The sequence below is a fragment of the Actinacidiphila oryziradicis genome (assembly GCF_005047355.1).
Lineage (GTDB): Bacteria > Actinomycetota > Actinomycetes > Streptomycetales > Streptomycetaceae > Actinacidiphila > Actinacidiphila oryziradicis.
In genome coordinates this window covers 1-225,549 of sequence record NZ_SUMC01000009.1, presented here as the reverse complement: position 1 = coordinate 225,549, position 225,549 = coordinate 1, and the positions used below count along the sequence as shown (strand labels likewise).

222 protein-coding genes, 7 tRNA genes and 9 pseudogenes (2 of these 238 cut by a window edge) are annotated in these 225,549 nt (G+C 69.3%); 92 read left to right on the top strand and 146 right to left on the bottom strand.

Translation table 11 applies throughout. The features are described 5' to 3' along the window. A protein-coding gene (locus FCI23_RS63710) for an aldehyde dehydrogenase family protein (protein ID WP_136723722.1) crosses the window boundary here: on the top strand, window positions 1–94 show its end. It extends 443 nt beyond the left edge of the window; 94 of the gene's 537 nt are visible here — the last part of the coding sequence; its start codon lies off the left edge, out of view; the stop codon is at window positions 92–94. Continuing rightward, window positions 1–387, top strand: a pseudogene (locus FCI23_RS13345) (ATP-binding protein) (its annotated part extends 6 nt beyond the left edge of the window); the annotation flags it as partial. The gene FCI23_RS63710 and the pseudogene FCI23_RS13345, both read left to right, overlap by 100 nt. Before the next feature lie 146 nt (window positions 388–533). Here the strand turns inward: FCI23_RS13345 and FCI23_RS13340 are convergent. Beyond that, window positions 534–1,217 carry a TetR/AcrR family transcriptional regulator gene (locus FCI23_RS13340; RefSeq protein WP_136723720.1) on the bottom strand — a complete coding sequence of 228 codons (684 nt, stop codon included), beginning with the start codon at window positions 1,215–1,217 and terminating at the stop codon, window positions 534–536. 103 nt (window positions 1,218–1,320) lie between these two features. On the opposite strand from FCI23_RS13340, the gene FCI23_RS13335 reads away from it, so the two are divergent. The 7 genes from FCI23_RS13335 to FCI23_RS59495 all read left to right on the top strand — a co-directional run bounded on the left by FCI23_RS13335 (window position 1,321) and on the right by FCI23_RS59495 (window position 9,929). After that, on the top strand, window positions 1,321–2,907 hold the full coding sequence (locus FCI23_RS13335; RefSeq protein ID WP_136723719.1) for an acyl-CoA mutase large subunit family protein: 1,587 nt from the start codon (window positions 1,321–1,323) through the stop codon (window positions 2,905–2,907). Window positions 2,908–2,944: 37 nt separating this feature from the next. Next, on the top strand, window positions 2,945–4,549 hold the full coding sequence (locus FCI23_RS13330) for an acyl-CoA carboxylase subunit beta (protein WP_136723718.1): 1,605 nt from the start codon (window positions 2,945–2,947) through the stop codon (window positions 4,547–4,549). Between the two features lie 273 nt (window positions 4,550–4,822). Continuing rightward, window positions 4,823–4,897: transfer RNA gene (locus FCI23_RS13325), tRNA-Asp, on the top strand. Window positions 4,898–4,901: 4 nt separating this feature from the next. Then, a tRNA-Phe gene (locus tag FCI23_RS13320) sits at window positions 4,902–4,975 on the top strand. 249 nt (window positions 4,976–5,224) lie between these two features. Further along, window positions 5,225–9,229 (top strand): ATP-dependent RNA helicase HrpA, encoded by a 4,005-nt coding sequence (gene hrpA / locus FCI23_RS13315; RefSeq protein ID WP_136723717.1) that lies wholly within the window; start codon window positions 5,225–5,227, stop codon window positions 9,227–9,229. A gap of 105 nt (window positions 9,230–9,334) precedes the next feature. Further along, window positions 9,335–9,409, top strand: a tRNA-Asp gene (locus tag FCI23_RS13310). Between the two features lie 328 nt (window positions 9,410–9,737). Then, complete coding sequence (locus FCI23_RS59495; protein ID WP_322973828.1) at window positions 9,738–9,929, top strand: DUF6274 family protein; 192 nt, start codon at window positions 9,738–9,740, stop codon at window positions 9,927–9,929. A gap of 383 nt (window positions 9,930–10,312) precedes the next feature. On the opposite strand, the gene bldC is transcribed toward FCI23_RS59495, so the two are convergent. Both bldC and FCI23_RS13295 read right to left on the bottom strand, forming a co-directional pair. Beyond that, window positions 10,313–10,519, bottom strand: coding sequence for a developmental transcriptional regulator BldC (bldC, locus tag FCI23_RS13300; protein ID WP_027749187.1), 207 nt, complete (start codon window positions 10,517–10,519; stop codon window positions 10,313–10,315). A gap of 451 nt (window positions 10,520–10,970) precedes the next feature. Then, window positions 10,971–11,819 (bottom strand): hypothetical protein, encoded by an 849-nt coding sequence (locus FCI23_RS13295; RefSeq protein WP_136723716.1) that lies wholly within the window; start codon window positions 11,817–11,819, stop codon window positions 10,971–10,973. Window positions 11,820–11,998: 179 nt separating this feature from the next. Here FCI23_RS13295 and FCI23_RS13290 point away from each other — a divergent pair, with 179 nt between their 5' ends. Beyond that, window positions 11,999–13,144: a Leu/Phe/Val dehydrogenase gene (locus tag FCI23_RS13290; RefSeq protein ID WP_136723715.1), complete on the top strand. Its 1,146-nt coding sequence runs from the start codon at window positions 11,999–12,001 to the stop codon at window positions 13,142–13,144. Window positions 13,145–13,454: 310 nt separating this feature from the next. Continuing rightward, window positions 13,455–13,715, top strand: coding sequence for a DUF3073 domain-containing protein (locus FCI23_RS13285; RefSeq protein WP_136723714.1), 261 nt, complete (start codon window positions 13,455–13,457; stop codon window positions 13,713–13,715). A gap of 60 nt (window positions 13,716–13,775) precedes the next feature. Here FCI23_RS13285 and purM read toward each other — a convergent pair whose 3' ends face one another. From purM to purS, 8 genes are all read right to left on the bottom strand, one after another. Further along, on the bottom strand, window positions 13,776–14,843 hold the full coding sequence (gene purM, locus FCI23_RS13280) for a phosphoribosylformylglycinamidine cyclo-ligase (RefSeq protein WP_136723713.1): 1,068 nt from the start codon (window positions 14,841–14,843) through the stop codon (window positions 13,776–13,778). A gap of 27 nt (window positions 14,844–14,870) precedes the next feature. Continuing rightward, a complete protein-coding gene (gene purF, locus FCI23_RS13275; RefSeq protein WP_136723712.1) occupies window positions 14,871–16,388 on the bottom strand; it encodes an amidophosphoribosyltransferase in 1,518 nt (505 codons plus the stop codon). Window positions 16,389–18,006: 1,618 nt separating this feature from the next. Then, entirely contained in the window at window positions 18,007–18,777 is a 771-nt protein-coding gene (locus FCI23_RS59490) for a helix-turn-helix transcriptional regulator (RefSeq protein WP_136723711.1), read from the bottom strand. A gap of 75 nt (window positions 18,778–18,852) precedes the next feature. Continuing rightward, the gene (locus FCI23_RS13265; RefSeq protein WP_136723710.1) at window positions 18,853–19,656 is read right to left on the bottom strand and encodes a sterol carrier family protein; all 804 of its coding nucleotides are present in this window, start codon (window positions 19,654–19,656) and stop codon (window positions 18,853–18,855) included. Window positions 19,657–19,937: 281 nt separating this feature from the next. Further along, window positions 19,938–20,150 (bottom strand): DUF4177 domain-containing protein, encoded by a 213-nt coding sequence (locus FCI23_RS13260; RefSeq protein ID WP_136723709.1) that lies wholly within the window; start codon window positions 20,148–20,150, stop codon window positions 19,938–19,940. A 157-nt stretch (window positions 20,151–20,307) separates the two neighbouring features. Continuing rightward, window positions 20,308–22,557, bottom strand: coding sequence for a phosphoribosylformylglycinamidine synthase subunit PurL (purL, locus tag FCI23_RS13255; RefSeq protein WP_136723708.1), 2,250 nt, complete (start codon window positions 22,555–22,557; stop codon window positions 20,308–20,310). A 32-nt stretch (window positions 22,558–22,589) separates the two neighbouring features. Further along, on the bottom strand, window positions 22,590–23,270 hold the full coding sequence (purQ, locus tag FCI23_RS13250; protein ID WP_136723707.1) for a phosphoribosylformylglycinamidine synthase subunit PurQ: 681 nt from the start codon (window positions 23,268–23,270) through the stop codon (window positions 22,590–22,592). Continuing rightward, on the bottom strand, window positions 23,267–23,518 hold the full coding sequence (gene purS / locus FCI23_RS13245; RefSeq protein WP_136723706.1) for a phosphoribosylformylglycinamidine synthase subunit PurS: 252 nt from the start codon (window positions 23,516–23,518) through the stop codon (window positions 23,267–23,269). Before purS ends, purQ begins: the two co-directional genes overlap by 4 nt. Window positions 23,519–23,777: 259 nt before the next feature. On the opposite strand from purS, the gene FCI23_RS13240 reads away from it, so the two are divergent. From FCI23_RS13240 to FCI23_RS13225, 4 genes are all read left to right on the top strand, one after another. Continuing rightward, window positions 23,778–24,107: a histone-like nucleoid-structuring protein Lsr2 gene (locus FCI23_RS13240; protein ID WP_136723705.1), complete on the top strand. Its 330-nt coding sequence runs from the start codon at window positions 23,778–23,780 to the stop codon at window positions 24,105–24,107. 86 nt (window positions 24,108–24,193) lie between these two features. After that, window positions 24,194–24,265, top strand: a tRNA-Gly gene (locus tag FCI23_RS13235). A gap of 47 nt (window positions 24,266–24,312) precedes the next feature. After that, a tRNA-Gly gene (locus tag FCI23_RS13230) sits at window positions 24,313–24,385 on the top strand. Between the two features lie 101 nt (window positions 24,386–24,486). Then, a tRNA-Gly gene (locus FCI23_RS13225) sits at window positions 24,487–24,559 on the top strand. 48 nt (window positions 24,560–24,607) lie between these two features. On the opposite strand, the gene FCI23_RS13220 is transcribed toward FCI23_RS13225, so the two are convergent. The 4 genes from FCI23_RS13220 to purD form a co-directional block, all read right to left on the bottom strand. Beyond that, entirely contained in the window at window positions 24,608–25,507 is a 900-nt protein-coding gene (locus FCI23_RS13220) for a phosphoribosylaminoimidazolesuccinocarboxamide synthase (protein WP_136723704.1), read from the bottom strand. Window positions 25,508–25,786: 279 nt separating this feature from the next. Beyond that, on the bottom strand, window positions 25,787–27,289 hold the full coding sequence (locus FCI23_RS13215) for a N,N-dimethylformamidase beta subunit family domain-containing protein (protein ID WP_136723703.1): 1,503 nt from the start codon (window positions 27,287–27,289) through the stop codon (window positions 25,787–25,789). 165 nt (window positions 27,290–27,454) lie between these two features. Continuing rightward, window positions 27,455–29,356 (bottom strand): hypothetical protein, encoded by a 1,902-nt coding sequence (locus tag FCI23_RS58230; RefSeq protein WP_211265309.1) that lies wholly within the window; start codon window positions 29,354–29,356, stop codon window positions 27,455–27,457. A gap of 200 nt (window positions 29,357–29,556) precedes the next feature. Next, window positions 29,557–30,834, bottom strand: coding sequence for a phosphoribosylamine--glycine ligase (purD, locus tag FCI23_RS13205; RefSeq protein ID WP_136723702.1), 1,278 nt, complete (start codon window positions 30,832–30,834; stop codon window positions 29,557–29,559). Between the two features lie 263 nt (window positions 30,835–31,097). Between purD and FCI23_RS13200 the strand changes: the two genes are divergently transcribed. Then, a complete protein-coding gene (locus FCI23_RS13200) occupies window positions 31,098–31,787 on the top strand; it encodes an SLATT domain-containing protein (protein WP_246143685.1) in 690 nt (229 codons plus the stop codon). A gap of 70 nt (window positions 31,788–31,857) precedes the next feature. Here the strand turns inward: FCI23_RS13200 and FCI23_RS13195 are convergent, their stop codons facing one another. The 8 genes from FCI23_RS13195 to FCI23_RS13165 form a co-directional block, all read right to left on the bottom strand. Continuing rightward, window positions 31,858–32,508, bottom strand: coding sequence for a hypothetical protein (locus FCI23_RS13195; protein WP_136723700.1), 651 nt, complete (start codon window positions 32,506–32,508; stop codon window positions 31,858–31,860). 90 nt (window positions 32,509–32,598) lie between these two features. Continuing rightward, on the bottom strand, window positions 32,599–33,306 hold the full coding sequence (locus FCI23_RS13190) for a GntR family transcriptional regulator (protein WP_136723699.1): 708 nt from the start codon (window positions 33,304–33,306) through the stop codon (window positions 32,599–32,601). Window positions 33,307–33,390: 84 nt separating this feature from the next. Beyond that, a complete protein-coding gene (locus FCI23_RS13185) occupies window positions 33,391–34,752 on the bottom strand; it encodes an aspartate aminotransferase family protein (RefSeq protein ID WP_136723698.1) in 1,362 nt (453 codons plus the stop codon). A gap of 73 nt (window positions 34,753–34,825) precedes the next feature. Beyond that, window positions 34,826–35,041: an N-6 DNA methylase gene (locus FCI23_RS62345; RefSeq protein ID WP_265737742.1), complete on the bottom strand. Its 216-nt coding sequence runs from the start codon at window positions 35,039–35,041 to the stop codon at window positions 34,826–34,828. A 22-nt stretch (window positions 35,042–35,063) separates the two neighbouring features. After that, window positions 35,064–35,888 (bottom strand): class I SAM-dependent DNA methyltransferase, encoded by an 825-nt coding sequence (locus tag FCI23_RS13180; RefSeq protein WP_265737741.1) that lies wholly within the window; start codon window positions 35,886–35,888, stop codon window positions 35,064–35,066. 95 nt (window positions 35,889–35,983) lie between these two features. Beyond that, complete coding sequence (locus FCI23_RS13175) at window positions 35,984–36,712, bottom strand: RloB family protein (protein ID WP_136723697.1); 729 nt, start codon at window positions 36,710–36,712, stop codon at window positions 35,984–35,986. Continuing rightward, a complete protein-coding gene (locus FCI23_RS13170; protein WP_136723696.1) occupies window positions 36,712–37,977 on the bottom strand; it encodes an AAA family ATPase in 1,266 nt (421 codons plus the stop codon). The genes FCI23_RS13175 and FCI23_RS13170 overlap by 1 nt, the downstream gene beginning before the upstream one ends. Before the next feature lie 103 nt (window positions 37,978–38,080). Continuing rightward, window positions 38,081–39,364 carry an adenylosuccinate synthase gene (locus tag FCI23_RS13165; RefSeq protein ID WP_136723695.1) on the bottom strand — a complete coding sequence of 428 codons (1,284 nt, stop codon included), beginning with the start codon at window positions 39,362–39,364 and terminating at the stop codon, window positions 38,081–38,083. Between the two features lie 137 nt (window positions 39,365–39,501). Between FCI23_RS13165 and FCI23_RS13160 the strand changes: the two genes are divergently transcribed. Next, window positions 39,502–40,380, top strand: coding sequence for a diacylglycerol kinase family protein (locus FCI23_RS13160; RefSeq protein ID WP_211265308.1), 879 nt, complete (start codon window positions 39,502–39,504; stop codon window positions 40,378–40,380). A 231-nt stretch (window positions 40,381–40,611) separates the two neighbouring features. On the opposite strand, the gene FCI23_RS13155 is transcribed toward FCI23_RS13160, so the two are convergent. From FCI23_RS13155 to FCI23_RS13105, 11 genes and pseudogenes are all read right to left on the bottom strand, one after another. Continuing rightward, entirely contained in the window at window positions 40,612–41,814 is a 1,203-nt protein-coding gene (locus FCI23_RS13155) for a cytochrome P450 (protein ID WP_136723694.1), read from the bottom strand. A 348-nt stretch (window positions 41,815–42,162) separates the two neighbouring features. Then, window positions 42,163–42,473: pseudogene (locus tag FCI23_RS13150) on the bottom strand (LuxR C-terminal-related transcriptional regulator); the annotation flags it as partial. A 17-nt stretch (window positions 42,474–42,490) separates the two neighbouring features. After that, entirely contained in the window at window positions 42,491–43,459 is a 969-nt protein-coding gene (locus FCI23_RS13145) for an alpha/beta hydrolase family protein (RefSeq protein WP_136723693.1), read from the bottom strand. Between the two features lie 354 nt (window positions 43,460–43,813). Next, entirely contained in the window at window positions 43,814–44,227 is a 414-nt protein-coding gene (locus FCI23_RS13140; RefSeq protein WP_136723692.1) for a DUF3151 domain-containing protein, read from the bottom strand. 108 nt (window positions 44,228–44,335) lie between these two features. Further along, entirely contained in the window at window positions 44,336–45,358 is a 1,023-nt protein-coding gene (gene fbaA / locus FCI23_RS13135; protein ID WP_136723691.1) for a class II fructose-bisphosphate aldolase, read from the bottom strand. A gap of 142 nt (window positions 45,359–45,500) precedes the next feature. Continuing rightward, on the bottom strand, window positions 45,501–46,058 hold the full coding sequence (gene pyrE / locus FCI23_RS13130; RefSeq protein ID WP_136723690.1) for an orotate phosphoribosyltransferase: 558 nt from the start codon (window positions 46,056–46,058) through the stop codon (window positions 45,501–45,503). Between the two features lie 17 nt (window positions 46,059–46,075). After that, window positions 46,076–46,903 (bottom strand): aldose epimerase family protein, encoded by an 828-nt coding sequence (locus FCI23_RS13125; RefSeq protein WP_136723689.1) that lies wholly within the window; start codon window positions 46,901–46,903, stop codon window positions 46,076–46,078. Window positions 46,904–46,925: 22 nt separating this feature from the next. Next, the gene (locus FCI23_RS13120) at window positions 46,926–47,792 is read right to left on the bottom strand and encodes an SRPBCC domain-containing protein (protein ID WP_136723688.1); all 867 of its coding nucleotides are present in this window, start codon (window positions 47,790–47,792) and stop codon (window positions 46,926–46,928) included. Window positions 47,793–47,889: 97 nt separating this feature from the next. Next, a complete protein-coding gene (locus tag FCI23_RS13115) occupies window positions 47,890–49,464 on the bottom strand; it encodes a polyamine aminopropyltransferase (protein ID WP_136723687.1) in 1,575 nt (524 codons plus the stop codon). A gap of 70 nt (window positions 49,465–49,534) precedes the next feature. After that, window positions 49,535–50,056 (bottom strand): DUF2617 family protein, encoded by a 522-nt coding sequence (locus tag FCI23_RS13110; RefSeq protein ID WP_136723686.1) that lies wholly within the window; start codon window positions 50,054–50,056, stop codon window positions 49,535–49,537. A 309-nt stretch (window positions 50,057–50,365) separates the two neighbouring features. Then, window positions 50,366–50,665, bottom strand: a complete 300-nt coding sequence (locus FCI23_RS13105; RefSeq protein WP_136723685.1) for a hypothetical protein — start codon at window positions 50,663–50,665, stop codon at window positions 50,366–50,368. A 126-nt stretch (window positions 50,666–50,791) separates the two neighbouring features. On the opposite strand from FCI23_RS13105, the gene FCI23_RS63705 reads away from it, so the two are divergent. Then, entirely contained in the window at window positions 50,792–51,316 is a 525-nt protein-coding gene (locus FCI23_RS63705; protein WP_136723684.1) for a glycosyl hydrolase family 28-related protein, read from the top strand. Between the two features lie 13 nt (window positions 51,317–51,329). Here FCI23_RS63705 and FCI23_RS63700 read toward each other — a convergent pair whose 3' ends face one another. After that, window positions 51,330–51,536, bottom strand: a complete 207-nt coding sequence (locus FCI23_RS63700) for a hypothetical protein (protein ID WP_136723683.1) — start codon at window positions 51,534–51,536, stop codon at window positions 51,330–51,332. A 34-nt stretch (window positions 51,537–51,570) separates the two neighbouring features. On the opposite strand from FCI23_RS63700, the gene FCI23_RS63695 reads away from it, so the two are divergent. Both FCI23_RS63695 and FCI23_RS13085 read left to right on the top strand, forming a co-directional pair. Further along, entirely contained in the window at window positions 51,571–51,801 is a 231-nt protein-coding gene (locus FCI23_RS63695) for a hypothetical protein (protein ID WP_456318830.1), read from the top strand. Between the two features lie 20 nt (window positions 51,802–51,821). Further along, complete coding sequence (locus FCI23_RS13085; protein ID WP_136723681.1) at window positions 51,822–52,985, top strand: pyridoxal phosphate-dependent aminotransferase; 1,164 nt, start codon at window positions 51,822–51,824, stop codon at window positions 52,983–52,985. Window positions 52,986–53,195: 210 nt separating this feature from the next. Here the strand turns inward: FCI23_RS13085 and FCI23_RS13080 are convergent, their stop codons facing one another. Then, window positions 53,196–53,732 (bottom strand): YbjN domain-containing protein, encoded by a 537-nt coding sequence (locus FCI23_RS13080; protein ID WP_136723680.1) that lies wholly within the window; start codon window positions 53,730–53,732, stop codon window positions 53,196–53,198. 77 nt (window positions 53,733–53,809) lie between these two features. Continuing rightward, window positions 53,810–56,464: an ATP-dependent Clp protease ATP-binding subunit gene (locus FCI23_RS64605; protein ID WP_136723679.1), complete on the bottom strand. Its 2,655-nt coding sequence runs from the start codon at window positions 56,462–56,464 to the stop codon at window positions 53,810–53,812. A 183-nt stretch (window positions 56,465–56,647) separates the two neighbouring features. On the opposite strand from FCI23_RS64605, the gene FCI23_RS13070 reads away from it, so the two are divergent. The 5 genes from FCI23_RS13070 (at window position 56,648) to FCI23_RS59480 (ending at window position 58,930) form a co-directional block, all read left to right on the top strand. Next, window positions 56,648–56,839, top strand: coding sequence for a hypothetical protein (locus FCI23_RS13070; protein WP_136723678.1), 192 nt, complete (start codon window positions 56,648–56,650; stop codon window positions 56,837–56,839). A 121-nt stretch (window positions 56,840–56,960) separates the two neighbouring features. Further along, a complete protein-coding gene (locus FCI23_RS56360) occupies window positions 56,961–57,098 on the top strand; it encodes a hypothetical protein (protein WP_169316787.1) in 138 nt (45 codons plus the stop codon). Window positions 57,099–57,144: 46 nt separating this feature from the next. Further along, window positions 57,145–57,561 carry a pyridoxamine 5'-phosphate oxidase family protein gene (locus FCI23_RS13065; protein ID WP_136723677.1) on the top strand — a complete coding sequence of 139 codons (417 nt, stop codon included), beginning with the start codon at window positions 57,145–57,147 and terminating at the stop codon, window positions 57,559–57,561. A 358-nt stretch (window positions 57,562–57,919) separates the two neighbouring features. Further along, on the top strand, window positions 57,920–58,135 hold the full coding sequence (locus tag FCI23_RS13060; RefSeq protein WP_169316786.1) for a hypothetical protein: 216 nt from the start codon (window positions 57,920–57,922) through the stop codon (window positions 58,133–58,135). Between the two features lie 63 nt (window positions 58,136–58,198). Continuing rightward, window positions 58,199–58,930, top strand: coding sequence for a DUF2637 domain-containing protein (locus tag FCI23_RS59480; RefSeq protein WP_246143677.1), 732 nt, complete (start codon window positions 58,199–58,201; stop codon window positions 58,928–58,930). 85 nt (window positions 58,931–59,015) lie between these two features. On the opposite strand, the gene FCI23_RS13050 is transcribed toward FCI23_RS59480, so the two are convergent. After that, window positions 59,016–59,213 carry a DUF397 domain-containing protein gene (locus FCI23_RS13050; RefSeq protein WP_322973827.1) on the bottom strand — a complete coding sequence of 66 codons (198 nt, stop codon included), beginning with the start codon at window positions 59,211–59,213 and terminating at the stop codon, window positions 59,016–59,018. Between the two features lie 9 nt (window positions 59,214–59,222). Beyond that, window positions 59,223–59,492: a Scr1 family TA system antitoxin-like transcriptional regulator gene (locus FCI23_RS13045; protein WP_246143676.1), complete on the bottom strand. Its 270-nt coding sequence runs from the start codon at window positions 59,490–59,492 to the stop codon at window positions 59,223–59,225. A gap of 23 nt (window positions 59,493–59,515) precedes the next feature. On the opposite strand from FCI23_RS13045, the gene FCI23_RS13040 reads away from it, so the two are divergent. Next, window positions 59,516–59,854, top strand: a complete 339-nt coding sequence (locus tag FCI23_RS13040; protein ID WP_136723675.1) for an ATP-binding protein — start codon at window positions 59,516–59,518, stop codon at window positions 59,852–59,854. A 35-nt stretch (window positions 59,855–59,889) separates the two neighbouring features. Here FCI23_RS13040 and FCI23_RS13035 read toward each other — a convergent pair whose 3' ends face one another. From FCI23_RS13035 to dnaK, 5 genes are all read right to left on the bottom strand, one after another. Next, complete coding sequence (locus tag FCI23_RS13035; protein ID WP_136723674.1) at window positions 59,890–60,531, bottom strand: Uma2 family endonuclease; 642 nt, start codon at window positions 60,529–60,531, stop codon at window positions 59,890–59,892. Between the two features lie 481 nt (window positions 60,532–61,012). Continuing rightward, window positions 61,013–61,468, bottom strand: a complete 456-nt coding sequence (locus FCI23_RS13030) for a heat shock protein transcriptional repressor HspR (RefSeq protein WP_136723673.1) — start codon at window positions 61,466–61,468, stop codon at window positions 61,013–61,015. A 1-nt stretch (window position 61,469) separates the two neighbouring features. Then, on the bottom strand, window positions 61,470–62,651 hold the full coding sequence (gene dnaJ / locus FCI23_RS13025) for a molecular chaperone DnaJ (protein WP_136723672.1): 1,182 nt from the start codon (window positions 62,649–62,651) through the stop codon (window positions 61,470–61,472). 48 nt (window positions 62,652–62,699) lie between these two features. Then, window positions 62,700–63,347 carry a nucleotide exchange factor GrpE gene (gene grpE, locus FCI23_RS13020; RefSeq protein ID WP_136723671.1) on the bottom strand — a complete coding sequence of 216 codons (648 nt, stop codon included), beginning with the start codon at window positions 63,345–63,347 and terminating at the stop codon, window positions 62,700–62,702. Further along, entirely contained in the window at window positions 63,344–65,194 is a 1,851-nt protein-coding gene (gene dnaK, locus FCI23_RS13015; RefSeq protein WP_136723670.1) for a molecular chaperone DnaK, read from the bottom strand. Before dnaK ends, grpE begins: the two co-directional genes overlap by 4 nt. A gap of 497 nt (window positions 65,195–65,691) precedes the next feature. Here dnaK and FCI23_RS13010 point away from each other — a divergent pair, with 497 nt between their 5' ends. After that, window positions 65,692–67,941: a (Fe-S)-binding protein gene (locus FCI23_RS13010; RefSeq protein ID WP_136723669.1), complete on the top strand. Its 2,250-nt coding sequence runs from the start codon at window positions 65,692–65,694 to the stop codon at window positions 67,939–67,941. Window positions 67,942–68,002: 61 nt separating this feature from the next. On the opposite strand, the gene FCI23_RS13005 is transcribed toward FCI23_RS13010, so the two are convergent. Beyond that, window positions 68,003–68,749, bottom strand: coding sequence for a DsbA family protein (locus tag FCI23_RS13005; RefSeq protein ID WP_136723668.1), 747 nt, complete (start codon window positions 68,747–68,749; stop codon window positions 68,003–68,005). 165 nt (window positions 68,750–68,914) lie between these two features. On the opposite strand from FCI23_RS13005, the gene FCI23_RS13000 reads away from it, so the two are divergent. Further along, a complete protein-coding gene (locus tag FCI23_RS13000; protein WP_169316785.1) occupies window positions 68,915–69,856 on the top strand; it encodes a Yip1 family protein in 942 nt (313 codons plus the stop codon). Between the two features lie 150 nt (window positions 69,857–70,006). Here the strand turns inward: FCI23_RS13000 and FCI23_RS12995 are convergent, their stop codons facing one another. After that, window positions 70,007–70,486 (bottom strand): phosphoribosyltransferase, encoded by a 480-nt coding sequence (locus FCI23_RS12995; protein WP_136723666.1) that lies wholly within the window; start codon window positions 70,484–70,486, stop codon window positions 70,007–70,009. A 1-nt stretch (window position 70,487) separates the two neighbouring features. After that, a complete protein-coding gene (gene dcd / locus FCI23_RS12990) occupies window positions 70,488–71,063 on the bottom strand; it encodes a dCTP deaminase (protein ID WP_136723665.1) in 576 nt (191 codons plus the stop codon). A 478-nt stretch (window positions 71,064–71,541) separates the two neighbouring features. On the opposite strand from dcd, the gene FCI23_RS12985 reads away from it, so the two are divergent. After that, a tRNA-Gly gene (locus FCI23_RS12985) sits at window positions 71,542–71,615 on the top strand. A gap of 295 nt (window positions 71,616–71,910) precedes the next feature. On the opposite strand, the pseudogene FCI23_RS59475 reads toward FCI23_RS12985, so the two are convergent. The 5 genes and pseudogenes from FCI23_RS59475 to FCI23_RS12960 form a co-directional block, all read right to left on the bottom strand. After that, window positions 71,911–72,211 (bottom strand): annotated as a pseudogene (locus FCI23_RS59475) (tyrosine-type recombinase/integrase); the annotation flags it as partial. A gap of 23 nt (window positions 72,212–72,234) precedes the next feature. Continuing rightward, on the bottom strand, window positions 72,235–73,440 hold the full coding sequence (locus FCI23_RS12975) for a vWA domain-containing protein (RefSeq protein ID WP_136723748.1): 1,206 nt from the start codon (window positions 73,438–73,440) through the stop codon (window positions 72,235–72,237). A gap of 131 nt (window positions 73,441–73,571) precedes the next feature. Next, window positions 73,572–74,879, bottom strand: a complete 1,308-nt coding sequence (locus FCI23_RS12970; protein ID WP_136723664.1) for an AAA family ATPase — start codon at window positions 74,877–74,879, stop codon at window positions 73,572–73,574. A 139-nt stretch (window positions 74,880–75,018) separates the two neighbouring features. After that, window positions 75,019–76,533, bottom strand: coding sequence for a hypothetical protein (locus FCI23_RS12965; RefSeq protein ID WP_136723663.1), 1,515 nt, complete (start codon window positions 76,531–76,533; stop codon window positions 75,019–75,021). An 89-nt stretch (window positions 76,534–76,622) separates the two neighbouring features. Continuing rightward, window positions 76,623–77,054: a hypothetical protein gene (locus FCI23_RS12960; RefSeq protein WP_136723662.1), complete on the bottom strand. Its 432-nt coding sequence runs from the start codon at window positions 77,052–77,054 to the stop codon at window positions 76,623–76,625. A gap of 224 nt (window positions 77,055–77,278) precedes the next feature. Between FCI23_RS12960 and FCI23_RS56355 the strand changes: the two genes are divergently transcribed. From FCI23_RS56355 to FCI23_RS58220, 3 genes are read left to right on the top strand one after another with little or no spacing between them, the layout of a single operon-like run. Further along, entirely contained in the window at window positions 77,279–77,599 is a 321-nt protein-coding gene (locus FCI23_RS56355) for a hypothetical protein (protein ID WP_169316784.1), read from the top strand. Further along, entirely contained in the window at window positions 77,599–78,069 is a 471-nt protein-coding gene (locus tag FCI23_RS58225) for a nucleotidyl transferase AbiEii/AbiGii toxin family protein (RefSeq protein ID WP_211265307.1), read from the top strand. The genes FCI23_RS56355 and FCI23_RS58225 overlap by 1 nt, the downstream gene beginning before the upstream one ends. Further along, entirely contained in the window at window positions 78,069–78,413 is a 345-nt protein-coding gene (locus FCI23_RS58220) for a hypothetical protein (protein ID WP_211265306.1), read from the top strand. The genes FCI23_RS58225 and FCI23_RS58220 overlap by 1 nt, the downstream gene beginning before the upstream one ends. Before the next feature lie 544 nt (window positions 78,414–78,957). Here FCI23_RS58220 and FCI23_RS56345 read toward each other — a convergent pair. The 3 genes from FCI23_RS56345 to FCI23_RS12945 all read right to left on the bottom strand — a co-directional run bounded on the left by FCI23_RS56345 (window position 78,958) and on the right by FCI23_RS12945 (window position 80,236). Further along, window positions 78,958–79,122: a hypothetical protein gene (locus FCI23_RS56345; RefSeq protein ID WP_169316772.1), complete on the bottom strand. Its 165-nt coding sequence runs from the start codon at window positions 79,120–79,122 to the stop codon at window positions 78,958–78,960. Window positions 79,123–79,183: 61 nt separating this feature from the next. Next, on the bottom strand, window positions 79,184–79,942 hold the full coding sequence (locus FCI23_RS12950; protein WP_136723661.1) for a hypothetical protein: 759 nt from the start codon (window positions 79,940–79,942) through the stop codon (window positions 79,184–79,186). Window positions 79,943–79,957: 15 nt separating this feature from the next. Next, a complete protein-coding gene (locus FCI23_RS12945) occupies window positions 79,958–80,236 on the bottom strand; it encodes a hypothetical protein (protein ID WP_136723660.1) in 279 nt (92 codons plus the stop codon). A 145-nt stretch (window positions 80,237–80,381) separates the two neighbouring features. On the opposite strand from FCI23_RS12945, the gene FCI23_RS12940 reads away from it, so the two are divergent. The 3 genes from FCI23_RS12940 to FCI23_RS63680 are packed head-to-tail and all read left to right on the top strand — an operon-like array spanning window position 80,382 to window position 81,880. Further along, window positions 80,382–80,609, top strand: coding sequence for a hypothetical protein (locus FCI23_RS12940; RefSeq protein ID WP_136723659.1), 228 nt, complete (start codon window positions 80,382–80,384; stop codon window positions 80,607–80,609). A 60-nt stretch (window positions 80,610–80,669) separates the two neighbouring features. After that, window positions 80,670–81,368 carry an SMI1/KNR4 family protein gene (locus tag FCI23_RS12935; protein WP_136723658.1) on the top strand — a complete coding sequence of 233 codons (699 nt, stop codon included), beginning with the start codon at window positions 80,670–80,672 and terminating at the stop codon, window positions 81,366–81,368. A gap of 59 nt (window positions 81,369–81,427) precedes the next feature. Continuing rightward, window positions 81,428–81,880: a hypothetical protein gene (locus FCI23_RS63680; protein ID WP_136723657.1), complete on the top strand. Its 453-nt coding sequence runs from the start codon at window positions 81,428–81,430 to the stop codon at window positions 81,878–81,880. A 39-nt stretch (window positions 81,881–81,919) separates the two neighbouring features. On the opposite strand, the gene FCI23_RS12925 is transcribed toward FCI23_RS63680, so the two are convergent. The 5 genes from FCI23_RS12925 to FCI23_RS12905 form a co-directional block, all read right to left on the bottom strand. Further along, window positions 81,920–82,603 carry a hypothetical protein gene (locus tag FCI23_RS12925; RefSeq protein WP_246143674.1) on the bottom strand — a complete coding sequence of 228 codons (684 nt, stop codon included), beginning with the start codon at window positions 82,601–82,603 and terminating at the stop codon, window positions 81,920–81,922. A gap of 568 nt (window positions 82,604–83,171) precedes the next feature. Continuing rightward, window positions 83,172–83,564, bottom strand: a complete 393-nt coding sequence (locus FCI23_RS56340; RefSeq protein ID WP_169316783.1) for a hypothetical protein — start codon at window positions 83,562–83,564, stop codon at window positions 83,172–83,174. Between the two features lie 263 nt (window positions 83,565–83,827). After that, on the bottom strand, window positions 83,828–84,685 hold the full coding sequence (locus tag FCI23_RS12915) for an NmrA family NAD(P)-binding protein (protein ID WP_136723656.1): 858 nt from the start codon (window positions 84,683–84,685) through the stop codon (window positions 83,828–83,830). A gap of 117 nt (window positions 84,686–84,802) precedes the next feature. After that, a complete protein-coding gene (locus tag FCI23_RS12910) occupies window positions 84,803–85,060 on the bottom strand; it encodes a hypothetical protein (RefSeq protein WP_136723655.1) in 258 nt (85 codons plus the stop codon). Between the two features lie 538 nt (window positions 85,061–85,598). Then, complete coding sequence (locus FCI23_RS12905) at window positions 85,599–86,042, bottom strand: MarR family winged helix-turn-helix transcriptional regulator (RefSeq protein ID WP_136723654.1); 444 nt, start codon at window positions 86,040–86,042, stop codon at window positions 85,599–85,601. 313 nt (window positions 86,043–86,355) lie between these two features. On the opposite strand from FCI23_RS12905, the gene FCI23_RS12900 reads away from it, so the two are divergent. From FCI23_RS12900 to FCI23_RS12880, 4 genes are all read left to right on the top strand, one after another. Next, window positions 86,356–86,673, top strand: coding sequence for a Rossmann-fold NAD(P)-binding domain-containing protein (locus FCI23_RS12900; RefSeq protein ID WP_211265304.1), 318 nt, complete (start codon window positions 86,356–86,358; stop codon window positions 86,671–86,673). Beyond that, window positions 86,670–87,320: a hemerythrin domain-containing protein gene (locus FCI23_RS12895; RefSeq protein WP_211265303.1), complete on the top strand. Its 651-nt coding sequence runs from the start codon at window positions 86,670–86,672 to the stop codon at window positions 87,318–87,320. The genes FCI23_RS12900 and FCI23_RS12895 overlap by 4 nt, the downstream gene beginning before the upstream one ends. A 143-nt stretch (window positions 87,321–87,463) precedes the next feature. Then, window positions 87,464–88,747 carry a nucleotide disphospho-sugar-binding domain-containing protein gene (locus tag FCI23_RS12890; protein ID WP_136723653.1) on the top strand — a complete coding sequence of 428 codons (1,284 nt, stop codon included), beginning with the start codon at window positions 87,464–87,466 and terminating at the stop codon, window positions 88,745–88,747. 193 nt (window positions 88,748–88,940) lie between these two features. Further along, window positions 88,941–89,153: a hypothetical protein gene (locus FCI23_RS12880; protein ID WP_136723651.1), complete on the top strand. Its 213-nt coding sequence runs from the start codon at window positions 88,941–88,943 to the stop codon at window positions 89,151–89,153. Between the two features lie 291 nt (window positions 89,154–89,444). On the opposite strand, the gene FCI23_RS12875 is transcribed toward FCI23_RS12880, so the two are convergent. Next, entirely contained in the window at window positions 89,445–90,383 is a 939-nt protein-coding gene (locus FCI23_RS12875) for a quinone oxidoreductase family protein (RefSeq protein WP_136723650.1), read from the bottom strand. A 69-nt stretch (window positions 90,384–90,452) separates the two neighbouring features. Between FCI23_RS12875 and FCI23_RS12870 the strand changes: the two genes are divergently transcribed. After that, entirely contained in the window at window positions 90,453–91,109 is a 657-nt protein-coding gene (locus FCI23_RS12870; RefSeq protein ID WP_136723649.1) for a helix-turn-helix domain-containing protein, read from the top strand. On the opposite strand, the pseudogene FCI23_RS12865 reads toward FCI23_RS12870, so the two are convergent. Next, window positions 91,102–91,257, bottom strand: a pseudogene (locus tag FCI23_RS12865) (transposase); the annotation flags it as partial. The gene FCI23_RS12870 and the pseudogene FCI23_RS12865 overlap by 8 nt on opposite strands. Here FCI23_RS12865 and FCI23_RS12860 point away from each other — a divergent pair. The 3 genes from FCI23_RS12860 to FCI23_RS12850 all read left to right on the top strand — a co-directional run bounded on the left by FCI23_RS12860 (window position 91,257) and on the right by FCI23_RS12850 (window position 92,831). Then, window positions 91,257–91,532: a hypothetical protein gene (locus FCI23_RS12860; protein ID WP_136723648.1), complete on the top strand. Its 276-nt coding sequence runs from the start codon at window positions 91,257–91,259 to the stop codon at window positions 91,530–91,532. The pseudogene FCI23_RS12865 and the gene FCI23_RS12860 overlap by 1 nt on opposite strands. A gap of 171 nt (window positions 91,533–91,703) precedes the next feature. Then, entirely contained in the window at window positions 91,704–91,850 is a 147-nt protein-coding gene (locus FCI23_RS56335) for a hypothetical protein (RefSeq protein ID WP_169316782.1), read from the top strand. Between the two features lie 225 nt (window positions 91,851–92,075). Beyond that, a complete protein-coding gene (locus tag FCI23_RS12850) occupies window positions 92,076–92,831 on the top strand; it encodes a transposase family protein (protein WP_136723647.1) in 756 nt (251 codons plus the stop codon). Window positions 92,832–92,995: 164 nt separating this feature from the next. On the opposite strand, the gene FCI23_RS12845 is transcribed toward FCI23_RS12850, so the two are convergent. The 4 genes from FCI23_RS12845 to FCI23_RS63675 all read right to left on the bottom strand — a co-directional run bounded on the left by FCI23_RS12845 (window position 92,996) and on the right by FCI23_RS63675 (window position 96,370). Beyond that, complete coding sequence (locus tag FCI23_RS12845; RefSeq protein ID WP_136723646.1) at window positions 92,996–93,628, bottom strand: NAD(P)-dependent oxidoreductase; 633 nt, start codon at window positions 93,626–93,628, stop codon at window positions 92,996–92,998. A gap of 208 nt (window positions 93,629–93,836) precedes the next feature. Continuing rightward, window positions 93,837–94,280: a MarR family winged helix-turn-helix transcriptional regulator gene (locus FCI23_RS12840; RefSeq protein WP_136723645.1), complete on the bottom strand. Its 444-nt coding sequence runs from the start codon at window positions 94,278–94,280 to the stop codon at window positions 93,837–93,839. Window positions 94,281–94,800: 520 nt separating this feature from the next. Further along, window positions 94,801–95,364, bottom strand: coding sequence for a type IV toxin-antitoxin system AbiEi family antitoxin domain-containing protein (locus FCI23_RS12830; RefSeq protein WP_211265302.1), 564 nt, complete (start codon window positions 95,362–95,364; stop codon window positions 94,801–94,803). 859 nt (window positions 95,365–96,223) lie between these two features. Continuing rightward, window positions 96,224–96,370 carry a hypothetical protein gene (locus FCI23_RS63675; protein WP_211265301.1) on the bottom strand — a complete coding sequence of 49 codons (147 nt, stop codon included), beginning with the start codon at window positions 96,368–96,370 and terminating at the stop codon, window positions 96,224–96,226. 168 nt (window positions 96,371–96,538) lie between these two features. Between FCI23_RS63675 and FCI23_RS12820 the strand changes: the two genes are divergently transcribed. Beyond that, entirely contained in the window at window positions 96,539–98,071 is a 1,533-nt protein-coding gene (locus FCI23_RS12820) for a hypothetical protein (protein WP_136723643.1), read from the top strand. A 515-nt stretch (window positions 98,072–98,586) separates the two neighbouring features. On the opposite strand, the gene FCI23_RS12815 is transcribed toward FCI23_RS12820, so the two are convergent. Beyond that, on the bottom strand, window positions 98,587–98,931 hold the full coding sequence (locus FCI23_RS12815; protein WP_136723642.1) for a hypothetical protein: 345 nt from the start codon (window positions 98,929–98,931) through the stop codon (window positions 98,587–98,589). Between the two features lie 55 nt (window positions 98,932–98,986). On the opposite strand from FCI23_RS12815, the gene FCI23_RS12810 reads away from it, so the two are divergent. After that, window positions 98,987–99,364: a hypothetical protein gene (locus tag FCI23_RS12810; RefSeq protein ID WP_136723641.1), complete on the top strand. Its 378-nt coding sequence runs from the start codon at window positions 98,987–98,989 to the stop codon at window positions 99,362–99,364. Here the strand turns inward: FCI23_RS12810 and FCI23_RS12805 are convergent. Together FCI23_RS12805 and FCI23_RS12800 are read right to left on the bottom strand one after the other, a co-directional pair. Continuing rightward, window positions 99,283–100,869, bottom strand: a complete 1,587-nt coding sequence (locus tag FCI23_RS12805; RefSeq protein ID WP_136723640.1) for a multicopper oxidase family protein — start codon at window positions 100,867–100,869, stop codon at window positions 99,283–99,285. The genes FCI23_RS12810 and FCI23_RS12805 overlap by 82 nt on opposite strands. Continuing rightward, window positions 100,866–101,309: a hypothetical protein gene (locus tag FCI23_RS12800; RefSeq protein WP_169316781.1), complete on the bottom strand. Its 444-nt coding sequence runs from the start codon at window positions 101,307–101,309 to the stop codon at window positions 100,866–100,868. The genes FCI23_RS12805 and FCI23_RS12800 overlap by 4 nt, the downstream gene beginning before the upstream one ends. A 75-nt stretch (window positions 101,310–101,384) precedes the next feature. Here FCI23_RS12800 and FCI23_RS12795 point away from each other — a divergent pair, with 75 nt between their 5' ends. Further along, a complete protein-coding gene (locus FCI23_RS12795) occupies window positions 101,385–101,840 on the top strand; it encodes a MarR family winged helix-turn-helix transcriptional regulator (RefSeq protein ID WP_211265300.1) in 456 nt (151 codons plus the stop codon). Between the two features lie 23 nt (window positions 101,841–101,863). Here FCI23_RS12795 and FCI23_RS12790 read toward each other — a convergent pair whose 3' ends face one another. Together FCI23_RS12790 and FCI23_RS12785 are read right to left on the bottom strand one after the other, a co-directional pair. Next, window positions 101,864–102,580 carry a response regulator gene (locus FCI23_RS12790; protein WP_136723638.1) on the bottom strand — a complete coding sequence of 239 codons (717 nt, stop codon included), beginning with the start codon at window positions 102,578–102,580 and terminating at the stop codon, window positions 101,864–101,866. 21 nt (window positions 102,581–102,601) lie between these two features. Continuing rightward, window positions 102,602–103,402 (bottom strand): sensor histidine kinase, encoded by an 801-nt coding sequence (locus FCI23_RS12785; RefSeq protein WP_169316780.1) that lies wholly within the window; start codon window positions 103,400–103,402, stop codon window positions 102,602–102,604. A gap of 561 nt (window positions 103,403–103,963) precedes the next feature. Here FCI23_RS12785 and FCI23_RS12780 point away from each other — a divergent pair. Both FCI23_RS12780 and FCI23_RS63670 read left to right on the top strand, forming a co-directional pair. Continuing rightward, the gene (locus FCI23_RS12780; RefSeq protein WP_136723636.1) at window positions 103,964–104,167 is read left to right on the top strand and encodes a hypothetical protein; all 204 of its coding nucleotides are present in this window, start codon (window positions 103,964–103,966) and stop codon (window positions 104,165–104,167) included. Between the two features lie 16 nt (window positions 104,168–104,183). Beyond that, a complete protein-coding gene (locus tag FCI23_RS63670) occupies window positions 104,184–104,378 on the top strand; it encodes a helix-turn-helix transcriptional regulator (RefSeq protein ID WP_136723635.1) in 195 nt (64 codons plus the stop codon). A 692-nt stretch (window positions 104,379–105,070) separates the two neighbouring features. Here the strand turns inward: FCI23_RS63670 and FCI23_RS12770 are convergent. From FCI23_RS12770 to FCI23_RS12705, 14 genes are all read right to left on the bottom strand, one after another. Continuing rightward, window positions 105,071–106,435: a UDP-glucose dehydrogenase family protein gene (locus FCI23_RS12770; RefSeq protein WP_211265299.1), complete on the bottom strand. Its 1,365-nt coding sequence runs from the start codon at window positions 106,433–106,435 to the stop codon at window positions 105,071–105,073. 34 nt (window positions 106,436–106,469) lie between these two features. Then, the gene (locus FCI23_RS12765) at window positions 106,470–106,994 is read right to left on the bottom strand and encodes an anthrone oxygenase family protein (protein ID WP_136723634.1); all 525 of its coding nucleotides are present in this window, start codon (window positions 106,992–106,994) and stop codon (window positions 106,470–106,472) included. 12 nt (window positions 106,995–107,006) lie between these two features. Continuing rightward, a complete protein-coding gene (locus tag FCI23_RS12760; protein WP_136723742.1) occupies window positions 107,007–108,110 on the bottom strand; it encodes a Glu/Leu/Phe/Val family dehydrogenase in 1,104 nt (367 codons plus the stop codon). A gap of 41 nt (window positions 108,111–108,151) precedes the next feature. Next, complete coding sequence (locus FCI23_RS12755) at window positions 108,152–109,420, bottom strand: beta-ketoacyl synthase N-terminal-like domain-containing protein (protein WP_136723633.1); 1,269 nt, start codon at window positions 109,418–109,420, stop codon at window positions 108,152–108,154. Beyond that, window positions 109,420–110,679: a beta-ketoacyl-[acyl-carrier-protein] synthase family protein gene (locus FCI23_RS12750; protein WP_136723632.1), complete on the bottom strand. Its 1,260-nt coding sequence runs from the start codon at window positions 110,677–110,679 to the stop codon at window positions 109,420–109,422. Before FCI23_RS12750 ends, FCI23_RS12755 begins: the two co-directional genes overlap by 1 nt. A 19-nt stretch (window positions 110,680–110,698) precedes the next feature. Beyond that, the gene (locus FCI23_RS12745) at window positions 110,699–111,568 is read right to left on the bottom strand and encodes a cupin domain-containing protein (RefSeq protein WP_136723631.1); all 870 of its coding nucleotides are present in this window, start codon (window positions 111,566–111,568) and stop codon (window positions 110,699–110,701) included. 8 nt (window positions 111,569–111,576) lie between these two features. Continuing rightward, entirely contained in the window at window positions 111,577–111,831 is a 255-nt protein-coding gene (locus FCI23_RS12740) for a phosphopantetheine-binding protein (protein WP_136723630.1), read from the bottom strand. Window positions 111,832–111,867: 36 nt separating this feature from the next. Beyond that, the gene (locus tag FCI23_RS12735; protein WP_136723629.1) at window positions 111,868–113,514 is read right to left on the bottom strand and encodes an NAD(P)/FAD-dependent oxidoreductase; all 1,647 of its coding nucleotides are present in this window, start codon (window positions 113,512–113,514) and stop codon (window positions 111,868–111,870) included. Window positions 113,515–113,603: 89 nt separating this feature from the next. Next, entirely contained in the window at window positions 113,604–114,113 is a 510-nt protein-coding gene (locus FCI23_RS12730) for a hypothetical protein (protein WP_136723628.1), read from the bottom strand. Beyond that, the gene (locus FCI23_RS12725; RefSeq protein WP_136723627.1) at window positions 114,110–115,477 is read right to left on the bottom strand and encodes an acetyl-CoA carboxylase biotin carboxylase subunit; all 1,368 of its coding nucleotides are present in this window, start codon (window positions 115,475–115,477) and stop codon (window positions 114,110–114,112) included. The genes FCI23_RS12730 and FCI23_RS12725 overlap by 4 nt, the downstream gene beginning before the upstream one ends. 18 nt (window positions 115,478–115,495) lie before the next feature. Further along, window positions 115,496–116,011, bottom strand: a complete 516-nt coding sequence (gene accB, locus FCI23_RS12720; RefSeq protein ID WP_136723626.1) for an acetyl-CoA carboxylase biotin carboxyl carrier protein — start codon at window positions 116,009–116,011, stop codon at window positions 115,496–115,498. Continuing rightward, a complete protein-coding gene (locus tag FCI23_RS12715) occupies window positions 116,004–117,707 on the bottom strand; it encodes an acetyl-CoA carboxylase carboxyltransferase subunit alpha (RefSeq protein WP_136723625.1) in 1,704 nt (567 codons plus the stop codon). Before FCI23_RS12715 ends, accB begins: the two co-directional genes overlap by 8 nt. Then, the gene (locus FCI23_RS12710; RefSeq protein ID WP_136723624.1) at window positions 117,704–118,045 is read right to left on the bottom strand and encodes a TcmI family type II polyketide cyclase; all 342 of its coding nucleotides are present in this window, start codon (window positions 118,043–118,045) and stop codon (window positions 117,704–117,706) included. The genes FCI23_RS12715 and FCI23_RS12710 overlap by 4 nt, the downstream gene beginning before the upstream one ends. Window positions 118,046–118,187: 142 nt before the next feature. Next, window positions 118,188–119,378: a glycosyltransferase gene (locus FCI23_RS12705; protein ID WP_169316778.1), complete on the bottom strand. Its 1,191-nt coding sequence runs from the start codon at window positions 119,376–119,378 to the stop codon at window positions 118,188–118,190. A gap of 180 nt (window positions 119,379–119,558) precedes the next feature. Here FCI23_RS12705 and FCI23_RS12700 point away from each other — a divergent pair, with 180 nt between their 5' ends. Then, window positions 119,559–120,059 carry a flavin reductase family protein gene (locus tag FCI23_RS12700; RefSeq protein WP_136723622.1) on the top strand — a complete coding sequence of 167 codons (501 nt, stop codon included), beginning with the start codon at window positions 119,559–119,561 and terminating at the stop codon, window positions 120,057–120,059. Window positions 120,060–120,117: 58 nt separating this feature from the next. On the opposite strand, the gene FCI23_RS12695 is transcribed toward FCI23_RS12700, so the two are convergent. The 11 genes from FCI23_RS12695 to FCI23_RS12645 are packed head-to-tail and all read right to left on the bottom strand — an operon-like array spanning window position 120,118 to window position 130,800. After that, window positions 120,118–121,521 carry a cation:proton antiporter domain-containing protein gene (locus tag FCI23_RS12695; RefSeq protein ID WP_246143672.1) on the bottom strand — a complete coding sequence of 468 codons (1,404 nt, stop codon included), beginning with the start codon at window positions 121,519–121,521 and terminating at the stop codon, window positions 120,118–120,120. Further along, window positions 121,514–122,788 (bottom strand): FAD-dependent oxidoreductase, encoded by a 1,275-nt coding sequence (locus tag FCI23_RS12690; protein WP_136723621.1) that lies wholly within the window; start codon window positions 122,786–122,788, stop codon window positions 121,514–121,516. Before FCI23_RS12690 ends, FCI23_RS12695 begins: the two co-directional genes overlap by 8 nt. A gap of 2 nt (window positions 122,789–122,790) precedes the next feature. Continuing rightward, window positions 122,791–124,023: an MFS transporter gene (locus FCI23_RS12685; RefSeq protein WP_169316777.1), complete on the bottom strand. Its 1,233-nt coding sequence runs from the start codon at window positions 124,021–124,023 to the stop codon at window positions 122,791–122,793. 5 nt (window positions 124,024–124,028) lie between these two features. Continuing rightward, complete coding sequence (locus FCI23_RS12680; RefSeq protein ID WP_136723619.1) at window positions 124,029–125,036, bottom strand: NAD-dependent epimerase/dehydratase family protein; 1,008 nt, start codon at window positions 125,034–125,036, stop codon at window positions 124,029–124,031. Further along, complete coding sequence (locus tag FCI23_RS12675) at window positions 125,033–125,350, bottom strand: antibiotic biosynthesis monooxygenase family protein (RefSeq protein ID WP_136723618.1); 318 nt, start codon at window positions 125,348–125,350, stop codon at window positions 125,033–125,035. The genes FCI23_RS12680 and FCI23_RS12675 overlap by 4 nt, the downstream gene beginning before the upstream one ends. Next, complete coding sequence (locus tag FCI23_RS12670; protein ID WP_136723617.1) at window positions 125,347–125,664, bottom strand: antibiotic biosynthesis monooxygenase family protein; 318 nt, start codon at window positions 125,662–125,664, stop codon at window positions 125,347–125,349. The genes FCI23_RS12675 and FCI23_RS12670 overlap by 4 nt, the downstream gene beginning before the upstream one ends. Beyond that, complete coding sequence (locus FCI23_RS12665; RefSeq protein ID WP_136723616.1) at window positions 125,664–126,401, bottom strand: SDR family NAD(P)-dependent oxidoreductase; 738 nt, start codon at window positions 126,399–126,401, stop codon at window positions 125,664–125,666. The genes FCI23_RS12670 and FCI23_RS12665 overlap by 1 nt, the downstream gene beginning before the upstream one ends. A 36-nt stretch (window positions 126,402–126,437) precedes the next feature. Next, window positions 126,438–127,370: an amidohydrolase family protein gene (locus FCI23_RS12660; RefSeq protein WP_136723615.1), complete on the bottom strand. Its 933-nt coding sequence runs from the start codon at window positions 127,368–127,370 to the stop codon at window positions 126,438–126,440. A gap of 6 nt (window positions 127,371–127,376) precedes the next feature. Continuing rightward, window positions 127,377–128,132 carry an SDR family oxidoreductase gene (locus tag FCI23_RS12655; RefSeq protein ID WP_136723614.1) on the bottom strand — a complete coding sequence of 252 codons (756 nt, stop codon included), beginning with the start codon at window positions 128,130–128,132 and terminating at the stop codon, window positions 127,377–127,379. Then, window positions 128,129–129,901, bottom strand: coding sequence for a SchA/CurD-like domain-containing protein (locus tag FCI23_RS58205; protein ID WP_211265298.1), 1,773 nt, complete (start codon window positions 129,899–129,901; stop codon window positions 128,129–128,131). Before FCI23_RS58205 ends, FCI23_RS12655 begins: the two co-directional genes overlap by 4 nt. Then, the gene (locus tag FCI23_RS12645) at window positions 129,898–130,800 is read right to left on the bottom strand and encodes an ACP S-malonyltransferase (RefSeq protein ID WP_169316776.1); all 903 of its coding nucleotides are present in this window, start codon (window positions 130,798–130,800) and stop codon (window positions 129,898–129,900) included. Before FCI23_RS12645 ends, FCI23_RS58205 begins: the two co-directional genes overlap by 4 nt. A gap of 265 nt (window positions 130,801–131,065) precedes the next feature. Here FCI23_RS12645 and FCI23_RS12640 point away from each other — a divergent pair, with 265 nt between their 5' ends. From FCI23_RS12640 to FCI23_RS12630, 3 genes are all read left to right on the top strand, one after another. Then, complete coding sequence (locus FCI23_RS12640; RefSeq protein ID WP_211265297.1) at window positions 131,066–133,144, top strand: MMPL family transporter; 2,079 nt, start codon at window positions 131,066–131,068, stop codon at window positions 133,142–133,144. A 130-nt stretch (window positions 133,145–133,274) separates the two neighbouring features. Beyond that, on the top strand, window positions 133,275–134,567 hold the full coding sequence (locus tag FCI23_RS12635) for a sensor histidine kinase (RefSeq protein WP_136723739.1): 1,293 nt from the start codon (window positions 133,275–133,277) through the stop codon (window positions 134,565–134,567). Then, window positions 134,564–135,253: a response regulator gene (locus FCI23_RS12630; RefSeq protein ID WP_136723612.1), complete on the top strand. Its 690-nt coding sequence runs from the start codon at window positions 134,564–134,566 to the stop codon at window positions 135,251–135,253. The genes FCI23_RS12635 and FCI23_RS12630 overlap by 4 nt, the downstream gene beginning before the upstream one ends. Window positions 135,254–135,274: 21 nt before the next feature. On the opposite strand, the gene FCI23_RS12625 is transcribed toward FCI23_RS12630, so the two are convergent. Continuing rightward, window positions 135,275–135,901: a hypothetical protein gene (locus FCI23_RS12625; protein ID WP_136723611.1), complete on the bottom strand. Its 627-nt coding sequence runs from the start codon at window positions 135,899–135,901 to the stop codon at window positions 135,275–135,277. Between the two features lie 353 nt (window positions 135,902–136,254). Between FCI23_RS12625 and FCI23_RS12620 the strand changes: the two genes are divergently transcribed. After that, the gene (locus FCI23_RS12620) at window positions 136,255–137,229 is read left to right on the top strand and encodes a TolB-like translocation protein (RefSeq protein WP_136723610.1); all 975 of its coding nucleotides are present in this window, start codon (window positions 136,255–136,257) and stop codon (window positions 137,227–137,229) included. On the opposite strand, the gene FCI23_RS12615 is transcribed toward FCI23_RS12620, so the two are convergent. Beyond that, entirely contained in the window at window positions 137,217–137,756 is a 540-nt protein-coding gene (locus tag FCI23_RS12615) for a hypothetical protein (RefSeq protein ID WP_246143671.1), read from the bottom strand. The genes FCI23_RS12620 and FCI23_RS12615 overlap by 13 nt on opposite strands. Before the next feature lie 654 nt (window positions 137,757–138,410). Here FCI23_RS12615 and FCI23_RS12610 point away from each other — a divergent pair. From FCI23_RS12610 to FCI23_RS12595, 4 genes are all read left to right on the top strand, one after another. Then, on the top strand, window positions 138,411–139,139 hold the full coding sequence (locus FCI23_RS12610; protein WP_136723738.1) for a response regulator transcription factor: 729 nt from the start codon (window positions 138,411–138,413) through the stop codon (window positions 139,137–139,139). Then, a complete protein-coding gene (locus FCI23_RS12605) occupies window positions 139,126–141,285 on the top strand; it encodes a sensor histidine kinase (RefSeq protein ID WP_136723608.1) in 2,160 nt (719 codons plus the stop codon). Before FCI23_RS12610 ends, FCI23_RS12605 begins: the two co-directional genes overlap by 14 nt. A gap of 123 nt (window positions 141,286–141,408) precedes the next feature. Next, the gene (locus FCI23_RS12600) at window positions 141,409–141,825 is read left to right on the top strand and encodes a hypothetical protein (RefSeq protein WP_136723607.1); all 417 of its coding nucleotides are present in this window, start codon (window positions 141,409–141,411) and stop codon (window positions 141,823–141,825) included. A gap of 132 nt (window positions 141,826–141,957) precedes the next feature. Beyond that, window positions 141,958–142,575, top strand: coding sequence for a class F sortase (locus tag FCI23_RS12595; RefSeq protein WP_246143684.1), 618 nt, complete (start codon window positions 141,958–141,960; stop codon window positions 142,573–142,575). Between the two features lie 411 nt (window positions 142,576–142,986). On the opposite strand, the pseudogene FCI23_RS12590 reads toward FCI23_RS12595, so the two are convergent. The 4 genes and pseudogenes from FCI23_RS12590 to FCI23_RS12580 form a co-directional block, all read right to left on the bottom strand. Continuing rightward, window positions 142,987–143,085: pseudogene (locus tag FCI23_RS12590) on the bottom strand (SHOCT domain-containing protein); the annotation flags it as partial. A gap of 762 nt (window positions 143,086–143,847) precedes the next feature. Next, complete coding sequence (locus FCI23_RS62340; protein WP_265737740.1) at window positions 143,848–143,970, bottom strand: hypothetical protein; 123 nt, start codon at window positions 143,968–143,970, stop codon at window positions 143,848–143,850. 228 nt (window positions 143,971–144,198) lie between these two features. After that, complete coding sequence (locus FCI23_RS12585) at window positions 144,199–145,296, bottom strand: YncE family protein (RefSeq protein WP_136723604.1); 1,098 nt, start codon at window positions 145,294–145,296, stop codon at window positions 144,199–144,201. A gap of 292 nt (window positions 145,297–145,588) precedes the next feature. Next, window positions 145,589–146,458, bottom strand: coding sequence for a UbiA family prenyltransferase (locus FCI23_RS12580; RefSeq protein WP_136723603.1), 870 nt, complete (start codon window positions 146,456–146,458; stop codon window positions 145,589–145,591). A gap of 141 nt (window positions 146,459–146,599) precedes the next feature. Between FCI23_RS12580 and FCI23_RS12575 the strand changes: the two genes are divergently transcribed. The 8 genes from FCI23_RS12575 to FCI23_RS12540 all read left to right on the top strand — a co-directional run bounded on the left by FCI23_RS12575 (window position 146,600) and on the right by FCI23_RS12540 (window position 152,750). After that, a complete protein-coding gene (locus FCI23_RS12575; RefSeq protein ID WP_136723602.1) occupies window positions 146,600–147,658 on the top strand; it encodes a type III polyketide synthase in 1,059 nt (352 codons plus the stop codon). Window positions 147,659–147,702: 44 nt separating this feature from the next. Beyond that, the gene (locus FCI23_RS12570) at window positions 147,703–148,236 is read left to right on the top strand and encodes an isoprenylcysteine carboxyl methyltransferase family protein (protein ID WP_136723601.1); all 534 of its coding nucleotides are present in this window, start codon (window positions 147,703–147,705) and stop codon (window positions 148,234–148,236) included. Continuing rightward, the gene (locus FCI23_RS12565) at window positions 148,233–149,246 is read left to right on the top strand and encodes an NAD(P)/FAD-dependent oxidoreductase (protein WP_136723600.1); all 1,014 of its coding nucleotides are present in this window, start codon (window positions 148,233–148,235) and stop codon (window positions 149,244–149,246) included. The genes FCI23_RS12570 and FCI23_RS12565 overlap by 4 nt, the downstream gene beginning before the upstream one ends. Window positions 149,247–149,626: 380 nt before the next feature. Continuing rightward, window positions 149,627–150,052, top strand: coding sequence for an STAS domain-containing protein (locus tag FCI23_RS12560; protein ID WP_136723599.1), 426 nt, complete (start codon window positions 149,627–149,629; stop codon window positions 150,050–150,052). A gap of 44 nt (window positions 150,053–150,096) precedes the next feature. After that, on the top strand, window positions 150,097–150,720 hold the full coding sequence (locus FCI23_RS12555) for a GNAT family N-acetyltransferase (RefSeq protein ID WP_246143670.1): 624 nt from the start codon (window positions 150,097–150,099) through the stop codon (window positions 150,718–150,720). A gap of 51 nt (window positions 150,721–150,771) precedes the next feature. Further along, entirely contained in the window at window positions 150,772–151,503 is a 732-nt protein-coding gene (locus FCI23_RS12550) for an ANTAR domain-containing protein (RefSeq protein ID WP_246143669.1), read from the top strand. 54 nt (window positions 151,504–151,557) lie between these two features. Next, on the top strand, window positions 151,558–152,274 hold the full coding sequence (locus FCI23_RS12545) for a GAF and ANTAR domain-containing protein (protein ID WP_136723598.1): 717 nt from the start codon (window positions 151,558–151,560) through the stop codon (window positions 152,272–152,274). Window positions 152,275–152,369: 95 nt separating this feature from the next. Beyond that, a complete protein-coding gene (locus FCI23_RS12540) occupies window positions 152,370–152,750 on the top strand; it encodes a hypothetical protein (protein ID WP_136723597.1) in 381 nt (126 codons plus the stop codon). Window positions 152,751–152,967: 217 nt separating this feature from the next. Here the strand turns inward: FCI23_RS12540 and FCI23_RS12535 are convergent, their stop codons facing one another. Both FCI23_RS12535 and FCI23_RS12530 read right to left on the bottom strand, forming a co-directional pair. Further along, window positions 152,968–154,563: a phospholipase D family protein gene (locus FCI23_RS12535; protein WP_136723596.1), complete on the bottom strand. Its 1,596-nt coding sequence runs from the start codon at window positions 154,561–154,563 to the stop codon at window positions 152,968–152,970. 344 nt (window positions 154,564–154,907) lie between these two features. Then, window positions 154,908–155,678, bottom strand: coding sequence for a DUF5707 domain-containing protein (locus FCI23_RS12530; RefSeq protein WP_136723595.1), 771 nt, complete (start codon window positions 155,676–155,678; stop codon window positions 154,908–154,910). 313 nt (window positions 155,679–155,991) lie between these two features. Here FCI23_RS12530 and FCI23_RS12525 point away from each other — a divergent pair, with 313 nt between their 5' ends. Further along, a complete protein-coding gene (locus FCI23_RS12525) occupies window positions 155,992–156,135 on the top strand; it encodes a hypothetical protein (RefSeq protein WP_169316771.1) in 144 nt (47 codons plus the stop codon). Between the two features lie 55 nt (window positions 156,136–156,190). Here FCI23_RS12525 and mgtA read toward each other — a convergent pair whose 3' ends face one another. Next, on the bottom strand, window positions 156,191–158,908 hold the full coding sequence (gene mgtA, locus FCI23_RS12520) for a magnesium-translocating P-type ATPase (RefSeq protein ID WP_246143668.1): 2,718 nt from the start codon (window positions 158,906–158,908) through the stop codon (window positions 156,191–156,193). Beyond that, the gene (locus FCI23_RS12515) at window positions 158,892–159,284 is read right to left on the bottom strand and encodes an ArsR/SmtB family transcription factor (protein WP_136723593.1); all 393 of its coding nucleotides are present in this window, start codon (window positions 159,282–159,284) and stop codon (window positions 158,892–158,894) included. Before FCI23_RS12515 ends, mgtA begins: the two co-directional genes overlap by 17 nt. Window positions 159,285–159,446: 162 nt before the next feature. Here FCI23_RS12515 and FCI23_RS12510 point away from each other — a divergent pair, with 162 nt between their 5' ends. Further along, on the top strand, window positions 159,447–160,100 hold the full coding sequence (locus FCI23_RS12510; protein WP_136723592.1) for a hypothetical protein: 654 nt from the start codon (window positions 159,447–159,449) through the stop codon (window positions 160,098–160,100). A 33-nt stretch (window positions 160,101–160,133) separates the two neighbouring features. On the opposite strand, the gene FCI23_RS12505 is transcribed toward FCI23_RS12510, so the two are convergent. After that, window positions 160,134–160,541, bottom strand: coding sequence for a Sec-independent protein translocase subunit TatB (locus tag FCI23_RS12505; RefSeq protein WP_136723591.1), 408 nt, complete (start codon window positions 160,539–160,541; stop codon window positions 160,134–160,136). Window positions 160,542–160,687: 146 nt separating this feature from the next. Between FCI23_RS12505 and tatA the strand changes: the two genes are divergently transcribed. The 4 genes from tatA to FCI23_RS12485 all read left to right on the top strand — a co-directional run bounded on the left by tatA (window position 160,688) and on the right by FCI23_RS12485 (window position 164,844). Continuing rightward, entirely contained in the window at window positions 160,688–160,978 is a 291-nt protein-coding gene (tatA, locus tag FCI23_RS12500) for a Sec-independent protein translocase subunit TatA (protein ID WP_136723590.1), read from the top strand. 209 nt (window positions 160,979–161,187) lie between these two features. Continuing rightward, window positions 161,188–162,138 carry an undecaprenyl-diphosphate phosphatase gene (locus FCI23_RS12495; RefSeq protein ID WP_246143666.1) on the top strand — a complete coding sequence of 317 codons (951 nt, stop codon included), beginning with the start codon at window positions 161,188–161,190 and terminating at the stop codon, window positions 162,136–162,138. Window positions 162,139–162,455: 317 nt separating this feature from the next. Next, on the top strand, window positions 162,456–164,171 hold the full coding sequence (locus tag FCI23_RS12490; protein ID WP_211265296.1) for an LCP family protein: 1,716 nt from the start codon (window positions 162,456–162,458) through the stop codon (window positions 164,169–164,171). A 97-nt stretch (window positions 164,172–164,268) separates the two neighbouring features. Next, complete coding sequence (locus FCI23_RS12485; protein ID WP_136723589.1) at window positions 164,269–164,844, top strand: TerD family protein; 576 nt, start codon at window positions 164,269–164,271, stop codon at window positions 164,842–164,844. Window positions 164,845–165,082: 238 nt separating this feature from the next. On the opposite strand, the gene FCI23_RS12480 is transcribed toward FCI23_RS12485, so the two are convergent. Further along, on the bottom strand, window positions 165,083–165,694 hold the full coding sequence (locus FCI23_RS12480; RefSeq protein ID WP_136723588.1) for a transglycosylase SLT domain-containing protein: 612 nt from the start codon (window positions 165,692–165,694) through the stop codon (window positions 165,083–165,085). 279 nt (window positions 165,695–165,973) lie between these two features. Here FCI23_RS12480 and FCI23_RS12475 point away from each other — a divergent pair, with 279 nt between their 5' ends. After that, the gene (locus tag FCI23_RS12475; protein ID WP_136723587.1) at window positions 165,974–166,864 is read left to right on the top strand and encodes a class I SAM-dependent methyltransferase; all 891 of its coding nucleotides are present in this window, start codon (window positions 165,974–165,976) and stop codon (window positions 166,862–166,864) included. A gap of 106 nt (window positions 166,865–166,970) precedes the next feature. On the opposite strand, the gene FCI23_RS12470 is transcribed toward FCI23_RS12475, so the two are convergent. The 3 genes from FCI23_RS12470 to FCI23_RS12460 all read right to left on the bottom strand — a co-directional run bounded on the left by FCI23_RS12470 (window position 166,971) and on the right by FCI23_RS12460 (window position 169,147). Next, window positions 166,971–167,501 (bottom strand): GNAT family N-acetyltransferase, encoded by a 531-nt coding sequence (locus FCI23_RS12470; protein WP_136723586.1) that lies wholly within the window; start codon window positions 167,499–167,501, stop codon window positions 166,971–166,973. Window positions 167,502–167,699: 198 nt separating this feature from the next. Beyond that, window positions 167,700–168,566 (bottom strand): HpcH/HpaI aldolase/citrate lyase family protein, encoded by an 867-nt coding sequence (locus FCI23_RS12465; RefSeq protein WP_136723585.1) that lies wholly within the window; start codon window positions 168,564–168,566, stop codon window positions 167,700–167,702. Then, on the bottom strand, window positions 168,563–169,147 hold the full coding sequence (locus FCI23_RS12460) for a MaoC family dehydratase (RefSeq protein ID WP_136723584.1): 585 nt from the start codon (window positions 169,145–169,147) through the stop codon (window positions 168,563–168,565). Before FCI23_RS12460 ends, FCI23_RS12465 begins: the two co-directional genes overlap by 4 nt. A 119-nt stretch (window positions 169,148–169,266) precedes the next feature. On the opposite strand from FCI23_RS12460, the gene FCI23_RS12455 reads away from it, so the two are divergent. The 3 genes from FCI23_RS12455 (at window position 169,267) to FCI23_RS12445 (ending at window position 172,404) form a co-directional block, all read left to right on the top strand. Continuing rightward, window positions 169,267–170,466, top strand: a complete 1,200-nt coding sequence (locus FCI23_RS12455) for a CaiB/BaiF CoA transferase family protein (RefSeq protein ID WP_136723583.1) — start codon at window positions 169,267–169,269, stop codon at window positions 170,464–170,466. 34 nt (window positions 170,467–170,500) lie between these two features. Next, window positions 170,501–171,655, top strand: a complete 1,155-nt coding sequence (locus FCI23_RS12450; protein ID WP_136723582.1) for an acyl-CoA dehydrogenase family protein — start codon at window positions 170,501–170,503, stop codon at window positions 171,653–171,655. A gap of 65 nt (window positions 171,656–171,720) precedes the next feature. Next, window positions 171,721–172,404 (top strand): GntR family transcriptional regulator, encoded by a 684-nt coding sequence (locus FCI23_RS12445; protein WP_211265295.1) that lies wholly within the window; start codon window positions 171,721–171,723, stop codon window positions 172,402–172,404. Window positions 172,405–172,659: 255 nt separating this feature from the next. On the opposite strand, the gene FCI23_RS12440 is transcribed toward FCI23_RS12445, so the two are convergent. Then, window positions 172,660–174,054 carry an FAD-dependent oxidoreductase gene (locus FCI23_RS12440; RefSeq protein ID WP_136723581.1) on the bottom strand — a complete coding sequence of 465 codons (1,395 nt, stop codon included), beginning with the start codon at window positions 174,052–174,054 and terminating at the stop codon, window positions 172,660–172,662. A 279-nt stretch (window positions 174,055–174,333) separates the two neighbouring features. Between FCI23_RS12440 and FCI23_RS12435 the strand changes: the two are divergent. Both FCI23_RS12435 and FCI23_RS63665 read left to right on the top strand, forming a co-directional pair. Continuing rightward, window positions 174,334–174,447: pseudogene (locus tag FCI23_RS12435) on the top strand (LLM class flavin-dependent oxidoreductase); the annotation flags it as partial. A gap of 70 nt (window positions 174,448–174,517) precedes the next feature. Further along, a pseudogene (locus FCI23_RS63665) lies at window positions 174,518–174,819 on the top strand (hypothetical protein); the annotation flags it as partial. Here FCI23_RS63665 and FCI23_RS12430 read toward each other — a convergent pair. Next, window positions 174,747–175,436 carry an endonuclease V gene (locus tag FCI23_RS12430; protein ID WP_136723580.1) on the bottom strand — a complete coding sequence of 230 codons (690 nt, stop codon included), beginning with the start codon at window positions 175,434–175,436 and terminating at the stop codon, window positions 174,747–174,749. The pseudogene FCI23_RS63665 and the gene FCI23_RS12430 sit on opposite strands and share 73 nt — an antisense overlap. 103 nt (window positions 175,437–175,539) lie before the next feature. Between FCI23_RS12430 and FCI23_RS12425 the strand changes: the two are divergent. Then, a pseudogene (locus FCI23_RS12425) lies at window positions 175,540–175,968 on the top strand (PhzF family phenazine biosynthesis isomerase); the annotation flags it as partial. 320 nt (window positions 175,969–176,288) lie between these two features. On the opposite strand, the gene FCI23_RS12415 reads toward FCI23_RS12425, so the two are convergent. The 5 genes from FCI23_RS12415 to FCI23_RS59465 are packed head-to-tail and all read right to left on the bottom strand — an operon-like array spanning window position 176,289 to window position 180,534. Beyond that, entirely contained in the window at window positions 176,289–177,596 is a 1,308-nt protein-coding gene (locus FCI23_RS12415; protein WP_136723578.1) for a YrhB domain-containing protein, read from the bottom strand. A 4-nt stretch (window positions 177,597–177,600) separates the two neighbouring features. Continuing rightward, a complete protein-coding gene (locus FCI23_RS12410) occupies window positions 177,601–177,897 on the bottom strand; it encodes a YrhB domain-containing protein (RefSeq protein WP_136723577.1) in 297 nt (98 codons plus the stop codon). A gap of 33 nt (window positions 177,898–177,930) precedes the next feature. Next, window positions 177,931–179,688, bottom strand: a complete 1,758-nt coding sequence (locus tag FCI23_RS12405) for a putative T7SS-secreted protein (RefSeq protein WP_136723576.1) — start codon at window positions 179,686–179,688, stop codon at window positions 177,931–177,933. 1 nt (window position 179,689) lies between these two features. After that, window positions 179,690–180,298 (bottom strand): hypothetical protein, encoded by a 609-nt coding sequence (locus tag FCI23_RS12400; RefSeq protein WP_136723575.1) that lies wholly within the window; start codon window positions 180,296–180,298, stop codon window positions 179,690–179,692. Beyond that, on the bottom strand, window positions 180,295–180,534 hold the full coding sequence (locus FCI23_RS59465; RefSeq protein WP_246143665.1) for a hypothetical protein: 240 nt from the start codon (window positions 180,532–180,534) through the stop codon (window positions 180,295–180,297). The genes FCI23_RS12400 and FCI23_RS59465 overlap by 4 nt, the downstream gene beginning before the upstream one ends. 544 nt (window positions 180,535–181,078) lie before the next feature. Between FCI23_RS59465 and FCI23_RS12390 the strand changes: the two genes are divergently transcribed. Further along, window positions 181,079–181,810, top strand: coding sequence for a DUF7873 family protein (locus tag FCI23_RS12390; protein ID WP_136723573.1), 732 nt, complete (start codon window positions 181,079–181,081; stop codon window positions 181,808–181,810). 533 nt (window positions 181,811–182,343) lie between these two features. Here FCI23_RS12390 and FCI23_RS12385 read toward each other — a convergent pair. Next, on the bottom strand, window positions 182,344–182,934 hold the full coding sequence (locus FCI23_RS12385; RefSeq protein WP_136723572.1) for a hypothetical protein: 591 nt from the start codon (window positions 182,932–182,934) through the stop codon (window positions 182,344–182,346). A 264-nt stretch (window positions 182,935–183,198) separates the two neighbouring features. Between FCI23_RS12385 and FCI23_RS12380 the strand changes: the two genes are divergently transcribed. The 6 genes from FCI23_RS12380 (at window position 183,199) to FCI23_RS12355 (ending at window position 189,908) form a co-directional block, all read left to right on the top strand. After that, the gene (locus tag FCI23_RS12380; RefSeq protein WP_136723571.1) at window positions 183,199–184,467 is read left to right on the top strand and encodes an efflux RND transporter periplasmic adaptor subunit; all 1,269 of its coding nucleotides are present in this window, start codon (window positions 183,199–183,201) and stop codon (window positions 184,465–184,467) included. Then, the gene (locus FCI23_RS12375; RefSeq protein ID WP_246143664.1) at window positions 184,464–185,435 is read left to right on the top strand and encodes an ABC transporter ATP-binding protein; all 972 of its coding nucleotides are present in this window, start codon (window positions 184,464–184,466) and stop codon (window positions 185,433–185,435) included. Before FCI23_RS12380 ends, FCI23_RS12375 begins: the two co-directional genes overlap by 4 nt. Further along, a complete protein-coding gene (locus FCI23_RS12370; protein ID WP_136723570.1) occupies window positions 185,432–186,640 on the top strand; it encodes an ABC transporter permease in 1,209 nt (402 codons plus the stop codon). Before FCI23_RS12375 ends, FCI23_RS12370 begins: the two co-directional genes overlap by 4 nt. Before the next feature lie 126 nt (window positions 186,641–186,766). Beyond that, a complete protein-coding gene (locus FCI23_RS12365) occupies window positions 186,767–187,555 on the top strand; it encodes a DUF5666 domain-containing protein (protein WP_136723569.1) in 789 nt (262 codons plus the stop codon). 68 nt (window positions 187,556–187,623) lie between these two features. After that, window positions 187,624–188,358: a response regulator transcription factor gene (locus tag FCI23_RS12360; RefSeq protein ID WP_211265310.1), complete on the top strand. Its 735-nt coding sequence runs from the start codon at window positions 187,624–187,626 to the stop codon at window positions 188,356–188,358. Window positions 188,359–188,363: 5 nt separating this feature from the next. After that, entirely contained in the window at window positions 188,364–189,908 is a 1,545-nt protein-coding gene (locus FCI23_RS12355; RefSeq protein WP_136723567.1) for a sensor histidine kinase, read from the top strand. Between the two features lie 273 nt (window positions 189,909–190,181). Here FCI23_RS12355 and FCI23_RS12350 read toward each other — a convergent pair whose 3' ends face one another. Beyond that, on the bottom strand, window positions 190,182–190,475 hold the full coding sequence (locus FCI23_RS12350) for a hypothetical protein (RefSeq protein ID WP_136723566.1): 294 nt from the start codon (window positions 190,473–190,475) through the stop codon (window positions 190,182–190,184). Between the two features lie 390 nt (window positions 190,476–190,865). On the opposite strand from FCI23_RS12350, the gene FCI23_RS12345 reads away from it, so the two are divergent. Beyond that, a complete protein-coding gene (locus FCI23_RS12345; protein ID WP_136723565.1) occupies window positions 190,866–192,263 on the top strand; it encodes a S53 family peptidase in 1,398 nt (465 codons plus the stop codon). 109 nt (window positions 192,264–192,372) lie between these two features. Here FCI23_RS12345 and FCI23_RS12340 read toward each other — a convergent pair whose 3' ends face one another. From FCI23_RS12340 to FCI23_RS12325, 4 genes are all read right to left on the bottom strand, one after another. Next, window positions 192,373–193,119 carry an oxygenase MpaB family protein gene (locus FCI23_RS12340; protein ID WP_136723564.1) on the bottom strand — a complete coding sequence of 249 codons (747 nt, stop codon included), beginning with the start codon at window positions 193,117–193,119 and terminating at the stop codon, window positions 192,373–192,375. Continuing rightward, window positions 193,116–194,363, bottom strand: coding sequence for an MAB_1171c family putative transporter (locus FCI23_RS12335; RefSeq protein ID WP_136723563.1), 1,248 nt, complete (start codon window positions 194,361–194,363; stop codon window positions 193,116–193,118). The genes FCI23_RS12340 and FCI23_RS12335 overlap by 4 nt, the downstream gene beginning before the upstream one ends. After that, window positions 194,356–194,823, bottom strand: coding sequence for a hypothetical protein (locus FCI23_RS12330; RefSeq protein WP_136723562.1), 468 nt, complete (start codon window positions 194,821–194,823; stop codon window positions 194,356–194,358). Before FCI23_RS12330 ends, FCI23_RS12335 begins: the two co-directional genes overlap by 8 nt. Window positions 194,824–194,915: 92 nt before the next feature. Further along, on the bottom strand, window positions 194,916–195,380 hold the full coding sequence (locus FCI23_RS12325) for a helix-turn-helix domain-containing protein (RefSeq protein ID WP_169316775.1): 465 nt from the start codon (window positions 195,378–195,380) through the stop codon (window positions 194,916–194,918). A 700-nt stretch (window positions 195,381–196,080) separates the two neighbouring features. Between FCI23_RS12325 and FCI23_RS12320 the strand changes: the two genes are divergently transcribed. Next, on the top strand, window positions 196,081–197,010 hold the full coding sequence (locus tag FCI23_RS12320; protein ID WP_211265294.1) for an oxygenase MpaB family protein: 930 nt from the start codon (window positions 196,081–196,083) through the stop codon (window positions 197,008–197,010). Between the two features lie 342 nt (window positions 197,011–197,352). Here the strand turns inward: FCI23_RS12320 and FCI23_RS12315 are convergent, their stop codons facing one another. The 13 genes from FCI23_RS12315 to FCI23_RS12255 form a co-directional block, all read right to left on the bottom strand. After that, window positions 197,353–198,612, bottom strand: a complete 1,260-nt coding sequence (locus FCI23_RS12315) for a polysaccharide deacetylase family protein (RefSeq protein ID WP_169316774.1) — start codon at window positions 198,610–198,612, stop codon at window positions 197,353–197,355. A 378-nt stretch (window positions 198,613–198,990) separates the two neighbouring features. Further along, window positions 198,991–199,773, bottom strand: a complete 783-nt coding sequence (nagB, locus tag FCI23_RS12310; RefSeq protein WP_136723559.1) for a glucosamine-6-phosphate deaminase — start codon at window positions 199,771–199,773, stop codon at window positions 198,991–198,993. Between the two features lie 106 nt (window positions 199,774–199,879). Beyond that, window positions 199,880–200,680 (bottom strand): endo alpha-1,4 polygalactosaminidase, encoded by an 801-nt coding sequence (locus tag FCI23_RS12305; RefSeq protein WP_136723558.1) that lies wholly within the window; start codon window positions 200,678–200,680, stop codon window positions 199,880–199,882. 124 nt (window positions 200,681–200,804) lie between these two features. Continuing rightward, window positions 200,805–201,701: an NAD-dependent epimerase/dehydratase family protein gene (locus FCI23_RS12300; protein ID WP_136723557.1), complete on the bottom strand. Its 897-nt coding sequence runs from the start codon at window positions 201,699–201,701 to the stop codon at window positions 200,805–200,807. Then, complete coding sequence (locus tag FCI23_RS12295; protein ID WP_136723556.1) at window positions 201,701–202,414, bottom strand: nucleotidyltransferase family protein; 714 nt, start codon at window positions 202,412–202,414, stop codon at window positions 201,701–201,703. Before FCI23_RS12295 ends, FCI23_RS12300 begins: the two co-directional genes overlap by 1 nt. 62 nt (window positions 202,415–202,476) lie before the next feature. Further along, entirely contained in the window at window positions 202,477–203,484 is a 1,008-nt protein-coding gene (locus FCI23_RS12290; RefSeq protein WP_211265293.1) for an SDR family NAD(P)-dependent oxidoreductase, read from the bottom strand. Between the two features lie 71 nt (window positions 203,485–203,555). Continuing rightward, window positions 203,556–204,977, bottom strand: coding sequence for a hypothetical protein (locus FCI23_RS12285; RefSeq protein WP_246143663.1), 1,422 nt, complete (start codon window positions 204,975–204,977; stop codon window positions 203,556–203,558). Next, window positions 204,974–206,569: a GT4 family glycosyltransferase PelF gene (gene pelF / locus FCI23_RS12280; protein ID WP_136723555.1), complete on the bottom strand. Its 1,596-nt coding sequence runs from the start codon at window positions 206,567–206,569 to the stop codon at window positions 204,974–204,976. Before pelF ends, FCI23_RS12285 begins: the two co-directional genes overlap by 4 nt. A 67-nt stretch (window positions 206,570–206,636) precedes the next feature. Next, window positions 206,637–208,811 (bottom strand): hypothetical protein, encoded by a 2,175-nt coding sequence (locus FCI23_RS12275; protein WP_136723554.1) that lies wholly within the window; start codon window positions 208,809–208,811, stop codon window positions 206,637–206,639. Between the two features lie 619 nt (window positions 208,812–209,430). Beyond that, on the bottom strand, window positions 209,431–210,570 hold the full coding sequence (locus FCI23_RS12270) for a metallophosphoesterase (protein ID WP_246143683.1): 1,140 nt from the start codon (window positions 210,568–210,570) through the stop codon (window positions 209,431–209,433). Window positions 210,571–210,889: 319 nt separating this feature from the next. Further along, on the bottom strand, window positions 210,890–211,375 hold the full coding sequence (locus tag FCI23_RS12265; RefSeq protein ID WP_136723552.1) for a hypothetical protein: 486 nt from the start codon (window positions 211,373–211,375) through the stop codon (window positions 210,890–210,892). A 15-nt stretch (window positions 211,376–211,390) separates the two neighbouring features. Next, the gene (locus tag FCI23_RS12260) at window positions 211,391–212,659 is read right to left on the bottom strand and encodes an RNA polymerase sigma factor (RefSeq protein ID WP_136723551.1); all 1,269 of its coding nucleotides are present in this window, start codon (window positions 212,657–212,659) and stop codon (window positions 211,391–211,393) included. Between the two features lie 49 nt (window positions 212,660–212,708). After that, on the bottom strand, window positions 212,709–213,053 hold the full coding sequence (locus FCI23_RS12255; protein WP_136723550.1) for a YciI family protein: 345 nt from the start codon (window positions 213,051–213,053) through the stop codon (window positions 212,709–212,711). A gap of 133 nt (window positions 213,054–213,186) precedes the next feature. On the opposite strand from FCI23_RS12255, the gene FCI23_RS12250 reads away from it, so the two are divergent. Further along, window positions 213,187–213,564: a hypothetical protein gene (locus tag FCI23_RS12250; RefSeq protein WP_136723549.1), complete on the top strand. Its 378-nt coding sequence runs from the start codon at window positions 213,187–213,189 to the stop codon at window positions 213,562–213,564. A gap of 7 nt (window positions 213,565–213,571) precedes the next feature. Here FCI23_RS12250 and paaK read toward each other — a convergent pair whose 3' ends face one another. Continuing rightward, entirely contained in the window at window positions 213,572–214,918 is a 1,347-nt protein-coding gene (gene paaK, locus FCI23_RS12245) for a phenylacetate--CoA ligase PaaK (RefSeq protein ID WP_136723548.1), read from the bottom strand. Between the two features lie 236 nt (window positions 214,919–215,154). On the opposite strand from paaK, the gene FCI23_RS12240 reads away from it, so the two are divergent. Further along, entirely contained in the window at window positions 215,155–215,634 is a 480-nt protein-coding gene (locus FCI23_RS12240; protein WP_136723547.1) for a hypothetical protein, read from the top strand. A 343-nt stretch (window positions 215,635–215,977) separates the two neighbouring features. Here the strand turns inward: FCI23_RS12240 and FCI23_RS12235 are convergent, their stop codons facing one another. Together FCI23_RS12235 and FCI23_RS12230 are read right to left on the bottom strand one after the other, a co-directional pair. Next, window positions 215,978–216,283 (bottom strand): ArsR/SmtB family transcription factor, encoded by a 306-nt coding sequence (locus FCI23_RS12235; protein ID WP_136723546.1) that lies wholly within the window; start codon window positions 216,281–216,283, stop codon window positions 215,978–215,980. A gap of 102 nt (window positions 216,284–216,385) precedes the next feature. Continuing rightward, window positions 216,386–216,688, bottom strand: a complete 303-nt coding sequence (locus FCI23_RS12230) for a hypothetical protein (RefSeq protein WP_136723545.1) — start codon at window positions 216,686–216,688, stop codon at window positions 216,386–216,388. Window positions 216,689–216,996: 308 nt separating this feature from the next. Between FCI23_RS12230 and FCI23_RS12225 the strand changes: the two genes are divergently transcribed. Beyond that, window positions 216,997–217,134 (top strand): hypothetical protein, encoded by a 138-nt coding sequence (locus FCI23_RS12225; protein ID WP_211265292.1) that lies wholly within the window; start codon window positions 216,997–216,999, stop codon window positions 217,132–217,134. 171 nt (window positions 217,135–217,305) lie between these two features. Here the strand turns inward: FCI23_RS12225 and FCI23_RS63660 are convergent. Beyond that, window positions 217,306–217,407: pseudogene (locus FCI23_RS63660) on the bottom strand (transcriptional regulator); the annotation flags it as partial. Between the two features lie 80 nt (window positions 217,408–217,487). On the opposite strand from FCI23_RS63660, the gene FCI23_RS12215 reads away from it, so the two are divergent. Continuing rightward, complete coding sequence (locus FCI23_RS12215; RefSeq protein WP_136723544.1) at window positions 217,488–217,670, top strand: hypothetical protein; 183 nt, start codon at window positions 217,488–217,490, stop codon at window positions 217,668–217,670. Window positions 217,671–217,736: 66 nt separating this feature from the next. On the opposite strand, the gene FCI23_RS12210 is transcribed toward FCI23_RS12215, so the two are convergent. Then, a complete protein-coding gene (locus FCI23_RS12210; protein WP_136723543.1) occupies window positions 217,737–219,554 on the bottom strand; it encodes an APC family permease in 1,818 nt (605 codons plus the stop codon). A 715-nt stretch (window positions 219,555–220,269) separates the two neighbouring features. Between FCI23_RS12210 and FCI23_RS12205 the strand changes: the two genes are divergently transcribed. Further along, the gene (locus tag FCI23_RS12205) at window positions 220,270–220,842 is read left to right on the top strand and encodes a hypothetical protein (RefSeq protein ID WP_322973821.1); all 573 of its coding nucleotides are present in this window, start codon (window positions 220,270–220,272) and stop codon (window positions 220,840–220,842) included. 34 nt (window positions 220,843–220,876) lie between these two features. Here the strand turns inward: FCI23_RS12205 and FCI23_RS12200 are convergent, their stop codons facing one another. From FCI23_RS12200 to FCI23_RS12185, 4 genes are all read right to left on the bottom strand, one after another. Next, complete coding sequence (locus tag FCI23_RS12200; RefSeq protein WP_136723542.1) at window positions 220,877–221,560, bottom strand: response regulator; 684 nt, start codon at window positions 221,558–221,560, stop codon at window positions 220,877–220,879. Then, window positions 221,557–224,079, bottom strand: coding sequence for a sensor histidine kinase (locus tag FCI23_RS12195; protein ID WP_246143681.1), 2,523 nt, complete (start codon window positions 224,077–224,079; stop codon window positions 221,557–221,559). The genes FCI23_RS12200 and FCI23_RS12195 overlap by 4 nt, the downstream gene beginning before the upstream one ends. A gap of 183 nt (window positions 224,080–224,262) precedes the next feature. Next, window positions 224,263–224,892 carry a potassium-transporting ATPase subunit KdpC gene (kdpC, locus tag FCI23_RS12190; RefSeq protein ID WP_136723541.1) on the bottom strand — a complete coding sequence of 210 codons (630 nt, stop codon included), beginning with the start codon at window positions 224,890–224,892 and terminating at the stop codon, window positions 224,263–224,265. A gap of 21 nt (window positions 224,893–224,913) precedes the next feature. Next, a partial coding sequence (locus FCI23_RS12185) for an HAD-IC family P-type ATPase (RefSeq protein WP_136723540.1) occupies window positions 224,914–225,549 on the bottom strand: 636 nt, incomplete at its 5' end.

The window sequence follows — 225,549 nt, the reverse complement described above, 5'->3', positions numbered from 1 at the left end:
GACCAGGTGGCGACCTGGGACCTGCCCGCTGACCCCGCGATCGTCGCCCACTCCCGCAAGCTGGCCGCGGACCAGCTGTCGGCGTGGGGGATGAAGGGGGCGACGTTCGTCACCGAGCTGGTGGTCAGCGAACTGGTCACCAACGCGATCAGGCATGCCGCCGGCCCCATCCGGCTACGGCTGATCCGCGACGGCTCCCTCGTGTGCGAGGTGTCCGACGGCAGCAGCGCCGCCCCCCATCCGCACCGCGCCCGTGTCATGGACGAGGGCGGCCGTGGCCTGCTGCTGGTCGCCCAGCTCACGGAGCGCTGGGGCAGCCGCCAGACCCCGACCGGCAAGACCATCTGGGCCGAACAAGCCCTCGCGCCGGACTCTCCCATCCCGTAGCCGGAGGTTCGGCCAAGGGTGCGGGGCGAACGCGACCGGCTCCGGCTGCCCCGCGCAGCCCACCGGCGCCTGGGCGCGCACACGATCAGCCCACCCACCGACAGTGGCCACCGGCCACACGCGGGCAGCGGACGGTGATCGGCCCTTCACTCGGGCGTGCCCTCGATGAGACGTCGTAGCGAGGGGAGCAACGCGTCAATGTGCCGGTCGGTGGTGAACGCGACGACCGTGGTGCCGCCGTCGCCACTGCCGCCGTGAGAACCGGGGGCGGGAAAGAGCGCGATGACCTCGCGCATGGCTTCGTCCACCTCCCCGACGGGGTCGGGGCTCTCCCCCCGGAGCCATCGCCGCAGCACATGGTTGTGAGCCGCTACCACCGCTGCGGCCATGAGCTCGGCTTTGAGCGAAGCCGACTCCGTCGAGTCGCCCATCCAGTCGGAGATGAACTCCCGGAACAGCCGCTGGTAGCGGGCCACACTGGCGATCTCGCGGTCACGGAGGGCGGCCACCTTGCTGGTGAGCGCGTACCGCCGGCGCGCGAGCTCGCCCTCGTCCAGATAGTGGAGCAGCACCAGGCGCACCGCGTCGGAGACCGCGACCAGCGCGGTGCTGGTGCTCGACGTCGCCAGCCGGTCCCTGATCAGCTCCAGCAGCCGGTCGTGGTCGGGGAAGATGACGTCTTCCTTGCTGCGGTAGTGACGGAAGAACGTCGTACGCCCCAGCCCGGCCCGCTCGGCGATGTCATCGACGGTGGTCTGCTCGTATCCGCGCTCGTCGAACAGGGCGAACGCCGCCTCCGCGAGTCGCTCCCGTGCGCCTGGCTTGCTCATGACCGCTCATCCTTGCCCGTCTGCGCGCTCCGATGCCACTTGCCACCCACAATGGTACTAAGTACCGTCGAGGTGATATCGAGTTCCACGGAGGCGATTCTGAATGGATTCCGCTGCGCGCACCGAGTCCGGCCTGCCGCTCCGGGCGGTCTACGACGCCTCCGCGACGGAGGGCTTCGACACAGCCGCCAAGCTGGGTGATCCGGGCCGGTTCCCCTACACCCGCGGTGTGTACCCGTCGATGTACACGGGGCGGCCGTGGACCATGCGGCAGTACGCCGGCTTCGGCACCGCGAAGGAGTCCAACGAGCGCTATCACGAGCTGGTCAACGCCGGCACGGGCGGTCTGAGCGTGGCGTTCGACCTGCCGACGCAGATGGGCTACGACTCCGACGAGGCGATCGCCCAGGGCGAGGTGGGCAAGGTCGGCGTCGCGATCGACACGATCGACGACATGCGGACGCTGTTCCGGGGCCTGCCGCTGGACAAGGTCTCCACATCGATGACGATCAACGCCCCCGCGTCGACGCTGCTGCTGATGTACCAGCTGGTCGCGGCCGAGCAGGGGGTCGCGGGCGACCGGCTGACCGGCACGATCCAGAACGACGTACTCAAGGAGTACATCGCCCGGGGTACGTACATCTACCCGCCGAAGCAGTCGTTGCGGCTGACCAGCGACATCTTCGCGTACTGCCACCAGGAGATCCCGCGCTGGAACACGATCTCCATCTCGGGCTACCACATGGCCGAGGCAGGGGCCACGCCCACGCAGGAGATCGCGTTCACGATCGCCAACGCCAAGGAGTATGTGCGCGCCGCGATCGGCGCGGGCCTGGACGTCGACGACTTCGCACCCCGTCTGTCGTTCTTCTTCGTCGCCCGGACCACGCTGCTGGAGGAGGTCGCGAAGTTCCGCGCGGCCCGCCGGATCTGGTCCCGGATCATGCGCGAGGAGTTCAACGCCAAGAATCCCAAGTCGCAGATGCTGCGCTTCCACACCCAGACCGCCGGGGTGCAGCTGACCGCGCAGCAGCCCGAGGTCAACCTCGTACGGGTGGCCCTGCAGGGCCTGGGCGCGGTCCTCGGCGGAACGCAGTCCCTGCACACCAATTCCTACGACGAGGCCATCGCCCTGCCCACCCAGAAGGCGGCGCGGCTGGCGCTGCGCACCCAGCAGGTCATCGCCTACGAGAGCGACGTGACCAAGATCGTCGACCCGTTCGCGGGGTCCTACGCGGTGGAGTCGATGACCGACGATCTCGAAGCCGCGGCGCTGGAGCTGATCCAGGCCGTCGAGGACCGCGGAGGCGCCGTATCGGCGATCGAGCAGGGCTTCCAGAAGTCGGAGATCGAGGGCGCCGCGTACCGGTTCGCGCTGGAGATCGAGGACCGGGAGCGGACCGTGGTCGGGGTCAACAAGTTCGTCCTCGACGAGGAAGAGCCCTACGAGCCGTTGCGGGTCGACCCCCGGATCGAGACCGAGCAGTGCGAACGCCTCGCGGAGCTGCGCAAGGAACGCGACAACGACGCCGTCGAGCGGGCCCTCGACGCCCTGCGCACCGCCGCCCGGGGGACGGGCAATGTCCTGTTCCCGATGCGCGAGGCCCTCAGCCTGCACGCGACCGGCGGCGAGGTATCCCACGCCCTGCGCGATGTGTGGGGCGGGTACGTCCCGCACGACACGTTCTGACACCGACCGGTCCCCTCGACAACCCACGGAGTGAACGATGAGCGCCGAACACGCCCAGGTGAGTGACGCGGGCCTGCACACCACCGCCGGGAAGATCGCGGACCTGCGCCGCAGGATCGACTCGGCGGTGCACGCCGGTTCCTCCGGCGCGGTGGAGAAGCAGCACGCCAAGGGCAAGATGACCGCACGGGAGCGGATCGAACTGCTGCTGGACGAGGATTCCTTCGTGGAGTTCGACCAGTTCGCCCGGCACCGGTCCACCAACTTCGGCCTGGAGAAGAACCGCCCCTACGGCGACGGTGTGGTGACCGGGTACGGCACCGTGGACGACCGTCAGGTCGCCGTCTTCTCCCAGGACTTCACCGTTTTCGGCGGCGCGCTCGGCGAGGTCTACGGCCAGAAGATCATCAAGGTGATGGACTTCGCGCTGAAGACCGGCTGCCCGGTCATCGGCATCAACGACTCCGGCGGCGCCCGGATCCAGGAGGGCGTCAGCGCACTCGGCCTGTACGGCGAGATCTTCCGCCGCAACACCCACGCCTCCGGTGTGATCCCGCAGATCAGCCTGATCATGGGCCCCTGTGCGGGCGGCGCCGTGTACTCCCCCGCGATCACCGACTTCGTGGTGATGGTCGACCAGACCTCGCACATGTTCATCACCGGCCCGGAAGTGATCAGGACCGTCACCGGCGAGGAAGTCGGCATGGAGGAGCTGGGCGGTGCCCGCGCGCACAACAGCACATCCGGCAACGCCCACCACATGGCGGGGGACGAGAAGGACGCCATCGAGTACGTCAAGGCGCTCCTGTCCTACCTGCCCTCCAACAATCTGGAGGAGCCCCCGGCCTACCCGGAGGAGGCCGACCTCGCGGTCAGCGCCGAGGACGAGGAGCTGGACACCATCGTCCCGGACTCCGCCAACCAGCCGTACGAGATGCACCGGGTGATCGCACACCTGCTGGACGATGCCGAGTTCCTGGAGACCCAGGCGCTGTTCGCGCCCAACATCATCACCGGCTTCGGCCGCATCGAGGGCCGCCCGGTCGGCATCGTCGCCAACCAGCCGATGCAGTTCGCCGGCTGCCTCGACATCGACGCGAGCGAGAAGGCCGCGCGCTTCGTCCGCACCTGCGACGCCTTCAACGTCCCCGTGATCACGCTGGTGGACGTCCCCGGCTTCCTGCCCGGCGTCGGCCAGGAACACGAGGGCATCATCCGGCGCGGCGCCAAACTGATCTTCGCGTACGCCGAGGCCACCGTCCCGCTGATCACGGTCATCACCCGCAAGGCCTTCGGCGGCGCCTACGACGTCATGGGCTCCAAGCACCTGGGTGCCGACCTCAACCTGGCCTGGCCCACCGCCCAGATCGCCGTCATGGGCGCCCAGGGCGCGGTCAACATCCTGCACCGCCGCGTCCTGGCGGAGGCCAAGGACACGGAGGAGGAAGCCGCTCTGCGGCAGGAGCTGATCGCCGACTACGAGAATGCCCTGCTCAACCCGTACGAGGCCGCCGAGCGCGGCTACGTGGACGCGGTGATCACGCCCTCCGGGACCCGTGCACACCTGGTCAAGGCACTGCGGACGCTGCGCAACAAGCGTGAGGCGCTGCCGCCCAAGAAGCACGGCAACATCCCGCTCTAGACCCCGCGCCCCAGCCCGAGCCCCCCGTGAAAGGCCTGACCAGGGGGCTACCGGGCCGCAGGTCACACGTTCAGGGGGAGGCCCGAGGTCTGATACGCTGATCCAGCGGCAACGGGCTACCAAAGCGTGTCCAACCGGTCACCGGGAATCACCAGACCGGCGAGGACGGGGAGGCAGTCCGACCGTCGCAAGGAGTGTCGGCTCACGACGGGAATACCGTTGGGAGCATGCCACAAGTGTGTGCGAGACTAGTTTTCGCGCACCGCACAGCAAGGTCCTGTGGAGCAGCTTGGAGTGCTCGCCACCCTGTCAAGGTGGAGGCCGCGGGTTCAAATCCCGTCAGGACCGCTGCGGCTGGGTAGCTCAGTTGGTACGAGCGACCGCCTGAAAAGCGGTAGGTCGCCGGTTCGACCCCGGCCCCAGCCACCGCACGACGAAGACCCCGCTTCCGGCGGGGTCTTCGTCGTATCAAGAGATGTCACGGCGTGAGCCTTTCCAGCAGCACCAGCGCCTCCGTGAGCTTGTGCCGCTCCTGCTCGCTGTACTGCGCCTGTCGGATCGGCCTGTACAAGATGTCGGGCCGCGGCCCAAGGGCCCGGTCCCGCCCGGGCCGGCGCCGGGCGGGACAAAAACGGTTCGCCGCATGCGCTCAGCAGATGCGATCCTTGACCGCGTATGTCTACGCACCCGGCACCCAACGCCTCCGCCACAGCCCCCGCCACCTCAGCCACAGCCGCCACCCCAGCCCCCGCCACCTTCGCCGACCTCGGCCCAAGGCTCGCGGAGCTGACGCTGCGCGATGCCCAGCGCCTGGGCCGACGGCTCGAGGGGGTGCGCCGTATCCGCAAGCCGGAGGCACGTACGGCGGTGCTGGCGGAGGTAGGTGCGGAGATCGCCAAGGCCGAGGCCAGGGTGGCAAAGCGACGGGCGGCCATACCGGCGATCAGTTACCCGGAACAGCTGCCGGTCAGCCAGAAGAAGGACGACATCCTGGCGGCGATCCGCGACCACCAGGTGGTGATCGTCGCGGGCGAGACGGGCTCGGGCAAGACGACCCAGATCCCGAAGATCTGCCTGGAGCTCGGCCGTGGCGTCAAGGGCTTGATCGGCCACACCCAGCCCCGCCGGATCGCGGCCCGCACGGTCGCCGAGCGGGTGGCCGAAGAGCTGCGCACCCCGCTCGGCGAAGCAGTCGGCTGGAAGGTCCGCTTCACGGACCAGGTGGGCGACAGCACCCTGGTGAAGGTGATGACGGACGGCATCATGCTGGCCGAGATCCAGACCGACCGCGAGCTGCGCGCATACGACACGATCATCATCGACGAGGCTCATGAGCGCAGCCTCAACATCGACTTCATCCTCGGCTACCTAGCCCAGCTGCTCCCCCGCCGCCCCGACCTCAAGCTCATCATCACCTCGGCGACGATCGACCCGGAGCGCTTCTCCCGCCACTTCGGCGACGCCCCGATCGTGGAGGTCTCGGGCCGCACATACCCCGTAGAGGTCCGCTACCGTCCGCTCCTGTCCGAGGACGCCGAGGAGGACGAAGGGGACCGCGACCAGATCACCGCGATCTGCGACGCCGTCGACGAGCTGCAGCGCGAAGGACAGGGCGACATCCTGGTCTTCCTCTCCGGCGAGCGGGAGATCCGCGACACGGCCGACGCGCTCAACAAGAAGAACCTGCGCTTCACCGAGGTGCTCCCGCTCTACGCCCGGCTCTCCTCCGCCGAGCAGCACCGGGTGTTCCAGCAGCACACCGGCCGTCGGATCGTACTGGCCACGAATGTCGCCGAGACCTCGCTCACCGTCCCCGGCATCCGTTACGTGATCGATCCGGGCACCGCCCGTATCTCCCGCTACAGCCACCGCACCAAGGTGCAGCGCCTGCCGATCGAGCCGGTCAGCCAGGCCAGCGCCAACCAGCGCAAGGGCCGTTGCGGCCGGACCAGCGACGGCATCTGCGTCCGGCTGTACTCCGAGGAGGACTTCCTCTCCCGCCCGGAGTTCACGGACCCGGAGATCCTCCGTACGAACCTGGCCTCCGTCATCCTCCAGATGACCGCCGCCGGCCTCGGCGACATCGCGCGCTTCCCCTTCCTGGAGCCGCCGGACGTCCGCCACATCAAGGACGGCGTCCAGCTGCTCGAAGAGCTCGGCGCTCTCGACCCGACGCAGAAGGACCCCCAGAAGCGGCTCACCGGCATCGGCCGCAAGCTCTCCCAGCTCCCCGTGGACCCCCGGCTGGCCCGGATGGTCCTGGAGGCCGAGCGCAATGGCTGCGTACGCGAGGTGATGGTGATCGCGGCTGCGCTCTCCATCCAGGACCCGCGTGAGCGGCCGTCGGAGAAGCAGCAGGCGGCCGATGAGAAGCACCGCCGGTTCGCGGATGTGACGTCGGACTTCCTGGCGCTGCTCAACCTCTGGAACTACATCCGGGAGCAGCAGCAGACGCTGTCCTCCTCCGCGTTCCGCCGGATGTGCCGCACCGAGTTCCTCAATTACCTCCGTATCCGTGAGTGGCAGGACATTTTCAGCCAACTGCGTGCGGTCACGAAGACGATGGGCATCCAGATCGCCGAGGGCGGCCAGGCAGAGGACGCCGCCAACCCGCAGCACATCCACACCTCCCTTCTCGCGGGGCTGCTGTCGCACATCGGGCTGAAAGATGCCGAGAAGAACAACGAGTATCTGGGTGCCCGCAGCGCCAAGTTCGCGGTCTTCCCCGGCAGTTCGCTCTTCAAGAAGCCGCCGCGCTGGATCATGTCCGCCGAGCTGGTGGAGACCTCCCGGCTCTGGGCGCGGGTCAACGCGAAAATCGAGCCGGAGTGGGTCGAGCCGCTCGCCCAGCATCTCGTCAAGCGCACCTACAGCGAGCCGCACTGGGAGAAGGACCAGGCCGCGGTGATGGCGTACGAGAAGGTCACGCTCTACGGCGTCCCGATCGTCGCCCAGCGGAAGGTGAACTACGGGCGAATCGAGCCGGAGACGAGCCGCGAGCTTTTCATCCGCAATGCGTTGGTGGAGGGCGACTGGCGTACCCACCATCAGTTCTTCCACGACAACCGCAAGCTGCTCGCGGAGGTCGAGGACCTGGAGCACCGGGCCCGCCGCCGGGACATCCTCGTCGACGACGAGACTCTGTTCGATTTCTACGACGCCCACCTCCCCGAGGACATCGTGTCCGGGGCGCACTTCGACTCCTGGTGGAAGCACAAGCGCCACGAGGAACCCGAGCTGCTCAGCTTCGAGCACTCCATGCTCATCAACGAGAACGCGGAAGCCGTCACCAAGGACGACTACCCGGACTCCTGGCGGCAGGGAAAGCTCAAGTTCCGGGTGACCTACCAGTTCGAGCCGGGCGCGGACGCGGACGGCGTGACCGTCCACATCCCGCTCCAGGTGCTCAACCAGGTCACGGCGGACGGATTCGACTGGCAGATCCCGGGCCTGCGCGAAGAGGTCGTCACCGAGCTGATCCGCTCCCTGCCCAAGCCGATCCGCCGGCATTACGTCCCGGCGCCGAACTACGCGAAGGCGTTCCTGGACCGGGTGGTCCCCGTCCAGGACCCGCTGCCGGACACGCTCGCGCACGAGCTGCAGCGCATGGTCGGTGTGCCGGTGACGGCGGACGACTTCGACCTGTCCAGGGTCCCCGGCCATCTGAGGATCACCTTCCGGGTCACGGACGAGCGCAAGCGCAAGCTCGCCGAGGACAAGGACCTCGACGCGCTGAAGCTGAGGCTCAGGCCGAAGACCCGGGAGGCGATCTCCAAGGCCGCCGACTCGATCGGCATCGAGCAGCGCACCGGCCTCACCTCCTGGGCCGTCGGGGCCCTCCCGCGCACCTTCGAGACCCGGCGCGGCGGCCAGCCGGTCAAGGCGTACCCGGCGCTGGTCGACGAGGGCGCGAGTGTGGCCGTACGCCTCTTCGACACGGAGGCCGAGCAGACGGACGCGATGTGGGCCGGCACGCGCCGGCTGATCCTGCTGAACGTCCCCACGAACCCCGCGAAGTTCGCCAACAGCCAGCTGTCGAACCAGGCGAAGCTCGCCCTCTCGCGCAGCCCGCACGGCTCCGTACCGGCCCTCTTCGACGACTGTGTCACCGCCGCCACAGACAAGCTCATCGCCGACCACGGCGGCCCGGTCTGGGACGAGGAATCCTTCGGCAAGCTGTACGACAAGGTCCGCGCCGACCTCGTCGACACGACGATGCGCACCATCGGCCAGGTCCAGCAGGTGCTGGCCGCCTGGCAGGCCTGTGAGCGCCGTCTGAAGGCCACTACGAGCCTCGTGCTGGTCGCAAACCTCGGGGACGTCAAGGAGCAGCTGGCGGCCCTCGTACACCCCGGTTTCGTCACCGCGGTGGGCCTGCGCCGGCTGCCGGACCTGCTGCGCTACCTGGTCGCCGTCGACCGGCGGCTGCAGCAGATGCCGACGGGCGCCCAACGGGACACCACCCGCATGGAGAAGGTCCGCGAGATCCAGTCCGAATACGCCGAGCTACTCGCCGCCCAGCCGGCCGGCCGTCCGGTCCCGGCCCCGGTGCTGGAGATCCGCTGGATGATCGAGGAGCTACGGGTCAGCTACTTCGCGCACGCGCTGGGCACGGCCCGCCCGGTCTCGGACAAGCGCATCTTCAAGGCGCTGGACGAGGCCTGGGACGGCCGCCGCTGACCCGCCGCCCCCCGGCGCGGGACCGCCGAGAAGCGGTTCGACCGCACGCCCTGACCTGCTGTACAGTCTTCCTCGCAGCGCAGGAAAGTTTGGCGCGGCGAATCTGGTCCTGTGGAGCAGCTTGGAGTGCTCGCCACCCTGTCAAGGTGGAGGCCGCGGGTTCAAATCCCGTCAGGACCGCAGTCTCGGTACGGCCCGCATCCCGAACCAGGGAGCGGGCCGCACCTGCGTCGGCACCCCACGAACCCGGAGGCAGCGCCCGCGGCGAAGCCGCAAAAAAGACGCAGCAAATCCCGTCAGGACCGCAGTCTCGGTACGGCCCGCACCCCGAACCAGGGAGCGGGCCGCACCTGCGTCGGCACCCCACCAACCCGGAGGCAGCGCCCGCGGCGAAGCCGCAAGAGAAACACCGTAAATCCCGTCAGGGCCCCACCGCGCCAAGCGTGTTGGAGCCGTTGAAGCCCGGATCCCCCTGGATCCGGGCTTCTTCGCGTGGTACGCCTGGCACATGACGATGACGTCAGGGGGTAGGCCTGAAAGGCGAGCACTGCTGCGCGCGCATCTGGCGGCTTCGGCTGGCCGGGGGCGCCATCTGACCCGGCACTGTCCGGTCTGCCATCGGCTGTTGCGGTTGGCCCTGGAGTCACCGGAAGGTCCATTACCGCACGGGCGCAAGCAGGGACAAGAGGGTGATGTGTGACGGGTGTCACTCGAACAGTTCCTACCGAAGGGGAACTTGAGGGCCACTGTGCACACGTCAATTTAATATGTGAAATTGCACTGTCCACCGGAGTGCGACCGGTCGAACACACCGCCACCCGCAGGGCCCCCGCGAGGCCCCGGCAAGGCCGCCGCCGGCCCCACGCCGGGCCGCCGGAGATCGGCCACCAGCCGACCACGGAGCAACCACAGTTCGGCCCCGGAGTGGCCGAAGACACAAAAAAATCGCACCGGAGCCGGCGGACTCCGGTGCGATCAACGCATCCGTTGGGCACTCTGATGGGGGCCAGAGAGCCCGGTGGAGTGGGCGGCCTACGGAGTGGGGGCTCCGTGTGACACCCGGGTAGAGCGGGTTAGTGCTGGTCAGACCTCGCTGCGCTGCTGCGGAATGCCCGCCAGTAGTGCGCGGACCTCCGCTTCGCGGTAGCGGCGGTGTCCGCCAAGCGTGCGGATGGACGTGAGCTTGCCAGCCTTGGCCCAGCGCGTGACCGTCTTCGGGTCCACCCGGAACATGGTGGCGACCTCAGCGGGGGTCAGCAGCGGCTCGGCATCAGGGGTGCGAGCGGTCATGAGCGGCCTCCTCGAGAGAACCGAACCAACGCGGTTCTTTCCTCTAAATTCTGCACCTTGACCCGCGTTGCCCGAAATGGTGGACGCGGGCCGAGTCGGTAATAGGACGAACGGCTTGTCCTCGGCACTACAACTACACCATCCGTCCAGCCGTGTCGGCCAAACCGATGGATTTGCCCTCGCAGGTGTTCAAGCTCGGCGGAAGCCGATGGACCATGCCATAACGGACAGTCACTCCAAGGTAACGATCAGTCACAGTGAACCCACGAGCCCCAGCCATACCCCAACGTGGGCAAGCTCATCCAATCCACCCAAAGCTGGGTGCAAGGTGGACGGAAGGGACCCTTCGGACCCATTGTCCCAATTTTGCACGAGAGGTGGGTATCCCGGCAAGAGCCCCAAACGTGCTCTTCGTCACCCTAAGGCCAAAGGTACGCTCTCTGAGACCGTCTCAACTCGCATACTGCAGCTCCCGGATGCTTCGCCAACGCTCGGCGAGGCGTTCGTACGCCTCCCCGGCCCGGGTGCTGTCCCCCTCGCGCAGCGCCGCCAGCCCCTCCGCGGTGTCGGCCGCCGAGTGGTCCTCCGCAAGGCCGTTCTCGGGGATGATGTGCACCAGCCCTCCGTAGTCCAGTTCGACCATAGAACGCGGGTGGAACTCCTCCAGCCAACGCCCCACCTCGACCAGACCCTCCACCAGCGGCCCCTCGTCCAGCGACTCCTTCAGCACCCGCAGCGCCCGCGCCGTGCGCCGCCGGGCCTGCACCATCGGGGTGCGGTAGCGCAGCACCGGCTGCTTGGACTCGCCTCCCCCGGAAGGCTCGTAGGTCCGCTCGGCGTCGTCGAAGAGCACAAACCACCGGACCGGAACATGCCACGTCGCCGAACGGATCCAGGGCCGCGCGTCCGGGTTCTCCGCCCGCCACTCCTCGTATTCCGTGGTCGCCGCGCTCCGGATCCAGGCGGGCAGCACCGCGTCCAGCACCGGCTCGGGCAGCAGCTCCTCCAGCGCCTCCAGCGCCTGCCAGCCGCGCAGCCGGGTGCGCCAGGGGCAGACATGGGTCACGCCGTCCACCACAGCCACGAAGGCGTCCCCGCTCTCCCGCACCGGCACAGGGACCGGAGGGACGGCCGTCAGGCCCGCCAGGGACTGCCGTAGCTCGTCCTGAGCGGTCCGCCCGGGGCCCGCGGCGGCATAGCGGTACCAGTGGGTGCGTTCGGGCTCCGGGAAGGCCGCCAGCGGCTCGTACACCCTCAGGTACGCCGCATACGGGACCAGCAGCACCGATGACAAGCCCACGCCCACTCCCTCAGTCCCCGCGACAGGTCCCGCACTCGAATCGTCCCACGCCCCATTCCACCCGCGAAGGTGATCCAACCCACTCCTCCCACCGAGGCCGCCCCCGGGCAATACCCTGAGGCCAACAGGCCCTCCACACCCGTAGGGAGGGCGCCCACAGGACATCGGGAGTCACCACCGTGACCGACGTACGTCAGACAGACGGCATCGTCTCCAAGCGCTCGCTTCTGGATCAGATCTGGCGACCGGAGCAGGGAGGCCATGAGCAGGTCATTCTCTGCCAGGACCGCGACAGCGGCCTCAAGGCCGTCATCGCGCTCCACTCCACCGCCCTGGGCCCCGCCCTGGGCGGCACCCGCTTCCACGCCTACGCGACCGATGACGAGGCCGTCGAGGACGCCCTCAACCTCGCCCGTGGCATGACGTACAAGAACGCCCTCGCCGGACTCGACCACGGCGGCGGCAAAGCGGTCATCATCGGCGACCCGACTCCCAAGTCCGAAGGCGGCGACAAGACCGAGGCGCTGCTGCTCGCCTACGGCCGCGCCGTCGCCTCTCTCGGCGGCCGCTACGTCACAGCCTGTGATGTCGGCACCTATGTCGCCGACATGGACGTCGTCTCCCGTACCAACCAATGGACCACCGGCCGCTCGCCCGACAACGGCGGCGCCGGCGACTCCTCCGTGCTCACCGCCTGGGGCGTCTTCCAGGGCATGCGCGCCGCCGCCCAGGTGCGCTGGGGCGAGCCCACGCTGCGCGGCCGCCGGGTCGGCATCGCGGGCGTCGGCAAGGTCGGCCACCACCTCGTCGAACACCTGCTGGAGGACGGCGCGACCGTTGTCGTCACCGATGTCCGGGCCGAGGCCGTCGCCCGAGTCCGGGCCAGGCACCCCGAGGTCACCGCCGTACCCGACTCCGCTGTGCTGATCCGGACACCACTGGACGTCTACGCCCCCTGTGCCCTCGGCGGCGCCCTCAGCGACGCCACGGTGCCGGTGCTCACCGCCTCCGTCGTCTGCGGCGCCGCGAACAACCAGCTCGCCCACCCCAGCGTCGAGAAGGACCTCGCCGACCGGGGGATCCTCTACGCGCCGGACTACGTCGTCAACGCCGGCGGCGTGATCCAGGTCGCGGACGAACTGCAGGGTTTCGATTTTGACCGAGCCAAGGCCAAGGCCACCAAGATTTATGACACAACCTTGGCCATTTTTGATCGCGCCGCCGCCGACGGCGTCCCCCCGGCCGCAGCCGCCGACCGCCTCGCTGAGCAGCGCGTTGCCGACCGCACCCCCGCCGCCCGCTGGCTCCGCCCCACCGGGGACTGAGCCCGCCCCCTGGCGCCTGCCCGGCAGGAAGGGTGCCCGGACGGCCGGGAAAGCTCCAAAAGGTGACTGTTACCACGCCCCTGGAACGAGCTCGGGCCGGAAGAAGGTAAAATCGCCGGTGACCAGGCAGAAAGAGGCCCCAAAGGGCATTTGCTTCGACGCGCGTCGTGCGGGCGACGTACCGTGCGGCGTCGGAAGCAGGTACCGTTGAAGGCCTACGGACCGGGCTCTCCCCCGAGAGGCCGTTCCCTATCGTGAACGCGTGTCAAGACTCGGGGCCGTCGAGCCCCGCCGTTAAGGGGGTCGAGCCATGGGGCGCGGCCGGGCCAAGGCCAAGCAGACAAAGGTCGCCCGCCAGCTGAAGTACAACAGCGGCGGAACGGATTTGTCGCGTCTGGCCAACGAGCTGGGCGCATCGTCGACACAGCCGGTGAACGTTAATCCGGAGCCTGTGGAGGACGACGATGAGCAAGACGACGACCCGTACGCACAGTACGCGGCGCTGTACAACGACGATGAGGACGAGGAGGACGATGAGTCCGAATCGTCTTCCCAGCGACGTCGCGCTTGACCTTGCAGCATCCTCACTGACCCGGTCCGGAGATCCACCCGGACCGGGTTTCGTGCTGCCCTAGCTCGCGTAGTCACCGGTCAGCTCGACAGCCTCGGCGCGGTCACCGCGCTCCAGGATCTCGCCGGCCACCCAGGCACCCAGGCCACGGTCGGCGAGGACGGACAGAGCCACGTCGACGGACTCCTGCGGCACCACGGCGATCATGCCGACTCCCATGTTCAGGGTCTTCTCCAGCTCCAGCCGCTCGACGGAACCGAGCTCGCCGACGGTGTGGAAGACCGGCGCCGGCTGCCAGCTGGAGCGGTCGACGGTGGCGTGCAGATGGTCGGGGACGACACGGGCGAGGTTGTTGGCAAGGCCGCCGCCGGTGATGTGCGAGAAGCCGTGCACCTCGGTCGTACGGGTCAGGGCGAGGCAGTCCAGGGAGTAGATCCTGGTGGGCTCCAGCAGCTCCTCCCCCAGCGTGCGGCCGAACTCCGGGACCGCGCGGTCCAGGGACCACCCGGCGCGCTCGAAGAAGACATGCCGGACGAGCGAGTACCCGTTGGAGTGAAGTCCGGAGGCGGCGAGCGCGATCACCGCGTCACCCTTACGGATACGATCCGCGCCGAGCAGCTGATCGGCCTCGACCACCCCCGTACCGGCACCGGCGACATCGAACTCATCGGCACCGAGCAGACCCGGATGCTCGGCGGTCTCGCCGCCGACCAGCGCACAGCCCGCCAGCACACACCCCTCGGCGATGCCCTTGACGATCGCGGCGACCCGCTCGGGGAAGACCTTGCCAACGCAGATGTAGTCGGTCATGAACAGCGGCTCGGCGCCACAGACGACAAGATCATCAACGACCATGCCGACCAGGTCGTGGCCGATGGTGTCGTACACGCCCATCTTCCGGGCAATGTCGACCTTCGTACCGACGCCGTCCGTCGCGGAGGCGAGCAGCGGCCGCTCGTAGCGCTTCAGGGCGGAGGCGTCGAAGAGCCCGGCGAAGCCACCGAGGCCGCCGACCACCTCAGGGCGGGTGGCCTTGCGCACCCATTCCTTCATCAGCTCGACGGCGCGGTCACCGGCCTCGATGTCGACGCCGACGTCGGCGTAGCTGGCCCCGGTGTTTTCAGACATGGCTGTGCGTGGTCCCTAAGGTCGTCGTTACGGACGCCGGAGTGCGTCCGCGGCGTCGTGGCCGCCTGCGAGCTCGGTTTCGAGCAGCTGCTTGCCGAGCAGCTCGGGATCGGGCAGCTCCATCGGGTACTCGCCGTCGAAGCAGGCGCGGCAGAGATCCGGCTTGGCGATCGTGGTCGCCTCGACCATCGCGTCGAGCGAGATGTACGCCAGCGAATCCGCACCCAGCGACTTGCCGATCTCGTCGACCGTCATGCCGTTGGCGATCAGCTCCGCACGGGTCGCGAAATCTATCCCGAAGAAGCACGGCCACTTCACCGGCGGGGAACTGATCCGGATGTGCACCTCGGCGGCACCCGCCTCGCGGAGCATCCGGACCAGCGCGCGCTGGGTGTTGCCGCGGACGATCGAGTCGTCCACGACCACCAGGCGCTTACCCCGGATGACTTCCTTGAGCGGGTTCAGCTTGAGCCGGATGCCGAGCTGGCGGATGGTCTGCGACGGCTGGATGAAGGTCCGGCCGACGTAGGAGTTCTTGACCAGGCCGGACCCATAAGGAATGCCACTGGCCTCCGCATATCCGACAGCCGCCGGGGTGCCGGACTCCGGAGTCGGTATCACCAGGTCCGCGTCGACCGGCGCTTCCTTGGCGAGCCGGCGGCCCATCTCGACCCGGGAGAGATACACATTGCGGCCCGCGATGTCAGTGTCGGGGCGGGCCAGATAGACGTACTCGAAGACACAGCCCTTGGGCGTGGCCTCGGCGAATCGGGAGGTGCGCAGGCCCTTCTCGTCGATGGCGACCAGCTCGCCGGGCTCGATCTCCCGGACGAAGGACGCGCCGACGATATCGAGAGCAGCGCTCTCGGACGCCACCACCCAGCCGCGCTCCAGACGGCCCAGGACCAGCGGGCGGATGCCCTGCGTGTCGCGGGCGGCGTAAAGGGTGTGCTCGTCCATGAAGACGAGGCTGAAGGCGCCCTTGACCTTGGGCAGTATCCGAGTGGCGGCCTGCTCCACGGAGAGCGGCCTGCCGTCCTCGTCGACCTGCCCGGCGAGCAGCGCCGTCACCAGGTCGGTGTCATTGGTCGCGGCCACCTTGGTCGCCCGGCCGTTGCCCTGCGGGAGGGCGGCGACGAGCTCGGCGAGCTCGGCGGTGTTGACCAGGTTCCCGTTGTGACCGAGAGCGATGGAGCCGTTGGCGGTGGCGCGGAAGGTGGGCTGGGCGTTCTCCCACACCGAGGCGCCGGTGGTCGAGTAGCGGGCATGGCCCACCGCGATATGGCCCTGGAGCGAGCCGAGCGAGGTCTCGTCGAAGACCTGGGAGACCAGTCCCATGTCCTTGAAGACGAGGATCTGGGAGCCGTTGCTCACTGCGATGCCCGCGGACTCCTGTCCGCGGTGCTGCAGGGCGTACAGCCCGAAGTAGGTGAGCTTGGAGACCTCTTCGCCGGGGGCCCAGACACCGAAGACGCCACAAGCGTCCTGGGGGCCCTTCTCACCGGGGAGCAGGTCGTGGTTGAGTCGTCCGTCACCACGTGGCACATCACCGAGTCTAGGGCAGGTTCCGGCCACGTCCGAACGAGTGCCCCCGGCGGCAGAAACTTCTTCCTGCCGACCTCCCATCGCTTCGCGGGCATCGGACGGCTGCGCCGAACTCCGTCCGGCGGCCCTGGCCACGGCGGCCCGGGAAGGCTCCTGCCCAGGTGGGGCCGCCTGCGGTCGGCCACGGATCACAGGCCGCCGACCTGCGCCGGGCGGACCGGCAGCCGCGGTCGCGGTGACCCGAATCACCTCGCCGGGCCGGGCACGAACGGTGACCGGGATCACCCCGTGCCGGGTTCCCCTGCGCGGGGTGCTCGGACTTGGGCCAGGCTGACCCGCCCGCCTGGCTGACCCGCCCGCCTGGCTGACCCGCCCGCCTGGCTGACCCGCCCGCCTGGCTGGGGTGGCCGCAGGGCGGCGGCGTCCGAGGCGAGGCACGCCGACGGTGCCGATTTGTCCTCAAGCGCCGGACGGGCTGGGTGGTCGTGCGTGCCGCCACGCGATGTGGTGGTGGGGGTCGGGGCCGCTGTGGGGTGATCTCCTCGGGGGCTCGCGCGTGCGGGTCCACAGCCCGCTTGCCCGGGGTGCACGCGCTCGTCCCCTGCGGGGACACCCCGGCGCGTCCCCGACCGGCCGGACGGGCGCGTGACGGCCGCTTGTGGCGGAGACCGTAAAACCAAAGGCACCGCGCGCCGGGCAACCCCCCGGGGTGACCGCGGCCCACAACCCACCGTGAGGCGCTGTGACGGCCGGAGGGGGCGGTGCAGGGGTGTCCCCCGCAGACTGTGTCGCGGTATGCCGGTGGCGATGGCGCATGGTGCAGGGGGTGCTGGCGACACTGTCGTGGGGGCACCTCCTGGGGGCACCTCCCGGCCGAAGGCTGGGGGAGCGAGTCACCCCGGACGCGCCACCGACCCCACCGACAACACAGCGTGCCCCGCACACGGCGCAGGGCACCAAAACCCAGCCCGTCCGGCGTTTGTGGGGGCACCTCCTGGGGGCACCTCCCGGCCGAAGGCTGGGGGAGAGAGTCACCCCAGAGGCGACACCGACCCCACCGACAACACAGCGCGCCCCGCACACGGCGCAGGGCACCAAAACCCAGCCCGTCCGGCATTTGTGGGGGCACCTCCTGGGGGCACCTCCCGGCCGAAGGCTGGGGGAGGTCGCTGGGGGAGGCTCGGCAACCCCGGCACCGGGCAGCGCGACACAGCCGGGACCGGCGGTGCGGGCCACCAGAACCCGGCTGCGCCGACTTGCCGGGCACTCCGCCCCGACGGACGGAGTCCGGCGCAGCCGTCCGAAGCCCGCGAAGCGGCGCGAGGGCGGCAAACAAGAGGTGCGCCCGTCCGGCGATTGTGGGGGCACCTCCCAGCGTTAGCTGGGGGAGGATCGGCAACCCCGGCAAAGGGTACGGACCCGCGCCGGAGGCGCCCGGCGCAGGGATCTTCCACCTTTGGGCCATGTACACGGCAGCCCCGGGAGGCGCACTCTCTGTGAACGGGGGCACAAGGGGGGGAGTGCCCGAGGGGGGCATCAGCCACCGGTGAGCGGGGCGCCGGTGGCTTGTCCCCGTTCCGCCGCAACGTTCCACCGCAACGTTCCACCGCAACCCGCTCTAACCCGCAGCCCGCCAACGCGCGGCAAGCTCGACACGGTTGCGGGTGCCGGCCTTGGCCTGGACGGCGGTGATGTGTTTCTTCACCGTGTTGACGCCCACGTACAGACGCTTGGCGATCTCCGCGTTGGTCAGACCGCGCACCACGAGCCGGGCCACCCGCAGCTCGGCGGGGGTCAGGGACTCCTTCCACGGATGCTCGTCGGCCGCCTCCCAGCTGTCGATGACGCCGGTGAGCGCGCCCGTCAGCATCGTGGCGATCGCGAGGTCCCGGGGGCCGAATGTCCCCGCCTCCCGGGCGAGCAGCCCGACGCCGCCGGTGCGATAGCAGCCGAGGAGCGGGATCACGACCTTGTCGTAGAGCCGGTTGCGGAAAAGGAACCGCTCCATATAGCGCTCGTGTTCGGGCCTGAAGTGCGGCACCAGCGCGCCGAGCATCACCGGCCCGGGCTCGCCCGACGCAGTCGCGGGCGCAAGGGTGGCGAACGGATCGATGCGGTGGAACTCCTCGACGTAGGGGCCTTCGAGCGCCGCGATGTGCTCGCTGAGCAGCGGCGTCGCGTCCTGGAAAACCCCGGGCAGGTCACGCCCCACAAAGAAGGTCGTGTGGCGGTAGCCGAGGTGGGTGGCCAGCCCGTCCAGCAGTCGCTCCCGGAAGTCCGTCAGCGACCTGGAGCCGATGCCACCGGCGACGACGCGGAGCACTCGCTCGATGTCCGCGTAAGGGAGCAGGAACGGGAGTTGCGGTGGGAGAAGTAAAGGGGCGGCCATGAGCACCTCTTGCGCGTATGTCCGTCGTGGTGGTCGACGCCACCCCGCAATGGCGTTGACCCCAGGGTACGTAAATCAGCCTAGTACCGGCAGATAGGCGGCCAGGTCCGCCCGATCACCGCTCGCGGTGACAACCGCGGCATCCAGGGCCGCCTGCCAGCTCGTACGGCCGGTGGCGAGCCGGATCCACGTCACGGGGTCCGTCTCGACGACATTGGGCGGGGTGCCACGCGTGTGGCGCGGGCCGGGCACGCACTGCACCGCTGCGTACGGGGGGATGCGGACCTCGACCGAATTGCCGGGGGCGCGGGCCGCGAGCGCGTCGGCCAGCAGGCGGGTGACGGCGGCGAGCGCCTGGCGGTCCAGGGGGATCTCGGTGCCGGTGGCACGGGCGAGGTCATCTGTGTGAACGACGAGCTCCACCAGCCGCGTTACCAGAAAGTCCGTCGACCGCATCGCCCCGAGTGTGACGCGGACGTTCCGCCCCGGCTCGACGGCCCGGTCCATCACATGCGCCAACTGCTCGGCGGCCTCCGCGATACGGGCTGCTGCCCTCTCCGTCGCGACCGCGGCCTCGCGCGTGTCGGCGTCGAGCAGATCGGCGATGGCGGCCGTGGACCGCGCCCAGGTCGGGAGGTCGAGGTCCGCCTTCGCGGCCGCCTCGGCCGCGATCACCTGGGGCACGGCCTCGATCTGCCGGGCGATGTGCACCAGCAGGTGGTGCACATCCCAGTTCGGCAGCCCCGACGGTGCCGCGAGCTGAGCCGCGCTCAGTACCCGTGCGGCGTCGAGCACATGCCCGATCTGCGCGGTGAGCGCGGCCCGCGTCCGGTCGGGATCATAATTACGGGCGCGGGCTCGTCGGCTGGCTGGCGGCATAGCGCCGATATTAGAGGCCGCGCGAATAGGTGGGGCGGGTTAAGGAGCGGGTCGAGGGCCGAGTCTGGCAAGGCGGAGGTGGGGGCACCTCCTCGGGCCACCTCCCGGCCGAAGGCTGGGGGAGGTAGCTGGGGGTGGGGGCACCTCCCGGCCGAAGGCTGGGGGCGAGGCGACGCGGAGCGTCGTCGACCGACACCGACGACAACACTTCCAGGCGAGAGCCATCGGCCCGCGCCGCCGCCCCACCTATTCGCGCGGCCTCTTAAGCGCTGCGCCAAGCGTTAGGCCTGGTACGGGCGCTCGAAGGTGAGCAGCAGGCCCTCGACCGCACCCGGACCGATCCGGCCCTTCACGTCGGCAGCCGTGATCGACTTCAGGGCCCAGCCGTCCTCGGCGTGCTTGTTGAGCGTCTTCTCCAGCTTGTCGCTGTCCAGCGCATCGCCGATCAGCGACTCACGGAACGTGGCGACCTTGTACTCGTAAACCTGGGGCATCGGTGCGTACTCCTCTTTCCTACGGGTTGAGTTCGGGCCCAGCGTGTCAGACGAGCCCAGGTTTCCGCGGGTAGGCATGAGTTTTCGGGCCTGCCCGGATGATCCGGGCAGGCCCGTGCTTGGGTGGTCGCCCCGCGCCTCACCCCCGCACCCGCCGTCAGGCAAGCAACGCCGGGATAGTCGCCTCGTAGGCCGAGCGCAGCTCAGCGAGCGGAAGAGTGAACTGTCCCTGCACCTCGATCGCGTCACCGTCGACCACACCGATACGCGCCGCAGGCAGCCCTCGCGCCCCGCACATGTCGTTGAAGCGGAGCTCCTCGCTGCGCGGCACCGCCACAACGGCCCGTCCGGCCGACTCGGAGAAGAGGAACACGAACGGATCCAGCTCATCCGGCACGACGAGCCTCGCGCCGAACCCGCCCCGGAGGCACGACTCGGCCACGGCCTGTACCAACCCGCCGTCCGACAGGTCGTGCGCGGCATCGATCATGCCGTCCCGGGAGGCGGAGACGAGGATCTCGGCGAGCAGCTTCTCCCGTCCCAGATCCACAGCCGGCGGCAGACCGCCGAGGTGGCCGTGGGCGACCTGGGACCAGGCGGAGCCGCCGAGCTCCTCCTTGGTGTCGCCCAGCAGATAGAGCAGCTGCCCCTCCTCCGCGAAGGCGATCGGCGTACGACGCGTGACGTCATCGATGACGCCCAGCACGGCGACCACCGGCGTGGGGTGAATGGCGGTGTCACCGGTCTGGTTGTAGAGCGAGACATTGCCACCGGTCACCGGGGTGCCGAGCTCGAGGCAGCCGTCGGCGAGAGCACGGCACGCCTCGGCGAACTGCCACATGACATCCGGGTCCTCGGGGGACCCGAAGTTGAGGCAGTCGGAGACCGCCAGCGGCGTGGCACCGGAAGCGGCGACATTGCGGTAGGCCTCGGCCAGCGCCAGCTGCGCCCCGGTGTAAGGGTCGAGCTTGGCGTACCGGCCGTTGCCGTCCGTGGCGACGGCGACGCCCAGATTGGTCGACTCGTCGATGCGGATCATCCCGGAGTCCTCGGGCTGGGCCAGCACCGTGTTGCCCTGCACGAAGCGGTCGTACTGATCGGTGACCCAGGCCTTGGACGCCTGGTTCGGGGAGGAGATGAGCGCCAGCGCAGCAGCGCGCAGCTCATCGCCCCCGGCCGGGCGCGGCAGCGCGTTCGCGTCGTCGGCCTGGAGGGCGTCCTGCCAGTCGGGGCGGGCGTAGGGGCGCTCGTAGACCGGGCCCTCGTGGGCGACGGTGCGCGGCGGTACGTCGACGATCTGCTCGCCGTGCCAGAAGATCTCCAGCCGGTCGCCGTCCGTCACCTCACCGATGACGGTGGCGATGACGTCCCACTTCTCGCAGATCTCCAGGAAACGCTCGACCTTCCCGGGCTCGACGATGGCGCACATGCGCTCCTGCGACTCGCTCATGAGGATCTCTTCGGGCGAGAGCGTGGCGTCGCGCAGCGGCACGGTGTCGAGCTCGACCCGCATTCCGCCGGAGCCCGCCGAGGCCAGCTCGCTGGTGGCGCAGGACAGGCCCGCGCCTCCGAGGTCCTGGATGCCGTCGACCAGGTCCTCGCGGAAGATCTCCAGGGTGCACTCGATGAGCAGCTTCTCCTGGAAGGGGTCGCCGACCTGGACGGCGGGGCGCTTGGTCGGCTTCGAATCGTCGAAGGTCTCGGAGGCCAGGACCGATACGCCGCCGATGCCGTCGCCACCCGTACGGGCGCCGTACAGGATCACCTTGTTGCCGGCGCCGGAGGCCTTGGCGAGGTGGATGTCCTCGTGCTTCATCACGCCGATGCACAGGGCGTTGACCAGCGGATTGCCCTGGTAACAAGCATCGAAGACGACCTCGCCGCCGATGTTGGGCAGGCCCAGGCAGTTCCCGTAGCCACCGACACCCGCGACGACGCCGGGCAGCACACGCTTCGTGTCCGGATGATCCGCCGCACCGAAGCGCAGCGGGTCCATGACGGCGACGGGGCGGGCGCCCATGGCCAGGATGTCGCGGACGATGCCGCCGACGCCGGTGGCAGCGCCCTGGTAGGGCTCGACATATGAGGGGTGGTTGTGCGACTCGATCTTGAACGTGACCGCATATCCCTGACCGACATCGACAACGCCGGCGTTCTCACCAATGCCGACGAGCAGGGCGTCGGTCTGGGGAGCCTTCTCGCCGAACTGGCGCAGGTGCACCTTGCTCGACTTGTACGAACAATGCTCGGACCACATGACGGAGTACATGGCGAGCTCGGCGCCGGTCGGCCGGCGGTCGAGGATCTCGCGGATGCGGTCGTACTCGTCCTGCTTCAGGCCGAGCTCGGCCCAGGGCTGGGGGGTGTCAGAGGTCTGCTCGGCGTGCTTGACGGTGTCCAGAGTCATACTGCGTCCTTTGGTGCCCTCGCTGCGCTCGGTCACGTGTTCACCAGGCGCTTCAGGATCGAGGTGAAGAATCCGAGGCCGTCGGTCTGGCCTGTGCCGATCAGCGGCTCGACCGCGTGCTCGGGGTGCGGCATGAGGCCGACCACATTGCCCGCCGCATTGGTGATGCCGGCGATGTCGCGGAGTGAGCCGTTCGGGTTGACGTCGACGTAACGGAACACGACGCGTCCCTCGGCCTCCAGCTCATCCAGCGTGTGCTCATCGGCGGTGTACCGGCCGTCGATGTTCTTCAGCGGGATGGAGATCTCCTGGGCGGCGGTGTAATCGGCGGTCCACGCTGTGTTCGCGTTCTCAACCCGCAGTTTCTGCTCACGGCAGATGAAGTGAAGGTGGTTGTTACGGAGCATCGCGCCGGGGAGGAGGTGCGACTCGGTCAGCACCTGGAAGCCGTTGCAGATTCCGAGGACCGGAAGGCCGTCCTTGGCGCCCGCGATGATCGACTCCATGACGGGCGAGAAGCGGGAAATCGCGCCCGACCGGAGATAGTCGCCATAACTGAATCCGCCGGGCAGGACCACCGCGTCGACCTGCTGGAGATCCTTGTCCCGGTGCCACAGCGGCACCGGCTCGGCGCCGGCGATACGGACCGCGCGCTGGGTATCGCGGTCGTCGAGGGTGCCGGGAAAGGTGACGACGCCCACACGTGCGGTCACTGCTTCTCCTCCACCTTCACGGCGAAGTCCTCGATGACGGTGTTGGCCAGGAAGGTCTGGGCCAACTCGCGGATACGGGCGAGAGCGGCGTCGTCGACCGGCCCCTCGACCTCGAGTTCAAAGCGCTTGCCCTGGCGGACGTCGGCGATTCCGTCGAAGCCCAGGCGCGGCAGCGCGCGCTGCACCGCCTGGCCCTGGGGGTCGAGGATCTCCGGCTTGAGCATGACGTCGACTACGACGCGTGCCACGGTCACTCCCGGTGGTGTGGTGCGACTGTTTCCCTACTGGGGACGACCCCCAGACCCCCATGTCCCATCACACTACCCTGTAGAAAAATCTACGCGAGTAGATATCTTCCAGGAATGCACTCGGACACGCTGAGAAAATTTCACGCGGCTGCCAGGCGTATTACGTTGTCAAGTAGAAATGGAAAAGCATTGACCCGGACCCTTCGGATTCGATACAACAACGCACGTCAGCCCGTCCCCCTCGAAAGGACCGATATCCATGGCACAGCGCGTAGTAGTCACCCTCTCCGACGACCTCGACGGCGGCGCAGCGGAGGAGACGATCGCGTTCGGCCTCGACGGGAAGTCCTACGAGATCGACCTCTCCTCGGCCAACGCCGACAAGCTGCGCGACGCCCTGTCGCCCTACCTGGAGGCCGGCCGCCGGCGCAGCCGCTCGGGCAAGGCGTACAAGCGGACCTCGCTCACCTCCGACCCGGCGACGGTACGGGCCTGGGCGCGGTCGAACGGCTTCGACGTGCCGCCGCGCGGCCGCATCCCGAAGAAGGTCTACGAGGCCCACACGGAGGCGCAACTCGGCTCCCGCTGACCGATTGGACAGACACCCCCGCTGATCCGCTAGAGTTTGGAGCACGCCGAGGACAGGGCCTAAAAATCCAGGTCAGCGGTAGTCACGCGGGTGTAGCTCAGTAGTAGAGCGCCCCCCTTCCAGGGGGGAGGCGCAGTGTGCGATCCCTGTCACCCGCTCTGACTGTTCGACTGGTCCAAAGGATCAGGTAGAGTGGTCGCGCAGTGCGGACGTGGCTCAGTTGGTAGAGCATCACCTTGCCAAGGTGAGGGTCGCGAGTTCGAATCTCGTCGTCCGCTCTTGATCAAAGGCCCCGATTGGATCTCCGGTCGGGGCCTTTGGCATTTTTCATTTTGGAGCACCCCCAGGAGTCGGTTAGAGTAGCTGTCGCACAGGACATGCGGACGTGGCTCAGTTGGTAGAGCATCACCTTGCCAAGGTGAGGGTCGCGAGTTCGAATCTCGTCGTCCGCTCTGCGACATGAAGGCCCCCGCCGGTTAACCGGCGGGGGCCTTCCGCAATCACCAGGCGCTACCGGTGAGGCGCTCATACGCCTCGATGTACTTGGCGCGGGTCGCCTCGACAACATGCTGCGGGAGCGGCGGCGGGGGCTGCTCCGAGGCCCGGTCCCAGCCGGACTCTGGGGAGGTGAGCCAGTCCCGGACGAACTGCTTGTCGTACGAGGGCTGCGGACGCCCAGGCTCCCACTGCTCGACGGGCCAGAAGCGTGACGAATCGGGGGTGAGCACCTCGTCGCCGATAACCAGGTGCCCCTGGTCGTCATGACCGAACTCGAATTTCGTATCGGCGAGGATGATCCCGCGGTCACGGGCGATGTCGCGGGCCCGGCCATAGACGGCAAGGCTCGTCTGGCGCAGCCGGGCTGCGGTGTCGGGACCGACCTGGCGGGCTACTTCCTCGTAGGTGACGTTCTCGTCGTGCTCGCCGACCTCCGCCTTCGTGGCCGGGGTGAAGATCGGCGCGGGCAGCTCGGAACCGTCGACGAGACCCTCCGGGAGAGTGACTCCGCAGACGGTGCGGCCCTCCCGGTACTCGACGAGACCGGAGCCGGCGAGGTAGCCGCGGGCGACGGCCTCGACGGGGATCATGTCGAGACGCCGGCAGACAGTGGTGCGCCCCTCCCAGTCGGCGGGGGCGCCCTCGGGGACGTCGGTGGAGATGACATGGTGCGGGACCAGATCGGCGATCCGGTCGAACCACCACAGCGAGAGCGCGGTGAGGATCCGGCCCTTGTCGGGGATCCCGGTTGGCAGTACCCAGTCGAAGGCGGACATGCGGTCGCTGGCGACCATGACCAGCTCTCCGGCCTCGTTCTGGTACAGGTCGCGCACCTTACCGGTGTGCAAATGGACCAGTCCGGGCACCTCGGCGGGCTCGGGCTTGTCGACGAATCCGGACATGGGTCCTCCCCGGTCGGCGGTTCAGCTCCCAATTCTCCCCCGCCTCTCCCTCGCCGGGACGGCCGGGGCGGCACGGGGTGCCTCCGGCATCCGGTCCCGCCCCCCTCTGCCGGGGGTACCGAGCCTCCCCCAGCTACCTCCCCCAGCCTTCGGCCGGGAGGTGCCCCCACAAACGCCGGACGGCGTTTGTCCGGCGTTTGACCGGCATCGCAGGTTTACCGGCTCGGCAACCCCGGCGCCGGGCACGGACCCGCGCCGGAGGCGCCCGGCGCCGCCAGGCTAAACGTGCTTGCAGATACGGTCCAGCAGATTCGCCGTAGCCCGCTGGATGCGGGGATCCACATGACCCGGCCGGTCCAGTGCCGGCGACCACGCGAAGGTGCCGGCCGCGAAGACATGGGCGCCACTGGGTGCGCGATAGAGCGAGGTCTCCTGGTGGCGGGGCCGGCCGCAGGCATCCTCGTACGGGGAGTGGGCGAGGAGGATGCGCTCGGCGTATTCCGGAAGGGGAACGCGCGGGAAGTAGTGGTCGGCCTCGCCGGCGACCAGGCCGGGGATTTCGTCGCCCTCCCCCGCACCGGTGGCCTCCCAGAGCCAGTGGTCCGCGTTGCGGACAACAAGCGGGGCAGGCTCGGGCACCCGGCCTGCGTACTGGATGCCGAGAAGTTGCTGCTCGGGCTCGCCGAGATCCCGCCACAGGGCCGTCCGGCCCCTCGCGTCGCGGCGCCCCTTGCGGCAGGTGAGAAGGCGGTCCGGCTCGCCGGCCGGGGACGCCTCCAGCTCGACCTGCCAGTAGACAGAGTTCGCGGAGAGGAAGACCAGCGAGGTGCCATGGTCGCGGGCGGCCTCGACCGCACGGCGCATCGGGACCGACCAGTACTCGTCGTGGCCGGGGAAGACCAGGCCCTTGTAGCTGGCGGGGTCGACGCGGCCGGCGTGCAGGTCGCGGGCGTCGGCGTAGGCGAGGTCGTAGCCGTAGCGCTCGGCCCAGCGGATGAAGTCGTAGGCGTGGCCTACATGGATGGGGAGGCCGGCGCCGGCGTAGGGGCGGTCGAAGGAGACGGTGATGGCGGCGTCGCTCTCGCCGAGCAGCTGCCCCTTCTCGTCCCAGGCGTGGTAAAGGCTGGCGCCGGTGCGCCCGTCCTCGGGATAGAGGTTGTACGCCTGCCAGGTGATGTCCGGCAGGAGGAGAAGCAGGTCCGCGGGGCGGTGGTCGCGCACGGTGAAGGGGACGTGGCTGCGGTAGCCGTCGCCGGTGGTGAGGACGGCGACATACGCACCGGGTTTCCAGTGCGCGGGGACCTGGAGCCGCCAGGACTGCCACCAGTGGTGGCAGGAGATGGTGCGGCCGGCGGCGAGCGGGGCGGGTTGGACGATGCCGGAGAGCCGGGGGCTGATCGTCATCTGGGCGGCGCCGTCACCGCCGTAGTGGCCGATGCGGTAGAGGTCTATGGCGTACTGCTGAGGCGGGTCCACGGTGACGCGGAAGTCGATCGCCTCGCCGGGGGCGACCGCGCCGGCCGACGGGAAGCCCTTGATCTGGCGGCGTACGTCGTCCGAGGAGCGCGGCCCCGGCAGACGGGGGTGCACCGGGTGACCGCCGGGGCCCACGTCGTCGCCGCGGCTCGCGGCAAGGTCCACGTACCACGGGACGACATGGCCGGTGTCGTCCAGATACTGCTCCTCGCCGCGCAGCCATGGCACCGGGCCCTGGCCGAAGGGGTCGGTCACTCCGTGCGCCAGCGAGCCCGACTGCCACCGGCGAATCTGCTCCGTCCCCACGTATGTCCCCTCCTCACTGTTTCCCCCGCGGTGGCGTCATGTCTACCAAACCAGTCCATCACATAACGCACCACCGTGATTACTTTTTGTGGTGAATAATCGGAACTTATTTGTGCCAAGTGCGACACATCCGGTCAGTAGGCCATCGCCGCTCCCGGGTCGGCGTCACACCAGGCGTACGGGCTTCTCCAGCCGTACACCGACCGCGGTCAGCCAGGAGCGCAGCGGCGCCGCGTCCCCGTTCTCCACCAGTCGCAGCACCGGCCAGGCCAGGTCGGCCCTCCGGGCCCCGTTCACCAGCAGCGCCGGCCCGTCCAGCCAGTCCAGGCCGGGGGCGGCGCCCGCGCTGTCCACCGCCGCGCAGCACACCATCGCGGTCACATGGTCGGTGAGCAGCTCCCGTCCGGTACGTGGCGGCAGCAACTCGTACACCGGCGCCTGCCCCGGGCCGCCGCCCCCGGCCGGCAGTGTCCGCGCCCGCGCCGCACCCGCCGCCGCCTCGCGGGCGACCTGCCCGGTGATCCGCGCCGCCAGCTCCTCGCCGCCGCCCGCCACCAGCCGCTCCAGCACCCGCGCCAGCGTGGCCCTGCCGGGCTCGTCCGGTATTCCGGTGAACGGCCGCGGCGGTAGGGCCGCGCGCACCGCGTGGCCGCCCATCAGCAGGCCGCCGGGCGCCCGGCTGTCGCTCCCGACGGCCGGGGCGCCGCCGGGGTCGGAGGCCGGGGCGGCGACCGGCGGTTCCCCGGCTGCCGGGCCCGTCGGGGACGGCCGCGCCGCCGGGCCGTCGGTGGTAACGGGTATGCGCCCCGACGCCGGGGCGGCGGCGGGGCGCACCCGGCTGTCGGAGATTTCGTCGAGGACACCGATGAGGCGGGCGGCATCGCTGCGCCAGATGCGGTCCACGACCTCCTCGGGGTAGGTGTCCCAGCCCACCGGCGACCAGTCGCTGCCGGGGTGTTCCGGGCCGCCGTGGAAGAGCTTGGCCGCGAGCAGGGACGCCGCCTCGTCGATGGTGCCGGGCTCCTCCAGCAGGTCGCAGGCAGGGCGCTCGCCGAGGCGGGACTCAAAGCCCTCGGCAAGCCGGTCCCGGCGGGACAGCTCGGTGAGGGCGGCCACGACGCCGGCGTCGAGCCGGGACGGCCAGCGGCCCATCCGCCATGCCGGGAGGGCGACGCGGGTCAGCAGCCGGTCCCAGCCCGCGTAGGCGAGGCCCACCTGCTCCTGGGCGACGATCCGCAGGCCGTAGTCGACGGCCTGCGCCCGCTCGGACGCCGACGCCGCCACGGCCCGCTCCATCTCGGCGGCCTGCGCCTGACAGCCGCGCAGCAGCAGCCGGGCGATCCACCCGAGGAAGGCGTACGCGGGGCGGGCGAGCCCGCTGCCCGTGCTGCCGCTGCCGCGCCGGGCCGCGATGCCGGCGGCGGCGTCCAGGCCTCGTACGAAGCGCCGGGCGGCGGCGATCTCCGGGTCGGCCGACGGGCCGGTGCCCGCCACGACGGGCGCCAGCAGCGCCCGCAGCTCAGCGACCCGCATCCACCACATGAACGGCGAGCCGATCACCAGCACGGGCGGGAGCGGCGGCCGCCGGGCGCCACGGCGTGCCTCCCGCGCACTGGTACCCGCCGCGTGGCGGAGCCGGGCGCGCACGCCGCCCGCGATGCCGCCGGGGACCGGGCGGCGGTCCTCCAGCCAGCTGTCGCAGTCCGGGGTCAGTTCTATCGCCGAGGGCGGCGGCACCTGGAGGCGTACGGCCAGATCCCGCACCAGGCGATACAGGTCGGGCGCGGCGGATTCGGCCACCGGGACCGTCGGGCTGACCGCTGGGCGGCCCCGTACGATCACCGCGGCGATACCGCCCGCCAGCAGCAGCACCACCATGGCTCCGGCGACCACGGACCAGCGGACCGTGTGGGACGTCGAGCCGCTTATCCGGCCCGTGGCGCCACCCACCAGCAGCACCACGGCCACCGCCGCGGGCAGCAGCGCCACCGCGAGCGCGGCGCTGCGGATACGCAGCACCGACAGCGCGCGGGAGCGCGCGAATCCCTCACCTGCTTCTCCGGCCATCGGGCGGCTCACCCCCTAGCTGACGCGACTGCATGCCCCCACTGTCGCACCGCCCGCTGACACCGCAATGTCCATACGGCCAGTTGCCGCAGTGCGCTTTCCGGGCACCCTAGTTGGGCTCCGGGGCTGCGTCAGCAAGATGGGGAAGCCGTCACCCCATGGAGTGGCTTTGGCCTAGGAGTGCGCTCCCAGGACCTGCCCTAGGCCTTGCCCTCTGCGGCCTCCGCCGCGATATCGCCGCGGTAGTGCGAGCCGTCGAGGGTGATCCGGCCGACGGCTCGGTACGCGCGCTCCCGGGCCTTGGCCAGGTCGGACCCCGTCGCGGTGACGGACAGCACCCGGCCGCCCGCGCTAACGACGCGGTCCTCGGCGGCGGCGCTGTCGGACCGGCGTTCCAGCTTCGTACCGGCGTGCAGGACGTAGGCGTGCTCGTCCTTCTCGGCGACATCCGCCAGGCCGGTGATCAGGTCGCCGGTACGGGGGGTGCCGGGATAGTTGTGCGACGCGATGACGACCGTCACCGCCGCACCCTCGCTCCAGTGCAGCGGCGGAAAGGCGGCCAGCTGTCCGGTCGCCGCCGCGCGCAGCAGACCGGCGAGCGGGTTCTTGAGGCGGGCGAGTACGACCTGCGTCTCCGGGTCGCCGAAGCGCGCGTTGAACTCGATCACCCGAATGCCGCGCGAGGTGATCGCCAGCCCGGCGTACAGCAGGCCGGAGAAGGGCGTGCCGCGGCGGCGCAGCTCGTCCACGGTCGGCTGGAGGACGGTGCGCTCGACCTCGTCGACCAGCTTGGGGTCCGCCCACGGCAGCGGCGAGTACGCGCCCATGCCGCCGGTGTTCGGACCCTGGTCGCCGTCGAGCGCCCGCTTGAAGTCCTGGGCGGGCTGGAGCGGAATGACGGTTTCCCCGTCGGTGACGGCGAAGAGGGACACCTCGGGGCCGTCCAGGTACTCCTCGATGACGGTGCGCTCGCAGGACAGCGCGTGCGCCCGCGCCGTGGCCAGGTCGTCCGTGACCACCACGCCCTTGCCCGCGGCGAGTCCGTCGTCCTTGACGACGTAGGGCGCCCCGAACGCGTCCAGCGCCTTGTCGACCTCATCCGGCGTCGTACAGACGTATGAGCGCCCCGTGGGCACCCCCGCGGCCGCCATGACCTCCTTAGCGAACGCTTTCGACCCCTCCAGCGCCGCCGCCTCCCGCGACGGCCCGAAGCAGTCGATGCCCCGGGCACGCACCGCGTCCGCGACCCCCGCCACCAGCGGTGCCTCGGGACCGACGATCACGAACTCGGCGCCCAGCGACGCCGCCAGATCGGCCACCGCCGGGCCGTCGAGGGCATCCACGGCATGCAGCTCCGCCACCTCGGCGATTCCGGCGTTGCCCGGCGCGCAATGCAGCGACGTCACCTCGGAGTCGAGGGACAGGGAGCGGCACAGGGCGTGTTCGCGGGCGCCGCCGCCAATGACAAGGACCTTCACAGGGTCCAGGGTAATGGCCGCCCGGCCGTGCGCCTCCCTTCGGCCGGGCGCAGGGGCATGCGCCGATCCCGGTGGGCGGCCGGGGCCGCGTCACTCGTTCGGGTGGGGGTAGTCCTGGGGAGGCACCTGATCATGGGCCTCGTACGAGCGCAATTCTCGGGATGTGGTCGCCGCGATCAGCCGTTCGGCGGTAAGAAGAGGGCTCGGTCGGCACCATATGTGCCGGGATGCGCGAGGGAGGGCCCCGGGTGAGCCAGCCGGACATGGAGGAGCCGCACAGGCGGGCCCTGCACAGGCAGCAGGATCTGCGCGGGCTGCCGTTCCCGCTGGGGGACTGGACGGAGCCCGCGGAGCGGCTGGAGGAGCTCTACCGGTGGGCGGAGGAGAGCGCACTGGGCACCGTCGAGTGGTACCTGGCTTCCCGGGTGTGGAAACGGCGCGGGGCGCGGGCACTGCGGATGGGGGCGGCGCTGTTCGCGACCGCGGGCGCTGCGCTGGTGCTGGTCGACTTCAAGTGGGCGTACGCGGCGCTTCTGCTGGCGGCGGTGTGCGTGGGGCTGGACCGTTGTTTCGGGCTGACGTCGGGGTGGATGCGGGACGTGGCGGCCGCGCAGGCGGTGCAGCGGCGGCTGGAGGCGCTGCGGTTCGACTGGTCGTCGGAGAGCGTACGGGAGGTGCTCGGCCCGGCCGAGGGCACGGCCGCGGAGGCCTCCGAGCGGTGCCTGACGGTACTGCGCCGGTTCTCCGAGGACATCTCGGAGCTGGTGCGTACGGAGACCGCGGACTGGATGGTGGACTTCCGCGCGGGCAGCGGGCCATTGCGTACGCAGTCGGTGGTGCCGTGGCCGTCGCCGCGTCCGGACGGCGGCACCGTGAGCCGCTTCCCGCTGGGCCAGGCGGGCCGCCCGAACATGCCCCGGCAGCGGCCCCCGGAGGGGCCGCGTGCCAGTTAGGGCCTGTCCGGCCCTGGCCCTGTCCGGGCGATCTCCGCGGCGTCGCGTGCCCTGGCACCAGCGGTCGCGGCTAGCTGAACACGATCATCGACCCCTGGCCCAGCGACCGGGTCGCCGCCGCGTGCAGTCCCAGCCATACGTGCCGTTCCCGGGCGAAGGGGCTCTGGTCGTGGAGCGGGCCGGCCGCCCGTTCCTCCAGCTCCGTGGGGCCGGCCGGGGGCTCGGGTGTGGCCGGCGGGTTGGCCGGGTCGATGCCGATCGCCGGGGCTACGAAGTCCAGTTCCCGCAGCAGCCCGTGGGAGGAGCCAAGGGGGCCGCCGCCTTCGAGGAGTTCATCGTTGGCCACGGGGTGCGGGAAGTCGAGCGGGACGTACGCGCCCGCGTGGTCGTAGTGCCAGACGAGGTGCGACTGCCGGGCCGTCGTCTCGAACATCTCCAGCAACTGCTCGTAGTCCCCGCCGAGTTCGTCGACCGGGCCCACCTCGAGTCCCCGAAGGCGGAGCAGATACGCCCGCCGCAGGAAGTGCAGCGCGTCGTAGTCGAATCCGGCCACCGGCGCGACGTCGCCGGACAGGCCCGGCATGTAGCCGTAAACGGGTACTGACGGCAGTCCGGCCGTGCTCAATGCCTTGTCGTAGCGGGCGATTTCCTCGGCAAAGGGGTTTTCCGGGCTGTGGCAGAGCACGTCCACGAGAGGGACCAGCCACAAGTCGCAGGCCACAAGCGCTCCAAGTCCTATTAAGGCAGTGGTCGGGACAGCGTAGTCGCCACGTCGCTCCGCGTCATGGGTCCGCGTTATCGGGCGTCCGCGTCAGGACTCCGGTCCGGGCCGTGCGCCCGCGAGCTTGTCCATCAGAGCCAGGTAGTGGTCGTTGTACGCGTACACGATGCGTTGCGCGGCGGCCGTGTCGCCGTCGGCCACCGCATCGACCAGCGAGAGGTGCTCCGCCCAGCACAGGCCGGCGAGGCATGGCTGCGCACGCAGTAAGGGCACGGCGTACACCCATGTCTGGACTCGTATACGGTCCAGGAACTCACATATGTGCGGGTTTCCGCCGAGCGCGGCGATCTCCCGCCAGAAGCGCAGGTCGTAGCCGATGAGTATGTGCAGCTCACCGCTGAGCGCGGCGCGGGCCGCGGCTTCCGCCCTGCGCCGCACGGATGCGATGGCGGCGGCTGGTATCTCCCCCATGCTGCCGGCGTCCGTCATCCGGCCGAAGGCGCCCTCTAAGACGAGGGTGCGGGCGTCCACCATCTCGCGGAAGTCCTTGTGGCTGAAGCGGCGCACCTGGAAGCCACGGTGGTGCTCTATGTCGAGCAGGCCCTGTGCCGCCAGGTCGACGAGGGCTTCCCGGACGGGTGTGGCGGACACGCCGTACAGCTCGGCGATCTCCTTGACCGTGAAGTGCCGGCCGGCCTGGAGGCGGCCGGTGAGCACTTCGTCGCGCAGCGCGTCGGCTATCTGCTGGCGCAGGCTGTTGCGTGTCACGGACCCGCCTGCCGCTGGGCTCCCCGGCATGGCTTCTCCTCGTCGACTCGCTTGGCTTCGCCAACCATATGCGAGTCGGTCCCCGCATCGGGGGCGCGGGGACCGGGACGGGCCTCAGCCCACTGTGTGCGCGTCCGCGACCGACAGCGCTTCGTCGAGCGCCGCCAGGCCTTCCTTGACCTCGGCCTCGGAGACGGTGCAGGGCGGCACCACATGCGTACGGTTCATGTTGACGAAGGGCCACAGGCCCTCGGCCTTGCAGGCGGCGGCGAACTCCGCCATGGGCGTGTTGGCGGCGCCGGCGGCGTTGTAGGGCACGAGTGGTTCGCGGGTGGCCTTGTCCTTGACGAGGTCCAGGGCCCAGAAGACTCCGAGGCCCCGGACCTCGCCGACGCATTTGTGCCGCTCCGCGATCTCGCGGAGCGCGGGGCCGATGACGGTGTCGCCGATCGTGGCGGCGTTCTCCACGATGCCCTCCTCCCGCATCGCGTTGATCGTCGCGACGGCGGAGGCGCAGGCCAGCGGGTGGCCGGAGTAGGTCAGGCCGCCCGGGTAGGGGCGGGTGGCGAAGGTCTCGGCGATCGCCGGGGAGATCGCCACGCCGCCGAGCGGGACGTACCCGGAGTTGACGCCCTTGGCGAAGGTCAGGAGGTCCGGGATGACCTCCCAGTGGTCGGCGGCGAACCACTTGCCCGTACGGCCGAAACCGGCCATGACCTCGTCCAGGATGAAGACGATCCCGTGGCGGTCGCAGATCTCGCGGACACCCGCCAGATAGCCGGCCGGCGGGATCAGAATGCCGGCGGTGCCGGGGATCGTCTCCAGGATGATGGCAGCGATCGACTGCGGGCCCTCGAAGGCGATGAGCTGCTCCAGATGCGCGAGGGCACGCTCGGCCTCCTGCTCCTCGGTCTCCGCGTGGAAGGCGGAGCGGTAGAGGTAGGGGCCCCAGAAGTGCACGACACCGGCGGAGGCGGTGTCGGAGGGCCAGCGGCGCGGGTCGCCGGTGAGGTTGATCGCGGCGGCGGTGGCGCCGTGGTAGGAGCGGTAGGCGCTGAGCACCTTGTGGCGGCCGGTGTGCAGCCGCGCCATGCGGACCGCGTTCTCGACCGCTTCGGCACCACCGTTGGTGAAGAAGATCTTGTCGAGGTCGCCGGGGGTGGCCCGGGCGACGAGCCGGGCCGCCTCGGACCGTACGTCGATGGCGAAGCCGGGAGCGAAGGTGCAGAGCTTGCCGGCCTGCTCCTGGATCGCGGCGACGACCTTGGGGTGCTGGTGGCCGATGTTGGTGTTGACCAACTGGGAGGAGAAGTCGAGATAGCGCTTGCCGTCGTAGTCCCAGAAGTACGAGCCCTCGGCACCGGCGACGGCCAGCGGGTCGATGACCGCCTGCGCGGACCAGGAGTGGAAGACGTGGGCGCGGTCGGCGGCCTTGACCGCGGCACCGGTCTCGGGGACTGCGTAGGGAGGCGTCATGACTCCCAGGCTAAGGAAGCACAGGTGGCGGAGACCCCGACACCTTGTATGGCGCTCGCCACTTACGCCGACACTATGTCGGTGTCAGCAGCACATCACCCATCCAGACCCGCCGCCCGCCGCGCCCACCGACCATGTAGAGCATGTGCTGGAGGAACATCAGGTCAGCCTTGCCGCGCTCGGACGTCTCGCCATAGGGCATGCGGTCTTCGAGCAGAGCGACCTCGTCCGCCGTGTAGTCCATGGAGAAGGGCGGATTGCTCAGGACAATGTCGTACGACTTGTCCAGATGCTGCGGAGTGGTGAGGGTGTCACCGGTCTTGAGGCTGAAGTCCTTGGCGCCGTGGCATGTTCATGGTGGCCATGACCCATGAACCGCTGTTGGCGTCCTGGCCGGCGAGGGCGAGGTTGCTGGAATCGCCGCCGTGCTCCTCGACGTACTCCTTGGCGTGGATGAGCATGCCACCGGAGCCAACGCAGGGGTCGTAGATGTGCTGCCCGGCCTTGGGCTCGGCCAGTTCGACCATCATCCGGACGACGGAACGCGGTGTGTAGAACTCACCGCCCTTGGTGCCCGCCGAGTCGGCGAAGTCCTTGAGCAGGTATTCGTAGGCGGCGCCGATGACGTCGGGGAACTCGAAGTCCTCGCCGCGCAGTCGCAGGCTTCCGAAGTGCCCGATGAGGGCCGCGAGCCGCTTGTCGGCGAGGTCGGCGGCGGCGCTGCCGCTGCCGCCGCCTCCGCCGATGCGGTTGAAGTTGACGTGGCCGAAGAGTCCGCGGAGCCGTTCGTTGCCCTTCTGGCCCTCAAGCTTGGTGAGGGCGGGCTGCAGATACCGGTCGGCCACATTGGCGACGGCCCCGGCCAGATGTGCCCAACGGGCTTCCTCGGGGACGTACATGACGCTGCGGATGGTGTAGTTCTTCGGCTCTTCGGCCTCTTCCGCGATCTCCTCAGGGGCCAGCCCGTCCCGGGTCGCATCCGCGATGATCGCTTCCCGCGCGGCTTCGAACTCGTCGTTGACCCGCTTGAGGAAGAGCAGGATCAGAATGAAGTCGCGGCCGTCCATGGTGCCGCGCAGAATGTCGGCCGCCGCGAAGAGGTGGCGCTCCAACTGGGCGAGCGTGAGCTTGGCCACGTACGGCTCCCTGAGTCCCTGAGTCCTTGCGTTTGTCCGGTCCGGAGTGATCCGGCACTTCCGGCGTGTGCGCCACCTGGACGCGCCTGTGCAGCCTAGTAGCCGCTGAGGAGCAGGCCGTCCTCCACGAAACGCCACACGTCGGTGTACGGGTCCCATGTGGTGGGATCTGGCTCGTCGTGCCCGTTATTGATCTTCTGGGCGTATTTCTTGGCGGTGCTGTACCGGTCGCGGCGCAGAATCTGATCCGGCTTTATGTGCTTCGACTGCTGCTCGGAGACCGCTCTCACGTTCTTCCCATACGTCTGTGCAAAGCCGGGCTGCTGGTGCAGCCGGCTGTTGGCGCTGCCGCAGACGCCCCCGAAGGTGCTGGTGTAGTTCTGGTAGTGCAGTAACCGCCACAGCTCGAAGCAGGGGTGGGAGTAGGCGATCTTCACGTCGGCCTGCTCGGCCAGCTTCCTCGCCTCGGGGATCCCCTGGTGGTCGTCACGGTCAAAGAGGACCCAGACCTGGGGCCAGTTCCAGTCCTCCGCCTCCAGCCCGGCGTCCCGCGCTTCGCGCTCGACCCTGCGTAGGACGGAAATCGCTTCCTTGACCATGGGAAGGGGCTTGCGGTACTTCCCGGTCGCGGTCGCGTTCTCGAAGTGGCGTTCGACTCTCTGGTCAGGGCGGATGAGATCCCCCTCGCGCAGGATGATGTCGATGTATTCGGGCTCGGTGACCTCGCCCTCGGTGAAGATGTAGACATCCCGCGGCCGGTTCTCACGGCCCCTCTTCGTGCTCTTGCGCCGGGCAGCGCTGTCCCTCCCCTTGGGCTTGGCCATCAGACTTCTTCCGTCTCCATCTCCGCGCTGGTGTCCGTCTGCAGCAGCCGCCGCCCGATCTGTCCCTCCGAGATCTTGGGAACCCCGCCAAACGAACCGGCCAGGTAGGAGGTCATCAGGTCCTCTTCCTCCGTCGGCTCCCAGTCGGAGACCGGAAACAGCTCCGTGGCACCCCGCTCGTCCTTCTCGGTGAGCCACAGCTGCCCCGGCTCCAGCAGCCGCCCGCCGCCGGGGATCCGCAGCAGAGACGGGTCATGGGCGGTGAAGACCAACTGTGCCCCCTTGGTGTTCACCCACGGCGCCTGGAAGAGCCGTACGGCCTCGGCTGCGAAGCGGGAGTGGAGGCTGGCGTCCAGCTCATCAATGAGCAGCACCGCGCCCGTATCGAGGGCAAGCAGCAGCGGGCCGATCAGCGCGAACCAAGAACGGGTACCGAAGGACTCCACCTCCCAGTCCAGCGGTACAGCTTCGGCACCGCCACCGGAGTGCCGCAGCCGCACCACGGACCGGCCGTCCGGGTCGCGCTCCACCTCGGCCCCGGAGATTCCGAGGTCGGCGACGCGCAGCAGTTCCTCCACCCGGCGTCGTGACTCCTCGCTCTCCAGCAGGCGCTGCGCCGTGTACGCCTCGCGCTGCGGGCGTTCGGTCTCGGGGGTGACGTCCCAGAGGTTCTGCTTGAACCAGTCGTAGACGGGGGTGAGCTGCGGGTGCCCGTCGTTGGCGGCACGGGTCAGCAGCAGCGAGTTGTGGCGGGTGGTGCGGGCCAGCCTGGCCCGGTCCTGTACGCGGTCGCCGGGGAAGTCGAAGACCTTCTCCCGTGAGGCGTCGCGGTCGAACCAGACCTGCCGTCGCCCCTTGGGGTAGGCGAAGAGCCATTCCGACTCCACGCGACGATCGCCCAGCTCGAATCCGTATGTCCAGCGGATTCCGTCCTCACGGACGAAATCCACCTCGTAGAAGGTGCCTTCTGCGGCCGCCTTGGGATCGAGCGCGAACTCGTCACGCGGGATGCCCTCGTGCGAGGTCCACGCCGAGTAGGAGCTGAGAACCGCCTTCCGCATGTGCTTCAAGGCCGTGATGATGTTGGACTTACCGGAGGCGTTCGCCCCGAAGATCCCCAGCACGGGATAGACGGGGAGCTGCTTGCCGTCGGAGAGCGGCAGCTGACGGGCGGCGGGGCTGTCGCCCTCGTCGGGCACGACGAACGACAGTTCCTGCTCTTCGCGCAGGGACCGTACGTTGGCCACCCGGAATCTCAGCAGCATTCGGTCTCCTTCATGGCGCACAGCGTAGCCACCGCTGCCATGTTGCCCGCCTGCTCCGGTGCCGTGGCCGGCGGGCACAGCGCCCGCCGACCACGGCACAAGGTCACAGGAAGGAGTTGATTTCGATGGTCTCCGTGCGGCCTGGGCCGACACCGATCGCGGAGATGGGGGCGCCGGACATCTCCTCCAGCGCCTTCACATACGCCTGGGCGTTCTTGGGGAGGTCGGCGAAGGTCTTCGCCCTGGTGATGTCCTCGCTCCAGCCCGGGAGTGTCTCGTAGACCGGCTTGGCGTGGTGGAAGTCGGTCTGGCTGTACGGCAGGTCCTCGACCCGCTCACCGTCGATCTCGTACGCGACACAGACGGGGATCTGCTCCCAGCCGGTGAGGACGTCGAGCTTGGTGAGGAAGAAGTCGGTGAGACCATTGACCCGCGTCGCGTAGCGGGCGATCACCGCGTCGAACCAGCCGCAGCGGCGGTCACGGCCGGTGGTGACACCCCGCTCGCCGCCGATGCGGCGCAGGGCGTCGCCGTCCGCGTCGAAGAGCTCGGTCGGGAACGGGCCGGCGCCGACGCGGGTGGTGTAGGCCTTGAGGATGCCGATCACCCGGTTGATCTTCGTCGGGCCGATGCCGGAGCCGGTGCAGGCACCGCCGGCGGTCGGGTTGGACGAGGTGACGAAGGGATATGTGCCGTGGTCGACGTCGAGCAGGGTGCCCTGGCCGCCCTCCAGGAGGACGACCTTGTCCTGCTCCAGTGCCTGGTTGAGGACGAGGGTGGTGTCGGCGACGAAGTGCCTGATCTGCTCCGCGTAGCCGAGGTACTCCTCGACGACCTGGTCGGTCTGGATCGCTCGCCGGTTGAAGAGTTTGACCAAGATCTGGTTCTTCTCCTGCAGCGCAGCCTCTACCTTCTGGCGGAGGATGGACTCGTCGAAGAGGTCCTGGACCCGGATACCCACCCGGTTGATCTTGTCGGCGTAGGCGGGGCCGATACCGCGCCCCGTGGTGCCGATCTTGCGCTTTCCGAGGAAGCGTTCCGTCACCTTGTCGATGGTCTGGTGATACGGGGTGATCAGGTGGGCGTTACCACTGATCAGGAGCTTTGACGTGTCGACGCCGCGCTCGTTCAGCCCGCTCAGCTCGGAGAGCAGGACCGCCGGGTCGACGACGACACCGTTTCCGATGACCGGAGTACATCCCGGTGAGAGGATTCCGGAAGGGAGGAGATGCAGTGCGTACTTCTGGTCGCCGACGACCACCGTATGGCCGGCGTTGTTGCCACCCTGGTAGCGCACCACGTAGTCCACTGATCCACCGAGCAGGTCGGTGGCCTTTCCCTTGCCTTCGTCACCCCACTGAGCACCGAGCAGCACAAGTGCGGGCACAGGCGTACACCCCTTCCGGGCGGGGCATGTCCAACGTGCAGAGAGCCGTCGAACCGTGCCCCGGAATAGACGAAGCCCCTGACGCAAGGCAGCGTAAGGGGCTCTTGCACCGAGATTTTACCTGAGGAAGGACCAAGGTGTCGGCTCAGCGACCGGCCGGACATCCGCTGCTCGTCATTATCGACCCCACCGCGCGCGTGGTCGACGGCGAATCTGTTCGGATTGCGAAAGATGTCCTGTGCGCGGGCTCCTACTCCGTAAAGATCGCGCTTCCGGAAACAGCGGAAGAGGCGGACCGGGCAGTGGCCCACCGAGGGCGGCGGCGCATCGTCGTCATCGGCGACGACGGCGCGCTACTACGGGCGCTGCGGGCGCTCCACCACGAACGGGCGCTCGGCGAGGCGCCGGTCGGGCTGGTGCCCATCGGCCCCCGGTCCGTGGTGTCCCTGGCGCGGTCACTGGGCGTGCCGGCGGAGGCGGTCCCGGCCGCCCGGGCAGTGCTGGACGGCGCCGAACGCGCGCTGGACCTGCTGATCGACGACAGCGGCGGCATCGTGATCGGCGCCCTGCGGATCCCCAGCCGCAGCGCCGGACCGGGTGCCGCCGTCGCCGACGACGCCGATGACGACGACGGACAGCACTGGTGGACACCGGTGGAGCGCACGGCGCGGTCGCTGGTACGGACCCTCACCGCGCCGATCCCGGCACTGCCCAGACTGCCCGGCAGAGAAGGGCACCCGGTGCGGCAACGACTCCGGGTGGAGGCCGACGGGATACTGCTGACGGACCTGGATCACGCCGTCCACGAGGTGTCGGTGCGGACCGGCCTCGACGGCCTGGCGGAGGTGATCGTGCGCCGGCCGGACGACGAGGGCCCGATGTGTGTGCGGGCCCGGTCCGTCACCGTCTCGGGCCGCGACTTCCGCTACCGCGCGGACGCGGCCATCTCCGGGCCGGTCCGCACCCGTACCTGGACGGTGCGGCCGGCGGCCTGGCGGCTTACGGTGCCGCGTTAGGCCCGTCGGGCCGCCGGCCGATCTGCCTCCCCCAGCTACCGCTGGGAGGTGCCCCCAGGCGCGGCGTGGCCGTGGAGGAAGGAGCGGGGTCCGGTGCCGGGAGGTGCCCCCAGGAGGTGCCCCCGCTGCCAGGGCACGCGACGCCGCGGCCACCCCGCGCCGGGGGCACCACCGCGGCCGGGCTTGCCGGATTGCGCCGCCGGGATGTCGGCTAGGGAATGTCCCCCCGGGTCAGACTGCGACCCGCAGCTCCCTGAGCCCGCGGATGACGTACCCCGGGTTCCATTCCGGCTCGGCCTCAAGCCGGAGCCCCGGAGCCCGGCGCAGCAGCGTGCCGAAGGATGCTGCCAGCTCCAGCCGGGCAAGCGGTGCGCCCAGGCAGTAGTGGATGCCGGCGCCGAAGGTGATGTGGGGGTTGTCGGCCCGGGAGAGGTCGAGCCGGTCGGGGTCGGGGAATCGCGCGGGGTCGCGGTTGGCGGAACCGTAGAGGAGGGCCACCTCGCTTCCCCGGGGGATGAGGGTGCCGCCGACCTCGATGTCGTCCAGCACCCAGCGCTCGAACATCTGCAGGGGGGTGTCGAACCGCATGAGCTCCTCTACTGCGGTGGACAGCAAAACGTCGGGCGCGTCGCGCAAGGCTGCGAGTTGCCCGGGATGGCGGAAGAGACTCCACCAGCCGTTGCCGGTGGTGTTGACGGTCGCCTCGTGGCCGGCGTTGAGCAGCAGCACACAGCTGGAGATCATCTCCTGCTCGCTGAGCCGGTCGCCCTCCTCGTAGGCCGCGATCAGAGCGCTGATCAGGTCCTCGCCGGGGCTCTGGCGGCGCTCGGCGATCAGCGTCCGCAGGTACGCCGAAAAGTCCAGGCTCGCCCGGACGGCCCGCCGCGCCGTTTCCTCGGTCGGATTCAGCTCAAACATCCCCACGATGTCGGCCGACCACGGCCTCAGCAGAGACCGGTCCCCGGCCGGAATGCCCAGCATCTCGGCGATCACCGCCACCGGCAGCGGCTCCGCGACCTTGGCGATCAGATCACCACCGCCGTCCGCGAGCAGGTCCCCGACCAGCTCTCCGGCCAGCCGCTGGACGGTCGGCTTCAGCCGCTCGACCGTGCGGGAGGTGAAGGCCTTCGACACCAGCCGGCGGATCCGGGTGTGGTCCGGCGCCTCCAGGTCGAGCAGTCCGTGCCCATTGAGGACGTGAAAGGGGTCGTGCTCCGGTGGCGGGGCCGTCCGGCCGAATTCCTCGTGTGTGAAGCGGTGCAGGTAGGTGCGTCCCAGGCGGCGGTCCCGCAACAGCGCGTTGACGTCCTGGTAGTGCGGGATCAGCCATTGCCCGCTTGGCTCGTACCAGTGTGCCCGGCCTCCCGCGCGCAGCTCCGCATACGCCGGATAGGGGTCGGCGACGAAGGCCGGGGACCAGGGGTCGAATTCCATGGGCGAACGGTACGGCACTCGTCCAAGGCACTCGCCAAGCGGGTCTACGCGCGGAGCTTCCGGACCCTCCGGGCCAATACACCTGACCCTACCCGCCGGGCCTGACAAGCCGGGCTTCCTAGGGCCTGTCCGGCCGATCTCCGTTGGAGAAGGAGCGGGGTCTGGCGCCTGTGATCGCAAGGCGGAGGAGGGAGGCGACGCGATGGGGGTCCCCCCTGCTCGAGCGGAGCCGAGAGCTTGGTGGGGGCACCTCCCGGACGGAGTCTGGGGGAGAGTCGTCGACTGACGACAACGCCGCGAGCGCTGGTGCCAGGGCACGCGACGCCGCGGAGATCGGCCGGACAGGCCCTAGGCGAAAACGGCCGCCTGGGTGCGGCCACGGAGGCCCAGCTTCACCAGCACCCGGCTCACATGCGTCTTCACGGTCGACTCGGCGACGCTGAGATGCGCCGCGATCTCAGCGTTCGGCAGGCCCTGGGCGACCAGCACAAGCACCTCCGTATCACGCTGGGTGAGTTCGCCGACCCGCTCCTGGGACGGCGACCGTGGAGCGCCGAGCCGCGAGAACTCGGCGATGAGCCGCTTGGTGACGGTCGGCACGAGAAGTACCTCCCGTCCGCCACGATCCGTAAGGCGTCGGCGAGCTGGCGGGCCGGCGCTACCAGGGCGCTGCTACTTACCAGGCCAGCTGGGCGATCTCCTCCGCTACGACGGCTGCGGCCTCCGCCGACGGGTCGATCAGCGGGAAGTGGCCCGTGGCCTCCAGCAGCGTCAGCTGGACCTCCTCCCCCGCCAGGGCCGACGCGGCGGCGAATGCCTCCGCGACCTGCGGCGGAACGTCATTGTCGGTGGTGCCCTGCACGATGGTCACAGCGATACCGGTCGGCAGGAGCATTGCCGGGTCGGCATGGCTCTGCCGTGTCTCGGCGTGCTCCGGCCCGCCGAGGAATTCGACAACAGCGCCGGAGCACACCCGCAGCCGGATCGCGGACCCGAAGTCCGCGATCGGTGCGAGTGCGACGACGCCGCGCAAGGGGGGAGGCGATGCGCTGTGCCAGCGCGAATCCGGCGGCAGTACATGACGGGCGGCGGCCCACAGGGCCAGCTGGCCTCCGGCCGAGTGGCCGGCGAGCACGAGCCGCCGCGGGTCGACGGCCTGCTCGCCGAGCGCCGCCACCGCCAGGGCGGGCGCCGCGTCGACCGCGGCGGCGGCATCGTCGAGTGTCTCCGGCCAGCGCCCGGCCCCCGGCCCGGCTGCGGACTCAGGCACAGGCGCGGACGCGGACGCGGGCGCGGGTACGGACGCCGCGCCCCGGCGGTATTCGACCGAGGCTATGGCCAAGCCGTGGCCCGCGAGGTATGCGGCGAGCGGGGAGAGGTGCCGCCGGTCGTAAGGCTCGCGCCAGGCGCCGCCGTGGAAGAGGACGACAAGCGGCGCGGGCCGCCCCGGCCGGGCGCCGCGCGGGCGGTAGAAGTCGATCACCTGGTCCGGGTGTTGGCCGTACGCGGCGGTGGCCTCCGGGGCGACAGGCGGATGGGCGAACGCCGACGCCTTCTCGGCCGCCGTGCGGGAGGCCGCGCCTGCCGCGTCACGGGCGGCGCGGGGCAGGTGGACGGCTTCGGAGCCGGGCGTGGGGTCGGGCATGCGTTACCGGGGTCCTTCCAGGAGCCGGCCGAGCTCGCGCGCAGCCCGTTCGGGGGTGAGAGAGACCGGCGAATGAGGGGTGGGAGAAGGCGGGGGCACCTCCCGGCACAAGGCGGGGGAGAAGCCAGCCTCGTTTTTGGCCGGGAGGCGACGACAAGGCAGCCAGGCGAGCCCGCAGACGGAGTCGGCCGATGTCACAGCTCGGCACGCGACGTCACCCCCCATTCGCCGGTCTCTCCAAGCCGAAGCGGAGGATCTCCGGCGGCCGGGGCCGGCTCCTTGCCTGCGGGTTGCCCGGGGTCGCCGGGCCCTCGGACAGATGATCTCCGCAGGACCCGGCAACGGCAAGAGCCGTCAGCCCAGGATGTCCGCCGCCGTCGGCGAGGAGTCGCGCAGGAAGGCGGCGCAGCGCTCGTACTCCTCCTGCTCGCCGATCGCCTGCGCGGCCCGCGCGAGGGCGTGCAGGGCACGCAGGAAGCCGCGATTGGGCTCGTGTTCGAACGGCACCGGCCCATGGCCCTTCCAGCCGTTGCGACGCAGGGCGTCGAGGCCGCGGTGGTAGCCGGTGCGGGCGTACGCGTACGACTCGATGACCCGGCCGCCGTCGAAGGCGTCGTCGGCGAGCTGCGCCCACGCCAGGGAAGAGGTGGGGTACTCCGCGGCGACCTCGGCCGGAGCGGCGCCGGAGGCGAGCAGCTCACGCGGCTCGGGGTCGTCGGGCAGGTGGGTCGGGGGCGGGCCCCCGAAAAGATTCTGATGAGTGGACATGGGTTCCAGTATGACGAGAGCCCGGCACCTCGTGGGGAGATGCCGGGCCCGTATCACTACGGCTGCTGCGGCTGCTATGCCGCCGCCCCCGCCGATTCGCGCGGCGGCTTACTTCAGCCTGGTGCCCGTGGAGCGCAGGTTCTCGCATGCCTGGGTCACGCGGACAGCCATACCGGCCTCGGCGAGCTTGCCCCAGGTGCGCGGGTCGTAGGTCTTCTTGGAGCCGACCTCGCCGTCGACCTTCAGGACACCGTCGTAGTTGCGGAACATGTGGTCCACGATCGGGCGGGTGAAGGCGTACTGGGTGTCGGTGTCCAGGTTCATCTTCACGACGCCGTTCTCCAGCGCCGTGGCGATCTCCTGCTCGCTGGAGCCGGAGCCGCCGTGGAAGACGAAGTAGAACGGGTCCTTCTTGCCGAACTTCGCGCCGACGCCGTCCTGGAGCTCACGCAGCAGCTCCGGGCGGAGCACCACATTGCCCGGCTTGTACACGCCGTGGACATTGCCGAAGGAGGCGGCCAGCAGGTAGCGGCCCTTCTCGCCCAGGCCGAGCGCCTCGGCGGTCTTCACCGCGTCCGCGACCGTGGTGTAGAGGTTGTCATTGATCTCGTGGGAGACGCCGTCCTCCTCGCCGCCGGTGGGAGTGATCTCCACCTCAAGGATGATCTTCGCCTTGGCCGCCTCGGCGAGGAGCTCCTTCGCGATCTCCAGGTTGTCGTCGAGGGTCTCGGCGGAGCCGTCCCACATGTGCGACTGGAAGAGCGGGTTGAGGCCCTTGGCGACCCGCTCCTGCGAGATCGCGAGCAGCGGACGTACATAGCCGTCCAGCTTGTCCTTCGGGCAGTGGTCGGTGTGCAGCGCGACGGTCACCGGGTACTTCTCGGCGACGATGTGCGCGAACTCGGCCAGCGCGACCGCGCCGGTGACCATGTCCTTGTTGTACTGGCCGCCCAGGAACTCCGCGCCACCCGTGGAGATCTGGATGATGCCGTCGCTCTCCGCTTCCGAAAAGCCGCGCAGCGCCGCGTGCAGGGTCTGGGTCGAGGTGACATTGATGGCCGGGTAGGCGAACTTGCCTGCTTTCGCCCGGTCGAGCATCTCGTTGTAGACCTCGGGGGTTGCGATGGGCATGTGTCCGCTCCTCGTGATGTGCGGGTTGTCTAGGACTGTCTACGTCTGCGGTGACCCTGACCTGGGGGCGACGTACTCGCCGCCCCCATCCTCCCAGATGGGCGGTTTCACGTGAAACAGCCCGGTCGGCCAGGTCGCCCCGTCAGCCCAGGTCCAGATCGTCCAGGCCGTACGCCTGGTAGTACGGCAGTCCTGCCGCCTCGATCACCGGCGCGGCCCCGCGCTCCACGATCACCGCCACACCGACCACCTCGGCCCCGGCCTCCCGCAGCGCCTCCACCGCGGTCAGCGGCGAGCCACCGGTGGTCGAGGTGTCATCGACCGCGAGCACCCGGCGGCCCTTGACGTCCGGGCCCTCGATACGGCGCTGCATGCCGTGCGCCTTCTGGGCCTTGCGTACGAAAAACGCGTCGAGCTTCCTGCCGCGCGCGGCGGCCGCGTGCAGCATCGCCGTGGCGACCGGGTCGGCGCCCGCCGTCAGACCGCCGACCGCGTCGTACTCGACGCCTTCGGTCGCGTCCAGCATCACCAGGCCGACCAGCGGCGCGGCCTCGCCGTCCAGGGTGATCCGGCGGAGGTCGATGTAGTAGTCGGATTCCAGGCCGGAGGAGAGGGTCACCTTGCCGTGCACCACGGCCTTGGTCCTGATGTGCTGAAGCAGGGCATCGCGGGCGTCACGGTCACGGGCGGCGTCAGTCATGGCTACGAGGTTAGAGGTTATCGGAGCTGTTCCCACGCCCAGGTCGTGGTGATCTCCAGCGGGTCGATCGGCGTGACCAGGCGCGGGTGAGTGTTGAGGCCGTTCGGCGGCCCCGACTGCGGCTCCACGCACACGGCTTCGGACTGCTCGTCGTAGACCACGACCCACTCCGCCGGGCTGGTGACCCGGACCTTCAGCTCCCCCGGCCAGGTCAGGGTGGCATCCACGCCGTCCGGCATACCGAAGCAGTCGTCCCAGGGGCCGGACTGCGGGTCGAGGCGGCGACCGGTGGGGAGGTGGTTCTCACCGCGCTCCTCCTGCCAGGCGGGAGTGAATTCGAGTTGTACGTCCTGGCCGCCGCTGCCGAGGTTGCGGCGGAACCACGGATGCCAGCCGGCCTGCGCCGGGAAGGAGTCGGCGGTCGTCTCCACGGCCATGGTGAGCGTGAGATGTTCGGGGGCCAGCTCGAACAGCTGGGTCACCCGGCCCGGATACGGCCACGGGTCGGTGAGGTCGTAGTAGAAGCTGGCTGTCGTCTCCGTCGCGCCCGGAGCCTGCCGCCACGCGGCGTGGCGGCCCGTTCCGTGGATCGCGTGCGGGCCCGCGTCCTGCGGCATCTGGTGGACCACCCCGCCGTTGCGGAAGCGGCCGTTCTCGGTGCGGCCGCACCACGGCACCATCGGGAACGCCCCGAAGTTGTCCCCCTGCCGCAGGATTTCGGCGCCGTCGACAACCAGCGACCCGATCCGGCAGCCCTTGTCCGGCCGGATCGTCACTTCCGCGTTCCCGGCGCACAGCCGGATCCGGGCGTCATTCGCTTGCGTCTGCTGCTCGTGCGTGGCCACGGCACAGACATTACGGGACCGGCTACCGCCTGCGCCGCAACAGCCGCCCCACCACTACCGCTGAAGCGATCAGCGCGGCGGCGGCCGGCGCGGCCCAGCGCAGCGCCTCGCTCCGCGCCGTCGTGTCCGGCGGCGGCACAGGCGCGTACCGCCCGCGTGGCGGCGCGTGGTCGACCTCCTCGGCGCTGCGGCCGATCATCGTCCGGCGGGCGTGGGCCGCCTCGGCCGGGGGCGCCTCGCCCTCGTCCTCACCCGGCTCCAGAACGTCGAGCTCGTCCAGTTCGGCCGCGCTCTCGGGCACGGTCACGCCTTCGGGGAGTTCGGTGACGTCTTCCGGGATCTCCGGGTCTGCTGCGTCTACTGGGTCTGCTGCGTCTACTGCGTCTACTGCGTCTTCCGGGTCTTCCGGGTCTTCCGGGTCTTCCAGCGGCCGGGGTGCCTCGTGCTCAGGTTCCTCCTCCTCGGCCAGGGCCGTGACAAAGCGGTCCAGCAGACGGTGCGCCGCCGCCGTGGCCGTTTCGTCGGCGAACTCGGCCAGCCGGCCGCCGGCCTGCAGGGTGCCGCTGAACGCCAGCAATGTGCCGCCCTCGGCCGGCTCCGCGGCGATGTCGAGGCTGAGCTTCACCGTGCCGCTGCCGCGGGCCTCCACGCCCTCAGCCTCGACCACGAAGCGCTTGTCGCCGCGCGGACTGATGCGGAGCGTTCCGCGGTACGTGATCGTCGAGCCGCCGATACGGACGCGGAGCCGGCCGCCGATTTCCTCCGGCGGCGCGTCCGCCGGGGCTGGCTGTTGCTGCAGACCCGGCACGCTACGGGCGACCCGTGCCGGGTCGGCAAGGGCCCGCCGGATGCTTGCGGCGGGAACCGGAACGAACGCCTCATGCTCCATGGCCTCCGAGCCTAGCGAGCCCGCGGCGCTCGGTCAGCCGTTTCCGCCGCGCGCCGGGCGCGGGGCGCGGGGCGCGGGGCGCCCACCGGACCGGCGCTCACCCCGCACCGGATACCCGCGGCCGCATCAGCGTGGAGGGCGGCAGCCCGCCGAGGCGCGAGGTGGCGGCCGTGCGCGCGGCGGAGCGCAGCAGGGCGGGGGTGAGGGAGCGCAGGGGCGGCGCGTCGGCAGCGAGGCGGGGTACGGACGGGGTACGGGCGGCGAGGAGGAACCCCCAGTCGGTGGCGCGGGGGGCGCCGCGCCCTTCGCGCGGCCCGCCGATCCAGTAGGGCGCGGTGTGGAAGCCGACACCGCGCAGGGTCGCGTCGACCGTCCAGTAGCCGCGCGGCGAGACGCTGGGGGACCCGGCGTGCACCACCAGGCGCCCGCCTGCGGCGAGTGCGCGCCCGGCGAGGCCGTAGAACTCCTCGGAGTAGAACTTGGCGCTGCGCGAGATCCCGGGATCGGGGAGGTCGGCGAAGATGACGTCGTAATGGTCGTACCGGGGCAACGTCCGCACCCAGTCGAAGGGGTCGCTCACCACGACACGGACGCGCGGGTCGCGCAGAGCGCGGTGATTCAGGGCGGCCAGGCCCGGGTCGCTGCGGCCCAGCCGGACGAGGGCGGCGTCGGGGTCGACGATGGTGACCGACCGGACGTCGGCATACCGGAGCACTTCCCGGGCGGCGAGCCCGTCGCCGCCGCCGAGGACGAGGACACGGCTGCGGGGGCCGGCCATGGCGGGGTGCACCAGGCCCTCGTCGTAACGGAATCCGTCGAGGCCGCCGGCGCGCAGCCGCCCGTCGAGGTAGAGCCGCAGCGACGGCCACGCCCCGCCGGTGAGGACGATTTCCTGTACGGCGGAATGCCTGGCGACCCGTACGTCCCCGCCGTAGATCGCCTGCTGGACGGCCCGTTCGAAAGGCGCGGCGCCCACCGCGGCCCCGGCGAGCACCGCCAGCACCACAGCGTTCGCCACGAGCAGCCAGGACCGCGCCCGCAGGGTGAGGTCGCCGCGGAAGAGCCAGAGCACCAGCGCCCCGCCGCCCGCGACATTGACCGCGCCGGTGAAGAGCGCGCCGCTCAGCTGGCCGAGTGACGGCAGCAGGAGAAAGGGGAAGGCGAGGCCGCCGACGAGCGCGCCGACATAGTCGGCGGCGAAGAGGTCGGCGACGGCCCCGCCCGCGTCCTGGCGCCGGATCCGCTGAATGAGCGTCATGAGCAGCGGAACCTCGGCGCCGATGAGGACACCGATGGCGAAGGCGCAGGCGGCCATCGCCGGGCGGGACTGCCCCAGCCATGCGAAGCTCGCGTAGAGCGCCATCACCGACAGCCCGCCGACCAGCGCGAGCGCCGCCTCGACCGCCACGAAGCCGGCCACGGCGGCACACCGCAGCCGCTTGGCCAGCAGCGAGCCGACGCCCATGGCGAAGACCATCACGGACAGCACGACAGAGGCCTGGGTGACGGAGTCGCCGACGAGGTACGAGGCGAGGGCGACCAGCTCGAGTTCGTAGACCAGTCCGCAGGCGGCACAGATGAAGACCGCGGCGAGGACCAGAATCCGGGCCGGTCCTGCCGCCACCGGGAGCCGTAGCGGGGTGGGCGCGCGGAGGGGCGACTGGTCGATCATGTATGAACGCTATGTCAGTTTTATGCCTCCAAACGTCACGCGCGGGGGTGCAATTGCGGCACTTGACGGCTCACTCCAGCATGCTGAGCCGCGACCGGGTCGCCACAAGTCGCCCCTCCTGCGGATACGCGTGCCATGTGCGCCAGTGCACCCCGCCCTCCATGTTTTGGACGAGCATGGCCGTGAAAGCGTGCGGATGGCCGGGGAACGTACCGGCCAACCCGTTCGGGTGGTCGGCGACCAGCGCGAGCAGCTCCTGGGCCCGGCCCGCGAAGGAGCCGCGGGAGAGCGTCTCGACTCGGGCGGCGAATTCGTAGTCCCACTCCCCGATCCGTTTGGCCACCCCGAGGGGCAGCGGAGCACTGCTACTGGGCAGGCACGCCACGGTCTCGGAGCACCGGCCGTGCGGCGCGTCGAGAATGACCTGATGGGAGGCGCCGAGCAGTCGCATCTGGACCTGGACGCGGGAGCGCCGCGAGCCGCCGAGCTCAAGGTCGAGCACGGCGAGCGCCGGCAGTGGTTCCAGTCCCAGGCACCAGGCGAGATCTCCGGCGCGGGTGTCGGTGTAGGTGGTCGAAAGGGATTTGAGCATGGGTCGGCTCCGCAAGCACGCAGTGGATGATGGGCCGACCCGCACCGCGAAGGGGGAACGTCTGTCGGCTCGTGCCCACGTGGGGTCCGTAGGGGTCCGTTAAGTACGGAATCATGAAAAGAGGTTCGCCCTCAGCCTTTTTACCCATCTGCGCCCGCTTTACATCCCCACGAGCGCGTAACGGTTCATGTGTTCACCACAATGCGCCCGGCGGGCGGACGGCCCGTCGGGCGCATATGCAGTGCGGCATGCACCGGACGCATTTCCCCTGGTCAGGATGTGAAATGGCAACTGCCGACGGCGTCGGCCTCAGTTGCCCCCGCCACAGCCCCCGCCACCGCCACCGCACGAGCTGCCGCCGCCGCAGGAGGAGTGCCCGCCACCGCCGCAGGAGTGGTGGCCACCCCCGTGGCCACCCCCGTGGCCGCCACCGCTGTCCCCGCCGCCGGCCCACCAACTGGCGCCGCTGTCACTGCCGGTGGAGCTGTTGCTGCCCCGGTAGGGGCGCTTCGTCCGCTTGCGGCGCTGGGTCTCGGTGGTGCCGAGCCGTGATGCCGCGTAAATCCCCCAGACGATCAAGACCACAACAATTATGAGGAAGACGATCATTCTTCCCACCCCGCTTTCTGTTCCGTGCGACGGTGATGCCCTCACCCGCCCTGGGCGAAAGCAGAGTTGAGGAAGTCCAGAGGTTCGGCGCCGCCGACCGGTCGCAGAGGTCCCAGGGGGGCAACCATGAACGACTCACGACGCTCCGTACTCAGATCCGCGGTGGGCATCGGCGGGCTCGCCATAGGCGCCGCCATCGCCTCCACCACCGAGGCCACCGCCGCGACGGGCGCGACCGGCTGGCTCAACGTCCTGGACTACGGCGCCAAGGGGGACGACTCCGCCGACGACCAGCCCGCGATCCAGGCCGCCATCGACGCCGCCGGCCAGGGCTCGACGGTCTACTTCCCGCCCGGCAAGTACCGGATCGCCCACGTCCTGTCCAGCGCCGTTGGCACCAACCGGGACCTGCAGTTCTGGAGCCGCGGCAAGAACCAGCGCTGCGCGCCACCGACGCCACCGAGTCCGGCACCGGCGACGGCTCCGACTTCGCTCTCGTACGCTACGACGACAGCGGCGCCGCCATCGACACCCCGATCGCCGTCCGCCGGACCAACGGCAGGATCACCCTGGGCCAGTTCGGCGGCACGGCCACCAACGTCCTGGTCAACGCCAACGCCAACCCCGGCCTCACCCTCGTCCAGGCCCTAGCCGCGGGCCAGGGCTACGCGATCACCGGCGCCGACACCTCCTCCCGCGCCTTCCAGGCCTCGGTCACCGGCGACTCGGCCAACCGCCTGGCCATCGACATCAACGGCACCCAGAGCTTCGGCCCCGGCGGCTCCGGCGCCCGCGACACCTCCTGGGGGCGGCTGGGCGCCGGGCAGATCGGCAGCGCCGACTCCGACCTCGTCGCGGGCCTCGCGGGCAAGGGCCTGAAGGTGAAGGAGGGCAGCAACGCCAAGATGGGCACCCTCACCCTCAACGGCGCCACCGCCGTGACCGTGACCACCACCACCACCGCCGCCACCACCGCCACCACCGCCAGCCGGATCTTCCTCACCGTCCAGGCGCCCGGCGGCACGCCGTCGGGTGTCGCCTACGTTGCCGGCCGGACCGCGGGCACATCGTTTACGGTCAAGGGAGCGGCGGGCGACACCTCCACAGTGGCGTGGCTCATCGTCGAACCCGCTTAGGCACGAGGGCAGGAGCCGTCATGGGAGCAAGGCCGCCGTTGAACCGCAGTCTCGCCGAATTCGGGACCACGATCTTCGCGGAGATGTCCGCCCTGGCCCTGAAGACCGGGTCCATCAACCTCGGCCAGGGCTTCCCCGACACCGACGGCCCCGCCGATATCGCCGAGGCGGCCGTCCGCGCCATCCGCGAGGGGAAGGGCAACCAGTACCCGCCCGGCCCCGGCGTCCCGGAGCTCCGGACGGCCGTCGCGGAACACCAGCAGCGCTTCTACGGCCTCCCCTACGACCCCGACACCGAGGTCCTGGTCACCGCCGGAGCCACCGAGGCGATCGCGGCAGCGATGCTCGCCCTGCTGGAGCCGGGCGACGAGGTGATCGCCTTCGAGCCCTTCTACGACTCCTACGCCGCCTGCATCGCCATGGCCGGCGCCATCCGCGTGCCACTCACCCTGCGCGCCCCCTCCTTCCGCCCCGATCTGGACGCCCTGCGCGCGGCGGTCACCCCCCGCACCCGGCTCCTCCTGCTGAACTCACCCCACAACCCCACCGGCATGGTCCTGACCCGCGACGAACTGGCCGCCATCGCCGAACTCGCCGTCGAGCGCGATCTGCTGGTCGTCACCGACGAGGTCTACGAACACCTCGTCTACGACGACGCCGAGCACATCCCCCTCGTCTCCTTCCCCGGCATGCGCGACCGCACCGTCTCCATCTCCTCAGCCGGAAAGACCTTCTCCTTCACCGGCTGGAAGGTTGGCTGGGTAACCGCCTCGGCTCCCCTCGTCGCCGCCGTCCGCACCGCCAAGCAGTTCCTGACCTACGTCAGCTCCGGCCCCTTCCAGTACGCCATGGCAGAAGCCCTGCGCCTCCCGGACAGCTACTACACGGGCCTCCGCGACAACCTTCGGCGCAAGCGGGATATCCTCTCCGCCGGCCTCACCGAAGCAGGCTTCGAACTCTTCCGGCCTGCGGGTACTTACTTCATCACTACCGACATCACGCCCTTCGGTGAGAAGGACGGCCTGGCGTTCTGCCGGACGCTCCCCGAACGCTGCGGCGTCGTCGCCATCCCTAACGCCGTCTTCTACGACGACCCCGACGCCGGCCGCAGCCAGGTCCGCTTCGCCTTCTGCAAGCAGGACAAAGTCCTCCAGGAGGCCGCAGCGCGCCTCCAGCGATGGTGAATCTCGCATTCCGCCAGGCCCGCGGAGGTCCTGACGGACGCCGTCAGGAGACTGAAGGCGCTGCGCACGGCCCCGTAGCAGGGCGGCGCCAAAAGCGCGGGCCCGGCCGACCGGGACGGCCGCTGCGGCGGCGTCTCGCTGACCGGGCCCCATCCGGAGCATCCGTGGGTCTACGGACCGGGAGTCTACGGACCGGGGGTGGGAGGGGTTCTACTCCTCGCCGTCCTCGCCGTCCTCCGGGTTGGCGTCGACTTCCTTCTCCAGGCCGAGCGTCTCCGTCACCCACTTGTCGAACTCGATCGACGCGCGCACCCAGCTGACCGTGCTCGACACGAAGTGCTCAAGGCCGACCCCGAGGCCGACCAGCATCTGCGCCTCGCCGACCAGCCGGACCGAACCGTCGTCATGGGTGTGGGTGTAGACCTTCGGCCACAGGGTGCGGCGGTTCCAGTCGTCGATCGCCTCGTGCAGCTGAGGCTTGTCATCGATCGTGTACGGCCGGTCGTAGAAGGTGCGGACCGCGAAGATCTGCTGGTCCTCGTCACCCCGGAACATGAAGTAAGTGCGGAACTCCTCCCACGGCGCCGCGAGGTCGCCCTCGTCGTCGACGACGTACTTGAGCTCCATCTGTTCGAGCAACTGCTTGACCAGGTCCTGGTCAGGAATGACCACACCGGCGGGCTCGCCGGTGGGCTCGGGTTCTGGCTGGCCCCCGAAATTCGGAATCGAGGACGGGTCGATGCTCACCGTGGGGTTCCCTTCGTACGTTTACGCCATCCTCCCCCATCCCGGGCGGGGTGTCGCAACCCCGCCCGGGGCACAGGTCACTCGGATGCTGCGGGGCCTATGATCAGCCCGTCGCCGAACCGGTCCACGCGGACCGTGTCGCCGTCCCGGACCTCACCGGAGAGGATCTCCTTGGCGAGCCGGTCGCCGATCGCCGTCTGTACCAGACGGCGCAGCGGCCGGGCGCCGTACGCCGGATCATTGCCCTCGTCGGCGAGCCAGTCCAAGGCCCCGTCCGTGACATCGAGGGTAATCCGCCGGTCACGCAACCGGGCGGCGAGCCGGTCGGTCTGCAGCCGGGCGATGCTGCGCAGCTCGTCCTTGCGCAGGGCGTCGAAGACGACGATGTCGTCCAGCCGGTTGAGGAACTCCGGCTTGAAGGCCTGCCGGACCGCCTCCAGGACGTTCTCCTTCTTGACCTCATCGCTGAGCAGCGGGTCGACCAGATACTGGCTGCCGAGGTTGGAGGTGAGGACGAGGATGGTGTTGCGGAAGTCCACGGTCCGGCCCTGACCGTCCGTGAGCCGCCCGTCGTCGAGGACCTGCAGCAGTACGTCGAAGACCTCGGGGTGGGCCTTCTCGACCTCGTCGAGCAGCACCACGCTGTACGGGCGCCGGCGCACCGCCTCGGTGAGCTGGCCGCCCTCCTCGTAGCCGACATAGCCGGGCGGGGCACCGACCAGGCGGGCGACGGAGTGCTTCTCGCCGTACTCGCTCATGTCGATGCGGATCATCGCCCGCTCGTCGTCGAAGAGGAAGTCGGCGAGCGCCTTGGCCAGCTCCGTCTTGCCGACGCCGGTCGGTCCGAGGAAGAGGAACGAGCCCGTGGGGCGGTCCGGGTCCGCGATCCCGGACCGGGACCTGCGCACCGCGTCCGACACGGACCGCACCGCCTGGCCCTGGCCGATCAGCCGCTTGCCCAGCTCCTCCTCCATCCGGAGCAGCTTCTGGGTCTCGCCCTGGAGCAGCCGCCCGGCCGGGATGCCGGTCCAGGCCGCGACGACATCCGCGATGTCGTCCGGGCCGACCTCCTCGCCGACCATGCCCTCCAGCTCCTGCTGCGCCGCCAGGGCCTCGACCAGCTCCTTCTCGGCGGCCGGGACCAGCTCGGTGCGGATCTTGCCGGGGGTCACCCAGTCGCCGGTCTCCGGGGCCTTGAGCTCGGCGAGCTCACGCTCGGTCTCCAGCTCGTCCAGCCGCTTCTTCAGCTCGCCGACCCGGGTGTGCAGCGCCTTCTCCTTCGCCCAGCGGGCGGAGAGGCCGCGCAGGGCCTCCTCCTTCTCGGCGCGGTCCTTGCGGAGCCGCTCCAGGCGCTCGCGGGCGTCGTCGGAGAGGGCCTCCTCCGGGTCGCGCTTCTTCTTGAGGAAGCCGCGCTCGCTCTCACTGGCCTCGGTGGCCAGCAGCGACTCCTCCTCCATACGCAGCCGGTCGACGGCGCGCTGGAGTTCGTCGATCTCGACCGGTGAGGAGTCGATCTCCATCTGGAGCCGCGAGGCCGCCTCGTCGACCAGGTCGATCGCCTTGTCGGGCAGGAAGCGGGAGGTGATGTAACGGTCGGACAGCTGGGCGGCCGCCACCAGTGCCGAGTCCGCGATCTGCACCTTGTGGTGCGCCTCGTACCGCCCCTTCAGGCCGCGCAGGATGGCCACCGTGTCCTCGACGGTCGGCTCGGCGACCAGCACCTGCTGGAAGCGGCGCTCCAGGGCGGCGTCCTTCTCGATCCGCTCGCGGTATTCATCGAGCGTCGTCGCGCCCACCATGCGCAGCTCGCCGCGCGCCAGCATCGGCTTGAGCATGTTCCCGGCGTCCATGGCGGAATCGCCGCCGGCGCCGGCCCCGACCACCGTGTGCAGCTCGTCGATAAAGGTGATCACCCGGCCGTCGCTGTCCTTGATCTCGGCCAGCACCGCCTTCAGCCGTTCCTCGAACTCGCCCCGGTACTTCGCGCCCGCCACCATCGCGCCCAGGTCGAGGGAGACCAGGCGCTTATTGCGCAGGCTCTCCGGGACGTCGCCCTTCACGATGCGCTGGGCGAGGCCTTCCACGACCGCCGTCTTGCCGACACCCGGCTCGCCGATCAGCACCGGGTTGTTCTTCGTACGCCGGGACAGCACCTGGATGACGCGGCGGATCTCATTGTCCCGGCCGATCACCGGGTCGAGCTTGCCCTCGCGGGCCGCCGCCGTGAAATCGGTGCCGTACTTCTCCAGCGCCTTGTACGTGCCCTCCGGGTCCGGAGTCGTCACGCGCCGCCCTCCCCGGATCTTCTCGAATGCGTCCTGCAACTTCTTGTCAGTGGCACCGTACTGCGCCAGCAGATCTCCCGCCGGACCGCCCTTGGCAGTAATGGCGATCAGTAGGTGCTCGGTCGACACATATGCGTCGCCCAGCTCCTTGGCCCGCTGCGACGCCTCCGCCAGGACCGCCAGCAGATCCCGGTTCACCTGTGGCGGCGCCACTGTCGAGCCCTGGACGCTGGGCTGCGCCGCCAGGAGCTTCTCCGCCGCGGCCCGCACCACTGCCGGATCGGCGCCGGCCGCGGCCAGCAGATCCAGGACGTTGTCGTTCTCTTCGCTGCCCAACAGCGCGAGCAGCAGATGCGCGGGGGTCAGATCCGGGTGTCCCGCCGCCACCGCACTCGCGTTGGCGGCGTTCAATGCTTCCCGGCTCTTGTTGGTCAGCTCGGCGTCCACGTCCGCAGGTCCTCCTCCTTGATCGGCCAGCACAAACCTGCCGTTTCCAACATGAGGCAAGTTGAGTCTATTCCACTCAAGGCCGGATGACCAGGCGTCAGGCTTCCGCGCATGGCTTCCGCGAACCCCTTTGCAAGATTTTTACGGCTCCGCCAAGATCCCTGTTCAGGGAGGGTCATTGTCATGCTCAAAAACATAACCACCGCCTTAGCGGTGGCCGCCGTCAACGCGCTCGCTCTCCCCGCCACCGCCACCACCGCGCACGCGGCGACCGGATGCGGCACCGGCGTCCGGACGGCGAAGTTCTACGCCAACAACACCCTCAAGGGCGACCCCAAGAAAACCGCCTGCGACACACTCATCAACGAGAACTAGGGCACCGGCGACCCCTTCACCTTTAGAGGCCCAGGGCGGCCTCCGCGTCGACTTCGCCGCGTGGAAGGGCAGCCAACGTGGCGTTCACGTATCCGCCCATCACCGACGCCGCCACCGATCGGTGACGGACGTCAACTACGGGGACACCGCCGTCGCCCCTGGAAAGAGCAAGTACTACATGCTCTCCGCAGTCGACGCGGCCGGCAACGAGTCCGAACTCGTGGGCTGGATCACCAGGGGCACCCGGCCTGCCCAGTAGGCCCGGCAACTTCCGGGGCCATGTCCAGGCGGGCTACGGTTGGCGCATGGCGATCAACCCCCGCGATCCCGGCCCCGCCTACCTGGCCTTCTGGCGCACGTACCACCTGTGCACTCTCACCACCCACCGGCCCGACGGTTCCCCGCACGTCGTACCGGTGGGTGTGACCTACGACCCGGACGCCGGGCTCGCCCGCATCATCACCAACAAGGGCAGCCGCAAGGTCGCCCACATCCTCGCCGCCGGGCCGGAAGGGGCACAGGTCGCCGTCTGCCAGGTCGACGGCGGCTACTGGGCCACGCTCGAGGGCACCGCCACCGTCAGCGCGGACCCGGCCGCCGTCGCCGATGCCGTACGCCGCTACGCGGAGCGCTACGGCCGCACGCCCGGCCCCAACCCCGACCGGGTCGTCATCGAGATCGCCCTCACCCGGGCGATGGGCCGGGCGCCGGAACTCCCGTAGCCCCGCAGGCCCGTCGTCGAGGCCTGCCGTTGCCACGACCGCCGCCGCCCCGAACGGTGTCCTCGCCCTGAGCCACCGCGAGGGCGCCCAGCGGTCTGCGGTGTCTGCTCTTGCGTCTCCCCCGTCATGCATCCAGGGTGCGACAGGGGTCTGACAATTAGATTACCGACAGGTAGATGGCGAGATGGGACGGATAACGCTCTCGTGCGGGCGGAAATAGTGTCCCGTGTTGACACCGGACATCTGATTATCCGCGGGAAGGACACTCGAATGCCGCACAACTGGTAAAAGGCGGCCTCGTTAATCGAGGGTGATGATGACCTCACCGAAACTTCGCCCGTCGTGGACATACACACCGTTGGGCCGCCGCCGTCCCGCCCTGGAGCAGTGGATTTTCGTCCCCTCCGACAGTGGTACCGATCCCACGAAGGGCGCCTACCTGCAGCGCGGCAGCGAGCGGGTCCTGCTCGCGCACTGCTCTCGCCTCGTGGCCGACTTCTTTCAGACGATCCGGCAGATCGAGGACGAATTCACCCGGCGCTCCGACTGCGACAGGACACCGGATTGCGCATGATCGCCGTCGTAAGAACCCAAGCGTCCGGTCCAGCCGTCAACATTCTCCCCAGGGGCACGCGGCGTGCATGACAGCCAGCAATTCTTCTATCCCCACGCGGCGCCCAGCGAATTCACCACGAATCCGCAGGCATTCGCCTACCTGCCGAGCGACGTGTACATCGAGCAGGTGCCACCCGGCTGGAACACGCAGATCCCGGACGATGTGGACACCCTCCCCGACTGGCAGGTCGCAGCCGGCCTCATTCCCTCCCCCCGGATTCCGGATGACCCCGGAACGCACTCCGGCGACGATCCGTGCCCACCCGTTTCAGGCCGGCCGGTCCGCCCGCGGCGCCGCAAAGTGCGTTTGAAGAACCCCCCGTGGGCGCAACTCATCAGCCCACTGTTCGGGGCGGTGACCGCCCTGACCGTCCTCGCAGTGAGTGTGCTGGGCTGGATGTTCACCTTCGATCCACTACAGGATCTGGCGGCCACCCGCCTGCCGCACGTTTTCGCCGCACTCTGGCCCTTGATGGTCTACGGGCCCTGGCTCGTGGCCAGCCTGTCGATTCTGCGGGGCGCTCGTGAGCGGCGTGGCGCGGCACATTCCTGGGCCGTGGTTGTTGCCTTCTCCTGCATTGCCGTAGCCCTGTCCGTCGTCCACGCGACCCCGGCCGTGACCGCTTTGATCATCGCCGGATTGCCCCAGCTCACGGCGGTCGTCTCGTTCCACCAACTCGTCAGGCAGTTCAGCACCACCCAACGAGCCCGCCACGCCGCCGCGACCTCGTCCCCGCCCAGCAAGGTCCGCTGATCCCGACGAGCAGACCGGCAGAGGGACGCCATCAGGACCAGGTCCCGAACCCTGGCCTGATGGGGCCCTGCGGCGGGCACCGGCCTCACAGGTGGTCGAACTCCCCGGCCCGGATGCCCTTGACGAACGCGCCCCACTTGGCGGGGGTGGTGACAGCGACTACGTCGGGGGCATCGCTTTCCCGGATGTGTATGAGCCCGTCGGGACCGGTGGCGATCTCTATACAGTCGCCGTTGCCGCCTCCACTGAACGAGGACTTCCGCCACACGAGCTGGGACATCATCTCTTCCTCCTACAGGCTGTACATGACGTGCTGGATGAGACTCAACGAGTCGCGGGAGTCGTGGGACTCCGGTGTGGCTTCCGGATCGACGGGAGCGAGCGCCAGTTCGGCCAGCCGTTCAAACATCTTCGCGTACTCATCAATGTGTACGCCATCCCGCAAGAACACCGAGTTCAGAGGGTGTTCGAGGTTCACCGTGTCCAGCTCGGGCATGCCGCCGCCGAAGATGCCGAAGGAGCGGCTGAAGGCGGAGTAGGCGCCCGCCTCGAACGGGAACACTTGGACGGTGACGTTGGGGAGCCGTGCCGCCTCGCCCCGAACTCACCGACACCGCCGTGCTGCTGACGTCCGAGGCGGTCACCAACGCCGTCAACGCCTGCCGGGGCAGCGACTGCGCCATCCCGCTCACCGTCTTCGGCGAGTACAGCGAGCAGCCGCAGACCTGCGGCACCCTCCGCGTCCTCGTACACAACGAGGCCCCTGGCGCACCCGCCGCGCGGACCAGCGCCTACGACGAGGAAACCGGCCGGGGCCTGGCGCTCATGGCCGGGTTCGCAACCGACTGGGGTGTCTGCCACCACGGGCCCGGACCGGGCAAAGCCATCTGGTTCGAGCTCGCCGCCACGCCCGGCAGCGGCTGACCGGAATCAGGTGGCCCCATTGCCGGGCCCCTGCTTCAGCCCCGAGGCGGGCCAGTGACGGCTTTGGTGATCGCGAAGCCCTTGGCGGGGCCTTCGGGGATCTGGACCTCGGTGCCGTACGGGGTGCGGGATTCGGCGGCGTAGATCTCCTCATCCGGGGAGGGGGAGCTCAGGATGGTGACAGTGCCGTGATTGTCGTAGTCGTCGATGAGGACGTAGACGGGGATGCCCGCGCCGGCGTAGGCACGACGCTTGCGGACGCGGTCGCGCTGCTCGTTCTCGTGCCCGGGGGAAACGACCTCGACGATGAGTTTGACACCAGAAGCGGCAACGCCCAAGCCGTCGTCGGTAGCGATTTCCGTCAGATCCTCGGGCGCGACGAACAGGTCAGGAATCCACGACTTCAGTTCGCGGATAACGTTGACGTCCTGGTGGGCGGCGTATTCTCCGCTGCTCTCCAGATACTTCTCCAGCGTCCGGCGCAGACGGTTGACGATCTGGCCGTGCTCCAAGCGTCCGGTAGGCGACACCTCGATGAACCCCTCGACAATCTCGGCATGGAAACCCTCGGGGAGTTCCAGGGTTTTCCACGCCTGCCAGAGGGCCTCGTCTAGCTCGGTTGGGGGCATGGCCTCGGGCACCTCCGTCGTCGGGGCCTCGTGGGCGAGAGCGGTCATGGCGCAGCACCTCCTCCTCAAGTGTGGGCGTACGTGCCCTTACGGCACAAGCGACACGGTCACGCTACGCAGCCAAATGTGCGATGAGCTGCGCAGAAGCGCCCTCACAACCCGAAAAGGTGAAGCAGGAAGGTTTCCGCGCCCAGGCGCGCGCCACGACGCACGCCCACGCGCCCTGACATTTGTCATCGGAACTCATGACAGCCCGCACCAACCGGCCCGCCGGAACCGGGACAGCCTGGAGCCATGGACAGAAGCGGTGGCGGGGCCGAGAGCGTGATTGGCGTCAATGGCCTGCGGCGCGAGTACGCCGGGGGTTCGAGGCGGTGCGGGGGGGTGGGATGTGCCCCGTACCGGGAACGGGGGAAGGTGCGGCCCCGAGTGGGGGGTGATGTACGGCGGCGCGCATGGCCCGCGAGCGGGGGTGGCTATGACGTCGCCCAGGCCGGGCTGCGATCGGCTGGGCCGGTCGGGCTGACGGCTACTCGGGGCGCTTGGGGCGCCAGACCACCAGGGCGCTGGCCTGCTGTGCGTCCTGGTAGGGGACGAGGTCACGGCGGTAGGAGGCGTGGACGGCGGCCTCGCGCTGCTGCATCGCGATGGCGGCGCCGTCGACGGCGGCCGCGAGCTCGGCGACACGGGCCTGGAGAGCCGCGACCTGGTTTTCCAGCTCGATGATGCGCTTGATACCGGCGAGGTTGATGCCCTCGTCCTGGGAGAGCCGCTGGACTGCGCGGAGCAGCTCGATGTCACGGGCGGAGTAGCGACGGCCACGGCCGGGGGTGCGATCGGGGGAGACAAGGCCGAGGCGGTCGTACTGACGGAGGGTCTGCGGGTGGAGCCCGGAGAGCTGGGCCGCTACCGAGATGACATAGACCGGGGATTCCTCGGTCAGTTCATAGGGGTTGCGACCCCGTCCGCCGCGCAATCCGTCCATGTCATGCTCCCTTCGCGGCCTTGAAGAGCTCAGCACGCGGATCGAAGTCTGCCGTGGCTTCGCGGTAGGCCTCAAGGGCATCCAGCGCCTTGCCTTCGATATTGGCCGGAACCGCGACCTCTATGGTGACGAGGAGATCGCCCCGGCTGCCGTCCTTACGGACGGCGCCCTTGCCGCGGGCACGCAGGGTGCGCCCGTTGGGGGTGCCGGGGGGCAGTTTGAGGGTGACCGGGGGGCCGCCGAGGGTGGGGACCTTGATGTCGCCGCCGAGGGCCGCCTCCGGATAGGAGACGGGAACGCTGACAGTGAGGTTGTCGCCCTTGCGGCCGAAGACCGGGTGGGCGTCGACATGGACGACGACGTACAGATCGCCATTCGGACCGCCGCGCTCACCGGGGGCGCCCTTGCCGCGCAACCGGATCCGCTGGCTGTCGGTGACACCGGCGGGGATACGGACCTGCATGGTGCGGGAGGAACGGGCCCGGCCGCTGCCCTTGCAGATGTCGCAAGGGTCCTGGGCGATGAGGCCGCGGCCCTTGCAGTCGACGCAGGGGTCGGTGAGCGAGAAGCCACCGCCGCCGCCGCGCGAGACCTGGCCGGTGCCGACGCAGGTGGGGCAGACGCGAGGGGTGCCGTTCTTGTCACCGGTGCCGGAGCAGGCCTTGCAGGGGGCCTGGCTGGACATCCGCAGGGGCACGGTGGCGCCGTCGACGGCTTCGGTGAAGCTGAGCGTCACCTCCGACTCGATGTCCTGGCCGCGGCGCGGCTGGACACGGGTGCCGGCGCCGCCGCCACGGTTGAAGAGGCCGCCGAAGACATCCCCGAGGCCGCCGCCGAAGCCGCCGCCTCCACCGGGCTGGGTGCCGCCGAAGAGGTCGCCGAAGTCGAAGCCGCCAGGGCCGCCGGGGCCCCCAGGGCCGCCCGGGCCCCTGAAGCCGCCGTTGCCGAAGAGGGCGCGGCCCTCGTCGTACTCCTTGCGGCGCTTGGCGTCGGAGAGGACGTCATTCGCCTCGGAGATCTCCTTGAAGCGCTCCTCGGCCTTGGCGTCACCCTTGTTGGCGTCCGGGTGGAACTCGCGGGCGAGCTTCCGGTACGCCTTCTTGATCTCCGCCTCGGTCGCGTCCTTCGGGACGCCGAGGGTTTTGTAGAGGTCCTTCTCCAACAAGTCCCTGCTCAGGCTCATCCCCGACGTCCCTCCTTCCTCTGTCGTGCGTTGTTCACTGCTGCTGTGTCAGCCCTGTTCCGCTGGGCCACCGTTCTCCTCGTCGGACCCGTCCTTACCCGTCGCGCCCGGCTGGGGCTCGGCGACCGCGACCCTCGCGGGGCGGATCGTACGCTCACCGATGCGGTACCCCGGCTGAAGGATCTGCACGCACGTGGTTTGAGTGACATCCGGCGAGTAACTGTGCATCAGAGCCTCGTGCACCAGCGGGTCGAAGGGCTCGCCCTCCTTGCCGAACTGCTGGAGGCCCAGCTTGGCGACGGAATTCTCCAGCGACTCGCCGACCGACTTGAAACCGCCGATCAGCTCGTTGTGGTCGCGGGCCCGGCCGATGTCGTCAAGCACCGGAAGGAGCTCGGTGAGCAGATTGGCGATCGCGATCTCGCGGACCGCGATACGGTCCCGCTCCACCCGGCGCCGGTAGTTCTGGTACTCCGCCTGGAGCCGCTGGAGGTCTGCGGTGCGCTCGTTGAGCGCGCTGCGGACCTGGTCCAGCTGCGCCTGGAGGGCAGTGATGGCGTTCGCGTCCCCGGCCGGGGCCGCCGGGCCCGCCTGATCGGCGGACCCGGCGCCCTGCGCCGCGTCGTTCTGAGAAGATTCCGCGGCTTCGGAAGGGACGTCAGGCTCTGGTTCAAAGCCCGGGGTCTCCTCCGTCACGCGGCACCATCCTTCTTGTCCTCGTCGACGATCTCGGCGTCCACAACGTCGTCATCGGCGGCGGCGTGCGCACCCTCGGGACCCGCGCCGGGCGGGGTGGCGCCACCCTCGGCCTGAGCGTTGGCGTAGAGCGCCTGGCCCAGCTTCTGGCTGGTGGCCGCGACCTTCTCGGTGGCCTCGCGGATCGCGGCGACATCCTCGCCCTTGAGCTTCTCCTTGAGGTCCGCGATGGTGACCTCGACCTCGGCCTTGACGTCGCCCGGGACCTTGTCCTCGTTGTCGGCGATGAACTTCTCGGTCTGGTAGACGAGCTGCTCCGCCTGGTTGCGGGTCTCGGCGGCCTCGCGGCGCTTGTGGTCCTCGTCCGCGTACTGCTCGGCCTCGCGCATCATGCGGTCGATGTCGTCCTTCGGCAGCGCGGAGCCGCCGGTGACGGTCATCCGCTGCTCCTTGCCGGTGCCGAGGTCCTTGGCACCGACGTGCATGATGCCGTTCGCGTCGATGTCGAAGGTGACCTCGATCTGCGGGACGCCACGCGGGGCCGGCGGCAGGCCGGTCAGCTCGAACATGCCGAGCTTCTTGTTGTACGCCGCGATCTCGCGCTCGCCCTGGTAGACCTGGATCTGCACGGACGGCTGGTTGTCCTCGGCCGTGGTGAAGATCTCCGAGCGCTTGGTCGGGATCGTGGTATTGCGCTCGATGAGCTTCGTCATGATGCCGCCCTTGGTCTCGATACCCAGGGACAGCGGGGTGACGTCGAGCAGCAGTACGTCCTTGACCTCGCCCTTCAGGACACCGGCCTGCAGCGCGGCGCCGATGGCGACGACCTCGTCCGGGTTCACGCCCTTGTTGGCGTCACGGCCGCCGGTGAGCTGCTTGACCAGCTCGGCGACGGCGGGCATCCGGGTCGAGCCGCCGACCAGGACCACGTGGTCGATCTCGGACAGCGCGATGCCGGCGTCCTTGATGACGTTGTTGAACGGGTTCTTGCAGCGCTCCAGCAGATCCGCGGTGAGCTGCTGGAACTGGGCCCGGGTGAGCTTCTCGTCCAGGTGCAGCGGGCCTTCGGCCGATGCCGTGATGTACGGCAGGTTGATCGAGGTCTCGGTGGACGAGGACAGCTCGATCTTCGCCTTCTCGGCGGCCTCACGGAGGCGCTGAAGCGCCATCTTGTCCTTGGAGAGGTCGACGCCGTGGCCGGCGTGGAACTGCTTCACGAGGTAGTCGACGACGCGCTGGTCCCAGTCGTCACCACCGAGGTGGTTGTCACCATTGGTGGCCTTCACCTCGACAACGCCGTCACCGATCTCGAGCAGCGACACGTCGAAGGTGCCACCACCGAGGTCGAAGACCAGGATCGTCTGGTCGTCCTTGTCCAGGCCGTACGCGAGCGCCGCGGCGGTCGGCTCATTGACGATACGCAGCACATTGAGGCCCGCGATCTCACCGGCCTCCTTGGTGGCCTGCCGCTCCGAGTCGTTGAAGTACGCCGGGACGGTGATGACCGCGTCCTGGACCTTCTCGCCCAGGTACGCCTCGGCGTCACGCTTCAGCTTCTGCAGGATGAAGGCGCTCATCTGCTGCGGGTTGAAGTCCTTGCCGTCAACGTTGATCTTCCAGTCGGTGCCCATGTGGCGCTTGACCGACCGGACGGTCCTGTCGACGTTGGTAACTGCCTGGCGCTTCGCGACCTCGCCTACCAGCACCTCGCCGTTCTTTGCGAAGGCGACGACGGACGGCGTGGTCCTGGCGCCCTCTGCGTTGGTGATGACGGTGGGCTCGCCGCCTTCTAGAACGCTGACGACGGAGTTAGTCGTGCCCAGGTCGATGCCGACCGCACGTGCCATGGTGGAGTCCTCCAACTGCCTACTTGAGTGGAACTGACTCAAGAGTGCACGATGGCGCTGCCGCTGTCAAAGGACCTGAGTGACGCAGGCTCAACTCTTCGCCCTCAGCTCGCGCATACGGTGCGTTTCCGCAGGTTGGCGCCCCGCGCCGGGGTAGCGGTTCCTCCCCCAGCTACCGCTGGGGGCGCAACCGTCGCACCGGCAGAGGAGGCGCGGAACCGGCACACCAACAGCCGGACACCCCGCCGCGCCGGTCCGGCCGGACAAACCCAGCCCGTCCGGCGTTTGAGGACAAAGCGGCAACCACGGCAGACTGGACGGAACCAGCAAGGCCCGCGCCGGGCCACCCGGCACCGCACCGCACCGGCCAGCCCGGCGAGGGCGACGCAGATCACCGGCAGGGCGGCTTCATGCACCCGGGGATCCCGGGTAATCTCAGGAAGAACACATAAGTTACTGCTTAGTAAGAACCGCTCGCAGGTCCGAGGAGCCCCAAAATGCAACTCGCCGCGATCATCGTGTCGCTGGTCCTCACCGCGGTGGGCGTTGCGCTCATCAGCCGCGCCGTCGTGCAGATCTACCAGTTCGTAAGGCTGGGTGCACCCACCCCGGAGGGGACCCGTACCGGGAATCCGGTGCAGCGCACCAAGACGCTCGCGAAAGAGTTCGTCGGCCACACCAGGATGAACCAGTGGGGCATCATCGGCGTGGCGCACTGGTTCGTGGCCGTCGGCTTCCTGACCCTCGGGCTGACGATCATCACGGCGTACGGCCAGCTGTTCAAGGCCGACTGGACGCTGCCGGTGCTGGGCGACTGGCTGCCGTACGAGCTCTACACCGAGTTCATCGCGCTGGCGACGACCATCGGCATCCTCGTACTGATCGCGATCCGGCTGATGAACCTGCCCTCCCGCGCGGGCCGCAAATCGCGGTTCGCGGGGTCGACGGCTTGGCAGGCGTACTTCGTCGAGTACGTGATCCTGGTGATCGGCGCCGCCATCCTCACCCTGCGGGGGCTGGAGGGCGCGCTGCACGGTGTGCACCACTACGATGCCGCGTACTTCGCCTCGTACCCGTTGGTGGCGGCGTTCAACGGCCTGAGCACCGGGACGCTGCAGAACCTGGTCTACCTCACCGCGATGATCAAGCTCGGGGTGACGATGACCTGGGCAATCACGGTCGGCGTCAACATCGACATGAGCATCGCCTGGCACCGCTTCCTGGCCTTCCCCAACATCTGGTTCAAGCGCGAGGAGAGCGGCGCGACCGCGCTCGGCGCGCTGCAGCCGATGACCAGCGGCGGGGTGCCGATCGACTTCGAGGATCCCGGCGAGGACGACCAGTTCGGCGTCTCGCAGATCGAACACTTCTCGTGGAAGGGCATCCTCGACTTCTCCACCTGCACCGAGTGCGGGCGCTGCCAGTCGCAGTGCCCGGCCTGGAACACCGGCAAGCCGCTCTCACCCAAGCTGCTGATCATGTCGCTGCGCGACCACGCGCACGCCAAGGCGCCGTATCTGCTGGCGGGCGGCGGCAAGGACGCCGAGGGCGAGGAGAAGGCCACAGCGGAGCAGCTCGCCGGAGTGCCCGCCGCGGCGCTCGCGGAGGCCGAGCGCCCGCTCATCGGCACTCTGGAGGAGAACGGGATCATCGACCCGGATGTCCTGTGGTCCTGCACCACATGTGGCGCCTGCGTCGAGCAGTGCCCGGTGGACATCGAGCACATCGACCACATCGTCGACATGCGCCGCTATCAGGTGATGATCGAGTCGTCGTTCCCGAGTGAGGCGGGCACGATGCTCAAGAACCTGGAGAAGAAGGGCAACCCCTGGGGCCTGCCCAAGAAGCAGCGCCTGGCGTGGGTCAAAGAGGTCGACTTCGAGGTCCCGATCGTCGGCGAGGACATCGAGGACCTCACCGAGGTCGAGTACCTCTACTGGGTCGGCTGCGCCGGCTCCCTGGAGGACCGCGCCAAGAAGACCACGAAGGCGTTCGCCGAGCTGCTGCACATCGCGGGCGTGAAGTTCGCGATCATGGGTGGCGAGGAGAACTGCACCGGTGACTCCGCCCGCCGCCTGGGCAACGAATTCCTCTTCCAGCAGCTGGGGCAGGAAAACGTCGCCATGCTGAATATGGCGTTCGGCGAGGATGACGAGGACGCGAGCACCAAGCTCCCGAAGTCCGAGAAGAAGATCGTCGCGACCTGCCCGCACTGCTTCAACACCATCGCGAACGAGTACCCGCAGCTGGGCGGCCAGTACGAAGTCATCCACCACACTCAGCTGCTCCAGAGCCTGGTCGACGATGGCAAGCTCGTCCCGATCACACCGGTCGAGGGTCTGATCACGTACCACGACCCCTGCTACCTGGGCCGCCACAACAAGATCTACACACCGCCCCGCGAGATCATCGCCAAGGTGCCGGGGCTGCGCAACGAGGAGATGCACCGCCACAAGGAGCGCGGCTTCTGCTGCGGCGCGGGCGGCGCGCGTATGTGGATGGAGGAGCGGATCGGCAAGCGCATCAACAATGAGCGCGTGGACGAGGCGCTGTCGCTCAACCCGGACATCGTCTCCACCGCCTGCCCGTTCTGCCTGGTGATGCTCTCGGACTCCGTCAACGGCAGGAAGAACGAGGGCAAGGCCAAGGAGAGCCTCAAGGTCGTCGACGTATCACAGCTGCTCCTGGAGTCGGTCAAGACCGCCTCCGTGCCGGATCCGGACCCGGAGCCCGCGGCGGCTCAGTAGCTCGGCAACAAACGGGTACGGCCTACGCGAAGGCGTAGGCCGTACCCGTTTGTTGCGGCCGTCAGCCGATGCCCTTCGCCTTGAGCAGCGCCGCGAACGTCGTCGACTCGAACAGCTTCTGCAAGTCGGCCGATTCCAGCAGCTTGCCGTTGATCTTCACGGTCGGTGTGCCCGACGCCCCGCTCGTCACGAACGCCTGCTCCGACTTCGTCACGAAGTCCCCGTACTTCTGGGTTTTCACCGCCGTGTCGAAGGCGGTACCGCGCAGCCCGCCGACCGTGCCGGCCAGCTTCAGCAGGGAGGCGTCGTTGAAGCCGTCGACCGTTTCCTCGGGCTGGTTCTCGTAGAGCACCGCGTGGTACGAGGGGAACTTGCCCTGCTCCAGGGCCGCGCGCAGTGCGTTGGCGGCCTTCTTCGAGCCGTTGCCGTGCAGATTCTGGTCGAGGAAGGAGGCGAGCGTGTACTGGATCTTGATCTTGCCGGCCTTGGCTAGCGTCGCGAGCTGTCCGGCCGCCGCCGCCTCGAAGCGCTTGCAGATGGGGCAGCGCGGGTCCTCATAAACGTGGATCACGTTCTTCACGGCCGGGTCACCCACCGTAATCGTCGTGCCGTCCGCCTCCAGACGCGCCGGCAGGGCGGCCAGCACCGCGGGATCCACCGCCGTGGCCGAAGCGGCGGACGAGGACGGCGACGCCGAGGCAGCGGAATTGGAGGACGTGGTCAACGCCCCGCACGCCGTCACGGAGAGCGTGAGCAACGTGGCGGTCGCAGCGACTGCCACAGCGCGGCCAGCAGTTCGTACAGGCATGAACCGGGTCCCTTCGGGTTGCTTGTCCAGGGAACGTTAGGGGCTCACCGTGAGAGCCGCCGCGCACCGGTCTGTGCCGTTCGAAAAAACTCTCGCGCCTCGTACGCCCCCCGCGCCACTCCAGCGGTCTGTTTTACGCCAACGCCGCCGGCGTGTCACAGCGGCGTGTCACAGCTTGGCAGCAATGGCCCCCTCCTCAGGAGGTCCATGACACGGCGCTCGGCAGGAACGGGTACGTTCGAGGACGTGGCAGGATTCAGGAACGGACGCGGACAGAACCGGGGCGCGGGTCCGCAGCAGCAATCGCAGTACCCACCGCAGCAGCCCCCGCACTACGGATACGGCCCCGCCGCCGACGGTGAGCCCGAGTACTTCGGCGCGCCCGACCCGGGGCCCGGAGCCGCCCCTTCGTACGACGACAGGCCGGGAAGCACCCGCTCCTTCGCCGTCAACGAGGCCCAGGGCCCGTACGCGCAAGGCTCCGGCAATGCCCCCGGCTCCTGGAACGGTGACGAGGACCACATCGCCACCTACCGCGCCGGCCAGGCCACCGCCCCGCCGTCCGGACCCAGGCTGCACTGGCAGGACCTGCTGCGCGGCATAGCCCTGCGCCCCGCCGCCACCTTCTGGCAGATGCGCGACTACCAGGTGTGGGCCCCGGCTCTGACCGTCACCTTCCTCTACGGGCTGCTCGCCGTCTTCGGCTTCGACACAGCCCGTGCGGATGTCCTCAACGCGACCCTGTCCAACAGCGTCCCCTGGGTCATCAGCACCGCCATCGCCGTCATCATCAGCGGCCTGATGCTCGGCGCCGTCACCAACGCGCTCGCCCGCCAGCTCGGCGGCGACGGCGCCTGGGCGCCCACCATCAGCCTCGCGATGCTGATCACCTCGCTCACCGACGCCCCCCGGCTGGTCTTCGCCATCTTCCTCGGCGGCGGCAACAGCTTCGTCCAGGTCCTCGGCTGGATCACCTGGATCGCCTGCGCCGGGCTCCTCACCTCCATGGTGAGCAAGTCCCACGACCTGCCCTGGCCGAAGGCGCTCGGCGCCGCGTCGATCCAGCTGATCGCGCTGCTGGTGCTGTTCAAGCTGCCGGTGATCTGAGCCCCTGGCGGGGTGACAGCTGCCCACCACCGCCATCTGGCGCCGCACCATGCCGCTCATGCCGCTTCCTCCGCATCAGCCATCTGTGACGGGTGATACGGAGCCGGAAGGCCTGCCGATCAGCCGCGGCAGTGAACAACACGTTTCCCGCTAGACGCCCTTGCGCACCGGCGGCAGCACGGACCACGGGAAGTTGATCCAGTCGTCCGTGCGCTTCCACACGTACTCGCACTTCAGCAGCGACTGGGTCTTCTCGTAGACGACCGCGCTGCGCACCTCCGCCACATGCCCGAGGCAGAAGTCGTGCACCAGCTTCAGCGTCTTCCCGGTATCGGCGACATCGTCGGCGATGAGCACCTTCTTCTCGGAGAAGTCGACGGCATTCGGCACCGGCGCGAGCATCACCGGCATCGGCAGGGTCGTCCCTACCCCCGTGTAGAACTCGACATTTACCAAGTGGATGTTTTTGCAGTCCAACGCGTACGCCAGCCCGCCCGCCACGAACACCCCGCCGCGCGCGATCGACAGCACGATGTCCGGCTCGAAGCCGTCGTCCACGATCGCCTGCGCCAGCTCACGGACCGCGACGCCGAACCCTTCGTACGTCAGGTTCTCCCGCTGATCCGCCATCTCAGACCTTTGTCCGGTGGAAGTTCAGATACGAACGCGAAGCCGTCGGCCCGCGCTGCCCCTGGTACCGCGACCCGTGCTTGCCCGACCCGTACGGGAACTCGGCCGCCGACGTCAGCCGGAACAGACACAGCTGCCCGATCTTCATCCCCGGCCACAGCTTGATCGGCAGGGTCGCCACATTCGACAGCTCCAGCGTCACATGCCCCGAGAACCCGGGATCGATGAACCCCGCCGTCGAGTGCGTCAGCAGCCCCAGCCGCCCCAGGCTCGACTTCCCCTCCAGCCGCGACGCGATGTCGTCCGGCAGCGAGATGACCTCGTACGTCGACGCGAGCACAAACTCGCCGGGGTGCAGGACGAACGCGTCATCCCCCTCGGGCTCCACCAGCCGCGTCAGATCCGGCTGCTCCACCGCCGGGTCGATATGCGGATACCGGTGGTTCTCGAACACCCGGAAAAACCGGTCCAGCCGGACGTCAATACTCGACGGCTGCACCATCGACGCCTCGAACGGGTCCACCCGCACCCGTCCACTGTCGATCTCGGCCCGAATGTCCTTGTCTGAGAGAAGCACGGAACGAAGGTTACGCGGACACGCGATCCCGGCCCAATCGGGCCAGGACCACGCCCCCCGCTCCTGCCTGTCCTACTACTTGTACGCCTCCCGCCCGTCCACGGGCACCGCACTCCGCAACCGCGCGCAGCGCGGGCAACGGATCAGCCGTCCCGGCCCCAGCCGGTCGGCCCCGAGATTCTGCATCGGGAACGTAGTGGTGCTGAATACATGCCCTTCGGCACAACGAACGACGGTGCGCTCCATCGCTCTCCTTCTCCCCTGTACGTCAACGACGAATGCCACATTAGGGGATGAACTACCCCGCCCCACACGCGGCACTCCGCCAACACCCGCACCAGAGAACGCCCCCCACCGTACGCCCGCCCACCCCCTCCCCGCACCCGCTTCCAACAGCAACAGAGCCCCGGGACGCATGCGCCCGGGGCCGGCCATGAGGTACAGTAAGCGGCGATGAGACGCCTTGAGGGGCGTCCTCGCGGATGTAGTTTAATGGTAGAACATGAGCTTCCCAAGCTCAGAGCGCGGGTTCGATTCCCGTCATCCGCTCCACGACAAAGGCCCAGGCCAGCGACCTGGGGCCTGCTGGTTGTCTAGACCAATTGAAGAACCCGCACCACTTCCGCACCACATCTGGCGGTCAATTGGCTCACTCGCTCACCATGAGAGACCCATCTGATGATGGTCGAAGGAAATCCGCGACGTAGAGCGCCTTCGACGAAGGAACGCCGGCTGAGAGCTGGCCTGTCTCGACAACGCGCATTGCCCTCACCGTAGTCCGCCTGCGCGATCGTCGCCCCGTTGAGTACGGGACTTGGGGGCATTCTGCCTGCGCAGAGTGTCGTGCTTCGGCCGACCGGTCGGCGCGCACGCGGGCGTCGAGCCCGGCCGCGACCTTCTTCTGCCGTTCCAGCGTGGAGTGCTGATAGATCAGCGCGGCTTTCCCCGAGGACTGGCCGGCGCGGACTATCGCGTCCTTCAGGGTGCAGCCCGGCTGGGTGACCAAGGTATTGCCGGTGTGGCGCAGATCGGAGAAACGGAAATGGTCGGGCAGTCCGGCTGCTGTGCGCGCCTTCCGCCATTCACGTCCGAACGTCGAGCGTCGGAAAGGCGCTCCGCGCTCCGCCCACGAACAGCAGCCCGGGTGGCGACACCGCGCCGCCGCGCCTTCTCAGCTGATGGTGACGACACGCGCCCAGGGCGGCGGGGTGTCCGGGACGTAGTCGGGGTTCTCTTCTTCCGCAACGCGGACGGGACGGGGGAAGAGACCGACAACGGTGCGGCAGGGCGGCTGCGCGGCGGGCCACGGCGTCTGACCGTCCGTCAGGACGACGATCACGTCCGGGCGGGGCCGGGAGCGAAGCGCCCGGGCGAAACCGGAGCGCAGATCTGTTCCCCCGCCGCCGACCAGTTCGATGTTCTCGGCGCGGCAGAGCGGGACTGCGCCCCCGGCCGCCGCGTCGCAGGAGATCACCGAGACCAGGTCACGCCGCCCGCCCACCGCCCGCGAGATCGCCACCACCTCCAGCAGCGCGCTGCCCAGCTCGGCGTCGCTCACCGACCCGGAGGTGTCGATCACGACGCAGACCCGGGGCGGCGTATGGCGCAGGCTCGGCAGCAGCACTCCGGGGACACTGGCCGAGCGCCGGGACGGACGCCGGTAGCTATGGTCCTCGCCCACCCCCGGCGCACTCGCCGCGGAGCGGATCGCCGCCCCCAGCAACCGCCGCCACGGCTGCGGTGGATGGAACGCCTCGTCGGCCCACCGGCGCCATCCCTCCGGAGCGTCGCCCGGCCGGCCCCTGATCCCCTCGGCGACCCGGAAGCGGACCGCGTCCCGCTGCTGCTTGCTCAGCCCGCGTGCCCCGTCAGGACCCAGCTCCCACGGTCGACCCTGCCCGTCGGCACCACTGCCGCAGTCCAGCCAGGCCAAGTCCCCAGTGAGCCCTGACATCGACGCCGTCCGCAGGTACTCCTCCATCAGCAGCCCGCCGGGCAGCCGCAGCAGAGATGGCAGCACCGCCCCGGCAGGCAGGGGAAGACCGTCACCGTAGATGTCGTCGTTGATCTCGAAGTCGGCGGCGATGTTCCGCCGCAACCGCGCGCCGGGCCCGTACTCCTCGTGCTCCCGCGCATACCGCTCGCCCCGCCCGTGGTGGTCCCGGAGCAGATGGGAGACCTCGTGCACCCAGACGCCCGCCAGTTCCTCCACCGGGGTGCGCGCCACGAAACCGGGGGAGACATAGCAGCGCCAGTGCGCGTCCACCGCCATCGTCGGCACCGACCGGTCCTCCACCACGTGCAGCGCGAACAGTGCGCTTGCCAGGTAGGGACGGACCTTCACCGCGTGCAGCCGAGCGGCCAGCAGTTTCTCCATGTCCAGCGGTAGTCCAGGCGGGCCGTACGGCGTGCCGGAGCCGGCCGGTGGCGTCGGCACGGTGGCCCGCACCGGGCGCGGCGGCGCGGGCCGGGCCATCGGGCGCGGCAGCGGGTGCTTCGCGCCCCCCGTCATCGGCGTACTCCCGTCGCACGCCCGGCGTCGGCCGCCGCTGCGACCCGCCCCACCGACCGGTCCGCCCGTCGGGCGAGACCGATCACCCCGACCAGCCGCTCCACCGCCGCCGGCACCTCCCAGTCGTCGCGCCGCAGCGAGGCCAGCGCCGTCGCGGGGGCGACCAGCAGGTCCGGGGCGCCGGTCTCCAGCGCCCGGACCAGCACCGCCCAGCCCGCCTCCCACCGCGCCCGCTCGGGCCGCGCCCCGACGGCGGCCACCACCGCCTCCAGCGCAGCCTGACGCAGATCGCCCCGCACCGGCAGCTCGGCGGAGGCCGGATCGGCGAGCAGCGACTCCGGGTCCGGCAGGTCCATCCGGTCCAAATGGGCGAGGAGTTCGAGCCCCGGCCCGTCCCCCACCGTGCCCCGCACCAGCAGTGCCAGCACCTCCCGGGAGACGGAGGCCGCCGTGCCGAAGGCCAGCAGGGCCAACGCAGCCTCCCAGCTCCGGGGCGAGGGCCAGGCAGCGCCGCGCCGCGTCTCCGTGCTCGGCAGCCGGTGGATCAGCGTCGGCCGGGCTTCCAGGAATCCGCAGACCGCGCGCCGGGCGAAAGCCACCGCCTCCGGCAACCGCTCCGGAACCAGCCGGGGCACCTCCGCCCGAGGCCAGACCCCGCCCAGCCCGCGCACCACCACCTCCCGGTCGTGCACCCAGTACAAATGCACGAACCGGTTGGCCAGCGGCGGGCTCAGCTCCCACCCGTCCGCCGCCGACGCGCTCGGGTTGGCCGCGGCCACGATCCGCACCTCCGGCGGCAGTTGCAGCGCACCGACCCTCCGCTCCAGGACGACCCGGAGCAGCGCGGCCTGGACGGCTGGGGTGGCGGTGGAGAGTTCGTCCAGGAAGAGCAGCCCCCGCCCGGCCCGCACGAGTTCCACGGCCCACTGCGGCGGCGCCATCGGCACCCCCTGCACTGCCGGGTCGTCGCCGACGATGGGCAGCCCGGAGAAGTCGGTCGGCTCGTGGACGCTGGCGATCACGGTCGTCAGCGGCAGGTTGAGGGATGTGGCGAGCTGCGTCAGGGCCGCGGTCTTGCCGATGCCCGGCTCGCCCCAGAGCAGCACGGGCAAGTCGGCCGCGACGGCCAGGGTGAGCGCTTCGAGTTGCTCGTCGGGGCGCGGCTCGGTGGTGGTCGTCCGCAGGAGGGCCAGGAGGTTGTCGGCGACGGCGAGTTGGGGGTCGGATCCGGATGCGCCGACGGGGGTGGGTGCGGGCGTGCCGACGGCCGGGACCGGGGAGGGCAGGAGAGTACTGGAGGTCATGGGCATCACCTTGGGTGGGATAAGGGGACGGAACGGCCCGTCCCGGATGTCGTGGGGGCGTGCGGCGCGGAATGCGCAGTGCCGGCACGGGACTTAGGTAGGTGGGGGCAGCCGGTCAGGCGGTCGCCCGGTCAGCAGGTCAGGCCAGGCCGGTGCGGGGCCGGGCCCGGCTGCTCTGCTTGAGGCGCATTGCGGGAGGCGTACGGCGGTCGAGTCGGGGGCGGTGGCCCGCCTCCGCGTGCCTCAGGTCCGAGGCCTTTCCGCCCGCTACCGCACCGGCACCGGGGTGCACGGCGACCAACCCCGAGCGGAAGAGCCCGTGGTCAATGCGATGGGCCGCAGCCGACTCCAGTTCCTCCCGCAGCGGCCCGTCGCGCAGGACCGCACCGGCACCGAGCAGCCCCTCGACTACAGCCAGCGCCCCAGCGACGTCACCATGGCCCAGCCGCTCCCGGACCGCAGGCAGTGCCTCCGGGTCACGGTGCACCTTGTCGATGGCCCGCAGGCAGGGCAGCGCGGGCCCGCCGAGCGCCACCAGCAGCTCCTCCCGTCGCAGTAGTGCCGGGTCGTGATCGATCGCTGTCAGTGTCCCGTCCCGCAGCGCTATCCGGTGGACCTCACCCCGGCACTCCACCCGGTGCGGATCACCGGGCTGGAGGGCGGGGCCGGTCGCCGGTCCCGAGCTGGACGACGCCACTGAGCCGAACGCCGCCAATGCTGTGGCGACGAGCGGATGCAGCCGATCGGTCGCGACCAGCCCGGCCCGCAGCAGCTCCAGATCCGGAAGGACCCGGGCCGCCGCCTCCGGCAGCACCGGAAGCGCCGCAACCTCCTGCGGCGGCAGCGTCTCCCGCAGCGGCCGGAACGTCGGGGCATGGCTGTCGTCGGGGGCGATGAGTTCGAGCACGGCGCGGCTCCGCGTACCGAGCCGCACGGTAAAGGCCCCGCGAGGGCGACCCTCGGACTGCAATAGCAACTCCGCCTCGGCGGCCCAACTTGCCGACGCCCACGAGTAATCGTGGACGGCGGGCCGATCTGGCAGGTCTGGAACGTCTGGCCGGGCGGGTGTGTGGGACCGGTCGGGCGGCGCCATGGACAGTGCCACGCCCGCACCGCACCGCCGCGCCAGTTCGCCGCTCCGCTCGGAATCCCAGAGATGCCGGTGCAGGTCGAGCCGGAAACGCCGGTCGGGATGCGGGTGCGGATGCGGCTGGTGCCCGGGGGCGCCGTCCCCGGACTCCTCCCACAGGGCCAGGGATATCCGCTGTCCGGCGTCCGCCCAGGCCGGCGGTGTCCGCACCACCAGCTGCAGCGGCGTGGCGCCGGAACTCCGGTAACGGGCCAGGGAGATGGTGAGGCCCGGCCGGAGCCGCCCGTCGGGGGCGATCCGGGGCATGTGCCAGCGGAGCAGATCCGGCGCCAGCCGACGCAGATCTGCACGGAGGTGGGTGACGAGATCGGTGCCGTGGCGGTCGCGCACGGCGCGCAGATCGAGATCGGCGTGGACCCGGGCTGCGGCACAGGCCCCCGCCCAGTCACCGACCGCACGCCGTGCGGTCGCAGTCTCGATCATGGACGGTGGCACGGCGTACTCACGCACGCGCTGCCACATCAACAGGTGTGCCGGAATCGTGTTCGCGAAGTGATGTGCCATCAGCACTCACCTTGCGCGAACGATTCCCCCGATCCGTACGAGGAGTAGTTCTTCATCCCCGGCATCATAAGCACCACGATGAGGATCTGTCAGGCCCTTTCGACCGCCCAGAGGAGCTGCGCCTGGCCGCCGTCCTGGAAGTCGGGCTCGGTGCGCAGCAGTGCCTGGTGCAGGCGCCGGATCAACGCCGACTGCGGGAGCCGGCGCAGTCCCAGTCCGGCCAGCAACGTGCTGCGATCGGTATCGAGGTTCGGGCCGTAGGAGCCGCGGATGTCGTTCTCTGTCCTCGCGACGGCCGCCGCCAGCGCACCGTCGTCGGTGTGCGGGTCGAGGCCGGTGTAGCCCCGCCAGCCCGGCAGTCCGATCAGCGCTTCCAGGGCCTCGTCCAGGCTGTCGGCGATCAGCCCGGCCTCTCCCTCGGAGCCGGCGTAGAGCACCGCCCCGCCCGTGCACACGAAATACGTCCCGCCCGTGTCGTCCCCCGCCACCGCCCGCAATGCCCCACCGGACGCCAGACGCACCGCTTCGCCGTGCTCTGCTCGTTGAGGTGCGATTCAAGGGCCTGGGGCTTGCCACCCCCGCCACTCATGTGCCGCCGGCCCTTAACCCGGCATGTCGCAGGGCCCGCCCTCCCTCCGCAGTCGCCGAGCGCGGGGCCGCATCGCTGCCGGGCCGGAGTCACTCGTTCGTGCAGGTGACCGCCGCATCGGTACCGCAGAACAACTGCGTGCGGCATGCTGGGTGTATGAGCAGGTACGCGACGGCGAAGCCGTACGCCGTGCCGGCGTCGCTCGCCGAGCTGGACGGGCCGACGACCGGTACCGTCACGCTGCCCCGCCACATCGACTGGGGTCCGCACTACGTCTACGACCTCGCCGACGAAGCCGACCTGCTGCTGATGTACGAGCGCGTCATCCGCGAGGCCCAGACCTCGGACGACCTGCGCACCTACCTGAACGGTCCGATGCTGCGACACCTCTGGCCGAGTCTGTTCCTGCCCGCCCCCGCCCGGGCCGCCTGGCAGGCCAGGTTCCCCGAACTGGGCACGACGGCGGCAGCCGCGTAGTGGACGAACTGCACCACCGCCTCATCCACATCGGACTGGACGCACTGGCGGAGGACTACGGATATGCCCTCGCAGGCGGCTATGCGATCCAGGCCCACCACATCGTCCAGCGCATCAGCGACGACGTGGACCTGTTCGCGCCCTTCGAGCGGGCGAAAGAAGAGATGCCGGATGCCGCCGCACGCGTCATCGCCGCCTACGAAGCTGCCGGGTACCGCGTAGAACTGGCACAGCAAGTGGACACCTGCACCCGGTTGAACATCACCGATCCAGACACCGGCACCTTCAGCAAGGTCGAGCTGGTCGCCGAGTTCCTGCACCATCCGCCGGTCGACTCCGACCTCGGCCCGGTGCGCACCCGGACGACCTGGCCGCAGGCAAGACCGGCGCCCTGTTCAGCCGCGCAGAGGTCCGCGACGCCATCGACATCGACGGACTGCTCAAGACCGGCTACAGCACCGACCGGCTGATGGAACTCGCCGCACAGAACGACCCCGGATTCGACCGGCGAATATTTGCCGACTCCCTCGCCCGTGCCCAGCGGTACAGCGACAAGCAATTCGCCGCCTACAGCCTCGACGCCAACGAAGCAGCCGCGATCCGCCAGCGATTCGCCGAATGGCACCGCCAGCTCACACAACCCGAGACCACAGCGGACGGCACCGCCGCCCGGCCGGCAGCCCCGAACCGCAGCACCCCCGCCGTCGGCAGGAACACCGCCACCGAACCCGCTTCACAACCGCCTGGCGAGCAGCAGACCCCACCTGTTCACAACGACAACCTTGACCACGGCCGAAATCCCCAAGGACGTTAGGCCGTCCTCACTCACCCCAATCGAACTTTGCAAGAACAAACGCAACGTCCCAAGGTCCAGTTCCAGGATGGGCCTGCGCCACCACCGAAGGCCGCCACAATCCGCGTGCCCTCCGCGTGCCCTAAAGGGCGGTCAACCACGGTCAATACGGGCTACACGAACAGGGACCCACGCCACTCCATACCGCAAGTTTCCGCAGGTCAAGGCAGGAGTGGCCAACCCGAGCGCCGTTGATTCCCAAGCTCAGAGCGCGGGTTCGATTCCCGTCATCCGCTCCACGGTAAAGCTCCAGGTCAGCGATCTACAGCTTGCTTATTATCTAGACCATTTTCGAGCGCCCCGCACCAGAATGCACGGGAGAGCGACCTTGGCAAGCCACTCTTTGGCCGCCACTATCCCTGAGTGACCCGTGACGATCCATACAGTGAGACACGTTGCGAGTGAGCTACGCCCGGATTTCGCCCATATTTGGTCTGTTCCTGGTGAAATCCGTCGACGATCGGGGCCGGTAAGGCCTCTCCGGTGTCCGCCGACCGGGGTCACCTCAGCCGGCGGGGGTGAGGAGTTGGGTGGCGGCGAGTTCGGCATAGAGGGTATCCGCGGTGACGAGTTCGGCGTGGGTGCCGATGGCGCGGACCCGGCCCGCGTCGATGACGATGACGCGGTCGGCCAGGGTGACGGCGGTGACGAGTTGGCCGATCGGCACCACGAGTCAGTTCTGCCTGACCGAGGTCCGAGCCGATCAAAGCTGGCTGGGCCCTGCGGTGTCGTTATCCGTTGTCGTCCAGCAAGGCTGCCGCGCCAGTGGGGTCCATGATGTTCGACCAGGCCTGCTCGGCCGGCAGTAGGTCCCGCTCAGGCAGGGCGTATTCCGGATACCAGCCGTCGCGGTCGCAGCCCGGCACATCACCGAGGATGACCACCGCCAGGTTGGGTGGCACCGAACCGGTAATCCGTACAGCGACATAAGTCTCGTGTCCGTGGTCAGCGCGCACATGGATGCCCAGAGTGAAGGTGTCGAAGTCGACGGTGTGCTCGCGCCCGTCGCGCAACGAGTCGCGGACCAGCTCGCGAATGGCGGCCCGGATACGGCGGGCGAACCGAACGCCCGCCTCGGCGCGGTACCGGACGAAATCGGCCCGATCGGGCAGCAGGTGCGCGGAGTACGTGGTGGTCTTCAGACCTTCGCGGTGGTCGGTGTTGTACCGTGCCCGGGCGGCATTGCCCTCTGTCTCCAACGTTGCGTAGAAGTCGTCACCAGAGCCGTCCTCCCGCCGCCCGCCTGCGACCAGCCAGGGCAGGTCGGCGTCGACCAAAACCGCACCACGCCACCGCTGAACTTTCACCTTGAACAGCACCTGGTCATCGATGGCGCGGATACGCTCATGCTTCGCATCGGCGTCAGCAAACTGCTCCACGGCCTTACCCACCAAGGGATGGTCGACCTCTTCCAACGGTTGCGTGACCGGAGGTACTGGCAAATCGAGGTCTTCTTGCAGGCAGCGCAGGGTGGGGCGGGCAGGACGCATCAAAGGTTCCGTCCCTTACTCGTCGATCCCGCCGACCGCGTCGATCTCTTCCGCGGTCAGCCCGGTCAGCAACATCACGTCCGACTTAAGAGACCCGTCAAGGACCTGCATCGCCTCGACCATCCCGGCGCGCAACTCCTCGCGCCGCTGTTCCAGGTAGACACGGACCGCCTCAGCGACCAAGTCCTTCTTGGTCAGACCGAGGAAGTGCGCGCCCTGGCTGATCAGCTTGTCGATCTCGGGATCCACCTTCAGCGGAGACTGTCGCGGGGCATTCGCAGCCGTTGCTGCCACACTGACCACCACCTCTCACCAGAATGGTACCCAAGTACCTCAGACTCCGCCATCGACATCTCGCTCCGTCATCCACAGACTTTCCCCACCACGTCACCGAGATCCGCGACGAGCAAGCGCTGCCCCAGACCGATGTCGCCAGGCCATGGGCACGACCCGGTCCAACGTCTCCCGCTTCGAGCGGAGGAAACTGGGACGCTCGAAACCGGCGACCATCGCCGCCTACGTCGAAGCCCTCGGCGGCACGCTCCACCTGGTCGCCGACTTCTGCGACCGCCAGATCCGCGTCAGCTCAAACCCAACAACCACACAGCGGCTCCCGCCCGGGCAGATTCCGCTAGGCCTGTCTTCCGCACGTCACTCCGGCGGGTGACGGTCGTGGGCTCGGTCGATCGGTCTTGACCTGTCGCACCTGGCTGCGAGGATCGGCGGCATGACCGACGACGATCTGATACGCCGTGTCCGCGCACGGGCCGAGGACGAAGCCCCGACGCTGCCGGTGTGTGCGAGCCCGCAGTCCCTCGCCGAAGCGGAGGAGCTGCTCGGCTTTGCGCTGCCCCCGCTGCTGGCCCGGCTGTACAGCGAGGTCGCAGGCGGCGGTTTCGGACCCGACTACAAGCTCCTGCCACTGATCGGTGAAGGCCGGACCGCAGTCACCGTCTACCGCACAGAGCGCACACGGTCCCAGACGGACCCGGTGCCGCACTGGCCGCACGGAGTGCTGCCGATCCTGGACTGGGGCTGCGCGATGTACGCCGCCGTGGACTGCCTGCAACCCGCCGCCCCCGTCCTGCTGTTCGAGCCCAACGCCATCAAGGACTGGCCGGACGCCTGGTTCCAGGACTCGCCCTCACTCGCCGGCTGGCTCACCGCCTGGCTGTCCGGCACCAGGCGCAGCTCCTCGGTGGCACCAAACTGGGCCTCGTGCTCAAGCAGTACGCGCAGCAACGGCAGGTCGGCTTCCCGCCGGTCGTACTGGGCCGCACGCAGCGCTGTCGCCCGGCGCGCCGCATCGGCCGCCACCTCGGGCCAGCGGGTACGGTCGGAGCGCATCGTGGCCAGGTCCGCCTGCCCCGGGGCGAGGACGGTCTGCCACAGCGGCGGGCGCGGCAGCCGGTCCAACAGCCCGTAGGCGCAGCCCTCATCGGCGTTCAGGAGTACGAAGTCGGGCTCGGTGCGCAGCAGTGCCTGGTGCAGGCGCCTGATCAACGCCGGCTGCGGGAGCCGGCGCAGTCCCAGTCCGGCCAGCAACGTGCTGCGATCGGTATCGAGGTCCGGGCCGTAGGAGCCACGGATGTCGTTCTCTGTCCCCGCGACAGCCGCCGCCAGCGCAACGTCGTCGGTGTGCGGGTCAAGGCCGGTGTAGTCATGCCAGCCCGGCAGTCCGATCAGCACTTCCAGGGCCTCGTCCACGCTTTCGGCGATCAGCCCAGCCTCGCCCTCGGAGCCGGCGTAGAGCACCGCCCCGCCCGAGCACACGAAGTACGTCCCGCCCGTATCGTCCCTCGCCACCGCCCGCAACGCCCCACCGGCTACCTCGACCGGCTCGAAAACACCCACCTCACCCGCCAGATCAGCTCCATCATCGAAGAATTCCGCGACGAACTACCCCGCCAACGCCCACCGCGCACCATTCCCCACTGAACCCCCGGCAAGGACCCGCCGCACAAGGTGTGCCCCGCTCTACGAGGCCAGCTCGAGCCGGGCGTTCACGCCGTACGGGTAGAGCCACGGACTCCCGTCGCCCGCTTGGAGCCACTCGATCGCGATCAGCGCGTCCGCCGCGGTCTTGCAGCGTGGATGCCGCTCGGCGAACGCCGCGACGCGGCCACGCTGCAACGGCAGCCAACTGGCGATCACCTGCGGGTCGCCGTCGTACCACCAGCTGAAATCAACCATCTCCTCCCACAACAAGTCCGTGGCCCAGCCAAACACCAAGCGGACAATGCCCGCGTCCGCCTCAGGCCCGCAGAGCGCACCGACGTGCTCCAGCCACCGCTCCAGGCCGCCCGTCGCGTTGGCGATCCCCTCAACCAGATCGGTGATCTCCCCTACTGGCTGGCCATCGGTCACAGCGATGGCCAGCAGCGCCCCGAAAGCCCGCTCGACCGCGACCCGCTCCGGCGCCGGCCAGGCCACCAACCCCGCCCCGTAACGGCCGAGACGACCCAGCTCCAGGGCCGGATCCACACCATCCTCGCCATCCGGGCCCCATGAGCGCAGCGCGCGCGGCATAAAGCGGCGCCACAGAACGGCGTACTGGTCCGCATCCCAGTGATCGACGACCTTGCGCTTGAAGTACCCGAGAAGATCGTCCGGTACGTCAGCGGGGTCACCGCCGAGAACAAGCAGCTCCGACTCCGCCATACAGTGAGTGCACCCGCTCACGGGACGATCCAGCCCGGGAGGCGACGCGAAGACCCCGTCCACCTCCGCGAGCGCGTCACGCCACATCGCGTACGGACCGGCGGCATCGAGTCCGGACATCACATAGCCTCCGACGTTCCATACGAGTTACCCGGGCACGAAGCGCCCTTGACAGCACGCAGAACCAACACCCTCAGTCCCGCTCCGCACACCGTATCGACAGACAACCTGGCTCAAGCAGAAGGACCAACGCACCCTGTGCGGGGCGTTCGGAGACCGCCCGCACCACATCCGCACCACACAGGGCGGTATCCCACGGGCAACCAGGGTCAGCACCGGTTAACCACCCCACCGCCCACCGATTGCGCCCACACCCCACCCCACCTGCAGATATGCAGAACCGAGCGCCCGACCTTCCCAAGCTCAGAGCGCGGGTTCGATTCCCGTCATCCGCTCCGCGGCAAAGGCCCAGGTCAGCGACCCGGGCCTTGCTTATTGTCTAGACCATTTTTCGGGCCGTGCCCTCCGCGTGCCCTAACTCGCGAGAATCGCATGCTCGGAGGGCCCTTTACGTGCCCGTCGAGAGCACGCGGACACCGGCACCTTCAGCAAGGTCGAGCTGGTCGCCGAGTTCCTGCACCATCCGCCGGTCGACTCCGACCTCGGCCCGGTGCTGCACCCGGACGACCTGGCCGCAGGCAAGACCGGCGCCCTGTTCAGCCGCGCAGAGGTCCGCGACGCCATCGACATCGACGGACTGCTCAAGACCGGCTACAGCACCGACCGGCTGATGGAACTCGCCGCACAGAACGACCCCGGATTCGACCGGCGAATATTTGCCGACTCCCTCGCCCGTGCCCAGCGGTACAGCGACAAGCAATTCGCCGCCTACAGCCTCGACGCCAACGAAGCAGCCGCGATCCGCCAGCGATTCGCCGAATGGCACCGCCAGCTCACACAACCCGAGACCACAGCGGACGGCACCGCCGCCCGGCCGGCAGCCCCGAACCGCAGCACCCCCGCCGTCGGCAGGAACACCGCCACCGAACCCGCTTCACAACCGCCTGGCGAGCAGCAGACCCCACCTGTTCACAACGACAACCCCGACCAGCCACCTCGAAGAAGCTCAGTCATCGACCAGGCCCACGACCTCCCGCGGGCAAAGATCGATCACGGTCCCGCTACCCGGGCAGGGGTAGGCGCACGCCGTCGCCGGCGTCACCTTCACCAGCTGGCGGGGGTGAGGAGCTCGGTGCGGTGGGCCTGTGCCCAGTCGGCGAAGGTGCGCGCCGGGCGCTTCGTGACCGCGGTGACGTCGCTGGTCGGCTCGGGGCTCCACGGTTCCAGGGTGGAGCGGAATTGCTCGATGATGGCGCTCGCGAGATCCTCGGGCATGCCGTAGGACACCATCTGCGCGACCGAGCCGGCCGGGTCGGCCTCGGCGTAGCGAAGGTCGCGGCCCAGCACCTTGCTGAGGATGGCGACCTGGTCGGCGGGGCTGAGCGGATCGGGGCCGGTGAGCTCGTAGATCCGGTGGTCGTGGCCGTCCTGGGTGAGGCAGGCCGCGGTGACCGCCGCGATGTCCGCCGGGTCGACGACGGCGGCCCGGCCGACGGCGAACGGGGCGTACACGACCTGGTCGCCCGCGATCATTCCCGCCCAGTTGAGCGCGTTGGACATGAACGCGGTAGGCCGCAGGAACGTCCATCCGATGCCGCTGTCGCAGATCGCCTCCTCGCCGGCCCGGTGCAAAGTGGTGATCGGGTCGGTGGCGCCGTGCGCGACGTTGCGCACGGACAGCTTGACGATCCGTTCGACGCCCGCTCGCTGCGCCGCGGCGATGAGCCGCTGGCCGTGTGCGGCGATGTTGAGCCCTTCGCTCAGCGAGAACACCGCGCGTACGCCGTCCAGCGCGGGTGCCAGATCGCCGTCACCGAGATCGGCCACGACCTTCTCGATGCCTTCGGGGAAAACCGCGCCGGGATTGCGGGTGAGGACCCGAATGTGGTCCGCGTGGGCGGGGAGGAGCGCTTTGACGACTTCCGAACCGATAGTGCCGGTGGCTCCGGTGATCAAAATCATGAGTTCTGGTCCTTTGCTTGAGATTGCGTTTTGGGGTGGGTTGGGAGTGGGCGCAGCTCCCGCGGGCCGGGCTCCGCGCCGCGATGACACGGTGGGCCAGCTGACCTCGTTTGGTGTCTATGAGCACCAGATCAGCTGTAGTGCAAGGCCTGCGGCGACCGGAACGGCTGCGGCATTGGTGCCGGTTGCCGGTGCGGGCTCGTGCCTGGCATCCGGCCCAAGCCCGACAGCGACGCGAATGTAAATCGCTGGAGGCGCGAGGTTCGGAAACCGTGTTCGCGCCGAAAGTTTCGACCACAGCAGTTCGTCCTCACCTGCGTGGTGGTGATGCGGCATATCGTGAACTTTGCGGGCATGGCTGGCCACTGCGTTCATGGCGATGATCCTTCCGGTAGGTGTTCCGGGATTTCGGACCCATCGAAGCCGAGGTCGCCGACTGCGCCGAGAAAGAAATTGCGGGAGGCCACACACCACTGCGCCATGGCCCTGATCGGTGGACAGACCGGTCCAGACGCGGATGCCGATCCACGTACGTGAGGCACACCGCTGCACGATTAACGCGGCGACATGTTCGACGTCGTCGGCGGGAAGATCCGCGGTCAATGGCCAGACCGGAACTACGTCATTGGAAGCGACCTTGGTGGTAGCGCGGGTCTGCGTGCGGCATCCACCCGGAGCCGGACCCTCGCAGGCTTGCGCCGGCGGCGTCGTGTCGTGCGGCGACGGGTCCGGCTCGTCTGGGCACGTGCATCGTGACAACCACCCGCCCATCGCCGAAATCGTCAGGATCAATGATGATAATAGTCAATGAGACTGACTTCGTCAAGGCGGAGTCGGAGCCTGCTGGTGCTTGCCGGAGGGGGTGGCCCGGGCGGGGTGGGAGTCGGGGCTGGACGGCTCGGGGTGGCCGGGGCTAGTGCGCGTAGGGGTCGGTGATCTCGCGGAGTTGGTCCAGGATCTGGTGCAGCAGCGTGAAGTTGCGGGTGCCCAGGTACGCCTTCCACTCCGCGAGGATCTCGTCGAGTGTCGCCGCGGCGACCTCGACCGCCCGGCGGCCGCGTTCCTCGATCACGATCAGCCGGGCACGGCCGTCGGTCGGGTCGGGGACCCGGCGGACGTAGCCCAGGCGTTCGAGCTGGCCGACCATCACGCCGACGCTTTGCTTGGTCACCTGTGCCTGGTCAGCGAGATCTGTGAGGCGTGAACCGTCCGGGGCGACGCGTTGGAACACCCGGCACTGCGTGAGGGTCCAGTCGTCGAACCCAGCCTCCCGGAGAGCCCGGAACATCCGGTCCTCGGTGTACCAGTACGGGATGAACAACAACACCCCTAGATTCACCCGCTGCTCGTCATCCATGCCGCTCTCGACCCCATTACCCATCCGATCCCACGAGCTCCACGCCCTACACCAACACTGCCGAGCCGGATTGCCGCCAACCCGACCGCGGCAGCGCATACACAGCGCCGCGCGCTGCGTTCCGCGCACACCATCCACCCTCAGGTGACCTCACACCGGTTCCGTTGCCTCGGTGTACAGTAGTAAGCGTACCTGACTAGTATTGCGGTTAGAGGGGTCGAATGACACGGCCGTCGACAAGCACGCAACGTCGCGGTGCGCCCCGAGGACTGCTCACATCCAGGGAAGACAACAGAGAGAAATGGTGAGCGCTATGACATCGACATCAAGCCTGGCGGGCAAGCAAGCCCTGGCCACCGGAGGCAGCAGCGGAACCGCCGCCATGAACAGCGATGTCCTGGGCGCCCCCATCGCCTACCAGGACATGTCGGTGGCTGACTACACCGCCACCCTGACCGGTGCGGGACTGCCCCCGCAGATGGCCGCCGAAGTGGCCGACGCCGATGCCGGCTTGGCCCGCAGAGAGCTGTTCAACGACAGCGACGACCTGGTGAAGGGCATCGGCCGGCCGGCAACCACGGCGCACGAAGCAGTCCGGAACACCGCCGCCACCATCGAGGAGTCACGGTGAGCACCTCCGGACCGGGCGTCGACACCCACGAGATGGTGCTGATCCACCGCGTCATCCGGCGTGAGTTCGGCCAGCTCCCCCGGCTGCTGCGCACCGCGGCCCATGACCGTGCGCGATCCAAGATCGTCGGCGCGCACGCCCGGGAGATGCTGAACTTCCTGCACACGCACCACACCGGCGAGGACGAGCTGCTCTTCCCCCTGCTGCGCGAACGGACCGCGCTCGAGCCGGAGTTGATGGACCGGATGGACGCCCAGCACGCGCAGGTCGACGCCGCCGTCACAGCCATTGACGCAGAGCTGCCGGCCTGGACCGCGAACGCGGACGCCGCCGCCGGCGAGCGGATGGCGGCCGTCATCGACGCCATGATGCCGACCCTGATCGACCACCTGGCCGAGGAGGAGCAGAAGATACTCCCGATCGCGTCCGCCACGGTGACGCAAAGCGAATGGGACGCGCTCGGCAAGCACGGCATGAGCGCGATTCCGCTCACGCGGCGGCTGATCATCCTCGGCCACATCACCGAGGAAACCGACAATGCAGAACGGCAGAGGTTCCTGCAGGTCGTGCCCGCCCCGGTTCGGCTGGTCTACAAGCTGATCGGCCGGCGCCAGTTCACCCGCGAAACCGCCGTGATCCGCGGCTGACCCATCCCGCAACCCGATCTCGGGAGGCTGCGCCGACACGGAAACAACCGGCACCGACCCAGGACCGGTCACCCCCACCGGTCCCTCCACTAAAGCCACCACAACGCCAACGATCAAAGCTGTGCAATGAGGAGAAACAAGTAATGACCAGGATCCTGATGGCCACTTCGCCAATATATGGGCATTTTGCTCCATTAAAGATAGTAGCAGATCATCTAAGCAAATACGGGTACGATGTGACGCTGCTGAGTCACGAGAGCTTCCGAGTATCCGCAGGAGCGAATCTGCAGTTCAGGGGGTTCACGGGTGAAGCGGACGTGGACCTGGAGGCGCTTACTGCATCACCGGAGCGGCTGGCTCTGCCTGCGGGACCCGCGCAGTTCGCGTGGGACATGCGCAATATCTTTGTGAAGGTAATAGCCGGTCAGCACCGCGACGTACAGCACGCTCTCGAAGAGGCCGGGGACGAACCGGTGGTCCTGATCCATGAGACCGGATTCTTCGGTGCGGTGCCGTCTCTCATGGGTGCTCCGGGGCCGCGTGCTGTAGCCGCAGTGGGGCTCGGGCCGGTGTCCTTCACGCTGGCAAGTGCGGACACGGCTCCCTTCGGAATGGGAGTACCCCCGGACAGCAGTGAAGAGGGAAGGGCCCGTAACCAGGAGGCCTACGCTGCCATGGGGCAGCTCATGGGCCCGGCTCAGGAACTCTTCGAACAGACTCTTGCGGAGTTCGGAGTCACGCAGGGACCTGTTCCGTTCTTCCTGGACTCCACTGTCTTGAAGGCGGACCGCTTCCTTCAGTTGTCGGTGGAAGAGCTGAGTTACCGGCGCAGCGACACTCCCTCCCATGTGAAGTTCGTGGGCACACTCCCGCCGGCCGCTCCTAGTGGTGATCTTCCTACCTGGTGGCAGGACGTCATCAGCGCCGAGCGAGTTGTCGTGGTCACGCAGGGAACGGTCGCCAACCAGAGCTTCACTGACCTGATCGAGCCGACGCTTCAGGCACTGGCCGGCTTCCCCGGTCTGGTCGTGGCGGCCACGGGGCGCCCTGGTGAGATAGGCGACGTGCCGGCGAACGTGAGGGTCGCGGAGTTCGTGCCGTTCGACGACCTCCTGCCGCACGCCGACGTGCTGGTCACCAACGGAGGTTTCGGGGCCGTGCAGCAGGCTCTGCGTCACGGAGTCCCGATGGTGGCAGCGGGCCTGACCGAGGAGAAGAAGGAAAACAACGTCCGCCTTGCCGCTACCGGTGCGGCCATCGACCTGGCCACGGACCGTCCGACAGCCGCCGACGTCCGCCAGGCGGTCGACAGCATTCTGAACACCGGTTCCTACAAGGAGAACGCACAGCGCCTGGCCGCAGAGTACGCGAAACACAACGCGCTGGAGGAGATAGAGAAGGCGATCAGCGAGCTCGCCGGCTCTTGAGAGGCAAGAGCACTTTCGTGGCTAGGAATCCTTCACCCGGCGCTGAGGCGAACAGCTCCGATGCGTAGGGGATCTCGAGTCGGGTGGCTACGTCCACCAGTGGTATCAGCAAGGCCGCCGCAATCAAAATGAGCAAGCGCGGTGCCGTGACGACCCCGAGATCGTCGCGGCTCACCGCGACTCGTTTTCGATCATGGCCGGCACCGCGACGGAGCGCGCCGGGGAACTCGGCGCCGAGGCCGGTGATGTGCCGCTGCTGGCCTGGGCTGCCGCACACGGACTCGTCCTGCTGGTACACGGCGGCGCACTGCAGTCCCTCACCGGCCTCGCCACCCCCGACGAAGCAAGCGCACTAGCCCACCGCCTCGCCGACACCTTCACCAAGCGCATCGGAACAAGCACCTGATGCCACCCGTTGGGCGGTAAAGGCCCGGTCCTGCCCCAGGCGCTGTACCCATCCGTGCCCGGTGCGCGTCGGGCACGGAACGCGCGCTGACGCGGGCGGCGCGTTCCAGTCGTCGGCGAGGACGCCGCCGACCCCTGCCTGCGCATCCACGCACGAAACCTCGACGTCCGGAGAAGAAAGACCAGGCCGCCAACCGGAAGTAGTAGGGGGGCCGGCTGAAAGCTTCCCCCTCGGACAGAGCGCTGACCAGCTGGACGAGTGTCGCCCGTCGCCGAGGGGCCCTCCCATGGTTTACGGAATGAGTGCCAGCTTGCCGCCACCCGGATGTCGCTGGGCCAGGAAGTTCAACGCTGCGGCAGCCTCAGCCAGCGGATACGTACGCGCGATCGGTACGACGAGTTTCCCTTCCGCTGCCAGGTCGATCAGGCGTCCGCGAGCTGCCCGCTCAGGGGCCCGCACGTAGGTGCTGGTCATCATCTCCATGTCCTCGGTGAATCCGCGCGGGTACGCGGCGATCGTCATGATCCGGCGGCGATTTGACACCAGGGCGAACGAGACATCCAACGCCTCGTCGGTGCCGACGCAGTCCAATGCGACCTGGACGCCGTCCGGGGTGAGTTCCCGGACCCGCTGCTCCAGGCCCTCTCCGTATTCGACCGGCTCGCCACGGAAGCTTCCGACCAGCTCGAAGTTCGCCTTGCTGCATGTGCCGATGACCCGAGCACCCAGCATGGCGGCCTGTTGCAGGACGCTCACACCGGTGGCGCCGGACGCACCGTGGACGAGGACGACGTCGCCTGCTGTCACCTCGGTGACACGCAGCAGCTTCGTAGCCGTCGTTGCCGCAAGCAGCAAGTTCGCTGCCGCCGGGAAACTCAGCGAATCGGGCTTGCGGTACACGTCCCCGGCACGCACGTTGATTCTCGCGGCGTAGCCGCCAACGACAGGGAAAGCCAAAACCGGGTCACCGACCATGACCTGGCCCGAGGCGATCGCGGTGTCCGAACCAATCGCGGAGATGACACCGGAGACCTCGTGGCCAACCGGATGAGCCGGCAGCAACGTGGAGTTGGAGAGCGTCCCGGTGACGGCGAGGAAGTCGCTCATGTTCACGCCTGCGGCGCGGACATCGATGGTCACCTCACCTGCGCCGGGCGGCGGAATTTCCACATCGACCGGTTCCAGGACCTCGGGCAGACCGAATTTCGGCGCGATCATCTTTACGCTCATGGCCGGGAACCTAGGTCTGCGTCCGGCCCGGGCACCATAAGATTTGCTGATCTGTCAAAGTAGGACGTCATGAACAGCGGAGCGAGCGACCCACCGCGTGGCCCCGGCCCGGGCAAGGCCGACATCGGCCCGCGCCTGCGAGCGAGGCGCCACGCGCGGGGAGTGACCCTGGCAGACCTGTCGCAGGACACGGGGATCTCCATCACCACGCTTTCGCGGTTTGAGACCGGCCACCGCCGTCCCAACCTGGACCAGGCGCTGTCCCTCGCTCGCGCTCACCGGGTCAGCCTCGACGAGCTCGTGGGCTCCGGGCGCGGCGGAGAGCCCACGGTGGGCCTGCGCCTCATCAGCCGCCGCGGGATGACGCTGGTGCGGCTGACCGACCGCCCGGGCGGCCTCCAGGCGTACAAGATCCGTGTCCCGGTGATTCGGCTCGAAGACGATATGAGCCTGAACCAGCATCAGGAACACGACAGCACGGCGGAGCAGCCATGGCTCCAAGCCCACGCGGGGCACAACTGGCTATGTGTACTCTCCGGGCGACTGCGACTCCTGCTCGAAGGGCACGAGTTGATCCTCGCTCCCGGCGAAGTGGCCGAATACGACGCTCGCACACCGCACTGGTACGCCGCAGCCGGCCCGGGGCCCGCGGAGATACTCGCCGTCTTCGGCGCCCAAGGCGAAAGCCTTCGCCAACGCGCACGCACAAGAAGTCGTCTCATTTGATGAGTCTGCGGTAGCAGATGAGGGTGCAGGCGATGCTGGTGAAGGCCAGGAAGTGCCCGGCTTCGCGTTCGTAGCGCCGACGCGGGCGGCGGCAGCCGGCAAGCCAGGCCATGGTGCGTTCGACGGTCCAGCGGCGACGGCTCAGCCGTGGGAGGACTCGATCCACCACCCGCGCCGAGTTCGTCCAGGACCAGGACGAAGCAGGCGCAGTACCTGCTGGTCGTCAAGAGCAGCCAGCCGCAGCTGCACACGGCGCTGAGGGCCCTGCCTTGGAAGGAGGCGACCGCCCGCGGCTACGACCGCGAGGTCGGACACGGGCGGCGCGAGACGCGCTCGGAGCGCACACTGACGGTCACCAGCTGGGCCGGGACTTCCCGCACGTGGTCCAGGCAGCGAAGATCCTTCGGCATCGCACCGACCTGAAGACCGGCAAGGCCACCCGGCACACCGTCCACGTGATCACCGACATGACGGCGCGTGAAGTATCCCCGCAGCTCATCGGCCGTCTCGCCAGATCACAGCGGGGCATCGAGGCCGTGCACCACGTGAGAGACAGGACGCTTCGAGGTCCGGACCGGACACGGCCCGGAAAACATGGCCACGCTTCGAAACTTCGCGATCAACACCCTGCGGGACACCGGCCACCACAGCACCGCTGCCGGACTGCCGGAGGCCTCCTACACGCCGTTCACCCGCCCGCTGGACCTGCTCGCGCCGACCTTGACCTGCGACGCAACATGATCACTCGGACTGTGAATCAGCCCTGGATATAAGACGCGTCCGGGAAGAGGAGGAACGCGACCACGGCGGCGATTTCATCAGGTTGGCCCAATCGGCCGAGTGCGCTCATTGAGCTTCTTCGAGGTGGCCACCGATCGGGTGATGGCTCGTGACGCGCAACGAGCGAGGCCCCCGGGCTGTTGATCGAGATGTCTGATGTCTCGATCACGCAGCTCGGGGGCCTCGTTGGTCATCTATCCTGCCGCACTCGACCTACCTCATGCGCTCGTGGAATGGGTTGCCATACTGATCGTCACCCGTGAGCGCGACCGGCGGTGCAAGCTCCGCCCGTCGCAACGCGCGATGGTGGCACTGGTGTACCTGCGTGAACACATCACCCTGGCGAAGATCGCTGCCGGGTTCGGGATCAGCGAGTCCACCGCCCACGCCTACACCAGCGCGGTCATCGGTCTGCTCGCCGAACGAGCGCCGGGCCTGCTGAAGGTCCTGCGCGAGGCAGATCCCGGCTTCGTCCTACTGGACGGCACCCTCGCCGAGTGCGACCGGGTCGGCGACGGACGGACCGACTACTCCCACAAGCACCGTCGGCATGGGGTGAACGTGCAGGTGGTCACCGATCCGGAGGGCCGGCTGCTGTGGCTCTCACCCGCGCTGCCGGGCCGTGCGCACGACCTGACCGCCGCCCGCACCCACCGGATCATCCGCATCTGCGAGCGCCAGGGCGTCCCCGTCCTGGCCGATCTCGCCTATCAAGGCGGTGGCCCCTGGGTGAGCACCGGCATCAAACACAGGCCCCTGCAGGAGCTCACCACCACCGAGAAGACCCTCAACCGGACCCTGGCCGCGGCACGGGCACCGGTCGAACGCGGAGTCACCCGCCTGAAGTCCTGGCGGATCTTCCGCAGATCCCGATGCAGCCCAGACCGCATGACGTCAATCGCCAAAGCCGTCCTCACCCTGGAGAGGCAACGCTGTCACTGAACAGCGCGAAAGCCCGGGACAGGGGCACATCGACGCCCAGAGAGGCGACCTGCGGGCGGACTTGCTGTCCCCGTTCCATATCCGAAGCGTACTCCGCGCTTCAAAAGTCGTGTTTATGGTTGGACCGCGTGGACCACGTGGCCCGCGTGGCCCGCGTCGGTGACCTATTTGGTGTCGGCGACGACGACGGTCCGGCGGATGAAGGTGCCTTCCACGGCGGAGCGGAGGAGGAAGTCAGCGACGTTTGCGCGAGAGGTCCAGGGGAAGATCGGCAATTTCGTGACATCCTCGAGCGCGACCTCGGAGTAGCGGGTGCCACTTCGGTCGTTCAACGGTCCGGGGTATTCGACGGTCCATTTCAGATCGCTGGCCCTCAAGAGCACTTCCGACGCGGCTTTGTCTTCGTACTTTTTCCGAAGCATGGTGCGGGAAATGGCGTGCACGAGGAATGAGGTTTTAGCGAGAGAGTCGCCGACTCCGAACGCCGACACGATGACGAATCGATCAACCCCTGATGTTTTCGCGGAGGCGATGACTGCACGGACGGTGTCGGTGACCAGCGTTGGGGCTTCGCGGGCGCTTTTCGATCCGATCGTGCTGATGACCGCGTCGTGGCCTCGGGCTGCCGCCGCGATCACGGCGGCGTCGGTGGCGTCGCCGCTGACGATTTGAGCGCGCGGGTCGACGGTGGCGTCGGGCCTCCGAACGAGGGCGCTGACCTGGTGTCCCTGGTCGAGTGCCTTTTTGACGAAGAGGACCCCGGTGCGACCGGTTGCTCCTAGGACAAGAAACCTCATGGCACTTCGCTCTCTACCGAAGGATGAATCGACCCTCGTCAGCCCGCTACTGGGTGGCGGCGTGCCATGCGCGGCGAGGGCCCGACTGTCAACTTTAGTCAGGAAACCTGGCTAACGTCAAGGCGGTGTCGGAGCCTGCTGGTGCTTGTCGGAGGGGGTGGCCCGGGCGGGGTGGGAGTCGGGGCTGGACGGCTCGGGGTGGCCGGGGCTAGTGCGCGTAGGGGTCGGTGATCTCGCGGAGTTGGTCCAGGATCTGGTGCAGCAGCGTGAAGTTGCGGGTGCCCAGGTACGCCTTCCACTCCGCGAGGATCTCGTCGAGTGTCGCCGCGGCGACCTCGACCGCCCGGCGGCCGCGTTCCTCGATCACGATCAGCCGGGCGCGGCCGTCGGTGGGGTCGGGGACCCGGCGGACGTAGCCCAGGCGTTCGAGCTGGTCGACCAGTACGCCGGCGCTCTGCTTGGTCATCTGTGCCTGGTCAGCGAGGTCTGTGAGGCGTGAACCGTCCGGGGCGATGCGTTGGAACACCCGGCACTGGGCGAGGGTCCAGTCGTCGAACCCAGCCTCCTGGAGAGCCCGGAACATCCGGTCCTCGCTGTAGCGGTACGGGATGAACAACAACACCCCTAGATTCGCCCGCTGCTCTTCATCCATGCCGCTCTCGACTCCATCGCTCACCTGATAGCACGAGGTCACACCCTACGCCAACGCTGCCGAGCCAGGTCGCCGCCAACCCGACCGCGGCGGTGCGTGGCCAGCGCTGGGCGCGCTGCGTTCCGCGCGCACCATCCGCTCCCCAGTGACCTCGCATCCGTGCCGTTGCCACGGTATACAGTAGTAAGCTTGCCTGACTAATGTGCAACGAGAGGGTTGAACGACACGGCCGTCGACAAGCACGCAACACCGAGGTGCGCCCCCCGAGGGCTGCTCACAGAAGACAGCAGAGAGAAATGGTGAGCACTATGACGACGACATCAAGCCTGCCGGGCAAGCGGGTCCCGTGGTCGCCGGAGGTAGCAGCGGATTCGGCGCCGCGATCGTGCGGCGGCTCGCCTCCCAGGGCGCCACCGTCGCAACTGCTGCAGTTCCTCCGTGGGCCGACCGCTGCGCCCGGCCATATTCTGCAGATCCAGGTAAGTGCGGCCGGCTTCGGTGGCACGCGTGGGGCGGGGGGTCACAGCAATATCTCCAGGGTGGTGCGCAGGGGCGCGGCGGCCTGCGGAAAATGCTTGGCCATCGCCATGAGCGTCGCGGGGCGGCTGCCCCGGCGGCGCAGCCAGGCGCGCAGCGCCTCCACTGCGATTTCCGATCCCTCGCGGTGACGCAGTCGGAAGGCATCGATAATGCAGCGTTCGGCGCTGTAGATGCCGATCTGCTCGCTCGGGCCCACGGGCAGCGGTTCGCGCCCGATGGAGAATGTCTCGCGGGCGAAGTGGTGCCAGGCGACCGGTGCGGCCAGACGGGGTGCACGGCGGCCGCGCGGGACAGCGATATCGATGGCCGGAGGGATCTGGTCGGTGAGGCCGTGCCGGGCCAGCGCCGAGACCAGGCACAGTGTGCCGTCCGGGACGCGGTGGGCAACCTCGATCAGATCGCGGTCCACCATCGGATCGGCATCCGCCCGCCGGTAGAGTCCTCGGCTGACCAACTCGACCTGGCCTTCCTCCAACAGACGGCGCAGCCGACGGTCGGACACACCCAGGCGGCGAGCCTCGGAGTATCTGAACGTCTCGGGCAAGCCAGGTGGGTCGGTGACGCCGATGACCGCGTGCCTCCTCACCACCATCGAAGGGAAATGCTTACACCTGGGCTATACCTGTGCGCGTAAACCTCCGCAGCCAATTCCCCGGCTTCACCTGATCGAGGGCGGATCGAAGGCTCATGCCGTCACACCACCACAGACACCAGCACGAGACGACGCCTACAGGGCGTCCTCAGAGGGCGAGCCCAGCTCGGCTGCCCTGCAAGCCAATGCCACATCCGCACACGACATCCAAATGGCGCGCGTGCCAGATCTGTGCCAGATGGAGCGGGGCGCCTCGGTCGACAACGGTCAACCGGGAGGTCGCCAAGCCGCGAACGATCTGACATCTCCGCAGGCCAGGCAGCTGATCCGCCACAAAGAACCGGTGCTTCCCAAGCTCAGAGCGCGGGTTCGATTCCCGTCATCCGCTCCACGGTAAAGCTCCAGGTCAGCGACTTGGGGTTTGCTTGTTGTCTAGTCCAATTTCGGCACCTCGCACCACTTGCGCACCGCTTGGGGTCGGAAAACGGTCCGACTGGGCACCACATTTCACCATCTCGCACACTCACTCGATTAACGTTTCGAATCTTGAGACGCATTTTGTGTGACCTGCGCCACTGGATTCGGGTCTGCCCGCGATGGATCCCACCCCGCGACGACCCGCTTCCCGCCTTCAAGGTGGCTGACACTCCATCAAATACCCTGCTGAGCAGGGAACTTAGCCGACAGGCCGCCGATGCAAGGACGTGGATCCGCCGCCCGGCGCGGCACCTCGCCTCCTGGAACGCCCTCGGGCGAGGGACCACACGGCACGGCAGCATGTCGGCCCTCACCCGAGGTCGCCGGAGGCGGGTCAGGCCAATCGAGTGCACCGCTGGAGGGGGACGTGGGCGCTGCTCATGTACAGCGTGCGGTCGTCGGCGCTGAAGGCGAGGGAGTCGATCATCTCGCCGGGGGTCGGCAGGGGCCGCCGAGCGGTTGTCGGGTCGTCGTGTCTCACAGTTGGAGCGAGCCCCCGTCGCCACCGACCGCGAGGGTGCGGCCGTCGGGGCTCAGGGCGAGGGCGGTGACCTGCTCCTGGGCTGCGGTCTGGGGGTGGGCCGGTGACGGCGAGGTGTGTCCCGTGCGCTAGGGTGACGCGTTCATGTCGTGCACCTAGGGGGGTCTGATGCGGCGAACCACAGCGGCCGCGGGCGTCGTTACCGTACTCGTGCCGCTTCTCCTGGCCGGCGCTTCAACGGCGTCGGCCGCAGCCAAAGGCTCACTCACCGTCAGGACGCTGGACCGGAGCGGCAAGCCGGTCTACGCCCAGGTGGCGGTCTACAACACGAAGACGTACGACTTCCGCTACATCGACAGCAACAAGAAGGCGTCGCTGCCCAACGGCAGTTACGAGCTCGCCACGTCCTTCGTCGGCGGCAACAGCGAGGATGGCGTCGTCGGCGGCCACAGTGTGAAGGTCTCCGGGGCCACGACGACCGCGTTCGACGCCCGGAAGGGCCGTGCGGTCAAGGTCTCGCTCAGTCCCAACCCGGGCAGCGGATACGACCACACGGTCAGCGCGGCCGTCTGCGCCACCGACAACAGCCCCGCGACCATGAGCATTTCGGCCGAGGCGGGCGACCTGTACGCCATCCCGAACAGCAGCAAGGCGTACGAGCTGTCCTACGGCACCACGTACGAACCGCAGTCGACGACCGGCGGGGACTTCTGGCTGGCGTCCGCCACGCACCGGAGCGGCGTGCCGTCCGGGGTGTCCTCGACACTCAGGAAGTCAGGGCTGACCACCCTCAAGGTGTCCGCCCGCTCCGGCCCCGACAGCGGGCAGGCGATGTTCTCGTTCAACGGCGAGCCGACGAGCGGCTACGACTGCTCGTCGTCCATGGACATCCTCGACTTCCAGCGTGACCTGCCCAACTCCTTCAGCGTCCACGTCCAGGCCGGCCAGTGGGAGGTGGGCCAGGAGGGCCACGACTTCATCTACGACGGGTTCCGCAAGTACGCGGCCGGCAAGACCACCTCGCTGACCCTCGGCCACGCGGTCTGGGGGCCTGGCGGGCAGCTGCCGTACACCTGGTACCACCAGCTGTACTTCGGGAACGACACCCCGTTCGCCGACCCCGAGTTCACGGCGGGCGGGGTCCTGGCCTCCGGCACCGTGAAGCTGACCCACGCGGGCAAGACGCTCTACTCGCACAAGTACAGCCCCTCGCACCAGATCGACGCGCAGCCGCGGATCCCGGGGTCGGGCTGGTACACGGTCACTGAAACCGGTCACCGCAGCCATCTGCCGTCCGGCTCGCTGTCGACCTCCTCCAGCCTCTCCCTGCACTTCTACGCCGACGCCGGCAAGAACCAGCAGATCCGGGACTACATCACCCGGTTCTGGCCCGAGGCGCTGAACTCCAGGAACCAGGCGGCTGCCGGGTCGACCACGACCGTCGACCTGGGCATGCAACGCCTCGGCACGGACGACAGCACGATCGGCCGGCTGTCGGACAGCGTGAAGTCCGTACGTGCCTGGTACACCACCGACAACGGCTCCACCTGGCACGCCATCACCGCGAAGCTGTCCGGCGCCAGGTGGACCATCACCGTCCACAACCCGGCCTCCGGCCGCGTCGGCCTGCGCTCGACGGTCACCGACACCCACGGCGACAGCTCGACGACCACGGTATACAACGCGTACGCCGTGGGCTGAGGGCCGGCAGAGCTGCCACCGCCGCACCGGCGGCCCGCCCGAGGGATCTCCCCGGACGGGCCGCCGGCCGACGATTGCGGTACAGCGGAGAAGTCGCGCGCCAGTGGTTGCGCTCGATGTCGGCGAGGGGACGGTGAGTGGTCCGGCCGCCTTGCCGGTCAGCTGCAGCGCGCATGCGGAGAGGCGCTCCGAGGGAGCCGCTTCCGGAGCCGTCAGAGGGTCACCGTTCAGACGACGCCGACATACGTGGTCGTCGGGGCTCACCTGGTCTACACACTGGCGGCGACGTCCCGGTGGAGTTATCGCTCCGCCCGCTCGTCGGAGCGGCCATTGGCCACAGGGCTGTGGATAGCCACTGCCGCGCTGACCGCCATGATGGTGGCCAGCGCGGCGCGCGTTGGGTTCGATGTGGTCCGCTGGCGTGACGAAACCGTCCCATCGGCGCTGAGCCAGGCCGGGGGGCGTACTAACCACAACAGTTCGAGTTCTGCAAGGTTCCTCCGCGGCAGGCTTCATCACTGGGTGCGGGGTGCGTTGCGGACCCAGCGATGCCTCGGAGGAAGCGCGGTGCCAGGAGGGACGAACGAGTGTCCCCCCACCGGAAGAGGGGAGATGACAGGGCGGCTCGTGATCTCCTCGAACCAGGCGGCGGCGATCCGGCCGAGGTGTTCGGGAGGTCCGGCGGCATAGAGCGGTTCCACGTCCCTGATTGGTTCCGGACTCTGGTAGTTCTGGCTGTGCCGCTCGCTGCAGAAGAGCCTGTCACCTATGACAGTCGCGCCCAGCGTCCTGAAGATCAGGTTTTTCTCCAGATCGAGCAGGTCTGCGATCAGAGTGAGGACCTCTTCTCCTCGGGCCAACGCCTCGCAAACCACGGACTACAGCGGTCAAACAGCGCGGTCGCCAAGGCATGCCGTGGAGGGCGCTTTCGCAGCTCAGGGGCATGATCCGGCCCTGGATAACCTCGGCATCGCCACCCTGATCATCGTGACCAGCATTCCCGCGTCCGGACAGCAGGCCCTGTTCAACAAGCTGACCGCGCTGGGCACCAACATGCTCCAGGTCACCTATGACGCGAACGCCCTGCCCTCGGTGGTCCTGCCCCCGCAGTCGGTGGCCATGGTCGCCCGGATCGGGCCGGTCACGGTTGCCAGCGCGGTGCCGACGGCCCCAACGAGGCGTGCGCCGGGTGATGCCTTGCCGGGGAACGTCTATTCGGTGACGAAGTCGGCCATCATCGCCATGTCTTCGTGCTCCAGATTGTGGCAGTGCAGCATGAACCGTCCGGGGTAGTCGGTGAACCGGGTCACGATCTCCAGGGACTCGGCGGGGCGCAGGTCCACGGTATCCTTCCAGCCCGCGTCGTACGGGCCGGGTGAACTGTTGTTGCGGGCCATCACCTGGAAGTGGTTGAGGTGCAGGTGGACCGGGTGGTGGAAGTCGGTGACGAAGCGCCAGACTTCCGTGGTGCCCAGGCGGGGGGTGGCCAGGGAGTGGCCGGGGCGGTAGGGCTGGCCGTTGATGGTCCATCCGGTGCCGCCCGACGACCGTTGGAAGAGGAAGGTGCGGGTCGCCACGGCGTGGGTCGGGTCGAGCGCGGCGACGGTGGAGAGCCGTGCCGGTACTGCGGAGTCGTCGGCCGGGGGCCGGGCGGATGAGGAGACGTCGAAGCGCATGACCTCGGCCGTACGGCCGCTGCCGAGCCGGTTGACCAGCCGGACGCGGGTGCCGGGGCGGTAACGGGAGAAGTCGACGACCACGTCGAAGCGCTCGGCCGGGGCGATGCCCAACTCATCGTGCGCCAGCGGCCGTTCCAGCAGCCCACCGTCGCCGCCGATCTGCACCAGACCGCCGCCGCCCGGCGGCTGCGGGTCCAGCGCCAGGCGGTAGCGGCGGGCGTTGGAAGCGTTGAGCAACCGCAGGCGGTAGCGCAGCCGCTGGGTCTCCAGCACCGGCCAGGGCGCGCCGTTGACCAGGATGACGTCGCCCAGCACGCCGTCCATATACGGGTCGGTGACTCCGGGGGTGCCCTGGGCCGCGTCCAGGGCGGGGTAGCGGAAGGTGCCGTCGGCGGCGAACGAGCGGTCGGCGATCATCAGCGGGAGATCACGTTCGCCGCTCGGCAGCGACAAGGCCAGCTCCTCGTCGTCGTGGACCAGATGGAACCCGGCGAGGCCGCGCCAGACGTTCGGACCGGTGAAGCCCATGCGGTGGTCGTGGTACCAAAGGGTGGCGGCACGCTGATCCATGGGATAGGTGTACGTCCGTGCCCCGGCGGCCGGCCGGGGCGCCTGGGCCATGCCCGGCATGTCCGCCATCCCAGGAGTGCCGCTGCTGGAGGCGTGGGCACCGGTGGGCAGGATCAGGGCTGTGGGGTAGCCGTCACTGTCATACGGCGTGTGACCGCCGTGCAGATGGACCACCGTCGGGTGCGGCAGTTCGTTGTGGTGCCGCACCACCGTCCGTCGCCCGGAGCGGGACACGAGGGTCGGCCCCGGAAAGGAGCCCTCGTAGGTCCAGGCCGGAGTGTTCAGACCAGGAAGGATTCGCAGCGACGCCGACCGCTGGGTGATCTCGTAGTAGTCGGTCGTGCCGTCGGTGCGCGTGGGCTTGAGCACAGCGGGCACGGGAAGGAGCGCCTGGTACGGCCGCGGCAGTGGAGCCTCGCTGCGCAGCAGCAGACCGGGGTGGCCCGGCGTCAACGATTGCCCTGCCCAGGCCCAGCCCCCGGCGGCTATCGCGCCGCCTCCCAGAAGCGCCCCGCTGAGGAAAAGGCGCCGGTCGATCCCCCGCTTCATGCCGCCGCCTTGACGGGCTCAGCGGAGGAGGAGTCCGCTGCCGGGCGCCAGGCCCAGACCAGCATCAGCAGAGTGCAGGCGATGATGATCACGCCCAGCGGCACATGGACGGCCAGCACCCGCCCGTACCCCATCACGATCTGCCCACCCTCGGCGGCGAAGAGCGAGGCGCTCGCCACGGCGGGCCAGCCGGGCCCCCCGCCGGGCCGCCACAGCAGAACTGCCGTGATCGTCTGAACGATCGCGGTGACACCGGTCGCCGTCGCGTTGGCGGCATGCAGGTCGAGCGCCCCGTAGTGCCCGGACAGGAGACTGCCCGCCAGCACCGCCTGGCCCAGGGCGAGGACGGCCTCGCAGGTCACCACGGTCCGGAAGAGCAGGCGGGCCCATCGCCGTATCTGCGGTCGTTCCTCGTTCATCAACAGCTCCCCGTCAGTCATGCGCAGATTCCCATTAGGAATGAATGAGACAGTACCAACTGAAACCATCTTGCGATTACGTTACGCTGGATATCGATGACTCCAGACGCTGCCCCCCACGGAGCCGGCGGAGCGCAGGCCACCCGCATCGGCCCGCTGCTTCGTTTCGCCCACCGGCGCGCCAGCCGCGAATTCACCGAGGCACTGCGCCCGCTGGCCATCGAGGGACGCCACTACGGCGTGCTGCTCAGCCTCGGCCTGCATGGCTCCCTCAGCCAGCGCGAACTCATCGACCGCACCGGCAGCGACAAGTCCGGGATGGTCCGCACCGTGGACGACCTGGAGGCGCGCGGCTTGGCCGTACGCCGCCCGTCGCCCGCCGACCGCCGCGCCTACGCCGTCGAACTCACCGAGACGGGCAGAGCTCTGCACGCCGAGGCAGGACGTATCGCGGACAGCGTGGCCGCCCGGCTGCTGGACTGCCTGAGCGAGGACGAGCAGTCCACCTTCTGTGCACTCCTGGAACGCTTCGTCACCGCAGACACCACATGAGGCACGGCCACACATCGCGCCGCTCAGACCCGATCGGGCCAGCAGGCCGACTCCACCTGCTGCCACCCGGACTGGCCCATCACGATCAGCCCGTGCTCGTAGGCGTAGATCACGACCTGCACCCGGTCGCGCACACCGAGCTTGTCGTAGAGCCGCTGCACATGGGACTTCACGGTGCTCTCCGCAACTACGAGGATCTTGGCGATCTCCTCGTTGTGGTATCCGCACACGAGCAGCTTGAACACGTCGAACTCCCGTGAGGTGAGCTGCTCCAACCCCACCTCGTGCGAGCGGTTGACCGTCGGCCGCCTGGCGAACTCGGTGATGACCGTCGCCGTGAGGCTGGGGGACAGCACGGAACCGCCGCGTGCCACGGTGCGGACCGCGTCAACGATCTTCTCGGGGGGCGTGTCCTTCAGCAGGAATCCACTCACCCCGCACCGTAGAGCCTCGAACAGCGTGTCGTCGTCGGCGTCCACACTGAGCATCACAATCTTCGTGTCCGGCACAGTGTCGTCGTTCGATATCGACTGGCTGGCCACAAGACCGTTGATCCCCGGCGGCAGCGACACGTCCATGAGCACCACATCAGGCTTGAGCACGCGCACCATCTGGATGGCGAGTAAACCACTGTCGGCCTCTCCGACGACATTGATGTCTAATTCGTCCGCGATGGCCGAGCGCACGCCGCTGCGCACAAGCGGATGATCGTCCACAATAAGTACGTCGATCTGATCCATCGTCCTGTCCCCCATCATGGCTCAGCCTGCTGACCGAAGGTCGCCAGCGCACGCCGTGCCGCTGACCGGTGCGGATGCCGCTTGCTCTTCACCGAGGTCGTCGCGCGGAAATGTGATCGCCACGGTGAAATCCTGCTGATCGGAGCCGATGTACAAAAGCCCCCCCTGCTGGGTCACGAGCCGTTGCATCATGCGGGTGCCATGACCCCCGCCGGCCCACGGCAGCCAGCGCTGCGGACCGGCCCGGCCGGCGAAACCGCTGAGCAGAGGCACTTCGCAGCTCGACCGCACCCGGAGCCTGGTCCGCGTCGAGACCTCGAAGTCGACCGAAACGGCGGCGTTCGGTGCGTACTTCATCGAATTGCTCAACGCTTCCCTGGCGACCCGGACGATCACCTTTCGCAGCGACGGCGGCAGCTGCTCCTCGGAGCCCGAGGCAAGGAACTCGACCGCGAGGCCGATACCGCGGAAACGATTCACCACGTCGATGAGGCCTTCTTCGACAACCGCACTCGACTCGCGTGATCCATGGCGCAGTTGGGTGATGACACTGCGCAACTCGGTCATCGTGTGCATAGTGACCTGATCGATCACCTGCAGCTGCCGGCCGTCCTCGCCCTTGGACGCGTTCCGCACCTGCAGGGCGATGGCTGTCAGGCCCTGCCCCACGGTGTCGTGCAACAGGCTCGCGAGCTCCGCATGTTCGGTCAACGGCGCCACAGGCACGGCCTGCTCCGGCTTCGCGGCCTCGCTCCTTGGCCGGAACCAAGCAGCCGACCAGGCAGGAACGTACAGCAGGACGAAGAACGGCAGTATGGTCATGAGTTTCCCCGACCAGCGGAGTGACGCGTACGGGCCGACGGGGATCAAGTCCGCTAGCATGAGATACACGGTCAGCCCCAGGCACGAGCTGCTGCACCAGAGCAGCAAGCGGTGCTGCGGCCAGCGCCGTGCAAGCAGCCTGCCGCCGGGTACACCGAGCGCCAACGGTAAGAGCATCGTAAGACGAACGAGCATGGCAGCCAAAGCTCCCCCAGAGTTAAGCCAGCCAATGTCATCATTGGTCACCGAGAAACGTGATTCACCTTGGTCGTTGAAGCGATGTGACCTCAGTAATCAGTCAATTTCTAGCGTGCATTGGGATGGGCGCCCTCGGTGGCCACTGTAGACTCTTTGAGCTATCGGACACCATCCACCGGAAGGACGCATAGCGTCTCCTCCGAGGGAAGGATCTGGATAGCGAGCCTGGGCATGCTGACATCCTTTAGATGCTTCGCAAACCCTTCACCGTACACCGCTTGCCTCCACAGCACAACGGCGGTACGACGGATTCCGCTTATATCAGCGTCGACACCCCCCTGCCAACATCTATAGCCGCCAAGTATGCAGCCGGAGGAACTCTGGGGCAACCTGGACGGGAGGTTGCTTGCGTCCTCGACCGAAGACCGGGACACGGACACGGACACGGACCCGCCATCATCGTGGTACTGCGTGAGGGCTGTGAGGGCTGTGAGGGCTGTGAGGGCAGTGAGGGCAGTGAGGGCAGTGAGGACAGTGAGGACAGTGAGGACAAGGTTGACCGGTTGATCCGCTTTCCGGGACCGTGTATCCGGCTTTGCACCGGCTGGAGACAGCCGGGCTGGTCAGCAGCGTCTGGGGCGAGACGACATGGCGCCGCCGGCGCGTCTATGAGATCGCACGAGCCGGTGAGCATTCACTGAGTGACACGAGGGCGAATTGGCGCGACATCATCGCAACCATGCGCTCCGTCGTGTTGAACGAGGAACCCCTCTACTGAATCTCGCTTTCCCCGTTCTGAGGTCCGGCGGTTGCCGGTGGCTGATGACAAGTCCGTACCACGACGGCAAGTCCGTGCGCGGGTTAGAGCGGCCCGGCCACAGGAATTCACCCCCGGACGACCCCAAGTAAACTATTCGTTAATTTAAATTCACCATCCCCGCCTGGCCGTGTTCCCCCCGGCGGAATCGACCGCCGCGGCAGCGTACATCAAAGAAAATAATCGCGCTCCGTCAAGCTACGGTCACATACCCACGGGCTGGGCCAGCCCCGGGGCCGGCCTGAGCAGGTGCCTCACATTCGCGATCCTGGTGGCAAGGAGACCGATCATCGAAATGATGAACAGGCAGGCGCCGGGCCGGAAGAGGTGCCAAGGGGCACATCCAGGCGATACCTCAGCAGCACAACAAGACACGGAACCCAACGCCAGTGCCGGCACAGATCGAGACGACGCCCGTCAGCCCGAGGCGTCCGGAAGCGGCGCGCCGGATCGGCTGCACCGACCCCGCCACGACCGCGCATCAGCCGCAGGACCCGGCGCCTCCAGGCACTGGGCACGGACAGAGCCACGTCGAGTTGGCGCATGTACGCGCCGATCGGCTGCGGCCCATCGACCTCGCGACCTGCTGTCACAGTCCTCCCACACACTGGTGCCGGCCTGAGCGGCGCATTGTGCCACGCATCAGCGGAAGGTCACGAAGTCGCATCGGGAATCCTGGATTCGCTTCGATCAACCTCCACCGGGCCGTGCCCCAGCACGTCGCAGGTCCAGCCGGCCCGGCGCCAGCGGTCGAGATCAAGACCGGACCGCCCGTCGATCAGACGAGGCGCCCGCACCCGGTCGGCCAGGCCGGCGGGGTCGACCTCACCGAACTCCTGCCACTCGGTCAGGTGCAGCAACGCGTCCGTGCCACCCGCAGCGGCCGCCGCCGAATCCGCGTACTCCAGATACGGGAACGCCTTGCGGGCGTTGTCCATGGCGCGGGGGTCATACACGACAACGTCGGCTCCGCGCTCGCGCAGGGCCACCGCGACGGCCAGCGCCGGTGAGTCCCTGATGTCGTCGGTACCGGGCTTGAACGCCGCACCCCATACGCCGATCCGGCGGCCGGCCAGCGCCCCGCCGCACGCCCGTTCGGCGAGCTCGACCATGCGCACGCGGCGCCGGTCGTTGACCCCGTCCACCTCGCGCAGGAAACCCAGCGCCCGCCCGGCACCGAGCTCATGCGCACGGGCGACGAAGCCGCGGATGTCCTTGGGCAGACAGCCCCCGCCGAAACCGAGGCCGGGACGGAGGAACTGGCCCCCGATACGGGAGTCGTAGGCGAGCGCCTCGGCCAGCTGCCAGACGTCGCCCCCCGCGGCCTCGCAGACCTCCGCCATGGCATTGATGAAGGAGATCTTGGTCGCCAGGAAGGAGTTCGCCGCGGTTTTGATGAGCTCCGCGGTAGCCAGGTCGGTTTCCACCACCGGGATTCCGGCGGTGATGAGCGCTACGTACACCTCACGCAGCGCGGCCAGCGACCGCCCGTCACCGTCGGACCGCCCGAACACCAGGCGGTCCGGCCGAAGGGTGTCCTCGACCGCGTGGCCCTCCCGGAGGAATTCGGGGCTCCACGCGAGGGAGGCCCGCGCCCCGACGGGGGCCAGTCCGCGCAGTGTGGTGGTCAGCAGCGCGGCGGTGCCGACCGGCACCGTCGACTTCCCGACCAGCACGCACGGCCGCCGCAGATGGGGCGCGAGGAGGGACACGGCGGACTCCAGTTGCCGGAGGTCGGCCGCGCCGTCGGGCCGCTGTGGGGTGCCGACGGCCAGGAAGTGCAGCTGTCCGAACTCGGCCGCCTCCGCGTACGAGCTCGTGAACCGCAACCGCCCCGACCGGGTGTTGCGATCCAGCATCTCCGCGAGGTCCGGCTCGTAGAACGGCGGCCTTCCCTCGGCCAGCGCCGCGGTCTTCTCCGGATCGGTGTCCAGGCCGAGCACCTCGTGCCCGAGCTCGGCCATGCAGGTGGCGTGGGTGGCGCCCAGATAACCGCACCCGATGACGGTGATTCTCACTCGGACGTCTCCTCAGTTCGCGGTGTGCGCGGGTTCAGCGACCGGCCACCAGCACAGCGGCCACGGACAGCCCGAAGCCGAGCACGATGTCGAGCGTCCGCCACTGGTGCCAGCGGATCCAGCGCTCACGGACGGCGACCATCCGATCTCTTTCCCAGTCGCCGGTTTCGGTCAGAAATGTTGGATCGTCGGGACCGCCGGACAGCACTCCGCCCGCGAGGACGGCGACCTTCCGCGCGATGGACTTGTTGATACGAACGTTGACCAGCTCGGACATCAGCGCCAGCGCCACGTTGCACACCAGCGCGAGCGCGCGCAGCACACGCACCTCGGGTGCCTGGGCGAAGAACAGCAGGACAAGCGTCGCGCCACCGGTGGAGATATTGATCGCGGGCATGTACCGCTCGATGCTGCGATCGAGCGAGACATGCAGCCGCATCCATTCCGGAACGAGCACCTGCCGGAAGGTCGGGCACACGCCGTAGAGCACCATCAGCAACGCGCCGGCCTGGATTCCGCTGCCGAGCAGACCTGTCGCGGCGAGCAGCGAGGACCACATCGTCGGTTCCCCTCAGGAGTTGAGATGGATCGAGCGGAGGGCGCCGATCTCGGACATCCGCCTCTCGGCGAGCCGGTCCGCCGCGACGACCGGGGTGTCACCGCGGGCCAAGGCCTCGGCGAGGATCGACCTGGTGGTGTCGAAGATGCCCGCCGCGCGGGCCTTCGCCCTGGCGAACTGGAAGCCGTCGATCTCGTCGGCGACCTGGATGAGTCCCCCGGCATTGGCCACATAGTCCGGGACGTACAGAATCCTGCGGTCCGAAAGCCGTTTCTGCACCCGTTCCGCGGCCAGCTGGTTGTTGGCGCCGCCGCAGACGATTTCGGCGGACAGCACGGAAGCGGTCGTCTCGTCGACGCACCCGCCCAGCGCGCACGGCGCGTAGATGTCGATCTCCGCCCGGCGCAGTGCGTGCTCATCGGACACGACATCCACGTGCGGGTACTTGGTCAGGAGCGCGGCGACCGCGGCGCGGTCCGGATCGCACACGACGACCGAGGCGCCGGCTTCGACAAGGTGGCCGACAAGCCGCCTGCCCACCTTGCCGACGCCCTCGACGCCGACCCGCCTGCCTTCCAGGTCCGCGACACCCCAGACATGCTCGGCCGCGGCCAGCATCGCCTGCGTCACCCCGAAGGAAGTGAGCTCCGAGGAATCGCCCGCGCCGCCCCCGGCCCGGCTGCGCCCGGTCACATAACGGGATTCACGCGCGACAACGTCCATGTCCCGCTCGGTGGTGCCAATGTCGCACGCGGTCAGGTATCGACCGGCCAGAGACTCCACGAACCGGCCGTACGCACGCAGCAGGGACTCCGACTTCACCCGGGCCGGGTCACCGATGATGACGGCCTTGCCACCACCGAGGTCCAGGCCGGCGGCGGCGGACTTGTACGCCATCGCCCGGGACAACCGGAGCACATCGGTGAGCGCGGCCTGCTCGTCCTGATAGGGATAGAACCGGGTCCCGCCCAGCGCGGGACCGAGTGCGGTCGAATAGATCGCGATGATGGCGCGCAGCCCGCTGCCCTTGTCCTGGCAGAAGACCACCTGTTCGTGGCCGGTCCGCCGGTCGAAGACACCGTCCGGGTCGAGCTCCGGCCGCGCTGCCGTGATCATTTCGGTCATGGATCATTCCCCTCGGAGAACATGACATTCCGTCAGAAGCTGACAAAATCGTCGTTGCGCCTCGGCCCGCCCAGTACGACCGCGCTGTTGAAGCCGCCGACGCCACGCGCGACGATCAGCGCCGTGCGCAACCGGGCGGGCCGCACCGGCTCGATCACGAAGTTGAGGCCGTAGTCGGCGGACCCGGGGTCGAGGTTCACCGTCTGCGGCACGACCCCATGTGCCAGCGCCAGCGCGGCCCACGCGACATCCAGCGACGGTCCCCCGGAGTAGAGCCTGCCGACCATCGTCTTGGGCGCGGTGACCAGCACCTCGCCCGCGCGGTCGCCGAACACGGCGCGCACGGCGTTCGCCTCGATGGCGTCCGCCGCCGGGTCGGCCGCGGCGTCGGCGAAGATCACGTCGATATCGTCCGGGGTCAGCCCCGATCGCTCTATCGCGAGGGACAGGGCCCTGATGAGCCGGCGGCCGTCCGGGGCGGCCTCGTGGTGATGGTGCGCGTCGTGGGTGGCGGCATGCCCGAGCACCTCGGCGTAGATGGAAGCCGAGCGGTCCTTGGCCGCGGAGAGTTCCTCGACCACGAACACCGCACCGCCCTCGCCGGGCACGTAGCCGGCCGCGGCCGCGTCGAACGGCCGGTACGCCATGGACGGGTCGGCCGTCCGGTTGAACCTGCCGAGACTCTCCTGGCACACCAGCGCGTACGGGGTCAGCGGTGCCTCGGTACCGCCGACCACGACGGCGGCACCGCCGCGCTCGATGTTCCGGCGGGCCTGGGCGACCACGTCCAGCGCACCCGCGGTATCCGCGACCAGTACTCCGGAGCTGCCCTTCAGCCCGTGCCGGATGGAGATCTGCCCGGTGCTGGCCGCGTAGAACCAGGCGATGGACTGATACGCGCTGACCGCCGAAGGATGCCGCGACCACAGCGCCTCGATCTCCCGTTGACCGAACTCGTTGCCGCCCGACGCGCTGGCGGTCAGCACAGACACCGAATACGGGTCCATCGTCCCCAGGTCCAGCTCCGCGTCCGCCAGCGCGAGGTTCGCCGCAGCGAGCGCGAACCAGGTCCAGCGGTCGGTCTGCACGAGCAGCTTGTTGCTGAGGTGCTCGGCCGCGTCGAAATCCTCGACCTGGCCGGCGAGCCTGATCGGCGACGTCTCCGGATACCGGGTGAACGCCGAGATCCGGCATTGGCCGGCGAGACTGGTCTTCCAGTGCTCGCCGACACCGATACCGGTCGGCGCCACGACACCGATACCGGTGATGACCGCACGGCGCCGACTGTTGCTGATCGACATCACAACTCCTTCAGCCGGGAAAAGATCATCGCCGACTGGAATCCGCCGAAGCCGCTGCCGACAGACAGGACGTTGTCCACGTGCGCTTCGCGCGCGACCAGCGGCGTGTAGTCGAGGTCGCATTCGGGGTCGCGGGTGGTGAGGTTCGCCGTTGGCGGGATCGCCCCGCGGTCGATCACCAGCGCGCAGGCGGCCATTTCCAGCGCACCGATGGCGCCGAGCGAATGACCGATCACCGACTTGATCGAGCTGATCGGGATCCGGTAAGCGGCCCCGTTCAGGCTTCGCTTGAACGCGCCCGTCTCGTGCCGGTCGTTCTGCTTGGTCCCCGAGCCGTGCGCGTTGATGTACCCGATGTCCTCCGGATTGCACCGGGCTTGGGCCATCGCCTCGTCGACGGCCCTGCTCAGCTCCATGCCGTCGGGATGCAGGCCGGTCATGTGAAAGGCGTTGGCGTGGTTGGCGTATCCGGTGACCTCGCAGTAGATCCGCGCACCTCGCCGCCGGGCGTGCTCCAGTTCCTCCAGCACGAGCACGGCGCAGCCCTCACCCATCACGAACCCCTGCCGTTCCGCGTCGAACGGCCGGGAAGCGCCCTCGGGATCGTCGTTGCGCGGGCTCGTCGCGCGGATCGCGTCGAAGCAGGCGAACGAGATCGGCGAGATGGGTGATTCGGTGCCGCCGCAGATCATCACATCGACGTCGCCCTGCTCGATCTGCTGTGCGGCGAGCCCGATCGCGTCGATCCCCGAGGTACAGCCGGTCGACACCACCGCCGCCGGGCCGTGCGCCCCGTGCTTCACCGCGACCTCGGTGGCGACGGCCGAGGGCACGAAGACGGAGTACATGAACGGCATCGCGTAATGCCCGTCGACCTCCCACTTCCGGCCGTGGTCGCTGAGCACGACGTACTCTTCCTCAAGCCGCATGGTGGCGCCGACCGCGCTGCCGAGCGCCACCCCGGCGCGGTCGCCGTCCCATGTGCCGGCGTCCAGTTCCGCGTCGGTGACCGCTTCCACGCTCGCCACGAGCGCGAACTGCCCGTACCGGTCGTTGCGCCGGATCTCCTGCGGAGTCAGCCCTGCGGCGACCGGGTCGAAGTCGGCTTCGGCCGCCACCTGGGAGCGGTACTGCGTGGCGTCGAAGAACGTCACCCGCCTCGTCGCGGGCTTCCCGCTGACAATCCGGTCCCAGAACTGCTCCCTGGTGGTGCCTCCTGGCGCGACCGCACCGATGCCGGTCACGACGACTCGCCTCATATCCCAGCCCCTCCTGAACTCATCCGTGTGCAGCGTCCGCGGAGGACGGCTGGTGGTTCGCTGCCCACTCGGCCAGCGTCTCGGTGTCGACGTGCCCGAGATCGGGCCTCGGCGCCAGCGGGCTGAGGAAGAACACGACCCGTACCGGTGCGGTCGAGTCGTTGAAGATGCGGTGCCGGAGGTTCTTGGGCACGAACACCGCCTGATCGGCGGATACCGTCCGCCGCTGCTCGCCGAGATCGACCCGCAGCTCGCCCTCAACCACGTGGATGTACTCCTCGGAGTACGGGTGGTAGTGCTCGGTGATCACCTCGCCCGGCTCCAGCACGACGGTTCCGGAGAATCCGCACGTGGTGCCCACCGTGGCCGGCGACAACAGAGTGCGCAGGTCCGCGCCGCGCCTGCGGTTGGACGGCACATCGCCGACACCGACGACGCGGGCCCGCCGGGCCTCCACTGCGGCCTTGACGGCCTTCATCTGGACCGGGGTGTTGCGGTCGAGCCGCTCCCGCATGGCCTCGTCGCCGATGGGCGCCTCCGGTTTCATGGTGAAGTCCTGCTGCCAGCGCATCTTGGTGCGGTCCTCCCCCACCGGCTGGTAGTCCCACCTCAGGTGCATGTACTCGAAGAACCCGGTCTCGACCCGCTGGGACCGCACCGTCCAGCTGGCGCGGTCGGACTCGCGCCGCGAGACCCACGACCACTCGTTGCCGTTCTCGTCGGGGTGCATCGTCAGCCGGAAGGTGACCGATTCCGCCGACTCCTCCAGCACCTCGGTGCTGGAGTACTCGGTGAACAGCTCCGGCCAGGCCCGGATGTCGTTGGTGACGGTCCAGACGAAGTCGATCGGGGCGTCAACGACGATCTCATTGTCGGTGTGACCTGTCATCGGTGCGCTCACCGCCCGGTACGAGCGGGCTGCTCATCCGCTACGATCCAGCGGATCTGGTTGGGCGTCGCGTCGGGGGTGGTCCGCTCCTCGGTGTCCACACCACTGTGGGTGTGCAGCTTCGCGGCGAACTCGGCACGCGCCAGCGAGTCCAGATCCAGTTCCTCGAAGGTCCGGTCGAAGTCGGCGGCGGATATACCGCGGTCGGCGCCGACGGCCAGCAGCAGGTCGAGCAGATCGCGGTCGGAAACGGTGTCACTCATGGATGCCTCTCCTTGTCCGGTGGGGAAAACGGTGGTTCAGACGGTCGCGGGCGCGCCGAAGGTCATGCCCTCGGCCAGGAAGCGCATGTCCTCGGGGGCTTCGGTGGCGATCCACCGCATCATGTCCTTGAGCATCTGCTTGGTCGGCGTGATGAACCGGACGTCCCGCTCCCGGAAGCCGAAGTTCGGAGCGACGAACTCGGAGGAGCCGATGCGTGCCATGAGCTCACGCCCCGCCACCGTGGCGTCGAGGGTGCCGGCGTCGACCTGGTCGCACAGCTTGACCATGTGGTCGAACAACGCACGGTACGCCGGCTGGTCCGGCCACCACAGACCGATGTTCGGCACATCCTCCAGCGCGTCGAACACGTCGTCGTCACGGGTCTTCTCGAACCTGTCAATGAGCCGTTCGACGCGCAGGTTGCCCGGCACTCCGCCGTAGGCCCACACCCGGAAGACCGCGTTCCACAGCTCGTAGTTCTCGAAGGACACGAACGAGCTGTTCACCATATTGTCGTTGAAGTCGAGCAGGCCCTGCTCCAGCTTTTCAACGAAACCGAACCGCTCTTCCGAGAAGTCGTCATCCTTCAGCGCGGCCAGTAGCCGCCAGGAAAGCGCGTTGATGACCTCGGCCGTATTGGATATTCCGCGCGAGAACAGCGGGTCGAGGAATCCGGCGGCGTGCGACATAAGGCACCAACGGTGCCCGATCGTCCGTGAGGACGAGTACTGCAGCCGGTCGGTGGACACCCATTCCCGGACCGCCCGGGCATCGGTGAATATCCGTTCGACAGCCGGGAACTTGGCGGCGTAGTGGGCGAATTCCTCACCCGGTGTAAGGTCCGCCGATTTGGGATAGAGCCGTTCATCGAGGGTGAGTCCCACGCTGACGAGCTGGTTGCGTGAACGCGGCTCGTTGTTGAAGGGGATCACCCAGAACCATCCCCTGGGGAACATGTGGTGCATGGTCCCGTGGAACCACGGCACCGGGGGCATTTCCGTCAGCGGCATGCGCAGGCATTCATCGGTGGTCTTGACCCCGACCATGTGGGTGAACAGCGACCGCGAGTGGTGCTTGAACCTCGCGGGCTGTTCCCGCAGGGCGAGCTTCTGCGCCAGCGGCGAGCGGAAACCGCTGGCGTCGACGAGATACCGGGCGGTGTGCCGGGTGCCGTCCTGCCCGACGACGGTCACGTGGTCATCGCCCAGCTCGACGTCCGCCACCCGGTAGCCCTGCTTGGCGACGCAGCCGTAGCGCACTGCGGCGTAGTACAGGTAGGCGTCGCTGTCCTGCCGGAACAGATGGCTCGACTGGTTGAGCTTGGCGGGCGCGTTGAACTGGTTCACCTCAAGCGGATCCGGCTCCTGCCCCTCGTGGTGCACCATGAACCCGAAGTGCCGCTTGATGCCGTTGGTTGTGCCGATCTCCTCGATGCAACTCTCGTACGAGGTGAGCACCTCGAGCTCCGGCACTCCATACCTGCGGGCCAGGAGCTTGAAAAGCACCAGAGTGTGCGGAGTGGTCGACTCGCCGACCGCGAACCGCGGGTGGTTGGCGGCGTCGATCAGCAGTACCGACGCTCCGTTGCGGGCGAGAATCGCGCCGAGTGTGGATCCGGCGATTCCCGATCCCAGGATGATCACATCGAATTCTGTGCCGTTCGTTCCGGATTCGTTGGACATCAGCTCTCCCTGCTCATAAGGAAAAATCTACGGCTCGGCCGCCGCATTTTCATCCACCGCCAGTCCGAAGAACGAGGTGGACTTAAGGACTAGAGCGGCCTGTCCTCGCGTACGAGAAATTCGTTCCAAGGTGCGCAAATCACATGCACCCGTGCGTCGGTCCGGTCGGCCACCACTGCCGCCAACCGCCTGGCCTTCCACCGCAGGAGCGAGAACCGCCACGCCCGACGGCATTCGTGGACCAGTACGACAGCGGCATCGACGGCCCGCACCACCGACAGCAACTCCTGTTTCGGGTAGTGCAGCAGCACCAGATTCCAGTGCACTTCGCCGGTGTGCAGCAGCTGCGTCAGTTCGGACGTAATCTGCAGCTCGTAATCGAACAGGAAATCGGTGTACGGCAGGCTCACCGCAAAGCCATTGAACGGATCCGGCCATGGCAGCAGCACCGCGACCGTCAGCGTGGATTCCGCGGCCGAGGCGTACGCCGCGGCAGCCCGCACCGTGCCGGGGCAGTAACCGTGCGGCGGCAGCACGACAAAGACGCCGCCACCCCTGCGGTGGACTTCGGTCGGCCAGGTACGCTCCGGAGCGCTCACCGCAGCGGCTCCGTGCGCTCAGCCAGGAACTCGTCCACGAACACCGTCGAATGGGTGCCGGCCACGAAGGCGGGCTGGGCGATCAGTTCGCGGGCCAGCGGGATCGTGGTGGCCACCTCGTCGCTGTCCACCTGGAACTCCTCCAGGGCACGGGTGAGGCGCGCGATCGCCTCGTTCCGCGTCGGCGCCCACACGATCAGCTTGGCCAGCAGGGAGTCGTAGTAGGCGACCACTGCGTCCCCCTCGGCGAAACCGGAGTCGACCCGGGTGAACGGTCCGGCCGGCGGCCGGAACACCTTCAGCACCCCTGGGGTCGGGCGGAAGCCGCGTTCCGGGTCCTCCGCGTTCACCCGGCACTCGATCGCCACACCGCGCACAGCGACATCGCGCTGCGTCCAGGTCAGTTTCTGCCCGGCGGCGATCCGAATCTGCTCGGCCACGATGTCCACACCAGTGGCCATCTCGGTGACCGGGTGCTCGACCTGGATCCGGCCGTTGATCTCCATGAAGGTCAGCCGGCCCGCCCCGTCGACCAGGAACTCCACCGTCCCGGCACCGAGGTAGCCGACGGCGCGGGCGGCGGCGACGGCATACTCCCCGAGCTGCGCCCGCTGCTCCCCGGACAGTCTCGGCGACGGCGTCTCCTCGACCAGCTTCTGCTTGCGTCGCTGCAGCGAACAGTCCCGCTCGCCCAGGTGCAGCACCGTGCCGTGCCCGTCGCACAGAACCTGCCCCTCCACATGGGCGGCGAAGGGCAAATACCGCTCCAGGTAGACACTCGGGTCGCCGAATAGCGCCTGTGCCGTAGCGCGTGTCTCACGGAAGATCGAGGGCAGCTCGCCCGCTTTTCGCACCACCGCGATACCCCGGCCGCCACCGCCCGCCGCCGCCTTGACCACCAGCGGGTAGCCGATCGCCCCGGCGATCTCCTGGGCCTCGGCGAGGGTGCCGACCGCGCCGTCGGATCCCGGCAGCACCGGCAGTCCCGCGTCGGCCATCAGGCCGCGCACGAGCGCCTTGTCGGCGATACGGTCCATCACCGTGGGCGTCGGGCCGATGAAGGTGATGCCGTTGTCCTGGCAGATCTCGGCGAAGTCGGCGTCCTCGGACAGAAACCCGTACCCAGGGTGGATCGCGTCCGCCCCGCATTTCAGCGCGGCCTCGATGACATTGGGCACACTGAGATAGCTGCGTTTGGCCGGAGGCGGTCCGATGTGGACGGCCTCGTCCGCATAACGCACGACCGCGGACCGCGAGTCGGCGGTGGAGTAGACGGCCGCGCTGCACACCCCCAGTTCCCGGCAGGCGCGCGCGACGCGGAGCGCGATCTCTCCCCGGTTGGCGATCAGGATCTTGCGGAACATGCTGCCTCCGCTCCCGGCTCAGGTCTCGTCCGGTTCGACCCGGACCAGGCCTTGGCCGAACTCGACCGCGGTGGCGTCGCCGACCAGGATCTCGGTCACGACACCGCTCCATTCGGACTCGACGTGGTTCATCAGCTTCATCGCCTCGACGATTCCGATCGGCTGCCCGGCGACGACCCGGTCTCCGACCTCGACGAAGGTGCGGGCACCAGGTTCCGGAGCCCGGTAGAAGGTGCCGACCAGCGGTGCCGTGATCGCCTTCCCCGGTGCCGCCTGCGGTGCGGCGGGTTCCACGGGCGCGGGTTGGGCCCCGGGCGGGTCCACCACCGGTGCCGCCGCCGCGATGCCGGCCACGGCCCAGGTCACCTCCAGCTGCGCATCCCCGATCCGCGCGGTCACCGCGGTGAGCGTGCCGGGGAGGTCACGGACGAGCTTGCCGACCTCCTCGCGCAGCAGGCGCAGCGGCTGGTCATCACCGTCGGTCAGCACGATCTGCGCGGACGTGATGCCGTTGGCGACGGTCCGCTCAGCCATCCTGATCACCTTCGCTCGCCCACGGCCTGCCGATCTGACGGAACCGCTCGAACCGCTGCTCCCGGCGCTTGTCCGGCCCGACATGCCACTGCTCGTCCAGCGCCAGCTTGATCCCGCGGTACAGGGTCGCGGCCATCTCAGCCGGTGCGGCCTGTGCCCCACCGGCCGGCTCGGGCAGTACGGCGTCCACCACACCCAGCCGCAGCAACGCGGGCGCGGTCAGCCGCAGCGCCTCCGCGACCGGCTCGGCGTGGGAGGGGTCGCCGAACAGGATCGTCGAGCAGCTCTCGGGGCTGATCACGGAGTAGCAGGCGTTCTCCAGCATGAGCACCCGCTCCGCGGCGGCCAGCGCGAGCGCTCCACCGCTGCCGCCTTCGCCGATGATCACCGACACGACCGGCACGCCGAGCTCGGACATACCAGTGATCGACTCGGCGATCGCCCAGGCCTGGCCGCGCTCTTCCGCGCCGAGCCCCGGGTACGCGCCCTGGGTGTCGACCAAGGTCACCACCGGGATGCCGAGCCGTTCGGCCAGCCGCATCAGCCGCAGCGCCTTGCGATAGCCCTCCGGCTGCGGCATGCCGAAGTTGCGCCTGACCAGCTCCCGGGTGTCGTGTCCCTTCTGGTGCCCCATCAGCATCACCGTCGAGCCGCCGATACTGGCCAGACCGCCCACGATGGACGGATCGTCAGCGTGCAGGCGGTCACCGTGCAGCTCTACGAAATCGCCGCACATCAGCCCGATGTAGTCCATCGTGGTCGGCCGTGTGAGGTCGCGGGCGCACCGGACGGCATCCCACGCCGGCTTCGCGCCACAGACCGCCGGATCCGTCACCGGGTCACTGCCTTCGCCGCTGTCGGCCACCGCACCGCCACCGGCCAGCAGCGCCAGCACCCGGCCGAGCAGACCGCGCAACCCGGCGCGCGACTCGACGCGGTCGAGCATGCCGTGCTCCAGCAGGTACTCCGCACGCTGGAAGCCGTCCGGCAGGCGCTTCCCCGTCGCCTTGGCGATCACCTCGGGGCCGGCGAAACCGATCGCGGCCCCGGACTCGGCGATCAGGATGTCACCGAGCGTGGCGAACGACGCCGTGACCCCACCGTACGTGGGATCGGTCAGCAGGCAGATGCTGGGCACCCCCTCGCGTCGCAGCCGCGCGAAGGCCTGGCCGGTCTTCGCCATCTGCATCAAGGAGATGGCGCCTTCCTGCATACGTGCGCCACCGGAGGCGGTGACGACCAGCAGCGGGATCCGGGACGCGAGGGCGATCTCGGCCGCGGCGGTCACGGCCTCGCCGACGGCGGCACCCATGCTGCCGCCCATGAAGCTGAAGTCCATGACGGCGACCACGACGGGACGGCCCGCGATCTCACCGGTGCCGTGGACCACCGCGTCATCGAGGCCGGTCCGCTCCCTGGCCGTCCGCAGCCGTTCGGTGTAGGTCCGTGAATCGGAGAAGCCGAGAACGTCCACGCTGCGGTAGCGGGTCGTGGCGGGGGTGAACGAGCCCGGATCGAGCAGGGTGCCCAGCCGCTGCGAGGCGCTGAGCCTGCCGTGGTGCCCGCACTCGCGGCACACACCGAGGTCACGGCGCAGCCGCGGCAGATAGGTCAGGCCCGCGCAGCCAGGGCACTTGGCCCATTTCGGCTCGTCGGCGGAGTGGACCGCGACAGCGGGTTCGACCGTCGTGGTCATCGCCGCACCCCGCCGTCCGGGGTCCAGCAGTAGAACTCGGCGGCCAGCGCGTCGGCGGGGCTGGTCCAGGCGTCGGGGTCGTAGGGGTCGACGTACGGCCGCAGCTTCCGGCTGAGGTCCACGAAGTCCTCCCGACCGGCCGCGGCGCGCAGCGCGGACCGGTGGTCGCCCTCGAACTCGACGTAGTGGAAGTACAGGTCCCGGTAAGCGAACAGGTGCCTGCGCCGGACACCGAGCAGGCCGGGAAGCTCACCGGTATCCGAATCGGCGAACAGCCCAGCAATGTTCGGCGCGTTCTCCGGATTCATCCGAGCGACGATTAGAGCACGATCTGACATCAGGTTTCCCCCAGGCAGGGTCGCGTTTTCACGGTGTTGGAACGGTAATTTGCGAATGCGGTGAACGTCACCCGCACCGCTGATGAAAAGTTCTCTCCCACCGCCGGAGAACGGTCTCCGTCGTTCGGTGGAGAAAAGACCGTCACCGGTCGGTGAGCCGCTCCAGCCGATCAATCACCGCCGGCAGCGCGGGCAGCCGACGGAAGTCGTCCTGGACGTAGGAGACCGCGTCGGCGTACTTGGACTCGTCGAGCACCGTACGAACCGCGCTGCGCACGTCATCGGGGTTCAGGGCCTGCGCGTCCAGTGACGGCGCGGGCGGACGGTGTACGTTCGCGAGGTTGACGCCGAGCCCGAGATTGGCCAGGTGCATGCTCACCACTGGCTGGTCGGCGCCCATCGGCAGAAGGCACAGCGGTACCCCGCTCGCGATCGCGACCAGGATCGAGCTGAAACTGCCGTGGCTGATGAAGGCCGCGCAGTGCGGGAGCAACGCGCGGTGGTCGACGTAGCGGACCAGCCGCACGTTGGGCGGCAGGGTCCCGTAGTCCTCGGGGTCGGCGGACCGGCCGATGGAGGCCACAAGCCGAACGGGCTCGTCCGCGAGCGCCGTGAACACGGCCCGGTTCACCGCACGGGCCGCCGGGGTGCCGACGAATGTCGTACCCAGCGACAGATGCACCAGCGGCTGTTCCCGCGACCCCAGCAGCTCCGACAGTCCGTCCGGGGGCGGGGGCGTCGGCTCGTCGAACATCGCCGGCCGGTAGCGGAACTCCTGTTCCAGCGGCTCTCCGTACGGCAGGTCCAGCGTACGGGGCTTGCGGTGCAGGTAGAGATGGCTGAACATCCGGCGCAGTTCCGGATCGGGTGCCAGGCCGTACCTCGCGGTCAGTTCGGCGAGCTCGGCGCTCGCCATCGCCTGCATGATCGGCCGCGGGGTACCCATCGCCGACGCCGCGGCGGCCTGCGGGACACCGAGGAGTTCGGCCGCGACCCACCCGCCGAACTCCATGGCGTCCCACACGATCAGTTCGGGCTCGAACCGGCTTGCGTGCGCGAGCAGTCCGTCGACCATGCCCATGCCGGCGACTTCGGCGAAGGCACCGATCTGCGGCCCCTTGCGCTGGTGGAACTGCGGCAGGGATGACGCATCGGACTGGGACCAGTCCGCCCCGCACGGCAGCAGCCGGAAACCCTCCCGGGTGAACGCCGCGCCGAACGTCTCGGCGGTCGCCACCGCGACCTCGTGCCCCGCCGCCTCGGCGGCCCGGACCAGGGGAACCATCGCGTGAAAATGAGCGGTACCCGGCACACAGGTGAAAAGAATGCGCATGTCGCCCCCATCAGCTCGATTCTTGATATCGATCCTAGGCATGCCGCAAACCGGTCACATCCATCTGCGGCACCCGCATCGGCCAGTACTCCGGGAGGAGCTCTTCCACCAGGAGGACGAAGGATCGAAATCCCATTTCGGGGCGACGACTGAAGAGTTCTTTCCCGCTAGCCTCGGGTTATGACCTCAGACGTTTTCGCGCTCGATTCCGAAGTGGACGGCAACCATCTCCGGCAGGTGCTCGGCAAGTTCGCCACGGGCGTCGCGGTGGTCGCCACGAGCACCGCACGCGGTCCGGTCGGCATGACCGTCAACTCGTTCTGCTCGGTCTCGCTGAGCCCGCCGGTCGTGCTGTTCTGCGTCCGTCACCAGTCGCAGCTGCACGAGGCGTTCTCCTCGGCCACCACCTTCTCCGTGAACGTACTGGCCGAGGGCCAGGAGGCCCTTTCCCAGCAGTTCGCCAGCCCGGGCTTCGACCGCTTCGGCTCGGTGCGCTGGCGCCCCGGCGTCACCCGCTCCCCGGTGCTCGGCGGAGCACACGCGGTCCTGGAGTGCCTCACCAACGGGCTGTTCACGGCCGGTGACCACGACATCGTGCTGGGCCGGGTCGTCGCCGCCCACCCGCTCGCTCCCGGGCAGCCGTTGCTGTTCCACTCAGGCGGCTACCGGGGACTGGCCTGACCCTTCGCCTGCAGTCCCCGGTAGCCGCGTGGTGGGCGGGTAGGTTGGCGGGAATACCTCAGAGTGCCTTTCGCGGACCGCCCGGCCGGATCCGTTGGATCAGGCTGAGCGCGGGCGCGGTCATCACCGTGGACACCAGCGTCATCATCACCAGGATCGCGAACACCGTCGGACTGATCATCCCCAGGTCGAGACCGACGTTGAGCACGACCAGTTCGGTCAGCCCACGGCAGTTCATCAACGCCCCGAGCGACAGCGACTCCCGCCAGTCGATACCCGCCGTGTGCGCCGCGACCGTGCTGCCCACCCCCTTGCCGAGCACCGCCACCACGATGACCAGCAGACACCAGCCCCACAGCCGCAAATCCGTGCCCAGCAGGGCAAATTTGGTGCGCAGCCCGGTGTAGACGAAGAACAACGGCAGCAGCACGGTCATGGTGAAGGTACGGACCGGCTCAATCACCCGGTCCACGTTCCCGTCGCCGCGCGGGGACACCACCCCGAGCAGGAAGGCTCCGAAGATCGCGTGCACCCCGATCTTCTGGGTGCCCAGCGCCGACAGCAGCACAGCCGAGACCATCACCGGCAACAGGACCTGCTGCCCGGCTTCGCTCTTCACCAGCTTCGCCAGCAGCGGTCGTACAACCAGGAACATCAGCGCGACGAACGCGACGAGTTCCGCCAGGGTCACCGCCACGCCGGCGAGCGACGAGTTCGTCGCGGTCGCGACGACAACGGCCAGCAGGCACCACGCGGCGATGTCGTCCATCGCGGCACACGCCAGCGACAGCGAACCGAGCGGCGTACGGTCCAGTCCCCGGTCGACCAACAGCCGTGCCAACACCGGGAACGCGGTGACGCTCATGGACACGGCGAGAAAGAGCGCGAAGGTCGCGAAGGACACGCCGGGAAGAGACAGCGACCGGTACATCGCGATCGCCAGGATGACGCCACTGGCGAAGGGCAGGGCGATACTCACCTGGCTCACCGTCACCGCCGCAGCACCACGGCCGCGGATCAGTCCGACATCGAGCTCGTAGCCGACCAGGAACATGAACAGTACGAGCCCGACCTGCGCGAGGATGTTCAGCGTCGGTGCCAGATATGGCGGGAAGAGCCACTCGTAGCCGGCCGGCCAGAGCAGTCCCAACAGCGACGGCCCCAGCAGCACCCCGGCGAAGATCTCGCCGATCACCCGGGGCTGCGACATCCTGCCGAACAAGCCCGCGCACAGCCGGCAGACCAGCAGGATCACCGGCAGCGCGATCAGCAGCTTGGGGAACGGGTCGGCCGTGGCGACCGCGGACGGCGCGTGAGCGCCGGGCGCCGGACCGCCGGAGTGGGCGCGCAGCACCAGAACCGCACCGGCCACCGGCACGATCACCAGCCCCACGTAGAGGAACATGGAGCGGCGCAGCCGGACCGTCGCCGGCGGGCGCAGCTCCACACGTGTCTCAGCCATTCCCGGGAATCCTTTCCACAACGGGGAGACCGGTCGCCCGCTCCGGCCGGAACCCGACCGCGACAATGCGGGCCTTGGCCCGCTGCAGGGGACCGAACCGGAAGACCGCCCGCAGTAGTGCCGGTGGCCTGCCCGCCACCTCGCCCGCGAGCAACGGGGTCAGGAAGCGGTCCTGTATGGTGCGTTGCAGGCGTTGCGTCATGGCGGTCGGCAGCGAACGGCGCTTTTGGACCTTGGCGAGCAGCCGCCCGCCGACCCGGCCGTTCAACAGTGCCGGGGTGAGGATCCGCGCCGCGGCCACGGCGTCCTGGACCGCCAGATTGATACCGACCCCTCCCACCACGGACATCGCGTGCGCCGCGTCACCGATCGCCAGGAAACCTTCCCGGTACCACCGTTCGGCGCGGTCCAGCCGCACGTCGAGTTCGTGCACGTCCTCCCAGGTCCGGATCTCTTGGGTACGGCCGTCGAGCCACGGGATCAGCCGCTCCAGCGTCTGCCGGAACTGGTCGAGGCCGGCGGCGTCGGACCAGTTGTGCGCGGTTCCCTTGGGAATGACGTAGGCGGCCTGCCAGTAGTCTTCGCGGTGGATCATCGCGACCATGCTGCCCCGGCTGAGCCTCGCGAACGTCCGTCCAGGATCCGTGTCCTTCCGGGTCAGCCGGAACCACAGCAGATCCATCGGGGTGCCGAAGGTGCGCACCGGAATCCCGGCCGCCTGGCGCAGCACGGAATGCCGCCCGTCGGCCGCGACCGTCAGTGCGGCGCGCAGCTCGTGCTCCTGACCGTCCTGGACATAACGCACGCCCACAACACGGCCGTTCTCCTCGATCAGTCCGGTCGCCCGCGCGTTCAGCTCCATGCGGAACCCGGGGTACTGGCGGGCCTGCGACGCGACAAAGTCGAGGAGGTCCCACTGCGGCATGTACGCGATGAACGGGTACGTGATCCGCAGCGAGCCGAAGTCGGCCAGGCTCATCTCACCGTCGTCGGTCACCGCCAGCACCGACGACTCGCGCTGATGCGGGATGGCGAGGAATTCCTCGCCGACCCCGAGGTCGTCCATGATCTGGATGGTCGACGAGTGCACCGTGTCGCCCCTGAAGTCACGCCGGAAGTCACCGTGCTTCTCCAGCACCACCACCGACACACCAGCGCGGGCCAGCAGCCAGCCGAGCACAGCCCCGGCCGGGCCGCCCCCGGCGATCACGCACTGCGCGGTGTCCTGGGTGTCCTGGGTGTCCTGGGTGTCCTGGGGTTCGTTCACCTTCACTTGGCCTCCACGGGTTCCGCTACGGGTGCCCGCCGGGAGGGCGCTGCGACCAGGTGCAGAGTCAGCACGACAACGATGCCCAGCAGGGCAACGAGGTTGCTCACGACGAGCGCGGTCCGCGCGCCCGCCTGTTGTGCGATCCAGCCGATCAGTGGCGCGCCGACCGGGGTGGTACCCATCGTGAGCACCATGAACAGCGCCATCACCCGGCCCCGCATCTCAGGCGCGGAGCCGAGCTGCAGACTGGAGTTGGCCGCGGTGATGAAGGTCAGCTGAGTGAGTCCGACCGGCACGAGGGCGATCGCGAAGGCCGTGTAGCCGGGCATGAAGGCGGACAGCAGGTTCACCGTGGCGAAGGCGGTAGCACTCGCCGTCACAAACCTCCAGGACACCGATTTCCGCCGGGCGGCCAGCGCCGCGCCGACCAGTGATCCGATCGCGGTCACCGAACCGAGGAGACCGAACTCGCGTGCGCCACGGCCGAACTCATGGGTAGCCATGAGCGCGTTGGTGATCGGCGAGTTGGCCGAGAAAGTACCGACGAACGCCGTCACACCGAGGATCACCCGGATCTCCGGTTCCCGCATCGCGTAACGGACCCCGGCCACCAGCATGGACAGGCTGCCGCCCCGGTCGGCCGGGACCTCGTGCAGTCGTGCCGGATCCATCCGTACCAGAGCCACGATCGGGGCGATCGCCGTGGCCGCGGCGATGAGGAACACCGGCCCGGTGTCGCTGACGGCGATCAGTGCCCCGGCCACTCCGGGGCCGATCAGCCGGGCGGCGTGGAAGGAACCGCCGGACAGCCCGACCACGCTGGGCACTTCCTCACGAGTGACCAGTTCCAGCACGAACGCCTGCACGGTCGGCTGGAACACCGCGTTCGCCACGCCGAGCATCAGCGCGATCAGGTAGACATGCCAGGTCTGGACCCCGCCGCTGAGCACCAGTGTGCCCAGTGCGAGTCCGCACAGGCCGACCGCCGCCTGTGTCCACAGCAGCAGGGCGCGCCGGGGGAACCGGTCGGCGAGCATGCCGCCGACCGGCCCGAACAGCAGGATCGGCAGGAACTGCACACCGGTGACGAGCCCGAGCGCGGTGCCCGACCGGCCGGTCAGTTCCAGCACCAGCCAGTCCTGGGCGATGCGCTGCATCCAGGTGCCTACGTTGGCGACCGACAGACCGAGCAACCACAGCCGGTAGTTCCGGTTGCGCAATGCGGGAAGCACGGCCTTCACCCCCGGGCCAGTTGGGGTTCCCGCGCGCCGGCGGAGAGCGAGCGGATCCATTCGACCTGGTGCTTGATCCCGGTGCGCAGGTCGACCGTCGGCCAGTAGCCGAGCACTTCGGCCGCGCCGGCCAGGTCCGCGTGGGTGGAGCGCGCGTCGCCGTCGCCCGGCGGCCCGTGTTCGAACGCCACGGGCTGTCCCACCACCTCGCCCACCAACTCGATGAGCTCCAGCACGGTGATCGTGCTGCCGGTGCCGACATTGACCGCGACGGCCTGCGCCCGCGCCTGCGCCGCGAGCAGATTCGCCTGCACAGCGTCGGACACGAAGGTGAAGTCGCGGCGCTGCAGGCCGTCCCCGAACACGGTGATCGGCCGGCCTGTGAGCGCCGAGTCGATCATGCGGGTGATGGCCATGTCCGCGCGTTGCCGCGGGCCGTAGACGGTGAAATAGCGCAGTGCCACGACGCTGGTCCGTGATCCGGGCCGCTTGGCGTGCACCAGGCTGAGCTGCTCGGTCAGCAGTTTCGTCACGCCGTAGGGCGACAACGGCGTCGGCAGGCTGGTCTCCGCGGTCGGACCGTCCTCGGCGCCGCCGTACACACTGGAGGAGGACGAGACCACGACGCGCCGCACCCCGCCCCGGCCGGCCGCGTCCAGCAGCCGGTGGGTGCCGAGGACATTGCTGTCCACGTATTCACTGAACCGCTCGCCCCACGAGGCCCGCACCCCGGGTCGCGCCGCGAGATGGAACACCGTGTCTGCGCCGTACAGTAGCGAGTCCAGGTCGGCGACCGCGATGTCGGCGGTCACCAGCAGGAACCGGGGATCCGCACGCAGCGACCGGAGGTTGCGTGCGGTCACCTCCTCGGGATGGCCACGCAGGTGATCGATGCCGGTCACCAGCCACCCCTCGTCCAGCAGGGCCTCACACAGGTGCGAGCCGATGAATCCGGCCGCACCTGTGACAACGGCCCGCCGATAGGCCGGCGCCCCGGTTGTGGCCGAGGTCACTGCCGCGCCTCCGCCGTCACACGGTCGACGGCGATCTCGTGGATCACCCGGTCGACCGGGCCCGCCCAGTACGGGCGCAGCGGAACCGTCATCTCACGGTGCACCGGTGCGTCCTCCCAGGCAAGGAACTTCTCGGCGCTCTCCCAGTGGCCGAGCAGGGTGTACCGGTCGCTCTCCTTCTGGTCCCGCAGCAACTGCTCGCCGAGATGTCCCGGCGTGCCGCTGACCCGCTTGCGGACCACCTCGAAGGCACGCTCGAACTCCGCCGAGGTACCGGGCTTGATCTGCGCCGAAACCATGACATAGATGCTCATGAGTCTCCCCTGTGGTCGATGATCTCCAGGACTTCCATATGGACGCTGGTGCGGAGTCCGCGCAGCCCCGCGGTGGCGCCGTCCTGCCGTGAGCTCGTCTCGAAGTGGTGGTACGTGCCGCGGTCGGTCCAGTCCGAGGTGATCACGTAGGTGGTCTCCTCCTCGCCGGCGACCCGGCTCAGGGTCTGGCGCAGGCAGCCGGCCTGCCCCTGCACCCACTCGGCGACCGCGGCCCATTCCCGCTCGAACTCGGCGGCGGCCTGCGGGGGCACGGTCATCGTCAGCACGGCGCGCACCGCGCGCTCGGCTGCCATCAGATGCCCCCGTCGACCACGATCGTCTGGCCGGACACGAAGCGGGCGGCGTTGCCGGACAGGAACAGGACGACGTCCGCGACGTCCTCCGGCGTGCCGAGCCTGCCCAGCGCCGCGAGCGCCTCGTAGCGCTTGCGCACCTCACCGGTCAGGCCGATCGCCTGATCGGTCTCGATGATCCCCGGCGCGACCACGTTGGCCCGTATCCCGCGCGGTCCGGCCTCCTTGCACAGAGACCGGGTGAAGCCGTAGATCGCCGCCTTGGACGCGGTGTAGTGCGTGCGCGCCACCATGCCCACCGAAGCGACGGCCGAGGAGATGTTGACGATCGCCCCGCCCTCGCCCATCGACGGCAGTGCCGCCTTGGTGACCTCGAAGGTGCCGCGCAGGTTGGTGTCGATGACCCGGCTCCACTCGTCGCCATCGAGCTCGTCCAGGGTGCGGTGGCTGACCACGCCCGCGTTGTTGACGAGGACGTCAATGCCACCGAGGACCGCGGTGGTGGCCTTGACCAGCGCCCGGCACCGGGCCGGGTCGGCTACGTCGGCGGCGTGCACCGTGTGTTCGCCGCCGAACTCGGCGAGTTCGGACCGCAGCGCGGCGGCCGCCTCACCGTCGGTGCGGCCGCAGGTGTGCACGGTCGCGCCTGCGGCGGCGAATGCCAGCACGATCGCCCGGCCGATTCCGCGCGTGCCGCCCGTGACGAGCACGCGTTTGCCCTTCAGCTCAGTGCTCATTGCTGTTCTCCCAGTCCAGGGTCAGGTCGGGTCGGGTCACGGTGCCGGTGCGAACGTCGGCTCCAGGCCGTAGAGCTCGGTGGCATTGCGACAGGCGACGCGTTCGAGTTCGGCCGGGGTGAGGCCGGCTCCGGACACCAGGCCCACGATCGGTTCCAGCGCGGCCATCAACGGCGGCGCGTCGGTGCCGAAGAGCACATGGTCGGCGCCCAGCACCGCGATGTTCGCCGCGATGTTGTGCGCGCTGGGGCACGAGGTATCGACATGGATACGGCGCAGGGCCTCGCTCGGCCGCGACGACGGCTCGCCGCCGTCCCGTGGCGCGGCCGCGAGGTCGAGCTTCTCCGCGAGCTGCGCGATCGCCCCGCCGCCGGCGGCCGCCACCAGCGCCAGGTTCGGGTACCGGTCCAGTACGCCGCCCCGGAGGATCGCGGCCAGTCCCGCGGTCACGTCGTTGAACCGCCCGATGTGCTCGACCATGCCGAACTCGCCGAGGCTGTCCGCGCCGACCGGGCGGGCCGGCGGATGCATCAGCACCGGCACGGCCATCTCGTCGGCCATCGCGAAGAACTGCTCGGCCCGCGGCGAGCTCAGGTACTCGCCGTTGATGCTGGAGTTGACGACCAGGCCGACGAAGCGCCAGTCCCCGACGAGATCACGGGCCTGGGAAAGCATCCGCTCATCGCCGAACGGGTCGAGATAGGCGTAGGTGCGCAACGAGTCCGGGTACTGGTCGACGAGACCGGCCATCAGCTCGTTGTGCGCCCGTACCGCGTCCGCGCTCTGCCGGTAGTTGTCGATGTCCGGCAGCGGCAGCATGACGCCCGCGCCGACCGGGCTGCCGATCACGGTGAGGCCGATGCCGAGCGCCCGCTTGTGATCGATCACGGCCTCGGGGTCACGCAGGCTCGGCGGTCCGCCGCCCTTCTCCCCCGGTGGGCTGAGATGTCCATGGATGTCGATGAACATCGCGGCTCACAGCCGGTTCAGCTGCGGCGCACCGGGCGGACCCGCCATCAGGCCGGTGCTGAACTCGAACTTCCCGAGCACCGGCACCATCACACCGAACAGGCCGCCGGCGGCCGGGCTGACCAGGAAGTCCACCACGTCGGCGACGGCCGCGGGCTTGGTCGCCTGCTCGAAGTCCATATGCGGCCGCTGTGCGCGGGCCTCCTCGGTGTCGGCCATCGTCATCACCACGACGTTCGCGTGCACACCCCGGTGCTTCACCTCGTGCGCCAAGGACTTCACCCATGCCTGGAGCGCGGCCTTGCTCGCGGCGTAGGCACCGAACCCGGGGAACGGCTCTCTGGCCAGTACCGAGCTGAGGTAGACGAGGTGGCCGCCGTCGGCGAGTTGCGGCAGCACCGCCTGGGTGGCGGAGACCGCGGACAGCAGGTTGGCCTGGAACATACGGGTGTACGCGTCGAGGTCGGACAGCATGACCGGTCCGACGTGGAATCCGCCGACCAGGTGGATCAGTCCGTCGATCCGGCCGAACCGGTCGATCGTCTCCGACACCGCGCGCCGTGCGAGCAGCGGCTTGGTGGTGTCGGCGACGACGGTGGCGATCTGGTCCGGCGCGGCCGCCGAATCGGCGATCTCCTTGAGCCGGGACTCGTTGCGGGCGGCCAGCATCAGCCGGTGACCCGACGCGGCGAGCTTGCCGACCACGGCCTCGCCCATGGCTCCGGTCGGGCCGGTGACGAGGAATACCTGTGCGTCGCTCATGACTTCTTCACCGCTCCGTAACCCTCGGGGACGCGAGTCGTGACGGTCCGCATCATCGCGCGCATGAAGAACTCCTTGGCGCCCTGCGGATTGGACATGTCGCGCCGGTCTTCCTCGATCAGGTACTTGTCCAGTTCGTGTTCGACGTACTGGATGTTCGGGTCCTGCGAAAGGTGCGCCATGATCTTGACAAAATCACCCTCAAATTCGATCATACGGACAATCTGCTGGTCCTTCATGAACACCGAGGTGCTGAGCAGGCGGGTCTCATCGTCAATTTCCGGATTCGGCGGGTCGTAGGTCGCCAGGAGATTGGCCACATCCTCCTCGGTACCCGGACGAACTCGAAAAGTCACGGCATAGCGCTGCATTACCCCTCCAGGTGAAGTGACGGAAAAACATGGAGCAGAATTCCGGGAATTCAATTCCGGACTTCTGCTCAAAGAATATTTGCGTGCGGTGAACGTGTCGCCCACCGATCGAATGGTTCTCCGGTTCCCCCGTACGGAGGATGCCGCTCCCCGAACGGACACCGCGGTCCAGTCGAGCCGATGCCCCTCCAGCCAGACGGCCGCTACGGTCTCCAGGACCGCACGGCGGTCCGCACCCGGCACGCCCAGCCGTGGCGGCAGCATGGCGGTCACCGCGCTACGGCCCGCGACAACCGCAGGGTGCCGCCGTGCGAGATTGGCCAGCGCCCGTGCCGGGCCCGCCTCCACGAGCAGCACATCCTGCTCGGCCAGCAACTCGTCGAGCGCCGGGCCGAACAGCACCGGCCGGCACACCTGCGAAGCCCAGAAGGCGGGGTCGACCGCCTCCTCCGGCCGCAGCCGCCGTGCCGTGATCGTGGAGAAGACGTCGATCCGCGGAGGCCTCAGCTGAATCCGGGCCAGCACGGCCTCGGAGACCGCGGCCAACGGGGCGAGTACCGGCGAGTGGAACGGCAGCGGGATGCGGGCCCGGAGCGCGGTGTACCCGGCCTCCCGCAGGCGTCGCGCGGCGATCTCGAGCGCGGACTCGGACCCGGCCAGCATGGTCTGGTTCGGACCGTTGACGACGCCGACGCACACCCCATCGCCGAGGAACTCCGCCACCTGTTCCAAGGACGCGGCGACGGCGAGCAGCCCACCCGGCGCGGCATCGCGGTAGGACGCGGTGCGGGCGGTCATGAGCGAGGCGGCATCCGGCAGGCCGAACACTCCGGACAGTGCCGCAGCGGCCAGTTCGCCAACGCTGTGGCCCAGCAGCGCGGTCGGCCGCACACCCCAGCTCAGCACCGTGCGGCCCAGCGCGTGGCCGAGCGCGAACAGCAGTGGCTGGCCGCGTTCCGCGGCGTCGAGGGGTACTACCGGCTGCTCGGCGAGCCAGTCCGCGCGCAGCGCGTCCCCCTCGGCACCGAGCAGGCCGAACATGTCGTCCATCCAGTCGGTGAAGACCGGCTCCACGCCGTAGAGCTGCGCGCCCATCCGGACGTGCTGCGCACCGTGCCCGTCGAGCAGCAGCGCGACCGGGCGGGGTGGACGGTGCTCCGGCAGACGGCGGACCGGCGCGCCGCGCACCGCGGCGACCGCGTCGGCCACCGCGCCGGCACCGGCCAGCACCACGGCGGCCCGGAACGCGTGGCCGGTGTCCTGGTGCTGTTCGACCAGCGCCACCAGCCCGTCCGGATCACCGGGATGCCGCGCGAGATGGTCGCAGATCCATTGCCGTAATCGCGTTTCCGCGCGTTCGTCGGGCGCGGACCAGGCGAGTAAACAGGGTTCACTCATGACGTCTCCATCTCGCTGGTACGGACGAAGGCCAGCGCCGATCCCCTGCGGGAGATGTCGCGCAGGATCTCTCCCGGCCCGGCGTCGACGAGCGCGGTGGCGCCGGCATCCCGCGCGGCCGTGACCGCGTCACTCCACCGAACGGGCAACAGCAGCCATCGGGTCAGCAGCTCCATGAGCCCGTCCGCGGTCACCCGGCAACGGCCGTCCACGCTGGATACGACAGGGATTCGAGGAGTCCGAAACTCCATCCGCCCGACCGCGAACTGCCAACGGGGCAGGAGTTCTGTCATGAGCGAGCAGTGGTAGGCACCGCGGATCGGCAGCAATCGGACGGTCGCGCCGCGCGCTCTGGCCAAGTCCGCCGCGACCTGCGCGGCCTTGGCGTCACCGCACAGGATCGTCTGCGTGGGCCCGTTGAACCCGGACGGTTCGAGCACGGCGCCGGTCTCCACGACCGCGAGCCGGCACACCCGGTCGACCTCGCTGAGATCCAGTCCCATCAGCACGACCAGCCTGCTGGGGCGCCGCAGATCCTGCTCGTGCCCGACCTCGCCCAGTTCGAACAGCAGATCCAGACCCTGCAAGGGATCAAGGGCACCGGCGTAGACCAGCGAGGTCATCTCACCGAGGCTGTGCCCCAGCGTCACCGGATGGTCCGCGCCGGTGCCGAACTGCTGCCAGGCCGAGAGCAGCCCGGCGGCGTAGGTGCACGGCTGGCCTGCCCGCGTGTCGGCGAAGTCGATCTGGCCGGCGCCGGTGACACCCAGCCTGCCGAACAGCTCCGTCACGAGTGGCGTGTGCCTGTGCGCATCGAGGAGGATGTCGACCGCGCGCCGGTCGACAGCTTGGCCGGGGAAGGCGACCCCCGGTGGTGTCTGTATGACTCTTCGGCTCACCCCTGAACCGTAGGCGGCCCGCTGGGGTGCGGTCGTCCTGCCGGCGGACCGATCTCCGCCTCCGCCGCGAGGAGGAACTACCCTACCGCAGGCCCGGTTTCCCCGCGGCTCGCCCGCACGGTGGCTCTCCGGTCGGCCTCCTCGCCGCCGACCGGTGAAGTACTCCCGCGGGAGTAACGAGGCCCGCGCCGCTCCCTGCGCAGTAACGGCGCTCTCCGACGTCAGCGGGACGAAATGGCCACGGCGGGCCGGGATTCTGGAACCCATGGAAATCAAACGCAGGCTGCTGCTGCCTTGGGCAGTGGTGGGATTCTGGATCGCGGTCGTCGCAGTGGTGCTGCCGTTCGCCGGGAAGCTGTCCGGTGTGACCAAGGACGATCAGGTCAGCTATCTGCCCGCGAGCGCGCAGTCGACGCAGGTCGCCAAAGTCCAGAAGTCGATGCCGGGTGGCGGGTCGACCAATCTGGTGCTGGTGTATCACCGCGGCGGCGGAGTGACAGCCGCCGATCGGAAGGCCGAGCAGCGGCAAGTGACAGCGGTGCTGAAGAAGTTCGAGCCGGCGAACCGCAACGCGACGCCGCAGGCCGTGTTGTCGGCCGACGGGACGACGCTGATGGTGCCGGTGGCCGTCGCGCAGAGCGCGGGGGACGCGAAGACAGTCGCCACGGCGGTCCGCGTGATCGCCGCCGAGGGACGGCCGCAGGGGCTGACCGTGCTGGTGGGCGGCGAGAGCGGGCTGGCCGCCGACATGGACAAGGTGTACAACTCGATCGACGGGACGCTGCTCCTGGCGACCGTGTCGGTCGTGGCCGTGCTGCTGGTGGTCACCTACCGCAGCCCGTTCCTGTGGCTGGTGCCGCTGGTCGCGGTCGCGATGGCGGCGGTGGCGGCGATGGCCGTCGTCTACGGACTGGTCCAGGGGTTCGGCCTCTCCGTCAACAGCATGAGCAGCTCCGTCATGACGATCCTCGTCTTCGGCGCGGGCACCGACTACGCGCTGCTGCTGGTCGCCCGCTACCGGGACGAACTGCACCACGCCCAACTCCCGTACGACGCCATGCGCGCGGCGCTGCGCCGCAGCGGCCCCGCCGTGCTGACTTCCGCCGGGACGGTCGTGGCGGGGCTTCTGTGCCTGCTGGCCGCCGACCTCAACAGCAGCAGTGCGCTCGGCCCGACCGGTGCGGTCGGCGTCCTGTGCGCGCTCGCCGCGATGATGACCTTGCTTCCCGCGGTGCTGGTGCTGCTCGGCCGCCGGGTGTTCTGGCCGCTGATCCCGGCGTACGGCAGCGAGCCGAAGCGGCGACGCGGCTTCTACGACCGGGTGGGCGCGGCCGTCGTCCGGCGCCCGGTGATGGTGCTGGTGACCGGGACCGTGGCTGTCGGAGCACTGGCCTTCGGTGCCCTGAACCTCACCGGTGAATTGCGGCAGGAGGATTCCTTCGTCAAGAAGCCGGAGTCGGTGTCGGCGATGCGGATCCTCGCCGACAGCTTCCCCGAGCGCGGCAGCCAGCCGATCACCGTGCTGGCGCGCACCAGCCGCACGAATGCGACACTCGCCGACGTAACGAACACCAAGGGCGTCTCGGCCGCCTCGACGGGCCGCAGCGCGAAGGGCTGGACCGAGATCAGCGTCACGGCGACCGCCCAACCGGAGAGCCCCGGCGAGACCGCGACCATCAACCGGCTGCGGACCGGGCTGAGCGAAGACGGCGCACTGGTCGGCGGTGAGAGTGCCCAAACGCTCGATATCGCCCACACCGTCTCGCGCGACCAGAGTCTGGTCGTTCCGATGGTGCTGACCGTGGTCTTCATCCTGCTCGCGATGCTGCTGCGGAGCCTGGTGGCCCCGCTGGTGCTGGTCACTGCCATGGCGGGGGTGTGGGCGGCGGCGCTGGGCCTGGGCGGCCTGGTATTCGGTCCGGTCTTCGGCTTCGCGGGCAACGACCCCGCACTGCCGCAGCTCAGTTTTGTCTTCCTCGTCGCCCTCGGCGTCGACTACGGCATCTTCCTGATGCACCGCATGCGCGAGGAGGTCCTGGGCGGCACCCCGGACCGGGAGGCGACCGTGCGGGCGCTGAAGGCCACCGGCGGGGTCATCGCCTCGGCGGGCATCGTCCTGGCCGCGACCTTCAGCGTGCTCACCGTGCTGCCCCTGGTGATGATGGTCGAGCTGGGCTCTGTCATCGCCGCCGGTGTACTCCTCGACACCTTTGTCGTGCGGACCTTCCTGGTCCCGGCCGCCTCGGTGCTCCTCGGTCACCGTATCTGGTGGCCGAGCCGCCTCACGGGCCCGGTACCTGCCGCCCCGGCGCCCCTCGGCGTCGTTCCGGAACCCACCACCTGAACCGGCACGCGGCCGGTCCGCGGCCATGCCCCGGCGAGGCCATCCGGTTGTGCGACGCGCACGACGGAGGCGGAACCATCGGGGCATGGCCGCGGACCGGCCGATCCCGGAGAATGAAGAGGTGCCCTCCATGACGGCGACCCTGCGCGCCCTTCGCAGCGACACCCTGCTCGCTGCGGCCGTTCTCTTACTGCAGTGCGCACTGGCCGCTGCTCTGCCGGAGACGACCGGACGGTGGCCGGACGCGGCCGGTTGGGCGCTGCTCGCCGCCAGCGCGGCCATTCTGGCCGGGCGGCGGCGGTGGCCGGCGGGCGTGGCAGCGGCCATGGTCCTGGTGGTGGCGGCCTACCAGAAAATGGAATACGTTCACCCGGCCACGATCCCGGCCAGCGGAGTCGCGCTGTACAGCCTGGCGGTGGCGGGCCCGCCACTGCGGTCGTTCCTCGCCCTGCCGGCCGCGATCGGGGTCATGGCCCTGGTGATGGAGTCGCGCCCGTACCCGGACGAGGGCATGGACCTACTGCGCAACGCCGGCTGGATAGTCGCGGTGGTGCTGGTCGGGGAGGCGGTCCGGATCCACCGCAAGTACGTGGCCGCGATCGTGGAGCGCGCGGACCGCGCCGAACGCACCCGGGAGGAGGAGGCGGCCCGACGAGTCGCGGAGGAGCGGATGCGGATCGCCCGGGATCTGCACGATCTGCTGGCACACACCATCACGCTCATAGGCGTGCAGTCGTCGGTCGCCGCGCATGTGCTGGTCGAGGACCCGGCACGGCTGGACCGTACGGCGCTCGTCGCCTCGCTCGACGCCATCGCCGACACCTGCCGGGACGCACGGGCAGAGCTGCGCACCACGCTGGAGGTGCTGCGTGCCGACGGCAGCCCGGCCGACGGCTCCGGCGTGAGCCCGCCGCCCTCCCTGTCGGGCCTGCCCGACCTGGTACGTGCCGCCGAGGCCAGCGGTGCCCGCGTGGAACTCACGTTCCGTGCCGGCGCCGGCACCGACGCGGCGCCGCCCGCCGTGGGCGCGGCCGCCTACCGCATCGTCCAGGAGGCCCTGACCAACGCGGTCAAACATGCCGGTCCGACGGTACGAGTGCGAGTGGACGTCACGGTCGACGACGCGGCGGAAACGTTGCAGGTGAAGGTTGTGAACGACGACTCCCCAGCGGCGACGGGCCCCGTCGGCCCGGTGGACCCCCGGGGCTACGGCCTGATCGGCATGCGTGAGCGCGTCCGTAGCGTTGGCGGCACACTCGCCACAGGGCCGCGCCCGGAAGGCGGCTTCGCGGTCTGCGTGCACCTGCCGCTGGGCACACGGGTCCCGGCGCCGGACGTGCCCGTACCCGCCTACCCCCTGAAAGGCGACACCGGGTCGCTGGCCGGGCCCGCGTCCGGACCCGGCATGGGAGATCACCGATGAGCACGGAGCGGCAGCCGATCCGGGTCCTCCTCGCCGACGACCAGACCCTGGTGCGGGCGGCGTTCGCGATGCTGGTCGATTCGGCACGGGACATGGAGGTCGTGGGGCAGGCCAGTACCGGACGGGAGGCCACCGAGCTGGCGCGGACGGCCCGCGCGGACGTGATCGTGATGGACATCCGGATGCCGGATCTGGACGGGATCGAGGCGACCCGGCTGATCGCGGCGGACGAGGACCTCGCCGGGGTCCGGGTGCTGATGCTGACGACGTACGACACCGAGGAGCATGTCGTCCCGGCACTACGCGCGGGCGCGAGCGGCTTCCTGGTGAAGGACACGCGCCCCGCCGAACTGCTGGACGCGATCCGGATCGTTGCGGCCGGCGAGGCACTGCTCTCGCCCGGGCCGACCGCACGGCTGATCGCCCGCGTGCTGCGAATGCCTGACCGGCCGCCCGCTGACGCCCCGGCTCCCGAAGGGCTGGCCCCGCTCTCGGCCCGCGAGCGGCAGGTGCTCATCCTGGTCGCGCGCGGCTTGAACAACATCGAGATCGCCGAAGCCCTGGGCCTCAGCCCGCTCACCGCGAAGACGCACGTCAGCCGCATCATGGGCAAGTTGGCCGTCCGCGACCGGGCCCAACTGGTGATCGCGGCCTACGAGTCGGGGCTGATCTCGGCGGGCGAGTAGATCGCCGCAGGGGCACACAGGTCAGGGAACGTCGTGGCTGGTGTTGCTGGCCCATAGCGAGCCGCCCTTGCCGGTCCCGCCGGTCCGCCGGTAGACGACCAGGTTGCCGTCATTCTGCATGACCGCGTGCGCACCGGAGTTGCCGGAGGTCCTGGTCGACCACAGTGCGCGCTTGCCGGCGCCGCCCCAGACACCGGCCGGGCCGCTGTTCCCGCAGGACCAGTACACCCAGCGGCCGGCCGCAGCCTGCAGTTCGCTCGGCACGCAGGTGGCGCCGGTCGCGACGGTCTGCACGGTTTTCCGCGTGGTCAGGTCGGTCTGGCCGAGGGAGCCGGCCGTCGTGCCGGCCGTCCACAGTGTCGAGCCGGACAGCGCCGCCGCGCTGACCGGCCGGGAGTACAACACGCGGGCGTTGTTGGGCGCGTCCGGGCTTCCGATGTACTGCTTGTACGGCGAGCCGCCGTCGTAGACGACGTACCGCCCGTCCGAGTCAACCAGCGAGCCGCCGGTCGCGCCAGGCACGACGAGGTAGGCCGACGAGCCGTGCTGGATGGTCACCTTGTCGCCCCCGGAACCCGCGGCGGAACCGGTCCACAGCTGCGATATACGACCGTCACCGGTGCCGATCGGCGGGTCGCAGGTGGCCACGGCGTCGCAGTTGCTCGCCGCGAACGGCGTGCCGAAGTTCGTCCGCGGGCCGTACTCCGGCGCGCTGCCGCCGAGGGCCTCCAGATCTCACGCCAGCCGCGCTTACAGGGCGCTGACCTGACGCGGTCCGGACTGACCCGGTTCGATCTCCACGGCCCACGCCATGGACGACCCATTTCTGACGTTGCATCACATGGTCTGCGCGGTTATTGCACGTCTGTGACAGCGAGCGCACAGCTCCGTCACCCGCCGTTGACAGACTTCTCTCATCGCGAAGGGCAGCAAGCCGGGTACGGCCGCAGGCTCCCGCAAACACCTGTCGCACCGTCATTCACATCCCTGGGGGGAACTCGATGTCCGCTCGTAACCGTCGGAGCACCGCAATCGCCATCACCGCGGGTACCGCAGCACTGCTCACCGTGTGCGGCCTGGGCGCCACCGCGATGGCCGCTCCAGCCGCGACCAGCGGTACCAAGGGCAGCGCCGCGATGGTCGCCGCGGGCGCATCCGCACAGACAGTCACCGTGCCCAGGGGGCTGACCATCAGCGATGGCACCCGCCACGTCCTGGTCAACGGCAAGTCGATCGACTTCGGCACCATCGTCCGCGACCTCGCCTGGAACCCCAAGGGCACCAAGGCCGCCTTCATCGACGGCCACGGCAACCTCGACATCGCCAACCCCGACGGCAGCCATCGCGTCACCGTCGCCGCCAACCCCGGCGGGCAGACCTGGTCCCACCCCACCTGGCAGGTCGCCGCCGCCGACACGACGAACGGGATCCCCGCGAAGAACAACCTCATCTTCTCCGCCAAGGTCAGCGGCAAGACCGTTCTGGAAGGCATCAAGGCCACCAGCGACCACGGCACGCCGACCCGGATCAGCCTGAACACCGACAGCGACACCGCCCTTCCGAAGACCAACAACACCTGGCCCAACGTCGGCGGGAACTACGGCACCGCCGTCTACGAGAACACCCACACCGGCGAGGTCTACATCCGTGACGACTACCTCCGTCAGATGGGCGGCGCGCTGACCAAGGGCTCCGAGCCCGCGCTCGCCCCCAACGAGGAGGAGGTCGTCTTCGTCCGCTCCGTCCACGGGCACGACCACCTCTTCGTCGAGGACTTCAGCAGCAGCACCAACGTCATCAAGGACGTCACCCCCCACGCCACCACCGACTACACCGAGCCCACCTGGTCGCCCAACAGCAAGACCATCGCCTTCCGCGCCCCCACCGGCACGTACACCATCACCAAGACCTCCCACGGCTTCGGTAAGCCAGTCAAGGTCTCCAAGCACACCGGCCTGCCCGCCTACCGCGGCTGACCCCCGCCCAACCGGCTGCCGGAGCGGGCGAGTTCCGCCCGCAGCTCATCCAGGTGCTGGTCCGCCGTGTCATGCGGCAGGAACTCGACCACGTCGAGAAAGCGGAACAGAACCTGGGCCGAGGTGACGGCGAACTCGTAGTCGCCGAACCCCACCACGGCACCCATCTCACCCCGCACGGCCCCCCGGACGACATGCGCGGTCATGTCGTCCGGGCTGTCCGCGGTAAGCCCCCGCCGGGCGTTGGGGCGAGCCAGATACGGGCAGACCATCGAGGCGTAGAGCATGCACGCGCGGTGCCCCGGAGCCTCCAGCGTCGCTGCCAGATTGCGGTACGGCCGCCCAGCAGCCATCGCCTCGCCGATCGCGGAACTCTCCGCAGCGCCGGCCACCCGCCACACCGGGCCCCTGGGTATCAGAGTGTTGCAGACGGAACACAGCCGCTTTCGCGCGCACTCGGCGCTGCGCCCGTAGTCGGTGAGCGCGAACCGCGGCTCGCCGCCCTCCCACGGGGTGATGGCGGGCACGGGATAACCACGGCTGTCACGGGGCCTGACCTCGATGGTCGGCGGCATGGGAACGGAGTCGAATCGCACACCCCATGTTCAACCACATACCCCCACCACCGCGACCGTTCTATCCAGAACAGCCGGGCCGTACCGCCGTTCAGAAGAACACATCCGGTGCGTCCGCCCGCAGCCTGTCCCGGTAACGGCGCCGCAGAGCAGGTGACGACCGCGGCCGGCACAGCGGTCGAGGCAGCGTCGAAGGCAGACCTCGAGCGGCCTGTCGGTCCGGGCCAACCCGCCGGCGTTGTCGGGATCCCACAAACCTCGGCGCCGCTCGCGTCCAGCCGCACCACTTCCGCACCCGTCAGGGCGGTGTCCCACAGGCGACAAGGTCCACAGCGGTAACAGGCCCTCCACCAGCCGATCAGGCGCAGAAACCGGCTGACCTGCCCATATACGCCCGGGGCGCCCGTGATTCCCAAGGTCAGAGCGCGGGTTCGATTCCCGTCATCCGCTCCAAAGAAAGCCGAGTGCCGATGGATCAGCCCCGCCCGCCCGGCTGTCGTCCCCGAGCAGGACCGCCCCCAGCACCGACCTCCCGTTTGTGAAAACCCAGTTACCGTCGGCCCGCGTCCCATCCTGGCTACGATCAGCGGCGTGTCCGCAAACATAATGGTCGCCGAAGACGATGCGAAGCAGGCCGAACTGGTGCGCCGCTATTTGGAGCACGAGGGGCACACGGTCACGGTCGTCGGGGACGGCCGTGCCGCTCTTGAGGAAGTTCGGCACAGGGAACCCGACCTGCTCATTCTCGATGTGATGATGCCCCGGGCCGACGGCCTCGACGTGGTGCGTATTCTGCGCGCCGAGCACCGGGAGGTGCCGGTGCTGATGCTGACGGCCCGTAGTACCGAGGACGATCTGCTGCTCGGCCTGGATCTCGGCGCTGACGACTACATGACCAAGCCGTTCAGCCCTCGTGAGCTGATGGCCCGGGTACGCACATTGCTGCGCCGCAACCAGCGTTCCGCCGGCCCCGCCCCTGGCCCCACACCTGCCGCCGTCGAGGACCGGGCGCTTTCGGTGGGCACGCTCAGGGTCGATCCGGCCCGGCACGAGGTGTCGGTCGGGGGGACGCCGGTCGTGTGCACGCCCGGCGAGTTCCGTATCCTCGCCGCGATGGCGACGGAGCCCGACCGGGTCTTCACCAGACAGCGGCTCCTGGAGGAGCTGCACGGCTTCGACAAGTACATCAGCGACCGCACCGTCGATGTGCACATCATGCATCTGCGCAAGAAGATCGAGCGCGCCCCACGGCGGCCGGCCCGGCTGCTCACCGTTTTCGGCGTCGGCTACAAGCTGACGGACCCCGCGAGGAACGGACGCCATGCGTCGTCGTGACGAGCGGGCGCGGCTGCCGCTCCGTAAGAGCCTGCTCGGCCGGCTGCTGACCGTGTCGGCGCTGGTGGCCTCGTGCTCGGTCGCCGCCACCGCCTGGCTCGCCGTACAGACGACCTCCGGCGCGATCCGCCAGGAGCAGGGACAGAACCTCAGCGCCGATGCCAAGATCTACAACACCCTGCTGGGCTACGCGGCCACCCACCCCGGATGGGAGGGCGTTGACGACACCGTGCGGGAACTGGCCCGGCAGTCCCAACGCCGGATCGCGCTGACCACCCAGGACCGGCGTCCCCTCTTCGACTCCTCCGCAGGCTCCTCCTCCGGCTCCGACGGCACCTCGTCCGCCGCCCCGCTGCCACCACAGGCCTCGGCGGTCGTCGACCCACTGTCCGTCGACACCGTGCTGGTGCCCGATGCCGCCTCCGCCGGCGCGGACCGCATCGATCCACGAGCCGTCGGACCGTTCCTGCTGCCCGCGAAGGAACGTGCGGCCCTGCGGCAGGCCACGGCCAGGAGTGTGCAGTGCCTCAACAAGGTGGGCGTAGCGGCGGACGTCGGCGAGAGCCCGAGCGGGCGGCCCCGTATCCAGCTCGTGAGCAAGAACACCGACAGTTTTCTGGAACAGAAGTGCCTGACAAGCGAGTCGTCCGCTCCCACCGCGACCGAGAAGAAGGCCCTCCGCTCCCTCAATCAACTTGCTGACGCCTGTCTGGAACGCCAGGGCCGCACGGGCGTGAGACTGAACCTGGACCTGTCCTGGGACCGGTCGTACGGGCAGGGCGCGACGAAGATCGGCCAACCGGCCGCCAGCCCCGCGTCCAAGGCCCTCATCGCCAAGGAGACGGCGGACCTTGCGGCAAAAGCGGCCAAGGAGGGTGCCGCCGCTGCCCGCGGGCTGACCGACGGCCTGCCCGAGGCCCGCGACAGCGCGTACGACCGGGCCATCGCGTCCTGCGTCGGCAGCGCCCGCCGCGAACAACTCACGGCCTATGTCGCCGCGCCCGCACTGCTGTTCATCGACGACCCCGGTGCCGTCAGCGTGCCCGGTTTCGATCTCTCACCGGCGAACACGGCACGCATCGCCGGGGTCACCGCCCTCGTCCTCGCCCTCACCGTCGGCGCCTCGGTGCTCGCCGGAACCCGGCTCGTACGCCCTTTGCACGCGCTCACCAGCGCCGCTCAGCGAATGCGGGACGGCCTGGACTCGGCGCCCGTGCCGGTCGGCTCCGACAACGAGATCGGACGGCTGGCCGCGACCTTCAACGACATGGCCGCACACCGCGCCCGGCTCGAGGAACAGCGCAAAGTGATGGTCAGCGACGTCGCCCACGAACTGCGCACCCCGCTGAGCAATATCCGTGGCTGGCTGGAGGCGGCACAGGACGGACTGGCCGAGTTGGATCCTGCGTTCGTCTCCTCGCTGCTGGAGGAGGCGGTGCAGCTTCAACACGTCATCAACGATCTGCAGGATCTGGCGGCGGCCGACGCGGGCGCGCTGCGTCTGCACCTGCAGCCGGTACGCGTCGACGACCTCCTCGGCCAGGTCGCCGCGGCACACCAGGGCCTGGCCGAGACCGCGGGCGTCACACTGGTGGTCTCCCCGGCGACGCCCGGCACCCTCCGGCCACCGCTGCTCGACGCCGACCCGGTCCGGCTGCGCCAGGCCGTCAGCAACCTGGTCTCCAACGCGGTACGCCACACACCGCCCGGTGGCAGGGTGACGCTGCGCTCGTACGTCACCGATTCCGGGAACGAGGTCGCCGTGGAGGTGTCCGACACCGGCAGCGGTATCCCGGCGGACGACGTCCCCCGCGTATTCGACCGCTTCTGGCGGGCGGAGAAGTCCCGCAGCCGGAGCACCGGCGGCACCGGCCTCGGCCTGGCGATCGTCCTCAGACTCGCCGAAGCCCACGGTGGCACGGCGGCCGTGGTGAGCACCGAGGGGCAGGGCTCTGTCTTCACCTTGCGGCTGCCGGCCGCGCCGGGCGGTGGTACGGAGCGGGAGGCGAGCGGTGGTGCTGCGGAAAGCCCCGGCGGTGGCGCGACGCAGGGCCGGACCGGTGAAGCGGAGGACGGCACGGACCCGGCAGCCTCCACCGGACCGGAAGAGACCGAGGAGACCGAGGAGACCACCGCCCGGCCCTGATGCGATGACCATGGCGTCCTGACCACTTCTTCATATGTGGTCGACAGTCTGGGGCCATGCCCGGAACCTGGTGCGACTCGGCATCCAGGTATCACCAAGGCCGGGCTGGAACTGGAGCCATACATGTCCCGCCATCTCCACCTGCGTTTCGCCGTCCTGACGGCCGTCATGGCCGGCGCGATGCTCGTCCCGGCCTCCGCGGCCGTCGCCTCCGGCACGACCCCGGCGCCGAGCGCGACAGCGACCAAAGCGCCGACCGCGGCCGACAAGGCCGTAGCCCGGAAGAAGGCCGAAGACGCGAAGGCCGAAGCCGCCAAGAAGGCCAGGCTCGCGGACTTCGCGAAGGCCAGGAAGGCCAAGGCCGCGGCCGACGCCGCCCAGAAGGCCCCGCGGGGCGGCGTCGCCGCGGGCGAAGCCCCGGTCGCAAACGCCGGCACCGGCATCACTACCCTCGCCGGTTCGGCCACCGGCGCTCTGCTGCTCGCGGGCGCCGGCACCTTCGTACTGCGCCGCCGCTCGGCCGAGCGGCGCAACGGCTGACCCGGCACGACATCTGACCCAGCACAACCGTGGCGCCGCCCGCCGCCGGGCGGCGCCACCGCATATCCGCCCAGTCCTGCTCTGGAGCCCGTTGTGTCCCCTGCGCACCATCCGGTACGGCGTTTCGGCACCCTGCCGACCCTCGTCCGCCTCGGCCGCCTCGCTCTCGTGGCACCCGCGGTCCTCACCGTGCTCGCCGGCTGCTCGTCCGCCCCCGACACGGCCTCGACGACTCCTGCCGCCGCTCCCGCCGCCCGCACCACCTCGCCCGACACCACCTCGCCCGAGGCTCCGGGGGTCAAGCAGCCCGCGGCTCCCACCAAGGTCGCCATCCCCTCGATCGGGATCACCAGTTCCCTGATGAAGCTCGGTCTCAACACGGACGGAACCGTCGAAGTCCCGCCGGCCGACAAGGGCATGACCGCCGGCTGGTACACCGGCGGTTCCGTGCCCGGTGCAGCCGGTGCCGCCGTCATCATCGGCCACAACGACACCCGCTTCGGCAAGGCCGTCTTCCACGACCTCAAGAAGATCGCCAGGGGCGCGGACATCACCGTCACCAACGCCCGGGGAGAGTCGGCGCACTTCACCGTCACGAGCACCGAGAGCGTCAGCAAGAAGTCCTTCCCCACCGAGAAGGTCTACGGCCCGACCAAGGACCACGCCCTGCGGCTGATCACCTGCGACGGCGACTTCGACGCCCAGGGCCACCCGGTGAACAACCTCATCGTTTACGCGACGCTGGACTGACGCCCCCGGCCGTCATCAGCATTGTCATCGGCAAAGGGGACTTCACGCTTGATCGTGGACACCCTGATCACTGGATCGTGACGATCCATAGGACAGACCTGCCCCCGTAGGGACGACGCGCCGCAGGAATGGACGGGAGACGCCACGCCCGACGCGCCTCAGCAGCGGAACCGAAGTACCTGTACCTGTACCTGTGGTTCGTACGGCCTGCGCGCCAGGGCCGGCCGCCGGGCATGGCTTCCCCACGCGCCGGCGTACGCGGTGGCCTGGAAGCGGAGGTACCGGTGAGGTCAGTGGCCGGTGGCGGGGGGCCGGGCCGGGTGCTGCCGCAAGACTGGAGGCCGGTTCGGCGGGTGGCACGGGGTCATGGAGAGGTTCCCAACGGCCCGGGAGACACCAGGAGTCAGCCTGTCAGGAGCCGAGGATCTTGCGCTTCTGGTCTTCGAACTCGGCCTCGGTGAGGACCCCTTGGAATTTCAGTTCACCGAGCTGTTTGAGCTGGTCCATCTTGGCCGTAAGCGGCCTCGAAGGCGACCGGCGCGCCGATCGGCAGATCGCCGATCACGCCGAGCACCGTCTCGACGCCGTTGGGCTGTGTGGCGGAAGTGGACGTGCGCGGGGCGCCACCGGATACAGCGTTCATGATCATCCCCTTCGCTGGGCGTACAGCCCAGCATCTGGGCCTTGTCCCAGGCTAAGAGGCCGCGCGAATAGGTGGGGCGGGTTAAGGAGCGGGGCGAGGGCCGAGTCTGGCAATGCGGAGGTGGGGGCACCTCCTGGGGGCACCTCCCGGCCGAAGGCTGGGGGCGAGGCGACGCGATGGGGGTGCCCCCTGCTCGAGCGGAGCCGAGAGCTTGTTGGGGGCACCTCCCGGACGGAGTCTGGGGGAGAGTCGTCGACCGACACCGACGACAACACTTCCAGGCGAGAGCCATCGGCCCGCGACGCCGCCCCACCTATTCGCGCGGCCTCTAAGCCCGCTGAGCACCGACAAGGGGTCACTTCGGCGCCGCCGTACCACTCGCGCACCAGTACGGGCGGTATCCCACAGGCAACCGAGGCCAGCAGCGGTCACGTGGGCCGCCGCGCGGTCGCCAGTCAGCCAGCGACCTGGCAGGACAAACCCCGCGTCGGCATCGACCACGCGATCGCCGCACGGGCATACGCGGCCGACGTAGCCGCACGGGCATACGCCGCCGACGGCCGCGAGGACAAGGCCCGCCAAGCACTGGACCACTCTTTGAACGTCACGTGCCAGAACGCGAGGATCGTTCAGGCAGCCGCTTTGGCCCGGTGTGGCGTGAACCGGACGGTGACCACGCCGAGCTCAGGAGCGAGGTGGATGTCCAGGTCGGATTTCATCGCCTGGGCGAGCCGGGAAAGCAGCGGCAGCACACGCGGAGGCGTGATCTCGTCCAGGTCCCAGACCCGGAACGCGGTGGGTAGAGGAGGCGGAGAAAGTGGCGGTTAGTGTGGGGCGATCAGGCCGACTGCGGTACAGCGGCGCTGCTGCTGCGAACGTTGCATGCAGCAGCAGCTGGATGCCTGCAAGACCGGCCGGGCGCCGGCGGCGTGCAGCTCGAAGCGACTGAGCTGTTGCTGTGGCCCCCGGCGGTGACAGGGTTAGTGGTTCGCGCTCTGGAGCGGCTTCCCCAGTGCCACCCCCCAGGGGTTGTTGCCGACGGGGATCGGGGTGCCGACGACCGTGTTGGTGTTGCTGTCGATCACCGAAACGGTGTTCGAGTTGCGGTTGGTCACGTAGACGCGGCCGCGGAGGGTGTCGGTGGCCACCCCAAGGGGGAAGTTGCCGACGGGGATCGGGGAGCCGACGACGTTGTTGGTATTGGTGTCGATCACCGAAACGGTGTTCGAGCCGCCGTTGGTCACGTAGGCGCGGCCGCGGAGGGTGTCGGTGGCCACTCCGACGGGTTCGGTGCCGACGGTGATCGGGGAGCCGACGACCGTGTTGGTGTTGGTGTTGATCACCGAAACGGTGCCCGAGCCGCGGTTGGTCACGTAGGCGCGGCCGCGGAGGGTGTCGGTGGCCACCCCGTGAGGAAGGTTGCCGACGGGGATCGGGGAGCCGACGACCGTGTTGGTGTTGGTGTTGATCACCGAAACGGTGCCCGAGTCGCGGTTGGTCACGTAGGCGCGGCCGCGGAGGGTGTCGGTGGCCACCCCGTAGGGGAAGTTGCCGCCGACGGTGACCGGGGAGCCGACGACCGCGTTGGTGTTGGTGTTGATCACCGAAACGCTGTTCGAGCCGCCGCTGGCCACGTAGGCGCGGCTGCGGAGGGTGTCGGTGGCCACCCCGACGGGGAAGTTGCCGACGGTGACCGGGGAACCGACGACCGTGTTGGTGTTGGTGTCGATCACCGAAACGCTTTTCGAGTCGAAGTTGGTCACGTAGGCGCGGCCGCGGAGGGTGTCGGTGGCCACCTGGGCGGGGGTGGTGCCGACGGGGATCGGGGTGCCGACGACCGTGTTGGTGTTGGTGTCGATCACCGAAACGGTGCCCGAGCCGGAGTTGACCACATAGAGGCGATTGCCGAACAGATCCTTGTGCGTCGCTGCCGAGGCGTGAGGAGCAGCGGCGGGTAGTAGGGCGGTGCAGAGTGCTGCCAGGACGACGGTCAACCGGGCGTGCCGCTGGTGTCGTGCCCGGCGGTGTCGGTATGCGAGGACGTCGGCTGATATGAACTCAGGCGGATTCGGGGACATCGTGCCTCCAGAATGGCTGGCTCTTCAGAGCCGTAAAGGATGAGTCGCGACGGCTGTGCAGCAATGAGCGCTCGGCCCTCGGTCAATGCACATCCTTTGGTCCGCCGCAGTGCTCTGCCAGCCGGACTGCTCCGAACGTGACCCGCCCGGCGGTCGCAAGAGAGCGCCCTCCCGGGCCGTCTCGGGGCCGCTTGACGATGGCCACCAACAATCTCGGCGACAACCTGATGCGCGGTGGCGACTACCGCGGGGCACTCCCGCTGTTCGAGCAGGCGGCCGAGGGTCTCGCCGGTCAGGCGATCCCGGTGCCGCGCAGCAGCAACAACGCCACGTCCACCACTGCCACGACGACCGCTGCCGCGAACGCCGCCCGCTCCCGGCGGCGGCCCAGGACCGTCCCCGCCACCGCGACCAGTCCGGCCACCACGAGCGCCGCCACTCCCCACCTGCCGGGCGGCCCGGCGGGTCCCAGCGCCAGGACTGCGGACGCCGCCACCAGCGGCACCGGCAGCAGCAACCGCGCGCGGTGCGGCCCCAGCCGGTGCGGCCATCCCCGTACGCCCGTCGCCAGATCCCCGCTGATATCCGGCAGCACATCGCCCAGATGGGCGCCGACCCCCAGTAGCGCCCCCGCGGTGACGACCCACCAGGCCGGCCACGGATGCCCCGGCAGACCCAGCGCCACGAACGCCGGGAGCGCGGCGAAGCCCACCGCGTAGGGCGCCCAGGACCATGCTGTCGCCTTGAGCCGCAGGTCGTACGCCCACGCCGCCGCCACCCCGGCCAGATGAACGGCGCCGGCCCGCGCGCCGCAGGCGAGTGACAGCGGCACGCACAGCGCCAGTGCGGCGTACGCGGCCACCCACACCTCCGTCACACCGACCACGCCGTCGACGACGGGTTTGCCGCGGCGGCCGGCGGCGATGTCCCGGCGTGCGTCAAACGCGTCGTTGCACCAGCCGACGGACAACTGCCCGGTCAGAACGGCGGCAGCGGTCAGAACACAGCGCGCGGCGCTCTGGCCGGCGGTCACGGCGAGCGCGGCCATCAGGGCGGTGACCGCCACGACGGGTCCGGGGTGGCACGACCCGGCCAGGCCGCCCACCCTGCCGGCCCACCGCGCGGCCGCGCCGCCGGTCGTTGACTGCTCGGGAGTGCTCACCCGGCCGATCGTAGGCGCCCCGGCCCCACCCGGCTGGAGCACTGCGCCCGGGACGAACGGTGCCGGGTGGGGATCAAGGGTGTCGAAGCCCCGGTCCGGGGAAGACGTGCGGAGCAAGCCACCCCCCACGACGGGAACCGTATGACCCGGATCGCAGCCGTTCACGGTGCCCTCGCGCCGTACCGTCACGCCCAGTCCGAGATCACGGACATGGTGGCCCGCACCTGCCTCCCCGAGGGCACCGACCGCCGGGTCCTGGACCGGCTGCACCGCAGCGCGAAGGTCCGCGCGCGCCACATGACGCTGCCGCTCGAACGGTACGGGGAACTGGACGGATTCGGCGCCGTCAACGACGTCTTCATCGGCGCCGCCACCGAACTGGGCGCCAAGGCCGTCCGCGGCGCGCTGCACACCGCCGGTCTGTCCGCCGCCGACGTGGATCTGCTGATATTCACCTCCGTCACCGGCATCGCCACCCCCTCGATCGACGCACGGCTGGCCGGCCGCCTCGGACTGCGGCCGGACGTCAAACGGCTGCCCCTGTTCGGCCTGGGCTGTGCCGGCGGCGCCGCCGGCCTGGCCCGTATGCACGACTACCTGCTGGGCCGGCCCGACCAGGTGGCGGTGCTGCTGTCGGTGGAACTGTGCTCGCTCACCTTCCAGCGCAACGACGCCTCCATGGCCAACTTGGTTGCCACCGGGCTGTTCGGCGACGGCGCCGCCGCGGTTGTCGCCTGCGGCGCGAACCGCCCGGAGGAGACCGCCGGCCCGACGATCGTGGACACCCGCAGCCACCTGTATCCGGACACCGGGCGCGTCATGGGCTGGGACATCAAGGACTCCGGCTTTCAGGTCGTCCTCGACCCGAAGGTCCCCGATGTGGTGCGCCGTTACCTCGCCGACGACGTCGAGGGGTTCCTCGGCGACCACGGGCTGAAACCGGGGGACGTGACCGCGTGGGTGTGCCACCCCGGCGGCCCCAAGGTCCTGGAGGCCGTCACCGAGGCTCTCGACCTGCCCGAGGAGGCGCTCGATGTCACCTGGCGGCACCTGGCCGACGTAGGCAACCTGTCCTCGTCATCGGTGCTCCATGTACTGCGCGACACCCTGGCTGATCGCCGCCCGCCGCCGGGCACGCCGGGTCTGCTGCTGGCGATGGGGCCCGGCTTCGCTTGCGAACTGGTCCTGCTGCGCTGGTAGATCACCGGACCGCCGAAGGACATAGGGCATAGGACATAGGAAACATGATCTGGTACGGACTACTGGTGGCCGCCGTCGCCGCCGAGCGCGTCGCCGAACTCGTCATCGCCCGCCGTAACGAGCGGTGGAGCACTGCCCGCGGCGGGACCGTGACCGGGCAGGGCCACTACCCGGCGATGGTCGCCCTCCACACCGGCCTGCTGGTCGCCTGCCCGGCCGAGGTGTGGCTGGCCGGGCGGCCCTTCGTACCCGCCCTGGCCTGGCCGATGCTGGCCGTGCTGGCGGCCGCCCAGGCGTTGCGGTGGTGGTGCATCGGCACCTTGGGACCCCGCTGGAACACCCGGGTGATCGTCGTACCCGGTCTGCCGCTGGTGACGGGCGGTCCCTACCGCTGGCTGCGGCATCCGAACTATGTGGCCGTCGTCGCGGAGGGCGTGGCCCTGCCGCTGGTCCACACCGCCTGGGTCGCTGCGGCCGCGTTCACGGTACTCAACGCCGCCCTGCTCACCGTGCGCATCCGCTGTGAGAACCGGGCGCTGGCCGCCGCGACCACCCCGACCGCGCCCGCGCCGGCGTGATCGACGTACTGGTGGCCGGCGGCGGGCCGGCCGGCCTGGCCGCCGCCATCCACGCCGCGCTCGCCGGCCTGGAGGCCGTCGTCGTCGAACCCCGGGCCGCACCCGTGGACAAGGCCTGCGGAGAAGGCGTCATGCCCGGCGGCGTCGCCGCACTGCGAGCGCTCGGTGTCGAGGTCACCGGCCGCGAACTGCGCGGCATCCGCTACCTGGACGGCGCCGCCCGTGCCGAGGCGGCTTTCCGCGGCCGTAGCGGGCTGGGTGTCCGCCGCACCGCGCTGCACGCCGCACTCCACCAGCGCGCTCTCGGCCTCGGCGTGCGGATGCTGCCGGGCAAGATCGGCGAGGTGCACCAGAGCGCGGACACCGTCACCGCCGCGGGCACCACGGCGCGTTGGCTGATCGCCGCCGATGGCCTGCACTCCCCACTGCGCCGCAGCCTGGGCCTGGAACTGCCGGGCATCGCCCACGGCCGCTACGGACTGCGCCGGCACTACCGCGTCGAGCCGTGGACGGACTTCGTGGAGGTCCACTGGTCCGCGCACGGCGAGGCCTACGTGACACCGGTCGGCGACGACCTGGTGGGCGTCGCGGTCCTCAGCCGCAGCCGTCGCGGGTACGACGAGCACCTGGCCGGCTTCCCGGCCCTCACCGCGTCGCTGCGCGGCCCGGCCGCCACCGAGGTACGCGGCGCCGGACCGCTGCTGCAGCGGGTGCGGCGCAGAGTCGCCGGACGCGTCCTGCTCGTCGGTGACGCCGCGGGCTACCTGGACGCCCTCACCGGTGAGGGCATCGCGCTCGCGCTGGCGACCGCCGGGGCCGCCGTCCGCTGCCTGGCCGCCGGGCGGCCGGAGGACTACGAGCGGGCCTGGGCCCGGCTGACCCGGCGCCACCGGCTGCTGACCGGGGCCCTGCTGGCCGCGAGCCGCCGTCCGTACACCGCCCGCCTCATCGTCCCTGCGGCGTCCCGCATGCCCCCGGTGTTCTCGGCCGTGGTCCGCGCACTGCAGTAGTGGCCATTCCGCCACCGCGGCCGGACGCCTCCCGGCGGCCGCCCCGAGAGCGCGGACCACCCGCAGCACCGCGACAAGGGACGGGCAGCCTGCCGTTGCCGCCGGGGCACGGAGATCCCGCGCGGCCCAACTTCTGGCCGCCTGAGGGACCGGTCCGAGGGCTATGCTGCTATACGGACGTCCCAGACCCCGGCGGGCCTTGCTGCTTTTGGCCTACATGCCTGCGGAGAGCGGATCATTCGTCCGGTCGCCCAGCGCATCCCCGAGGGAACCGGCTGGGTCCTACGCCCCGGAAAACCGGCTGCTGGATCGGTCATTCACCCGCCACCCGACAGTACGGACCGTACCGGAAGCCGGCCGGTCCTGTGAACCGAGGCGCCATGACCGTCACGCACCTGCTGAACGTCTTCCGGCACGACATGAACAACCGAGCGTTGATCACCCTGAGCGGTGAGATCGACCTGGACTCGGCTCCCCTGATGCGCGAAACGCTGGGCCAGTGCCTGCTCGACGGCATCCGCACCATCGACGTCGATGTCACCTCCGTCACCTTCTGCGACTGCAGCGGCCTCAACACCTTCCTCCACGCGCTGCTCAGCACCGCCGCGGTCGGAGGGTCCCTCCAACTGCACTACCCCAGTCCGGCGCTGGCCCGGCTCGTCGCCCTCACCGGCTCCGGCTCCCTCTTCCTGAACCTCCCGGACGCCCTCGCCGGAAGCCCGCCCAAGCCGCAGCCTTCTCCCCTCTACGAGGCAGCACACCCGCTCCCTCCCGTCGTGCCAGCCGGCTCGGGCCGTGTGCTGTGACGGCCCGGCTCGGGCCCGGACAACCACGGAAACCCGAAGGCCACGTGCCGCCCGCCACACACACGGTGCGCCTGCGCAGTCTGAACCGCTGGCAGGCCGAGGACCTGCGGGCGGACCTGGCGGACCTGTACGTGGAGTCCTGCGCCACGGCACCCGGTTGGGAGCACCGCGGCCGGGAGGAGTTCCTGCGCCGGCTGGCGGGTGGCATACGGCAGCCGGGGTTCGCCATGCTGGCCGCGGAGGCGCCGGGTCTGGTGGGGTGCGCGTTCGGATACCCCGTGCGGCGGGACGGCTCCTGGTGGAGCGGATTCCGTGGAGTGCTTCCGCGAGAGGTCGGGCAGCTCACCGCATCCGGGCAGGTCTTCGCGATGACCGGGATGGTGGTCCATCCCTCGGAGCGGAACCGGGGCCTGGCCGGCCGTCTGCAGGAGCGGCTGTTCGCCGGCCGGCAGGCGACGCTCGGCGCGACCCTGGTGGACCGGGCCAATCGCGCGGCTTGCGCCGGGTTCCGGTCCTGGGGATGGCAGGACATCGGCGTGGTCTACCGGCCACCGGGCCCGACAGTGCTGCGGGCGCTGGTCCTTCCCCTCGCGGAGCGGACGGCGGCGCAGGCGGGTGGCCCCGCGCACCACGCACGGACTCAGCGGCTGAAGGAGAACCAAAGGTGAGGCACGAGCATGAGAGTCACTGGATGAGCCCTGGGGCGGCAGGTGTGCCCCGTGACGTCTGGTAGCCGGTCTGCCCGGATCCAGGGGCTGGTGGCCGAACAAGCGGCTATGCGGGGTGCCCGGGTCAACGTGCTGGATGTGTGTGCCGCGGCGGTGGCCGCCTTGCCGGTCGGCGGGGCCGGGGTGTCGGCGATGTCCCGGAGCTCGGCCGGCTATCCGCTGTGCAGCACCGACGACATCAGCGAGCGGCTGGAGGAACTGCAGCTCACGCTCGGCGAGGGACCGTGCGTGGACGCCTTCACCCGCGGGGGCGCCGTGCTGACGCCCGACCTGCGGACCGATGAAGCCCTCTCCCGCTGGCCCGTGTTCGCCCCCGCCGCAGCAGAGGCCGGGGCGGGGGCGGTCTTCGCCTTCCCCCTGCAGATCGGCGCGATCAGCCCCGGCGTCCTCGACATGTACGCCACAGAGGCGGGCGGGCTGGACACGGAGGATCTGGCCGACGCGATGGCCTACGCCCACACCGCCACCCTGGTACTGCTCGGCACCGGAGCCGACGGGCCGGAAAACGGAGGCCTGGAGGACCTGGGCGGGTACCGGGCCGAGATCGACCAGGCCACCGGCATGCTCACCGAACAACTCGGCGTCAGCCTCGAAGAGGCCTTCATCCGGCTACGCGCCCACGCCTACGCCCACGGCCGCCGACTCGCCGAGGTGGCAGCCGACGTGGTCGCCCGCCGTCTCCGCTTCCCCCCGGACCCGGATCGGACCGACGATGACACCTGACGGGACGTCCCGCTCGCACCCGACGCAACCGGTCTCAACAAGAGGATGTGCACGATGGATCAACAGCTCCTTTCCAGGACGTTCGTCGAACTGGCGGACAATCTCGTCGCCGACTTCGACCTGATCGATTTCCTGCGCCTGCTCACCGACCGCTGCGTGGACATGCTCGACGTCAGTGCCGCCGGCGTACTCCTCGCCGACCTCAACGGCGAACTGCGGGTGATGGCCGCCTCCGACGAGCAGGTACGCCTGCTGGAACTCTTCCAGCTCCAGAACGACGAAGGACCCTGCCTGGAATGCTTCCACCATGGCACCCCGGTGACCGTCCCCGACCTGGCCACCGAGGCCCACCGCTGGCCGCGCTTCGTCGCGCAGGCCCACCAGAGCGGATTCGCCGCCGTCCAAGCCCATCCGATGCGGCTACGGGACGAGGTCGTCGGCGCACTCAACCTCTTCCGCACCAGCCCCGGCCCCTTCGACCCGGTCGACGCACCCATCGCACAGGCCCTGGCCGACGTCGCCACCATCAGCCTCCTGCAACAACGCTCCACCGATCGCAGCACCGTCCTCAACGAACAACTCCAGACCGCCCTGAACAGCCGCGTACTGATCGAACAGGCCAAGGGCAAACTCGCCGAACGCCTCAACATCGACATGGAAACAGCCTTCACCGCACTACGCGGCTACGCCCGAGCACACAACCGCCGCCTGTCCGACCTCGCCCGCGCCTTCATCGACGGCACCGAACCCCTCAGCGGCCTGGTCGTCTGAGCGCCCGTCATCCATGACCGTGACACCTGCTCAGGTCACACAGGAAGGGCTACTGTGAGCAGGGCAGCCCTGGCCCCCGGCACGACCGCAGGGACATGGCAACTCCACTGCCGGCGCTGTACGCCCGCGGCCTACGCAGAGACGTCCCGGCACGCAAGGGGGGCACCATGCTGCAGGTCATGGACTGGATCATTGTTGGGCTCGGCGGGGGTTTCGTGGTCTTGAGCCTTGCCCTCCGCTTGACGCCCCGCGGCAAGGCGAGACTGGCAAGCACGGCTTCCAAGCGGCTCTTCGGCGCTTACATAGGGTGGATATACCCGCTGTTCACCGGGCTCGGTCTACTGTCCGGCAAGCTCCCACGGCTTCTCGGCGCGCCTTACGCGGCAGTCATGGTCTTCGACACCGTGGGCCTTCTACTGGCGATCGCCCTGGGCGTCCTCATGATCCGGGCTGCGCTGCGTCTCAGGGCCGGGTGACGACGTGCCGGCCTCCTCGCCGTTCCAGCCGCGGAAGCGGTAGTTGAGCATGTGCACAGCGATGCCCCCCGCTTCGCCGCGCTCGGTGAGCTGCCCGGCCAGCGCCCGCAGGCCCCACACGGCGAGCTTCAGTGGCTTGCGGTGGCTGGAGACCGAGCCCCCGGGCAGGAGCAGGACGACAGCCCGTACCTCGGCCGCTCCCTGACGGGTAGTCAGCTCAGTAGGTGTTGTGGCGGCGCAGGGGCAGGGGGCGGCCGTCGGGGTCGGCGAGGAGTCGGTAGAGCGGGGTGACCAGGGCCGTTGTGACAGGTGAGAGTTGCGGGGTGCGGTAGGCCCGCAGGCGGCCGGGGGGCCGGGGGCCCTGGCGTCCGCCCGCGTGCCAGGCGTCCAACGCGGCGGCCAACTCGGCGAAGGCCCGGAAGGCTTCCGTCGGGTCGCAGAGGCCCTCCGGGTCGCTTCGGTCCAGATGCTCGCGGGCCAGTTCGAGGCGCAGGTCCCGGGCGTAGGTGCGGGCGCCGTCGCCGAGGCCGCCGGGATCGAGTGGCTCGCGGGAGTCCTGCGTCTCGTCCACGACGGCGCAGCTCAGCTCGGAGTCGTGGGTCCAGGAACGCCGGTTGAAGTTGTCCGAGCCCACCGAGGCCCATACGTCGTCGATGACGCATACCTTGGCGTGGACGTACACAGGGTTCCCCGAGTGGTTCTCCACTCCGTAGACCGCGACCCGGTCGCCGCCCGCGCGGTGCAGCAGGTTCAGGGCGCTGATCCGCCCCAGGAGGTTCATCGGCATCGAGATCCGGCCGTCCTGGTCGGGTTGGGACGGGATGACGGCGATCAGCCGCAGTCCGGGGTTGGCGGCCAGGGCCTCGGCGAAGCATGCCGTGACATCGGTGGACCACAGGTACTGGTCCTCCAGGTAGACCAGCGACCGGGCACGCCGCAGCACCTTCTGGTAGCTGCGGGCGATGCTGCGTTCCCCGTCCGGGGCGAAATCGTACCCGTGGATGCGGGCCGGGTAGGTGCGCAGGAGTTGGACGGTGTGCGTTCCGCGGGGCTCCGGGTCGGGCAGCTGCGGTGGCAGCGGGTCCGCCGTGGTGTCCTCGTGGTGCAGCAGTTCCCGCAGGCGGACCAGTGGGCTGCGGCTGAGCGGGGCCGGGTCCTCCCAGCGTTCCCGGAAAGTGGCTTCGACGTCGCCGACGGCGGGGCCATGGATCGCGAGCTGGACATCGTGCCAGGGCGGACGGGATCCGTACGCGGCGGCGAAGGGCTGGGTGAGCGGGTCGCCTTCGTGAGCCGCGTCGTCGTTGCGGCTGTGGCACAGGTCGATCCCGCCGACAAAGGCGATGTCCCGTTCGGGTCTTCCTGGGTGCCGCAGTACGACGAACTTCTGGTGGTGCGAGCCGCCCGGGCGCACCCGCATGTCGAGCAGGCACTCCCCACCCGCCGCATTGATCTCCTCGCCGAGATGGAGGTTCTCGCGTTCGCTGAACTGGAAACGGTCCAGATGCGAGCGCCAGACCAGGCCCTTGACGATGACGTCGCGCGCCGCAGCCTCGCACAGCACCCGGCCGATCTCACTGCCGGGGCCGCCGAGCGGCTCGTCGGGGTCGCCGCGCCAGTCGGTGAACAGCAACAGGTCGCCTGCCCGCTGCGCCCGGACCGCTGCCAGCAGCTCGGCGAAGTACACCGCGCCATGGACCAGGGGCCGCACCTGATTACCGGTCGACCAGGACCCCCCATCGGGGCGGCGGCGGTCCAGGCGGGTCGCCGGATTCCCTCGCTCGCCGGGCGCGAGCAGCCAGTCGGTGAGTTCCACGGTCTCCCTCGCTTCCGGCTGTCCGATCCGCCCGGCATACGCCTACCCGGAGCGCGAACCCTTATCCGGGACGGTTTCGACAGCGGGCGGCTGGCTAGGCGCGGGGCCGCCCCGGCACGCACCTGGTCACCGAAGATCTCATGCCCTACTACCAGGACGTCTTACCGAGCCCAGCCGATGCCGAGGCACCACCGGCACCGGCCGCCCCGGCCGGCGTGCCACGGCAGCGCCGTATCCCCCCAGGGGTGTCCGCCAGGGGTCTACCCCGGTGGCTGCGCGGAGGCCCCCGGCCGCGGACTGAGCGTCCTGCGGCCGGGGGCCTCCGACTGGTGCTGGTGCTGGTGCTACTTGACGGTGACGGCGTCCGCCGCAGAGGTGGCCGCGCTGGAGACGCTGTTGCCGGCGAACACGAAGCGCCAGCTGCCGGAAGCGGTGGCCTTGACCGTGGTCTTGATGGCGCCGGTGGTGGAACTGCTGACCGTCTTGACGTTCGTCCAGGTCTTGGTGCCGGACTTGAGGAACTGCAACTTGACGCTCTGCTTGCCGTAGCCCTGCCAGGTGTAGGTGTCCCAGTTGGCCCGGGTCAGCTTGCTGGCGACCGTGAGCGTGGCGTTCTTCTTCACCGGCTCCGGGGTGCCGTCGGCGACGGTCAGCTTGTCCTGACGCTTGATGGTGAAGGTCGCCGCTTTGGCCGCGAACGCCGTGCCGCCGTCCTTGCCCGTGACCAGGGCCGCCACGTACCAGGTGCCCGGCACCGTGTTGTCGAAGTCCTTCCTCACGTCAGTCTTGACGGTGTATGTGCACACCGAGGTCTTCGCGGAGGAGGCGGAGGCCTTGCAGGTGGCGACGGCGAACTCCCCCGCGTCCCCGGCCGTGGGGGCCGTTACACCCTTCGGCCACGGAGTCACCTTGACGTTCTTGATACCCGAGTCGTCGCTCACGGTCGTCGAGAACGTGAACGTCGTGGTGCCGGTGGTCCCGAAGACCATCGAAGTCGCCGAGGCCTTGTCGATCGTCGGCTTGACGGCGGTGCTGGCGAAGGCGGCCGGGGCGGCGGCGAGGCCGCCCAGAGCGAGGACACCGACGAGGGACGGCGCAGCGACGCGTATAAGCATGGAATCCCCACAAAGAAATGAGCGGCCCGCCAGATTTCCCCCCGGCGGTGCCTTGTTGACCTTCGCAGCTTATCCGCACCGTGAAGGTCTACCGAGAGCTGTTTCACGCCCGTGACAGGGGTGTCGCACGTCCCGTACGCCTCAGACGAACCACCTGTTCACGCGGGGACCCACCGACGTCCTGGAACTCGGCGGAAACCGGCCGGCCAACCTCGACGGCTCGGCTCCGACCGCCAACCGGCTCCGGGTGGGCGACAGTCGAACCCCGGAAATGTGGCACTGCCGACTTCTATACAGCGCCAAGCCTGCGGTCGTGACCGCGTTGCGCGAATTGCGGGAGCGGACGCCCTACCCGCAGGGTCTCGAGGATTACCTGGTCCCCGCCACGGATGACGAGACACTCGTCAGCCTCGCCTTCAAGATCGAGTCACTGCGTACTTGGCGCCGGAGAGGGTGATCGCCGCAGAACCGACGCCCGTCCTCAGGCACGACGGCCTCCGGCCGAGCGCTTCCTAACTACTGCCGTCGCCATAGCGTCGTTGGTGGCGGGCATTGGCGAGGGCCAGACCTGCTCCGTAGAGCGTGAGGACGCTGGCGAGCAGCAGGTAGTAAAGGCCCGGGAGTGTGATCATCCCCAGGGCGGGGGCGAGGGGAGAGAGCGGGAGCAGCAGGCCGATGGCTGCAAGGGCGGCGGCGGCCAGACAGATGGGTGCGGGGGCGGGCCGGCCGGCGCGGAGCAGGAGCATGACGAGGGCCTGGGTGAGGAGGTTTTCGGTGAACCATCCGGCGTGGAAGGCGGCCTGGCCGGCTGGGTGGCCGGACCCGGGGACGGTGAGGGTGAGGATGGCGAAGGTGGCGAGGTCGGCGGTGGCGTTGAGCAGGCCGAAGCCGGTGATGTAGCGGAGAAAAGCATGGGGGCGCAGAGTCGCGGGGCCGCGCAGGGCGGCGGGGGCGGGGCGGTCGAGGGCGAAGGTGAGCTGGGCGGCGTCGAAGCACAGGTTCTGCAGCAGGACCTGTGCGGGGAGCATGGGCAGGAAGGGGAGGAGCAGCCCGGCGGCGAGCATGGCGATGACGTTGCCGAGGTTGGACGACAGGGTGATACGCAAGTAGGTGACGATGTTTCCGGTGCTATGGCGTCCGGCGGCGATCGCGTGGCCGATGGCGGTGAGGTCTTTGGCGGCGAGGACGACGTCGGCGGCCTCGCGGGTGACGTGGACGGCGTCGCGGGGGCAGAGTCCGATGTCGGCGGTCTGCAGGGCGGGCAGGTCGTTGACGCCATCGCCGAGGAAGCCGGTGGTGTAGCCGCTCTCGCGCAGGGCGGCTACGACGCGGGCCTTGTCCTCGGGGGTGCAGCGGGCGAAGACCGTGGTCCGGGCGGCCAGTTCGGCCAGCGCCGGACCGCTGAGTTCCGCGATCCGGTCGCCGGTGACCACAGTGCCGGGGTCGATGGCGAGGCCGAGGTCGCGGCAGACGGCGGCGGCGGTGCCGGGGTGATCGCCAGTGAGGACCTTGACGGCGACGCCGCTGCGGGCGAGCGCGGTCAGGGCGTCGGGGGCGGTGGGCGCGAGTGCGTCGCTCAGGGCGACAAAGCCGGTGAGAGTCAGACCGTGCTCGTCGGCGGAGGTCAGACGACCCCGTCCGGCGGGGAGTTCGGCGGGGAGTTCGGCGGGGAGTCCGGCAGGGAGTTCGGTGACGGCCACGGCGAGCAGCCGCAGTCCCTGTGCGGCCTTCGCTTCGACGAGTTCACGCAAGCGCTGCCGGGCGGCCGAGTCGATTTCGGTGTCTTCGGCATCATGGCCTGCGGTACGGACCCGGGTGCACCGGTCCAGTACGTCCTCCGGCGCGCCCTTGACGACCAGGGTGTGCGGGCCGGTCCGGCCTGGGCGGCGCACCAGGGCGCCGGCGAGGCGGCGTACCGGGTCGAAGGGCAGCGCGGCCACGCCCTCGTACTCGTAACCTTCCGGTTCGGCGGCGTCCAGGATCGCTTCGTCGAGGGGGTCGGGGGCGGGGAGGTCGGCGAGCTGGAGTGTCCACAGGCTGTTGACGGCTGCCCAGTGCAGCGGCTCGGGGCCGGGCCGGCCGTCGGGGGTCAGGGAACAGTGGAGGACCGGCCGGTCCTGGGTGAGGGTGCCGGTCTTGTCCGTGCACAGGACATCGATAGCGCCGAGGTCGTGCAGCGCGGGCAGCCGTTTGACGATCACCTCGTGGCGGCGGGCCAGGATGGTGGCGCCCCGGGCCAGCACCGCGGTGACGACGACGGGCAGCATCTCGGGAGTGAGGCCGACCGCCACCGCGACCGCGAACGGCAGGGTTTCCAGTCCGCGTCCGCGCAGCGCGGCGTTGGCCATGAGGACCAGCGGCGGGGTCAGCAGCATGAACCGGATGAGGATCCAGGAGATGCCGTTGACCGAGCGGTCGAAGGCGGACTCGCCGCGCCGCCGCGCGGTGCTGCCGTACGCTCCGGCGAACCGTGTGCCGGCGCCGGTGGCGATGACGACGGCGGTGCCGCTGCCGGATGCCACGCTGCTGCCCTGGAAGCACAGGTGCGGCTGCTCGAACAGGGCCGCGTCCGCAAGGGGATCTCTGCCGGGGGCGTCGAGTGGGAATTTGGTGACCGGCTTTGATTCGCCGGTCAGGGCCGCCTGGTGCACCGTCAGGCTGCTGGCGCGCAACAGCCGCAGGTCGGCGGGGACCATGTCGCCGGGGGTGAGGCGGATCACGTCGCCGGGCACCAGCTGGTCGACGGGGATCTCGCGGGTGCGCGGCGCGGAGGCCGGACCGGCCTGACGCTGGACGGTGGCGGTGGTGGTGATCAGTTCGCGCAGCGCGGCGGCAGAGCGGTCGGCCCGGTACTCCGCACGGGAGCGCAGCGCGCAGCTGACCAGGACCAGAACCGTGATCACGCAGGCCGTGCCCCACGAGGAGACGGCGGCCGACACCAGTCCCAGGCACAGCAGTACGCCGGTGAACGGATCGCGCAGGCCGCGTGCGAAACGTGCGGGCCAGGAGACCGGGCGCCGGGCGGGGAGGGCGTTCTCGCCGTAATGGGCCAGCCGGTGATCGGCCTGTGTCTCCAGTAGTCCGCGCGGCCCGCTGTCCAGGCGGCGCAGCACTTCCAGGACGGTCAGCCCGGCCATATCGCGGGCGCCGCCGACTGCCGACGCCTCCCGCTGGTCCGGGGTGACAGGCGGGCGGCCGGCGGCCGGGAGACTTTCAGGCGCCCAGGTCACGGGCGCTGCGCAGCCGGGCGGGACGGTTGGCGTGGTCGGCGCGTTGGGCCAGCTGTCCGACCATCAGCCGCACCGCGGTCACCACGTCCGGGTCGTCCACCAGGTAGACCTGCCGCCGTCCTTCGCGTCGTGCGCGAACCAGTCCGGCGAGCTTGAGTTTCGCCAGGTGCTGGCTGACCGCCGGCAGCGTTCCGCCGACACGCTCGGCCAGCCCGGTCACATCACAATCGCCCTGGGCCAGGACCCACACGATGTGCAGCCGCATCGTGGAGGACAGCAGGCTGAAGGCGGCTGCCGCGTTCTGCAGCACCTCCGCGGTGGGGTCGGTCGGCCCGGCGGCGGAGCTCGTCACATGGACCTCCCGTGTTCTGAACATCTCCTGGCCGTGTTCCGGCGTGATGCGTGGCACCAGCGTACGCAACCGGCGCGCCGCCACCGCCCACACCTGGTTGCATGATTACGCAATGCGGCAATCTTCATGGCTATCCTGGAGGTCTATCCGGGAAGAAGATGACGAGTGCATCGGGGGAACCGGCAGATGGACAGCACGCCGCGTCTGCGGGCCGACGACAGGCCCGAGTTCGAGGGTGTCCTCGACGAAGCCCTGCACAGCGAGGAGATCCAAAGCCGCCTGCGCGGCTCCGGGACCGGGCTGGACAGCGAACAACTGCGCACCCTCACACTGCGCGCCGCAGAAATGATCGCGACGGCAGCCGCGCCCGAATACGGCGCCTACGTCGCCCTGCTCGACCGGGAACATGCGGCATCCGGCGCGGACGGCGATCGTACGGCGGCCCGGGGCGCGGGGCTGGTACCGCTGCTGGCGGTCCTGGTGCCCTTCCTGGCGGGCATCGCCGCCTTACTCCTGCTGGCGCTCGGATACGGGCTGAGGGCTGCCGGCGGCGGTATCGCGATCGCCGGGCCGCTGATCGCCTCCGGGCTGATAGCGGCAGGAGTGTGCGTCGCAGCCCTCGTCGTCGCCGTCGTCGGTCTGCTGCTGACGGCGGTACGAGGCGGTTCCGCCTCCCGGGGCGGGCGGGTGGCCGAGGCACGGGCCGCCTGGCGGAGCGCGCTGCGGGACCGGGGAGTCCTGCCGTACCTGAGGCGGCAACTGGCCGACCAGGCCCCGGGCGACGGTGGCGGAGGCGGAGGCGACGCGACGTCAGAACCGCCCGGCCGGGAGTCGGTCTGATCCGATCGGCACGGGCTCTCGTCCACGGTGTCGTCAGGTGGCGTCGGAGTCGTACGGGACAGGCGGGCGATCCGGGGCCCGGCCGGGGTCCTGTTGGATGAGGTCGACGCTGTCGCCGGCAGTGCGTACCGCCTCGCGTACGGCTTCCGCCTCGTCGTCCAGCCGGAAGCCGTCACGGATCTGGCGCAGTCCCAGGGTGTCGTCGGCCAGCAGGTTCTTGGCCACGAAGGTGCGCGGATTGAGGTCCTCGAACTCGAAGTCCTGGAACTCCGGCCCCAGCTCGGCGCGGATTTCCTGCTTGGCGTCCTCGGCGAACGCGCGCACCTTGCGGAGGACGCGCGCAGCCTGGGAGATCATCCCGGGCAGCTTGTCGGGGCCGAGGACGATGGTGCCGAGGATGACGAGCGCGAGCAGCTTGAGCGGACTGAGGTCGAAGAACACCTTCGTCTCTCCTCGGTGAATCGGGCGCCGCGGACCTTGGGCGTTGCCCCCTCCGGCGGAGGGTCGCATAATTGCGCAATGTAGCAAGCTTTACGCCCGCGCGGCAGATCGCCACGGGGATTCGAACCACGGTGGAGGCACCCCGCATGCTCAGGAACGGTCTGGAGCCCTGGCACCTGCTCGTTGTCGCGGTGGTGGTGATCCTGATGTTCGGCTCCAAGCGACTGCCGGACACCGCCCGGGCACTGGGCAAGTCGCTGCGCATTCTCAAGAGCGAGACCAGGGCGATGAAGGACGACGACGCGCCGACCGCACAGACAACGGAGTCGGCCACGCCCGGCGCGGCCGGACAGCCGGAGCCCCGCACCATTCAGACCGCCTCCGGGGAGACCGCCACAGCGCGGCCGGTGGGCGAGACCTCATCAACCATGCGCTGAGCCGCCCCGCGTGTCCCGCTCGGGCCGCCCCGGGCGGGACACGCGGGCGCCCGTCAAGGACCGGTCGGACCGGCGCGCGCTGCCGAACGACGCCCTGCCGCCTGCGGGCACCGAGGTGAACGTGGAGCGTCCGGACCGCGAACAAGTCCGCGATGATCACAGAACTTCTACATGATGTAGTAGTTTCATCGGCGCGGTGCGCTGCCGCCGTGAACCAGTCCGTCGAACAAAGGCCCGAGATGGCGACCTTGACCTATACCGAAGCCGTGGGGGTCGGCCTGCTCCAGGGCGTCACAGAGCTGTTCCCGGTCTCCAGCCTCGGCCACAGCGTCCTGCTGCCGGCCCTGCTCGGCGGGCACTGGGCGCGGGATCTGAACGTCTCGGCCGAGAACTCGCCCTACCTGAACGTCCTCATCGGCCTGCACCTGGCCACCGCCCTGGCATTGATCGTCTACTTCCGGCGGGACTGGGGACGAGTGATCAGCGGACTGTTCAGCTCGATCCGCAGACGCAGGATCGAGACCGTCGACCAGAAACTCGCCTGGCTGCTCATCATCGCGACCATCCCCGTGGGGGTCGCCGGACTCGCCCTGGACAATCTCTTCAGGACCACGCTGGGCAAGCCGATCCCCGCCGCGGCCTTCCTCGCGCTCAACGGCATCGTGCTGTATGTCGCCGAGCGGCTGCGGCGCGGCGGCACCGGCCGCCGCCGGGCCGGGCACTCCCCCGCCCCCGGGGAGGAGCATCTGCATCCGGACGAGCTCTCCGACCGCCGTATCGCCGCGCTGTCCTTCCGCCAGGGAACGATGATCGGTGCGGCCCAGATCCTGGCCCTGCTGCCCGGTATCAGCCGTTCCGGGGTCACCATCAGCGCCGGCATCTTCAGGGGGCTGTCGCACGAGGACTCCGCGCGCTTCGCGTTCATGCTGGCCACCCCCGTCATCGCCGCCGCCGCCCTACTGAAGGTGCCATCACTGCTCGGGCATGCCGGCGACGGCATCCGCGGCCAGGTGCTGGCCGGCGGTGTCGCCGCCTTTGTCGCCGGATACATAGCCGTGCGCTTCCTGACCCGGTACTTCGAGACGCGTACCCTCACCCCGTTCGCCATCTACTGCACCCTGGCGGGGCTGGGCAGTCTCGCCTATCTCACGCTCGGCTGAGGGTGCAGCGGCCCGGCGGACCGGGGAGCGGCCGGGAACCCGCCGACCTCGCCCCCGCTGTACGCGGGTCCCTTTCCGCGCAACCATTCCGCGCCTTCAATCGTCCAGGAAGTACGGACGACCGGCGAGTTCCGAGAGATCACTCGGCAACACACCTGCCTATTGCTATATTGCGCAAGTATGCAATCCAAGATGAGGAAGCTCTTCTCCGTCTTGGAAACGGACAGCCAAAACCAGGCCGCTGTTCCTCAACACGGCGGCGGTGTCCTGCCGCCCGACCGCAGGACCCCCGGCTCCACCGTACGAGGGAGTGGCAGATGACCGACCCCGGGGACAGCCCCGGCCGCCAGGCCACGCGCACCCGTGGGCCCGTGCCCTCTCAGCCGCGCACCGGTAACAGTCACGGGCCGCGGCCTGCGGGCGGCCGGGCCGCGGGCCGGGCCGCCGCGCGTTCCCGGGACGGCCGGTCGGGCCGTCGGGCCAAACCGGCGGCACGCCGCCGGCGGATCGCCCGCATCGCCCTGATCACCGTATCGGTCCTGGTGCTGGCGACCGCCGGAGCCGGAGCCTGGTTGTACCAGCATCTGAACGGCAACATCCACAGCCTCGGGCTCACCGACGGCACCAACGGCAACGCGGGGACGGAGAAGGCGGACGCCTTCGGACGGACCCCGATCAACATGCTGGTGATCGGCTCCGACGGCCGCAACAACCAGACCGACTGCAAGCTGGGCGGCGGCTGCGGATCCGCAAGCTCGACGGCCGGGCACAACGCGGACGTGGAGATGGTGGTCCACATCTCCGCCGACCGCTCCAACGCCACCGTGATGAGCGTGCCCCGAGACACCATGACCCAGGTGCCCGCCTGCAAGAACACGGCGACCGGCACCTCGACCAGCGGCTACTACGGCCAGATCAACAGCGCCCTGCAGTACGGCCCGGCCTGCCAGGTGGCCACCATCCACCAGCTCACCGGCATACCCATCGACCACTTCGTGATGCTCGACTTCTCCGGCGTGGTCCAGATGTCCGACGCGGTCGGCGGAGTGTCGGTCTGCGTCAGCAACAACGTGTACGACACGTACTCGCACCTGAAGCTCGCCAAGGGCGCCCACACCCTCAAGGGCGTGGCGGCCCTGGAATTCGTCCGCTCCCGGCACGGCTTCGGCGACGGCAGCGACCTGGGCCGCACCTATGCCCAGCACCTCTTCCTCAGCGCGATGATCCGTAAGTTCAAGAGCGCCGGCACCCTCACCGACCCCACCAAGGTCTACTCCCTGGCCGACGCCGCCACCAAGGCGCTCACCGTGGACACCGGCCTGGGCAGCATCCAGAAACTGATCGGACTCGCCACCGACCTGAACAAGGTCCCCTCCAAGCGCATGACCTTCACCACCATGCAGACAGCCCCCGACCCGTCCAACTCCAACCGGCTCGTCGTCGCCTCGGCAGCCAAGACCCTGTTCGCCACCATCGCGAACGACCAGTCACTGAGTGCCGCCTCGGGGAAGAAGTCCGCACCGTCCGCCTCCACGAGCCCCACCGCCACGGCGACGGTTCCGGCCGCACAGATCGCCGTACGGGTGGAGAACGGCACCAGCACCACCGGACGCGCCTCCGTCATCGCCTCCGAGCTCACAGCCAAGGGCTTCAGCCCCGGTACGACGTCCGCCAACGCCCCCGCCCTGGCGGCGAAGACCACGCTCACCTACGGCGCGGGACAGAAGGCCGAGGCGCAGACGGTGGCCAAGGCACTGGGTCTGTCCTCCTCACACCTCACCCAGGGCACCGCCACCGGCCTGACCCTGGTGATCGGCGCCGACTGGCCCAGCGGCAGCACCTATCCCGGCGGCACCACCTCAGCCGCCTCCGCCGACACCCATGCCGCTGTCTCGAACGCCCACGCCCAGACCGCCGCCGGCAGTAGCTGCGCCAAGGTCAGCCCGTACAAGACCGTCCAGATCGGCGGCGTGGCCATGACTCCGGCCCAGGCGTACGCAGCCGCCACCAAGCAGCCGGACTCGGCCTCATGACCACTCATTTCAAAGATTGCGCAATTCCGGAACCGTGGCGGGCCGTGCCCCGTTCATTCCCGTACAGGTAGAAATCGCAGGATCCGGGAGGTAGCTCGTGGGTGTGACCCTGTCCAAGGGCGGCAACGTCTCGCTGAGCAAGGAGGCGCCGGGGCTGACCGCCGTGGTGGTGGGGCTGGGCTGGGACGTCCGCACCACCACCGGAGCGGACTACGACCTCGACGCCTCGGCGCTGCTGTGTGGAGCGGACGGCAAGGTGCTGTCCGACCAGCATTTCGTATTCTTCAACAACCTCGCCAGCCCCGACCGCTCGGTCGAGCACAGCGGCGACAACCTCACCGGCGGCGGGGACGGCGACGACGAGCAGATCAAGGTCAACCTCGCCGCGGTGGCGGCGCAGGTCGAGCGAATCGCCTTCCCCGTCTCCATCTACGACGCCGAGAAGCGCGGCCAGAGCTTCGGCCAGGTCCGCAACGCCTTCATCCGCATCGTCAACCAGGCCGACAACCGGGAACTGGCCCGCTACGACCTCACCGAGGACGCCTCCACCGAAACCGCCATGATCTTCGGCGAACTCTACCGCCACGGCACCGAGTGGAAGTTCCGCGCCATCGGCCAGGGCTACGCCTCCGGCCTCGCCGGCATCGCCACCGACTACGGAGTCCACGTCTAACGCGGTCCAGTGCGGTGACCGCACTGGACCACCGGGTGCCCCTGGTCGCCGGTTCCGTCCGTAGAGGCCGCGCCTCTCAGTCGGCCGGGCATCGGCAACCACAGACCGGGACCGCCCGCCTCCCCCCTGCGGGCGGTCCCACCACTCACCTCTCGTGGCGGCCGGGACAGGGCGCCGAGCCCATCTGGTCGACCTGGCTGCCGGGTGACCGACGGACCGCCGCCCCGCTGAGCGTTCGTCAGCCGCGGCTCTGGGTGACGTGCCCTGCTGTGGCCCAGTGGGCGCGCAGGCGGTCCAGATAGGACTGCGCGGTCGCACCCGGCTTCACGCCCCGGGCGAACGCCTGCATGTTGGCCGGTCCGGCGTTGTAGCCCAGGGCCAGCAGCTCGTTCCTGCTGTAGGGGGCGGTCCATCGCGCGGGCAGCCCCGCCGCCAGGTCGTGCAGGTACCAGGCTGCCGACTCGATGGCCAGGCCGGGGTCATCGGGCAGTTCCTGCCAGCTCCGGTCGGCGAAGTCGCGGCCCTTCTTGGTTTCGTCGAAGGCGGCCTTGTGCATGTTGGCGACGCCGAACGCGGCGTCCGGCTTGATCCGCTGCCAAGCTCGCTCAAAAGCAGGGTCGTGCGGTTTATAGGACTCGTTGTACAAGATCGCCATCAGCAACTGCGGGGAGAGACCGGCCTGACCCGCGTACAAACGCACCTGCGCCGCGAAACGCGCTGGATCCTGGTCGGCGGTCCCCGTCGCGGTGGGCCGGCCGATCGCGCTCGGCCTCGGTGCGGTGGTGACGCTGGGCATCGCGGAAGCCGTCGCCCCGTGTTCGGAGCTGATGCCGTGTCCGCCGCGCGCCATGGCCCACCCGGCCACCAACACGGCTGCAGCCGCCGGCCAACGCCACCTCCCCCGAAGTCCTCGCACCCGCTGCCTCCTGCCGCGTCCCCGTATCTGTGACCGTCGTGCTCTGATTGTCCGCCCAATGGCGGGCGGGAAGCACCGGGGCCTCAGGTCATCGTGAGGCGGAGGGCTCCGTTATCTGGGCCAGCGCGATCGATGCCAATGTGAAATCTATAGCCGTTGCTAATTAATTCTACTTCTGCTATACTGTCAAAATTGCGAAGTACGGTTGGTGTCGTGTCAACCAACGGACAACCCAGCAGCACCGCTTTGACAGCCGCGGCCGCACGCGCCGCCCACTTGATCGTCGACCAGCCACCGGTGATCTTCGCCGACACACTCGCCGAATCACTGCTGAGCGATCAAGCCGAGCAGCTTCTCGGCTACCACCGCGCCCACGGCAACCACCTCGTGCTGGCCACCGCCAGAGCCCAAGTCACCTGCCGCAGCCGCTACACCGAGGACCGTGTCGCCGAGAGCATCCGCGCCGGCATACGCCAGTACGTCATCCTCGGCGCCGGCCTCGACACGTTCGCCTACAGATCTGAACTGGCCCCCCAGGTCCGTATCTTCGAGGTCGACCACCCCGCCACCCAGCAGGACAAGAAACACCGGCTGACTGCCGCAAACATCCCGATCCCCGACAACGTCACCCACGTGGCACAGGACTTCGAGAGCGAGACCCTGGCCGACGGCCTCGCAACGAATGGCTTCGATCCGAGCCGGCCCTCGATCATCGCCTGGCTCGGCGTGAGTATGTATCTCACCCATACGGCCATCAGTGAAACCCTCAGTGCGATCGGGGGCTTTGCGCCCGGCACCGAGATCATCATGGACTACATGCTCCCCAAGAGCCTGCGCGACGCCACGGCCCAGACCTACGTCGACCTCGTCGCGCCCAACGCCGCCGAACGCGGCGAACCATGGCTGACATTCCTCGACCCGCAGGAACTCACCACGCTGCTGTCCGGCCACGGCTTCCAACTCATCGAGCACGTCCGCCAGCACGACATGCTCCACGCCGCTGAGTGGGATCGCCAAGACACGCTCAAGCCGTCCGACCTGTCATGCATCGCCCACGCACGCGTGCGCGGCCCAAGGGACAACTCGACGGGTCAGCCCGAGTGAACCCGCGCTGAGCGCGCGGCAGCTGAATGCCTGAGGTCCCGGGTCCTCCGGCGAGCAGTACGCCGCCCGCGAGGGCCACCCGACCCCCTGGCCGTCGGTCGGCGGGTCACCTCCGCCACGCGTCGGCCACCAACCCGAAGATCACCTCGTCGGCGAACTCGCCGTTGACCCACGCCGAACGGTGAAGTGTCCCTTCTTGGGTGAACCCGGCGCGGGAGGCCGCGCGGATCATCGCCGTGTTATCCGCAAGCGTTTCGATCTGCAGCCGGTGCAGGCCGCGCACCGCGAAGCCGTAGTCGCACAGCACCTGAACGACGTCGACGCCGAGCCCGCGTTTACGGAATTCCGGCCGCAGGGAGATGCCCAGGTGCGCGCTCCTGTTGTGGGTGTCGATACCCCACAACAGCGCCTCCCCGGCCAGTTCGTCGTTTTCGAGGGACACAACAGAGAAGCAGGCAGCCTCATCACCAGGATCGGCGACTGCATACGGCGATGCCGCTGAGCCCGGCGCGATGGGGCGCCAGGGCCGCGAGTCGGCTCTCGATCGCGTGGCAACGTCGTCGTAAAGCTCGGAGTGCAGGACCGGGACGTCCGACTCGTACCGGGCCCGGAGCCCGATCTTGTTTCCTCGCAGCATGAGCTGTTCCTATCCGACTCGCTCCGCGGCTATCAACCTAATTGTTGGGTGTGGCTACGGCGGCCAACACTTTCGCGACAGACCCCTGGGCGGCACCGGTCAGGTGGCACATGAGCATCGGTTCCTTTCTGCCGGGCGCACGGTCGCGCCCGGCGTGACGGCCGGCGGCTGGACGCTGCGGATCAGTGCCGCCTTGGGTCATTGGTCCTCGGAAGGCTTGCCTCCGGCGGGTGCCTTCCGGGCGGCGCCGACAATGCGCCGGGCGAGTTCCAGGCGGGGCGCGTCGAGCATTTCCCCGTCGAGACGCATGGCGGCGCCGCCGGAATCTCCCGCCAGCTCCAGCACGCGCGCGGCCCAGCGCAGCTCATCGGCGGACGGCTCGAATGCGCTGTGCACCGGGGGGATCTGGCGCGGATGGATGCACAGCTTCCCGGTGAAGCCGAGGTCGGCGGCGTTGCGGGCGGCGGTCCTCGTTGCCTCGTCGTTCTCGATGTCGGGCTGCACCCCATCGACCGGCCCGGGCAGCCCGGCCGCTCGGGAGGCGATCACCAGGGCGCTGCGCGCGAACAGCAGTTCCCGCTCGTCGGCGCTGCGGGCCGTAATGCCGGCGTCCAGGGCGAAATCCAGGTTGCCGAACATCATGCGGGTAACGCCCGGAGCCTGGGCAATGAGATTCGCGTCACGCACACCGCGGGCGGACTCGATCAACGTGAATATCGGAACCCGCAGGCCAAGGGCTGTGAGCACCTCGGCCACCTGCTCCGGGGACTCGGCCTTGGGCAGCACGATCCCGGCCGGTCGGCCGGCATCCGCGAATGCGGCCAGATCGTCGGCGAACCAAGGAGTTCCGGCCCCGTTGACACGGACCAGCGCCTGCTGCTGGTCTCTCACGTGACCGGCGACCAGTGCTCGCGCGCTCGCCTTGTCCTGCGGGGCCACGGCGTCCTCCAGATCGAGGATCACCGCGTCCGCGCCGCTGGCGGCGGCCTTGGCGAAGCGGTCGGGCCGGGTCCCGGGTACGAACAGGAATGAGCGTGCTCCGGCCCCGTAGACCTGACCGGTCATTGGCTGCCGTCCGGTGCGTCGAGCCCCGCGGCCTTGAGGGACCGGGCGTCCCACTTGGGCTCGACCGAGGCCCGCCCGGGACCGTGGCCGCGCCGGTAGACCAGCAGGGTCCGCTCGAAGGTGATGACGATGACGCCGTCCTGGTTGAAGCCGATGGTGCGCACCTCGACGACGCCCACGTCGGGGCGGGAGCCGGACTCACGGACCGAGAGGACCTCGGACTGGGAGTAGATGGTGTCGCCCTCGAAGACCGGGTTGGGCAGTCGCACCCGGTCCCAGCCGAGGTTGGCCATGACATTCATCGACACGTCGTGCACGCTCTGGCCGGTGACCAGGGCGAGGGTGAAGGTGGAGTCGACCAGCGGACGGCCCCATTGGGTGCGCGACGCGTAGTGCCTGTCGAAGTGCACCGCGGCGGTGTTCTGGGTGAGTAGCGTCAGCCAGCTGTTGTCCACCTCCATCACCGTCCGCCCCAGCGGGTGGCGGTAGACGTCACCGACGGTGAAGTCCTCCAGGTAGCGGCCTTCCCAGCTGATGGTGGCGGTGCGCTCGGACGGAGGCGCCGTCGGGTTGTCGGTCATTTTCGCGTGCCCCTGACTCCGGGATGCCGTCGAGCTCGCCGGCCTGTCCAGAGGCCGCTGCGACTCAGCCAAACTCTATAGACTATAAAGTTGACAGTCAATAAGATATTCTATAGAGCATGGCAAAAAACGGCGGCGCAGGCCTTCCACTCGCAGGCATCACCGTGGTCACGCTCGAACACGCGGTGGCCGCACCCTTCGCGACCCGGCAGCTGGCGGACCTCGGCGCCCGGGTAATCAAGATCGAACGACCGGGTACGGGCGACTTCGCCAGGCAGTACGACGAGTCGGTGGGCGGCCTGTCCAGCTACTTCGTGTGGCTGAACCGCTCCAAGGAGTCCGTGACCCTGGATGTGAAGTCGCCCGAGGGACGCGACATCCTGCACCAGCTGGTCGGCCGGGCCGATGTGCTGGTCCAGAATCTCGGCCCCGGCGCGGCGGACCGGCTCGGGCTCGGGGCCGCAGCCGTCCGCGAGCGGGACCCGTCGAAGATCGTCCTGAGCATCACCGGATGGGGCAGCGACGGACCCTGGGCCCAGCGCAAGGCGTACGACCTGCTCGTCCAGTGCGAGGCGGGCCTGGTTTCGCTGACGGGTTCGCCGGACGAGCCCGCCCGGGTCGGCATCTCCGTGGCAGACATCGCCGCGGGGATGTACGGATTCAGCGGCGTCCTGGCGGCCCTGTACCAGCGGCGCGCCACCGGCGAGGGCGCAGCCCTGGAGGTGTCACTCTTCGAGGCACTGGCGGAGTGGATGGGCCAGCCGGCGCACTACACCGCGGGCAGCGGCCGCCAACAGCCGCGCGCCGGAGCCCAGCACGCCACCATCGCCCCCTACGGTCCCTTCACCACGCGCGACGGTCACACCATCTTGATCTCGATCCAGAACGAGGCGGAATGGACCCGGTTCTGCGACACGTTCCTGGCCGCCCCTGAAACCGCCACGGACGAGCGCTTCGCGACCAACACTCTCCGGGTCGCCAACCGCACGGTGCTGGACAAACTGATCGCCGGGCGGTTCGGCGAACTCGACGCCGCCCCGGCCACCGCGCTGCTCGACCTGGCCGGGACCGCCAACGCCGGACTGAACACCGTGTCCCAGTTCCTGGCCCATCCCGTACTGGGCGAACGGGACAGATGGCGGGATGTAGCCACCCCGGCCGGCACCGTCCGGGCACTGCTGCCCCCGATCAGCTTCGGCCACGACGAACCGCGGATGGACCCGGTCCCGGCGCTCGGCGACCACACCGGCCACGTACTCAAAGAACTCGGCCTCTCACCCGCCGCCATCGCCGCGCTCCACGACCGGCACATCATCTGATCCCGAAATACCGACGAGCAGGGGACTTTCCACCATGGAGCTGGACGCCGAAGAACAGGCCATCGTCAAGACCGTCAGGGACTTCGTCGACCGGGAGGTGAAGCCGGTCGTCCGGGAACTGGAGCACGCGAACACCTATCCGGAGGCGCTCATCCAGCAGATGAAAGACATGGGGATCTTCGGTCTCGCGATCCCGGAGCCATACGGATTCGTACAGGTCTCGACGCCCTGCTACGCGCTGGTCACCGAGGAGCTCGCGCGCGGCTGGATGAGCCTGGCCGGCGCCATGGGCGGTCACACCGTGGTGGCCAAGCTGATCCTCACCTACGGCACCGAGGAGCAGAAGGAGAAGTACCTCCCCAGGCTCGCGACCGGGGAGCTGCGCGCGACGATGGCACTGACCGAGCCGGGCGGTGGATCGGACCTCCAGGCCATGCGCACCGTCGCGCGGCGCGAGGGCGGCGAATACGTGATCAACGGCTCCAAGACCTGGATCAGCAACGCCCGCAGGGCCGGGCTGGTGGCCCTGCTCTGCAAGACCGACCCCGCCGCCGAGCCCAGGCACAAGGGCGTATCCATTCTTCTGGTGGAGAAGGTCCCCGGCTTCACGGTGTCCAAAGACCTTCCCAAGCTGGGCTACAAGGGCGTGGAGAGCTGCGAGCTCACCTTTGACGACGCCCGGGTCCCGGTTGACGCGCTGCTCGGCGCCGAGGAGGGGCAGGGCTTCGGCCAGATGATGAGGGGGCTGGAAATCGGCCGGATCCAGGTCGCCGCCCGCGCGACGGGCGTGGCCAGAGCCGCCTTCGACGACTCGCTGGAGTACGCCCAGCAGCGTGAGAGCTTCGGAAAGCCGATCTGGCAGCACCAGTCCGTCGGCAACCATCTGGCCGACATGGGCACCAAACTCGCCGCCGCACGGCAACTGCTGCTGCATGCCGCCGAGCGGCTCGATTCCGGCCACCGCAGCGACATGGAGGCGGGCATGGCCAAACTGTTCTGCTCGGAGACCGCGATGGATATCGCCCTCACCGCGATCAGGGTTCACGGCGGCTACGGCTACTCCACCGAGTTCGACGTCGAGCGCTACTTCCGCGACGCCCCCCTGATGATCGTGGGTGAAGGCACCAACGAGATCCAGAAGAACGTCATCGTCAAGCAACTGGTCGAACGCGGTGGCCTCTCATGCTGAACGCCCAGCCCGGGACGGCACCGGCCGAGGACCGGCGGCCCCGCGACTCAACTACGATCCATGACATGACCGCTGCGATGTCCAGCACATCTTCCGAGCGCGCGCGGCGACGCCGACCGCGACTGAGCGATGAAGCGGCCGTCCACGTCCGTGAGCTGATCATCTCCGGTCAGTTGAAAGCCGGGGAGTACATCCGCCCGGAAGTGGTCGCCGACGATCTCGGCATGAGTGCCACCCCTGCCCGCGAAGGCCTGCTGCAATTGCAGACCGAGGGGTTTCTCAAGGTCGAACCCCGTCGTGGGTTCGTGGTCTCGCCCTTGTCGCCGAAGGACGTCAGCGACACCTTCGAAGCCCAGGCCCTCCTGGCCGGCGAACTGTGCGCCCGTACCGCGGGGCTCGCCACCTCGGCCGATGTCAAGGCCCTGCAGAACATCCAGACCAGGCTGGAGGAGGCTGCCGAACGCGGCGACCTCGCGGAGGTCGAGGAGCTCAACTTCGAATTCCACCGGGCCATCTACCATATTTCGGACGCGCCCAAGATCCACTGGCTCCTCGCCTCGACCCTCCGTTACGCACCCCGCCGGTTCTACCCCACCATCGGCGGATGGCCGGACGCCTCCTCCCACGACCACCACGCCATCCTCAAGGCCCTGCGCGCCTCCGACAGCGAAGCCGCACGCCAGGCCATGGCCGGCCATATCCGCCGCGCCGGCGAACTGCTCGCCCAGCACCTCTCCACGGACCGCTGACATCCGTGGGTAGTTACGCGACGGGGGCGCCGATGCCGTGCCCTACTTCGCGAACGGCCCGCCCCAGCAGGCCGTGCCCCGTCCAGGGCCTGGCCCTGCGGTGCGGGCACCGCCTCCGGCGGCCCGCTGGTGTCCTCGTCGAAGCGGGCCCGGCCACCGGCCCCGGCCCCGGCCCCGGCGAACCGGTTGTACATCGTCTACAACCCGGTCCCCCGACGTTGTTCCCCCGGTGGGGCCGAACGCCGGATCCCCGGCTCACACCGTTGATTCGTCCTCGCCGGGGGCGGCCTCCGCAGAGCTGGTCCGGAGCATGATCCGGCGCTCGACGACCTTGACCCGCTCGCGGCCCTCACGTTCGCCGAGCGAGCGCTCGTAGGCATCCAGGCGATGCCAGCCCTCCCAAGTGGTGTACGCGATCTTCCTGCTCGCCAGGAACGCCACGACGGCCTCCTCCCCGGGCGTTTCGGCGCTGCGGAGCCGGTCGTTGCGGTAGTCCTCGACGAGGCAGGCCACGGTCTCGTTGGCGTCCCCCTTGGTATGGCCGATCAGGCCGACCGGTCCCCGCTTGATCCACCCCGTCACGTACGTGGACGCCAGGTGCGCGCCGGCCTCGACGACCCTGCCCGCCTCGTGGGGGACGGTGCCGGACAAGGTGTCGAACGGCAGCTTCGGCAGCTCGGCGGACCGGTAGCCCACAGCGCGGTAGGCGGCCTGCACGTCCCAGTCGCGGAAGCGGCCGGTGCCCTTCACGTTGCCGGTGCCGTCGAGCTCCATCCGCTCGGTGCGCAGTCCGACGACCTTGCCGTCCTCGCCGAGGATCTCGACGGGCGACTCGAAGAAGTGCAGGAACAACCGGTGCGGGCGGTCGCCGACATCGCGGATGGCCCACTTCTCCAAAGTGGCCGCGACCATATCGGCCTGCTTGTTCCCCCGGCGGGTGGCGATGCTGCCGTCGTCGTACTCGATGTCCTCGGGGTCGACGATGACCTCGATGTTCGGGGAGTGGTCGAGCTCGCGGAGCTCCATCGGGCTGAACTTGGCCTGCGCCGGTCCGCGCCGGCCGAATACATGCACCTCAACGGCCTTGTTGGCCGCCAGGCCCTGGTGGACATTCGGGGGGATCTCGGTGGGCAGCAGCTCATCGGCGGTCTTGGCCAGGATACGGGCCACATCGAGCGCGACGTTGCCGACGCCGAGCACCGCGACCTTCCGCGCGTCCAGGGGCCAGTCACGGGGGACGTCGGGGTGGCCGTCGTACCAGGACACGAAGTCGGCCGCGCCGTGCGAGCCGTCGAGCTCGGCGCCCGGAATCATGAGGTCGCGGTCCGCGTCGGCGCCGGTGGAGAAGATCACCGCGTCGTAGAACCGGTGCAGCTCGTCGAGACCGAGGTCACCGGGGTAGCCGACATTGCCGAAAAGGCGGATCTGGGGTTTGTCCAGAACCTGGTGCAGCGCGCTGATGATCCCCTTGATCCGCGGATGATCGGGGGCCACGCCGTAACGGATCAGACCGAACGGGGCTGGAAGCCGCTCAAACAGGTCGATCGACACACCGGGGTCCTGACCGACGTCCGACTTCATCAAAGCATCGGCGGCGTAGATCCCGGCGGGACCGGCTCCGATGATCGCTACTCGTATAGGACGAGGCATGGATGAGTATTCCTCCGGCTAACGGGACCCTGGAACAGGACCGGGCAGATCAAGCGGCCCGCCGCCGAGCGGGCGGCGAAGAGCAGATCCGACAACGCCGTCGGGCTGCCACCTGCGGGATCTCACGGTAACCGACCGCTCTTACGCACCGGCCGCCGGGAGCCCGACGTCGGATCACGGACGTGACCGCGCGACGGCGGGCGGCACGGTCCTTGCAACGGCGGCCCGCCGCAGCGGGGCGGATCGAGGTGTACGCGGCATCGACAACGGCGCTACGATCACTCGGTGGCGTTCGCGCTGCCCTTCACCTTCGACCACGACGACTACGTCCAGATCCTCACCGACATCGCCACCAAGCTCGGCCCGGCCCTGGGCCGGCGCCCTGCCGCCTGACCCCCGGCCCGCGATCACGGGAGGCTGGAGCAACCGGGCGAGCTCAGAACGCGGACCGTGCTCAGAAGCCGTCAACGGCTCCATAGCCGCCGCCGTGCGCGGCGACTTCGGCGACGTCCGGTTCACCGAGCGCACCAAACCCGCCGCAACCTCTACCTCGACCGGCTGGAACAGGCCCACCTCGCCCGGCAGATCAGTTCCCGCATCGAGGAATTCCGCGACGAACTGCGCCGCCAACGCCCACCGCGCACCATCCCCCCGCTGATTCCCCGGCAAGGACCGTCCGACGGCCACAGCCATCACGCACGGGCCGCGGCCAGGGCGCGTCGGCACAGTTGGTCGGCCTGGCGGGTGGTCTCCGGGAGGCGGTAGCGCGGGGCCAACGCGAGCGTGTGGGCACAGGCATGGTCGAGGTCGATACGGTGTCCGGCCGAAACGAAGACCGGTTTCACGCCTCGCTGGGTGCGCAACGCGCGACCGACAATCTGCTCTCCGTCCCGGAGCGGAGAACTCTGGCCGCGTTGGGCCCCAGGCGTGTCGAAAGCATAGAGAAAGGGAGACTTGGCGACTCCGAAGGTAGGGATTCCGGTGAGCACACCGAGATGGCTCGCCAGCCCGAGGCGTCGCGGATGGGCGAAGCCATAGCCGTCACAGACGATGAGATCGGGGGCGTGTCGGAGAGCGGCGAGCGCATCGAGGACAACAGGAAGCTCGCGGAACGCGAGCAAGCCCGAAACGTAGGGAAACGTGATGTGACCGATTGCGGTGGCCTGGTCGATCACCAGATGACTTGCGGCATCCAGCACCACTGCGGCGGCAACAGCCCTGTTGTGGGCATCGTCGTAGGCCACATCGACACCCACGATCATGCCACCGTTCGTGAGATCCGGTCCGGGTCCGGTGATATCCACCAGATCACGCAGACGCTCCTGTTCGCGGACCGCGGCCTCTTCCGAGGTAGGCCATCGGGAACTATGGGGGACAAGCATCGAGGGAGACTCCAATCCGACGCCACATTCGATCATTTGGGCTCAGCCAGGTCCGAAAAGAATCGTTGGACGCTATGCCCCACAGGATGAAACCGTCGCTTCCATGACCGCATCGGTACCAGGAACCTCACCGCATACCGCCGAACACGCCGTCGACGTGCTGCGCTACTCGGCTTTCACCACCGATCCCTCGGGCGGCAACCCCGCCGGCGTGGTCCTCGGCACCGGAGCACTGGCCGACACCGCGATACTGGCCGTCGCCGCCCGGATCGGCTACTCGGAGACCGCGTTCGTCACGGCGCGGGACGAGGCCGCACGCCGTTACCGGGTGCGGTATTTCAGCCCCCGCGCCGAGGTCGCCTTCTGCGGGCACGCCACGATCGCCACCGCGGCCGCCCTCGCCGAGCGCAGCGGCCCCGGCGAACTCGTCTTCGACACCGCGGCGGGTGAGATCCGCGTTACGACCACCACCGGCGACGGACCGCCCCGGGCCACCCTCACCAGCGTCCCCGGCCACTCCCGCCCGGCGGAGGCCGTCCGGCTCCCGGAGGAGTGAGACCGTGATGCCGTTCCGCACGGTCCTGTCGGACGGGGACTACCAGCCGGTGCGGTGACACCCCACGTAGTGGGGCATGCCAACCCGACGCCGGGCACGCCGGCTGAGGTGGCGGCCGGGCCAGGTGTGCGGATCACCCTTGAGCCGCTTCCAGCCGCCGGCCGGGAAGCCGCCACCCGGTCCCCGCGCCCCGGGCCGGCCGGCCAAGTCATCCTGGGAGGGGACCCACGCCTGCGGGGGGCCCACTCCAGCGCAGTGTCCCGTGGCGAGCGACAAGGCCGCGTCGCTGTGGCCGCTCAGCGGTAGCGGATGAGGTGGAGGGAGCGCACACCGTTGTTGTCCAGTTCGGCAGGGGCGTCGCGGGCGGCGTCGATCAGGACGAGGCCCGTGGGGGTGTGGGCGGCGACGACGAGCAGGCCGACGGACTCGCGGCCCTGGGGGTCGTTGCGGCGCACCCAGACCACCGCACGGGCGCCCTCGGGAGAGGTGGCGAGTTCGGCGAGGACGGTGGGCCAGGCGGTGTGATCGGTGACGGAGACGACGGACCCGAGCCGGCTCATCGTCGACGGCATCCACGCGGCGGGACCAGGCTTGGGAGGCAGGTCAAGGCCCTCGGTGCCTGGTTCAGTGCCGGCATCCCAGCGGGCGAGCCAGCCCCACGGGTCGGAGTTGGGCAGTCCGAACGGCTCGCGGTGGTCCTTGGGGACGACCAGGGCGGCGTCGAGCATCGCGTCGGCCGGACGTCCGCCGCTCAGGAACGCCTTGGTGTTGCAGGCGAACAGCCAGCCCCGCGCGAGTTCGTCGGCGGGCGACGGCGCGACCAGGGCGACCTCACCCCTGTACACGTCCGCCAGCCATTCCTCCGCTTTGCTGATCGCCGACGCCGAGTCTGCGGCCGGCCGGCGCCAAGCGGGTCCTTCCGGCCCGGAGTCCGGGCCGCCACCTCCCGGGAAACGGGCCAGGGTCAGTTGGCGGATCCCGGCAGGCTCAAGGCGCGCCAGCCGGCCTGCCTGCGGATCGAGCAGCACGACCTGGCCATTGTTGTTCTGCGCGTAGATCAGGTGCCCGGTGGCCTCGGCACCATGAAGCTCGCGGCGGATCCAGACCACGCCCCGGGTGTCCGGGCCGGGCGCCTGTACCGCGGCGATGACCTCGTCCCAGCCGGCGCAGGCGGACACCTCGGCGGCGGGGAAGTAGCCGCGGACCAGGCGGTCCCACCAACCGGGCGCCTCATGGTAGGGCCGCCAGGCCAGCGGGGTGGCCCGGCCGCCGTTCAGGGCGGCGTCCGCAGCCAGGACGCAGCCACGTGCGTTCGTGCGCAGTGCCTGGGACTCGGGGTCGCGGGGTACCGGGTCACGGTCGAAGGCGGCCAGGTCGCCCCAGGGGTCGTCGGTGGCCGGATGGAAGGGCTGGGTCCCGTTCTTCGGAACCGCGACGAGCGAGGTCAGCATGGCGGTATCCGGGTAACCGGGCACCGGCCGCGCGCGGCAGCCGAAGAGCCACGCCTGGGCCCCTTCCGCGACCGGGGCGGGGGCGGACAGTTCCACCATTCCCTGGTAGCGGTGGCGCAGCCAGCTGTCGGCCTGTTCAGTCGGATTCGTCATGTGCTCAGGACAGCCTCTGCGGGCGTTGCCCGGTGGCCAGCCACGCCTCCGACTCTTCGACGGTGTAGGCGGAAGGATGAAAGACGACGTCCGACTTGTCCTTGAAGACGACGACGAGCCTCAACAAGGGCGCCTGGGTGAAATCACCGGTGTCGATGTGCTCCTGGGAGTCGAACAGCACCGTCCAGGCAAGGGAGTGCTCCACAGCCTCCGCCGGATCGATGACGATGGTCGGGGGGCCGTCACCGTAGATCCCGTGCAGGAAGACACGTGCCGTCTCCACGGCCTCTTCTCTGGTCATTTGAGCAGTCCGATCGGCTGTTCGGCGGGGCAGTTACTTGTAGGGCATGTACAAGACATGGCTGACATTCTTTTCCAGTTGGCCGAGATGACCTGACTGCCCATCAAGGAAGACGACTCCATTGCGATCGTGGATCACATTGAAAACATGGGCCGTCCCATTCGGTCTGGATATGTAGACGACTCCACGGGATCCCTCACCCCTCTTGTCCATGTCCTCGATGACCTTGTCGTAGCTCCCGACATCCTCCCAGTCGGCGTTGGGGTTTCCCAGCGTCGCCTTGTCCGGCCACTTCTCCGAGGCCAGCGGAGCGGCGGTGGAGTCATGGCCGTCCAGCCGGCCGTTCACCGCCTCCACATTCTGCGAGCAATTGATATCGTATCCGGGCCCCTGGCCGTTCACATCCTTCAGCCACGGGTACTGGTCGTTCTCGAACTTGAGCCGCGTTTCCGCGTCCGCGACATCGTTGTGAATGGCCTTCGCGGAGACATGATCCGTCGACTGGGCCAAATGCTTCCAGTCGTGAGTCGCCTCGTTGTCCGCAGTGGTGGGATCGATGGTCCAGCCGTCGGGCAGCGCCTGGCCGCTGTTCGCCACGCCGTGCTCGGCGGCGTTCTCCGCCTCGCCCTTGGCGGCGTTCTCCATAATGCCGACGGACTCGCGTTCGGCGACGGACGCCTCCACGCTGCCGCCGTCCGTCAGGACTCCGGCGGCGAGGTTGGTGACGAGCTTGCCGAACGCCTCGGCCGGGTCGGATCCCCAGCCGGAACCGGCGAGGGCGGATACCAGCTCGGTGGGGTGGTTGCTGGCATGCAGCATTCCGGCGACCGTGGTGTTGATGTGGTCCAGGTACATCGCCGGATGGGTGAGGTTGTACGGGTCCTCCGGGTTCAGACCACGGGCGAACTTCAGCAGGTCCGCCCCGCCCTTCACCAGGCCGCCGGTGAAATGGTCCGCCCCGACCTGCGCGCCGGTTGCCAGGTCACTGGCGTCGTCCAGGAGCCGGGTGGCGAAGCCCGGCTCGGCCGGGGCGGTGGCGGTGGCTGCCCGGAGCGCCTCACCGGCGGTCTTGGCGGCGGAGTCCCGCTGGACGCGCGCCTGGTGAAGGTACATCTCTGCCAGGTTCATCTGGGTCAGATGACTGTCGCCCTGGAACTGCCCTGGCTTGACCGGGGCGGTCCCGGCGTCGCGGCCGGCGGAGACCGCCTGGTTGTAGCTCTTCACCTGGGCGTTGTAGGTGTCGACCTGCTTGTTGTACGCGTTCTTGGCGCTGTCGTAGGCATCGGATGCCTTGCGGTACCGGTCTATGCACTCCTTCGCCCGGCCCTGTGCCCACTCCACCGTGTGCGCATAGGTCTCCAGCGCGCCGGCGGCCTTCTCACACGCGGCCGACGCCGTCAGCCACTGCTTGGGATGCGGCGCGAACTTGGCGCGGAACGCCTCCGCGGCCTGGCCCTGCCAGTGCTCGGAGTCCAGCCGGGAAAGCCCCGACCCCGTCGAGTCGAACGCCGCGTGGAACTTCCGCAGGTGCCCGACGGACTGGCGGATCGCGGCCGCATCCCCGTGGATGAGCTGCTTGGGGTCCTCGCTCTGGCCCAGTTCGAGCTCGGCGATGTCCGCGCCGAGACTGTCGGCAGTACGGTCGCCCCACTGGTCCACCGCGTGGGCAGCGCCGTCCAGGCCGACCGCGTCCAGCCCGGAGCCGACCACATGCGCCGCACTGTCGATGACCTCGCCGGTCGCCTTCTTCCCGGCGTCCCAGACTTCGCCTACCAGGTCCCCGAAACCCATGTCAGCCCTGCTTCTGCTCGGGACCGACGATGTTGTTCTGCAGTTGGTCGTACTCCTGGCCCAGTCCCACCTGGTCCGCCACCTTCTTCTGGATGCCCATCGGGCCGTCCATCAGGTCCCGGCCCTCAGCCTGCCAGGTCTGCCCGGAGTGCAGCGCCGACTGCTCGAACGACTTTTCCGAATAGTCCGCGTCCCGGACCTGCGTGAACGGGTTGTCCGACAGCGTCTTGCCCCACGACTGGGCTTCCACCTGGTCCTGCGTCAGGTACGGATTGCCCGTCGCGGCGTTCACCACGTCCTTCAACGTCCCCTCGGTGTACTGCTCCTGGTCGTAGTAGATGCCCGCCGACAGACCCAGCCGCTTCGCGATCTCGTTCCCGTCCTGCACCAGCGTCCGCACACCCCACGACCATCGCTCGCAGAACGCGTCGAAATCACCCCGCAGACCCGCGTTACCGAGCTGCATCCCGGTCAACTCGACATTGGAGAAACCCCGGCCGACCTCGCCGCTCTCCTCGATACCCAGGCTCTTCAGCTCGCTGATCGCGCCATTGATGCCCTCAGCGGCCAGCTTCAGCGCTTCCGGATCGACCTGATACCCGCCGCTCACGCCGCCACCGCCACGGCCTCCGGCACAATCCCCACCACCGGCGGAAGCAACGCGGGCCACGGCCCCGCCACATCCACCGCGACCCCCGCCGGAACACCCATCGCCGGGACCGCCACCTCCAGCAACCGCGCCCCGTACACGCTCATATACGGCACCTCGGCCCCGGCATCGATGCCCCGCGAGGCCGCGAACCGGCTCAGCGCCTCCTCACCGGTAAAAGCGAGCAGCCACCGCACACCCTCAGCATCCACCGACCACAAACCCCCCTCACACAGCGGAACAAGAGCGAGAGCGCGCCGGAACTCAGCCACCAGCCCCCGCCCGTTCATGCGCCCCAGATGCATGTCAGCGATCCGACCCGCCAACTCCGCCGCACCCATCACGTGCCTCTCACCCCTCCGCTTCCCGCAGCGGCCGCCGCTCCGGCCCGTTCGAGTACCCGCACGTCCCAGGCATGAGGGTACCGCCGGCCCTACCCGCTCACTTCTTGACGGTGAAGTACTGCCACGCCCCCAGGGCCGCTCAGGGCGTGACAGCCTGAAGTAGTCACCGCATGCAAGGCGTTGCTCCCCGCAGGGGACAGGTATCTGCATGTCCGCCGTCAACCGCGAGACCATTGCTCGCGCGGAGAGTCCGCTCATGTGACAGACGTTCGATCACTTCGCGGAGCGGTCACCCGAAGTCTCGCCGCCTGCTCTTGCCGCGGCTGCGGTGCGGTGCGGTTCGGTGCGGACCGAAATTGGGATGTGTGAACGGGGTGGGACTGATAGTTTCCGGTTCGTGCCGAAGCTGAATCAGATAATCGCCGTGGAAAAGGGCGTCAAGTCCAAGTCGCTCCAGGAGCTGACCCAGGCTCACCATGACCTCCAGAAGCCCGCCTTGCTGGCCGGCATTTCTCGGACGTACCAGCCCAAGGACGAGGAGGGCGAGCAGCTGCCGCCGGAGTCCACCCGGGTTCAGGCCAAGGCCGAGGACATTCTGAGGACGACCGCGGCGACTCTTACCCGGCTCTTCGACGTGACGGCGACCAAGGACTGGGCGAACCGCACCGCCAGCGCCGATGTCGTCGTGGACGGCACGGTGCTGCTGGCCCAGGTGCCGGTGCCGTATCTGCTCTTCCTGGAGAAGCAGCTCACAGATCTGCACACGTTCGTACGCAAGCTCCCGATGCTGGACGCTTCCGAGTCCTGGAACCTCGATCCGTCGACGGACTCCTGGAAGACGGACCCGGTACGTACGATCCGCACCAAGAAGGTCCCGCGCAACCATGTGAAGGCCGAGGCCACCGAGAAGCACCCGGCGCAGGTCGAGGTGTACTACGAGGACATCCCCGTGGGGTACTGGACCACGGTGAAGTTCTCCGGCGCGCTTCCCGCCCGGCGGGTGAACGATCTGCTCGACCGGGTCGAGAAGCTGCAGCAGGCCGTCAAGTACGCCCGCGAGGAGGCCAACAGCACCGAGGTCACCGACCAGCGGGTCGGCGACGCGGTATTCGGCTACCTGTTCCGCTAGGTTCCGGTAGCCTCATGATCGCCCCCCGTGAGAGCGGGGGGTGCGCGAGAGCGCAAGCTGAAACTGAAGTTGAAGCTGAACAGGGGTATCAGTTGAGGGTTCAAATCCCTCCCCCGGCACACGCGCCGGGGTGGCCCAAGTCTGGAAGAGGCGGCCCCCTGAATCTCAGATTCTCGCTCAAGTCTCAGCATTCGCCGCCGAACACCGGATCGACCGAGTGCGGACGATCATCGACGGATGCAGGTTCAAGTCCTGTCTGTGCCTCTCCTCGTGGCACGGTAGTTCAAAGGCAGAACACGTCGATCTAAGAATGATCCGCGGCTCTTAAACGCCGCCGGTGTGCGCAATTGGGTGGCAAATAGGGGCCCGGGCAGCTGGATACCGCTCCCGGGCTCCGTCACATCTCCCAGCGACAACTCTGAGGTCCCGGGCCGCCCGGCAACGCTGTCCCCGGCTGCGTCGCGGTCTTCCCACTGAACCTCATTTGCCGCCGCTACTGGCCGGTCAGCGTGGGCATGCTGCTCACGCCGGCGTCAGGACGACGGGCTCGCGGTCGCTGCGGACTGGCCCGGGGAGCGCACGGGGAGCAGAGCCTTGCAGGACGTGTAGGCCTTGGCGGTCTTGGCGTCGGCGGTGTTCAGGCTGCGCATGACATTGCCCTGGGCGCCGGGTGAAGCGGAGGGCAGCACGACTCCGTGGTCCTTCATGCAACTGGTGAACGCGCTGATGGCCGACGCATTCGCGTTGCCGTTCCCGGCACCGCCCCCGTTACCCTGCGGACGCAGGCTCGCGCACGCCTGCGCCGCCTGCTGGAACGCCGGATTGGCCGACTGACCCCCGCCGAAACCACCACCGAAGCCACCCCCGCCGCCGGCCTGACCGCTCGGACGGCCACTCGGACGACCGCTTGGACGGCCACTCGGGAGCTTGGCCCCGTGCTGCGTGAGGCACTGCCGGTAGGCATCCATCTGTTGCGTACCGCCGGACGCGGAACCGGACGCGGAACCGGACGGCGCGGCGTTGGCCGACGTGCCGGCCGAGGAGGACGAACAGCCGCTGAGCAGCAGAGCACCTGTGGCCATGATCGCGGCGGACAATGCGGCACGTCGAGTGGTGCGGAACATGGCCGGTCTCCTCGGGGGCAGTAATGGGCTGGGGTGGCGTGCCACCGCCGCCATACTCAACCGCAGCCGCTTGGCAGATGGCTGGGAGAAACCATGGAGTTCCCTGGGAACGCGGATCCACCGCATGGGCATCATTTAGGCGATTTAGCACCACTATGAGGTGCTTCGTACCGGAGGAGGGGCGACTGCGGTGGGCGGCCACCCCCAGGAAACTCCCTGAAAGCTGCCAGGACTTCGACAAGCCCGGCGGTCAGTGTCGCTGCTATGAGAGTGCTTCCACGGCGGCGCAAGGCCGTCTTGATGAACTCGGTGCTCGGCGTCGTGCTCGTGGCAGCCGCCGCCGGTGCCTACGCGGCGGTCAACAGCGGCAGCACCGCCAAGGCCCCCACGGGGTCACGTATGGTAACGGTCGCCAAGGGCACCGTCCTGGCAACGGTCTCCGGCTCGGGATCACTGGTCTCCCCCAGTGACGCCGGAGCCGACTTCACCACCGGAGGCACCCTGACGGAGGTGAAGGTCAAACCCGGTGACAAGGTCACCAAGGGTGAGGTGCTGGCGAAGGTCTCCAAGACCACGGTCAACCAGACCCTCACCGAGCAGGAGGCGTCCCTGACCGCCGCCGAGGCCAGCCTGACCAAGGCCGAAGAAGGCCAGACGCCCACCTCCTCCCAGACCAATCCCTCACCAAGCGCGTCGGTCGACGCATCCGCGGTCGCCCAGGCGGAGGCCCAGGTGGCGCAGGCTCAGGACGCGGTGAACACGGCGCAGCAAGCCGTCGACGGCACGACACTGAAGGCCCCGGTCAGCGGCACGGTGGCGTCGGTGGCCGCTTCGGTCGGCCAGACCGTCTCCGGTACGAGCGGTACGGGTTCCAGCAACAGCTCGTCGTCGTCCTCCTCCTCGTCGACCTCCTCCTCGTCCTCGTCGTCTCCGACTGGCTTCATCGTCATCACCAACCCCAAGGGCATGCAGGTGACGGCTAATTTCTCCGAGTCGGACGCGCTGAAGCTGAAGGAGGGCCAGGCCGCCACGGTCACCTTGAACGCCCAATCGAACAAGGCCCTCAACGCCAAGGTGCTCTCGGTCAGTTCGCTGCCGACCACCAGCACCAGTAGCAGCGGGGGGTCGGGCAGCAGCACTGCCGTGCAGTACGCGGCCACCCTTGCCGTCAACGGTTCGACCACCGGCCTGCGGACCGGAATGAGCGCGAGCATCCAAGTGGTCACCGGTGAGGTGTCCAACGCGTTGTATGTCTCGTCCGCCGCTGTCACCGGTACGGGCACGAACCGCACCGTCACCGTGGTGAAGAGCGACGGCAGCACCCAGGTCGTCAACGTCACCGTGGGACTTCAGGGTGACACCAACGACGAGATCACCAGCGGCCTCACCCAGGGCGAGCAGGTGCGGATCAACAGTGTCGCTTCCACGGGCACCAACGGCTTCCCCGGTGGCGGGTTCCCGGGTGGCGGCGCGGGCCGCGCCGGCGGCGCCGGCGGTGCGCTCGGCGGCGGCGGCGGCGGAGGCCGGGGATGAGCCCGCTGCTACGCCGGCAGCGTACGGCGGAGGCCGAGCCGGCCGAGACGCTCGTGATGACCGAGATGACCGAGATGACTGAGACGGACCCGTGGGGCCCGGCACCGGTCATCGAGGTGCGGTCGCTGGTGAAGAGCTACGGTGAGGGCGAAGGGGCAGTGCACGCGCTGTCCGGGCCGGTGGACCCGGTCACCGGCCACCGGGCCGGGATCGACCTGACCGTGATGCAAGGCGACCTGGTGGCCATCATGGGCAGTTCCGGGTCCGGCAAGTCCACGCTGATGAACATCGTGGGCTGTCTGGACGTGCCGACCTCCGGCCGGTATCTGCTGGACGGTATCGATGTGGGCGGGCTGGACGAGAGCCAGTTGTCGCTGGTCCGCAACCGCAAGATCGGTTTCATCTTCCAGTCGTTCAACCTGGTGCCGCGCACGAACGCGCTCGCCCAGGTCGAGCTGCCGCTGGCCTACGCCGGAGTGAAATCGGCCGAACGCCGCCGCCGGGCGGTGGCCGCCCTCAGTGTGGTGGGACTCGGCGACCGGCTCAATCACCGGCCCAACGAGCTCTCCGGCGGCCAGCAGCAACGCGTCGCAGTCGCACGCGCCCTGGTCACCTCGCCGGCCATGCTGCTGGCCGACGAGCCGACCGGAAACCTCGACAGCCGCAGCACCGACGAGGTGCTGGGCATCGTCGACCGGCTCAACGCCACGGGACGCACTGTGGTGCTGATCACCCACGAGGACGAGGTGGCCCGGCACGCCAAGCGGGTGATCCGGCTGGTGGACGGCCAGGTCGTCGATGACGTACGGCAGGCGCCGGTGGACGGCCCGCCGCCCGCCCTGCGGGACCCGGAGGCCTTCACCATCGCCCACCACACCACTCAGCAGGCCGCCCGGCGTGCCACACAGCCGGACGCCGCGTGGCAGGCTGCTCTGCCGGATACGGCGCTCGGGGGTATGCAGCGGTGAATCCTCTCGAGACTCTGCGGTTCGCGGTGGCGGGCCTGGCTGCCAACAAGGTGCGCTCCTCGCTGACCATGCTCGGTGTCCTCATCGGTGTCGCCGCGGTCATCCTGCTGCTCGCGGTCGGCAACGGTTCCTCGCAGGCGGTGAAGAACTCCATAGAGAAGCTGGGCACCAACTCGCTGACGATCTCCTCCGGCAGCAGTTCCAGCACAAGCACCGCGACCACGATCAAACCGCTCACCCTGGACGACGCCAAAGCCTTGGCCGATCCCAAACAGGCACCGGACGTCAAGTCCGTCGCCCCCGAGGTCACCACCTCCCAGACCGCGATCTACAACGGCACCTCGCACACCGTGAGCCAGGTCGTCGGCACCTACCCGGCCTACTTCGAGGCGTCCAACAGCAAGGTCGTCAAGGGCGACTACTTCAGTAACGACGACGTGCTCAACTCCCGCAAGGTCGCAGTCATCGGCTCCACCACAGCCACCGACGTGTTCGGCACCACGGACCCGGTCGGCAAGACCATGGTGCTCGGCGGCACACCGTTCACCATCGTGGGTGAACTGGCCACCAAGGGCGGCAGCGGATTCCAGGACCCGGACGACGTGGTGATCGCACCCCTGCCCACCGTGCAGAACGCGTTCAGCGGTTTCGGCTCCCTCAACCAGATACTCGTGGAAGCCGTATCAGCCGGCGCGACCACCCCGGCGCAGAGCGAGATCACCACCGCCCTGATGGGACAGCACGGCATCACCGACGCGAACGCACTGGACTTCCGGGTCAGCAGCCAGACCTCCCTGCTGACCACCCAGGCTTCCACCACCTCTACATTCACCGTCCTGCTCGGCGCGGTAGCCGCCATCTCCCTGCTGGTCGGCGGGATCGGCATCACCAACATCATGCTGGTGACCGTGACCGAGCGGACCCGGGAGATCGGCATCCGCAAGGCGATCGGCGCCCCCAAAGGCGTCATCCTCGGCCAGTTCCTGACCGAATCGACGCTGCTGTCGCTGATCGGTGGCGGCCTGGGCGTCGCCGTCGGGGTACTCGGCTCCCGGTTCAGCATCGTCGGCATCAAACCAGTGATCATCCCCGCGTCCGTCTACGGCGCCCTCGCGATCGCCGTGGCCATCGGCCTGTTCTTCGGCAGCTACCCGGCGAACCGGGCCGCGAGCCTGCGGCCCATCGAGGCACTACGACACGAGTGACCCGACACGAATGACCGGCACGCATGACCCGACACGCATGACCCGACACCACCAGCGCCCCCGGCGGCGGCCATCGGCCGCCGCCCCCGCGATGACGATGAACCGTATGGACAGGAGTACCCGGACATGGCCCGACACCGCCCACTTGTGAAGGCTGCCGCCCCCGAACCCGCCCCAGCGTCGCCGGACGAGTCGCTGTCCCCCACGGCTCCCGGCATCCCGGGTACGCCCGATTACGTTGGCCAGCCCGATTACGTTGGCCAGCCCAATTACGGTGGCCAGCCCAATTACGGTGGCCAGCCCGATTACGTGGGCCGGCCCGAGGACGTGCTCGCCGAGCCGCCGGACATGCGGGACATCAGCGCCGAGCTGAGCGCCCCGCCCCGGCGCAAACTGCCCTGGCCAGCCCTGCTACTGACCAGCGCGGTCGTCGCGACGCTGGCCTTCACCGGAGGCGTGCTGGTGGAGAAGGGCCAGTCGTCCGGCACCACCGCCCGGCCGGGCGGTGCCGCGGGCGGTGCCGCGGCGGCGGGCGGGCGCTTCGGGGGCGCCGGGACAGGCGGACAGGCGGCAGGTGGCGGCACCGGCGCTGCCGCCGGCGGCGCAAGCGGGGTGACAGCCGGCACGATCAAGGTGGTCGACGGCAGCACGATCTATGTCACCGACGCCCAGGGCAACACCATCAAGGTAACCACCGGCAAGTCCACCCAGGTCAGCGAATCCAAGAGCGGCAAAGTCTCCGACCTGCAGCCCGGCCAGACCGTCACCGTGCGCGGCAGCCAGAGCTCCTCCGGTGACATCACCGCCACCACGGTGACGGAGGGCGGCACCGTCGGAGGGTTCGGCGGAGGCGGAGGGTTCGGCGGAGGCGGGCAAGCCGGCAGCGGGAAGGCCAGCACCGGTTCCGGGGGCTGATTGCCGCGCGTATGCGGTGAGGCGTAGCGTTCAGCAGCACTCTCGAACACACCAGAGGCCAGATGACCATGGACGCACCCGAGGCCAGCCTGCTGGTCGTCGACGACGAACCCAACATCAGGGAACTGCTGGCGGCGTCTCTGCGCTTCGTCGGGTTCAAGGTGGTGTCCGCGGCAACCGGTGCCGAAGCCCTGGCCGCGGTGGCCAAAGAACCGCCCGATCTGGTGGTTTTGGACGTGATGCTGCCAGACATGGACGGTTTTGCCGTGGTAAAGCGGCTGCGTGAGGATTCCGGCGCCTACAGCCGGACAGCAGTCGCCACCCGCGACCATCTACCTGTCCTGTTCCTCACCGCCAAAGACGGCACCGACGACAAAATCAGCGGCCTGACCGCCGGAGGCGACGACTACGTCACCAAGCCCTTCAGCCTGGAAGAACTGATAGCCCGCATCCGGGCCATTCTGCGCCGCACCGGCGGCCCGGACAATAACGGCACCCTGGTGGTCGACGACCTCGAGCTCGACCCCGTCGGCCATCAGGTGCTGCGTTCCGGCCGCGCGGTCCCGCTGTCACCAACCGAATTCAAACTGCTCGAATACCTCATGGCCAACGCCGACCGGGTGCTGTCCAAACCGCAGATCCTCGACCACGTCTGGGCCTACGACTTCGGCGGCGACCTCAGCATCGTCGAGTCGTACATCTCCTACCTGCGCCGCAAGCTCGACTCCGGCGAGGACGGCGCCCCCAAACTCATCCACACCGTACGCGGCATCGGCTATGTGCTGCGCCGCCCGCACGGATGACTGCGATGCGTATCCGGTTGCCCCGTTGGACGCGTGCCTGGCGTCCGTCGGCACTCTCCCTGCGGTCCCGGCTCGTCCTGCTGTCCGTCGTGCTCGTCGTCGTCGGCCTCGGCGTGAGCGACACTGTGGTGCTCGGCTTCGTTCGGGGGGATCTCGTTCAGCGCGTCGACCAACAGCTCAAAAGGTACGGCGGGCTATTGACGCACCGGATCGCCATGGGCGACCACCGCTCGCCTTCGTCGGACACGCAGAACAAGGGCTTCAGCAACCCCTGGCTGCCCAGCCAGTACGTGGTCGCCTTCGCCGGGGCCAACGGCAAGATCTCCAGGCAGGTGAGCGTCCCGGTCTCCCCCAATGACCCCCGTCCACAGTGGCCGGTCATGGACGGCGCCCAGTTGCGTGCCCGCACCGGCACCCCCTTCGACGTCCCCAGCGACCACGGCGACAGCGACTGGCGGGTGCTCATCCTGGCCGTCCCCCGAGCCACCGCCCGGTACTCGCTTTCGTCCGGCACCGAACAGACCACCGCACCCGCCAACCCCCTTCCCGCCAGAGTCGTGGTGGCCGTCTCCCTCCGCGACGTGTCCTCCACTACGGCCAGCCTGAGCGCCGCATTCGAGCTGATCGGCGCGGTCATGGCGGCTCTGCTGGGCCTGGCCGGCTGGTTCGCGATACGGGCCGGACTCCGGCCGCTGCACCGCATCGAGGCCACCGCCACCGAGATCGCCGCCGGGCGCCCGCTGTCGCACCGGATGCCGCACGCCTCAACACGTACCGAGACCGGACGGCTGTCCACCGCGCTCAACATCATGCTGGCGCGGATCGAGTCCGCCTTCGCCGCCCGTGCCGAATCCGAGGCCCTCATGCGGCGCTTCATCGCTGATGCCAGCCACGAACTGCGCACCCCGCTCGCCAGCATCCGCGGCTTCGCCGAGCTCTACCGGATGGGTGCGCTGCCCGACGATGCCGACGTGAAGCGCACGATGACTCGAATCGAGAACGAGGCGGTACGGATGGGCGGCCTCGTCGAGGACCTGCTCACCCTGGCTCGCGCCGACGAAAGCCGTCCCCTCGAACTCGCCCCGATGGATCTGCGCACTCTCGCCGCCGACGCCCTGCACGACACCACGGCCCTCGACGCCACCCGCCCTGTCTCCCTCACCGGCCCCGGCGGCGACAGCCCGTCGGCCGCCGCCCTCGTCCTCGGTGACGAAGCCCGCCTGCGCCAGGTCGTCTCCAACCTCGTCGGCAACGCCATCGCCCACACCCCACCCGGCACCTCCATACGCATCGGCGTCGGCACCGAGAACGGCCACGGCGTCATCGAGGTCGCCGACCAAGGCCCTGGTCTCCAACCCGACCAAGCCGCTCGGGTCTTCGAACGCTTCTACCGCGCAGACGCCGCCCGCACCCGCCGCGAAGCCAGCGGCGCCGGCCTCGGCCTCGCCATCGTCACCGCCCTCGTCACCGCCCACAACGGCCACGTCGACGTCACCACCACGCCAGGAAAAGGTGCAACCTTCCGCGTGCGCATCCCCTCAGCAAAATAAGAGGCCGCGCGAATAGGTGGGGCGGCGTCGCGTGCCGAGCTGTGACATCAGCCGACTCCGTCGGCGGGGGCGTCTGGAAGTGTTGTCGTCGGTGTCGGTCGACGACTCTCCCCCAGACTCCGTCCGGGAGGTGCCCCAATGGGACAGCGACACACCGAGCAGGGGCCCCTGACCAGGCGTGACCTCTGGGAACCGTTCGGGGCGCCCTTCCAAGTCACGGAAGGGCGCCCCGCGGCTTTCGGCTCAGGAGCCGACCGTCACACTGCGCTCGTGTCAGCGGTAGTGGTGCCCGTGGTGGCGGTACCCGTCGCGCCGGTGCTCGCCCCGGTGCTCTTCACCGCGGTGCTCGCCGCGCCGGTGGTCGTCGCCCCGGTATCCGTTCCACTGGTGATGGTAGTGGCGCCCATGGTGGTACCCGGGCCCCTCCTCACCCCGGTCCCAACCATGGTGGTCGTGCGAGGCGTACGCACTGGCCGCCCCCGGCGCGGCGGCGCTGGCAGCCCCAGCACCACCCAGCGCCACGGCGACTGCCACGCCGAGCGCGGCAGCAAAGCGAGAAACACGCATAGCTATCTCCTGTCGAAGCAGACGCCCGGAGCGCCTGCACGGATCGGACACGGCAACCGTCGCCCCCAGGCGTGTACTGGAAGCCACGGCGCGCCCACAAAGACACTCAATGAGGTGGAATGCCCGCATACACGGAACCGAGGCGTGTGGGCAATTCGTGAGCACCCCTCCACGCGGCCGCCAAGGCCAAGATGGACCGTCGCCGGACCGGCCGGCCACTCGACTCCACCCACTACCGGGTAGTCACAAACCAGTCATATATGGGCATAGAGCAAAACGTTTAGGCAAAACGGCTGTGAGTAATGTCCCAACATACTTGCATTGCGCATGGTCTGGCTGTGAGATCGCAGCAGCCATCCAGTACGGTCTCACGCCACACAAGGAGCACCCATGCGCCGAGTTCGTCCGAGGCAGCGTGCCGCGGTCATCGCAGCCGGGGTCACCACTCTGGCCGCTTTCACTCTGATATCAACCTCTTTGTCCGGTTTGGCCACCGCCACACCCGCTCATTCGGCTCCACCGGTCAAGGCCGTGCCGGCGGTAGCCGGCCACCAATTGGTGCACGCGGCCCGCAACTCGCTGACCACCGAGCAATGCCTGGCGAAGTGGCATATCGCCTGTTACACCCCGACGCAGTACCGCCAGGCCTACGACCTGAACCCGCTGTACCGGGCGGGCGTCACCGGCAAGGGGCGCACGATCGTGATCGTCGATTCCTTCGGTTCGCCGACCATCCAGCACGACCTGAATGTCTACAGTGCCCGATTCGGTATGAAAAGCACCCATGTCGACGTGGTCAAGTGGGGCAAGGTCCCGCCGTTCAACCCCGCCGACTCCTCACACGTCAGCTGGGCCGGAGAGACCACCCTCGACGTGGACATGGCCCATGCCGTCGCCCCGGACGCGCACATCGTCCTGGTGGAGACCGGGGTCGCCGAGACCGAGGGCGTCACCGGCCTGCCGGAGATGATGAGCGCCGAGAAGTCACTGATCGACCGCGGCGTGGGCGATGTGATCAGCCAGAGCTTCGGCGCGACGGAGAACACCTTCCCCGGCTTCAATACCGGTGACTTCTCCAGCATCCAGAACCTGCGGTACGCCTTCAAGGACGCGGCCAAGCACGGTGTGACCGTCCTCGCATCCTCCGGCGACGGCGGAGCCACCGACAACAACACCAAGAACAGCACCACCGACTACCCATACAAGGTCAACTCCTGGCCGTCCTCCGACCCCCTGGTGACCTCGATCGGCGGCACCCAGTTGCACCTGGACGACAAGGGCGACCGCACCGCGCCGGACAGCGTCTACAACGACCAAGGCGCGAGCGGCGGCGGCCAGTCCCATGTCTTCGCCCGTCCCTCGTACCAGGACGGGGTCAAGCAGGTGGTCGGCGACCGCCGCGGCACCCCGGACATCTCGATGTCCGCCGCGATGAACGGCGGCGCATGGGTGTACTCCAGCTACGACCCGAAGGCGGTCGGCTGGAACGTCTACTGCGGCACCAGCGAGGCCAGCCCGCTCTTCTCAGGCATCGTGGCCCTGGCCGACCAGGTCGCCGGGCACCGGCTGGGCGACATCCACCAGGCGCTCTACACGCTGTACGCGCAGTCCGCACAGAACCCCTCCACCGGCATCGTGGACGTGAAAGACGGCACGAACAACAGCTACGCCGGAGTCACCGGCTACACCGCGGTGAAGGGCTTCGACATGGCAACCGGCGTCGGCACGCTCGACGCGGCCCGCTTCGTCCCGTCCCTCGCCAACGAAAAGTCAACTTCTGGTCCGTGATTGGCCGAGAGCGGCCCAGAGCGGCGGCCGGGCCGGCAAACCCGCACCGCCCGCACCGCCGGCCCCTGGCGGCTCGGGCGGCTCGGGCCGGAACAGCAGCTGGCCGTCGTCAGGAAGCACGCCGCCGGGAGCGAGCCCGAGCCCGTAGCGCGCAAGTCACCAGAGCTCGAACCGGCGTGGGCGGGCGGCGCACTTCCAGGGCCGTACGCAGTGGCTGGTCCAGCAGCGACGCGGCCACCGCCGGGGCGAGGGCGGCCAGGGGGGCGGGCAGCCTGGCCGCCAGCAGGCCCTTGCTGGTGGCCTCCCAGAGCGCGCGGCCCGCCGTGCTGGGGGCGAAGCGGCGGCTCTCGTAGCCGCGCATCCAGCTCTCCACGCCCGCCAGGTGACCCCCGTTCGAGGGATCGGGCAGACCGAGAACATCCGACAGGCCCAGGTGGAACGCGTACGCCGCGTCCCGTTCCTCACCCGTGACCGCCCGGTATCCGTGGTCGTCGATGAACCGGAGCGGGCACACTGTGAAACAGGCCAGGACATACTGCATCAGCTCGGGTGTGATGTCGGGCCGGTCGTGGATCCGGCGCAGCCCGTCGACGATCCGCCGCCCGTCGGAGCTGTCCAGCCCTTGTCCGATCAGGGCGAACATGGCCACTCCGGTCGCCTTGGCCCGGCTGCGCGGCTCGGTGGTCATCCGGCCGGTGCCGTACAGCACTCGGGCGATGTCCGGAATGCCGAAGGTCCGGACGAAGCCCAGGGTCAGTCCGACTCGGGACTCCTCCGGCATCGTCTCCAGGACGAGCCGTGCGTAGGCATGGTGCGCGCCGGCCGTCCCCGCGGGCCCGGCGGTCCCGCCGGTCATCCGGTCGCGGTGGCGACGGCCAGCGCCTCGCCGGTCAGGGGGGCGTACAAGTTGCAGGCGACCCGCACCAGGTGTGCCCGCTCCTCAGCCGGTTCCGTGTCCAGGCCGGGCAGCGGAGCCTGGTCCTCGCGCGGGCGCGGCGGGATACCGCTGTTCAGTGCCTCGACGGCGGATCGCAGCGCGGCGGCCACGATCAGTGCGACACGGTCCCCCTCCTCCAGACCGGCCCGTTCGGCGACCTGGCCGGCAGCGGTGACAACCGCGGGATCGACCCACGGGCGCAGCGTCAGCTGGCCGTCCCGGATCTCCAGTCCGCGCCGGGCGGTGCGCCACTCCAGGTCCCGGAACGCCAGCCGCTCGGTCCAGGCCGACGGGGGTGCTTCCAGGGCCAGCCGCCGGTCTGCCCGGTAGACCACGTCCCACAGTGGGCGCAGGGCTTGGTAGTCGCGGCGCCGACGTGTCCAGGCGGCGGCGGCCGGCCCGGCGAACCCGGAGGTGATGAGCACGGATCCGAGCGTGGCGAATCCAGGGCCGAGGGCGGTGCTCAGCCACTCCAGCCCGCTGACCCGGGCGTAGGCCGCGCCGATCGCGATGAGCTTGCACACGACGTAGCCGCAGGCGACGAGTCCACCGAGGGCGATCAGCCGGATGCCCCGGCGCAGCCACCCGGGCGGCAGCCGGGAGGCGTGCCTGAGGCACACCCGGCCGATGTCGATCAGTGCGAAGCCGAACAGCGCCTGGTAGATGACGAGGAATATCGCGATCCCCGGAATCTTCGCGAAGGTGGTGTCGAACGTGAGGGGTGTCTCCGGGTTGTCGGCTCCCCCCGTGAAGAACAGGACGATCATCACCGGGACCAGGACAGCGAACACCGCGAGGGGCCACCGCACTCGGCGCCAGGTGGCCGCGGTGGCCGCGTCCCACACCTGTGAGCCGGCGCGCTCGCTCGGCGGGGTCCACATCCGTGCCAGCACCACAGCGCATGCGGAGAAACCCGTGATGCCCAGGTAGACGAGCAAAGTCGCCAGGTTGCCGAGGTTCGCGATCCGGTCGATCAGCCGGTACACCACCGGTGCGGCCACCACGAACGCGGTCGCGGGCGCCGCGATCGTCAGGGCGACGACGAGCAGGCCGCGGGACGGGTCCCGGCGCCACGCCCGGATCTTCAGCCCGGCCACCGCCCAGGCCGCCGTGCCGATGCCGAGGTAACCGATGTCGAACGGCACGTCAGATATGTCAGACATGCTGTCCTTTACGGTGCTCCAGTGCGGGTGCCAGTTGTGACGTGGTCCCGGCCCCCGGCGCCAGCACGAGGGTGCGCGTCAGCTCGGCTCCCAGGATCTCCGCTTCCTCTTCCGCCGCGTCATCGTAGTGGGAGCGGCCGAGGATCAGTCGGATCATGTCGGCGTCGATGGTGGGTAACTCCGCGGGGGTGGTCCCCTCGTCCGGGGCCGGGGCCTCGGCCAGGTGCCCGCACAGGAGGTGGGCGAGCTCGTGGCAGATGATGTGGGCCTGGTGCAGGCTCGAGGTCTCCTGCTCGAAGTAGATCACATCGGTGTCCGCGCGGCGTTCGACGAATCCCGACGGCTCGCCCACCCGCATCCGCCGCGGAACCAGCCGGACAGGACGCCCGGCCCGGTCGGCGACCGTCGCGCACAAGTCCTCCACCGTGCTCATCGGCGGAAGATCCAGCTGTCTTGCCATGGCCCGCATTCGGCGGCGGGTACGTCCAAGATCTCGCACGTTCTCCCCATCGGCCGGCCGCCAACGCCCCAACGGCGTTTGCTGATATTCAGTCATGTCTCCGGGCTGCTGTCGGGCAGTCCGACTGCCTTTCGCAGTTGCTCCACAACAGTGAGGGCAGCGTCCTGCATCTCGGGGGGCAGGCCGGCCGCCCGCATCGCGATGCGTTCCACCCGAGCGTCCCGTAGCGTTTCGATCTTCTGCAAATCCCGCTCGACGGCCTGGGCGGTGGCGGAGTCGCTGAAGTAATCCAGCGGAATGCCGAAGAACTTGGCGATCTTCACCGCGTTCTCCAGGCTGGGCTTCTGAGTGCCCTTGCGGAGGTTCCCGATATAGGTACCGCTCAGACCGGTCCCTTCAGCGATCTCCGAGTCGCGCCAGGGACGGCCCAGATCCTTCGGGTAGATCACCGAGATCACGCGCCGGAAGCGAGCCGCGAAGTCCAGCGAGTCCGACGGCTCCTCACCTGCGCCAGGTTGAAGAGCCGGCGCTTCTGGGCGTGAAGATTCGGTGGCCATGAGCCGGATCATAGAACTCTTCGGCCTGCAGCGGGGATCCCCGCCTCCGTACCGATTTACACGATCGTTGCGAATAAACCGGCTAAAAGGCGCAATGGGCGTGGAATCACTGCTGATTGCCCATCAAGTAATCAACAATAGTTGACATGCCCTCAACTCGCGTGCAGGATCGACGAGGCTGTCGCTGGGCGCCGCTGCCCCACGGGGGTGGGCAACAGCGCCCGGCACCGCGGCCCTCAGGTCGCGCCCGCCTGCATGCGGGCCGGCGGCTGCGCCCGCGGGGTCCTCGCGGACTGCTCGTGGACGTCTTACGCCCCCTCCCGGGCACAGCACCGCAGGAATCGCCGACGTGTACACCGGAGGCGTATGTCCGCAAGGTGATGGTGCGAGGAGCGGCGCGCTCGGCGTCCCGTAACCCGGCGGCATCACCGCCGAGCCCGATGACCTCGGGCTTGAGCGCTCAGCGGCAACTCCCCCCGTTCGAGCCCGCCTTGTCGGAGCAACTCTTGCGCGCCGTACTCCACCTCGGTGATCGTGTACTTCCATCCGGGTCGCACGCGAGATTCAAAGCGTCACATACGTCTCGCTGAATCTCAGAGCTCGACCATGCGACTGCACAGGAGGCTCGATGACGCGCGAACCGCACCCGAACCCCGCGGACCCGACCAGCATCCGACCTACTGGGAGGCAGAGCACGCCCATGTCCATGCGTAGCGATCGGTCGACGCCCGAGCCGCTCGGCCCGTCGTCGCTGGCCTGGCTGTACTTCAGCGACTGGCGGGGCATGCTGGTGGGCCTGTGGGCCGGGTCGATGCAGAACATGCATCCCGGTCTTGGCGCCGGGGTGGAGGAGCACTCGCGGTTCTTCGACGAGCGCTGGGAGCGGCTGTTCCGTTCGCTCTACCCGATAGCCGGGGTGGTGTACGACGGCCCGCACGCGGCGCGCACCGCCCGCGCGGTGCGCGACTACCACCTCGGCATCAAGGGCATGGACCGCCATGGCCGCCCGTACCACGCGCTCGACCCGGACACCTTCTTCTGGGCCCACGCGACCTTCGTCATGGTTCCGGTGCTGGTCTGCCAGTACTTCGGCCGCCCGCTGACGGAGGAGCAGAAGGAGCAGCTCTACGCCGAGGGCCTGCAGTGGTACCGGCTGTACGGGGTGAGCGACCGTCCGGCGCCGGCGGACTGGCGCGGGTTCTGTGCGTACTTCGACCGGATGTGCGCCGAGGTGCTGGAGGACAACTGGGCGACGCGCGCCGTGCTGGACCTCGGGCGCATCGGCAAGCCGCCCGTACTGAGGTGGCTGCCGGACGTCGTATGGAACGTCATCCGCGTCCCGGTGACGCGGTCCTTTGTGTGGCTCACCGTCGGGATGTACCCATCGGCGGTACGGGACACGCTGGGCTACCGCTGGTCGCGGCGGAGCGCGCTCGCGCTGTGGCTACTGGGCCGTGCGATCGCGCTCGGCTGGCGCCTGGTGCCGTTCGAACGGCGTTACCACCCGCGCGCCCGGGCCGCCTGGCGGCGCGCCCGCGGGCTGTCCGTACCGCCGGAAGAGACGCCACGGCGGAACCTGCCTCCGGTTGAGCGCCGCGGCGACCCCAAGCACTACGCGCCGGACGTTTGAGAGGCCGCGCGGCTTGGTGAGCCCACGCAGCTGTTCTGGGGCGCCTTCTACTCCAGCGGCCAGCCCCCGGTTCGGGCTCCCCTCCCCGTTCGGTGGGCGGGGGCGCGGGGGTGCAGAAACGTTTACGAAAGCCGCTGTCCCCCGCCCTGCCGCCCTGCCGCGGAGGGCCGTACCGTCGGGGCCGTCGTCGCCGAGGCGGTCGCTGAAGACCCTGGCGCCCGGACGGCATACCGGCGTCCGAGACGGCGACGGAGAAGACCGGTGTCCGGTGAGGGGCCGTCGTGAGTCGGAGTCGGAGTCCGGGGCGGGCCCGGTCCTGGCCGGCGGGCCACGCTGCGCGTCTCAGGTGGCCGCCGGGCTGTTGCTGGCCGACGGCGAGCCGGTGGCGCCCAGGAACTCCGCCCAGCCGCCGGTCGGCGCCTGTCCGGGGTTGAGAGTGCGCATCTTGCTCAGTACCGCCGGGTCTTGGGCCTCCAGCCACTGCACCAGTTGCCGGAAGGACACCAGCCGTACGTCCTCGTACTGGGCTATTCGCCCGATGGCCTCTTCGACGGCGTCCATGTATATGCCGCCGTTCCACCGCTCGAAGTGGTTGCCGATGAAGAAGGGCGCGCGGTTGGTCTCGTACGCGCGGCGGAACCCGGCGAGGTAGGAGTCGCGGGCCTGGACGCGCCAGGCGGCGTACTGGGACCTGTCGCCCAGTGGGTTGGCGTTCGACTGATTGGCCATCATGTTGTAGTCCATCGACAGCACCTGGAAGGAGTGCCCGGGGAACGGGATGGACTGCAGGGGGAAGTCCCAGATCCGGCCGCCCTGCACCTTGCCGGGCCAGATCTGCAGGCCGCCGGGGGAACTGGCGTCGTACTTCCAGCCGAGTTCGGCGGCGGTGGGCAGCAGATTGGCCTGGCCTTCCAGGCAGGGAGCGCGGCCGCCGATCAGTTCCTTCTCGTAGTCGAAGGGCAGCGGTTCGAGGTCCGTGAAGCCGGTGTTGGTCTTCCACTCGGTGACGAACCGTTTCGCCTGGTCGATCTCGCTGCGCCACTCGGTGGGCGACCAGCGGCCGACACCGTCGGGTCCGCAGAAGTGGCCGTTGAAATGGGTGCCGATCTCGTGCCCCTCCAGCCATGCGGCGCGCACCTGGCGCAGAGTGGAGTGGATGTGCCGGTCGGCGAGGTAGCCGATGGCGGACGCTCCGACCGGGTGCTGCGGCGGCTGGTAGAGGCGCTTCTTGGACTCGGGCAGGGTGTAGATGCCGCTGAGGAAGAAGGTCATCGACGCACCGTGATCGGCGGCGACCTTACGGAACCTGGAGAACAGGTTGTTGCTGAGCTCGCCCGCGCCGTCCCAGGAGAAGACCACGAACTGCGGCGGGCGCTCGCCGGCGCGCAGCCGCTCCGGCTTGGGCTGCTTCGGCTGGGCTCCGGTGTCGGCGGTGGATCCGTCGCCGATCAGCTTGATCCGCGAGGCGCTCGCTCCGATGTTCGTACCGCTCACGCCTTTCCCGGGATTACCGCCATTCCCGGCGGCGCAGGCGGAAAGGGCCCCCAGCGCACCCGTAGACACCGCTGCGGCCAGCAGACGCCTGCGTGAGATGCTGCTCATGATCGTTACCTCGGTTCCCCTGCGGTTCCTGGCCCGGCAGCCAGGAGGTTTCCATCCCTGCGACGCGCCTCCGGCTGGGGGCGCATCGTCTGGTTGGACGCGCGGAATTCTCGGAAAGGTCGCAGGAAACGGGACCTGTTACGGCTTCACGACAAAGCCGCCGCCCTGCGGTGCCCGCTGCGGAGCAGCTGATGTCACTTCAGCTGCTCCGCAGCGGGCGCGAGCAGCCTCCCCCTGCTGACGCTGGGAGGTGCCCCCAGCGCGGCGGGCGCCCGTGATCTGCCGGTCAGGTCCTGAGCCCCCGCACCATCGCTCTGGTGGTGCGGGGACGGTGGCGTCCGGCCGGCCGGGCCGGGCCGGAGATCGACCGGACAGGCCCTACAGCCCCTGCCAGACGGGCTTCGCGGCGTAGGTGGCGCGGAAGTAGTCAGCGAGCTTGAGCTTGGACGCCGCCGCCTCGTCGACGACAACCGTGGCGTGCGGATGCATTTGCAGCGCAGAGGCCGGTACCAGGGCGGAGAGCGGCCCCTCGACCGCGAGCGCCACGGCTTCGGCCTTGGCCTCGCCGGTGGCCAGGAGCACCAGGTGCCGCGCGTCCAGGATGGTGCCGATGCCCTGGGTGACGACGTGGTGGGGGACCTCGTCGGGGCTGTCGAAGAACCGGGCGTTGTCCTCCCGGGTCTGCTTCGTCAGGGTCTTGATCCGGGTGCGGGAGGCGAGGGAGGAGCACGGCTCGTTGAAGCCGATGTGCCCGTCGGTGCCGATGCCGAGCAGTTGGAGGTCCACGCCGCCGGCCTCGGCCAGCGCGCGGTCGTAGTCCGCGCAGGCCGCGGCTATGTCCTCGGCGGAGCCGTCGGGCCCCATGAAGGACTCCTCGGTCAGCCCGAGTGGTTCGACGACCTCACGGAGCACCACCGAGCGGTAGGACTCGGGGTGCCCCGCCGGCAGGCCGACGTACTCGTCGAGCTGGCAGATCCGGGCCCGCGAGGCGTCCACGGCGGAGGCACGGACCTGGGCCGCCAGCGCCTGGTAGACGGGCAGCGGGGTTGATCCGGTGGCCACGCCGAGCAGGGCGTCGGGCTTGCGCTTCAGCAGGGCGGCGATCGTCTCGGCGACGAGTTCGCCGCCCGCGACAGCATCCTGGACGATGACAACTTCCACACTGGGCCTGCCGATCCGGAGAGGGTCATTGGTGGTATAGACCAATTTACCAAGAGCCCCGGCGCGCCAGTACCCCACCGGGGACCGGCAAGCGTGGCTGCCGGAGTCAGCACGCGCTGCGCCAGGCGTCCAGGGAGAGTCGCTTGCGCATGGAGTCGAGACCGAGGCGCTTGGCCAGAGGGCAGAACGTGTGGTTGGGCACCTTGTACTCCACGTGGAAGACAGCCTTGTCGGCCTTGATGAAGGGCGTCAGCGACGGGCATTCGTGGAACTCCGCGCATTGCTCGTTCACCGCGAAATCGAAGTCGCGGACCAGCTCGGGGATCTGCTCCAGGTCGTTCTTGAGGCCGACCGCCATCCCTCGGTCGTGCGCGAGGGCCGCGATCATGCGGTTGTAGGCGAGCTGGTGGGCGGCGGTCAGCGGGAAGCCGGTGTCGTTGGTGTAGGCGTCGAGGAGGTCGGGCTCGACGGCGTCGAAGCCCTTGGCGCGGCACATGTCGAAGCGTTCAGCCATGATGGGGCGGAGGAGGGAGAGGCGGCGGATGTCGAGCCAGCGCTCACCGTTCCAGCCGTCGGTACGGCCGAGGGCGGAGGCGGGGAAGGCGGTGTGGTCGGGGCGGAAGGCCTCCCAGGCGCCGGTGTTGAGGTAGCAGATGACTTTGCGGCCGTCCCGGTGGAGGCGTTCCACGACGGCGGCGCTGTTCTCGAAGCCGTCGATGTCGTAGACGGGGACGGCTACGCGGGTGTCGACCCGGCCGCTGAGCTGCCACTGCCAGGCGGTGCCGGGGCGCGGTTGCCAGCGGGCAGCCGAGTGCCCGTCCGGGGTGCGGTCCGGGACGGCGACGCAGCTCGTGAGCAGCAGGCACATGGCCGACAGCAGGAGTAACGGCACGATTCTGGGCCTCATGTGATTCCCCTCGTCACGGCCGGGGGCGCAGCGGCCCCGGGGTTCGCCCCCTCACCCGGTACGGTGCGCTGGCCGGGGCCGTCGGCGACGTGGGCGTACCGGGGAGCGGGCAGCTGACCGGGTGTCATGCCGGGGGCGCCCCGGTACGCGCGGTCCACAGGTCGGTGAGCGAGGTGGTGAGGGTCCGTTCGGGACGCCAGTCCAGGGCGGTGGCGGCGGCTGTGATGTCCGCCTGCTGCCAGGAGACGGCCGACGAGCGCTGGGAACCGGTGCCGTTCTCCTCGATGCGGCCGTGGAATCCGCTGACCCGGGCCAGGCCTTCCGCGACCGTCCGGGCCCGGGTGGCGGTGCCGCCGGCGATGTTGAGGATGCGGGGCAGCGGGCCGGGGGCGGTCGTGGCGAGGGCGGCGGCCTCCGCCACGTCCCGTGCGTCGACGAAGTCGCGGTACGCCGACAGGTCGCCGACCCGCACCGTGCCGTCGGGGCCGGCGCGGCGCAGCTCGTCGGCGAGCCGGCCGGGAAGGCTGGCGCCGGGCGAGCCCGGCCCGAGGGGGTTGAAGACCCGTAGGACGACGGCATCCAGTGCGGCCTCGGCGACGGTGAGGGAACCGGCCAGTTTGGTGGCCCCGTAGGCGCCCTGCGGGCGGGTGGGGGAGTCCTCGGTGAGCGCCTGCCCGGTGGGGGTGGCCCCGTACTCGCCGGCGGATCCCAGATGGACCAGGCGTACCGGGAGGGCGGCCGCGCTCAGGGCCTCGCACAGTACGGCGGGCCCCCGGGCGTTGGTCTCGGCCAGCCGCAGCGGCCCGCCGCCGACGGCGCCGGCGCAGTTGACGACGGCGTCCGGGGCCAGCGCGTGCAGGTCGGCGGCGAGGGCGGGGACGGTGGCGGTGGTGAGGTCGACGGGCAGGTCGGCGCCCGGGGAGCGGCCGCCGCGGAGCACCCGCACGCCCGGCAGGGCGCGCAGGTGCTCCGTGATGTGCCGGCCCAGGAACCCGGTGGAGCCCAGGACGAGGATGCGCATCAGGCGCCCTTCAGCAGCAGGTCGCGGTAGGTGGCGAACTCGGCGTTGGCCCGGTCGTAGTCGTCCGGGCGGCCGATGTCCAGCCAGTAGCCGTCGAACTCGTGGGCGGCCGGGGGCGTTTTCTCGGCGAGCAGGTCGAGGACGAGTTCGTCGAATCCGAGCGGCAGCCCGGCGGTGTAGGCGCCCAGGGCGGACCGGGAGAGTCCGTAGACACCCATGGAGACGCGGTAGTCCAGGGTCGGCTTCTCCGTGAAGCCGACCACCTGCCGGTCGTCGGTGGTGAGGACGCCGAAGTCGATCCTGACCTTGCGGCAGTACGTGGCTATGGTCAGCGGCGCGTCCGAGGCCCGGTGGCCGCGCAGCACCTCGCCGAAGTCCAGGTCGGTGAGGATGTCGCCGTTCATGACGAGGAAGTGTTCCGGCAGCCGGTCGAGCATGGTCAGCAGCGGTCCCATGGTTCCCAGCGGGCTGTCCTCGGTCGAGTAGCTGACGTGCAGGCCCCATTGGGAGCCGTCGCCGACGTAGGCGCGAATGATGTGCCCGAGGTGGCCGATGGCGATGGTGCAGCTGGTGAACCCCGAGTTGGCGAGTTGCCGCAGCACGATTTCCAGGATGGCGTACTGGTCGCCGATGGGAACGAGCGGCTTGGGCAGAGCGGTGGTGTACGGGCGCAACCGGACGCCTTTGCCGCCGGCCAGGATGACTGCGTGCATGGTGGTACTCCGTTGTCGGTCGTCGTTGTCAGTCGTCGTCGTCAGGCGTCGGCGACGGGTCGTCAGACGTTGTAGATGGCGGTCTTGTAGCGGACGAGGTTCGCCGGGTCGGAGAAGAAGGCGACGGTCTGCTCCAGCCCTTCCTGGAGGCTGTGGGCCGGTTTCCAGCCGGTCGCGGCGCGCAGCCGCGAGGCATCGCAGACCAGCCGCATCACTTCCGAGGCGGCGGGACGGATGCGCTGCGGGTCCTCGTGGACCTCCAACTCGGCGTCCATGAGCTTGCCGAGCAGGGCGACCAGGGCGCCAATCCCGATCTCGCCACCGGTACCGGCGTTGAACGTGCGGCCGACGACGGTTTCGGCGGGCGCGGTGCCCACTGCGAGAAACGCCTGGGCCGTGTCCTTCACGAACATGAAGTCCCGAGTGGGCCGCAGGTCGCCCAGGGCGATGGTCCGCGTCCCGGCGGCCACCTGCCCGATGACGGTCGGGATCACCGCCCGCATGGACTGGCGCGGCCCGAAGGTGTTGAACGGCCGCAGGGTGACCACCGGCGTGCCGAAGCTCGCGTGGTAGCCGTCGGCGAGCCGGTCGCCGCCCGCCTTGGAGGCGGAGTACGGGGACTGGGTGTTGATCGGGTGGTCCTCGGTGATCGGGACGGTCTGCGCGGTGCCGTACGTCTCACTGGTGGAGGTGTGCACCATCCTCGGGATGCCGAGCCGGCGTACGGCCTCCAGCACGTTGAGGGTTCCGGTGACATTGGTGGCCACGTAACTGTGCGGCGCCTGGTAGGAGTACGGGATCGCGATCAGGGCCGCCAGATGGTAGACGGCCTCGGCGCCGGTGAGCAGGTGGTGCACCGACCCGGCGTCGCGTACGTCGCCGAGTACGACCTCGACGTTGTCCATCACGTCCTGCGACAGGGTCTCCAGCCAGCCGTAGGAGGAGAAGGAGTTGTACTGGGCCATGGCGCGTACGTGGTGTCCGGAAGCGACGAGCGCCTCCACCAGGTGCGAGCCGATGAATCCCTCCGCGCCGGTGACGGCGACGGTGACGGGTGCGGACAAGGTCACGGATTCTGTCTCCTATGAACGGTGTTCGGTGCAAATGGGGTAACGGGATTACGGGGTAACGGCTCGGCCGGTCAGCGGTGGGCCGTGGTCCGGCCCAGCCGGGTGCACGCGACCGCCAGCAGTGCCGCCGCCGCGCAGCCGCAGGCCGCCAGCTGGACGGCCGCCGGGCCCAGGGCCGGATGCGGCAAGGCCAGGCCCGGCAGGACCGCCTCCGCCCCGGCGGCGGCGAGGCACGCCACGGCCGACGGCCAGGCGATCCCGGCCGCCTGGAGCAGCAGGCCGATCCAGAGCAGGGACCCGAGAGCGAGCAGCGGCCCCAGCGGCGCTCCGGTGGCCAGCGCCGGGGCGGTGAGCAGCGCCAGGTATCCGGCCAGGCACAGCACCAGCACGCGGGCCGCCCGGAACCGGAAGCCCCCGGCGGACCGGCTGCGCCGCAGTGCGGCGAGCGCCAGGCTCCGGTAGCGGTAGAGCAGCCATTCGGCCACGCCCATGCTCAACGTGAGCACGATGGCGGCCGATCTGCCCGCTGCCGGGGCCATCAGCGTCAGGGCCCCGCAGCCCAGACCGAACAGCCCGTACGGGACGGAGGCGGCCAGCCGGGGCAGGCCCGGAGCCCGGGAATCCGGTGCGCGCAGCGACCGTACGATCTCCCGCACCGCCAGCAGTGCCGCCGCCGCGACGGTGCCGACCAGGAGCCCGGTGACCGCGACCGGACCCGGGTCCCACAGCGGCACGCAGAGCGCTCCGGCCGCCGTCGGCCCGAGCGCGAGCAGCAGGTCCCGCTCGCGCCCCAGGACGAGCAGCGCGGTGGCGGCGGCGAGATAGAGCGCCTGCCCGGCTGCGAAGACCAGGCCCGCGCCGGTCCCGCCGGCGACGGGCAGTGCGGCTGCCGCGACCGCAGCCCCGGCCGGGGCTGCGAGCATCAGGCACCGCGCGGCCGCCCGCCGGCCGCCCGTGCCGAGCCGGACATACGCGCGGTGGGCCAGCGCCTGGTTCCAGCCCCAGGCGACGAGTGCCGAGGCGGCGAGCCCGCCGGGCCGGCCGGGCAGCAGCCCGGTGCCCAGGACGTAGGCGATCCCGGGGAGCCCGAACAGCACTCCGCGCAGCAGGCAGCGCCAGGGGCTGGTCCGCCACGGGTCCGGCGCCGGCTCCGGGTCGGGAAAGCGGCGTGGCACGCGGGCGTACAGCTCGTCGGCGACATCGAACAGGTCCCGTCGGGCGTAGCGGGAGGTGATCTGTTCGTGCGTCAGCCCGTCGGACTCCAGGACGGCGGCGATCTCGTCCGGGTGAACGGCCGCCCCGCACACGTCCGCCAGCCGCTCGGCGAGTTCGTCGAGCGGGTCGTCGGACCAGGACGGCCGGCGCTGCCGGGGCGGGGCCGTCAGGTGCAGCAGGGCGCCCTCGCCGCGGGACCGGACGGGGTCCTGCCTGCGGTGCGCGCCGCGCTTCCCCGTCCCCGGGGCGCCAGGTGCGGAACGCGGTGGCGCGTTCATCGGTCACCCCCGGCGCGCTGGGCGCGGCCCGCCGGCGCCTGGGGCCACTGCTCGGCCCGGGGGTCGGCGCCGGGAACGGCCCAGGGGTCGGCTGGCTGGACCGCCTCGCGCGGACTGCGGCGGCCGGCGGCGAGCGAACCGTATATCTCGCGGAAGGAGTCGATGGTGTGCCGGAGAGTGAACTGCTCGATCACCCTCAGTCGTGCGGCCTCGCCCATCCGTGTCCGGCGTGGCGGGTCACGCAGCAGTTCCAGTGCCGCCCGCGCCATCGCCTCCGGTTCTCGCGGGGGCACGACGAGCCCGGTCTCGCCGACGGCCTCGCGCACTCCTCCCACATCGGTGGAGACGGTGGCACGGCCGCACGACATCGCCTCTATGAGGGTGAACGGGAAGCCCTCGCTGATGCTGGAGAGCATGACCACGTTGCCGGCAGCGTAGGCGTCGCGGATGTCCTCCACCCGGCCCTCGAAGGCCACGGCGTCGGCGATGCCCAGCTCCTGTGCGAGCGCCTGGCAGCGTTCGCGGTAGGCCTCGCCACCGTGCGGTGTGCCTCCGAAGAGCCGCAGCCGGGCCTGCGGTATCTCCCGCCGCACCGAGGCGAAGGCCCGGATCAGCGTTTCGAGGTCCTTGATGGGGTCGATCCGCCCCGCCCAGGCCAGGGTGGGCGTCTCGGGCTCCGGACCGGCGGGAGGAAAAACCGCGGGATCCACGCCGTTGTAGACGGTACGGATCTTGTCCGGCGGGGTGCCGCCCCGCTCCTCCCACTTCCGGTTGTAGTGGCTTCCCGGCGTGATGAGCGCGGCGCGGGCATAGCTCTCCTGCGCCAGCAGCCGGAAGAAGCCGAGCAGCAGCGCTTTCACCGGCCAGCTATGGCCGCCGGAGCGGTAGCCGAGGTAGCGCTCGCGCAGGTACACGCCGTGCTCGGTGAGCAGCAGCGGAGTGCCGTGCAGGTGATGGGCCAGCAGGCCCGGGAGGGTCGCGAGCCCCCCGCTGACGGCGTGGGCGACCCCGTCCCGGGGCGGGGCGGCGGCGAGCGGGCGCAGTGCGTGTTCCAGCAGGTCGGTCGCGGTCAGCGCGTCATGCATGGTCGGCCGGGCGGCGCGGGCTGCTACCTGCGGACGGTTCCATACGGCGCACAGGGTGCGCACGGCTGCCTCGGTGCGAAGTGACGCCGTCAGTTCCCCGTGCCGGGCCCGCGCCGCGAGCCCGTACAGGCCCTCCGCGAAGTGCCGGCGGACGGTGGCATCGGAGCCGGTGCCGGAGCCGTCGCCTTCGCCGAGCAGCGCCAGCAGAAACGTCTCGTAGGTGTCGAGGAAGGTCCGCAGCCGCCGGCCGCGCGGTGCGCGGCCGGCCGGCGTCGGTCCCCAGGTGGGTATGGAGACCAGGCTGCTGACATGCGACGGCGGTTTCCAGGTGAGGGGCTCGCGGCCGTCGCTGGTGACCGCGAGTATCCGGAAGTCGATGTCGGGCATGCCCTGGAGCAGCTGGTCGCACCACACGCTCACGCCGCCGTGACTGTGCGGGTACGTCCCTTCGGTGAGCATGGTGACGCGGGTCGTACCGAACGGCGGCGTGTCCCGGATTACTTCCATGGTGCGGTTGGTCCTCCCCCGAGGTTCCTGCGGTGCTCAAGATCCCCTGAATCCCCGTGACTCACGGTCAGCCCTGGCTCGCGGTGTCACCGGGGCCCGCCGGAACGGGGTTGGCGACGCCGTTGGGCACGGGCAGCGCCTTTGCCGGGGCCGCGACCTTGACGGTTCCGGTGGCGGTGACGGTCGCGGGCGTGGCCTGCGTGGTCAGCTGGAGGGTGATCGAGCTCTGCAGCGTGCCGGGGCTGGTCCAGCCGGACAACTGCCCGGCGTAGGCGGTGCCGAAGGCCGTGCTGCCGAGCAGCTGTTTCTGGGTGGTTCCGGCAGGCATGGTCGCGGTGGTCTGCGTACCGCTCGGCGTGCTGATGGTGACCGTGTTGCCGATCCGGTAGGCGGTGACCTGGTTGTTCTTCACGGCGGTGGCCCAGGCGGCGCGGTTCTTCAGCTCGGTCCCGATGTCCTTCAGCCGCAGGTTCACCAGCGGGGTGTTGCCGGCGAAGAGGCCTGCGTAGTCACCCAGGATCTTCTCCAGCACCGGGTAGGCGATGCGGTCCTCGGCGAGGTTCGACTGGTGGATGAAGTCCGGCCGCGGGTCGTTGGCCAGCGCGTGCCCGAGAGCGATGCGGCTCTCCAACGGGACGATGTACGAGGTGTAGCCGGTCGCCGGGTCCAGCGGCGCGCTCAGGCAGGTGGTGGTCGAGGAGCCCTCGCAGACGCCGCTTCCGCCGTTGGCCTTGCTGGTGTAGACGAAGTTGTACTCGTCCACTTCCTCAGCCGCGCGGCCGGCGTTGTAGTAGACGTTCATCGGGAAGCGCGGCACGGTGAGGGAGGGTCCGACCTGGCGCTGCTGAGGGTCCCGCGAGTTGTCGCTGGCCAGCCATTTCACGCCGGTTGAGGTGAGGGACGGGCCCAGGTTGGGGTTGTCGTCCGGCTGCTGGGGCAGCACCCTCATGCCGGAGTGCTCACCCGTGACCAGTTCCGTGTTGTCGAGGGCGAGACCCTTGCCCTTGGCCCAGTCACGGTTCTTGGTGATCTGCGAGGTGATGTCGGCCTGGCTTACCCACTGCACCTTTCCGCTTGCGTCGGTGGAGCACTTCCAGGGCACCACGCTGACATCCTGGACGCAGCCCAAGAACGGGTGCTCGTAGGTGTGGTTGACCCATCGGAAGGCGCTCTTGTCGGCGACGAGCTGGTCCGCTGTCGGGTCGGCGCCGTTGTTGTCCGTCTTGTAGAGCTCGCTGCCGCCGCCGTTGAACACCATGTCCAGGGTCAGCCCGTGGCTCTGGGACCACTGCTTTGCGTACTGGGCGTCCGCCGCCGTCATCCGGATCGGGTCGGGGGTGGCGCCCCCGCCGGGGGTGCAGTCCACGTCGCCCGGGGTGCAGTTGAGCGTGGTGTTCCACCGGTCGTCGGCGAGGAAGACATCGTCGACGTTCACCGCGAAGTAGTTGCGGTCGGCGCCCAGGTGGATGCCCTGGGTGAGCCACTCGACGATGCCCCGGGCGACCAGCCGGTACTGCTGCTGGTACTGGTTGTAGACGAAGTTGATGACCAGTTCCCGGCGGCCGTCGTGGGCGTACTCGCCGATGAGCGAGCCGCGCTCGGAGCTGCCGGGGATCGGGGCGTCCACATAGCTGGTGAACGTTGCCCCGGGCTGCTGCTGGGCGAGCGGCACGGCCAGATAGCCGTAGCTCTCGGACACGTCGGGCGCGTTGTCCTCGAAGGGGACTCTGCCGCCGAGGTAGCCGAACGGCCCGGCCTTCCCGGCGGACGTCACCTGAGCGGTGGTGCCGTCGAGCGAGCCGATGTATCCCGGCGACTGCGCGTAGTTCAGCCCGACCTCGGGCCGGGCGTAGGTGTAGGCGTCGGCCTGCGGGATGCCGAAGCTCTTCTCGAAGGTGGCCAGTGCCGCCATCTCCGCGGAGCCGGCCCCGAACGGATTGTCGTTCGGCAGCACGACGGCCTGGTACTTCGCCCTGGGACGGCCGCTGACGGTGTCGCTGAGGAACGCGGTGTTGATCTGTGGCCGCCCGCTGTCGGCCAGGTCGATCCTGGTGTACGGGGTACCGGCCGATTCGAGTTCGGCGGTGATGGCCTCCGTGGCCGGGCCCCCGTCATCGACGACGAGCACTTTCAGGTCGATCCTTGGCGCCTGCTCGGCGGCTATTGCCCCGATGGGCGACGTTACGAGTGCGAGCAGGACGGCACTGCTGCACACACCGGTCCTCAACAGCATGCAACGCATGATTGACTCCCCCCAGTGCCGCACGCCATGTACAGCACAATATAAATAGCGGATCAGGTAGCGACAGAAATTACCCAGGAATGATCGCGCGCGGGCATAGCTGTGCCCGAAGTTAAGACAGACGCGTACATGCGAAATCCCCCGGCCCCGTGCCCCCTCGACTCCCAGAGGTATATCACCTCCCGGCACGCCATTGAGGCTTCCCGACCGCTCCGCGACAGGCACAGACAGGCCAGTCCGATGACCTCACAAAATACGCATATGCACCCAATTCACCCGCCCGCATCGACCGGCCCTTGGGGCGTCGGGCGCGGAATCTACGCAGCTCAGATCCGCTTTGACCGCAAGACTGATTGCTCGGTGGGTCCGGGCGCCCTTCCCGGGGCGTTCACCGAGTGGCTGCTCATGAAGTCGCTCAATGGTGTTGCGCTGATCGGATTATCCTGCGATCGGTCTTCGTGTCCGCTAGAAGACCGCCCCGCAGAGGTCTCGCCGCGCATTTAAATCGATGAGTGTGTTCGATATCTTGCCGCCGGAACGCGGAGCCGGAATACATCCTGGCCGACGGAGAAGAAAGGATTGGCCGCAGTGGCCGACTCATCGAACCCCGAGCGGTACCTCACGCCGAGGCCCGCAGCGTGAGGAGGGTGATCTCGCTCGGTGCGAAGATCCGGAACGGCGGTCCCCAGAAGCCGGCACCCCGGGTCGTGTACAGCTGGGTTCGCTCCCCGTGCCGGCTCAGGCCGTGCACCACCGGCTGATCGATCCGGACGAGGAAGTTGAAGGGCCAGATCTGCCCGCCATGGGTGTGCCCGGAGACCTGCAGGTCCACCCCGGCGCTCACGGCCTGCCCCACCTGCTTGGGCTGGTGGGCGACGAGCAGGACCGGCAGATCCGGATCCACGCCCGCCAACGCACCGCCGAGGTCTGCGCGGTGGCCGGGCAGTCCGGAGGACGCCGCGGTCCGGTCATCCACACCCGCGAGAACGAGCCTGTCCCCGCCACGCTCCACGACGACATGGCGGTTGTGCAGCGACTCCCACCCCAGCTGCCCCATGTGGTCCAGCCAGCCCTGGGCCTCACCGAAATACTCGTGGTTGCCGGTGACGTACACCTTGGCCAACCGCGACCGCATCGTCCCGAGTGGCGCGGCCTGCTCCCGGCGCTGGGAAATCGTGCCATCCGCGATGTCGCCCGCGTGACAGACGACATCGGAGTCCAGCCCGTTGACGACATCCGCGACCCTCGCCGACCATCCGGCCCGGTCGATCGGCCCGTAGTGGGTGTCGGCCAGAACGACGACCCGCGTCCCGTCCAGACCACGGCCCAGCCGCGGGACGGTGACATCCACCCGCTTGACCCGGGGCACCCGCATCGCCTCGGTGAATCCCCACACCAGGAGTCCCACCGCGACCACCGCCACAAAAACGGCCACGATCCTGGACCGCGCCGGATTGCCGACGCCAAGGACAATCAGGGCGAGCCGCAGCACGCTGCCCAGGACCGACCAGGCGAACAGCACCCAGACCACCCCGAGGACGGTGTCGCCGATACGAGCCGCCCAGTCCAGCCGCCTGTGCCCATGCCCCATAGCCATCATCACCGGGAAAGCGAGGAACGCGGCCCCGAAGAGAACACTGCCGCCCAGCACGACCGGGAACGGCCAGCCCGCGCCCGAGGACAGCAGCACCCACCAAGGCAGGTAGAACAGGAATACGAGCACGGCGAGGACAACAAATCCGCCCAGCCATCGGCGCAGGGCCCGTACCGCAGGCCCTGCGGGAACCACCGCGGCAGAGGGGACAGATCCCCCCGCCCCCTGGCCGCCAGGGAGCGGGGGTCCGAGCACGGTGGAATCCTGTCCCCCGGCCCCGGCCCCGGCCCCGGCCCCGGCCCCGGCCTCGACCAGCCGTCCGGCAGAATCGGACCGACGGGACTCATTGTCCGGCACTGTTCCGCACCTCACATCCATTGCCCGACACCCGCCACACCGCTCGCGGGCGTCACTCGCCACGAGGCGAACGGTTCCATCGTCGCAGACCGCTTCTGCGGCCCGGCGAGCCCGAACGACGTACCGCTCAACACCGCCGTCTCTTGCGGTTGGGACGCCGCGGACGGACGAAAGTGTCGAGTTCGCCCACGGCCGCACGAATGTGGGCCGGCCCGCGTCGCACGCGCTCGCCCGCGCACCACCAGGACAGCCGCCCGTCCGCCTCCCGCAGATGCATGCCGATGTCGTGCTCGGCGCACAGCGGCCACACCCGCCACAGCCGCTCCATGACCGTGTCCTGCGCGGCGTTGGCAACGGCGCACAGGGCACCGTCCAGGGCCTCCGCCGAGCCCTCGTACAGGGAGTTGCCGTGCCACTCACCATTGGCCAGGGCGACGTAGACATTCTCCGGCCCGTCAACTTCCCAGCCAGGGAGAGCCATCAGCCGCAAGGGCTCCTGCTTCGGCAGCGTCGCCGCCAGATCCCGGTTGAGGAGGACAAGAGCCTCGTCCAAACAGGGGTACTCGCCCAGCGACACTGGGCGGGGATCGGAGCTGTCACGGAGACCATGCATGATCCGTATCCTGCTCTACGGCCGGACAGCGCTCGGTGTGCGCCCCTTCAGAGGTAGTTCGGTGATCCGGCGGCGCAGATGTTCCCGTTGCGGTTCGTTCATCTCGAGGGCGAGGGCCTGTTGGTACGCGGCGTGTGCTGCATCGGTGCGGCCCGTGCGGTGCAGCAGTTCGGCGCGGGTCGCGTGCCACCATGGGTATGTCTCCAGGCCGTCGATCGCGTCGACCAGGGCGAGGCCGGCCGCGGGGCCGTCTCGTTCGGCCACGGCCACCGCACGGTTGAGTCGGATGACGGGGGTGTCGTGCACGGTGAGCAGCACGTCGTACCAGGAAACGACGGCGTCCCAGGGGGTGTCGGCGTAGGAGGGGGCGAGCGCATGGCAGGCGGCGATCGCGGCCTGCACCACGTACGGCTCGGGGCGGTCCGGAGGGCGCCGCAAGGCTGTACCGACGAGCTCGACGCCTTCCTTGATCATGGCGGTGTTCCAGCGGGTGCGGTTCTGGCCGGCCAGGAGCACCGGTCGGCCTTCGGTGTCGATGCGGGCGGGGTTCCGGGCGTCGTGGAGCAGCAGGAGCGCGAGCAGTCCGAGCACCGTCGGCTCGTCGGGCATCAGTTCGGCCAGCAATCGGGCCAGTCGGATCGCTTCGCACGTCAGGGCGGATCGGACGATGCCTGCGCCGGCGCCCGCCGCGTAGCCCTCGTTGAAGATCAGGTAGACCGTGGCCGCGACCCCGGCCAGCCGGCCGGGTAGCTCCTCGGCGGCGGGGATCCGGTAGGGGATCTTTGCCTGCGCGATCTTCTGTTTCGCCCGGGTGAGCCGCTTGGCCATGGTCGCTTCGGGCACCATCAGGCCGCGGGCGACCTCCGCCGTGGTCAGCCCGCCCAGCGTCCGCAGCGCGAGCGCGACCTGCGCCTCCAGAGCCAGGCACGGGTGACAACAGGTGAAGACCAGCCGCAACAGGTCGTCCCGGACGACCTCGGGTGGCTCCGGCCCGGCAGCGGGGTCGGCAGCGGGGTCGGGGAAGGCCATCGCCCTCGCCTCCTTTCCCGCCCGCCGCGCCTCGCGGCGGATGATGTCGATTGCCCGCCGCTTCGCGGCGACCACGAGCCAGGCGCGAGGGTCGTCCGGCACGCCGTCGCGCGGCCAGGTCTCCAACGCGCGGACGACGGCGTCCTGTGCCGCGTCCTCGGCCAGGTCGATGCTGCCGGTGACGCGTACCAGGGTGGCCAGTACACGAGTGCCTTCCTCGCGTACCAGTTGTGCCACCGCGTCACCGGCGCTCATCGTCCGTCGTCCGCCACTCGTTGTCAGAACCGTCAGAACTTCAGAACCGTCAGAACTGGACGACCGGGCGGACCTCGACTGCCCCGTTCCAGGCCGCCGGGATCTTCGCCGCCGTCGCGATTGCCTCGTCGAGGTCGGCACACTCCAGGACGTAGAAGCCGGTCAGCGCCTCTTTGGTCTCGGCGTACGGGCCGTCGCTGGTGATCACATCCCCGCCCTTGCCGTCAGGCACCCGCACGGTGGTGGCGGTCGCGGTGGGGTACAGCGCGTGGCCACCCTTCATGATGGCTGCGGCCGCCTGGCCGAAGGCGGCGTACTCCTTCATCTCCTCGGCGTACTCCGGCCGGGTCCAATCGACATCAGCGGTGTAGGTGAGGGCGATGTAGGTGGGCATGGGGTCGCTCCTTGGATCCGGGTCGGCGCCGAATCGCCGACTCCACTGTAAGGACGAACGGCGGCGGCCGGTATGGACAGATGGCAGCGACCAATTTCGCCACGTGTTGCCGACAGCGAGAGGCGACATCGCAATGAGCGTCATGGGCGACGCGGCCATCGTGCTCACGGCGCCCGATCGTCAGACCGGGGTGTGGCCGGAGGGCATCCCGGAGGGCATGCCAGGGGTGGCCGCCGAGCTGAGGCGGTGGCGGATCGTGGTGCGGAGGGGGTCGTCGTCGGGCAGGCCGAGTGCGACGGTAATGGCCAGGGCCCGGGTCCAGGCGTCGTGGGCGGCGCCGGGCTGCCGGGCGCTGTGGTGGCTGTCGCCGAACCAGAAGGAATGTGCCCGACTTGCCCTCGATCAGGAAGAGCGCGGCAAACGCAAGGAAAACAAGCCGCCCCGCCGCATGGTTGCCCAGCTGGTGATCACTCTCATGGTCATGGGCGGAATCGCCGTCTGGATCGCCTGAGCCGGGATCACTGCTCGCGCAGATCTTTGACCCGGCGGATCTTGCCGACGGACCGTTCCAGGGTGTCGGGGTCGACGATCGCCACGTCGACGGTGATCCCAACGCCGTCCTTGACGCCCCTGGCGATCGCCGAGGCGGCGGCCTCCCGCTGTTCCGGGCCGGTGCCGGGGCGGGCCTCGGCGATGACGGTCATGTGGTCCATGCGGCCCCGGCGGGTCAGTTGCAGCTGGAAGTGCGGCGCGACGCCCGTGGCGCGCAGCACGATCTCCTCGATCTGGCTCGGGAAGACATTCACCCCGCGCAGGATGATCATGTCGTCGCAACGGCCGGAGATCTTCTCGATCCGGCGGAAGGCGGGGCGGGCGGTGCCGGGCAGCAGCCGGGTCAGGTCCCGGGAGCGATAGCGGATGACGGGCAGCGCCTCTTTGGTGAGTGAGGTGAGGACCAGTTCGCCGGCCTCGCCGCCGGCCATCACCTCGTCGGTGAGCGGGTCCACGATCTCGGGGTAGAAGTGGTCCTCCCAGACGTGCAGGCCGTCCTTGGTCTCCACGCACTCCTGGGCCACGCCGGGGCCGATGACCTCGGAGAGGCCGTAGATGTCGACGGCGTGGATGTCCAGGCGGTCCTCGATCTCGCGGCGCATCTCCTCGGTCCATGGTTCGGCGCCGAAGATTCCGACCTCCAGGGAGGTGGTGCGCGGGTCGATGCCCTGGCGCTCGAACTCGTCGAGCAGAGTGAGCATGTAGGAGGGGGTGACCATGATGATCTCGGGCCTGAAATCCTGGATGATCTGTACCTGGCGGGCGGTCATACCACCGGAGGCGGGGATGACGGTGCAGCCGGCCCGCTCGGCGCCATAGTGCGCGCCGAGGCCGCCGGTGAACAGCCCGTACCCGTAAGAGATGTGCACCTTGTGGCCGGGGCGGCCGCCCGCGGCGCGGATGGAGCGGGCTACGACATCGGCCCACATCGACAGATCGTTCTCGGTGTAGCCGACGACGGTCGGGCGGCCGGTGGTGCCGCTGGAGGCGTGGATACGGCGGACGTCGGCCATGGGGACGGCGAGCATGCCGAAGGGGTAACTCTCCCGCAGATCGGCCTTGGTGGTGAAGGGGAACCGGGCCAGATCGTCCAGGCCGCGGCAGTCCTGCGGGCTGACCCCGGCCTCGTCGAACTTCCTGCGGTACAGCTCGACGTTGCCGTACGCATGCTTCAGCGTGGCCTGGAGGCGAGTAAGCTGATGCTGCCTCAGCTCCGGTCGGCTCATCCGCTCACCGGCGTCGAGGAGCCCGGCCGGGAGCGGGGTGCCCAGTCGGCGCCCGGGGACTGCCGGGGCGGTCCGATTGCTGCTCATCGTGATTCCTCCAGACCGTTCCTAATGCGAGGCGGGCGCAGCGCCCCGCGCGAGACTGTCACCGCTGTTCATCATCGGTCTCCCTGCCTGCTCCGTCGAGTTCCTCCGGGGTGCACGGCCCCCTCCGCCGCACACCCCTTCCACCACTTTTCCCCGAATGGCCGGGGCCCCGTCCCCAGGCCGTTCCGTTAGACATGCCGGACCGGATGACCGCTTGGCGACAAGGAGTTCGACGCATGAACGTACGCATGTACCGGGGCACTGCCGCGGCCGCCGTGGTTACGCTGGCCTTGGTGGGCCTGCTCGGCTGCGGCTCGGCAGACCAGATCGACGGCGCCGGGCGGGCAGGCCGGAGCGAGTCGGCCACGAGCGCCCTGCGGAAGACCAGTGAAACGTCTCCTGCCGCTTCCACCACGCGATCCGCCACGGCGACAACGGCCGCCGCCGGGTCCGATGTCAGGGCGTGCTTCGACGGGAGGTGCGAACTCGCCGTATCGAAGCCCACGGGCTTCGCCGTCGACCACCGGTTCGGGATCAATAGGGTCTCGATCACGCGGATCACTGCCGATGACGTGTCGATGACGGCCACCGGGCCTGGCATCTTCCTGGGCGCCCAGACCGGCCCGGGCGGCGTCTGCACACTCAACGGACTGACCATTCAGGTGAAGTCGATCAAGCACGGGACAGCCGTTCTCGTCTTCTCTCCCAATCGGTAGAACCCAAGAACGCGAGAACCCAGAACCCAGAACCCAAGAACCTGAAAACCCGGGAAGCACCCTGTCAGGTGGACGGCAGTCGGGTGGCGGCCGAGCGGGCGAGGCCGACGGCCAGCTCGCACGGCCGGTCCTTCGGGCCGGCCCCGGGCGGCCGCAGGGTCGTCTCCAGCTCCCTGGCCGCACCGCGTCTCTCCTCACCTGTGACCGGAACTCCGCGGCGGCTGAGCCGCAAGCCGTCTCCGGGCCGCTGCGGCAGGACCTGACCGCGGGCTTCACAGGGTGTTCACCTGGGCGCGGCGTCGGTCGCCGCGGGCGGGTAGTCCGGTGCTGTCCGGGCGCCCCGCTACTCCTGGGCGTGCCGGATCGCGTCCAGGACGATATGGGCGACGTGGTTGTCGGAGAGCGAGTACTCGATCTCGCGGGCATGGCGGCGGGCGGCGACGATCCGCGAGGAGCGCAGCACGCGGAGGTGCTGGGAGACCAGGGGCTGGCTCACGCCGAGGGCGGTGACGAGTTCATGGACATGCTTGCTACCCCCGGACAGCTCGCTGACTATGCCCAGCCGGACGGGCGAAGCCAGCGCGCGCAGAAGCTCGCTGGCAGCCTGCAAGGCCTGTATGGGTTCCTCCGGGGATGAGGTTGTCGTCACATGCGCACATTAGCATGTGAGAACGACTTTCAGTTGTCGGCCGGTTTGCCTGCCGGTTTGTCTGCGCCGGTTTGCCTGCCGGTTTGTCTCCGCCGGGGACGGTCAGTGGTCGTCCCAGTGGTCCTGGTGAGCCGCGTGACGGTGCCCGTCGTGCGCGTAGTCCATATGGTCGTCGTGCGGCACGGCGACATGCCCACACTGCGGGCCGTGCTCATGGGAGTGCCCCTCGTGGACCGAGTGCTCCGCTCCCGCGCACTCGTCTACATGGTCGTCGTGCACGCGGTGGATGTGGCCGTCGTGCGCATAGTCGGTGTGATCGCCATGCGGGACCGCGACGTGACCGCAGCCGTCACCGTGGACGTGCGCATGACCGGCGTGGGGGCGGTGGTCAGCAGCAGTGGACATGGTCGAACTCCTCACTCGGGCCGCCGGAAGGCCGGCGACCGGACCGGTCAATGTATTGCCACATTAGGATATGGCGACTTCTGCATGTGTTCCACCGCGCCACACCGAAGCGCCTCCAAGGACGGTCAAAAAAATGGCAACGCTTTTCATCTCTACCTATCGTCCTACGCGCCTGGGCAACGGTCCTGGTCTCGCCCGCCTGGTGGCGGCTTCCCGACGAAGACCGTGACGCCCCCCGCTCCGGTGTCGAACCCGCCTACTGGACCAACCGGCAGGTCCGCCGCAGCGGCCTGTGCCTGTCCTGCTGGATGCGCGAAAGCAAGCCCGACATCCTGGCCTGCGACGGTGGCGGAATGCGCCCCACCGAGGGTCGGCGGGACGAGGCCGTGCACGTCGCGGCGATCCGCTTCGACGGCCTGCGCTTCGGTGCGCCCAACGCACGGTGAGTGACCTTGCCGGAGGCCCGTGTCGGGCTGAACAGCCTGCCGGCCCCGGAACCAGGCGAGCCTCTAACGGTCCGCAATCGGGTGGTCGGCGGCTTGCGCGGCCCACGAGGCGAGGATGCGCAGACGGTCGTGGCTGGGTGTGCCGGGCTCGGCGGTCAGGGTGATGAGCTGCTGGTCGGGGTCGTCGGTGGAGGTGAGGAAGGACCAGTCGAGGGTGAGCGGGCCGACAACCGGATGGTTCAGCGTTTTCGTGCCCGATCCCGCGCCACCCACATAGACCTGTACGACAAGGACGAATACGTCACCCCCGCCGTCGCCAAGCTCACCGAGTTCTTCGGCAAGGACCTGGCCGAGTGACTACCCGCCACTTCGGACCCACGGGCAGCAGAGGCAGCCATAGGCCTACATTCTCGCTCTGCCGACGCCCCACCGAGGCATCCGGCTACGCCGACGTCCAGCACACCGTCGAACTCACCGGCACCTGCCCCGACTGCACGCGCGTCAGGCACACCACGCACACCGACAACACGACCTGACCCGGCCCGACCGCCGAGGTCGAGCCGAGCTCACTTCCGGCCCGGCGCGGCGGCCCCGGCGCGGTGTCAGAGGCTCAGCCGGTACGGCAGCATGCAGACGACAACGTCGGTGCGGGCCCTCAGAACGGTGGCCAGGAGGATGCCACGCTGATTCTGCAGGATCTCGTACCGGCGGTGCTTGGGCTCGACCTCGGGGATGAGTACGGCGATCTGCCGTCCGCCGCTGCCCGCGTGCTGGACGTACTCGACGATGGGCTCCACCAGGGAGCGGTGCGGGCTGTCGAGGATATCCAGCCGCACGCCCGGGTTCCAGCGGTCCCAGGTCTCGCGCAGGGCCTGCGCCTTGTCGGGGTCGGCATGGACGGCGACCGCGACGACCTCGTCGCCGAGGGCGAGAGCGGCCGTCAGCGCGTGCTGGGCGAGCTTGCTGACGTCACCGATGGGGACGATGACCAGACTCTTGGCGGTGCGCAGTGGCAGGGGCGGGATCTTGCCGAGTTCCAGCTCCGCGCCGACGGCTGTGTAGTAGCGCTGGATGCGGGCGAACATCAGCATCAGCAGCGGCACCGCGACGACGACCACCCAGGCGCCTTCGAGGAACTTGGTGGTGAGCAGGACCAGGCAGGCCAGGGTGGTCAGCAGGGCGCCGGTGCCGTTGACCACCGCCCGGCGCAGCCACCCGGGCGGACGCTGGACCGCCCAGTGGCGTACGAGCCCGATCTGGCTGATGGAGAAGCCGATGAACACGCCGATGGCGAAGAGCGGGATCAGCTTCTGGGTGTTGGCCCCTACGGCGATGAGCAGTGCGGCCGACAGCAGGGCCAGGGCCAGCACGCCGTACCGGTACACCGGCCGTTCCGCGCGCAGTCCGAACAGGTGAGGCAGCCGGTGGTCGCGGGCCAGCAGGCTCATGAGCACCGGGAGGCCGCCGAAGGAGGTGTTGGCGGCGAAGAGGAGGACGAGGGTGACGACGATGTTGGTCGCGTAGTAGGCCCAGCCGGTTCCGTACGAGCCGGCGGTGAGCTGGGCCAGGACCGTCACACCACCGCGCGGGGCCACATGGTCGCGGCGGATCAGGACCGCCAGCCCGACCAGCATCAGCCCGAGCAGCGCACCCAGCATCAACTCGGTGCGCTGGGCCCTCTTGACGCGTGGCTCGCGGAACGTGGGCACCCCGTTGGCGATGGCCTCGACCCCGGTCAGGGCGGAGCAGCCGGCCGAGAATGCCTTCAGGATCAGCAGGACGCCCAGTGCCTCGGTGGCGTGCACGGGCTGGGCGCTGCCGACCATGGCTGCGGGGTGCGAGCGCAACAGCCCTATGACGACGATGCCGAGGATGCTCACGATGAACAGCACCGTCGGCAGCATCAGCACCCGGGCGCTCTCGGCGATGCCCCACAGGTTCACGGCCGTGAGCAGCACAAGCCCGATCAGGCAGACGGCGAGCAGGTGCGAGGAGAGGGCGGGGAATGCGGAGGCCAGAGCGGCGGCGCCTGCGGCGAGGCTGACAGCGACGGTAAGGACGTAGTCGACGACCAGGCTCGCCGCCGCGAGCAGGCTCGTGCGGGCCCCGAGGTCCTTCTTCGCCACCGCGTACGCCCCACCGCCGTCCGGATGGACGGCGATCACCTGCCCGTAGGAGACCACCAGCACCGCTAGCAGGGCGGCGATCACCAGGGTGATCGGCAGCGTCGCGGTCAGCGCCCCGGTCCCGGCGGCAACCAGGACGAGCACGATCGCCTCGGGCCCGTACGCGACCGAGCTCAGCGCGTCCAGCGACAGCGCGGCGAGCCCCTCCAGACTGGTCAGGCGGTGCTTGTCGCCTTCGCCGTGCCGCAGCGGAACCTTCGGCCGCACGTCGCGACGGGCCAGGCCGAACGTCATAGAGGACCTCGTTGGTGCCGGGGGCGGGGGCTGTTCGGGACAAGTCTGACCGGGCCCGCCGTCACGCCGCGTCAAGGATGCGCCAAAGGATCGCGGGCCGGCATCAGGGAAGCATCAAGATCGCCGAGCTTCGCCGTCCCCTCGCTCGACTACGCCGACAACCGCCCCTTTCGCTCCCACGCTCCAACGGCCCGATTGTCCAGCGGACTTGTAAAGTCATTCCGCCTGTTCAGAGTGGCCTTGGCGGCCGATTCCCGGCTGTACCCGGCCCACGTCGAGGATGCGTTCGCAGAGGGGCAGGGCAACGGGGGCCTCGTGCCCAGCCTCCGGTGCGGCCTGTTGGGCCAGTCAATGGGCGAGGCGGCTGCGGTTCTCCATGAGCCACGGGTGCTCGGGCCCGAGCACCCGCTCACGCCCGATGACGAGTCGCGGCATCACGTCCACGGCTTTGTCCCGCGCTCTGGGACACCACCGTGAGCGTCAATGCCGTGGGCATGATCGGCATCGAGAAGCCGTTCGCCGTCCTCGACGGTTGTTGTGGACGTGGCGGCCAATCAGGCTGGTGAACCGTTTCCACGTCGGCTGAGCTTTCCCACCGCGTCAGAGTCCCGTTAAAGATGGGCCAAACGGCATCAGGGAGACGTCAGTGCCAAGGACGCGGGCTCCTGGCACGCCTAGCGTGGGTCGTATGGGTCGTATGGGTCGTCTGGGTCGTATGGGACGCCGAACCGCTCGATCCTCCGCAGCGTGCCGTCGGCAGCACAACGGCGCCGGGACGCCGGCTGTCCGGGAAACCGCAGTCGACCGCCGCTGGCGGGTGCATGCCCGGCACGCGGTGTACTGCGCGGTGGGGTTCTCCGGGGTGGCGATGCTGCTCGACCAGGTTTCGGGCGGCTTTACGCTACCGCGCGCCGGGATGTGGGCCGCGCTGGGCGCCATGGTGTTCGCCGTACTCCTGCCGCCGCGCGTGACGGCGGCCGAGGGGTGGCTGGCGGTACGGGGAGCCGGGCGCGAGCGGCGGGTGCGCACGGACGCGCTGTCGGTGGTGGAGCTGTACGGCCAGGTCGCGCAGCGGTTGGTGCTGTGGGACGCCTACGGCGGGCGGTTGGACCTGAATCCCCGGGTCCTCGCCGCCAACCCGCTGCTCTGGCACCTGCTGGACACCGGTGCCCGCCGCTCCCGTGAGCGCGGGACGCTGCGGTCCGGGACGGACGTGCTGCGGGAGTTGGGGGAGTGGATCGACGGGGAGACGGCCCGGGCAGTCCTCGGGACCTCGGGGCTGGAGTAGCAGCTGGAGTAGGTGCCTGCGTCGCCTGGTGCGCTCACGGTTCGAAGCGATAGCCCAGGCCGGGTTCGGTGATGAGATGGCGTGGGTGCGCCGGGTCCGGTTCCAGCTTGCGGCGCAGGCAGGCGACGTAGACGCGCAGGTAGTTGGTCCGCTCCTCGTGTTCGGGGCCCCATACCTCCCGGAGCAGCCGGCGACCGGTGACCAGGCGGCCGGGGTTGCGCAGCAGCGGGGTGAGGAGCCGCCATTCAGTGGGGGTGAGGTGGAGCGGCTCACCGTCGCCCGAAGCGGGCACGGCGGTGTAGGCGCCCAGGTCGATCAGCCAGTCCGCGAGGGTCACGGTGCCCGGTTCGTCGATGGCCGGCGGGCGGCGGAGTACGGCGCGGAGCCGGGCGAAGAGTTCCTCCATCAGGAACGGTTTGGTGAGGTAGTCGTCGGCTCCGGCGTCGAGCGCGGCGATCTTTTCGGTGGTGTCCGTCCGCCCGGAAAGCACGATGATCGGCAGCGAGGTCCACACCCGCAGGCCGATGATGACGTCGATGCCAGGCACATCGGGCAGGCCGAGGTCGAGGAGAATGGCATCGGGCGGCTTGCGCGCGGCCAGTCGCAGGGCGGTGGTGCCGTCGGGGGCGGTGGCCACGTCGTAGTGGCGGGCCTTGAGATTGATGTCCAGGGCCCGGGTCATCTGCGGTTCGTCGTCGACGATCAGGACGCGCCTCACGCCTGTACCTCCTCGATGGCCTCAGTGGCCTCGTCGGCCTCACCAGCGTCAGCACCCTCAGCGCCCTCGGCACCCTCAGCGCCCTCGGCAGCAGGCAGGGAAAGGACCATGGTGAGGCCGCCGCCGGGGGTTTCCTCGGGGGTGAGGGTGCCGCCCATGGCCTCGGCGAGTCCCCGGGAGAGGGCGAGGCCGAGGCCGAGGCCGGTGGTGTTGTCGGTGTCGCCCATGCGTTGGAAGGGCTCGAAGACCCGGTCCCGGTCCTCGGGCCGGAGTCCCGGGCCCTGATCGACGACGCGCAGCTCGACGCGGGAACCGAGGGCGCTGGCGCTCACCAGGACGTCCTTGCCGCTGGGGGTATGGCGTACGGCGTTGGCCACCAGGTTCGCGACGACCCGCTCCAGCAGCGGCGGGTCGGCGACCACGTCGGCGGTCTTGGCCAGCCCCTGGGTGACAATGCCCACCGGGCTCTCGGGCAGGGTGTCCAGGGCCAGCGGCAGTACGTCGGCCAGCGCGGTGGGCTGCCGGTGCAGAGTGAGGGCGCCGGCCTGGAGGCGGCTCATGTCGAGCAGGTTGTCCACCAGGCGGTTGAGCTTGGCCAGCGACTCCTCGGCGGTGGCGAGCAGTTCGTCGCGGTCCTCGTCGGAGAACTCCACATCGCGGCTGCGCAATGAGCTGACGGCGGCCCAGGTGCTGGCCAGCGGGGTGCGCAGGTCGTGGCTGACGGCGGCCAGCAGCGCGGTGCGCATCCGGTCGCCGGCCTTGACGGGTTCGATCTCGGCGGCGGCCTCGGCCAGCCGGGCCCGTTCCAGGGCGGCGGACACATGGGCCGCGAAGGCGATGAGCACCCGGCGTTCGGACGCGGCCAGGGTGCGGCCCCGCAGCACGAGCAGGCTGTCCTGCCCGACTGGGACTTTCACGGTGGCGGCCCCGTCGGCTTCGGGTTCCGGTGCGCCGGCCTTGTCGACCAGTACGGCGGAGTCCATACCGAAGGCCTCTCTCGTACGCTCCAGCAATGCCGCCACGGCCTGGTCGCCCCGGACGATGCTGCCGGCCAGCGAGGACAGGGTCTCGGCCTCGGCGGTGGCGCTCGCCGCGCGCCGGGACAGGCGCAGCGAGCGGTCCACGATGGCGGCGACGGTGACGGCGACCACCGCGAAGACGGCGAGGGCGAGCGCGTTGTCGGGCGTACCGATGCTGAACTGGCCGATGGGCGGGATGAAGTAGTAGTTGAGCAGCAGCGATGTGGTGATCGACGCCAGCAGGGCGGAGAGCACGCCGCCGATGCAGGCCACGCCGACGACGGTGAGAAGGAAGAGCAAAGCCTCGCTGGTGAGGTTCAGATGCCCGCGCGTGTTGCTCAGCACGGCGGTCAGCAGGATGGGAAGGACGAATCCGGCCACCGGTCCGGCGACCCGGCGGGACATCGGCAGAGCGTTGGCGGAAGAGGGCAGCAGACGGCCGCGTCCGGCCCGTTCGTGGGTGACCCGGTGGACGTCGATGTCGCCGGAGAGTTCGGTGGTGATCTCGCCGACGCCGGGCCCGGTGAGGAAACGCAGCAGCTGGCCCCGGCGGCTGGTGCCCATGACGAGCTGGGTGGCGTTCTCGGCGCGGGCGAAGTCCAGCAGGGCGGTGGGGATGTGGTCGCCGACGACGGAGTGGTAGCTGCCGCCGAGGCTCTCGATGAGTTCCCGCTGTTTCGCGAGGGCGGCGGGTGAGGCGTCGGCGAGGCCGTCGCTGCGGGCGATGTGCACGGCGAGCAGGTCGCCGCCGGCGGAGCGGTCGGCGATCCTGGCCGCCCTGCGGATCAGTGTCTCGCCCTCCGGGCCGCCGGTGAGGGCGACCACGACCCGCTCACGGGTCTCCCACACCCCGCCGATGCCGTGCTCGGAACGGTATCGCTGCAGGGCCTCGTCCACCCGTCCGGCGACCCAGAGCAGAGCCAGTTCCCGCAGCGCGGTCAGATTCCCGACCCGGAAGTAGTTGGCGAGCGCGGCATCCACCTTCTCCGGGGCGTAGATGTTGCCGTGCGCCATCCGGCGGCGCAGGGCCTCGGCGGGCAGGTCCACCAGCTCGATCTGGTGGGCGTGGCGGACGATCTCGTCGGGGACGGTCTCGCGCTGCGGGATTCCGGTGATCTTCTGGACGACGTCGTTGAGCGACTCCAGGTGCTGGATGTTGACGGTGGTCACGACGTCGATTCCGGCCTTCAGCAGCTCCTGGACGTCCTCCCAGCGCTTGGCGTGGCGCCCGCCGGGGACGTTGGTGTGGGCCAGCTCGTCGACCAGCGCCACCTGCGGCTTGCGGGCGAGGACCGCGTCGAGGTCCATCTCGGGGAAGCTGCTGCCCCGGTACTCCCGTTCTGCCCGGGGCAGCATCTCCATGCCGCCGAGCATGGCTACGGTGTTCGGGCGCTGGTGGCACTCGGCGAACGCCACCACCACGTCGACACCGCGGGCGGCCCTGCGCCGGCCCTCGTCCAGCATCCGGTAGGTCTTGCCGACGCCGGGGGCTGCCCCCAGGAAGACCTTGAGCCTGCCGGACCGGCAGCCCGGCGTGTCGGCTGCGCCTGGGCCTGCGGCTGCGGCTGCGCCTGTACCGACGGGATACGTCACCCGGAGCCCTCCTTGTGTTAAGTGCCGATCCGCCCGGCCGGGCAGAAGGTTTCTGCGCGACCGGGCAGCGTGACGTATGCGTTCGTCTCGTTACTTCAGGTCGGCGAGCGCCAGATTGAGCTTGACCACGTTTACGTAGTCCTGGCCGAGGAAGCCGAGGACGCGTGAGTGGACCTGGTCGGCGACGAGTTTGTGTACGGCCGTCGCGGACAGCCCGCGGGCCTTGGCGACCCGGTTGACCTGCTCGTAGGCGTACGCCGGGGAGATGTCCGGGTCGAGACCGGAGCCGGAGGCGGTGACCGCGTCGGCGGGGACCTTGGAGGCGGGTACCCCGTCGAAGGCGGCCACCGCGGCCTTGCGTTCCTTGATGGCCTTGATCAGGACCGGGTTGTTGGGGCCCAGGTTGGAGGCACCGGAGAGCAGCGGGTCGTAGTTGCCGGCGGAGGGGCGGGGCTGGAACCACTTGGGGTCGGGCTTGGCGACCTCGTTGGCGTTGTTGGGGTTCTTCTTGGGGAGGTTGAAGTTCTGGCCGATCAGGCTGGAACCGACGGTCTTGCCGCTCTGCTTCACCAGCGAGCCGTTGGCCTGGCCGGTGAACGCCGCCTGGGCGACCCCGGTGATCAGCAGCGGGTAGGCGATGCCGGTGAGCACGGTGAACACCAGCAGCATCCGCAGGGCTGCCAGGTGATTCCGGAGCACCGAGGAAAGGGGGCTGGACATGATGGTTGCCTTCTGTCTCGGTCAGCTGAGTCCGGGGATGAACTGGATGACCATGTCGATCAGTTTGATGCCGACGAACGGCAGGATGAGTCCGCCCAGGCCGTAGACCAGGATGTTGCGGTTGAGCAGCGCGGCCGCCGAGGACGGGCGGTAGCGCACTCCGCGCAGGGCGAGCGGGATCAGCACGACGATGATCAGCGCGTTGAAGATGATCGCCGAGGAGATCGCCGAGGTCGGGCTGTGCAGGCGCATGATGTTGAGCTTGTCCAGGCCCGGGTAGGCGGTGGCGAACATGGCCGGGATGATCGCGAAGTACTTCGCGACGTCGTTGGCGATGGAGAACGTCGTCAGCGCGCCCCGGGTGATCAGCAACTGCTTGCCGATCTCCACGATCTCGATGAGCTTGGTGGGGTTGGAGTCCAGGTCCACCATGTTCCCGGCCTCCTTGGCGGCCGAGGTGCCGGTGTTCATGGCCACGCCGACATCCGCCTGGGCCAGCGCGGGCGCGTCATTGGTGCCGTCGCCGGTCATCGCGACCAGCTTGCCGCCCGCCTGCTCGCGCTTGATCAGCGCCATCTTGTCCTCGGGCGTCGCCTCGGCGAGGAAGTCGTCGACCCCGGCCTCCTCGGCGATCGCCTTGGCGGTCAGCGGGTTGTC

Coding starts and splice junctions, on each gene's coding strand:
- FCI23_RS13340 (WP_136723720.1), bottom strand. CDS start 1,217: ATGAGCAAGCCAGGCGCACGGGAGCGACTCGCGGAGGCGGCGTTCGCC.
- FCI23_RS13335 (WP_136723719.1), top strand. CDS start 1,321: ATGGATTCCGCTGCGCGCACCGAGTCCGGCCTGCCGCTCCGGGCGGTC.
- FCI23_RS13330 (WP_136723718.1), top strand. CDS start 2,945: ATGAGCGCCGAACACGCCCAGGTGAGTGACGCGGGCCTGCACACCACC.
- hrpA (WP_136723717.1), top strand. CDS start 5,225: ATGTCTACGCACCCGGCACCCAACGCCTCCGCCACAGCCCCCGCCACC.
- FCI23_RS59495 (WP_322973828.1), top strand. CDS start 9,738: ATGACGATGACGTCAGGGGGTAGGCCTGAAAGGCGAGCACTGCTGCGC.
- bldC (WP_027749187.1), bottom strand. CDS start 10,519: ATGACCGCTCGCACCCCTGATGCCGAGCCGCTGCTGACCCCCGCTGAG.
- FCI23_RS13285 (WP_136723714.1), top strand. CDS start 13,455: ATGGGGCGCGGCCGGGCCAAGGCCAAGCAGACAAAGGTCGCCCGCCAG.
- purM (WP_136723713.1), bottom strand. CDS start 14,843: ATGTCTGAAAACACCGGGGCCAGCTACGCCGACGTCGGCGTCGACATC.
- FCI23_RS59490 (WP_136723711.1), bottom strand. CDS start 18,777: ATGGCCGCCCCTTTACTTCTCCCACCGCAACTCCCGTTCCTGCTCCCT.
- FCI23_RS13265 (WP_136723710.1), bottom strand. CDS start 19,656: ATGCCGCCAGCCAGCCGACGAGCCCGCGCCCGTAATTATGATCCCGAC.
- FCI23_RS13260 (WP_136723709.1), bottom strand. CDS start 20,150: ATGCCCCAGGTTTACGAGTACAAGGTCGCCACGTTCCGTGAGTCGCTG.
- purL (WP_136723708.1), bottom strand. CDS start 22,557: ATGACTCTGGACACCGTCAAGCACGCCGAGCAGACCTCTGACACCCCC.
- FCI23_RS13240 (WP_136723705.1), top strand. CDS start 23,778: ATGGCACAGCGCGTAGTAGTCACCCTCTCCGACGACCTCGACGGCGGC.
- FCI23_RS13220 (WP_136723704.1), bottom strand. CDS start 25,507: ATGTCCGGATTCGTCGACAAGCCCGAGCCCGCCGAGGTGCCCGGACTG.
- FCI23_RS58230 (WP_211265309.1), bottom strand. CDS start 29,356: ATGGCCGGAGAAGCAGGTGAGGGATTCGCGCGCTCCCGCGCGCTGTCG.
- FCI23_RS13200 (WP_246143685.1), top strand. CDS start 31,098: ATGGAGGAGCCGCACAGGCGGGCCCTGCACAGGCAGCAGGATCTGCGC.
- FCI23_RS13190 (WP_136723699.1), bottom strand. CDS start 33,306: ATGCCGGGGAGCCCAGCGGCAGGCGGGTCCGTGACACGCAACAGCCTG.
- FCI23_RS13185 (WP_136723698.1), bottom strand. CDS start 34,752: ATGACGCCTCCCTACGCAGTCCCCGAGACCGGTGCCGCGGTCAAGGCC.
- FCI23_RS13175 (WP_136723697.1), bottom strand. CDS start 36,712: ATGGCCAAGCCCAAGGGGAGGGACAGCGCTGCCCGGCGCAAGAGCACG.
- FCI23_RS13170 (WP_136723696.1), bottom strand. CDS start 37,977: ATGCTGCTGAGATTCCGGGTGGCCAACGTACGGTCCCTGCGCGAAGAG.
- FCI23_RS13155 (WP_136723694.1), bottom strand. CDS start 41,814: ATGGAATTCGACCCCTGGTCCCCGGCCTTCGTCGCCGACCCCTATCCG.
- FCI23_RS13145 (WP_136723693.1), bottom strand. CDS start 43,459: ATGCCCGACCCCACGCCCGGCTCCGAAGCCGTCCACCTGCCCCGCGCC.
- FCI23_RS13140 (WP_136723692.1), bottom strand. CDS start 44,227: ATGTCCACTCATCAGAATCTTTTCGGGGGCCCGCCCCCGACCCACCTG.
- fbaA (WP_136723691.1), bottom strand. CDS start 45,358: ATGCCCATCGCAACCCCCGAGGTCTACAACGAGATGCTCGACCGGGCG.
- pyrE (WP_136723690.1), bottom strand. CDS start 46,058: ATGACTGACGCCGCCCGTGACCGTGACGCCCGCGATGCCCTGCTTCAG.
- FCI23_RS13120 (WP_136723688.1), bottom strand. CDS start 47,792: ATGGAGCATGAGGCGTTCGTTCCGGTTCCCGCCGCAAGCATCCGGCGG.
- FCI23_RS13115 (WP_136723687.1), bottom strand. CDS start 49,464: ATGATCGACCAGTCGCCCCTCCGCGCGCCCACCCCGCTACGGCTCCCG.
- FCI23_RS13110 (WP_136723686.1), bottom strand. CDS start 50,056: ATGCTCAAATCCCTTTCGACCACCTACACCGACACCCGCGCCGGAGAT.
- FCI23_RS13105 (WP_136723685.1), bottom strand. CDS start 50,665: ATGATCGTCTTCCTCATAATTGTTGTGGTCTTGATCGTCTGGGGGATT.
- FCI23_RS63705 (WP_136723684.1), top strand. CDS start 50,792: ATGAACGACTCACGACGCTCCGTACTCAGATCCGCGGTGGGCATCGGC.
- FCI23_RS63695 (WP_456318830.1), top strand. CDS start 51,571: ATGGGCACCCTCACCCTCAACGGCGCCACCGCCGTGACCGTGACCACC.
- FCI23_RS13085 (WP_136723681.1), top strand. CDS start 51,822: ATGGGAGCAAGGCCGCCGTTGAACCGCAGTCTCGCCGAATTCGGGACC.
- FCI23_RS13070 (WP_136723678.1), top strand. CDS start 56,648: ATGCTCAAAAACATAACCACCGCCTTAGCGGTGGCCGCCGTCAACGCG.
- FCI23_RS13065 (WP_136723677.1), top strand. CDS start 57,145: ATGGCGATCAACCCCCGCGATCCCGGCCCCGCCTACCTGGCCTTCTGG.
- FCI23_RS13050 (WP_322973827.1), bottom strand. CDS start 59,213: ATGATGTCCCAGCTCGTGTGGCGGAAGTCCTCGTTCAGTGGAGGCGGC.
- FCI23_RS13035 (WP_136723674.1), bottom strand. CDS start 60,531: ATGACCGCTCTCGCCCACGAGGCCCCGACGACGGAGGTGCCCGAGGCC.
- FCI23_RS13030 (WP_136723673.1), bottom strand. CDS start 61,468: ATGGACGGATTGCGCGGCGGACGGGGTCGCAACCCCTATGAACTGACC.
- dnaJ (WP_136723672.1), bottom strand. CDS start 62,651: ATGAGCCTGAGCAGGGACTTGTTGGAGAAGGACCTCTACAAAACCCTC.
- dnaK (WP_136723670.1), bottom strand. CDS start 65,194: ATGGCACGTGCGGTCGGCATCGACCTGGGCACGACTAACTCCGTCGTC.
- FCI23_RS13010 (WP_136723669.1), top strand. CDS start 65,692: ATGCAACTCGCCGCGATCATCGTGTCGCTGGTCCTCACCGCGGTGGGC.
- FCI23_RS13005 (WP_136723668.1), bottom strand. CDS start 68,749: ATGCCTGTACGAACTGCTGGCCGCGCTGTGGCAGTCGCTGCGACCGCC.
- FCI23_RS12995 (WP_136723666.1), bottom strand. CDS start 70,486: ATGGCGGATCAGCGGGAGAACCTGACGTACGAAGGGTTCGGCGTCGCG.
- FCI23_RS12975 (WP_136723748.1), bottom strand. CDS start 73,440: ATGGAGAAACTGCTGGCCGCTCGGCTGCACGCGGTGAAGGTCCGTCCC.
- FCI23_RS12970 (WP_136723664.1), bottom strand. CDS start 74,879: ATGACCTCCAGTACTCTCCTGCCCTCCCCGGTCCCGGCCGTCGGCACG.
- FCI23_RS12965 (WP_136723663.1), bottom strand. CDS start 76,533: ATGGCACATCACTTCGCGAACACGATTCCGGCACACCTGTTGATGTGG.
- FCI23_RS56355 (WP_169316784.1), top strand. CDS start 77,279: ATGAGCAGGTACGCGACGGCGAAGCCGTACGCCGTGCCGGCGTCGCTC.
- FCI23_RS58220 (WP_211265306.1), top strand. CDS start 78,069: ATGGAACTCGCCGCACAGAACGACCCCGGATTCGACCGGCGAATATTT.
- FCI23_RS12950 (WP_136723661.1), bottom strand. CDS start 79,942: ATGCGTCCTGCCCGCCCCACCCTGCGCTGCCTGCAAGAAGACCTCGAT.
- FCI23_RS12940 (WP_136723659.1), top strand. CDS start 80,382: ATGGGCACGACCCGGTCCAACGTCTCCCGCTTCGAGCGGAGGAAACTG.
- FCI23_RS12935 (WP_136723658.1), top strand. CDS start 80,670: ATGACCGACGACGATCTGATACGCCGTGTCCGCGCACGGGCCGAGGAC.
- FCI23_RS12925 (WP_246143674.1), bottom strand. CDS start 82,603: ATGGCGGAGTCGGAGCTGCTTGTTCTCGGCGGTGACCCCGCTGACGTA.
- FCI23_RS12915 (WP_136723656.1), bottom strand. CDS start 84,685: ATGATTTTGATCACCGGAGCCACCGGCACTATCGGTTCGGAAGTCGTC.
- FCI23_RS12910 (WP_136723655.1), bottom strand. CDS start 85,060: ATGAACGCAGTGGCCAGCCATGCCCGCAAAGTTCACGATATGCCGCAT.
- FCI23_RS12905 (WP_136723654.1), bottom strand. CDS start 86,042: ATGGATGACGAGCAGCGGGTGAATCTAGGGGTGTTGTTGTTCATCCCG.
- FCI23_RS12900 (WP_211265304.1), top strand. CDS start 86,356: ATGACATCGACATCAAGCCTGGCGGGCAAGCAAGCCCTGGCCACCGGA.
- FCI23_RS12890 (WP_136723653.1), top strand. CDS start 87,464: ATGACCAGGATCCTGATGGCCACTTCGCCAATATATGGGCATTTTGCT.
- FCI23_RS12880 (WP_136723651.1), top strand. CDS start 88,941: ATGGCCGGCACCGCGACGGAGCGCGCCGGGGAACTCGGCGCCGAGGCC.
- FCI23_RS12875 (WP_136723650.1), bottom strand. CDS start 90,383: ATGAGCGTAAAGATGATCGCGCCGAAATTCGGTCTGCCCGAGGTCCTG.
- FCI23_RS12870 (WP_136723649.1), top strand. CDS start 90,453: ATGAACAGCGGAGCGAGCGACCCACCGCGTGGCCCCGGCCCGGGCAAG.
- FCI23_RS56335 (WP_169316782.1), top strand. CDS start 91,704: ATGGCCACGCTTCGAAACTTCGCGATCAACACCCTGCGGGACACCGGC.
- FCI23_RS12845 (WP_136723646.1), bottom strand. CDS start 93,628: ATGAGGTTTCTTGTCCTAGGAGCAACCGGTCGCACCGGGGTCCTCTTC.
- FCI23_RS12840 (WP_136723645.1), bottom strand. CDS start 94,280: ATGGATGAAGAGCAGCGGGCGAATCTAGGGGTGTTGTTGTTCATCCCG.
- FCI23_RS12820 (WP_136723643.1), top strand. CDS start 96,539: ATGCGGCGAACCACAGCGGCCGCGGGCGTCGTTACCGTACTCGTGCCG.
- FCI23_RS12805 (WP_136723640.1), bottom strand. CDS start 100,869: ATGAAGCGGGGGATCGACCGGCGCCTTTTCCTCAGCGGGGCGCTTCTG.
- FCI23_RS12800 (WP_169316781.1), bottom strand. CDS start 101,309: ATGACTGACGGGGAGCTGTTGATGAACGAGGAACGACCGCAGATACGG.
- FCI23_RS12795 (WP_211265300.1), top strand. CDS start 101,385: ATGACTCCAGACGCTGCCCCCCACGGAGCCGGCGGAGCGCAGGCCACC.
- FCI23_RS12790 (WP_136723638.1), bottom strand. CDS start 102,580: ATGGATCAGATCGACGTACTTATTGTGGACGATCATCCGCTTGTGCGC.
- FCI23_RS12785 (WP_169316780.1), bottom strand. CDS start 103,402: ATGACCATACTGCCGTTCTTCGTCCTGCTGTACGTTCCTGCCTGGTCG.
- FCI23_RS12780 (WP_136723636.1), top strand. CDS start 103,964: ATGCAGCCGGAGGAACTCTGGGGCAACCTGGACGGGAGGTTGCTTGCG.
- FCI23_RS12765 (WP_136723634.1), bottom strand. CDS start 106,994: ATGTGGTCCTCGCTGCTCGCCGCGACAGGTCTGCTCGGCAGCGGAATC.
- FCI23_RS12760 (WP_136723742.1), bottom strand. CDS start 108,110: ATGATCACGGCAGCGCGGCCGGAGCTCGACCCGGACGGTGTCTTCGAC.
- FCI23_RS12755 (WP_136723633.1), bottom strand. CDS start 109,420: ATGTCGATCAGCAACAGTCGGCGCCGTGCGGTCATCACCGGTATCGGT.
- FCI23_RS12750 (WP_136723632.1), bottom strand. CDS start 110,679: ATGAGGCGAGTCGTCGTGACCGGCATCGGTGCGGTCGCGCCAGGAGGC.
- FCI23_RS12745 (WP_136723631.1), bottom strand. CDS start 111,568: ATGACAGGTCACACCGACAATGAGATCGTCGTTGACGCCCCGATCGAC.
- FCI23_RS12740 (WP_136723630.1), bottom strand. CDS start 111,831: ATGAGTGACACCGTTTCCGACCGCGATCTGCTCGACCTGCTGCTGGCC.
- FCI23_RS12735 (WP_136723629.1), bottom strand. CDS start 113,514: ATGTCCAACGAATCCGGAACGAACGGCACAGAATTCGATGTGATCATC.
- FCI23_RS12725 (WP_136723627.1), bottom strand. CDS start 115,477: ATGTTCCGCAAGATCCTGATCGCCAACCGGGGAGAGATCGCGCTCCGC.
- accB (WP_136723626.1), bottom strand. CDS start 116,011: ATGGCTGAGCGGACCGTCGCCAACGGCATCACGTCCGCGCAGATCGTG.
- FCI23_RS12715 (WP_136723625.1), bottom strand. CDS start 117,707: ATGACCACGACGGTCGAACCCGCTGTCGCGGTCCACTCCGCCGACGAG.
- FCI23_RS12710 (WP_136723624.1), bottom strand. CDS start 118,045: ATGTCAGATCGTGCTCTAATCGTCGCTCGGATGAATCCGGAGAACGCG.
- FCI23_RS12705 (WP_169316778.1), bottom strand. CDS start 119,378: ATGCGCATTCTTTTCACCTGTGTGCCGGGTACCGCTCATTTTCACGCG.
- FCI23_RS12700 (WP_136723622.1), top strand. CDS start 119,559: ATGACCTCAGACGTTTTCGCGCTCGATTCCGAAGTGGACGGCAACCAT.
- FCI23_RS12695 (WP_246143672.1), bottom strand. CDS start 121,521: ATGGCTGAGACACGTGTGGAGCTGCGCCCGCCGGCGACGGTCCGGCTG.
- FCI23_RS12675 (WP_136723618.1), bottom strand. CDS start 125,350: ATGAGCATCTATGTCATGGTTTCGGCGCAGATCAAGCCCGGTACCTCG.
- FCI23_RS12670 (WP_136723617.1), bottom strand. CDS start 125,664: ATGGCAGCCGAGCGCGCGGTGCGCGCCGTGCTGACGATGACCGTGCCC.
- FCI23_RS12665 (WP_136723616.1), bottom strand. CDS start 126,401: ATGAGCACTGAGCTGAAGGGCAAACGCGTGCTCGTCACGGGCGGCACG.
- FCI23_RS12660 (WP_136723615.1), bottom strand. CDS start 127,370: ATGTTCATCGACATCCATGGACATCTCAGCCCACCGGGGGAGAAGGGC.
- FCI23_RS12655 (WP_136723614.1), bottom strand. CDS start 128,132: ATGAGCGACGCACAGGTATTCCTCGTCACCGGCCCGACCGGAGCCATG.
- FCI23_RS58205 (WP_211265298.1), bottom strand. CDS start 129,901: ATGAGTGAACCCTGTTTACTCGCCTGGTCCGCGCCCGACGAACGCGCG.
- FCI23_RS12640 (WP_211265297.1), top strand. CDS start 131,066: ATGGAAATCAAACGCAGGCTGCTGCTGCCTTGGGCAGTGGTGGGATTC.
- FCI23_RS12635 (WP_136723739.1), top strand. CDS start 133,275: ATGACGGCGACCCTGCGCGCCCTTCGCAGCGACACCCTGCTCGCTGCG.
- FCI23_RS12630 (WP_136723612.1), top strand. CDS start 134,564: ATGAGCACGGAGCGGCAGCCGATCCGGGTCCTCCTCGCCGACGACCAG.
- FCI23_RS12620 (WP_136723610.1), top strand. CDS start 136,255: ATGTCCGCTCGTAACCGTCGGAGCACCGCAATCGCCATCACCGCGGGT.
- FCI23_RS12610 (WP_136723738.1), top strand. CDS start 138,411: ATGGTCGCCGAAGACGATGCGAAGCAGGCCGAACTGGTGCGCCGCTAT.
- FCI23_RS12605 (WP_136723608.1), top strand. CDS start 139,126: ATGCGTCGTCGTGACGAGCGGGCGCGGCTGCCGCTCCGTAAGAGCCTG.
- FCI23_RS12600 (WP_136723607.1), top strand. CDS start 141,409: ATGTCCCGCCATCTCCACCTGCGTTTCGCCGTCCTGACGGCCGTCATG.
- FCI23_RS12585 (WP_136723604.1), bottom strand. CDS start 145,296: ATGTCCCCGAATCCGCCTGAGTTCATATCAGCCGACGTCCTCGCATAC.
- FCI23_RS12575 (WP_136723602.1), top strand. CDS start 146,600: ATGACCCGGATCGCAGCCGTTCACGGTGCCCTCGCGCCGTACCGTCAC.
- FCI23_RS12570 (WP_136723601.1), top strand. CDS start 147,703: ATGATCTGGTACGGACTACTGGTGGCCGCCGTCGCCGCCGAGCGCGTC.
- FCI23_RS12560 (WP_136723599.1), top strand. CDS start 149,627: ATGACCGTCACGCACCTGCTGAACGTCTTCCGGCACGACATGAACAAC.
- FCI23_RS12545 (WP_136723598.1), top strand. CDS start 151,558: ATGGATCAACAGCTCCTTTCCAGGACGTTCGTCGAACTGGCGGACAAT.
- FCI23_RS12540 (WP_136723597.1), top strand. CDS start 152,370: ATGGCAACTCCACTGCCGGCGCTGTACGCCCGCGGCCTACGCAGAGAC.
- FCI23_RS12530 (WP_136723595.1), bottom strand. CDS start 155,678: ATGCTTATACGCGTCGCTGCGCCGTCCCTCGTCGGTGTCCTCGCTCTG.
- FCI23_RS12515 (WP_136723593.1), bottom strand. CDS start 159,284: ATGTTCAGAACACGGGAGGTCCATGTGACGAGCTCCGCCGCCGGGCCG.
- FCI23_RS12510 (WP_136723592.1), top strand. CDS start 159,447: ATGGACAGCACGCCGCGTCTGCGGGCCGACGACAGGCCCGAGTTCGAG.
- tatA (WP_136723590.1), top strand. CDS start 160,688: ATGCTCAGGAACGGTCTGGAGCCCTGGCACCTGCTCGTTGTCGCGGTG.
- FCI23_RS12490 (WP_211265296.1), top strand. CDS start 162,456: ATGACCGACCCCGGGGACAGCCCCGGCCGCCAGGCCACGCGCACCCGT.
- FCI23_RS12480 (WP_136723588.1), bottom strand. CDS start 165,694: ATGGCGCGCGGCGGACACGGCATCAGCTCCGAACACGGGGCGACGGCT.
- FCI23_RS12470 (WP_136723586.1), bottom strand. CDS start 167,501: ATGCTGCGAGGAAACAAGATCGGGCTCCGGGCCCGGTACGAGTCGGAC.
- FCI23_RS12465 (WP_136723585.1), bottom strand. CDS start 168,566: ATGACCGGTCAGGTCTACGGGGCCGGAGCACGCTCATTCCTGTTCGTA.
- FCI23_RS12460 (WP_136723584.1), bottom strand. CDS start 169,147: ATGACCGACAACCCGACGGCGCCTCCGTCCGAGCGCACCGCCACCATC.
- FCI23_RS12455 (WP_136723583.1), top strand. CDS start 169,267: ATGGCAAAAAACGGCGGCGCAGGCCTTCCACTCGCAGGCATCACCGTG.
- FCI23_RS12450 (WP_136723582.1), top strand. CDS start 170,501: ATGGAGCTGGACGCCGAAGAACAGGCCATCGTCAAGACCGTCAGGGAC.
- FCI23_RS12445 (WP_211265295.1), top strand. CDS start 171,721: ATGACCGCTGCGATGTCCAGCACATCTTCCGAGCGCGCGCGGCGACGC.
- FCI23_RS12440 (WP_136723581.1), bottom strand. CDS start 174,054: ATGCCTCGTCCTATACGAGTAGCGATCATCGGAGCCGGTCCCGCCGGG.
- FCI23_RS12430 (WP_136723580.1), bottom strand. CDS start 175,436: ATGCTTGTCCCCCATAGTTCCCGATGGCCTACCTCGGAAGAGGCCGCG.
- FCI23_RS12415 (WP_136723578.1), bottom strand. CDS start 177,596: ATGACGAATCCGACTGAACAGGCCGACAGCTGGCTGCGCCACCGCTAC.
- FCI23_RS12410 (WP_136723577.1), bottom strand. CDS start 177,897: ATGACCAGAGAAGAGGCCGTGGAGACGGCACGTGTCTTCCTGCACGGG.
- FCI23_RS12405 (WP_136723576.1), bottom strand. CDS start 179,688: ATGGGTTTCGGGGACCTGGTAGGCGAAGTCTGGGACGCCGGGAAGAAG.
- FCI23_RS12385 (WP_136723572.1), bottom strand. CDS start 182,934: ATGTTCCGCACCACTCGACGTGCCGCATTGTCCGCCGCGATCATGGCC.
- FCI23_RS12380 (WP_136723571.1), top strand. CDS start 183,199: ATGAGAGTGCTTCCACGGCGGCGCAAGGCCGTCTTGATGAACTCGGTG.
- FCI23_RS12375 (WP_246143664.1), top strand. CDS start 184,464: ATGAGCCCGCTGCTACGCCGGCAGCGTACGGCGGAGGCCGAGCCGGCC.
- FCI23_RS12365 (WP_136723569.1), top strand. CDS start 186,767: ATGGCCCGACACCGCCCACTTGTGAAGGCTGCCGCCCCCGAACCCGCC.
- FCI23_RS12360 (WP_211265310.1), top strand. CDS start 187,624: ATGGACGCACCCGAGGCCAGCCTGCTGGTCGTCGACGACGAACCCAAC.
- FCI23_RS12355 (WP_136723567.1), top strand. CDS start 188,364: ATGCGTATCCGGTTGCCCCGTTGGACGCGTGCCTGGCGTCCGTCGGCA.
- FCI23_RS12350 (WP_136723566.1), bottom strand. CDS start 190,475: ATGCGTGTTTCTCGCTTTGCTGCCGCGCTCGGCGTGGCAGTCGCCGTG.
- FCI23_RS12345 (WP_136723565.1), top strand. CDS start 190,866: ATGCGCCGAGTTCGTCCGAGGCAGCGTGCCGCGGTCATCGCAGCCGGG.
- FCI23_RS12340 (WP_136723564.1), bottom strand. CDS start 193,119: ATGACCGGCGGGACCGCCGGGCCCGCGGGGACGGCCGGCGCGCACCAT.
- FCI23_RS12335 (WP_136723563.1), bottom strand. CDS start 194,363: ATGTCTGACATATCTGACGTGCCGTTCGACATCGGTTACCTCGGCATC.
- FCI23_RS12330 (WP_136723562.1), bottom strand. CDS start 194,823: ATGGCAAGACAGCTGGATCTTCCGCCGATGAGCACGGTGGAGGACTTG.
- FCI23_RS12325 (WP_169316775.1), bottom strand. CDS start 195,380: ATGGCCACCGAATCTTCACGCCCAGAAGCGCCGGCTCTTCAACCTGGC.
- FCI23_RS12320 (WP_211265294.1), top strand. CDS start 196,081: ATGTCCATGCGTAGCGATCGGTCGACGCCCGAGCCGCTCGGCCCGTCG.
- FCI23_RS12315 (WP_169316774.1), bottom strand. CDS start 198,612: ATGAGCAGCATCTCACGCAGGCGTCTGCTGGCCGCAGCGGTGTCTACG.
- FCI23_RS12305 (WP_136723558.1), bottom strand. CDS start 200,680: ATGAGGCCCAGAATCGTGCCGTTACTCCTGCTGTCGGCCATGTGCCTG.
- FCI23_RS12300 (WP_136723557.1), bottom strand. CDS start 201,701: ATGCGCATCCTCGTCCTGGGCTCCACCGGGTTCCTGGGCCGGCACATC.
- FCI23_RS12295 (WP_136723556.1), bottom strand. CDS start 202,414: ATGCACGCAGTCATCCTGGCCGGCGGCAAAGGCGTCCGGTTGCGCCCG.
- FCI23_RS12285 (WP_246143663.1), bottom strand. CDS start 204,977: ATGAACGCGCCACCGCGTTCCGCACCTGGCGCCCCGGGGACGGGGAAG.
- pelF (WP_136723555.1), bottom strand. CDS start 206,569: ATGGAAGTAATCCGGGACACGCCGCCGTTCGGTACGACCCGCGTCACC.
- FCI23_RS12275 (WP_136723554.1), bottom strand. CDS start 208,811: ATGCGTTGCATGCTGTTGAGGACCGGTGTGTGCAGCAGTGCCGTCCTG.
- FCI23_RS12265 (WP_136723552.1), bottom strand. CDS start 211,375: ATGCATGGTCTCCGTGACAGCTCCGATCCCCGCCCAGTGTCGCTGGGC.
- FCI23_RS12260 (WP_136723551.1), bottom strand. CDS start 212,659: ATGAGCGCCGGTGACGCGGTGGCACAACTGGTACGCGAGGAAGGCACT.
- FCI23_RS12255 (WP_136723550.1), bottom strand. CDS start 213,053: ATGCCCACCTACATCGCCCTCACCTACACCGCTGATGTCGATTGGACC.
- FCI23_RS12250 (WP_136723549.1), top strand. CDS start 213,187: ATGAGCGTCATGGGCGACGCGGCCATCGTGCTCACGGCGCCCGATCGT.
- paaK (WP_136723548.1), bottom strand. CDS start 214,918: ATGAGCAGCAATCGGACCGCCCCGGCAGTCCCCGGGCGCCGACTGGGC.
- FCI23_RS12240 (WP_136723547.1), top strand. CDS start 215,155: ATGAACGTACGCATGTACCGGGGCACTGCCGCGGCCGCCGTGGTTACG.
- FCI23_RS12230 (WP_136723545.1), bottom strand. CDS start 216,688: ATGTCCACTGCTGCTGACCACCGCCCCCACGCCGGTCATGCGCACGTC.
- FCI23_RS12225 (WP_211265292.1), top strand. CDS start 216,997: ATGCGCGAAAGCAAGCCCGACATCCTGGCCTGCGACGGTGGCGGAATG.
- FCI23_RS12210 (WP_136723543.1), bottom strand. CDS start 219,554: ATGACGTTCGGCCTGGCCCGTCGCGACGTGCGGCCGAAGGTTCCGCTG.
- FCI23_RS12205 (WP_322973821.1), top strand. CDS start 220,270: ATGGGACGCCGAACCGCTCGATCCTCCGCAGCGTGCCGTCGGCAGCAC.
- kdpC (WP_136723541.1), bottom strand. CDS start 224,892: ATGTCCAGCCCCCTTTCCTCGGTGCTCCGGAATCACCTGGCAGCCCTG.